We start from the raw sequence: 230,686 nt of genomic DNA on the forward strand, positions 1-230,686 counted from the left end.
ACAGCGTTTCCACTAGCACGGTTGCCACCACCAGAGCCACATCGCGCAACTCCTCGGGCATGCTGCTGCCCTTGGCCTCGCGAGCCAGAGCGGCGATGTTCGTACATGCGTCGTCCAAGGTGCGCCCCACCATCGCGGAGTTCACCAGGTCGCGCAGCCGCGGCAGATCGTCGTCGCTGATCGGCTGGCCTAGATCCACGTTGCGCTGGTCTACGCGGCCGGTGTCCGTAATCAGCACCAAGAGGATGCGGTGGCTGCCCAGCTTCACCAGCTCGCAGTGCTTCACCCGTCCGCGCCGCAGGTCCGGCATCTGCACGACCGCCACCTGCCGGGTGAGCTGTGATAGTAGCTGCACGCTTCGGCGCAGCACGTCTTCCAGGTCCACGCCGTTTTCCAAAAAGTCCAGGATCGCGCGCCGCTCGGGCGTGCTGAGCGGCTTGACCTCGTGGATGCCGTCGACGAAGCGGCGGTAGCCCTTCACCGTGGGGATGCGCCCGGAGGAGGCGTGCTGCTGTGTGATGTACCCCTCGGCCTCCAACACCGCCATGTCATTGCGGATCGTCGCCGAGGAAACACCTAGCTGGTGCCTATCTACCAGCATCTTCGAACCCACCGGTTCGTGCGAGGCGATGAAGTCGCTGACAATCGCCCGCAGCACCTGGTTCCTTCTCTTTTCCGTTCCGCTCGACAAATCCTTCACTCCTAGTGCGAGTTCGATTAGCCCTGACAGCCCCGGGGGCGCCAGCTCTTGTAGCCTCTTATAGTCCCAACGCCAACACGATGTCCGTGACGATCCCGTCGGCCAGGTAGCGCCCTTTGTCCGTTAATCTTAGGCGCTCGCCGCGTGCATCCAGCAGCCCCAGGCCCGTGTAGCGCTCGATCACTTGCGCCAGCTCGGTATTTTCCTTGCTTCCGGCGCTTCCGGCGCTTCCGGTGCTTCCCGCCAGCTCGGTCAGCTCCAGCCCTGCGGCCAGGCGCAGTCGCAGCATCACCTGCTCTGTGCGCAGGTCGTCGTTGCTGAGGCGCTCGGTCGTCACCACCGACCCTGGCAGGGGAAGGCCGTCTTTTCTTATGGACGCCCCCTCGCCTCCGCCCGCCAGCCCATCCCAATAGGTCGCCGGACGCTTCGCATTTACCAGCCTCACCAGACCAGACTCGCTGTGGCCTGCACCGCGCAGTCGCACGCATCCGTGGGCGCCAGGGCCTGCTCCCCACCACTGTCCGGAGCGCCAGTAGATCAGATTGTGCTGGCATTCCCCGCCGGGCTTGGCCCAGTTAGAGACCTCGTACCAGCTAAATCCGGCCTGGCGCAGGCGGGCATCGATGGCGTCATAACGATCCGCGAGGGTGTCCTCGTCCGGGGCAGGGAGCTCGCCACGCCGCACCTTGCGGGCCATGGCCGTGCCGTCCTCGACGATCAAAGAGTAGGCAGAAACGTGGTCTACATCAGCCTCCAGTACCGCGTCGAGGGTGCGCCGCAGATCGTCGTCAGTCTCGGTGGGGGTGCCATAAATGACGTCCAGGTTGATGTGCTCGAAGCCCGCCTGCTTGGCCTCGCGGGTAGCTTCGATGGGCCGGCCCGGGGTGTGCTGGCGCTCCAACACCTTCAGAACGTGCCCCACCGCGGACTGCATGCCCAGGGAGACGCGGTTAAAGCCGGCCTCGCGCAGGTGGGTAAAGAACTCCGGGCTGGTGGATTCCGGGTTCGCCTCGGTGGTGACTTCCGCGTCCGGAGCGATCCCCACCGTGCGGCGGGCGGCGTTCAGTGCGCGGGTCAGGCCTTCGTGCCCCAGCATGGAGGGCGTGCCGCCACCGAAGAAGACGGTCTGCACCTCGCCGGGGTAATCCCAGACCTCGGCGGCGACTTCCAGCTCGCGTTCCAAGGCATCCAGGTAGCCGGGGATGGTGTTGCCATCCGCCGTGCCGAGCTCCTGCGGGGTGTAGGTGTTGAAGTCGCAGTAACCGCAGCGGGTAGAGCAAAAGGGAACGTGAATATAAAGGCCGTGCATGTTCTGCGAGTCTACTTGGCTCCCCCACCGCCGTTGGCTACGGCCGTTAGACAGCGGTGCCGCGCTTACGGCGCTGCAAGCGACCGACGATCTCGTCCACCCGGGCGCGTTCCACGAGGAACTCCGGCGGTGCTTCTCCGCGCATCCCCGCGGCCAGCTCCGGCTGACGGGCGATAACCTCGGACCACTGCCCCACCAGTTCGATCGTGCGCTGTTCCGCCTTGACGTACACCTGCGGTAGCAGCACCGACTGGGATTCCAAGGCACACTGGGTCTGGTTGATCACCCAGTCCTCCACCTCGCGCAGGTTCGCGCGGATGTGCTCGGCCTGCTCGCGCAACCACATGCGCCACGAGGCGGTGGAGGCCATCGTCGCCGGGGCGTGGCCTGCGGAGGCCTCGGACAAGTCCTGCCCACGGGAGTGGCGCGCGTGGCTGGGGTCGGTGGTGGTGGACGAGGGGGCGCCTCCACGAGAACGACCAGCAGGCGCACCGGACTTTTTGTGCATGAAGCTCAAGGTGCGACCGGGGTGCGGGTATTCGCCGCCGCGAGAAACGGTGCCACCGAGAGCCCGCGGAGTGCGCGACGGGGTTACGCCCGACATGCTGCCCGCGCGGACACCAGAGACGAAAGCCTGACGCAGACCGTTGAGCTCGGATAGGCCGGGGCGCACCTCGGCGCGACCTTCTGCGATGATCTCCCCTAACTCAAGCAGGCAGTCTTCCACCAGATCGGCATCCCAGTCGGCGATGGCCTGGGAGACGTGATCGATGCAGTCGGCGATCTCGTCGCCGATGTCGTATATGTTCTGGGTGAGCTCGCGAACGCGCAGGGCAGCATCGTAGTGCACGCGTTCTCCTCTCCCCAGGCCCCGTCACAAGCCCATGTATCGGTTGATATCGGAGACAACTTTAAAACACGAACACCGGCCACACGCGGAGGCGTGGCCGGTGTCGTCGGGCGGATTTCTTAAGTTATTTTGAGTTGTAGATCCAGGCGATGTCGTCGGCGAAGTTCTTCGACACGACGAAGCGCTTCAGCTTCAGCGACGGGGTGACCTCGTCGTTCTCCTCGGTGAAGTCGCGGTGGACAATGCGGAACTTTTTGATGCCCTCGGCGTGGGAGACGGTGGCGTTGGCCTCGTTGATCGCATCCTGGATCTCGGAGCGCAGAACCGGGTTCTTCGCCAGCTCGCGGATGGAGACGTTCTCGGCGATGCCGTTGTTTTCCTTCCACTTCTTCACGGCCTCTTCATCCAGGGAGATCAGAGCGCCGACGAACTTCTGATCGTCGCCAACGACCATGGCCTGGGAGATCAGCGGGGCGGAACGCAGGATGTCCTCCATCGGGCCGGGCGAGACGTTCTTGCCGCCGGCAGTGACGATGATTTCCTTCTTGCGGCCGGTGATCTTCAGGTGGCCGGTGGGTAGCAGCTTGCCCAGGTCGCCGGTGCGATAGAAGCCGTCCTCGTTGAAGGCCTCGGCGGTGGCCTCTTCGTTCTCCCAGTAGCCGGCGAAAACCATGTCGCCCTTCAGCAGGATCTCGCCGTCGTCGTCAATCTTGACGGTGATACCGCCCAACGGGCGGCCGACGGTGCCGATGATGTTGTCCGGAGCGAAGTTGGTGCAGGCCGCAGCGGTGCACTCGGTCAGGCCGTAGCCCTCGTACAGCGTGACACCCACGCCGCGGAAGAAGTGCATGAGCTCCGGGTTCAGTGCGGAGCCACCGGAGATGGCGTAGTCCAGCTCTCCGCCCATGGCCTCGCGGACCTTGGAGTAGACCAGCTTGTCGCCGATTGCGCGGTTGATTTTCTGCTTCAGCGTCGGCCCCTCGTCGGTATCGAGCGCGTGGGAGTAGTCGACTGCGGCGCGCTCAGCGAAGGTGAAGATCTTGGCCTTAACGCCACCACCTTCAGTGGCCTTGGACTTCACACCCGCGTGCACCTTTTCGAAGATGCGGGGCACAGAGCAGATCAGGTTCGGCTTGGTGCGCTGGAACTCGGCAACGAGGGTGCTCATGTCGCTCCAGTGCGTCTGGGTTGCCCCACCGACGGTGGCAGCGTGTGCCATCGCGCGAGAGAACACGTGAGCCAGCGGCAGGAAGGTCAGCTTGCGGTAGCCGAACGCGGCGGCGCGGCCGACCGGGTGGGTCAGGATGGCGCGGGCCTCTGCCAGCCAGTTGTGGTGTGTCAGCTTGCAGCCCTTCGGGCGACCGGTGGTGCCGGAAGTGTAGACGATGGAGGCGACGTCGGAATCGCGGGTGTTAGCGATGCGCTCCTCCAGGACCTCCTGCTGGATGTCGGCTTCCTTGCCGTCGTTAACCAGGATGTCGATGGCGCCGCTGTTGATCTCCAGCACGCGGTTGAGGTGTGCGGACGTGTCGCCCTCCGGGCGGTCGCCTTCCTTGACGAAGCTGGACAGTCGGGTGGTGTGGCCGGACTTCTCGGCGATAGCGAGCTTCGCGCCCGAGTTGCCCACGATCCACTCGCACTGGGAGGTAGAAGAGGACGGGTAGATCGGCACGGTGATCGCACCGGCAGCCCAGATGCCGTAGTCCAGGACGGTCCATTCGTAGCGGGTGTCGGACATGATGACCACGCGGTCGCCCGGCTCGATACCGTTGGCAACCAGGCCCTTGCCTACCGCGTACACGTCCTCCAGGAATTCAGCGACGGTGACGTCCACCCAGTCAAAGTTCTTCGGGCGCTTGAACAGCACCCCATCCGGGGACGTGGCGGCAAGGTCGCGAACTGCCGAAAGGCAGGTCTCGTGCTCGTCGATCGTGTATAGGGCTTCAGAGGTGTACTCCGTCATGCTGCTCCCTTTGCTCATATCCTGACAGTTGCCTGAACTGGGTTTTTACGAAAGTAACGAGCGCATCTTCGGTCGGAGCGCCCGCGACCTCACCGTGATTAATACTTCTACAACCATATATGAGTGGTGTGAATCACGTCTAACGTTCGAGAAATTGCCTAATCACAAAACGTGAGCTCCCACCCCGTCCTTTCTGCGACTGCCCAAAAGAGTGGAAGAAGCGCCCTCCACCCTGCACAATGGCAGGTGTGACTAGCTCCGTGGAACCTGGGCGATCGAAAGCCTCCGATATCAACGCAATCCTCAACGAATTGGCCGCCGAGTGTGGTGTGGCCACCTGGTACACCGGCCAGGACGGCCAGCGCGTGGACGTCCAAAGCAGCACCGTCCTTTTCGCCCTCCGCGAGCTGGGGTTGGATCTGCCGGAAGACCCGTCCGCACTGACCGAGGAAGTCGTACGGGCGGCGACCGAGGATCTGCTGCGCGCCCGCTATAGCCGCATGCTCGCCCCCACTATCACCGCCATCGCCGACCGCCCGCGCACCTTGCATGTCCACTGCATCGACGGCGAATCTCTGCAGGTGCAGATCCACACTGAGGACGGCGAAACGTTTAACCTCGACCAGCTGAACGAGTGGGTAGACCCCATCACGGTTGGTGCAGAGCAGACCGCAACCACCTTCGGCACCGCCACCTTCCAGCTGCCCGCCCTGCCCGCGGGCTGGCACCGCATCGAGGCGACGGCCGATACCACCAAGGCAAGCTCCACCCTGCTGGTTTCCCCACAGTCCCTGCAGCTGCCGGAGGCTCCGCGCACCGGCGTGATGGCGCAGCTGTATTCGCTGCGCGACCGGGATGCCTGGGGTATCGGCGACTACGGCACCCTCGAGGCCTTGAGCGATTCCCTGCAGAAGCTAGGCGGGGCAGACTTCGTGCTGGTTAATCCGATGCACGCCGCCGAGGCCGCTCCCCCGGTGGAGGACTCCCCCTACCTGCCCACCACCCGTCGCTACACCAACCCCATTTACATCCGAGTAGAAAACACGCCCGAGTACGCGGCACACCCCGAGCTCCACGCGCAGATCGAGCAGCTCGCCGCGCCGCTGAAGAAGCGTAACTACACCGCGGATTTGTTGGAGCGGGACCCCGTGGTGGCGTCCAAAATGAAGGCCCTGCACCTGCTGTACACCGCAGGGATCGGCGACGAGCGCACCGCACAACTGCGCGCCTTCCAAGAGCGCGAAGGCGAGGGGCTGGCGGGGTTCGCGCAATGGTGCGAGCGCGCCGCCAATAACCCGGCTCTGACCAGCGACTTCTTCGCCTGGATGCAGATGCTGTGCCAAGAGCAGGAAATGCATGCGCAACAAACCCTGACCGAGCACATGAGCATCGGCCTAATGGCCGACCTGGCCGTGGGGGTGCACCCCGGCGGCGCGGACTCGCAGACGCTGGCCGATGTTTTGGCTCCCGGCGCTAGCGTTGGCGCCCCGCCAGACGGCTACAACCAGCAAGGTCAAGACTGGTCGCAGCCGCCGTGGCACCCCTGGAAGCTGGCGGAGGAAGGCTACCGCCCGTGGCGCGACATGCTGCGCACGATCCTGCGCACGGCCGGCGGTATCCGCATCGACCACGTGCTTGGATTGTTCCGCCTGTGGTGGATCCCGCGTATGGAATCGCCCACCCTGGGCACGTACGTCACCTACGACCACGAGGCGCTGGTCGGCGCTTTGGTGCTAGAGGCGCACCGCACCGGTGCTGTGGTCGTCGGTGAGGACCTGGGCACTTTCGAGCCGTGGGTTCAGGACTACTTGGCCAGCCGTGGCGTAATGGGCACCTCGATCGTGTGGTTTGAGGGCGACGCCAACGGGGCCAAGCCGCCGGAGGCCTACCGCCGCACCTGCCTGACGTCCGTGACAACTCACGACCTGCCGCCGACCGCTAGCTACCTGCGCGGTGGGCACATCGACCTGCGCGAAGAGCTGGGAGTGCTGACCCGCAGCTCGGACGACGAGTTCGCCGAGGATGCCGCCTGGCAGGTTGACGTACTGGGCACCATCGCCCGCCACGGCGCCTTCCACGGCATGGACTGCGAAAGCTACTTCTTGAACGATCTGCGCCAGGAGCTGGACGATCCGCGGCACGGACGGGAGCGCCGCCCGGATGTTTCGTACATCCTGCGCGCGATGCACCGCTACATTGCACAGACACCGTCGCTGCTGCGTTGCGCCGCCCTGGTGGATCTGGTTGGTGACCTGCGCGCGCAGAATCAGCCGGGCACCACGCAGGATCTGTACCCGAACTGGCGCGTGCCACTGTGTGATGGGCAGGGTAACCCGGTGCTCGTGGAGGATCTGGCGGACATGCCGCTAGCCCGCGAGGTGCTGGCCGCCACCCACGGCGAGGGCTAGCAGCGCGCTGAGCTAGAAAACGCTGGTGGCCAGCCAGGCCACCAATAGAAGAACTAGCAGCAGGGCCAGCGCCTGACGAACCTTGGAGTGGTGTTTCATTGGCTTTTAGCCCTCCTGCTTCTGGTCGTTTTGGCTCTGATCTTCCTGCGGATCACCTGGTTGGGTGCCCCGCGCGGCGCCGCTATCCTCTGGCCGCGAACTGCGGCTGGCCCACATTTCACGCAGCGATAACGCGCCGTGCACGCGCTCTTCCTCCGCGCTCGCGGGGAAAACCCGCAGCGCAATTATCTGCCATATTAAGGCCAGCACGATGCAAACCACGAATAGGGCGAGGAACACCAGCGGGGTTTGGATCCACACCGGCGTGTTAATCAGCCATTCCATCATTGGTTTGCTCTTTCTTTTTTAGGGACGCCTACCCCTGGCTCAACCCGCGGCGGTGAAGTAGCGGCTGCACGCTGCGCTGTCGGCCACGGAACATCCAAAATGCGTCTTCGAAGTCGATGCTAGCGCCGCGCGAGAGAATGATGCGGCGGAAACGCTCGCCCGCGAAGCGGACATCGTCGTCGTCGAGGTCGGCGGTGGCGTCATTAGACTCCGCACCGGACTCACCGGCCTGCCCAGACTCCCCCACCGCAGCGCCGGTATCGACAAAGGCCTGGAAACCGTCGGCGTCTAGCACCTCCGCCCACAGGTAGCTCCAGTAGTCGGCGGAGTAGCCACCGGCGAAGATGTGGTTAAAGTAGGCGGAGCGGTAGCGCGGGGCGAGGGCGCCGTTGACGTCTACCCCGGCGCGTTCCAGGGCCTCGGCCTCGAAGCGTTCGACCTGCTCGGCGGCGCTAGTACCGGCATCATCGGCGCCAGCGCCATCGGTGCCCGCGCCGTCGGTGGCGGCTACGGCGAGCTTGGCGGCCTCCGCTGCAGAGAGCTTGTGCCAGGCCAGATCCAGCCAGCAGGCGGCCAGGAACTCGGTGGTGGCCATGCCCTGGCCCCACTTGGCCTGGACGCGGATGGCCTCGATGAACTCGCCGCCGATAACCTCCCCGGTCTCTACGTGGCGGGCGTAGTTGCGCAGCACGGCGGGCTCCAGGGCCCAGTTTTCGTTGATCTGGCTGGGGAACTCTACAAAGTCGCGGGGCACGTTGGTGCCAGACAGCGTGGGGTAGCGCACGTCGGAAAGCAAGCCGTGCAGGGCGTGGCCGAACTCGTGGAAAACCGTCTGTACTTCGTCGAGGCTCAGCAGGGCCTGCTCGCCCTCGGCGGGCTCGGCGATGTTCATAACGTTGACCACCACGGGGGCCTGCCCCAGCAGGTTGGACTGCTCGACGAAAGAATTCATCCACGCGCCGCCGCGCTTGGTGGGGCGGGCATACATATCGGTGAGCAACAGGCCGATGCCAACAGGCGCCTCTGTGCCCTCTGTGCTCTCTGTGTCTTCTGTAACCTCCCACACCCGCACACCCGGCGCGTAACCGGCCAGGTCGGGGCGTTCGCGCACGTCGATGCCGTAGAGACGCTTGGCTGCGAAGAAGGCGCCGTCTACCAGCACCTGCTCCAGCGGGAAGTATTTCTTTAGTTCGGCCTCGTCCACGTCGAGTTCCTCGGCGCGCAGCTGGGCATCCCAGTAGGGCCAGTCGGCTCCAGTGAGGCCGGCTACGTTCGCCTCCGCTGCGCCTTGTTCTGCATCCTCTGCACTGCTGGTGACCATCTTGTCCAGAGCCCGCTTGTATTCCCCCTGTGCGTTCGCCACGGCGGCGGGCGTGACCTGATTTAACAGTTCCTCGACCGCGGCCAGGCTACCGGCGGTCTCGGCGGCGGCGACGAACTCTGCGTGGTTGGCAAAACCTAGCAGCTCAGCACGCTGGGCGCGCAGGTTCACGATCTGCAGCAAGGTGGCCTCATTGCTACCAGCCGCGCGGTTCAGCGATGCCTCGTGCACCTTCGCGCGTGCCGCCGGGTTATCCAGCGATTCCAGCACCGGCTGAATACTCGGCAGTCCCAGACGGATCAGCCAGCCATCCTCGCCACGCTCGGCGGCGGCTGCGGCGAAGTACTCCTTTTCCGCCGCACTGAGGCCCGCGACCTCGGCCTCGTCGGTAAGCAGCACGGCGGCACTTTCGGTAGCGGTCTGCAGCTGGGCGCCAAAGGCCGTGGTCAGCTCGGCCAGCTGCGCGTCGATGTCGCGCAGGCGGGTGCGTTGCGAGTCGTCGAGTTCCGCACCGCCGCGAACGAAACTCTTCTTCAGTTCGCGCAGCAGGGCCTCTTCCTCGCTGCCCTCCGGCTGCTCGGGCAGGGCGCAGATGCGCTCCCACAGCGCGCGGTTCAGCCAGATTTCGCTGAAGTGCCGCGCCAGCTCCGGGCTGATCGTTGCCTCTATCTCGCGCACCTGGTCAGTGGCGTTTGCGCCCGTATAATTGAATACGATAGCCAGCACGCGCTGCAGCATCCGCCCCGATTCTTCCCACGCCTCTGCGGTGTTTTCCCAGGTAGGAGCCTCGGGGTTGTTCGCAATTGCCGCGATCTGCGCGGCGTGATCCACCAGCGCGGTGCGGAAGGCGGGAACCAGGTCGGCTAGGTCGATGGCCGCGAAGTCTGGCAGTTCATAGGGCAGTTCGGAAGCATTCTGGAGGTAATCCATGATTCCCCACTCTATCCCCGCGGCCAAGGACCATGTTGATGTGGCCGTCGATCAGCGCACCATACGCGGCTACCGTCGGGGTTCCGTCTGGCGCTTCGAATCCATCCCCTACGCCGCGGGCGATCGCTTCGCGCCTCCAGCGCCTGCCCCTCCCCCACGCTTTTTCTTTGGCGATTCTTCCACCACCACCTATCGCCAGGCTCTGTCGGTCACCTGCCCGGCCGCTCCTCCGGAGGCCTGCCCGGCCAGTGCTTCGGAGGCCTGCCCGGCCGGCGCTTCCCGTTCCACAACCGCCACTGGCCCCCACACGGATACCCGCCCTGGGGCGCCCGTCATCGTGTTTATCCACGGCGGTCGCTACGAGGAAGGCTACGCAGACGACCTCTGGTACCACGGCACCCGCTTCGCCGAGGACGGCTGCGTGTTCGTCTCGCTGAACTACCGGTACCGCCTGGAGGGCTTCCTGCCGCTCGTCAACGAGTGGCGCCCCGCCGATCTGGATAGTTCTGTGGACCCGAACACAGAACCGGAGTACTTCCGAGGCGCCGAAGACATCGTCGCCGCCCTGCGCTGGGTGCACGACAATATCGCTGCCTTCGGTGGGGATCCCGAGCGAGTCACACTGATGGGCCAATCCGCCGGTGGTGCACTGGCGGCCTGGACGCTGTGCAACCCCCGCGCCGCAAACTTGGTGCACCGCGCCGTGATCCTCAGCCCCGGGTTCCCGCGCGAGGGCTGGCCGAATCGCGAGCATGTTGCACGCGCCCTCCTCGGCGGTCCGCTGACGACCGAGCACCTTTCCAGCCTGCAGCCGGAACAGCTGCTGCGCGCCTACCGCCGCTATGCCCGTATCTATGGCACGGACTGCGCGGTGGGTCCGTATCCTTTCCGGCCCCATCACATGCTCGACGTCCCGCTGCTGGTCGGCACGCTGCGCGAGGAGTTCGTTCCTATGCCCATCGCCCGCGCTATCGACAAGCGCCTGAAATCCAACAACCCGCTGGTCCGGCAAGCGGCCAAGCCACTGGCGCGGTACGCGGAGCGGGCGCTGCAGGCACGGGTGCGGTGGGCGTCGCCACATCCGGTGGGTATGGCCATCGGGGATTCGGCCATTAAACGCTGGGCCGTGGCGATCATGGAGGAAAAACGCGATACGAGCTGGGCCTACGAGTTTCACGGAAGCCAGTCCGCGTGGCACTGCGCGGATCTGCCTTTGGTTTTTGACGCCCTTACGGTCGCACCGCACGCAGTGCGGGATTTCTGCGGCGATTCCGCACCCGAACGCTTGCAGCCGTTGGCGACGGAGTTTCACGGGATAGTGGCGCGCTTCGCCCACGGCGAGAATCCGCAGTGGCCGCGCTATGGTTCGCGACGGTTGGTGCGCCGCTTCGATATGGATGCGGCGGCCCGCGGCGAAGTCACCAACGAGGTGGCAGAGGACGCTTACCAGCAGATTCGCAAAGACTATCCAGAGCTTTACCCAAGCAGGTAGACAGCTCGGTCTAGAGTGCTAGGGTGGGGAGCTATGAACGCTTGCGCCCAGAACAACAGCCCCCATAGCGCCGCCGGGAACGCGCCCGCCGACGTTACCTTCCACGACCTCGACACCCTCCGCGCCCGCGGGACGATGAAATGGACCGTCTACGACGAGGACGTGTTGCCACTGTGGGTCGCCGAAACCGACTTCGACACCTGCCCCGCCGTCAAACAGGCCATCCAGACGGGCGTGGATCGCGAGTACTTCGGTTACGAGCGCCGCAATGGTTCCGTACAAAAAGCGCTAGCGGGCTTCCTGGACCGCCGCTTCGGCTGGCAGATCGATCCGTCCTGGGTGCGGCTAGTGCCCGATGTGGTCAAGGGCGTGGCCGCGGCGATCGACGAGCTTACGCCGCAGGGCTCCGACGTGATCGTCCCCGTGCCGAGCTACCACCCGTTCTTCGACGTGCCGAGTGCGGTGAACCGCCCCAAGGTCGAGGTGGAGATGACCAAGGTTGAAAAGCAGGGAGCCGAGGAGTGGGCCTACGATTACGAGGCACTGGAACGGGCCTTTGCCAGCACCGAAAACCCCGCGGGTGTGGGGGCAATGATCGTGTGCAACCCATATAACCCGCTGGGGCGAGCGTGGCGCCCGGAGGAGCTGGCCACCTTGGTGGAGCTGGCCGATAAGTACAATGTGCGCCTGATCTCCGACGAGATCCACGCGCCAGTGGTCTACGCGCCGCACACGCATACCCCCCTGGCCACGCTCGGCGAAACCGCCGCGCGGGTGACGGTGACGGTGCTGGCAACCTCTAAGGGCTGGAATACCGCGGGCCTGCACTGCGCGCAGATGATTTTTACCAACCCGGACGACCGCGCGGCGATGGCGAAGGTCAGCCCGTTGCGCACCGGGTCTTCCTCCACCCTGGGGCAGCTCGCCGCCGAGGCCGCCTACACGAACGGCGAGGCCTGGCTGGACAACGAACTCGAGTACCTGCAGGGCAACCTGGATCTGCTCGAGCGCCGCCTGCCGGAGGTCCTGCCCGGCGCAAAGTTCATCCGCCCCGAGGCCAGCTTCCTGCTGTGGGTGGACCTCAGTGAGGTTCCGGGACTGGAAGAGAAGCCGGGCCAGAAGCTGCTGGAAGGAGCCCGCGTGGCCTTCAACGAGGGGATCATGTTCGGCTCCCAGGGCGCGGGACATGTGCGCATCAACTTCGGAACGTCCCGGGAGATCCTCAACGAGGCTCTGGGCCGCATCGCGGAATTCGCTAAGACGAACCTGAACAATTAACTTGGCAAGATGTGATTAACGCTTTCAGCCGCATCCTGCGCTCCACGAAGGAACTCTGGCCGTTCTACCTGGTGGTGATGATCACCAGTATCGTTACCGCCGGACTGGCTCTGGCTACGCCTTTCCTGGTGAAGCTGGCCACCGACACCATCGTGGAGACCATCGGGGGCGGTGGGGCTACCGACGCCGCGATTGAGAGCGCAACGAAGACCGTCATCTGGCTCGCCGTCGGCCTGTTGGCTGTGGAGCTAGCGAACACCATCATCCGCAACATCGGCGGGTGGTTCGGCGACGTGATGGCCATGCGGATGCGCCAGATCCTCTCTAACCGCTACTACGCCAAGCTGCTGGCACTGCCGCAGGGATACTACGACAAGCAGGTCACGGGCACGATCATTTCCCGGCTGGACCGCTCCATCCTGGGGCTAACGGACTTCATCAAGTCCTTCGCCAATAACTTCTTCTCCATGCTGATCACCGTGGTGATGATCCTGGTAATCACGGCGATCTACTACTGGCCGCTGGCGCTACTGCTGGCGATTATCTTCCCGATGTACCTGTACCTGACCATGCTGACCTCCAAGAAGTGGATGGTGTGGGAAAAGGAGAAGAACGAGCACATCGATGTAGCCCAGGGACGCTTCGCGGAGGTCATCGGCCAGGTGAAGGTAGTCAAGTCCTTCGTCTCCGAGCTGCGCGAGCTGCGGCTGTTCCAGAAGCACTTCGCGGACACGATTCAACTGACTCGCGAGCAGTCCCGCTGGTGGCACTTCATGGACGTGCTGCGCATGGGCGGAATGAACATAATCTTTTTCGCCATCTACCTGATGCTCTTCTGGCGCACACTGCACGGCGACTTCACGCTGGGCGACATGGTACTGCTGCTGCAATACGTGGTGATGGCTCGCCAGCCGGCCGGCATGATGAGCTGGATGGTGGATACCGCCCAGCGCGCCGCCGCAGGCTCCCGCGAATACTTCGAGACCATGGAGGAGCTGGAAGAGCCGTCTGCCACCACTCCCCTGCTAGAAGCTGCCCGCCCGGGCGGGCCGATGCTCGTTTCCCAGGCAGAGGTAGACCAGGCCGTGCGCCCACAGCTTTCCGCCCCGGAAACTGGGCCGGTCATCGACTTCAATAACGTCAGCTTCGAGTACCTCAAGGGCGAGCCCGTCATCCACCAGGTCAGCTTCCAGGCAGCCAAGGGAGACCAGGTGGCGCTGGTTGGCGAATCCGGGGGCGGCAAATCCACCCTGGTGAATCTGCTGCTAGGCCTGTACCGCCCCACCGAGGGACAACTGACAGTGTGCGGCAAGGACGTGGCGGACATGACGGCCGCGGAGCTGCGCAGCTCCGTGGGCGTGGTGTTCCAAGAGCCCGCCCTCTTCTCCGGCACGGTTCGCGAAAACATCGCCTATGCACAGCCCGACGCGACGGATGAGGAGATTGAGGCGGTGGCCAAGCGCGCCTTCGCACACGATTTCATCATGCACTTCAAGGACGGTTACAACACCCTCATCGGCGAACGCGGCCTGCGCCTGTCCGGCGGGCAGAAGCAGCGCATCGCTGTGGCCCGCGCCATGCTGAAAGACGCGCCAGTGTTGATCCTGGACGAAGCCACCTCCGCGCTGGACACGAAGGCCGAACGCGTGGTGCAGGCAGGTCTAAACGAACTGATGGTCGGCCGCACCACCATCGTCATCGCCCACCGCCTGTCCACCATCGCCGACGTGGACAAGATCGTCACCCTAGACAAGGGGCGTGTCTGCGAAGTTGGTTCCCCCGCCGAGCTGGCGACCAGCGGCGGCATCTACAACGAACTGCTGCAGCTGACCAGCTCTGCCTCCGCGGCAGACCGGGCGCGACTGAAGCGCTTCGGATTCGCCGACCTATCCGCCGAAGACGACGATGAGTTCCCCGCCGATAGCGGCGCAGATAGCGACTCCGCTGCCGATGCCAACGCGCGCGAGTAGCCTGGGGGAATGACTGAATTACCTCCTAACATCACCGAATTCACTACTTTCGACGGCACCCGTGTAAGCGTGGGCACCGAGGAAGCGAAAACCGCAGAGCAGCAGGTACGCGACAACGACAGCAACTATGTGTTCCACAGCTGGTCGGCACAGGAAAAGATCAACCCGCAGCCACTGAGCTACGCTGCAGGTCCGTGGATCTACGACTACCAGGGCAACGGCTACCTGGACCTGGGCAGCCAGCTGGTAAGCGCCAACCTCGGCCACGCGCACCCGAAGCTGGTGGAGGCAATTCAGCAGCAGGCCACCCGCATCACCAACCAGAACCCCGCGTTCTCCAACGACGTACGCAGCGAGCTGGCCAAGGAGATCGTAGAGCAGGCGCAGGGCGAGTTCTCCCACGTGTTCTTCACCAACGGTGGCGCAGACGCCATCGAGCACGCCATTCGCATGGCTCGCCTGACCACCGGTAAGTCCAAGATACTGACCGCGTACCGCAGCTACCACGGCGCCACCGGCTCCGCGATCATGGCCACAGGCGAGGCCCGCCGCCACGGCAATCCCACCACCGATGGCGACGTGAAGCACTTCTGGGGCCCGTTCTTGTACCGCAGCCCTTTCTACTCCACCACGCAGGAAGAAGAGTGCGCTCGCGCTCTGCAGTCGTTGGAGGAGACCCTGGTTTACGAGGACAACGTGGCTGCCGTGTTGATCGAGTCCGTTGTGGGCTCCAGCGGCATCATTGTTCCACCGGAGGGCTTCCTGCAGGGAGTACGCGAGATCTGTGACCGCCATGGCGCGCTATACATCGCTGACGAGGTGATGGTCGGCTTCGGCCGCACAGGCAAGATGTTCGCCTACGAGCACGGTGGCGCGGATCTGCAGCCGGACCTGGTTACCTTCGCCAAGGGCGTGAACTCCGGCATGGCCCCGCTGGGTGGCGTGATGATGAACGAGGCCGTGTACCAGCGCTTCGCAGACAAGCCCTACCCAGGCGGCCTGACCTACTCTGGCCACCCACTTGCCGTTGCTCCGGGTCTGGCGGCGCAGAAGGTGTACCGCGAGGAGAAGATCTTCGATCAGGTTGCTGAATTGGGTGAACGCGTGATCGCCCCGGCTATGGAGAAGATTGCAAAGGACCACCCAAGCGTGGGTAACGTCCGCGGCAAGGGCTTCTTCTGGGCTATCGAGTTCGTGAGCGATCAGGATGCCAAGACCCCAATGGGCGGCGAGGCCATGGGCGCATTCGGTGCGGAGCTGAAGAAGGCTGGCATTTGGCCGATGGTGTCTGGCCACCGCCTACACTTCGCGCCCCCGCTGATTACCACCGAGGAGCAGCTGAACTGGGCGCTGGAGATCGTCGACCGCGCTGCGTCGGTGGTAGACCAGGCTCTTTAAAGCTGGTGGCTCACAGGAGGCCTGTGTTTCGGTTAGCCCGCTAGCTCCCGCCTCCTTAGTCCCCTAGCCTCCTAGCCCCCTACCCCAGGGTGGCTGTGAGCCCCCTCACACAGCAAAAGTCCCGGCTGATCAATTCAGCCGGGACTTTAACTTTTTAAGTTTTACTTCTGAGCGTCGCCCAGAACCTTGTTTACAGCGTCGGAAGCCTTGTCCTTCAGCTCGTTGGCCTTCTCCTTGATGTCGGACTTGGTCTGGTCCGCACGACCCTCGTTGGCCAGATCGTTGTTGTCGGTAGCCTCGCCAGCGGCCTCCTTGGCCTTGCCTGCGGCGCCCTCTGCCTTGTTCTTCAGATCGTCGATAGACATATGGTGACCTTTCCTTTCGTTGGGATCCGTCCGTTAAGCCGGACTGTGGTTATAAAGCCCGAAAATTACTTAACGAACGTGATGGGATTAATTGTACTCGTAAAACCCCTTGCCGGACTTGCGGCCGGTGTGGCCTGCGGTAACCATGCGGCGCAGCAGCGGCGGGCAGGCATAGCTCGGGTCGCCGAACTCCTTGTACATGACGTCCGCGATGAAGGCGCAGGTATCCAGGCCAACCATATCGGCCAGGGTCAGCGGGCCCATCGGGTGGTTGGCGCCCAGCTTCATGCCGGTATCGATGTCCTCCGGGGTTGCCACGCCGTTTTCCACCATGCGCACTGCAGAAAGCATGTACGGCACCAGCAGGAAGTTCACGATAAAGCCGGAGCGATCCTTCGCGCGGATGGCCTGCTTGCCCAGCTTCTCTGTGGCATAGGTCTGGGCAACCTCAACGATGTCCTCGTCGGTGGTCAGCGCCGGGATAACCTCAACCAGCGGCAGAACCGGAACGGGGTTGAAGAAGTGCAGGCCCAGCACGCGACCCGGATTCTTGGTGGCGCTGGCGATGGTCTGGATCGGCAGGGAGGACGTGTTGGAGCATAGCGGCGCCTTCTTGTCCTCGACGATCTCGTCCAGCTTGGCGAAGACATCCTTCTTGATGTCCTCGTTTTCGATGATGGCCTCCATAACCATCTCGCGATCCGCGAAGTCTTCCAGGTTGGTGGTGAAGGTCAGGCGGCCGAGCGCTGCGTCGCGATCCTCCTCGGACAGCTTGCCGCGGCTCACTGCCTTCTCCAGGGACTTCTCGATGCGCGCCTTACCCGCATCGGCGAACTCCTGCTTTGCTTCCCACACCAGCACGTCGCTGCCGGCCTTGGCAGCAACCTCCGCGATGCCGGATCCCATCAGACCCGCACCGATTACACCTACACGCTGAACCATGGTCACTCCTTTTTATGGGTTAGTTCGTACCGGATCCAGCCTACCGATGTTGCCGGTGCGAATGTGGCTTATTCCTTATCGACGCCCTTATCCTCAGCGGGATCTTTGTCCTCAGACGGGTCTTCTGTAATCAACTCGCCTTCTTGGTCATACATCGGGCGGGCGGGGGAACTTTCTGCCTCATTGTCCACGTCGCCGACGACACCCAGGTCGCCTTCGATTCGAACGTTACCAGGGATGATGAGGTTTCCTTCCGCGTCGTATTCGAAGCGAGCGTGCTCGTTACCTTCGTTGTCGTAGCCCGGAGCAGGGCGGGATTCGTGCTCGGCCAGCTTCTCTGCAGAGTCGGTCTTGCCCCACTGGCGGCTCGGCGGCTCTGGGCGGGCCGCCGAGTCGTCATTCATGCCCTTGACAAGCGAGTACATCATCACGAAGTTGAAGAGCACGAACGGGAAACCGATGATAATCACGGTTTGCTGCAGTGCGTCGATACCGGAGTCGGGGGCCATAATCAGGATCGCGCCGGCGACCGCGCCGATCATGACACACCACAGTAGGCGGTAGATCAGCGGAGTCTTGCCCTCTTCACCGGCGGCGAACATGTCGTTAATCAACGCCGCAGAGTCGATGGAGGTGACGAAGAAGATGGTGATGACGAACAGCGCCAAGATGCTGATGGCCATGGTCCACGGGAAGTGCTCCAGGAAGGCGAACAGCGCCGTGGCAGGGTCGCCCTGCTCCACGATCGGCTCGGTCAGTACCCCCGGCTCTTTCTTCTCGATATCCAGGCCGGCGTAGCCGAAGACGGCGAACCAGACGATGGTGAAGGCCGTCGGCAGCAGGAGCACGCCACCGATGAACTCACGCACGGTACGGCCACGGGAAATGCGGGCGACGAACATGCCGACGAACGGGGACCAACAGATCGTCCACGCCCAGTAGAATACCGTCCACTTGCCTTGCCAGCCGGGGTTTACCTGCTGGGAGTCGGACCAGAACATGATCTTCGGCAGGTATTCCGCATAGAGGCTGGTCGCATCCATCGTGCCGCGCAGCAACAGCAACGTCGGGCCGGTCAGCAGGACGAAAACCATCAGGCCGGTGGCTGCCAGGATGTTGATGTTGGACAGCCACTTAATGCCCTTCGACAGGCCAGTGGATACCGAGATCGACGAAGCCGCAACGATGACGACCAGAATGATGATCTGCACCCACGCAACATTCTGTGCGCCGAAGACCTTGGCCAAGCCAGAGTTGATCTGCAGCGTACCGAGGCCGACCGACACCGCGATGCCGAAAACGGTGCCGATGATAGACAGGGCGTCAATAAGCTTTCCGGGCCACGAGTAAATACGGGCGCCGAGGATGGGCGCAAAGATACTGGATACGCGTGGCGGCAGGTGGCGCTTGTAGATGAAGTAGCCCAGAGCCAGGCCGGGCAGTGCGAAGATAACCCACATGTGAAGGCCGAAGTGGTACAGGGTGAAGCCCATGGCCTCGCCGATAGCCTCAGTGCTCATCGGTTCTGCATCCTGCATCGGCACGTTAACCACGTGGTTCATAGGCTCGGCCACACCGTAGAACATCAACACAGATCCCAAGCCACCGGCGAAAAGCATCGCGAACCAAGACAAGGTCCTAAAAGCCGGCTCCTCGCCCTCCACGCCCAGGCGCATACGGCCGAAGCGAGAGACGAACAAAACCATGAGGAACAGGAACGCCAGCGAGATGCTGCCGATGTAAAGCCAGTTGAAGTTCTCCAGTAGCCAGTTGGCACCGTGCTTCAGGGTGTCTGCGGCCTTGTCCTTGAAGATGATCGAGTAGCCAACGAAGGCCACGATGAAGCCAAAGGCGACCCAGAAGATAATCGGATCAACCTTGACCTTTTCAGAGTTCGCTTCGCTAGTACCGGAGCTATCGGCCGTACTGACGGCCGTAGCGGTAGACTTTTCGCCTTCCATGGCGGGATCACACCCCATTTTCTTACTCGTACTCGTGTAGCTCTTGCAATACCCTATCCCCTCGCCCAGATATCCACCGCGACAACGTGCCGATATCCACACAACAACACCCCGGATAGGCCTTTGAACAGGGCATTTGGCGTATACGGGAAAAGCCTAATTAACGCGTAGCGACCTTGCAGACCGTACACAGGTTTTTTCCAGGAAGCCCCTTTAGATTAGTCCTCAGTGGTCGACAGAAAGGATCCACATACGAACGGTCATTCTCCTCTTGAAACGTCAGCAAGAAACCCCCAGGTCTTAAGTCCACCTGGGGGTTTCTTGTGTCTGCGTTTCTTGTGTCTGAGTTAGGGGGGCACCCGGTGAAGGATGCCAGATTCTGGCCTAGCGGTAGCTGGGCACGCCAGAGGGCTCCATGGGGCCCTCGCTCAGGCTGCTCATCAGCTCCTCCAAGTCGTTCAGACTGTCGTCGAGACTGTCTTCGAGGTCGGACAGATCGGTGCCGAACGGCGAGCTGTAATCAGTTGGTAATGGTAGGTCGTTAGAGGTAGAGCTCGGAGTAGAGGATGGCGACTCGTCCTCGCCGTTATCCTGCGACTCTTCCTCCTGCCCTGTCGTATCCGTGGTCTCGGACTCCGAGGAGCTGGGCTTATCGTCCCCCTCGTCATCACCAGATACTGCGTTGTAGATCAGCACGCCACCGACCACCAGGGCAATGAGCAGCAGCAAACCGACGACGATCTTCGCCACGCCGCCGTTGCCGCCCTGCCCTTGTGAGCCACTGGGGCCACCCTGGCCGAACGGCTGGCCGGCCTGTCCCGGCTGGCCGAACGGCTGGCCGTAAGCTTGACCGGCCTGCCCCGGCTGGCCGTAACCGGACTGACCGTATCCTTGCTGCGCAAAGCCCTGCTGCCCGTATCCCGGCTGGCCGTAACCTGGCTGGCCTGCACCCGGCTGCCCGTTGGCACCAAAGGGGCTCCCCTGAGGAGCACCTTGGGGCCCGCCCTGCATGCCATACCCCTGCGCGTAGCCCTGATCTTGGTTGCCCTGCTGGCCATAGGGCGATCCGTACGGACTGCCGTTCTGGCCGCCTACGGCGTTGCCAGCACCGGAGGAACCAAAGACCTGGGTGCTCTGCTCGTCCTGACGACGGTACTGCGGCGGCTCGGGGTTTTTCCCCTCCCCCTGTGCAGCATCATTTTCGGCGCTCGGGGCGGAAAAACGAGACGCGTTGGCCTGACCCATGTATTCGGTCGGGTCGTTGGCATCTTTCCCATCCGCGCCAGTGCCAGCGTTGCCGTAAGGATTGTTATCCTGAGGTGCCATTATTCAAAAACTTTCCGTGAAAAGTAACCGAGGGGTTGAACTTGAGTTGATCTAGAGCTGGTCTCGGGGGTGTCTAGGGGGCTGAACTGTCAATGATCTGCCAGCGCTGATCTGGAAGCGCTGTACGCAACCCTAGACTTCGAAACTTCACATTAGCGCAGGTAGCGCGCCGCTGCACGGGTATCTGCGTTCTGCACAGCGCGGCCGCCCCAGGAGAAGGACGCCACGGTGTAGCCGTTTCCGAAGGAGGCCGAGGCCCGTGTCTGCGGACCATAATCGGACCAACCCCACTTCGTGCCGTTGACACCCGGCAGGTGCACCGTGCCCCAGTTCTGGCGGGTGCCGTCAGCCGCAACGGCGCCGGCAGTGCGCATCCAGTGAAACACCAGGGAACGCGGGTACCGGATGCGCAGCTTGTGGAGGAACTGCGCGGTATCCGTCGCAGAGGTGTACGAGTTACCCCAGTGCGCAGCCGCGCGAGTGTTACGCAGACCGTAATCTCGAGCGATGGTGCTGATCGCACGCGGGTACTTGCGGTAGATCTTGGAGGCCGCACCGTCATCGGAGAAGCGGATCATGCGCTCGGCCAGGTAGCGGTCGGAGTTACTCTGGTCGCCGTAGCGCAGCACATAGTGGGCCATGTACAGCTTCACGATGGACAGGCCGGGGCGGGCCTGGTCAGCGTTCGGAGTCTTCGCAATACCGTTGTTGGTCACCACGGCCAAAGAAGTGCGGGCAGGCACGTTGTGGATCGTGCGTACCTGGTAACCACCACGGTGCGGAGCCGGACGGTGCGGAGCCGGGCGGTGCGGGGCGGAAGAACCCGGAATCTGGTTAGCGGACATGCCCAACTTGTTCAGCGCATCCTCCACGGCCTGCGGAACCGGCGGCAGCTGCGGCGGTGGGGGCAATTGAACCTGCGGCAGGGGCGGCAATTGGGAACCTGCGGGCGGGCCAGCCGGAGCTGCCGTCGCCGGGGCTGCGATGCCTGCCATCCCCACGGTGGCCGTCAGTGCTGCGGTCGCTGCCCCCTTGGCCAGAGAAATGCGAGAATCCTTAGCCGCATGCCGCGGCCGGTAGGTGTACTGGGAAAAGTCGAACGTCATAACCTCAGGTCCCGTTTATTGATGTTGTCGTGTGCTGACGAGTGGGCGTCATCTAGAAAAAGACCTAGACGATAAATACACAGCATCAATATACATAAGCATGAGGTCATGCACGCGCAAAAGGAACCTACGCGTCGCGGTACAGCAGCTCCATCACGTCCTCGTAGGGCGCCGGGCGCAGATTCCAGGCCTCCACGCCAACATCGACCTGTCCGGGACCGGTGACGGGGACGGCGGAGTGCAGGTGGCCGTGGATCACGTAAGGTACGTCGAGCCGCAAAGTGTCGTAGCGGGACTCCATGCCCTCGTGATCCTGGCCGGGACGTGGAAAGTGGCACAACCAGGCAACCTCGCTGGCGGCCTTCTTCGCCAAATCCTCGTTATCAGCCACCCCGTCGCCGTCCGGATCCCACGGGACGATGCATTGGTAAGGCTGCACGGAATCGAAAACCTCCAGGAACCTGCGCTGGCGCTGCGCGCTGTTGGCGTGCAGCGGGTGACAGGTGTCGTGATTACCGGAAATGAGGTGGACGGCGACGTCTAGACCGTTGAAGGTCTCGGCCAAAAGATCCAGCGCGCGTTCTTCCTGCGGACCCCAGCCGGAGGAAATATCGCCGAGAACCCACAAGGTGTCGCCGGGGTTCAGAGCGTCCGTGAGGTTGTTGAGGATGGTGGCATCATGCCGGTCAACGTCGTTTTCCCCACTCCCATAACCACGCAGCTCGGCGACAAAAGGGTGGCCGAGGTGCAGATCGCTGGTAAACCACGTGCGGGATTGGTTCATGGTCACTCCTTTATAGTCGCGGGGTCGGCGGGGCTAGCGCATCCGCATAGCGTGTCCAGACCCACTCTAGCCTGACCAGGCACCCCCTTTCACTGCGTCCACTACCTGCGAATTTCATACTTTGAGACATCTATCTCATATAATGGTCACATGACGACCGAAAAGAAGAAGCACGACGCGCCCCACGAGGGAGCAGAAAACAGCGGCGCCTCAGCCACCGGCTCCGCCGAGACCAACGCCTCCGAGGAACGTTCCGCAACCATTGCCGTGTGGGCCTTTCCCGCGTTTATCCTGATCGGCGCAGGCCTGGCACTGGCCAGCCCGGGCACCTTCACTCCCCTGGCAGCACACATCTCCACGATGATCGCCATCATCATGCTGTGCATGGGTCTGACCCTGACGTTGCCGGACTTCGCGCTGGTCATCAAGCGCCCCATGCCGATCGTCATCGGCGTGATTGCCCAGTTCGTCATCATGCCGCTGGGTGCTGTGGCCGTAGCCAAGCTGCTGGGTCTGAACCCAATGCTCGCGATTGGCCTGCTGATGCTGGGGTCCGTACCCGGCGGCACCACCTCCAACGTGGTCTCCTATTTGGCTAAGGGCGACGTGGCACTGTCTGTAACCATGACCTCCGTCTCCACGATCCTCTCACCGATCGTCACCCCGGTTATTATGCTGCTGCTGGCGGGCGAGGAAACCCCGGTGGACGGCACGTCTATGGCGTGGAGTCTGGTTCAGACCGTGCTGCTGCCCGTCATCGGCGGCCTGGTCATCCGGGTGATTTTCGACCGCATCGTCACGTTCCTGCTGCCGGTCCTGCCGTGGCTGTCCATCATCGCCATCGGTGGTGTGGTCTTTCCCGCCGTGGCTAAGTCTTCAGAGACCCTGATGAACGTCGGCGTAACTGTCCTGGTCGCCGTTATTATCCACAACACCATCGGCTACCTCCTGGGCTACTTCGCCGCCCGCGCTACCGGCGAATCCCCGGCTGTGTGCCGCACCACCGCCATCGAGGTTGCCACGCAATCCGCTGGCCTGGCCTCGGGCATGTCTGGCAAGTACTGGGCCCCGGAGGCCGCCATCCCCGGTGCGGTCGCAGCAGTGTGGCACAACATCTCCGGCGCTCTGTTCGCCTTCCTCATGCGCCGCTTCGCCAAGAGCTAAGCCCCTCACTCTCTTCTGAGCCCCTACCATGGGGCTCATGCGTATTTTCGGCTTCGATTCCTTTGGCGGCCCCGAGGTCACCCGTTTCCTCGATGTCGCCGACTACACCTGGCAGCCCGGCAGCGTGCTGATCCGCCCCACCGCGATCAGCCTCAATCCCGGCGATATTAAGGTGCGCAACGGCCAGCGCCAGAGTTCCTTCCCGGTCTCTTTCCCTATGGCGATGGGTCGCGAGGCCGCCGGGATCGTCGTCGAAGCCGATCCCTCTACCGGTTTTTCGCCAGGTGATCGCGTCTTTGGCTCGGCTTTCTCCGGCACCGGTGCTGCGAGTGATTCTTTTGTGCTTTTGGACGCCGCCTCGACCGCAGCTATCCCCAGCGGTGTAGAGGCCACGGATGCGGCCTGCCTCCCCGCGGCTGCCGGGACCGCCTACGACGCTTTGGCAGAACTGCACGACCTGGAAACCTGGCCGGATGAGGGCGCCCGTCTGCTGGTGATCGGCGCGGGCGGCGGCGTAGGCACGCATGCCCTGCAACTGGCGCGGCGTTTCGACATTGAGGTCATCGGCATCGCCAGCGCGCGTAAAAAGATGCTGGTCGAGCGCCTGGGGGCGCGCTTTATGGATACCGCGGAGCTGGGCAAGACCGGTTCGCACGTCACCGTCCCACCGGTAGACGGCATCCTGGATCTGGTCGGCGGCGAGGTTCTGGAAGGGCTGGCACATCTTGCACCGGAGGGTGCGATACGCAGCGCCGCAGACAAGCAGCTTGCTGCCCGCCTGGGTGGAAGCGGCATCACTCGGATCCGTACCGAGGAACGCTTCGCGGAACTCGCCCGCTTGGTCGCGGAGGGCGCGATGCGCCCGGTGATCGGCAGGGAGCTGCCCTTCAGCGCCGCCGCCGAGGGCTACGAGGAAGTCGAGTCGGGCCACGCGCTGGGAAAGGTCGTTCTGACTGTGAACGACTAGCGGAGGCAGTAGGCTTCTTCATTAATGCGAAACTTCCCATTAGCTAAGGATGTTTTTAATGAAGCGCTCGTCTGCCCTAGCCCTGCTCACCGTCGCCGCGATGGGGTTAAGCGCCTGCGGATCTGAAGATTCCAACGATTCCGATGCCGCCGACAGCTCCGCTAACGCGTCAGCTCAGCAGGAATCCACCAACCAGGCGACCAACAGAAAGGAGGATACCGAAAAGACCACTAAGCCCTCCAAGAAAAACGGCCCCAACCCCACCCCACCGGCTTCAAACCACGGTTCCGGTCACAACTCTGCCGCAGAAAGCAACAATCGCGCAGCTGAGCCGACGCGAGGCAAACGCAAACGTTCCTCTTCCAACGGGGGATCTGCTTACCCACGAAATGACTGCGGGGTCACCGCGAATGGCGCTGAGATCAGCGTTCCGCTGCGTACGTCATGCGAGTTCGCCGATGTGATTTATGCAGCGGCATTGAAGCCCACCTACGTCTATAGATCTAGCGACCCTAACGTTACGGCTATACCCCGTGCGAGTATCACGGTCACTGCCCCCGATTCCGGTGATACTCATGCGATGGACTGCTACGTGGGCTCGGACGGCAGCACTCTATCGTGTCAGGTAGGCAAATCGAACGATTACGACTTTGGGGCAGGCTTCACTCTGAAGCAAAAGAAGTGGTCCGACTACCTCACAATCGCCACTCCCCAGTAGGACTCCCCCTCGCGCCCTGCGCGGATAAGGCGAACGCTAGGCAGGGGTCAACGTGCCGGCGGTGGCGATAACCGCAAACTCCGCGATCCAGATCCACAGCCAGGGGCGCTTCGGCAGCAGAGGCAGCTCGTCAGCCATAGACGGTCGCGCGAAGATAGACTTCGTTGCCGGGTCGAAGGATTCCCATACGTCCCGGTAGTCGGATTCCGTGGCCGCCCACTGCCGAACCGCCTTGGTATCGCGGTTGTTCGCATACATCCAAAACAGCGCCGGACCGGCAAAGATGAGGAAGTACAGCACGGCAAGCAGAACTTTTAGTCCCCCACTTGCTTCTTCCATGGAGCCGAGAAAAATCCCGAAGAGCATCATCACACCCAGGATCAACGCCAGCCACGCCGCGATTTTCTTTGCAGCGTTCGGACGATACTTAGCCAATCGAATGCGACGGGTTTCCATATCTTGCTCGTCGGATGAACGCGCAAGGTAGCCATCGGTCGGATTCTCGTCCGGCATCCAACCAACAAGATAATCCGTTTCGCCCGGGCGCTGCGGTTCCTTGTAACTCATGGATCTCAGTGTAGGCACGGCACGGGACAACCCACAGCTCATCGTTCGATTTCGGGGACTACACTGTGAATGTCCCCAAGGGACTGCCTCTTTGATTGTCCCTTGAATGCCCTATTTCGCCGACGTATACGAGGAAAACCAAAGACACAGTGAGCCAAGCCAGCCCATACAAGCAGCCCTCCTCGCCATCACCGCTATCCCCAAAGCCCCCGCGTAACCCCGCGGAATTCCCCATCCCCCAGCGCCCGAGTGCGTGGGAACTGTTCACTACCTTCAACTCGAAGGCGTCGGGTTGGGCTGGTGGACTGCGCGCGGCACTGTCACTGCTGATTCCCGGCACTATCGCCTGGTCACTAGGCCACACCGATGCGATGTTGCTAGTCGCCGGTGGCGCGTTCACCGTCATTTACGGCGGTAACCTGCCGTACCGCATACGCCTGAAGGTGATGGCATTCTCCGCCGTCTTGCTGGCCGCCTGCCCCACCATCGCCGCGTGGCTGGGCAAGATGATGTGGGAGCACCTGGATTCCGGTGGCTCGCACTGGTGGCTGATGATCGCGGGCCTGTACTGTACCTTCCTTTCGGGCGTGTTCACCTACACTCAGAACGCACTGCGCTTGCCACCACCGGGCGGATTCTTCATTGTCATGGTCTCCGGCGGCGCAACGATGATTGCCCGCAGCGACCTAAACCCCCTGGCCATTGGCGGCTGGAGTTTGTTTGGTGCGTTCGTCGCCGTGATCGTGGGCATGTTCCCTGCCCTATTCAATCCTCACGGCCCAGAGCAGCAGGCCATCCGTACGCTCAACAGCGCGGTGGCGGATTTCGACCAAGACCCGACCCCTGGCAACTACTACCTCGCCCGAACCTCCCTTTCCGAGGCCTGGTCGGCGCTGATGGGCGCGGGCATTGTCTCCGCGGGCAAGGTGATCCGGGAATCGCAGCGCGACCTGGTGGTGCAGGTACAGCAAGCCCGCCAACAGTTGATGGCCATCAGTGCCCGCACAGGCTACGTGGATACGGACGAAGACTTCTCCGATACCAACGGCATGGTCGACCCCACCCGCATTGCCATCCCACACCACCAGCCATCTGTGAAATACCGCTTCGGCCGTTCGCTCAACATCCACAGCCATGCGGAGCTCAGCATGGAAAAGGTGGTGCTGGCCAGCCTGACCTCCTGCGCCCTCACCATCTGGCTGGGGCTAGACCGCCCTGACTGGGGTGTGATTACCGCTCTGCTGATCCTGCAGTGGGGCCCGGAGAAAGTCCCCGGCACCATCCGCGGCCTCCACCGACTCCTAGGATCCGTGCTGGGCATTGGCCTGTTCGCCATCGCCCATGCTTTCCAGATCAGCGGCCTCCCCCTGCTGTTCTTGCTGGCCGTCTGCCAATTCGCCGCTGAGTTCTTCATCGCCAAGAACTACGCGTTCACCGTCATCTTCACCACCCCCATGGCGCTGATGATGGGCAACTCCCTGGAGCGCCCGCTCGGCGACGTCGTCGTCGATCGCCTGGCCGAGGTGTGCGTTGCGGTTATCTGCTCGTTTATCTTCCTGTGGCTCTGGCGCACTACGTCGGACGCCCACTATCACCGCCGCCTCGTAGGCCACTGCGAAGCGGCCATGGGTGCCCTGCTGGGCGCTGTGCTGATCACCCCGCCAAATCGCGCGCTCTACGCACGCCGTGATCTGCAGTTCGAGCTGCTCAGCGAACGCAAGCACATGATGAAGATGATTAACAACAACTCCACCTATGCGCGGCAATTATGGGCTAAGCACAACCAGCTACAGCTCACCGGATACACCCTGCTGGATTATTGCAATGCGCATGAGGACGAAGATCTCTCCCTCAACGAGCTGAACCGCCTGGCCGCGGCGGTACGGCAGCTGGACTGAGCCTAGTCGGTGTCAATAAACCTAATCGGCGTCGGTAGACAGAGCAGCGACGAAGGCCTCCTGCGGCACAGAGACCGAACCGATGGCCTTCATGCGCTTCTTGCCTTCCTTCTGCTTTTCCAGCAGCTTGCGCTTACGCGAGACGTCGCCGCCGTAGCACTTGGACAGAACGTCCTTGCGCAGAGCGCGGATATTCTCGCGGGCGATAATCTTGGAACCGATGGCGGCCTGCACCGGCACCTCGAACTGCTGGCGCGGGATCAGCTCCTTCAGCTTCACCGTCATCTTGTTGCCGTACCAGTGCGCGTTGTCGCGGTGCACGATGGCGCTGAACGCATCCACGGGATCGCCCTGCAGCAGGATGTCCACCTTCACCAGGTCGGCCAGTTGCTCGCCGGCCTCCTCGTAGTTCAACGACGCATAGCCCTTGGTGCGGGACTTCAGCTGGTCGAAGAAATCAAAGATGATCTCACCCAGAGGCATGGTGTAGCGCAGCTCCACGCGGTCCTCGGACAGATAGTCCATGCCGCCCATTTGGCCGCGCTTCGACTGGCACAGTTCCATCGTGGAGCCCAGGAATTCCGAGGGTACGATCACGGTCATCTTCACGATCGGCTCGTAGACCTCGCGCATCTTGCCACCCGGCCAGTCCGAGGGGTTGCGGACGTGCACCTCGGTGCCATCCTCCTTGACCACGCGGTAGACCACGGACGGCGCGGTGGAGATCAGATCCAGGCCAAACTCACGCTCCAGGCGCGTGCGGGTGATTTCCATGTGTAGCAGGCCCAGGAAGCCACAGCGGAAGCCAAAGCCCAGAGCCACGGAGGTCTCGGGTTCGAAGGTCAGGGAGGCATCGTTAAGCTGCAGCTTCTCAATGGCCTCGCGCAGGTCCGGGTACTGGTCGGCGCTGATCGGAAACAGGCCGGAGTACACCATCGGGGTCGGCTCCTGGTAGCCCTTCAGCGGCACCTCGGCACCGTTGGTCGCCCAGGTAATCGTGTCACCGACCTTAGATTGGCGGACATCCTTTACACCGGTGATGATGTAACCGACCTCACCCACGCCCAGGCCCTTGGTCTTCGTCGGCTCCGGGGAGACCACGCCGATCTCTAGCGTCTCGTGGGTCGCGCCGGTGCTCATCATCTGGATCTTCTGGCGGGATTCCAGCTTGCCGTCCATCATGCGCACGTAGGTCACCACGCCGCGGTAGATGTCGTAGACACTGTCGAAGATCATCGCGCGGGCAGGCGCATCTGCATCGCCAACGGGCGCTGGCACCAGCTCGCAGACCCTGTCCAGCAGCTCGGGCACGCCCTCACCAGTTTTTCCGGATACCCTAAGCACGTCCTCCGGCTCACAGCCGATGATGTGGGCGAGCTCCAGGGAATACTTCTCCGGATCCGCCGCGGGCAGGTCAATCTTATTCAGCACCGGGATGATTTCCAGGTCGTTTTCCATCGCCAAGTAAAGGTTCGCCAGCGTCTGCGCCTCAATCCCCTGCGCCGCGTCGACCAGCAGAATGCAGCCCTCACACGCCTCGAGGGCGCGGGAGACCTCGTAGGTGAAGTCCACGTGGCCGGGCGTGTCGATCAGGTGCATCACCAGCTCTTCGCCCGCGTGCGCGCCGGTCTTCGGCACCCAGGGCAGGCGCACGTTCTGTGCCTTAATGGTGATGCCACGTTCGCGCTCGATGTCCATGTTGTCGAGGTACTGGTCGCGCATATCGCGATCCTCAACCACGCCCGACATCTGCAGAATGCGGTCCGCCAAGGTGGACTTGCCGTGGTCAATGTGGGCAATGATGCAGAAGTTACGAATCCTCTCCGGGTTCGTAAACGTCTCTGTGGCGTAATTCTTCTGCTTGGCTGCCATGTGCCCTCCTCTTTCGCTTACGCGTAACCCTACTATGTATCGGCCCGTAAGTAGCAGACGGGGTTTAGCTGCGAACTTTATTCCTGTGCGCACGCCGGTCAGGTAATCTGTCACTTATGGCTGGTTCCGAAGAAAGTGGTGTGGGAGCTACACCCCCACGCGGGAAATCCCGCAATCCCCTTGGGGGCATTAGGAGGTTCTTCCAGCATTTTTACACGCGCCATTTCACGCGCAAGCAGGCGCTGAAACACGGCATCGCGGATCTCAACGCACACCTCGGGATGGGCGCAGAATACGCGGGCTTGGCGGATACTCGGGACGAAACAATCAAGACCCCCAGCCGGGACCTCGCCCGGCCGGTGACGTACATCCCCGACATGGATGGCCAGGCCGATGCGGGTGAGGTGGTGTGGGCCAACATCCGCCCAAAGAAGGGTGTGATTCCCGAGCGTCGCGCTGTGCTGGTGGTGGGCCGAAATCACCACCGACTGCTCACCCTGCTGATTTCCTCACGCGAGGAGTACGCGGATCAGATCAACTGGATCCCCGTCGGGACGGGCCCGTGGAGCTCCGGGGCCGACCGCGATAGCTGGGTTCGCATGGATAAGGTGCTGGAGGTTCCGGAATCCCACATCCAGCGGCGCGGTATTCCACTGCCCGCCCGCCGCTTCGACCGGGTGGCCAACGTACTGCGCCAGGAATATGGCTGGGGATAGCTTTTTGTCTTTTCGCCGCACCTACTGCTAACATTTTTCGAGTTCACAGTGCCGCGTGCAAGCCATCGCTGCTGCAATCGCGCGCTGCAGGCCACGCCGCATCCCGCAGGACCTTGGGCGGGGTGTTAGAGACCGCGAGGCCGCGGTGGGAGTCCGCTCCCCCTGGACACGCAATTTTTCCGAAGACTTTTTGAAAGAAGAGGCACGCCACCATGGCAAACATCAAGCAGCAGAAGAAGCGCGTTCTCACCAACGAGATCGCTCGCCAGCGCAACCAAGCCATCCGTTCCCGCCTGCGCACCGAGACCCGTAAGTTCAACGAGGCCGTTGAGGCTGGCGACAAGGCAGCCGCAGAAGCTCAGCTGCGCGTAGCTTCCCGCTTCTACGACAAGGCCGTCACCAAGGGCACCATCCACCGCAACAACGCGGCTAACAAGAAGTCCGGCATGGCCGCTCGCTTCAACAAGATGGCCTAAGGGATCTTCCAACCGGCACTTGCCTAAAGCACAGCCCGCACCTTTATAAAGGGGTTGAGATGTTGCGTCACAAAGCGGCAACAGCAACAACCTCCCCGGGTGCGGGTTTTCGCTATGCCCTAAGCTAGAGGGCTAGATACGACGAGCTAAAACCCAGGCTGTGTAGTTGCAAGCTATTGGCTGGTGGCTGCACTTTTTACCGCGAAGGAGTTCGACAAAGGGATGAAGGATCGTTTCCGCTCAGCCCTGCTCGGCACCGCATTGGGCGATGCGTGGGGCTACCCATACCAGACCCCACCACAGCCGGAGCGCACCCCGCTGCCCGAATCGCTGGTGATCAGCGACGATACGCAAATGACGTTGGCGCTTTGCGCCGCAATGTCGGACATCGACGATGGCGACCTCGACCGCGAAGAAGGCATGCAGGCCATCGGCGAGCACTTCCTCAAATACCACTCCGACCCGGATTACGACCGCTCCCCCGGCGCCTCCACAACGGAATCGCTGGAACGGCTGAGCCAGCTCGGCACGGAGCACTGGGATGACGTAGCAACACACTCCGGTGGCTCCGGCGCCGTCATGCGCGTGGCCGCCAGTGCGCTGCTGGCTCCCTCCGACCAGGGCGTGGGATGGTCCGTGTTACAGGGCATCCTGACTCACGACTCGGGCGTGGCCCGCGCCGCCTGCGCCATGCTGGCCTGCATGATGGCCGCCAGGAAGGGCGCCAATTTGCTGAACGTTGCCGAGGGCCTGGCTGGCGACGAAAACTTCGATAACGACAGTCTGCTGACTAATCAGGAAAAGTCCGACATCCTCCAGGATCTAGACACGGCACTGATTACCGACCTGACCGGCCCCGACGTACCACTGAGCGAGCTGATCTCCCGCGTAAACGCAGTACACGAGCACCTGAACCCGTTCCTGCAGCAGGGCGACTTCGAAGAGCTGTACCGCAACAGCCGCAAGTTTGTACAGATTCTGGGGCGCGGCTGGGATGCCGGTTCGTGCACCGCCTCTGCCCTCTTGCTGGCGCAGCTGTACCTGGACAACCAGGATCAGTACGCCCCGCACGACTTCCTGCACGTTGCTGTGAACTGGCCGGGCAACCGCAACACGCGGGCATCGCTGACCGGCGCCCTGATCGGCTCCCACCTGAAAGGTGGTGTGGACGATTGGGAGGAAACCCGTGAGTATCACTTCGAATCCCGCTACGACGACGCGGTGCACTGCGGTGTGTGGAAGGGCTTTAACGCTCGCTAGCGCCTGGTGGCTGAACTAGCAACCTGCGCGATCTTGCGCACCGCATCCTCCACCGCGAATTCGGGGTCGGCGCTGTGTCCTTTCACGCCCGCGTCCAGTGCCGCGGTGATCTGCACCGCCTGCGCGATCATGGGGGTGGTCCAGCGTCGCGCGGTGCGGACCGTCTTCTCTAACTTCCAGGGCGCCATGCCCAGTTTCGCCGCGTCGCGCCGGGGGTTGATGTTGCCTGCCCCCGCTACCTTCGCAATATCGGCTATCCCGGAGCTCACAGCGCTGGCCAACAGCACCGGAGCCACGCCCAGCTGCAACGCCCGGCGCGCCAGCGCCACGGCGGCGCGGACGTTACCGGCAATGGCGTAGTCGGCCACCTCGAAGCCGCTGACCTCCGCCTTTCCTTGGTAGTAGCGCTTCACGGCGGCGGCATCCACCTGCCCGTCGGTATCGGCAATCAGTTGGCTAATGGCGCTGGCCAGTTGCCGCAGATCGCTGCCCACTACGTCCAGCAGCAATTCGCATACCTCTCGAGTCACGCGCGCGCCCTGGCTGCGGAACTCCTGGTCGATAAAGGCCAACTGTTCGCGCCCTTTCAGTGCTCCGGCTTGGAGCACTGCCGCGCCGAGCTTCGGCCAGCTATCCACGAGCTTTTTGTTGCGACCTTTGCCACTGTGCACGATGATCAGCACCACGCCATCGGCTGGATCCTTAATGGCCTGCTCCAGCAGCCCCACGATCTCTTTGCCCGTGTCTTCCACGCCGGTGACGACCACAATGCGGTCCTCTGCGAACAAGCTGGGGCTTAGTAGTTCGGCTAGCTCTGGCGCGCTGAGTTCCGAGGCTCTGCGCATTTCTACCGGTAGGTTTGGGTCTCCGCTGGCAGCCCGCGCCTGATCGACAATGCCCTGCCTGCGCCGTTCGGCCAGGAACTCGTCGCCGCCGACGATCAGGTTGATGGGTGCGGGGTGCTCGGGGCGGTTCATGGGTTCGATCTTGCCAGATCTGCGCGTGTGACTTCTAACGGATCTCTACCTTGTCTTTGCACGGGTAGTACACGGGCACGCCGTTGGGCATAAAGCTGGGCCTGTCGTGCGGCTTTCCACACTCCGTTACGATGAGCGCCACGTGCTCTGCCCCACCGGCTGCCGCCACGGCTGCCTCGACCTCGGGCTGCCGACGCAGTGCTTGCTCGTCGTCCCGCACGCGAATGACGACCTTGCCGTTGAGGTCGACCGGCCCGGTTTTTGGCGCTACGGGTGTGTCTGGTTTTTCTAGTTTTAGCACGCCTCCTCGTCCCCACAGCCCCACCATCAGCACTCCGCATAGCAGCGTTGCCCAGCACCACCGGAGCTGGCGCCAGTAGCGGGCATAACGCACACTGAGTAACAACACCGCCAGCACGGCGGTGGCGATGCCCGCCCACAGCCATCCGCCTGGGGTGACAAGCATCGGAGCGCCGGAACCCGTGCGTGCCACCCACAGCACCCACGCCGCACACGGCACTGCTGGGGTCACGATGATCGTAGCCAGCGGCACGGTTACTGGCGGGAAGAGCGCGGCCAGCAGGGCGGCCATCAGTCCCAGCACCGTAATCACGGGCACCACCAGCGTGACCGCAAGGTTACAGAGAATCGCGACCAAAGAGACCTTGCCCGTCATGTGGACGATGATCGGGATCGTCACCAGGTCTGCTGCAACCGCTACCAGCACTAGACGCACCAGCATCGCCTGCAGCTGAGTGGGGCGCTCGCCCCTGGACAGCCACGGAATCAGCGGCAGTCGCACCAGCACGGCCTTCGACCACCACGGCAACACCACCACGATGCCCGCCGTCGCAGCCACGGAGAGCACAAAGGCATAGCTCACGGCCATCCCCGGCGAAAGGACCATCAAAGCAATGGTGGCGGCGCTCAGGGAGGCGACCACATCAGTCCAACGAGCCGATGCCACCGCTACCAACCCCACACCTCCCATGATTGCTGCCCGCAACACGCTGGGCTCCGGGCCCACCAACAGTACAAAGGCCGCCAGAGCCCCAGCAGCCACCACCAGTCGGGTGTAGCGCCCCGCTCGGCAGGCAGTGGCCAACACGAGCACGGCACCAGTGACCACCGCGACGTTGGAGCCAGAGACCGCGCTGAGGTGGCTTAAACCGGTGACGGTGAACTGCTGGCGCAGGGCGGAATCCTGCATGCTGACATCCCCCATCACCATGCCAGGCAGGATCTTTCCGGTTTCCCACGGAAGATCCGCGCACAGCGTGTGGAAGCCTCCGCGCAGCCAGGCAGTCACCCGCCATACCCCCTCCGGCTCGGTGAGGTTCTCTGGCGCGCGGGTGGCAGACAACGTGACTGGAACCAAGTCTGCACCGTGGCTCGGGCGCGCGGTGGCGGCCACGTCAAAGCTCATCCCTGGCTGTAGGGCCGTAAAGTCCCCCGCTGCGGCGCTACCTGCGTTACTAGGAGCGCCGTTGCCAGCAGCGGTATCGACTCCTGCGAGGTCGGGGCGCAGGAAGAGTGGCACCTCCCCCAGCCCGTCGACGTCCACGGGAACCAGCACCGTTCCCTCCGCTACCTGTCTGGGCAGGCCGGCCACCGTCACCCGTTCCCGCACACTGCCTGTTGGGGTGGAGAGGTCTCGCAGCAGCGGTTGGGCGTCTATTAGAAGGATCCGCAACCATGTACCCAGCCCCACCGCGCTAGCGACGGCCCCGACGGTAGCGGCGCTGCGCGCGAAAAGTCGGCGCCAGGCAGCGACGTACCCCTGGCGGAGCTGCCGCCACCGCACGGCGCTGATGAACGTAGCGAGGGCGCCGAAGACGAGAGGCCAACAGCTGCGGGTCAGGATAATCGCTGCGGCCATGAGCCAGCAGCCGAGGGCGACGGGGACGAGGCGTAGGTCGATGCCACGGGCTTGGGTGACGGCCTCCGGAGAGTACGGCTCCGGAATGCGGGACTCGGTGCTGCGGGGACCGGTGCTGTGGGCTTCGATGGTGTGCCACTGAGCTCTCAGTGCGGCGCTAAACGGTAACGGCATCGCGCATCGCCTCGAACTTTGCCGGGCCGATGCCGCGGACCTCCATGAGCTGCTCCACGCTAGTGAAAGGCCCGTTGGAATCGCGCCAAGCGATGATGGCCTCGGCGGTCGCGGGGCCGATGCCGCTAATGGTTTCCAGCTGGGTGGCATCTGCAGTGTTGAGGTTCACCTTGCCCTCTGCACTGCCCGTGCTGTCGGTACCGCCGGTGTTACCGGCGGCACCTGGGCTACCAGTGCCCTTCGACGCTGCGCCGCCCGGCGCGGCGGGCTCCCCTCCTGCGTAGACCACGCGCGAACCACGGTCGTCCACCACAATTTGCATGCCGTCGCTGACGGGCTCGGCCAGGTTGATACCCAGCACGACCGCCTTGGGCAAACCACCACCGGCGGCTTCAATGGCTTCGCCCACGCGGGTACTCGACTGCACCCTCAACAACCCTGGACGGTGCACCATCCCCTGCACGCTCACCACAACCTCCTGGTTCTCCGTCGACTGATCGGGCTGGTTTCCGTCGGAGGAGGTGGCCTGGCCTGTGCCATTCGTGCCGTTCGGCGCGGCAGTCCCATTCGCAGCACCCGTGGCCACCAACATATCGGCTCCAGTAGCCCCGGCCCCGTCATCCGGGGCCTGCCGCTGGCAGGCGAACAACGCCACACTGATGAGCACCGCCACCCCCACCGCGACGATCAACGCCCTGGAGGCCGTGCCGCTTATGACCGTGTGGGTATCCAGATCAACATTGGCCAACTCATGTTCCGGCATGGGCTGAGCTAGAGCCTCGGCGCGGGCGCGGACTTTATTAACGGAGCTCTGCCGCATTCGTCCTGTAGACATACGCCGATAAAACCATGTGGGATGAACGGTTCGGCTCGTGGTGCGGGTACTGACGTGGCAAAAGCCCAGGAGGCTGTGGAAAACTCCACGCCTGTGGATAAACCGCCACCCGCCGCGCGAAGGTACCGGCGCTAGATGTCTTACTGCTCAGTAGCCTCGCCGTCGGCGGCGTGTCCGCGCGCCCGCATGGTCGCGGCCACGCCCAGTGCCCCCTGGCCCACGTGCAGTTCCAGAGCCTTCGGCAGTGGCACGATACTGACTTCCACCTGCGGCAGTGACTGCCAGGTCTCCACCCGCACCTGCCTGCGCAGACCGTGCGGACGCGGCTCCGGTGGCTCAGCCGGGGCCTCCAGCTGGTTCAGCTCCTCCACCATCGCCCCGAGCCGCACGGAAAGATCCACCGCCTGGTCTTCCGCATCGCTGTGGTGCACAGCGATCTGCACGTCGCGGGGGTTGCCCTTACCTGCCACAGCCTCGTCGATCACCAGGCGACGCACCAGCTTCACCACCCGATCCATCGCCTTCGCCTGCGTGCGAGTCTTGGCGGCCAACGTCAGCCGCCCCTCCGCCAGCTGCAGAATCGGCTTGATCGCCAACGTGGACGTCAACAGCGCTTGGCCCACCGATAGCCGCCCGCCTTTGCGCAGTGCATCCAGCTGGTGCACATACAGCCACAGCGAGGAGTTCTTTAACGACTCCTCGGCAACTGCCACCACCTTATCCAGGTCCGCACCCCCGCGGGCAGCCTCGGCGGCACTCAGCGCAGCAAAGCCCAGTACCATGCCGATGTTCTTCGTATCCAGCACCTTCACCTGACCGTCGAACACTCCCGCCGCCACACACGCATTGGCATACGTGGCAGAAAGCTGCTTAGACAGATGCAGCGCCACCACGCCCGCGTCCCCGCCACGCTCCATCAAGCGGGCGTAGCTCGCGGTTAGTTCCAGGGTGCTGAGGCTCGAGGTGGTCCGTTCCGCCGCCTCGCCCTCCACGTGCAGGTCCAACACCGTGATGCCCGCCTTCGTGGCGAGCTCCACTGGCAGGCAGCAGGAAGAATCGGTGACGATCTGGACGGCCACTACCTACCTGCCTTCGCTGGAGTTGTGCGGGATGGAACTAGTGGCGTCGTGACCAAAAGAACTAGGGGCAGCACCCGGAAGGGCGCCCTCATCAGGGCTCGCATCGGTGGCCACGCCCAAGTTCCACCCCTCTAAATGCCACTGCGGCAGCTGCCACCAGTCGGTGCGACTAGAAGGCACCAGCGGTACCGTGGTTCCGTCGATGGCCACCGGGGTAGTGCCCGTCGCCTCACCCGTAAAGCGGGGGCGGGCCAACAGCTGCGACCAGCAGGCATTACCCAGGCCGGTGAACACTGGATAGTAGCGCACCGGCAGGTCCAGCAGGCGAGCGGTAAGCGCACCGATCGTGCCGCCGTGGGCGACGATCATCACATCGCCGTCGTCAAAAGTATTCGTCGCCATGATCTCCTCGATCACGGCATTGGCGCGCTCGGCTACCTGCAGTCGCGTCTCGCCCTCCGGCGGTGCCCACTGCGGATCGTGGCGCCAATATGCACGCTGGCCTGGGAAGTCCCGATCTACCTCTTCGCGGGAGGCACCCTGCCACTGCCCCAGGTCGGTCTCCCGCAGGCGTTTATCCGTCGTGACCTCGCAGCCAAAGGGCTCGGCTAAGATCAGCGCCGTATCGTAGGCGCGCCTAAGATCGCTGGAGATCACCCGCGAAATGCGCTTATCCCCCAGCATCTGCGCGGTGACTTTCGCCTGTTGCACGCCTACCGGGGATAAGTCAGTATCCAGCTGCCCCTGCATGCGCCCAGCGGCGTTGTACTCCGTCTGCCCGTGACGGACCAAATAGACCCTGCGCTCGCCCATGGTGAAGTCTTAGCGCTTACAGCTCGTCTGCGTCCGGGGCAGGCCCGGCCAGCGGCAGGTCATCGATACTGGTGGCTTCCAGAACGTCCACGTCCGTGTCGGCATCCCAGTTGCTACCACGGTCCAGCTGTTCCACGCCCTCGACCTCGATCTGCGGGGCATCGCGCCACAGGCGATCCAGGGCGTAGAACTCGCGCTCCTCCTTGCGCTGGACGTGCACGACAACACTGCCGTAGTCCAGCAGCACCCAGTGCCCCTCGCCACGGCCTTCACGGCGGGTCGGCTTCGGGCCGTCTTGGCCCACCTCGTATTCCACCTCGTCAACGATGGAGTTCACCATGCGCTCGTTATCGCCGCTGACGATAACGAACACGTCAGTGATGGCCAGGCGGTCCGAGACGTCGAGAACCAGGATGTCCTCCCCCAGCTTCTCAGCCGCTGCACGCGCCGCCACACCGGCGAGCGCGATAGATTCTGCGGTGGCAGTCAAAAAATTTCAGCCCTTCATTATTGGTTAAAAACACATCCAGTTTAGCAACCCGGCAGCTATTCGCTGGAAACGTACATGCCGTGCTTGGCGATGTACTGCACCACACCATCGGGCACCAAATACCACACGGGCCGGCCGCTGGTCGCCCGCTCGCGCACGTCGGTGGAACTGATAGCCATGGCGGGGATCTCCACCAAAGACAGTCGTCCGGCGGAGACCTCCTTCGACAGCGGGTGATCGCTATCCCCGTCCCCCATCGGCAGAGAGTAGCCCGGGCGGGTCACGCCTACGAAGTGCGCCAAGTCAAAGATCTTTTCCCAGTCCCGCCACGTCACGATCTTTTGCAGCGCGTCGGCACCGGTAATGAAGAACAGCTCGGCCTCGGGGTACTGCGCTCGGATGTCTGCCAGCGTGTCCACGGTGTAGGTATCCCCGCCGCGGTCAATATCCACCCGGGAGACAAGGAAGCGGGGGTTAGAGGCCGTGGCGACGACCGTCATCAGGTACCGGTCTTCCGCCGCGGAAACCTTCTTGTGCTTCTTCTGCCACGGCTGCCCGGTCGGCACGTAGATCACTACGTCCAGGTCGAACAGATCCGCCACCTCGCTGCCCGCCACCAGGTGCCCATTGTGGATGGGGTCGAACGTGCCGCCCATGATGCCGACCCTGGTGGGCTGTGTGGTGGTTTTCTGCACGGTTGTTTTTCTACCTTCTCTTTTTCCGGCCGTACCCTCCATTCTTCCCCAGGGGCTTTAAGTTTCCCGCCGGAAGATTCTAGGCTGGAGTGTACGGGCGTACGATCGCCCAAAATTATAGGCCAAACTGCGGGGAGTGTCCGAGCTAGCGATGAGTACCAACCCTTGGGTTCCGAACCAGCACGGCGCGTGGGCGATGCTCATCCTGCCCATCGCCACGGGCCTGATCACCGCCGCCGTCATCGCGCCGTCCTATGGCAACCCGGTGCAGTGGCTGGCACTAACTTTCATGCCACTGGCGTGGATCTTCGGATACTTCACATTCTTCGCCTTCGGCTTATGGTTTAAGACTCGCGCCCCGTCCCGCCGTCGCGCGTACCTTTGGCCCCTGGTGACGTACGGGGCGTTAACGGCCGTTTTCACCGTGATTGTGCTGTCGCTGCAGCCGCGTTTGCTGTGGTGGTGCGTGCCGTTTATTCCGCTGATTGCAGTGGCTCTGTTAGAGGTGTTCAGGCGGCGCCCCCGCAGCTTGATGTCCGGAATCTCCACCACGATCGCCAGCGCCTTGATGTACATCGTCGCCGTGTCTGCCAGCGGCTATTCCATCTTGCCGTGGTTTTTTAGCGAGGCTCCGGTGGCCATCTGGGTAACCACCCTAACCATCGGCCTGTACTTCACCGGCACGATTTTCTACGTTAAGACCATCATCCGCGAGCGGGATAACGCCCCCTTTGAGCGGGTCTCCCTGAGCTACCACCGCATCGCCTTGCTGATCACGCTCATCACTTCTGCTGTGGCGGCGATCGACGGTGGATACACCGCCAGCGGTCCGCTGATGATCCTCGTGATGGGTGCCGCCGCTCTACGCGCCAGAATGGTTCCACCGATCGCCAAGGCAAACCCGCGCGAATGGACGCCGAAGAAGGTCGGCATGTGGGAGATGCCGCTGTGTCTGATCTTGGCCCTCGGCGCGAGCCTGACGCTCGTGGTGTAGCTGTTCTTTCTATATGACGCCCACTTCTCAACCGGAAAAGTGGGCACCAGCGCCACGCTTAGGGGCGAACCTGACCTTCGCCGTTGATGACCCACTTGGTGCTAGTTAGCTCCGGCAGACCCATCGGGCCGCGGGCGTGCAGCTTCTGCGTGGAGATGCCGATCTCCGCGCCGAAGCCGAACATCTCCCCGTCCGTCCAGGCAGTAGAGGTGTTGATGGAAACCGCCGCTGCGTCGACATACTTCTCGAAGTAGCTGGTCGTCTTGTAGTCGCGGGCAGCGATGCCCTCAGTGTGGCTGGTGCCGTAACGGTTGATGTGAGCTACGGCTTTCTCCACACCGTCGACGATGGCGACGGCGATGTCGAAGCTCAGGTATTCGTCGGTCCAGTCGGATTCCTCAGCCTGGACACAATCGTTGATCAGTGGATCCAGCTGCTTCTTCTCACCGTGCAGGGTCACACCGGCCTTCTGCAGCTCCTCCAAAACGTAGATCTTGTCCGGGTCCGGCAGGGAGGAATCCAGCAGCAGCACCTCGGTGGCGTTGCAGACGGAGCAGCGGCGGGTCTTGCCGTTGATGACCAGCTTCGTGGCTTCCTCGATATCCGCAGAGGAGTCGATGTAGAAGTGGCAGTTGCCCGTACCGGTCTCGATGGTGGGCACGGTTGCCCCCAGCACCACGGCGTTGATTAGCCCAGCGCCGCCGCGTGGGATGACCAGATCTACCAGTCCGCGGGCGGTAATCAGGTCCTGCACCGAGTCGTGGGTGTCGCAGGGCAGCAGCTGTACCAATTCGCGTGGCAGGTCGTGGGCCTCGGCAACATTCTGCAGGATCTGCACCAACTTCTCGTTGGTGTGGCGGGCGGACTTGGAGCCGCGCAGCAGGGGCACGTTGCCGGACTTGATGGCCAGGCCGAAAGCATCAACGGTGACGTTGGGGCGAGCCTCGTAGACCATACCCATTACGCCTAGGGGCACGCGCACCTGCTTCATACGTAGGCCGTTGGGGCGGGTGTGGCCGCGGACGATCTCGCCAACGGGATCGGAAAGGCCGATAACCTGGCGCAGACCGCCGGCAATACCGGCGATACGCTCGGTATCCAGCGCCAGACGGTCCAGCAGGGAGTCGGCGAAGCCGCGCTCCTTGCCCGCCGCAATGTCCTTCTCGTTGGCGGCGATGATGTCCGCCGCGTTCGCCTCCAGCGCATCTGCGGCGGCTGCCAGCAGATTGTTCTTCTGCTGGGTGTTCAGCAGCAGCTGGGAGCTGACCTCCTTGGCCTTCTTAGCCTTAGCCAGAACATCGTCGCGTTCTGCCTGACGTTCCGGGGAAAGTTTGTTCTCTGTAGCGTCGTTGGAGTTCGTCATACCACCCCATGCTAGCGAACTAGCCCTTGAGCTGCGCTCGGTTGTAGGAATCCAGAACACAGCATTGGCTCTTTGAGAAGGTAGTATGACCTAATATTCGCTTCTTCGAAGTCAAGGCGAACTCTCATGTATCGCTCAATCCCCAATTCTCACAGTAAGGAATCCAATTGAGTTCTCTAGCAACAGGTGGTAGCTACCTTTTGGCCGCCGTCCTCGCCGGTGACGCGTTGATTTCCATCAAGCCGCCTAAGTTCATACGCCGTTGTCTTGAGGGGGTTAAGTTTCCCGAAGATTGGTGGTGGACGCTGATCGCGATCAAGTCTCTCGCAGCCACAGGACTGGTTTACGGTACGGCTACTGGCAACGCTTCAGTCACGACAACCGTCTCAGTAGGTGTACTGGGCTATTTCCTTTCAGCGATCACTGCTCACATTAAGGCGAACTTCCTCGGATCCGAATTCTGGATTAACTGCCTGGGAATGACGGCTCTTAGCGCAGCCGTTCTCTCCCTCAATGCGTCATCCATGTAGGGATCCTTAAAGGGACCCTGTCACATAACAAAACCTCCGCAAAATTAACGCAGCTTGAGCCCTACGGGAGCCCCGGGGCTCACTCCCCTATTAGCCCCTAAGCTGCGCCCGGTTGGCGTAATGGGACATGTAATCAGCGTGCACCACCGGCCTGCGGGCAAACTCCGGCAGGTCGGAGGTCGACTGGCCGATCAGGTCGTGCAGCATGGCGGAGTCGTAAGCAACCTCGCCACGGCCGACGATCTTGCCATCCGGATCCACCAGGTCCACCACGTCGCGCTGCGAGAAGTCCCCCTCCACCTTGGTAATACCCACGGAGAGTAGCGACTTGTGCCGCTCCGTCACCGCCCGCACCGCACCGGCATCCAGGTGCAACTTGCCGTAAGAATCGGCAGCGTAGAGCACCCAGAACTTCCATGCACTCAAGCGATCCTGGTCCGGCCAGAAGCAGGTTCCTACCTCCGCGGTATCCAGAGCCGCGCCGATGTTCTCCGTAGAAGTCAGCAGCACCGGCACGCCCGCGCGGGAAGCCAGGCGAGCTGCCGATACCTTTGCCGCCATGCCGCCGGTGCCTAGGCGCCCGCCGTCGCCGGCGGCCACGCCCTTTAGATCCTTAGAAGTCTTCACCTCTGCGATGAACTGTGCGCCCGGCTCGGCCGGGTTGCGGTCGTACAGGCCGTCCACGTCGGAGAGCAGCACACAAGCGTCCGCGAAGGCCAGGTGGCTCACTAGCGCAGCCAGTCGGTCGTTGTCGCCGAAGCGCATCTCAGAAGTAGCGACCGTGTCGTTCTCGTTGACGATTGGCACGGCCTTCAGCTGGCGCAAGCGGTCGATGGTGCGCTGGGCATTGCGTGCGCGGTCGCGCTCTGCGGCGTCGGAAGCAGTAAGAAGAACCTGGCCGATAGTACGGCCGTAACGGGCGAAGCTGCGCGCCCATTCCTGGGCCAGCAGCACCTGGCCCACAGACGCGGCAGCCTGCTTGGTGGCCAAGTCAGTGGGGCGCTGCGCGAGCTCCAGCGGCCCCATTCCGCAGGCCACAGCACCGGAGGACACAACGATCACGTCGGTATCGCGCGCCATGCGTGCCTCCAGCGCGTCGGCGATCATATCGATCTGGTTCGGATCCACGCGACCGTCATCATCGGTCAGGGAGGACGAGCCGATCTTCACCACCAGTCGGCGGGCGTGGGCAATGTCGCCACGGACGTCGGAATCGTGCCCCATTGCGGGATCGTCTTCGTTCGCTTCCGGTTCGGGAAACTCAATGGAGGTCGCGGGAACCACTGGCCCGGGCTCGTGCACCGGCCTTTGCCCATAGGTAGGCACGGGGATTGCTAATTCGGGAGTCATCTCCCCCGGCCCTGCGTAGCTAAACGCGGACTGGGCTGAACTGAACTCTTTTTCGCCTGCAAAGTCGGAATCGGAGGATGACATAGCCTCTAGTATGCCAGCCCGGCCCGGCTCCTTGGGTGGTTTGGTGCGAGGAGGCTGCGGCTACCCCTGCCAGCGTTCGCGCTCGGCAACTTCCCCATCGCCGTAGTCGTTCTCGTCGATCAGGCCACGACGAGCCTGGGATGCACGCTTGCGCTCCTCCGGGGTAGCGCGAGTGTTCTGCTCCAGACGAGCATCGGTGCCGCGCCCGCTGCGCATCACATCCACACCGGCGGCGGTCTGCGGATCCCACTCGAAGGTGATCTCTCCGATGGTCACCTCGCTTCCCGCATCGGCGCCGGCCTTGTAGAGCTCCTCCTCTACGCCAGCCTTGGCCAGGCGGTCGGCCAGGTAGCCCACGGCCTCGTCGTTTTCGAAGTCGGTCTGGCGGATCCAACGCTCAATCTTTTCGCCACGGACGATGAAGGCATCCACGCCGGACGGATCGACCTCCACCTCGAAGTCGGCAAAGCGGCCGCCGGAGCGCTTGCGCAGCCCCTTCGGGGTGATGACCTGCGCGGGCTTTTCCTCAACCGGGTGAGCCTTGCGGTGGGTCTTCACAATGTCCATCAGCGCGTACTTCAGCTCGTCGAGCCCCTTGTGCGCAATGGTAGAGATGCGGAAGATGGGCCAGCCGAACTCCTTGAGTTCCTCCTCCTGCAGATCAGCCATGTCGGAGGCGTCCGGTACGTCCATCTTGTTCAGGATGATCACACGTGGGCGTTCCCGTAGGTCGCCCAGCCCGGAGTCGCTCGCCAGTTCCTGCTGATAGTTCGCCAGCTCCTTTTCCAGGGCCTTGATATCCGCGACGGGATCGCGGTCTGCTTCCAGCGAGGCAGCGTCCACAACATGGGCAAGGACGGCCGTACGCTCGATGTGGCGCAGGAAGTCCAGCCCCAAACCCTTGCCTTCGCTGGCTCCCGGGATCAGACCCGGCACGTCGGCAATGGTGAAGACCTCGTGGCCAACATTCACCACACCCAGGTTCGGCACCAGGGTCGTAAACGGATAGTCCGCGATCTTCGGCTTCGCGGCCGAGAGTACCGAGATCAGCGAGCTTTTGCCTGCCGACGGGAAGCCGACCAGTCCGACGTCGGCCATAGATTTAAGTTCGAGGGTGATGTCTTTCGCCTCGCCAGGTTCACCCAGTAGCGCGAAGCCCGGGGCCTTCCTGCTTTTGGACGCCAGCGCTGCGTTTCCCAGCCCGCCATGTCCACCCGCGGCGACGATCATCCGAGTACCCTTACCTGTCAGGTCGGCAACCGCTTCACCCTTGGAGTTAAGAACGACGGTGCCCTCCGGCACCTGGAGCACCAGGTCTTCGCCGCGCGCGCCGTGTCGGTGATCGCCGGCGCCATTATTACCGCGCTGAGCCTTGATGTGGGGGTGGAAGTGGAAATCCAGCAGGGTGTGTACCTGTGGAGATACCTCCAGGATGATGTCTCCACCGTGGCCGCCGTTGCCACCGTCGGGGCCGCCCAGGGGCACGAACTTTTCACGGTGGACGGAAGCGCAGCCGTGACCGCCGTCACCGGCCTGCAAGTGCAGAACTACGCGATCAACGAATTGTGGCATGGCTTTCCTTTCGCCCCAACTAATTCCCAACTAAATCTTCGAGTCCCGAGTCTATCGAGTATTGGTGCAGCGTCCTAAAGCTCGGGCTCTATAGAAGCGCTCCGCGACTTCCCCAGGGCGAAGGTGGACCCCACATCCACCCCACCCTTTGATCTTGGCCTCAGATGCACTATAGTTAGGCTACCCTTTCCATACGTAAGGATAGGCTAACTTGATCAGCAGAGTTAGCCTCGGATTGATTCTCCCCTCATTTTAAGGAGTGACTATGCGTTTTTCTCCGCTACGCAAAGCCTGCGTGGCCGTAGTCGCGGCAACCACTGCCCTAGGTCTCGCAGCCTGCGGCGCATCTGGCACCGGCAACGGCAACTCCGGCGACTCTAATAACGCGGACGGCTCCGGCGCGGTCACCGTCACCGACGTGACCGGCCGCCAGGTTAGCTTCGACTCTCAGCCCGACAGGGTTCTGCTCGCAGAGGGCCGCGGATTGTTTGCCACCTCGCTGCTCAACAAGGAAAACCCCACGGAAAACGTCGTAGCCATCGGCTCCGACCTGCACAAGGCCGCCCCCTCCTATGAGGAGAAACTTGCTGCGACACATAAAGAATTAAAGGATCTACCGACGGTGGGCAATATCGCACAGGGCGACGTGAGCGTAGAAAGTCTGCTATCCCACAAACCAGATGTCACCGTGCTCACCCTGGATTACAAGAAAGCTGCCGAAGAATCCGGCCTACTGACAAAAATGGACCAGGCTGGTCTGAAGTATGTGTTCACCGACTTCCGCCAAAAGCCACTGGAGAACACCACGAAGACTATGGATCTCTACGGTCAGCTCTTTGGCAAGGAAGACAAGGCCAAGGAGTTCAACGACTTCTACAGCGCCAAGGTCAAGGACATCACTGACCGCGCCAGCGCCGCGAAGAACAAGCCAAAGACACTGGTGTGGCAGGCGGCAGGAATGAAGGATTGCTGCGCCACAGTGAAGGAATCCAACCTCGGCGACCTCGTGAACGCCGCCGGTGGCGAAAACCTAGGCGATAGTCTACTGGAGTCCGAATCTGGTGACCTGACCGCAGAAAAGGTTATTTCTGAACAGCCTGAGCAGATCATCGCCACCGGTGGCGCCTGGGCTAAGGACCCGGAGAAGCCGGAGGTCCTCCCCCACGTGGAGCTCGGCTACAAAGCTAAGCCCAACGTCTCCGAGAAGACGCTCCAAGGTCTTCTGGCCACTCCGGGCTTCACAGCTCTAAAGGCTCCTAAGGAAGGCAAGCTACACGGGGTCTATCACCAGTTCTACGATTCCCCGCTGAACGTGTTCGCTCTCGAGCAATTCGCCAAGTGGCTCCAGCCGGAGACCTTCAAGGATCTCGATCCACAGCGCGACTTCGCTGACTTCCACAAGGAGTGGCTCCCATTTGAATATTCCGGAACGTTCTTCACGTCAATTAAGAACTAACACAATCCATTAAGTAAATCGACACAGAAGTAATTCGATGTCTCACCTTGTTACCTCAGAAGAAAAATCGGCAGCGCAAGCCACCCAAGCCACCGAATCGTCAAACGTAACCCCGGTTGCAAGCGCCAACGACGATGCGGAATCCGGCGCTGCCCCCGCAGCCAGCGAGGTTATCCAGCACTATCGTCGTCAGTCCCGGCGTAAGATTCTAGCGATCGTCGCATTGACGATCGCAGCGCTCGTGGCTTTTGCCATCGCCACCATTGTTGGTCCAATCGACCTCAGCCTCTCCGAGCTGTGGAATGGGCTTTTCAATCCCGATGGCGTAGACGAAACCACCCGCACAGTGCTGTGGAACCTACGACTGCCAGCTGCCGTTATGGCAGTGCTCATCGGAGCTTCGCTGTCGCTTTCTGGGGCTCATATGCAGACCATTCTCGATAATCCCCTTGCCGAGCCGTTCACCCTGGGAATTTCCGCCGCGGCGGCATTTGGTGGTGCAGCATCGATCGTTCTGGGCTGGACCGTACTGGCAAACCCGCAATTCAACCTCGCCGCCGTGGCGTGGGTAACTTCGCTGATCGCGGTCTTCGTCGTAGCTGGCGCCGCCGTCTGGCGCGGAGCCAGCGCCGAATCGATGATCCTCTTAGGCATTGCCCTTGTTTTCCTATTCCAGGCACTGCTCTCCTTAATGCAGTACCGCGCGACCACTGAGGCTTTGCAGCAGATCGTTTTTTGGACAATGGGCTCTTTGCAGCGCGCTACTTGGACCTCTAACGCGATCATCCTGGGATCCCTGGCAATTGCAATCCCGTTCACAATCTTCAACTCGTGGAAGCTCACCGCATTGCGGTTGGGCGACGACCGAGCGGCTGCACTGGGAATTAACGTCCAGCGCCTGCGCGTCTCCACCCTGGTCGTGTCTTCACTGTTGGCAGCCAGCGCTGTGGCTTTTGCTGGCGTGATCGGCTTCATCGGCCTGGTTGGCCCACACGTAGCACGCATGCTTGTAGGCGAAGATCAGCGTTACTTCGCTCCTGCCTCCATGGCCGCCGGTGCTCTACTGCTGGCGGCCGCCCACGCAGTCTCCATTACGATCGTTCCGGGTGTTGCCGTACCGATCGGAATCATCACGTCCCTGGTTGGCGTGCCCTTCTTCCTCGTGCTGATCTTTGCTCGCCGACGCACTCTCTGGGGGTCTTAATTCATGCTCACTCTCGACGACATTCATGTCCGTTATGGCAAACGCCCTGTACTGAAGGGAGTATCGGCTTCCGGCTTCGAGCCGGGAACGATTACGGGCCTCTTGGGGCCTAACGCCGCGGGCAAGTCCACCCTGGTGAAAACGATCGCAGGGATACAGAAGGCGTCACAAGGCACCTGCAGCATCACCGTCGACGGCGAAGAACTCACCGGCGGCGCGCGGCGCGAGGCGATCGGCTATGTGCCGCAGGACTTGCTGTCCAGCACTACCCTGACGGCTTTCGAGTCGATCCTCGTGGCCACTCGCCGTTCGTCGCGCGCGTTTGCACACAGCGCCGGTGGAAGAGGCTCCGCCGCTAGTGCCCAGGAACTCGCAGCCTCAGTGATGGAGCGCATCGGCATTACACACCTGGCATCGCGCCATGTTCATGAACTCTCTGGTGGTCAACGGCAGCTGGTTGCCGTCGGACAGATGCTGGTGCGCGAGCCAGAGGTGCTTCTTCTTGACGAGCCAACGTCCGCGTTGGACCTGCGGCACCAGGTGGAGCTGTTGAAGCTCATCCGCCGTGAAGTAAGCCGGAATGATTCGGTGGCTCTGATTGCGATTCACGACCTCAACCTCGCTGCACGCTACTGTGATCGTCTGATCGTGCTCCACCAGGGGCGCCTCATGGCGCAGGGACGGCCGTCCGAGGTGCTTACCCCAGGTTTGCTAGAGGAAGTCTACGGACTGCGGGCGAAGGTGCTGGATGATGACAGCACGCCCGTCATTTGCCCCGTCGAAGAGTAATACCCCGCTGCCCTAACACCTCCCCATACCCAACCCCCAAAAGCCCCGGTTTACCGGGGCATTTTCATTACACTATTCATTCCCCAACGGCCTGATTACGGATGCAAAAAGTCCAGTGCACGCATCGAGTGCGTCCACTGGACTCTTAAACGTTGGTGAGGGCGATTCCCTTCGGCTTTAGGCCTCGACTGCCTCGTCCTCGACGATGTTCACCACGCGGCGGCGACGCTTGGTAGCGAACTGCACGGCGCCGGCCTTCAGGGCGAACAGAGTGTCATCGCCACCACGGCCGACGTTCTCACCCGGGTGGAAAGAGGTACCACGCTGGCGAATCAGGATCTCGCCGGCCTTGACCTGCTGGCCGCCGAAGCGCTTTACACCGAGACGCTTGGACTCGGAATCACGGCCGTTGTTGGAGCTAGATGCACCCTTCTTGTGTGCCATTAGTCTCTCCCTCCTTAAGGAAGAAAATCGAAGTGTCTCGGTAGTTTACTTGATACCGGTGACCTTCAGAACCGTGAGGGTCTGACGGTGGCCGTAACGGCGCTTGTAACCGGTCTTGTTGCGGTAGTGCATGCCGCGGATCTTCGGTCCACGAACGTGCTCCACGATTTCAGCGTTGACGTTGACAGATGCCAGCTTGTCACCGGTGGTGACGTTTGCGCCATCGACGACGAGAACCGGGGTGAGAGCCACGGACGAACCCGGCTCACCCTCGATCTTCTCGACCTTGACGAGGTCACCTTCGGCAACCTTGTACTGCTTTCCGCCGGTCTTGACGATCGCGTACATGTAGGGCTACCCCTTTAATTTCTCAAATCGGCTCAGGCAGCCCCCTGCGGGAAGGAAGCATCCTGACTGTTACTTTTGCTTAGCTGCGTCCGTCCCCCCGAAGCTCGGGGCACTTCTGTGCTTACTTCGCGAACGCACCCTGCAGGAAGCAAGTGCACCCGCGCAGTCCCCGGCGACGCGCGCGTTAAAGCTGGTCACCGGCGGAACGAACAGCGACTGGTTAAGACTACCCGGTCAGGGGGCTGAAAACCAAATCCCTTTGCTTTCGCTCGGCACTAGTTCTGCTTGCGCACTACTCGCCGGCGACGGCCACGCGACCGGGTGGTCTTTGCGGGGCTCCCAGCGGCGCGTTCGGGGGCACTGTCGGGGTTTACCTTATTGCTTTCTTTATTGACGTTGCTTTCTTTATTGACGCCATAGTCCTCCGGCCGCGGGGCAACGTCAGACTTGGAGTTACCGCGTGTGCGCCGCTTCCGGCGGGGAGACTCGTCAAACTCGCGCTTGGCTTCTTCGTAACTGGAAGCAGAGGCGGCGGAAGAGCGGGCTCCCCGGCCGGACGAAGCGCGGGAGGCACGATCGGTGCGCGCACTCGAGCGTGCCGAGCGCACAACACGGCGACGACGGCGCGGCGTGGCCGCATTCTGGGCAGCCGATGGCTCCTCCGGGTCTGCCTCGGCGGAACGCCGACGAGCAGTGGCGACGATGCTGTCAATGCTGTCGGCACTGTCAGCGCTCTGCCCGTTATTGGCGCGGTGGTCACCGTGGTCACCGTGAGCACCGCGAGAGTTTCCAGGCCTAGCGCGTCGCCGGTTGCCACGCTGCCCCGCCTGCTCGGGTTCCTGCTGCTGATCCTGCTCAGCACTGCGCTCAGCGGCCTGGCTGGCGTGCGGGTTACCGCGTCGAACTACGCGGCGGCGCACCCGGCGGCGGGTGCCCTGCGTGGCATCATCGCGCTGGTTGCCGCGCTGCTCGTCGCTCTTCTGGCTCTGCTGATCCTGCTGGCCTTGCTGATCCTGCTGGCCTTGCTGATCCTGCTGACCCTGCTGGTTCTGCAAGTGTTGCTGCGCATCATCCTGCCGGTCGCGCTGCTTTCGCTTGGACTGCTTCGGCTGGTCCTGCTTTTTGGACCTGTTTCGGTTGTCTTGCCCCTTGTCCTGATTCTTGTCCTGGTTCTGGGCTTGGTTCTGGGCTTGGTTCTTGGCTTGCTGGCGTTCCTTGCGGTTGCCATGATCGCGGCGCGGTTCAGGATCCTTTTGCTCCACTGGATCCGGGTGCATGATGAACCCGCGACCCTCGCAGGCCTCACACGGGGTAGAGAAGGTCTCTAGCAACCCGGTACCCAGGCGCTTGCGAGTCAGCTGCACCAGGCCCAGCGAAGTCACTTCGCCCAGCTTGTGGCGCGTACGGTCGCGCCCCAAGAACTCGGATAGACGGCGCAGCACCAGGTCCTGGTTCTGCTGCAGAAGCATGTCGATGAAGTCCACCACGATCATGCCGCCGATGTCGCGCAGGCGCAGCTGGCGGACGATCTCTTCGGCCGCCTCCAAGTTGTTCTCGGTCACAGTTGCCTCGAGGTTGCCGCCGGATCCCACGAAGGAGCCGGTGTTCACGTCGATGACCGTCATGGCCTCGGTGTGATCGATGATCAGGTAACCACCCGACGGCAGCCACACCTTGCGAGCCATTGCCTTTTCCAGCTGCTGGTCCAGGTCCAATGGAGCAAATGCATCCTGGCCGTCGTGCTGCCCGCGGTTCCACTTGCGTACGCGGTCCATCAGTTCCGGGGACGTCCGGCCCAGGTAGTCACGCACTGCCTTCCAGGAATTGTCGCCGTCGATAATCAGTTCGGAGAAATCGGCGTTGAATACGTCGCGAACAACCTGAATCAGCATGTTCGGCTCTTCGTAGAGCGTAACCGGCTTGGAGCCCTTGGAATTTCGCTCCTTCTTCTCCAGCTTCCGGATGTCCTGCCAGCGCTTTTCCAGGCGCTGAACATCCTCGGTGATCTGCTCTTCCGTAGCGTTCTCGGCCGCGGTGCGGATGATCGCGCCACCATCGCCAGTGATGACCTCACCCAGGATGTCCTTCAGGCGCTTGCGTTCGCCCGCGGGCAGCTTCCGGGAGATTCCGGCGGTCGTACCCGCCGGGAAGAACACCAGGTAGCGGCCTGCGAAGCTAATCCGGTTGGTCAATCGCGCACCCTTGTGGCCGATCGGGTCCTTCAACACCTGCACTAGGATCTGATCGCCGGGGCGCAGCGCCTGGTCGATCTTGCGGTTCTTGGAGTGCAGGTGTGGCGAGTGCCAATCCATCTCGCCCGCGTACAGCACAGCGTTTCGGCCAGTGCCGATATCCACGAAGGCAGCTTCCATACTGCCCAGCACGTTCTGCACGCGACCGAGGTACACGTTGCCAATCAGCGACTGATGCGTGGCGTCTGCCACAAAGTGCTCGACCAGTTGACCGTCTTCAACCACTCCGACCTGCGTCATCATGCCCTTGTGGTCGGTGCGCTGAGAGTCGCGGACGATCATGGTGCGTTCGACAGACTCGCGGCGGGCGAGGAACTCGGCGCGAGTGATGGCCTTATAGCTTTTATCGCGATTCTTCGCCCGCCAGCGACGCTGCGATTCGAGGCGCGTCGAGCCCTTCATCTTCACCGGCTCGTCCACCATGTCGTCCGTGGAGCGTTCAGCGGGGTGCAGGTCCTCTAGCGCGGTCGCCTTCTGGTGTGCCTGCTGGTTGTTTTTCTCTGGGGCCTTTACTGGGTTCTTCTCTGGGCTCTTTTCTAGAGCGCTTTCGTCCTTATCGTGTGACGCCCGCTCTTCCGCCCGGCGCGCACTTCCCACGCGGCGCACAACTCGGCGAACTCGGCGGCGACGAACCGGCTTCTGCTCGGAGCTTTCCGGCTGCGCCTGTTCCTCCGGAGCCTTCTCTTCCCGTGACATGTCGGCTGGTGCTTCCGCCCGTTGCGCCTGCTCGACCGCTTTCGTATTTTCCTTATCAGAAGCCTCGTCCGCAGGTTGCTCCGCTGCCTTCTTGGCAGTCTTTTTCTTCGTGGTTTTCCTGGCTGCTTTCTTGCCAGTTTTCTCGGCGGTCTCCTCTTCTTGCTTCTCTTCTTGCTTCTTCTCTTGCTTCTTCGCAGGCTTCTTGGCCGCCTTTTTCGCCGACTTCTTAGCCGCCTTCTTCGGTTCCTCAGCTGCAACATCCTCTGCTGTAGGCTCTGCAGGAGCCTCTACCTCCGCGGCCTGCTCGTTTGCCTGAGCGGGCTTGGCGGCGGAACCAAGGGCGTCTAGTACAGAAAAGACCTGCGCCCGAGTCAGCGACGAGGCCGTCTTCTTCCCCTCAATACCGTGGTCTGCCAGTATGCCCAGGAAGTCCGTCGCACGGATCCCCAACTGCTTGGCAACGGTGTGGACACGAACCTTCTCCCCCACACTCTCTCGATCAATTTTCTCAGCTTGAGCTGCAATTTCCGGGCTAATGGTCGCCACGAAATCTCCTTTTAAAGTCTTCAAAGTTTGCCTGATCGCTAGTGCCGCATCATCGTTGTGAGCATCCGATCTGTACCCCATTGTCTCATATCCACCCGACAGTGCAGCGAACGCTCGGAAACCGCCTGTTACGCTAATCGCTATGCCAACCCCCACGCAGCCTTCTAAAGCTTTCGACCATAAGGTTTTAACGGACGTAGCCAACGGCATGAGGCCGAACAAGGGCGCGCAATTCGCCTTGGCTTCCGTGTTCGCGCTGGTGATGTTTATCCTCTGTTCACCGGTTGCCGGCCCGCTTCCCGCACTCGGGATACTTGCCGCCACCATTCTGGCTTGCGTTGTGTGGTGGCGCTACTTGCGGCGGGGCGGCGTGCGCGGGAACGACTACTCCCCCATGAAGACCGATGTAGAGGCCGCGCGCACCCCCTTCAGCTGGAAAGAGGAAGGCCGCCTCGTATTGTTGCTCGGTTTGGTTTTCGGCCTGTCCCAGATCGCGGCGATGTATAGCGGCCAAGGCCGCTGGATCTACGCAGGTATTGCCGCGCTTGTAACCATTGGTGTTGCCTATTGGGTTATTTCTTTTGACGCCTGGCGCCCCGCCCGCTACACCATCCCCGAAAAGCTGAGGCAAGACATAAGGATCGAAAAACCCGTGGCGTGGTTGCAGGCGTTTCTCTACTGCCGCCGCTGCGTGCCGGGCGGGCTGCAGATACTCAGTGACAGGCTGCAGGAGGAACTGGCGCACTACGGCTGGACTGCCAAGGACGCGGACGAGGCGCTGAACAAACTGGTCAAGCAGGGCAACGCAGCGAAGATTCGCGAGCTGCGCTCCGCCGGCGACGCGATCAATTGGGTAACGCTGACAGAAGAAGGCTCTCAAGACTTCCAGCAGCGATACGGCGGGTAAATCGGCAGCTAACTCCAAGCCCTCTAAACATGCAAAGACCGCGGACGCTCTGCGCCCGCGGTGAACTTTTCCAGCTATTTACAGGTTCGGGAACCAGATGCCGATCTCACGCTCAGCGGACTCCGGGGAGTCAGAGCCGTGGACGACATTCTCGCCAACGGTCAGGGCGAAGTCACCGCGGATGGTGCCCGGGGTGGCCTTCTCTACCGGGTGGGTGCCGCCAGCCAGCTGACGCCACGCGGCGATAGCGGACTCGCCCTCGACAATGCCGGCAACCAGCGGAGCGGAGGTGATGAAGTCCACCAGCTCGCCGAAGAAAGGCTTGTCGGAGTGCTCAGCGTAGTGCTTCTCCGCCGTCTCGCGGTCAGCGGTGCGCAGGTCCAGCTCCACGAGCTTCAGACCCTTCTTTTCGATGCGAGAGATAATTTCGCCCACGTGGCCGTTCTTAACACCGTCGGGCTTGATCAGAATCAGAGTGCGTTCAGTCATGCCAGTGATTCTACACGTGGCGTCGCGGCGCTACAGCGCCGCAACGCCCCGGCGCTACACGCGACTGCGGACCTGATCCATCAACGCGTATGCGCGATCACCCGGGCAGGCCGTTGCGGTGGAGACATCGCCCCAGTCGCGGTGGCCAGTAATCGTGCGGCGCGTCAAGTTCAGGCGGGCCGCGTTGTTGACGTAGCGCACGCTGCCGCGGGGATCCAGCCCCAGACCGTGGCACAGGTGGCGCAGAACACGCACGAGGGAGTTGATGGCGGCGGGGGTTGGCGCCTGCTGCATGAAGTTGCCCAGCAGACACACACCGATGTTGCCGTCGTTCGCGTTGTACACGTGACCTGCAGTGACAGACATTGGCGTACCACCCAGGCTGCCGGACTGGAAGACCGCCTGGCCGTCCGTGCCGGTGGTGCGCCCCTGGAACACGGTGCCGTCAGGGGCGATCAGCAGGTGGTAGCCGATGTCGCCCCAGCCGCGGCCGCCGTTCGCCCGGGAGGCGTGGAAGGCGTAGATGCTGCGGACGTTCGCGGCGTAGTCGCCGTTGGCAGGAGTGGCCATCGCCGTGTGGTGCACAGTGATGAGCTGTGCGCGGGTGAAGCGGGGAGTCCACCCCATGAGCGACTCGTTCGCGCCCCACTCGCGGCGGGAAACCACTCGCAGGCCGTTGATCACGTTCGCGCCACCGATACCAGCGCCGCCACCTGGAGTCGGAGCACCCGGGTTGGCCAGGCCACTGGACTGCAGGATCCCGGCGATGGTGCCCGCCAGCGCAAGTGAACCAACCACGGCCGCAGCTCCGGTTTCCAGACTGCTTTGCAGCTCAGCCGGGTTTGAGGGCAAGTCCATCGGTGCAGCATAGGGCGCAATGCCCGCTCCGAAGATCTGCTCTTCCTGCCCCTTCGGAGCCTCCACAATATGGAGGAACAGGCGCGTCGCCGAGTCGTTAACCTCGCCGGGCAGCCACACGGCAGTGGCACCCTCGGGCAGCTCTACGGGCTCGGACTTCAGCGCGGAATCGTCGCCCTCACGGTCGTGCGCCTCTGGGTGGACCACTCGGTCTTCGGTGTGGCCAGCTGCAGACTCGAAGCGCAAGGTCGCCTGCGCACCCTCACCTGCCGCGGGCGCAAAGGTGATCGTGAGGTACCCGGTGCCTCCGGGTAGCTCGCCCTTTTGGTTGACGCCGATTCCCGTTCCGGTGAAGCCCTCTTGCTCGGCAGGGGTCGGTGCGCCGGCAGCTCCGGCGGGATCTTCACCAGGGAGTGCGTCGTCAGCGGAGGAGAAGACCCCCATATTGTTGCGGTTGGCAAAGAGGAGGGAACCTCCAACGGCGGCCCCCAGGGCGGTGGAAGAACGGAAGAATGCACGGCGCGTTAACGTCATGCACCGGATAGTAAACCACATTCGGGGGTAGCGGGAGACTTACCCCCACTTAAGGGTATTCCCAGTTGAATGTTACTGGTGTTAAAGGCGGTGCAAATGTGGCGTCATGAAGACTAGTCAGCGGGGGTAGCCGGGCGACGCACGTTCCCTTCTTCATCGAGGTGCTGCGAAGGCAACAGACCACGCTGCATACGGCGCACCAGGTTCGAGCGCAAGTGATAGATGTACCACCAACACAGCGCGAAGATCACGCCCATGGCCCCCATCGCCGGGTGGACGATGAAGCCTGCGACAGCCAGCACCTGCAAGGCAATGTTCAGCCAGTCGGCCCACTTCAAACTCTGCAGGAATGCCGCGACAATCATGGCTCCGCCCAGGCCAATGACGTAGGCCATGTTGAAGGTCGTGGCGGATGCACCGGCATCCACACGGGTAATGACTGTGAGCACCAGCAGGATCACGATGGCTTCCATGATGTGCGTTCCGGCCATCACTCCACGCAGGCCCTTCAGCGGATCGTTCGCCGGGGCCTGCCCCGGGCCCAGTGGGCCGTATTCGGCCTGCTCACGCCCCTCGCCAGCCTGACTGCGGGTGTGCGGGTTCTGTGCCACGATTATGCAGCTCCTTGTTAGATCTTCCGGTTAGAAATGTTTTCGGCGCAGGCGTAAGCGCCAGCGTTGGCCTCTATGACGGTTCCTTACCGAACAACGTGCGGGCTTCGCCGGCCGTCACGACCGAACCGGTAATTAGCACGCCCGCGCCGGACAGCACACCGTCCTCGTCATCTTCTGCCAACTGGGTGGCGATCTCCACGGCACCGGGCAGGTTAGTAGCCACGTGCACGCGCTCCTCGCCGAATGCATCTCGGGCGTACTCGGCCAGCACGTCCACGGGCAGAGCACGCGGAGAGTTCACCTCCGTCACCACGACTTCGTCCATCACCGGCTCCAGGGCGGCCAGGATTCCGCGGGCATCCTTGTCCCCCAGTACGCCGACCACGCCGACCAACCTGCGGAACTCGAAGTCGCGGTCGATGGCCGCAGCCAGGGCTTTCGCACCGTGGGGATTATGCGAGGCATCAATAAACACGCTCGGGGTAGAGCGCACACGTTCCAGGCGACCGGGCGAGGCGACAGTGGCGAAACCCTCCCGCACTGTGTCCACATCCAGCTGGCGCTCTGCCCCGGCGCCGAAGAACGCCTCCACCGCGGCCAGTGCGACGGCGGCGTTGCGCGCCTGGTGCTCGCCGGATAGCGGCAGGAAGATGTCCTCGTATTCCCCGGACAACCCGCGGATAGTCACGGTCTGCCCGCCGACGGCAATCTGGCTGGAGACCACACCGAACTCGCTCCCCGCGCGGGCGACGGCAGAATCTTTCGACACGGCTTCTTCCAGCACCACACGCATCGCCGCGGGATCCTGCTCGGCAACGATAGTCACGTTATCGGGTGGGGTCAGCAGGTCGTCGGCATCCCAGCGGGCCTTGATGATGCCCGCCTTTTCGCCTGCGATTTCCTCCAGTGTGTCGCCCAGATAGTCCGTATGGTCCAATCCAATCGGCGTGATTACGGCTACGTCGGAGTTCACCACGTTCGTCGCATCCCAGCGACCGCCCATGCCCGTCTCCACCACGGCAACGTCCACCGGCGCATCGGCAAAGGCCGCATAGGCCATGGCCACCAGCACCTCGAACTTGCTCATCTGCGGCCCACCCTCGGCCTCGCTCTTCGCATCCACCATCTCCACCATTGGCTGGATGTCGCGCCAGGTGTCCACGTAATCGCGCGGATGTAGCGGCTGTCCGTCGATGGCAATGCGTTCGGTAACGATCTGCAGGTGCGGGCTGGTTGTCCGCCCGGTACGGCGGTGGAACGCGCGCATCAGCGCCTCGATCATCCGCACTACGGAGGTCTTGCCGTTGGTGCCCGCTACGTGGATCACCGGGAACGCTCGTTCTGGGTGGCCGAGCAGATCCATCAGCATCTCCACGCGCTCCAGCGTCGGGTCGATCTTGGTCTCCGGCCACCTCTGGTTCAGCTCCGCATCGACCTCAGCCAACGCGGTCAGGTCGTCGGGCGTGATGGGTCTTTTCTGTGGCGACGCCACCTCGGCCTCATCCGCCCCCACACCGTCGATAGGCAGGGCTAGACCTGCATCGTCGAGTGTGACCTCTCCCGGGTAGTCATCCCCGAGCTTGCCCTCGGTGATCTCGTCGTCGGTCATGCCTGCGGCAGGCCTTCCAGTCGGGTGGTGATGCGATCGAATTCTTCCTGCGCCACGCGCTGGCGCTCGCGGATGCCTTCGACAACCTTCTCCGGCGCCTTGGCCAGGAAGTTTTCATTGCCCAGCTTCTTCGCTGCGTTATCCAGTTCCTTCTGCGCGGCCGCGAGGTCCTTTTCCAGGCGCTTGCGCTCCGCGGCCACGTCGACAGTGCCGGAGGTATCCAGTTGCACGGCGATGGTGGCCTGGGACAGCCGCACCTCAATAGAGGCCGTCTCGGCGAAACCATCTTCCGGGGTCTCCAGACGCACCAGGGAGCGCACGGCACCCTCGAAGTTGGCCAGGTCAGCGGCGGCGAAGTCCAGAGCCGCAGGCACCTTCTGCGAGGGCTTCACCCCCTGGTCGCTACGGAAGCGGCGCAGCTCGGTAACCAGCTTGTCCACGTCCGCCATGCGGCGCACAGCGTCGGCGTCCGTTTCCGCCCCACCGTTGGTCAGATCGGCGGTCGGCCAGTCGGCAGTGACCAGGGATTCGGAGTAGCCCTCTTCCCCATCGGTCAGCGCCTTCCACAGCGTTTCGGTCACAAAAGGCATGGCGGGGTGCAGTAGGCGCAGCACCGCATCCAGCACGCGGCCCAGCACGATCTGGGTGCTAATGCCTCGCTGTACCTGCTCTTCGGTGGCAGCTTCCCAATCGCGTGGGATCTGCACCTTCGCGATCTCCAGGTACCAGTCGCAGAACTCACCCCAGGCGAAGCGGTACAGGTTTTCGTTGGCCAGAGAGAACTCGTAGCGGTTCAGTGCGTCGTCCACCAGCTGACGGACTTCCTCCAGGCGGTCCAGGATCCAGCGGTCTGCGTCCGTCAGCGTCTCGCGGGCAGGCAGCTCGCCGACGTGCGCACCGTTCATGAGTGCGAACTTGGTGGCGTTGTACAGCTTGGTGGCGAAGTTACGGGAGGACTGCGCAGCATCCTCACCCACCGGCAGGTCGGAGCCCGGGTTTGCGCCGCGGGCCAGGGTGAAGCGCAGCGCGTCTGCGCCGTAGTCGCGCACCCAGTCCATCGGGTCGATACCATTGCCCAGGGATTTAGACATCTTGCGGCCGTGCTCATCGCGCACCAGACCGTGCAGGAAGATGTCCTCGAACGGGATCTGCGGGCGCCCGTCCTTTCCCTCTCCGAGCACATCGTTGGTGTGCTTGGAAGCGAAGGTAGCGAACATCATCATGCGGGCGACCCAGAAGAACAGAATGTCGTAGCCGGTCACCAAAACGCTGGTGGGATAGAACTTCTCCAACTCCGGGGTGCTATCCGGCCAGCCCATCGTAGAAAACGGCCACAGGGCGGAGCTGAACCAGGTGTCCAGCACGTCCTCGTCCTGGCGCCAGCCCTCGCCCGTCGGGGCCTCATCATCCGGGCCACAGCACACGATCTCGCCGTTCGGGCCGTACCAGATCGGAATGCGGTGGCCCCACCACAGCTGGCGGGAGATGCACCAGTCGTGCATGTCGTCCACCCAGTCGAACCAGCGCGGCTCCTGGGAAGCCGGGTGAATCACCGAGTCTCCGGAACGGATCGCCTCGCCGGACATCTTCGCCAGCTCTTCCACCTTGACGAACCACTGCTCGGATAGTCGTGGCTCCACGGCTTCCTTGGAGCGCTCGGAGTGGCCCACGCTGTGCACATAGGGGAACTTGCGGGCCACGATGCGGCCCTGTTCCTCCAGCGCTAGGCGAATCTTCTCGCGCGCCTCGTAGCGCTCCATGCCGTCGAACTCGGTGCCAGTATCCGCGATGTGACCGGTCTCGTCCATGATCACCGGCATCGGCAGATCGTGGCGCTGCCCCATCGCAAAGTCATTCGGGTCGTGCGCCGGGGTGATCTTTACTGCACCGGTGCCGAACTCCGGATCCACGTAGTCGTCGGCCACAACGACCATCTGACGATCCGACAGGAACGGGTGCGGCAACGTCTTGCCCACCAGATCCGCATAGCGCTCATCCTCTGGATGCACGGCCACTGCCACATCACCCAGCATCGTCTCCACTCGCGTGGTCGCCACAATCACGTGTGGCTCGGAATCGTCCAGCGAGCCGTAGCGGATGCTCACCAGCTCGCCCTCGTCATCGGAGTACACCACCTCGATATCAGAGATTGCAGTCTGCAGTACCGGAGACCAGTTCACCATGCGATTCGCCCGGTAGATCAATCCGGCGTCAAAAAGCTCCTTGAACATGGTCTGCACGGCGCGGGACAGGCCATCATCGAGCGTGAATCGCTCGCGGGACCAATCCACCGAGTCGCCGATAGCACGCATCTGGCGCTGGATCACGCCACCGTACTGTTCCTTCCACTCCCAGACCTTGTCGATGAAGGCCTCGCGGCCGTAGTCGAAGCGATCCTTGCCCTCAGTTTCCTTCAGGCTGGCTTCAACCTTCGTCTGCGTGGCGATACCTGCGTGGTCGGAACCAGGCAGCCACAGCACTTCAAAGCCCTGCATACGCTTGCGGCGAGCCATCGCATCCATCAGCGTATGGTCCAGCGCGTGGCCCATGTGCAACTGGCCGGTCACGTTCGGCGGCGGCAACACGATGCTGAAGGGCGGCTTGTCGCTGGACGGATCAGCCTTGAAGTAGCCGGAATCGACCCACCCCTGGTAGAGGTTTTCCTCTACTGCGGCGGGATCCCATGCCGCGGGGAGCTGTGCCGAGCGGTCGGCACCAATCTGGTTAGAGCCATTTGCCTTAGAACTGGAGTCACTCACGCTTGCCCAGTCTAGTAGACGCCCCGGACAGGGCGTACAACCCCGGCCTACAACAGGCCAGCAGCCTCGACGGCAGCCTTTTCTTCCTGCAGCTCCTTGACGTTCGCGTCGATGCGCTCCTGCTGTGCCGGGCTGATTTCCAGACCCTGTACGATCTCCCACTCACCATTAACGGAGCGGCAAGGGAAGGAGAACACCAGGCCCTCTGGAATACCGTAGGAGCCGTCGGACGGCAGAGCGACGGAAACCCAGTCGCCCTCGGCGGTGCCATTGACCCAGTCACGCATGTGGTCCAGCGCACCATTGGCTGCAGAGGCCGCGGAGGAGCGCCCGCGCACCTCGATGATCTCCGCGCCGCGCTTGGCTACGCGCGGAATGAACTCCTCATTCACCCAGGCTTCGTCCAACTTATCCGCGACCTTCTCACCGTTCAGGGTCAGCTCAGCCACGTCCGGGAACTGGGAGGCGGAGTGGTTGCCCCACACGGTCATGTTCTTCAGGTCGCGCACGGCCACGCCCAGCTTCTCTGCCACTTGCGCCAGACCACGGTTGTGATCCAGGCGGGTCAAGGCAGTAACGCGGCGCGGATCCAGCCCCTCTGCATGCGCAGCCACGATGGCGGCGTTGGTGTTAGCCGGGTTGCCCACCACAATCACGCGCACATCGTCGGCGGCGTGCTCCGCGATGGCCTTGCCCTGTGGGCCGAAGATCTTGCCGTTGGCGGCCAGCAGGTCAGCGCGCTCCTCGCCCTTTTGGCGCGGCTTAGCGCCCACCAGAAAGGCCGCGTTGGTGCCCTCGAAGCCCTCGTTGATGTCGGTGGTGATGGTGACCTCGCCCAACAACGGGTAGGCGCAGTCGGCCAGCTCCAGAGCCACGCCACGGGCAGCCTGCACGCCTTGCTCGGTTTCCAGCAGGCGCAGATTGACCACGCGGTCGCCGAACACCTCGCCCTTGGCAATGCGAAACAGCAGGGAGTAGCCAATCTGGCCGCCCGCACCCGTAACGGTGACGGTAACGGCATTCTGGTTGTTGGTGGTCACGCGGGGCTCCTTAAAACAGATAAACAGAGTATGTGCGAAAGATTTCTTAGATCCTCTCCCCACTGTAATAACCCGCCCGACAGCCTGCATGGCTCGCACTTCCGCGCTCCCCGCCACCCCCGCACGTGGCAGCGATAACTGCACATCGCTGCAGGCGAAGCTGCTCCATAGATAAACTGAATTGGTGCAGAACAAGCCCCACCTTCCCGCTTCAGCGGCCTGGTACAGCCTCAGCGAACAGCAGTACATCCAGGCGATGAATACCGCCGTGACCATTGCCACGCGAGTCGGGGCTGCCTATACACCCGAACACTTAGCCGCAATCGCCCAGGCCGCGCGTCTGCCCCACGACTGCCTGCTGCTGGATTCCCCACAGCGACTCTTCGAAGAAGCGCTGCGCTACGCACACTCCTCCATCTGGCCGGTGCCGGTGCATGGCTACGACAACCCAGAGCTCGACTGCTCTCCAGTGCGCGACATGCGCCGCCTCGTCGCAGCCACTTTTACCCGCTTTGCAACCCACCCGGATGCCGTGCGCCTCATCGTGGCGGAAAACATTTTGGGCGATCCGGAGCTTGTGCACCGCGTGGGAGTGCTGGAGGATTCGCCGGTCGTGTTGCACTTGGATCGTGTACTCATGCGCGGCCATGACATCGGGGCGTTCCGCAGTGGCGTGTCCGCCGAGGATACGTACGCGCTGATTACCTCGCTGTGTTCTTTCGCCGTCACCCAGGGTGCTACGTTCCACGCCCTGTACGGCATGGATTCCGCCGACCCCTACAACGAAGCCGGCTTGCGCGATCTAACCTGCGATGCAGTCATTGCTTTCCTCACCACCACGATGCCGACCAAGCAGGGTGCTTCATACACGCATGCTTCGCACTCTTCGGTGATTGGTTCCTCAGTCGCCGCGTCGCTCTACAGCGATTCGCATATCGAAGAGGGTGGGGACGAAGGCACCCCCTCGGCCTCATCGGACCTCTACCACGACTAGGCGCTCTTCTTATCCCGCTTGGCTACCTCTTCGTGAGTCAGCCGGGTAGGTTCCGCCTCACCGCGCGCACATGCGCCGGTGATGATGACCTCGCCGGTTTCCTCATCTTCCGGGATGGCGAACATGGTCGGCAGGAGCAGGGTCTCCATGATGGAACGCAAGCCACGGGCACCCGTCTCGCGCGCCAGAGCCTTCTGGGCGATCTCTTGCAGTGCCTCATCCTCGAAAGTCAGGCGCACGCCGTCCATCTCAAACAGACGCTGGTACTGGCGCACCAAAGAGTTCTTCGGCTCGGTCAGCACGCGCACGAGGGCTTCCTCGTCCAGGTGCCCGACGTGGGTCAGCACGGGCAAGCGGCCGATCAGCTCTGGGATAAGGCCGAACTTCACCAAGTCCTCTGGCTCCACGAACTGGAACGGGTTCGGATCTTCCTCGGACTTCGCGCTGATCTCCGCACCGAAGCCCAGCCCCTTCTTGCCGCGGCGCTCGGAGATGACCTTTTCCAGCCCAGAGAACGCACCGGCCACGATGAACAGCACGTTCTTCGTGTCGAACTGGATGAACTCCTGGTTCGGGTGCTTGCGGCCACCCTGCGGCGGCACAGCAGCGACGGTGCCTTCCAGGATCTTCAGCAGAGCCTGCTGCACGCCTTCACCGGAAACGTCGCGGGTGATAGACGGGTTCTCGGATTTGCGGGAGATCTTGTCTACCTCGTCCACGTAGATAATGCCGCGCTGCGCCTTGGCCACATCGAAGTCGGCTGCCTGCAAGAGCTTCAGCAGAATGTTTTCTACGTCCTCACCGACATAGCCGGCTTCGGTCAAACTGGTGGCGTCCGCAATAGCAAAAGGCACATCGAGCATGCGGGCGAGGGACTGGGCCAGATACGTCTTACCCGAACCCGTCGGGCCGAGCATAAGAATGTTGGATTTCGCCAGCTCTACTTCGTCGTCCGAGCGACGAGCCGCGGCGTTCGATTCCTCAACCTGGATGCGCTTGTAGTGGTTGTATACCGCAACAGCCAAGGTGCGCTTAGCCTCGTCCTGGCCGATCACGTAGTTATCCAGGAACTCCGCGATGGCAGCGGGTTTCGGCAGCTTCGCCGACCCCTCGGCGGGATCGACGGCCAGCAGTTCCTCTTCGATGATCTCGTTACAAAGCTCGATGCATTCGTCGCAAATGTAAACACCAGGGCCGGCAATCAGCTTGCGGACCTGCTTCTGGCTCTTTCCACAGAAGGAGCACTTCAGGAGCTCTGCGCTTTCAGGCATGCGGGAAATCAGGCTTTCTTGGGTCGGGTAACTTGCGGGACAGCTAGATTAGCACCCTCATAGGCCTACGATTCTACCGCGCCACGCCGAATTCCCCGCGAAACATCACGCCCCGCGAGTCCCCTACCGCTGCCCCACTACCGCTGCCCCAACTTCGGTGGCATCTCCACGAACTCGGCGGCCGGAGCCGGTGCAGACTGACGTGTACCGCGGGTGGGTTCGACGGGCAAACCGTGCAGCGTAACCGCATCGATCTGCTGGCGGTAGCGCGGCGGGTGGGTAGATCTATCTTCCCGCGCCCAGGCAATCATTTGGTGCCCCAGCACATCGCGTGCCCGCGGGTTGAACTTGTCCTGCCACCAGAACTCGAAGATCGCGGAATCGCGAGTCAAGTGCACAATGCCGTAGCCGTGATCGGCCCACTCCATGAACTGTGCGGACGGGTTCAGGTTCAGCAAAGCCTGTTCCGCAGCGCGGGTCGCTGTAATGACTGTTGCCGACCCGACCGGTAGAGCCCCCGCAATAGCGTCGTCTGCCCCACCACGCCCCATAGAGCTGGGCGCAAACTCCACACCGGCGGAGTACTTGCGGGCGTTTTTCCGCGCACTGTTGCCGGTGGCCGTGCGCACCGCGCCCGCATTGCGGTTACCTTGCTGGGCGCCGGAACGACGGTTGTTACCTGCGGGGCCAGGATAGTACGGGTTAAACGGCGTGGAGGCAGAAAGAATGTCTGAGCCGAGGTTGCCGTGGGCATCGCCGGAGACCATCACGGAGTTCGGGACGTCGAGGCGTAGCAGTTCAACAATCGCCTTCTTTTCCTCCGGGTACTTAGACCACCGACTCAGCCCGAACTTCGCCTTGGTGGCCCCCGTGGATCCCTCCACGATGTCGGGCGTATCCATCGGAGAGAACCACGCCTGGTTGGCAATAACCTTCCACAGCACCCCGCGGTCTTCCGCATCCCGCAGGGATTCCGATAGCCAGTCGAACTGGGTCTTACCCAATAGCGTTGGCGCACCGGGCTTGATGTGATCTAGGTGGGTGTTGTCCAGTTCCCGCTCGTACCGCGGCAGCCCCAGCTGCGCGTCGATTGCAGAGATCGATAGCAGGTCTCCGTAGTCCAAGTTGCGGTAGCACAGTGTAACGTCTTCGGGCACCGGGTAGCTGCCGTCGTCTACCAGCAGAAATTCCCCGCTACCGTCGGCCTTCACTGGACGGGAAGGGGTCCATTCCCAGAATGCCCGGCAAGTGTCTTCGAGCGTGATCGTCTCTTCGATAGGGATTTCGGGGACCTCGAGCTCGTTGCCATAGTTCGGATCCACGTCGTGGTTGTCCCACACGATCATCCAGGGATGCTGCTGGTGCGCGGCGACGAACTGTGGATCCGAACGGTAAAGCGCGTAGCGGCGCCTTACCTCATCGAGGTTCTTCCAATCGCGGTTGTCGGGGTGAGTGAGGTGGCTGAGCGGCGCACGGGAGCGCACGGCCTCATTGCCGTCGATGAAGTCGTACAAATAGTCGCCGAGATGCACCACCAGGTCCACGTCGTTCCGGTCCGCCAGCAGCTGCAGTCCCGTCCAGTGGGAGGACCAGTAACTGGTGCAGCTCATCACGGCTAGGCGAGCTTCGGCAGAGCCGGGCTTGGTCGCGGTGCGGGTACGCCCGACGATGGAGTTCTTACCATCGTGGCTGAACTGGTAGTAGTAGGTCGTTTCTGCGTCGAGCCCGGTGACGTCAACCTTGATGGTCCAGTCGTGCTCTGCGATTGCCTTTTGGGTTCCAGACGCCACCACGTCCGTCAGATCCGGGTTCCGCGCAACAGTCCAGGCGACCTCTGGCTCAGCGCCTTCCGGATTTGCACCCGGTGCGCCGTTCGGGTCGCGCTCGTCGATAGTGATGCGGGTCCAGATGATCACACGGTCCTGCAGTGGGTCTCCGGAGGAGACACCGTGAATGAACGGCCAGGGTGTGCAGCCTGGGTAGTCGTCAACCGGTACGGTTCCGTCGGTGACCACCTGCTCTGGCAACGGGGTAGCTCCGAGGTATTGATCTTTTCCCTGTAGGGAGCCGGTGTAACCCAGCGGCCCCAGAGAACCTGTGGCGGATCCCACTTGCGCCTGGGCTGCAGCACGGGAACTAGCCTTAAGCCCCGCGGCGCCGGCAGCGGTGCCGAGAAGACCCCCGAGAACTGTGCGACGGTTGAATTTTTTCTGTCTATCCACACAGAAAAAGCTAGAACGGAAGGCTTAATACAGAGTTAACCCACGTGTATGGATTCAGAACTATTACTTCGGAATCCGCACGTGGGGTGGGGCGCAGAGCGACTATAGCGCTACTTCTGAGCCGACAGCTTGCGGTAGTCGAAGACCTGGTCGACGATGCCGTACGCCTTGGCCTCCTCGGCCGTCAGGATCTTGTCGCGGTCGGTATCGATGCGCACCTGCTCAGCGGTCTTTCCCGTGTGGCGAGCCAGCGTCTCTTCCATCAGCTTGCGCATACGCTCGATCTCCTTGGCCTGGATCTCCAGGTCGGAAACCTGCCCCTGCACTCCGCCGGTGGCGGGCTGGTGGATCAGCACGCGAGCGTTCGGCAGCGCAGCACGCTTACCCGGCGTACCCGCAGCCAGCAGCACGGCGGCTGCGCTAGCGGCCTGGCCCAAGCAGACAGTCTGCACGTCCGGGCGAACGTACTGCATCGTGTCGTAAATGGCCATCAGACTGGTGAAGGAACCGCCGGGAGAGTTGATGTACATCGTGATGTCTCGGTCCGGATCCAGACCCTCCAGCACCAGCAGCTGCGCCATGATGTCGTTGGCGGAAGCATCGTCCACCTGGGTACCCAGGAAGATGATGCGCTCCTCGAACAGCTTGTTGTAGGGGTTGGATTCCTTCGCGCCGTAGCTGGAGTGCTCCACGAACGACGGCAGGATGTACCGCATTTCTGGCATCTGCATCTCTGACATGTCTTAGCTCTCCTTTGCAGAGGTGATGACGTGGTCGACGAAGCCGTACTCCTTGGCCTGCTCGGCCGTGAACCAACGGTCGCGGTCGGAATCCTTGGTGATCTGCTCAACCGTCTGGCCGGTGAACTCCGCGATCAGCTCCGCCATCTCGCGCTTGGTGTATGCGAACTGCTCCGCCTGGATGGCGATGTCTGCAGCGGTACCGCCAACGCCTGCGGAAGGCTGGTGCATCATGATGCGGGCGTGCGGCAAAGCGTAGCGCTTGCCCTTGGTGCCTGCGGACAGCAGGAACTGACCCATAGACGCCGCCAGGCCCATCCCGTAGGTGGCGATGTCGCACGGTGCATACTTCATCGTGTCGTAAATCGCCATGCCCGCGGTGACGGAGCCACCGGGAGAGTTGATGTACAGGCTGATGTCGCGCGTCGGATCCTCTGCGGACAGCAGCAGGATCTGGGCGCACAGCTCGTTGGCGATCTCGTCATCCACCTGGCTTCCCAGGAAGATGATTCGCTCGCGCAGCAGGCGCTCGTAGACTGAGTCTCTAGGGTTAGGGGTTTCCGAACTCAACTTCGCTCCTTGCCAAAAGTATTACGAAAGTTCATTTTTGTATGCGCCCCAGCCTAGTCACACCCACGGATAAAACGTGTGTCCTGGTGGGGTTGTTCGCTGTCAGCGCACGGCACTCCAGCGGGATACAGCGGGGCATAAAAGAAAACCGCCAGAACCTCGCGAGGAGATCCCGGCGGTGAAGGAAAACTATTAGTCTTCCTTCTTCTCCGCTGCCTTCTTGGTGGTCTTCTTGGCAGTGGACTTCTTAGCGGTCGACTTGGTGGCCTTCTTCGCGGTGGACTTCTTAGCCGTCGACTTGGTGGCCTTCTTCGTGGTGGACTTCTTAGCCGTCGACTTCTTGGCGGTGGACTTCTTGGCGGTGGACTTGGTGGTCTTCTTGGCCGGAGCCTTCTCAGCCGTGGACTTGGCGGACTTCTTAGCCGTGGACTTGGCGGACTTCTTAGCCGGAGCCTTCTTCGGTTCCTCCGCCTTGTCCGCTTCGTTGCCGTCAGCGTCGATGTCGCCGAAGTACTCCTTCGGATCCACGTCCGCACCGTCGGTGTCCTTCACGGTGGTCTTGGCGATGTTCAGTGCCAGAGCCTTGCCACGGCGAACGTCAGCGAACAGGCTGCCCAGCTGGCCGGCCTGCTGCAGCTGCATGATGAACTGGTTCGGATCCATGCCGTACTGGTTGGCAGTGAAGGCGATGTGGTCCATCAGCTCTTCCTGGGAAACCTCCGGCTGCTCCTCGTCCGCAACAGCGTCTAGGAACAACTGGGTACGCACGGAATCCTCAGCGGAGCTGCGTGCATCCTCTTCGAACTTCTCGCGGGACATGTCCTGGGCAGCCAGCATGGATTCGAAGACCTTCTCGTCGCCACCGAACTGCTGGATGATCTGCTGGATCTGAGCGTTGACCTGCTCCTTAACAACACCCTCGGGCAGCTCGAACTCGGTCTTCTCCAGCGCAGCGGCCAGAACCTTGTCGCGGATCTCGCCGGCCTGGGTGTTCTTCAGCTGCTGCTCGACCTGGCCCTTCAGGGACTCCTTCAGCTCGTCCAGGGTGTCGAACTCGCTGGCCAGCTGCGCGAAGTCGTCGTCCAGCTCCGGCAGCTCACGCTCCTTAACGGATCCGACCTTGACGGTGACCTCAGCCTCTTCATCAGCATGCTCACCGGCAACCAGCTTGGAGGTGAAGGTGGACTCCTCGCCCTCCTTCATGCCGATCAGAGCGTCATCCAGACCCTCGATCAGAGAGTCGTTACCAACCTCGTGGGACAGCCCCTCGGTGGTGGCCTCGTCGACAGTCTCGCCGTCGATGGTGGCGGACAGGTCGATGGAAACGAAGTCGCCCTTTTCCACTGCACGATCGGCCGGCTTCAGGGTGCCGAAACGAGCCTGCAGGTTCTTCAGCTCCTCGTCGATGGCCTCGTCATCGGCCTTCAGCGGCGCAACCTCGACGGAGATGTCGGAGAAGTCCGGCACCTCGATCTCCGGACGGACGTCTACCTCTGCGGTGAAGGTGACGTGCTTGCCGTCCTCCAGCTCCGCGATCTCGATCTCCGGCTGGCCGAGGGCCTTCACGTCATTTTCTTCAACAGCCTGGCTGTAGCGAGACGGCAGCATCTCGTTGATGACCTGATCCAGAACAACGCCACGGCCCAGGCGAGCCTCCAGAATCTTCGCCGGAACTTTACCCTTGCGGAAGCCAGGCATGTTTACCTGCTGCGCGAGGGTTGCGTAGGCCTTATCGAACTCTGGCTTAAGCTCCTCGAATGGAACCTCAATCGTGAGCTTGGTGCGGGTGGTGCTCAGCTTTTCTACAGAGCTCTTCACGAATGCACACTCCTGTGTATTGATAGCTTCTTTGGCACCGCGGTCGTCGTTCGTCTCGCAGCGCTTATACGGTCGGTGCTCAATTTTATAGAACCATCGCCGACCGCCTCACGCGGGGGTCGGGTTTTCATCTTCCCTAACGCCACGCCACACTCGCCGCCCCACACTGCGAACCCCCATGTCACCTATTTAAAGCGACGCACCACAGGGGGCGCCACTAAAAACAGTGAACATAAAAATGTCGGGATAACAGGATTTGAACCTGCGACCCCTCGCTCCCAAAGCGAGTGCGCTACCAAACTGCGCCATATCCCGATTCTTGCACGCCACTCTAGCGACGTTGCGCCCGTTACTTTACTGGCTGCCGACGGAGAAATACAAAACGGCAGCTCCCCCATGCCGCGACCCGATCGCGCCTAAGGGGGAACTGCCTTAAGAAGTGGAGGGAATGACGGGAATCGAACCCGCGTCTTCAGCTTGGAAGGCTGAGGTATTAGCCACTATACGACATTCCCACTGGAAGCTTGCTTCCGTTACGTTGTGCGATGTTACACCATGCACCCCACCATCTAACAAAGTGACCCAGAAAACAGCTATCGACCTGCATGGTTGCGGGGGTATGCAGGTGTAGCAACATAGCGTTTCCTATTGAGAGTGTTAAATGCGCACGGTAAATTCATATTTTATGGAACCAATCATCGTCGACAAAAAAACCGGAACGGAACTCTGGACTGCATCGCAGTGCGCAGAGTTTTCCGGCACTGCTCGCGGCACCTTCACTAGCTACGCAGGCCGCGGCCGCGCACCTCAACCAGTGGCGAAATACCACGGCTTGACCTTGTGGGACTCCAACGTTGTCAAGGAGTGGCAGCAAAAACGCGATGGCACCTGGAACGCATCCGGTACCACCGCGGAAAAGTAGTTTTAGTTCTGCAGCAAGATAGCTAATTAGTTCTCCGGCAGCGCAGGGGCTTCGCCCGTGCGCTCGTACTCAGCCAGAATGTCAATGCGGCGCTGGTGGCGCTCTGCCTCGGACCACGGCTGGGAAACGAAAGCATCCACAATCGCCAACGCCTCCTCCTCGGAGTGCATACGACCGCCCAGTCCGATCAGCTGGGCGTTGTTGTGTTCGCGAGCCAGCTTCGCGGTCTCCACGGACCACGCCAGCGCACAACGTGCACCCGGAACCTTGTTAGCGGCAATCTGCTCGCCATTGCCGGAACCGCCGAGTACGATGCCCAGCGAGCCCTCGTCCTCCACCACGGACTTGGCCGCTGCAATGCAGAAAGCCGGGTAGTCGTCGTTGGCGTCGTAAGTGTGGGCACCGCAGTCCACAACCTCGAAGTCCTTGGAGTTCAAGTGATCCTTAATCACGTTCTTCATTTCAAAACCGGCATGATCTGCACCTAGGTAAATACGCATGGTGCCAGTCTAGCCGGTCTACCCCGGTCGCCCCCCCAGCCCCACGCGGGGCTGTGCCGTGCCACTACTCCGCTACGGGCGCTTCGGTGCGAGAACGCTTCAGCTCGAAGAAGTGCGGGTTCGCTGCCAGAGTCACGGAAGCGTCAAACAGTTTGCCGGCCTCCTCTCCGCGCGGGATACGGGTGATGACCGGACCGAAGAAAGCCACGTCGCCCAACTGCACCACCGGGGTGCCAACTTCGTCGCCCACCAGCTCAATCGCCTTGTCCTGAGACTCGCGCAGCTGTGCCTCGAAAGAACCTTCCTCGTCCGCGCCCAGGTGGCCGTACTTCGCCAGGTCGGCGGGCAGCTCCGCCTTTTCCAAAGCCTCGGCGATCAGTTCGTCATAGCCGTGCGGGTCGTTTACATCCGCGCGCTCCTCGTTGTGGATTTTGGTGCCCATCGCGGTGTACCAGGCGGAGAGGTTCTCCGGGTGCTTCTGCCAGATTGCGGTGGCCACGCGCGCCGGTGCCCACGCGGCATCCATTTTCTCGCGGTAGGCGGGGTCCAGATCGCGCCCCTCGTTCAGCACAGCAAGGCTCATCGGCTGGAACTTCACCTCCACGTCGCGAACCTCTTGCACCTCCATCAGCCAGCGGCTGGTTACCCAGGCGAAGGGGCAGATAGCGTCGAAGAACATGGTTACGGTCTGGGTCTGATTATTGCTTTGGGTATCAGTCATGTCCCCCACTCTAACCATCTAGTGCCATCACTCGTTTAACCATCTAGGGCCATCACGCGCCGGGAGGTGTCTGGGCGACCTACTAGGGTGGTCTGCATGACTTCCATCAACCTAACCCGTACCGAGGCTGAGCACCGCGCCAGCCTCATCAGCGATGTCCACTACACCATCCAGTTGGACCTTTCTGGCGGCGAGCAGCCCGAGAACAAGCACTTTCGCTCGCTGACCCGCATCACGTTTACCTCCGGCGCCGGGTCTACCTTCCTGGACCTGCGCGCAGACTCGCTGTTGCGGGTGGAGCTCGATGGCGCAGAGCTCGGGGACTTTACTTATGACGCCACTACGGGCATTCCGCTGAACGACCTGCCTAGTGGCCAGCACGAGGTGCTGGTGGAGGCGGAGATTCCGTATTCCACCACTGGCCAGGGCCTGCACCGCTTCTTCGACCCCAGCGATGACCAGGCCTACATGTACACCCAGTTCGAAACAGCCGATGCCAAGCGGGTCTTCGCCTGCTTCGATCAGCCGGACATTAAGGCGACCTATGACGTAGAACTGACCACGCCCGCCGAGTGGACTGTGGTGACGAACAATGAGGTTGCGGTGGCGGAAGCTGAGGGCGTCGATAAGAATAAGCACAGCGCCACCGTCGATTACCTGTTGTCTACCTACCTCATTGCGTTTTGCGTAGGCCCGTGGCACGTGGTGCGCGACGAGTGGCGCGGCACGATCACCGAGCACCCGGAGACGGCGGCGGCGAAGGATAAGAACCTGCAGACCAGTGGGGAGTTGCGCGTGCCGCTGGCGCTGTACTGCCGGAAGTCGCTGGCGGAATACCTGGATGCCGACGAGCTGTTTGAGGTGACCAAGCAGGGCTTCGACTACTACGCGGATAAGTTCGGCATCGGCTACCCGTTCTACAAGTACGACCAGATCTTCTGCCCGGAGTACAACATGGGTGCCATGGAGAACGCGGGGGCGGTGACGATCCGCGACGAGTACATCTTCCGCTCCGCAGCCAGCCACTACCAGTTCGAGCGCCGTGCGGATACGATCCTGCACGAGCTGGCGCACATGTGGTTTGGCGATCTGGTGACGATGAAGTGGTGGGACGACCTGTGGCTCAACGAGTCCTTCGCCACCTGGTCCGCAGCCATGAGCCAGGCGGGGACAACGAAGTACGACACGGCGTGGGTGACGTTCAACAGCAAGGAAAAGGCGTGGGCGTATGCGCAGGATCAGCTCTCCTCCACCCACCCAGTGTTCTCCGATGCGGGCGATATCGAAACCGTGGAGGCCAACTTCGACGGCATTACCTACGCCAAGGGCGCAAGTGTGTTGAAGCAGCTGGCGGCCTACGTGGGGCTAGAGGAATTCTTCGCGGGCATCCGCGCGCACTTTGCCGCTCACGCCTGGGGTAATGCGACGTTCGCGGACCTGCTGGGGGCGCTGGAGAAAGCCTCCGGCCGCGACCTGTCGGACTGGTCGAATCAGTGGCTGCGCACGACGGGCATCAATACGCTCACTCCAGTTTTCGAGGTGGTTGACGGCGCTTACACCTCATTTGCCGTGGAACAATCCGGCGCACAGCCCGGCGCGGGTGAGACTCGCACTCACCGCATTGCCGTGGGCGTGTACAGCTTTGACGGCGGGGACGGTAAGGCCGGCGCACTGCAGCGCACCCAGCGCGTGGAGCTAGATATCTCCGGTGAGCGCACCGAGGTGCCGGAGCTGGTAGGCCTGCCCGCTGGCGATCTGGTGCTGGTCAACGACGATGATCTGGCCTACGGAAACATGGCGTTGGACGAGGGCTCCCTGGCAACCGCGATCGGCGGCGGTGATAGTGACGGTGATGGAGCCAGCAAGCCGAACATCGTGCGCATTACAGACCCAATGGCGCGTGCCCTGGTGTGGTCCGCGGCGTGGCAGATGACGCGCAATGCGCAGATGCGGGCACGCGACTTCATCGGGCTGGTTGCCGGTGGCGCTGCTGAGGAAACCGAGCTGGCCGTGCTGGAGCAGATTCTGGCTCAGGCCCGCACGGCAGCTGCAAACTACGCCGACCCGGATTGGGCGGACGAGGGCTGGGCGCAGCTGCGCGGAGCCTTCCTGGCGGCAGCGCGCAAGACCGCAGGCCCGGCACAACTGGCGTTTGTCCGCGCGTTCGTGGCCTGCGTGCACTCCGCAGAATCGGCGGAGGTGCTGCGCGCTCTGCTGGATGGCGAGGGCGAGTCGAGTGCGTCCGGAGCAGCCCGCACGGCAAGTGCATCTGCCGCGCCAATCCCGGGCCTGGACGTGGATCAGGACCTGCGGTGGGCGATCATCATTGCGCTGACCGCCGCGGCGCGCGCCACCGGTGAGACCGCCGAGCAGGTGGAGGCACGCATCGCCGCCGAGGAAGCCCAAGACAAGTCCTCCAGTGGCGCGGCGCTGGCGCTGCAAGCACGCTCCTCCGTACCGGACGAGCAGACCAAACAGCAGGTCTGGCGTGCTCTGACCGTGGAGGCTCCACAGCAGAGCAACCTGAGCCTGCGCCACCGCAACGCCGGCCTGGTGCACGTCGGCCACGCAGACCTGTTGCAGCAGTTCAGCGACGACTACGCCACCCACGCCGTGGAGTGGTGGAAGTCCCTAAATTCCGAGATGGCGCTGCGCACCCTGGAGGGCATCTACCCCACCTGGGATCACAGCGAATCCACGGATGCCGCCATTGCCGAACTCGTGCAGGCCGAGGGCACCCCGAGTGGTCTCCGCCGCGTGCTTTCCGAGGGACGCGACCGGGTGGCCCGCGCCAAGGCCGCCCGCACCTTCGACGCAGCTGGAAAATAACCGCCGGGGCTGTGCCCCGGTACACGGGCGTGGCTGCGCCCAACCTGCCCCGCCCACTATCTCAGAACAGATAAGGTTGAGGCATGACTTCTAGCTTCTACGACACTGTCGGCGAGGAGACGTTCCGCGCCATCGTGCACGAGTTCTATCGCCAGGTTCACACCGACGATATCCTCGCGCCGATGTACCCTGAACACGACTTCGAGGGCGCTGAAGATCGGCTGCGCTGGTTCCTGGTGCAGTACTGGGGCGGCCCCGCGGAGTTCAATGCCCGCCGCGGGCACCCACGCTTGCGAATGCGCCACGCTCCGTATCGCATCGACACGGCCGCCCGCGACCGCTGGCTGGAGCTCATGGGCAACGCCTTGGCCACCATCGACCGCGAACAACTGCCAGATGAGCACCGGGCGGCAATGTGGGATCACATGAAAAGAGTCGCGCACATGCTGGTGAATACCCCTGACGAAATCTAAGGATGCTAGCCGAGCTTTCCGCCGAAACATTTTCGATCCTCGCGGTGGGGTCCTTCGTTGCAGGGACGATCGATGCCATCGTCGGCGGAGGCGGACTGATCCTCATTCCCCTGATTCTGATCGTCGCACCAGCGACACCCGAAGCCGTAGCAATGGCAACGAACAAACTTGCGGCCGTTTTCGGAACTTCATCTGCCGCCGCCCGCATGCTGCGGGCATCCGATATTCGCCAGAAAATCGACCGCAAACTGGTGGCGTTTGGGGTACCGCTCGCTTTCGCCTGTGCGGCGTCGGGTGCGCTCTTGGTATCGATGCTGAGCTCCGAGGCTCTAAGGCCTCTGGTGATCTTCCTTCTGCTGGCAGTCGGAACCTATGTTGCCTTCAACCCCGGCTTCGGTAAACCTCAACATGCATCGGCACAGAACCGCCACCGCTGGCTCGTCGGACTCTTCGCAGTCGGAATTATCGCCACCTACGACGGTTTCTTCGGACCGGGCACAGGCACGTTCCTGATCATCGCGTTCACGGCACTTCTCAGCAAGTCCTTCGTGGAGTCTGCCGTCCTAGCAAAGATCATCAACATCGCCACCAACTTGGGCGCCCTTACCGTATTCGCCATCGGCGGCCACGTGATCTGGCTCTTCGGCCTAGCCTTGGCGGCCTTTAACGTAGCCGGAGCACAAGTCGGAGCACGTCTTGTGCTATCCAAGGGAACGGGCTTCGTCCGCATTGCGCTGCTAGTTATCGTCGTAGTTATGAGCGTCAAATTGGGCTACGACATTTACACCGGCGCTTAATCCACTCGCAGCGCGCACACGCAGAGGCTCCCCAAACCTCTAGCGTGGCCCGGGCACCCGAGCCAGCCCACCGGGTCGTGGCGCAAATACGCTTCCCACCAGTGCGTCAATGCGGATCCAACTCCCACTGGCGCTCACGCGCACATAGTCGTAATCCCGCAGCTTCTCCCCCGGCTCTGGAACCAACCGCAGGCCACCAAGTGCCGCGATGGTTCGCCCCTCCAGGGCAACGGAGGCGGTGGCGTCATTGCCCTCCGCACTGCCATCGGCGCCGTCCGTGCGCTGTACCGTCAACACCTGCTGTTCCAGCAGGCTACGTGCGATCCCCATCGGCCCGGAGTTCGCCTCGTTCTCCGTGGCCATGTCCGCGTGCAGGCGGCGCACCACGTCGCCCGGCACAGTGTCTATTAGCTCGAACCCCTGCTGCGGTGGCAGTGAGCCGACCCACATCAGATCCATGTCTGCGCCGAGGTCGAGGGCCTGCTGGCCAGGTTCGAATGCAACGATCGCACCCAGTGCGTCGCTGGCGTATGCCACCGTACCAGCGCTGGCAGCCCCGCCAGTGCTACCCGCGCCGCCTACTTGCCCGGGTATGCGCACGGAAGCTACGCAGCCTAGTGGCGTCGATATAAAAAGATCCGTCGACCGCTCCCCCACAGGATTCAAGCGCACCAGCGCACCCGGATCCATCACCAGCGCGCGCTTCATCACCGCCCCCGCACGCCGCATGGCGCTCACCGCTGCGGTAGCGGATCGCGAATCAACTGTTCCCTGTAGATCTATTGTGACGCCCATAGTTCCCCCACCTTAGCCCTCCCCAAGACTGATGTTCGAGCGGGCTGGGCGCGTGCGGGTCAGCGAGTCAGCACCGGGCTGAATGCGCGCGAGTTTTCCGGTACGGACTAGAAGCGCGCGGCGGTGGTGGCGCGGTCGGTGACCACCTCGTGGTCCTTCGGGATGAGGAATTGGTTGATGTTGCTGATGTCCTGATCGCTCCACTCGCGGGACTTGCCCGTCATCACGTCGATGCCCACCATGACGGCATCGATGGTGCAGGTCACCCGTCCGACAGAATCCTGCACCACCTGGCGCATCGTGCAGGACTTGCGCCCCACACCAATGAAGTAAGAAGCCACGGCCACTTCCGACTCCCCTGGGGACAAAGGGTGCGGGTAGTCGATCGTGGTGTGGCGCGCGAACATTGGAGGAACCGCGATGTCCATTTCCATCAGCACGTCTTTGAGGAAGACCATCCGCGCATCCTGGCCAAATTCCAGGTACTTCGCGTTGTTGACGTGTTGGTACTGGTCGAAGTCAGACCACCGGAGCTCGCGGTGGCAGGTGTGCCAGCGAGTTCCGGTGGGTTCGTGCTCGATGAAGGGCATTGCGTTGTAAACCTCGCTTAAAACCTCACGTATAACTTTTGTTTCGTGAACCAATACTGCCACACCCTTCACACGGGTTCACGCAGTTACACGGTTTTAAACGAGAAACTTTAAACGAGAAACGCGGCGCAGGCCTATTGGTTAGCCTGCGCCGCCGAGCTGCTTTAGCGTGCTGTCCGACTAGCGGGTCAGCTTACGGTGCGTCACGCGGTGCGGACGTGCAGCCTCCGGGCCGAGGCGATCGACCTTGTTCTTCTCGTAGTCCTCGAAGTTGCCCTCGAACCAGTACCACTGGCCTTCAGCAACATTGCCCTCCCAAGCCAGGATGTGGGTGCAGGTGCGGTCCAGGAACCAGCGGTCGTGCGAAATGACCACCGCGCAACCCGGGAACTGCTGCAGAGCATTCTCCAGGGAAGACAGGGTTTCCACGTCCAGGTCGTTAGTAGGCTCATCCAGCAGGATCAGGTTGCCGCCCTGCTTCAGCGTCAGGGCCAGGTTCAGGCGGTTACGCTCACCGCCGGAAAGTACCTTGGAAGGCTTCTGCTGGTCCGGACCCTTGAAGCCGAACGCGGACAGGTACGCGCGGGAAGGCATTTCGTTCTGGCCGACGTGGATGTAATCCAGACCGTCGGAAACAACCTCCCAAACGGTCTCCTCCGGGTCGATGTTCTCGCGGTTCTGATCCACGTAGCTCAGCTGCACGGTGGAGCCGACCTTGACCTCGCCGGAGTCCGGCTGCTCCAGGCCGACGATCGTCTTGAACAGGGTGGTCTTACCCACACCGTTCGGACCAATAACACCCACGATGCCGTTGCGCGGCAGAGTGAACGACAGGTCCTTAATCAAGGTGCGGCCGTCGAATCCCTTGTTCAGGTTCGTGACCTCGACAACCTGGTTACCCAGGCGCGGCGGGGTTGGAATCTGAATCTCCTCGAAGTCCAACTTCTTGTACTGCTCGGCCTCCGCAGCCATCTCCTCGTAGCGCTGCAGGCGAGCCTTGTTCTTCGCCTGACGAGCCTTAGCACCCGAGCGCACCCACTGCAGCTCTTCCTTCAGGCGCTTCTGCAACTTCGCATCCTTCTTACCTGCAACCTCCAGGCGCTTGGCCTTGGTCTCCAGGTAGGTGGAGTAGTTGCCCTCGTAGGGGTACAGCTTGCCGCGGTCGACCTCACAGATCCAGCCAGCAACGTGGTCCAGGAAGTAGCGGTCGTGGGTCACGGCCAGGACGGCACCCTTGTAGTCCTTCAGGTGCTGCTCCAGCCACAGCACGGACTCGGCATCCAGGTGGTTAGTGGGCTCGTCCAGCAGTAGCAGGTCCGGCTCGGACAGCAGCAGCTTGGCCAGAGCCACGCGGCGGCGCTCACCACCGGAGAGGTTGGTCACGGGAGCGTCCGCCGGTGGGCAGCGCAGTGCGTCCATAGCCTGCTCGATCTTGGAATCCAGCTCCCAGGCATCCGCCGCATCGATCTGCTCCTGCAGATTCGTCATCTCTTCCATCAACTCGTCGGTGTAGTTGGTGGCCATTTCTTCGGCGATTTCTTCGTAACGCTGGCGGATCTGGAAGATCTCGCCCATGCCCTCTTCGACGTTCTGGCGAACGGTCTTTTCCTCGTTCAGAGGCGGCTCCTGCAGCAGGATGCCAACGGTCGCGCCGGGATCCAGGAATGCCTCGCCGTTGGAGGGCTGATCGATGCCCGCCATGATCTTCAGGATGGAAGACTTACCTGCACCATTTGGCCCCACCACGCCGATCTTGGCGCCGGGGTAAAACGCCATCGTGACGTTATCCAGAATGACTTTGTCGCCGTGCGCCTTGCGCACGTTCTTCATGGTGTAAATGAACTCGCCCACGGTAAACTCTTTTGACCTTTCGTGGTTAGTGTCCCAATGTATTCGCCCACCCAGTGTACGTGGTGCCGCCGTACAGAGGCCGACCTGGGCTACTCCCCCGAGCAGCCCAGGTCAGCTACACCAATTACCACCTAGCACGAAGGTTCCGCTTCTCCTTCCTGACCCTCCGCGGATACTCCCACGAGCTCCCGCGCGTCCCCGGGGGTCTGCGCGTTCTTCAGGTTCTGCACCGCCGCCATTTCCGCCTCGCTCTGAGCGAGGCTGCGCTGTACATCCTGCGCTACGTTCTGCGCTGTGTTCTGCGCCGTGTCCTGCGCTACGTTCTGCTCCACAGCCTTGCGCACGTTTACCGACACGTTTCTAGCCCCCAGGTCCGGCCCCACATGCGTTGCACGCACGCGCAGTACGCTGCGGGTCACGGGCTTTCCGTCTTCCCCGTTGACTTCCCAAGTGCTCTGCACAATGCGTCCGACGACAATCACGGACATGCCCTTGCACACCGTCGCGTTCACGTTGTCCCCTAGCGTGCCCCAGCACTGCACTTCCATGTAGCACGGGTCGCCGTCTTGCCATTGCCCGTCCGCGCCCTGATAGCGGTGGTTCATCGCCACGCGGAACGTGGTCAATGTCGGACCACCGCTCATCCCCTTGATCCGAATCTGTGGGTGATCGACCGCGTTCCCCACCAGATATGCCTGCGCCAGATTGTTGCTCATCCGACTTGTCCCCTTCCTAGTTGTCGCACCGAAGCGTGTTCCCCGGCGCGTGGCTTTATTGTTAGCGCGTTTCGGGGTTCTTCTTTTTCTTTGTGACGCCACCCTGTGGAAAACTCATTCCACCAAACGCGCTTTTCCACAGGCTGCAAGGAAGGGGGTTGACAGCCCGCGGCTGAGCATGCATTAGTCCGACTGGCTGCGGTCTTGCTCGCGGTGTGTCGAATGTTGCGCCCCGTGTTGGCTTTCATGCTGCGCCCCGTGTTGGCTCTTGTGCTGGCTTTTATGCTGCGCCTTGTACTTGGCAGAGTGCAGGGTGCTCTGAACGTCCTGGTCGTGGTAATCATCGCCGTAGTATGCACGGTTGCCGGTATCGATGTGGCCCGTGGACAGGCCTGCCAGCATCGCGTTGTAGGCCTCCAGCTCTTCATCCCCAGTGCGCTCTTCCTTGCGGTCAAAACGCTTCGCCTCGCGACGATCGGAGCGTAGCCATTGGAAGCCGTGGGCGACGGAAACAATCAGCAACGGGATTTCTCCCAGCCCCCACGTGATGCCACCACCGAGGAATTGTTGCTCGTCCAGATCCACCGGGAACGGGAAGTCCAACTGACTGTAAAAGTCCGCGTTCAGGGGTTCAGAGATCTGCATCATCGCGATGCCGAACCAGGCGTGGAAGGTAACCATTGCGAACAGCGTCAGCATCTTGATAAACGGCGAGAGGTTCCGCGGCGCGGCATCCACGCCGATGATCACCCAATAGAAGATGTACCCAGAGATGATGAAATGCAGCATCATAAACAGGTGGCCGGCGTGCTCACCCGCAATGGCGTCAAAAAGCGGCGACAGATAGAGGTAATAGAAACCGACAACGAACTGTGTACCAGCGACGATAGGGTTGGTCAGGAACCGCGAGACGGGGTTGTTGATAAAGACGACCAACCACTCGCGCGGGCCAGCCACGCCGTTGCGGCCGGCGGCGGGCAGAGCGCGCAGCAGCAGGGTCATGGGGCCACCGAGCACCCAGAACACGGGCACGGCCATAGAAAGGATCACGTGCTGCAGCATGTGCGGGCCAAACATTGCCATGGAGTACATGCCCAGACCGGAGCTGGTGGCGAACAGGAGGGTGATGTTGCCGACGGACCACCAGATGAGGCGCTGGATGGGCCATTCGATACCACGCTTTTTGATACTCAGCCAGGCCCACATGTAACCAGCCTGGAGGATGATTGCACCCACGCCGAATACAAGGTCCAGGCGGAACATGGTGAAGTAGCGCGCGATACTCGGCGGCTCGGTGAGGGTGTAGCCCAGCAGTACGTCCTGCTGGGTGAGGTCAATGACCTGCTCGATGGGTGGCGGGATGCGGCCAAGAGAGACGGCAATGCCGATGGTGGCGGCCATGATGAAAATTTCCAGCGCGGCGAAGCGGATGAACGGCTTGCGCTGGGCGTTGGTGGTCTTGCCGCTTTCGCCCTCGCCGTCGCGCAGTTTCGGGATGATGCGGGAGCGCTGCTCCCAACCGAACCAGGCCAGGAGCAACGTCATGACCATTTTTGCGACGATGACCAGGCCGTACTGGGTGGTGAAGAGCTCGTCCAGGTGGACGCGCAGCAGTGCGTTGATAAACCCGGAGATCGCAACGGCAATGATGCAGAACAGCGCCAAGGTGCTGTAGCGCTGGACGATGAGAGCGAGGTGCGGGCCGCGGCGCTTCGCGTGTGCCAACAGGGCCAGCAGGCCACCCACCCACAGCGAGACGCAGATGATGTGCCAGAGCAGCGAGTTCACGCCGTAGTCGTGGTTACCGCCCGCCGCGGAGTGCCCCTCCAGGGCCAGCGGAACCAGCGAAAGGACCGACAGTGCCAGAAAGATCGGTTGCCAGATCCACTTGCGCGTGAGCAGCGACAGCCCACCGGCCGCGCCAGCGAAGATGGCAACCCAGAGCCAAGCCTTCGACGCCGACACCTGATCCAGCGCAATCCCCCAGTACTCGGGCTTAAGAACTTCTGTGAGGGGGCTGCCGGAGATGTCCGACATGTACATGGGAATCAGCAGGATCGACAGGAGTGCGAAGCCGATCATTCCCCAGGTGCCCGTGCGGGCGGCGCGGAAGCCGTCGAGCGTGAGGTAGCCCTGCTTATCCGGGGGCGTGCCGAAGGCGGCCATAAGGAACCCGCCGAGGCCTAGGCAGCCGATGAAAATCGCCGCGCCGCGGACGAAGGGCAGACCGACGGTGGTCAGCGGGCCGGGGTCCGGAATGCCCAGCAGGGCGAGCGATTCGCCGAGGAAGGAGTAGCCGATGACCGCGCCGAAACACCCGGCGACGAGAGCGCCGATGAGGTACACGAGGCCGGGGTTGCCCAGCTTCGCGGGCTGGGCCGGGGTTTGCGCTTCTTGCTTAGCTTCCTGATCTGCCTGGGAGGACATGTTTCGAACCTTACCCTCCGGTCCGGACAGGGTGAACTTCCCGGTTTTGTGATGTTGATTGCGTCACAGTGATGGCGCACTACCCCGGCGCCTACTTGCGCGGCGGCGCCACGCTGCCCCGGCGCCTACCCTCGCGACTGCGCCTCACTTACCGGATGATTGCCCCGCAATTTCTGCGCGCATGCGCGTGCATTATCATCTACTCGTATGCCTCCGTAGCTCAGTGGATTAGAGCAGTGGGTTTCTACCCCATGTGTCGCGGGTTCGAGTCCTGCCGGGGGCGCCATTGTCCCGACTTCGGACAACTGTTCGTTGGGGGGGTACCCCAGCAGACCATCATGCGCACTTCTAAAGTTAGTGAGCATTGACACTCAGATTGGTTTGAAGTACGGTTCCGCCTTATGAAGATCCGTTCCTAATTCGACGCTCACTTAATCATCGTTGACTCGAAGGCGGAACTTGGCATGCATGTTTCTTTTTCCCATCTCTCTTTTACCTGGCCAGACGGCACTCCTTGTTTTTCAGATTTAAGCGCCACATTCAGCGCGCCTTTCACCGGCCTTGTCGGTGCTAATGGCTCAGGAAAATCGACTCTCGCTAAGGTGTTGGCCGGCATCTATCAACCCACTTCTGGCACCGTGACGGCCCCTAAGATCGGCTACCTAGACCAAGATCTGGGGCTTAAAGTGACCGACACCATCGCAGACGTATTCAAGGCCCGCGAGATTTTAGATGCCCTAGCGGAGATCGAAGCGGGCAACTACTCCGAGGAACTCGCGACCATCGTTGCTGACAACTGGGATCTCAAGGAGAGGATCCAGGCCGCTCTTAGCGCGTCGGAACTGAACTTTTCCCTTTCTCGCAGCGTCGGCAGCTTGTCGGGAGGAGAGGCCGTCGCTGTAGCGCTGACGGCGCTGTTTTTCTCCCAACCAGAGATGATCATTCTTGATGAACCCACGAACAATCTCGACGCCGCTGCCAAGGAGCGCCTACTGCATATGATTGACGCTTCCCCGGCGCCCATGGTGGTCATCTCGCATGATCGGGAGCTGCTCAACCACGCTGACGAGATAGCTGAGCTCTATCGCGGATCATTACGAATGTTTAGCGGGAACTTTGAGCACTACCGTCAAACCATCAACCACGAACAGGAAACCGTGCGGGCCGAAGTCAGTGAGGCCAAAGCCTCCTATCACAAGGAAGTTCGCCAACGTGCCGAGATGCAGACACGGCTTGCCCGTAACGCCCGCCGAGGTAAAGAGTTCGCTACCTCCAAACGCAAGCCTGGAATGGCCATGGGAAATGATAAGAACCGATCCCAGGTCTCGTCAGCCAAGCGTGCCCGTGATGCCGCAGCCTCGGTGTCACAAGCTCGGGAAGGTTATGACTTAGCACAACTTAGGTTGCGGGAGGACACTCACGTTCACATCGAGCTTCCCGATACCAGCCTTCCCAATGCCACACGGGTTCTGAGCAGCGAGCTGTTGACAATCGTCGGCCCCGAACGCGTCCGACTCGCCGGTGCCAATGGGGCGGGAAAAACTACGTTTCTCAATCGGATTGCCAGCGGCGACGTCGACTATGCGCTTCCCCGCGGCTATTTACGTCAACGCATCACATTGCCAGCGGACAAGAGTGTGTGGGAGCTGGTCGCGGAAAGCAATCCGCAGGCTGACCCGCAGTTTATCCGCGACAATCTAGCACAACTGTTGTTCCAGAATGACAGTGTCCACGCGCCAGTGGAGCAGCTTTCCGGAGGCGAGCGGTTCCGTGCCGAGTGCGCACGCGTGCTGCTTGCTTCTCCCGCACCGCAGTTCCTGCTACTAGACGAGCCGACTAACAACTTGGATATCCCCACCGTGGACTGGCTTGTCGACGTCCTCTCCGCTTACCGCGGAGCGTTACTCGTCGTCAGCCACGATGAACACTTCTGTTCGCGCCTTTCGCTGGATCGCACCATCGAGCTTTAAACGCACTTTGCAATGGGCCAGTCGGCACACGAAAGCGGGCGCATAATCGACACCTCAAATGTGCTCAGGCAGCGCTGTCATAAGTCGCGGCATCGTTGCCACTTCAGTCGCGACATCATGGACAAACTGGCGTCTCGGTTTTTCTTTTCCGGAGCGCCGGTTTCGTTTCTTAGCTTGGGTGTCTGACGGATTTCGTCAGGCACCTTCTTCTGTAAACAGCCCCTTCTTGCCAAGCTCTGCGATCGTGCCGTCTTCGTTGAAGCTCAACTCCACCACGAAGTAGCGTCCCTCGCTGTCCGCAATCTTCCACGCGCGTTGCTTTTTCTCCGGCTCGATTTCCTCGACTGTCCAGTCCTCGCGCTGATAAGCAATCCCTTCGATGCTCCACACCGGGTCGTCGCATTCCAACAATATGGCGTCGAACTTGACGAACATCACCGACAGATCCGTCTCCTCCATAGGTGGGTTGAACGAATCCATCAAGTAAATCCGTATCTCGGATTCGTCTTCGTTCGGAATGCTTGCGTAACAAGCATGCGAACCAAAGATTTCGAACGCGCTATCCCCTACATCCTCCGAAACGGCTGCCGCTGCAATTGACTGCGCATACAGCTCGTCGCCTTCTTCGCCTTCCTCATCTTCCGTGTCTTCCCCGCTACCCGATTCAGCTTCATCGCCGTCCCACTCGGGAACCTTGTAAGGCACCACTGGGGTCGTAAACCCTGACAGGTCTTGTTCCTCACCCCACTCGCGCATCACCTCCGCAGCAAGGCGCCGACCAAGTTCTGCAGCTCCGGAAACAGCCGCTTCATCCGCCCATTCCCACTTAAGGGTCGCAGACTCCACGTCAACGGTCGCAACGAGTTCCACTCGAACATTGGCGAGCTTAACCCGCCCCTGAAACTGGTAGTACTGCTCGCCTTGAATTTCGCCTACAGCAATCCCCCAGTCATCGCCAACGCGGTCTTCGATCTGTTCCATGATGTGCTCACAGCGCGCATGGGCATACAACGCAGCGTGTTGTCCAACTCTGCGAATATCGGGGATCATGTATTAAGGCTAACCGAGGCCCGCTTTCCCCGCGGAACACATTTTCCAAACGCTTCAACCGACCACGCAAAACTAAGCACGGAAGTGAACCAAGTGAATTCTGCCAGTATGCGTTACCGGGAACTTACCGCCCCACAAGCCCGCGACGCCTTTGTCGCGGCCCTCGCTTTTCTTTCTGTCTGTGGACTCTTAATTGCCCAGGTGTTTGGACTCTCCGAATCATCTGCCAGCGACAAGACCACATGTATTGTCATGGCCTTCACGCTTCCGATCACTTTCGGTGCCCCGATGTGGCTTTTGCTTCGATATTTTCGAAAGCACAACATCGAATCGGGCTTTCTTCCGCTATCAAACAAGGCTGGACATCTTTTTTGGCAAATTCCGCTCGTTTCCATCGGCGCCGCTACAGCCGCAATTTGCTCTAACAACCTGCTGGACAGCATTTTCAGTGAACAATGCCCCGCCGCCGAAGAGTCCAGCTCCATTTCGGTGCACCTTTCGGTAATCTTCGCGTTCATCGCGTATCTCTTAGTCGGCCCGTTTCTCGAAGAGCTCGTCTTTCGTCGCATTCTGATGGGCTATTTTGACACGATCATGCCCGTCGCCTTGAGTATCGGCCTGAGTTCACTGCTGTTCGGGCTCGTGCACATTAGCCCGCCCATCATCATCTACGCCACCTTGTTGGGTCTAGGCTCCGCGCTCTTCACCCGCTGGCAAGGAACCCTCTGGGGCGGGCTTTTCCTCAATTTGTTCAGCAACGCTCTCATCACACCAATTGTCCTCATAATGGTGTTCGCCTAATTCTTCCTGGCTCTCCATTCACCCCCACTTCTCCGCGCTTTAGCGTGCCCCGCCCCCTGTCCGGGCCGCCCGCTATGGTTGTAGCCATGACTGCGAATAGCCGCTTTAACCCTATTGACTCCCTCCGTTCCCTCCCCCTGGGCAAGTCCCAGAAGTCCGAGGAACTGGACCTCCCCGCTCCCACCCCGGGCTCCTACGCCGTCATCACCGGCGCTTCCTCCGGAATCGGCAAGGCCATCGCAGAGGAGCTCGCCCGGCGCGGCTACGACCTCCTCCTGGTCGCCCGCACTGTAGCGCCTATGCAAGAAATCGCGGACGCATTCCCAGATCGCGACGTGCAGATCCGTTCCGTCGACCTGGCGGATGCGCCCGCCCGCGCAGAACTGCTGGAAGAGCTGCGCACCACCCCGGTCAGCATCATCATCAACTCCGCGGGCATCGCCACCTTCGGTCAGTTCAAGGACCTCGACTGGAACTACGAGCGCCTGCAGTTCGAGCTCAACGCCACCGCGCTCTACGAACTCACCCAGGCCGTACTACCCGGCATGCTGGAGCGTGGCGAGGGCGGCATCGTCAACGTCGGCTCCGCCGCCGGCAACATGGCCATCCCCGGAAACGCCACCTATGTGGGTACCAAGGCGATGGTCAACACCTTCACCGAGTCGCTGCACTACGAGCTCAAAGACCACGGCATCAAGTGCACCCTCTTAGCACCCGGCCCTGTGCGCGAGGCACGCAAGGAAGATGAACAGCTCACGGAGGTTGACGATGCCGTCCCGGATTTCCTCTGGACCACCTACGAGGACTGTGCCCTGGACACCCTGGCCGCACTCGCCAAGAACAAACTGCGCGTAGTGCCCGGCCCGCTATCCAAGGCTATGAACTTCGTCTCCACCTACCTGCCGCGGAAGATAACCGCGCCCATCGTGGGCAAGTTCTACGCCCAAATGGCGAATGAAAGCGACTGATTCCGAGGGGGCGTCACCAAAAAAGACATAGAATTATCAACAACAGAAAGGATCATCCGTGAACAGTACTCCGAATCAAGTTGCCAAGAACGATCGCCTCGTATGGGTCGACTGCGAAATGACGGGGCTAGACCCGGATCAGCACGTCCTCGTCGAAATCGCGGTGATTGTGTCGGACGCGGAGCTCAACCCGCTGGATGACGGCCTGGATCTAGTCATTCACGCGACCGAGCGCGACCTGGAGCGTATGGATGCCGTGGTGACGAAAATGCACGGCGAATCCGGGCTAACGGAGCAGATCCGCGCCTCCGACATCACGCTGGAAGAGGCCGAGGAGCAGGTCCTGGAGTACGTGAAGAAGCACGTGCCGACCGCAGGCGTGGCGCCGCTGGCGGGCAACACCATCAGCGCGGACCGCAAGTTCATCGCGCGCTACATGCCGCACCTGGACCAGTACCTGCACTACCGGATGATCGACGTCTCCAGCCTGAAGGAGCTCGCCCGCCGCTGGTACCCGCATGTGTACAACGGGCAGCCCGCGAAGGGTATGGCGCACCGGGCGCTGGCGGACATCAAGGAATCCATCCGCGAGCTGGATTACTACCGCCGTGCGATGCTCGTGGAGGCCGACCCATCCACCGCGGACGTAACCGCGGCAGCGAAGGCAGCCACGGAGCGCTTCCCGATCTAGCGCTGAACCTAGCACCACCCGCCGCCCACCTAGCCCCGTTTTACCCCTCGCGAACTGGCCTTTTGGTTAAGGCGCGGGGTGTCGGCTAACATGAAATCCGCTGTTTTCAACAGCTATGGTGACTGTAGTTCAGCTGGTAGAGCACTAGGTTGTGATCCTAGGTGTCGCGGGTTCGAGTCCCGTCAGTCACCCCAAAATTTTCCAAAGGTCTTGTGATGCTAATGAGTAACACCGATCTTGAAGCAGCGTTTCGAGATGTCTTCCGTGGACATCCGGCGGGGGTAACGCTAATCACCGCAACCGTCGACGGCGAGCCCGTCGGCCTGACCGCGTCATCCGTCGCGTCGCTATCGCTCGACCCGCTCTCGATTAGTTTCTCGCTGATGAAGCGCACGGGCTCGGCAGGAAAGTTGTTGCGGTCGAGCAGCATGTTGGTGCACTTTCTTAACGACGCCCAGTCCCCCATCGCACACTCCTTCGCCACCTCGGGCGCAGACCGCTTCGCGGATTCTCAAGGGTGGGTTACTGCGGAGACCGGCGAGCCGCTACTGCCGAACTCCCGGGCGGTAATCCGCGCGCGCATTTCCGATACGGCGCAGGCCGGAGAGTCCACGTTGGTGGCGGCGGAAGTGCTTGATGTGTCGAAGTTCTCTGACGATTCGGCGCTGCTTTTCCTGGGGCACAAGTTCTACAGCATCGCGGGCTTGCGCCCTTTCTAGGCCCGGCGCGCATTTCTGCTGTGTCTAGGCCCGGCGCGCACTTCCTTTGCGTCCAGGCCCGGCGCGCACTTCCTTTGCGTCCAGGCCCGGCGCGCACTTCCTTTGCGTCTAGGCCCGGCGCGCATTTCCTTTGTGTCCAGGCCCGGCGCGCATTTCCTCTATGCGGTGCACCCCGGGGTCTTCGACGTCCTCTGCTCGTTACGCGCGGCGGGTGGCCTCGTAGCCTGCTTCGTCGACTGCGTCGATAACTTGCTGGTCGCTGAGCTCCCCGGCCGCGTCGTCGTGCTCGAACGTCAGCAGGCCTTTTTCTGCACTGACCTCGATGTTCGTAACCCCGGGGAGGTTCGCAACCTCCTCCTTCACGGCATTTTCGCAGTGTCCGCAGCTCATTCCCGTGACGTTGTAGGTGTATGTGCTCATGATGGCAGTCTCTCTTTCCTTTGTTTTTCGTTCTCGTCGCGCTCGCACCGCGCGACGCTTTTCAAGTTAGCGTTTGCACCGCGCTAGCTCTAGCTCTCGCGCGGGTCTCACGTCGCGTTCGCTTTAGCGCTCGCACCGCGAACGTGCAGCGCTCCTTAGTTTTCAGCGCTTTACGACTGGATTTAATTCCATTTAACGCCATTGCGGCTCTCCGCGCGATGCACAACTCCGCAGCGCTCCTCTTCGCAGCGTCTCTCTGCACGGTGCACAACGCCACAGCGCACATATTCCACGATCCGCGCGGCCTTCCGCCGCCCCCTCCTAAAAGGCAAATGTCCAAAATCTACGAGTTATTGCCAAAACCAGAAAATCATGCAATTTTCCTACCTCTCTGACCTGCGCAAATAGAATAGTTATATTTTAAGACGTGGAATTTTGGACATTCCCCCACCACGGCCCTCTCTACCCATCCACCACGGCTCCACCCCGCCAATCGCCCACACCACCCTCACCACACCCCGTCGACCACCAAACACACGCCAATCACCACCCCGCCAGCCTCTCGAGCCCGTGGACTAGCATTAATCACCATGGCCCGCCTGCCCAAGCCCCATCTTCGCGCAAACCCCACCGCACACCCCAGCGCCAGCCTCCACCACGACCCCGCCGCGCTGTACACGCAGGCATCCACCTCCGCGGCCGCTAGCATCATCCGCCACTACTCCACCAGTTTCTACTTAGCCAGCGAGCTCCTCGCCCCCACGGTGAAGCTGCACATTCGCAATATCTACGCCCTTGCCCGCATCGCGGACGAAATCGTCGATGGCACGGCTGAGCTGTTGGGGCGAACGGCCTGTGGCGTCCACCAGTCCCTCGACGACTACGAACGCACCACCCTCACGGCGCTATCCACCGGCTTCAGCACCGACCCGATCGCGCACGCGTTCGCCCTCACCGCGCGCTGGGCGGGGTTCGAACGTTCCTGGACGGTGGACTTCTTCGCGTCCATGCGTTCGGACGCCCCCAGTTCCAACCCCTTGCCCCTCCCCGCATACGTGCACGGTTCCGCGGGCGTGATCGGGTGGATGTGCAACGCGGTGTTCGCTACGCATGCCGAGCAGGCCGGGCGCCCGCTTTCCGCCGAACAGCGCTCTCGCACGGACAAGGGCGCCTACGCGCTGGGCAGTGCCTTCCAGAAGGTGAATTTTCTGCGAGACTACCAGGAGGATACCGTCGGCCTGCAGCGCCGCTACCTGCCGACACTCACGGAAAAGTCGAAGGCGGAGATGGTCGCAGAGATCCGCGAAGAACTTTCCCGGGCACGCTCCACCATGGCATTACTGCCGTTGTCCGCCCGCGTGGGAGTGCTCGGCGCGCACGACCTTTTCGCCGCGCTCAACGAGCGACTCGCGCGCACCCCCGTCGAGCAACTAAAAACGGCCCGCGTGCATGTGCCGCGAGCCGAAAAGGCGAAAATCATCGCGCGCGCCGTCCCCCGCGCCGCCCGCCTGCACTAGCTATGGCACCTTAGGTTCCCGCGCCGGCTGCGCTAACGCTAGCCTGCGCTAGCCGAAGCTAGCTATCCCTCCGTGTTGCCAGCCTTCCAGGTCTTCCACGGGATGTTCCAGTCGCCCAGGCCGTCGGAACCGTTCAGAGTCTCACCCTGTGTGTTCTTCACCTCGACGATGTCACCGCGCTTCATGTTGTTAAACACCCAGGCTGCGTTCTCGACAGTCACATTGATGCAACCGTGCGAAGTGTTGGTGTTGCCCTGTGCATACACGCTCCACGGCGCAGCGTGGATGTAAATGCCGGAGTAGCTCATCTGCGTCGCGTACTGCACGTCCGTCACGTAAGAACCCGCGCCGGTCAGGCCGAACGTCGAGGAGTCCATCGTCAGCGTCTCGAACTGGTCGCCGATGATGTACGTGCCATTCGGCGTGGGGTACTGGTAGTCCTGCCCCAGGGAGACTGGCATGGTCTGCTGAGTCTTGCCGTTCTTCTTGATGGTCATCATCTTGGTTTTGTCGTCCACGATGGCACGCACGTCGTCTCCGATGGTGAACTTCGCGGTCCGGTCTTCGCCACCGTATACACCCTCGCCGAGCTTGGTGCCGTACAGGTCAGCCTTCACCTTCACTTTGGTGCCGGGCTTCCAGTACTCCGCAGGGCGCCAGCGCACGTCCTGGGCCGTGATCCAGTAGAAAGCCCCCTCCACCTTCGGCGTGGTCTCCACGGTAATTGCGTCTTCGACGGCCTTGCGGTCTTCCACGGGGGCGTCGAAATGCAGGGCGATCGTTTGGCCAATTCCCACGGTCGAGCCGTCAAGCGGAGACAGGGCGCCGTTGAGCGTCATACCCGGGGCGATCGTGGTGAAGGTCTGCTCGAGCTTCTTGCCCCCAGACTTTGCCGTGAGCGTGTAGGTGCGCGCATAGCCCAGTTTGGTGGGGACGGTCCACTCGGTCTTGTCCTCGTTGAACTTGCCTTGGACCTCTTCTCCCGCGTCGTTGGTCAGCGAGACCTTCTCGATCTTCTTGTTGCTCTTCACCTGCACATGCTCGGTGACGTCAACCTCGGTGCCGCCGTCCTTCACATTGGAAGTGAGCTTGCTCTCTTCCTTCTTCTCTTCTGCGCCCTTGTCGTCGCTGGAAGAGGCATTCGAGCTGATTTCTGGATCGTTGTTGTCGCGGTCGATCGTGCACGATGCGGTGAATGCAAGTAGGGCGATGCTTAGGGACGCCGCAGTGATCCGTGAAAAGGTTTGACCAAAAACCTTGGTGTTGCGCAAGACTAACTCCAAGAGGAAAAGAGTGTGTAAAAAGTGACTGTCCTAAACCATATCGCTTGGCTGCAAAGGAGCGTTAGTCATTGAGCCGAGATCTGCACGTTCGTAGCGCAAACGTTATAAATGAAGGCAACGTCACCAGTGAACTTCGCAGTAGCTCGTTGCCGCCCCATGGAATGACATGCAGAACTGTCGTTGAGAACACAACCATGCACGTATCCATTTACCCACTCCGACCAGGCGATTTGTGTTGTGAGGCTACCGAGGTATAAAGTTTTCCACGTTGCCGAGGCGCACAGCGCTTCGAATAACGCGGGCTATTAGCTCAATTGGCAGAGCAGCTGACTCTTAATCAGCGGGTTCGGGGTTCGAGTCCCTGATAGCCCACACTCTCACCCCCATCGGGATCCGTCCCGGTGGGGGTTTTCCTGTTTCCAGCCACTCGATAGGCACACCCGTGGGTAAAAGGACAAAAGGGGATGCGGACGGAATCTTGGAGGATTCCATCATGAACCGCTCATACACCAAGGAGCAGCGACGCAGAGCTCTGCAGGTTTACAAGCGCACTCAATCGGTGACCAAGACCGTCCGTGAACTTGGTTATCCAGGGCGATGGACGCTGTACAAATGGTTGCGTGAACCCGCCAAACCTGGTCGACCCCGCAAACAGTCAAAAACATTGACCCGCTACCCGTTTGAGGTCAAGCTTCGTGCTGTTGAGCTCTTCAACGCTGGTTGGAGGCCAGCTGACATCGCTGTGGAATGCGAGCTGCGCTCAAAGATGAGTGTCTATTCTTGGGCACAACGCCACCGTGAAGAGGGAAAATGGGGTTTGATGTCGAAAAGAGAACGCAAAGAGCACACTCGCATGCCCACCCGAGCAGCATTCGAGAAATCATTAGCCGATGATCCTGCAGAACTGAAAAAGCAAATGGCTCAACTGCTCGTTGACAAGGCTGTTTTGGAAAAGGAGCTGGAACTTGTAAAAAAAGACGTCAGCGTCATCCCGGGTCAGCTCAGCAATAAGCACAAGGCTGAAGTGGTTGACGCGTTACGCGGCGAGTTTCCGTTATCTATGCTGCTTGCTGCTATTGATCTTGCGGTATCAAGCTTCTACTACCAACTCCAACAGCGATTTGCTCCGGATAAGCACGCGCATATCCGCGAATTGCTTCATGAGATTAGTTCTGAGTCGAATAACACCTACGGCTATCGCCGACTTTGGTGGGAACTGCGCCATCGCGGGATCGTTATCAGTGAGAAGGTCGTCCGCCGTCTCATGCACGAAGAGGGAATTCGTCCCTGGTTCCCGAAACGAAAGTGGCGTTACTCCAGCTATCAAGGGGAAATTTCTCCCGCACCACCTAACCTGGTGAACCGCAATTTTCATGCTGAGCATCCAAATCGGTTGTGGCTGACTGACATCAGTGTTTTCGCTACTAACCAAGGTCGCGTGTACCTGTCTGCCATCATCGACTGTTTTGACGGGAAGGTCGTGGCAGCAAAAACAAGTGTTCATCCCACCATGGAGTTAGCAGAAGAAACTTTGTGCGCAGCAATCGCAACCGAAAAGCCGGCAATGGATGGCTCCTTGGTGATTCACTCAGACCGCGGAGCACACTATCGAGGCAGCAGCTGGCGAAGTATGACCGAGAAGTTCGGAATACTTCGCTCGATGTCGAAGAAAGGTTGTAGCCCCGACAATGCAGCATGCGAGGGGTTCTTCGGCCGAATGAAAAACGAAATGTACTACGGCAGAACCTGGCAGAACCCCCAAGAGCTCAAAGAAGCAATCGCGACATACATTGAGTTCTACAACGATTACCGAATCAAGATCAGCCTCGATGGTTTGAGCATTGCCGAATACCGAAAAGTCAATGTAGCGTGAGATTGAAACTGTCCAAAAAAACGTCCGCATCCCCTTTTGTCCATTAACCCACACCCGTAGCCAGCGACCATGCAGCAAGCGTAGGTCGACGCGGGATTGAAGCACGGGATTGAAGCACGGGATTGAAGCGCCCGTTTCAGCATTCACAATCGCCCGTCGAGAGATGCCGGTTTACTTAGCAAGCAGGAATGCCGACCTGACTATGTAGAACGACCTGTGGCGTAAAACGTCACGTCTCCTCCTCAGCCCCGCCCGCACAGTGGACACTTGCACTCCTCTGCCGGCTCGGAGAATCGCAAAAAGGGCTAAATGTCCAAAATCTACGAGTCTTTGGTTTTTCGACGAATTGACAGTTTCATCAAAAGCTCCTGACCAGCACAAATGCTTTAGCTATAAAAGTAGAGTAGAAAATTTTGGACATCCCCCAGCCAACGCCAACGGAATAACCTGGTGGGTTGATGCGGTGGAGCTTGGGCGGTTGCCCCCGGCCAACGCCAGCGGAATAACCGCCCCACCACGGCGGTTATCGTGTGTAAAGGATCCCAAAACCGTAAGCAGGCCCACACCAAGGAGGCATCCAAACCACTATGACGGACACGACGGCCCACGACGGCTCCCCCGCTCACGAAAATCTGGCAACCACGGATTACTCCCCAGCCCCCGGGCACCCTCAAACCACCGGAGGCTCCCTTGCCCCACTGAGCCTGCTGGACTTCGCCACCGTCTACAAGGGCGAGCGCCCCGCCGACGCATTCAACCGCTCCGTCCAGTGGGCCCAGCAGGCCGAGAAGCTCGGTTTCAAGCGCATCTGGTACTCAGAGCACCACAACATGAAGTCCATCGCCAGCTCTTCCCCCGCCGTCCTCATTGCGCACATCGCGGCTAAAACTTCCACGATTAACTTGGGCGCCGGTGGCGTCATGCTCCCGAACCACGCCCCGCTGGTTATCGCCGAGCAGTTCGGCACCCTCGCGGAGCTGCACCCCGGCCGCATCGACCTTGGCCTCGGCCGCGCACCCGGCACCGACCAGATGACCTTGCGCGCCCTGCGCCGCGAGCCGTCCGCCGCGGAAACCTTCCCGCAGGATGTTGCCGAGCTTTACGGCTACCTCAACGGCCCGTCCAAGATCCCCGGTGTGGAGGCCGTACCGGGCATGGGCACCAAGGTGCCTCTGTACATCCTGGGCTCCTCTCTGTTCGGCGCACAGCTGGCCGCACACCTGGGCCTGCCTTACAGCTTCGCCAGCCACTTCGCGCCCGCTGCCCTCACGCAGGCGGTGCAGGTTTACCGGGACAACTACCGACCCTCGGAACGCCACCCAGAGCCCTACGTCATCGCTGCCGTGAACGTCACCGCCGCTGATTCCCAAGAAGAGGCTGATGAGCAGTGGCGCCAAGTCTGCCGCAACCGCGTGCGCGTTATGGCGGGCCGTGGCCGCAGCCTTACGGAGGAGGAGCTGGACATGCTTATCGATTCCCCCGCCGGCCAGCAGATCCTGGATATGTTGCGCTACTCCGCCGTCGGCACGCGCGACGTCGTCCGCCGTTACCTCGAGGAGTTCCGCACTCACGCCCAAGCCGACGAGCTCATGGTCTCGCTGCAGTCGCCGTCGACTGCGGAATCGCTGCGGTCGATGGAGATTCTTGCGGACGCCGCCTCACTCTCCCCCGCCCAGCGCTAACCACTAGGCCATCAGGCTCGCTCCCCTAGCGCTCCCGGTGTGCGCGGGCCACAGCGCCAGCTCCCCCTAACACAGCCCGCTAGCGCTGCGTTTCGCGCGGCTCCGGCCGCCCGTCGGCCGCGTCCGCGCCGAACACCCACCGGATGATCTGCGGCGCGTAAGCGCCCACCACCAGCATGGCGATCATGCGCATCACTTGAATGACCGTGACGATCGGCTGGCTGCCAGCGTCGTGCGCAAATGCGAGAACTGCGTAGATGCCGCCCGGCACAGTGGCCAGGTAGGCGTCCAGAACCTTAAAGTCCCACAGGCCAGCGATGGCGAAGGCCGTGCCGATAGAGCTGGCGATCATCAGGGCGATCACCCCCAGGATCACGGGCAGCGCCTTCACGAACTGCCGTAGCGCGCCCTTGGTCAGAGTGCCGCCGGCCTGCACGCCGACCAGTGCGTAAGCCAGTTTCTCTAGCAGCCCGTTCGGCGCAATGAACTCGTGCGGCACGCCGAACACCATCACGCCGATCATGGCGAATGCGATACTCAGCAGCAGGTACGGCGAGCTGATACTGAACCACCGCGCCGTCAGCCGTGTAAACGCCCACACGGCCAGCCCCACGACCACCGCGCCTACCACGCCCTGCCAGTTCGTCTGTAGGCCGTCGAGGAGGCTTTCTTTTCCTGTTGACGCCCCCTCGGCCGCATCCGCCTCGTCTCCCCCGACTTGGGCAAGAAGCGTGACTAGCCCAGGCAGGGTCAAGACGATAATGGATACGCGGAGGTATTGGGTCAGGGTGACAAAGCGCGTGTCCGCATTCAGCTCGCGGGAGAGCATCACCATTGCGCTGGCGCCGCCTGCGAGCGTGGCCAGGACGGAGGTGGCCGGGCCGACCCGGTGAATGCGCACCAACAGCCAGGAGGCCAACAGGCACACCGCCAGCGTAACCACCAACGACATGGCGGTGGGTCCGGCATAGGAGGCGATGGTGCCGACGTTGATGGTCGTCAGAGGCGAGGAACACAAAAGGGCGATGATCACCTGGGAGGGGATCATCGCCTTTTTGGGCGGGCTGACCTGACGGTCGCTGAAGATGGCGTAAAGGCCAAATACGATCAGGAAAGAAAAAATCCAGGCGGCAGGTACACCCGCCGCTTCGCAGGCGAAACCTGCGGCGATCGACAGGACGGTCAACAAAGCCAGCGTGGCCAGTTTCGCGGCGCTGGGCAGCGTGACCCCCCGCGACTTGCTTTGGCGCACGGTGGCGCCAGACAGCGATTCTGAGTCAGGCAACAGTGCCCGCTTAGCGGGTAGCTGCCAGCAGGCGCTGGATTTCCTTGATCTGCTTCTTTTCCTTGCGCTTGGAACCGACAGCCAGGGCGGTCAGCAGTACAACACCGGCGACAACGCCACCGATGACCATCTGCACCTTCGGCTCCTTGAGGGTGTTCACGGCCTGGCCGCGAGCGTCGTCTGCCAGGTTCTTCGGATCCGCACGGACGGACAGCTCCTCCAACGTACGTCCCAGCTGGCTGCGGGTGCGTTCAATATCGCGCTGGATGGCATCGATGCTACGGGCCACGGAAGTTTCTCCCTTATTCGAACGGTTACGTGCTACCTGAACATTGTAAATGATCCTGCCCGCTGGCGCTTTCGCTAGGGTCAGTTGATACGCACACACTAGCCCGCCAGTGCGTTCGCTAGGGTGGGGTGCATGACTGAGAACAGCAATTCCACCGCAAACCAGCCCATCCGCCTGCAGGTCGGCGACAAGGCTCCGGAGTTTTCTCTGCCCAGCGATTCCGGCAAGAACGTCAGCTTGGCCGACTACGCAGGCCGCAAGGTCATCGTGTACTTCTACCCCAAGGCCGATACGCCCGGCTGCACCACCGAGGCCTGTGATTTCCGCGATTCCCTCACCGAGCTCAACGGCCAGGGCGTAGACGTGGTCGGCATTTCTCCCGACAAGGTAGAAGCCCTGGAAAAGTTCCGCGATAAGTACGAGCTGACGTTCCCCCTTCTTTCGGACGCCGACAAGTCCGTCATGGAAAGCTATGGAGCATTTGGAGAGAAGAAGAACTACGGGAAGGTTGTTCAGGGAGTGATCCGCTCCACGTTCGTCATCGACGAGGAAGGCAAGATCGCCGTGGCGAAGTACAACGTGAAGGCCACCGGCCACGTCGCGCGCATCGCCAAGGAGCTCTAGCGCCCGTGCCTGCGCATACATGCGCTGCGCAGCACACAGCCCCGCAACACAGGCGGTGCTGTAAGAGTTTGTGCGCCTGGGGAGACTTGAACTCCCACGTCATAAGACACTGGAACCTAAATCCAGCGCGTCTGCCAATTCCGCCACAGGCGCAAAAAGAACGCGGATTACCGCGCTTCCCCCTTCATGCTATCAAGCGAACCAGCGCGAAAAGAAATTAGGTGGAACAGGCCTGGCGGGTAGAATATTGCACTGTGAACGAACACTCCGAGGTTGACGGCAAAACTCCCGCCCACCCGTTTCCGCTGCGCGTTCGCATAGTCCAGATCATCTTCCTGGTGTTAGCGGTGATCGCCACCCTCCTGCTGGCGTGGTGGCAGTGGGATCGCTGGCAGTCCAACGGCGGTAGCTTCCAGAACCTGGGCTACGCCATCCAGTGGCCGATCTTTGGCATCTTTTTCGTCGTGGCGTACCGCAAGTACATCCAGTACGAAAAGGAACGCCTACTCGGAGACGAAGCCCCAGCAGCCCCTACCCTGCCGACCGATGAAATCACCGAGGTTCCGGAAGACTTCCTGCAGGCTGGCGAGGCCGAAGAGCAGGCTGAAGAGACTGAGGATATTTGGGTAGATGATAGGCGCGAGCGGGCGCGAATGAGGGCGTCTAGAAATAAAGAGCGCGAGAACAACGACGAGAAAGGCTACTAAACAATGACCAACGAGCAGCCCACAATCCACCCGGAACGGCGGGCGCGCGTGCAGTCGTCGCTGAGGTTTTATTCCGTGGCGGCAGTGGTGACCGGTATCTGGCTGCTGATTCTGGTGGCCGAGATGATCCTAAAGTTCTTGGTGCTGGGCGCCGACAATACTCCGGAGTGGTTCAGCTACATCGGCCCAGCGCACGGCTTGGTGTTCATGGTCTACGTGATTAGTTGCCTGGATCTGGGTACGAAGGCGCGCTGGGAGCCGGCGAAGTGGGTCACCACAATGCTGGCGGGTGTGGTGCCTTTCTTAAGCTTCGTCGTGGAGAAGAAGCGCCGCGACGAGGTGAAGGCCGCGTTCCAGCTGGACTAGCGGCTACTCGACCAGGGAGGTCTCCACGGCGACCGCGTCGATTTCCTCGTCGGTGGGCACGGGGGCGCCCATGGCGTGCGGTTCGGCCTCTGGTTTTTCCCATTCGGACTGCAGGCAGGCCAGAATCGCCACGGCCGCCGCACGGGTGGATACCTGCAGAGTGGAGATGTCCGGCAGGAAGCCCGGGTTATGGTTGGTGGGGATGTCGATATCCAACCTCCCGGCGGCCTCGGCGCGTTGCCACTGGCGGCGCGGGGTAATGCCGATGGTCCAGAGCATGTAGGGGCAGCCGAAGGACTTCGGGATCACAGAGAAGTCCTCGGAGGCAGTCCAGGGTTCCATCTCTAGGGAATCCTCGCCGAAGGAGTTGTCGAAGTGGGGGCGGACTACGTCGTAGACTTCCGGGGCGTTGTCGGTGGCACCCAGCAGGCCCACGAACTTGAAGTCCGGCTCGCGGTCCGCACCGGCGGCCATGGCCTCGGCACGCACCACACGCTTAATAGAATCCACGCACTTCTGGCGCAGTTCCTCATCGTAGAAACGGCAGGATAGAGAGATCTTCGCAGAGTCGGGGATCACGTTATTCGCCTTTCCTGCCTCCACGGAGGCGACGGTAATCACGGCGAACTTGTTTGGCGGAACCTCGCGGGAAACGATCGTCTGCAGCTTCATCACCGTAGAGGCCGCCAGCACCACTGGGTCCACGGAGCGGTGCGGCATAGAGGCGTGTGCGCCACGGCCATAGAGGGTGATCTCGATGGTGGTGGAGGAAGTCATCACCGGCCCCGGGGCGGTGTACACCTGGCCTGCCGGCCCGGCGACGATGTGCTGAGCCAGGCAGACGTCGGGCCGTGGAATGATGCGCCCCAGGCCGTCGGAGACCATCTTGTGCGCACCGATTGACGCCTCTTCCGCCGGCTGGAATAGTGCCACCACCGTGCCGGACCAGCGGGCACGCTCTTCGTCGAGGATGCGCATGGCTCCCAGCAGGCTGGTGGTGTGCTGGTCGTGGCCACAGGCGTGCATGGTCGCCACGCGCTCGCCGGACGCGTTGAGCTGTGAGTACGTGGAAGCGTAGTCCACGCCGGTTTTCTCCGCGACGGGCAGGCCATCGAAGTCAGCGCGCATCAGCACTGTCGGCCCGTCGCCGTTTTCCAGCACGGCGGTGATGCCGTAGCCGCCAATGTCCGTGGTGATCTTCCAGTTCGGGTAGTTCTCTAGCTCCTTGGCAATAGTTTGTGCGGTAACTTCCTCCGCGCCGGACAACTCGGGGTGCTGGTGAAAGAATTTGTACACGTCCTCCATCCAGCTAAGGTCGGCCTGCGATCCGGCCACGATGCCGCTGGGGCTGGTGGGGCTATAGGTGGCCTGGTCGCTGTTTGTGCCGGGGGCGGTCACGCGAGGAGTCCTTTCTTTGGTTGTTGCGGTCTCTTGAACCTTGTGGAGCTTGTACCTTGCCCCATCATACGTGGGTCGCACACGCCTGGCGCCTAGCCCTGCGGCGCGCTGGGTGCCTAACTCTGTGGCGTGCAGGGCACCAGCCTTGGCGCTTTAATCCGCCAGCTGCGCCAGAATCTCCACCAACTGCCGCAGGGCCTTGCCGCGGTGGGAGACGGCATCCTTTTGCTCCGCCGTCAGCTCGCCCGCGGACTTACCGGCCAGTTGTTCTTCCTGGCCTTCCGGCAGCTCGTCGGGGGCAAACAGCGGGTCATAGCCGAAGCCGCCCTCGCCCTGCTCGGCGCGCAGCACCCGGCCGTACCAACGCCCTTCCACGGCGTACTCGGTCTCCATGCCACGCTCGGCCGCCACTTGAGCGGGCAGCTGCAGCACGCAGGCGGATACGAAATGCGCCCCGCGCCGCTCGTCCGGCACGTCCCCCATCTGCGCCAGCAGCAGGTCGTTGTTGGCCTTGTCGTCGCCGTGGCCGCCGGACCACCGGGCGCTCAGCACGCCCGGCATACCGTTCAGTGCATCGACGGCAAGCCCGGAATCATCGGCGATCGTCGGCAGGCCGGTGTGGCGCACGCCATCGTTGGTCTTGATCCGCGCATTATCCACGAACGTCGCGCCGGTTTCCGGGGTTTCCGGGTATTCCGGCACGTCCCCCAGTCCAACGAGTTCGATGCCGGTCACGTTCGCCGCTTCCAGCATGCGGTTCAGCTCCGCCAGTTTCTTCTTATTCCTTGAGGCCACCAGTACCCGCACGGTGCCACTCTCCTTCTCGGCTCGCGTTTGTTTCTTGCGCTTGTTTTGCCACGGTCGCTTCTGCTACGTCCGCTGTCGGGCTCTAGAGTTCCTGCGCCAGCGCCGTCCGCTGCGCCTCGATCAGTTCACGCAGGCCGCCCTCGGCCAGGTCCAGCAGGGTGTTTAGCTCCTCGCGAGTAAACTCCGCGTTCTCGCCGGTGCCCTGGATTTCCACGAAGCGCCCCTCGGCCGTCATGGCCACGTTCATGTCCACGTCCGCCCGCGAGTCTTCCTCGTACGGCAGATCGAGGCACGGCACCCCGTCGATGATGCCCACGGATACTGCGGCGACGGGTGCGCGTAGCGGTTGCCCTGGTACGACGCCCCTAGCTTGCAGCACGGCCAACGCGTCAGCCAGAGCCACGTAGGCGCCGGTGATGGCTGCGGTACGGGTGCCGCCGTCGGCCTGCAGAACGTCGCAGTCGATGTTGACGGTGTTCTCCCCCAGTTCCTTCAGGTCCACGGCAGCGCGCAGCGCGCGGCCAACGAGGCGAGAGATTTCCTGGGTACGTCCCTTAACCTTGCCCTTCATGGATTCGCGCGGCATGCGCTCGTGGGTGGAGGCCGGCAGCATGGCGTACTCGGCGGTCAGCCAGCCCTCGCCGGAATCCTTCTTGAAGCGTGGCACGCCTTCCTGCACGCTGGCGGTACACATGACGCGGGTATTGCCGAATTCCACCAGCACGCTGCCTGCGGGGTTGCTGGTGAATCCGCGAGTGATACGCACCGGACGCATCTCGTTGGTGGCGCGGCCGTCAGCGCGGGTGAAGTTACTGCTTGCATCGGTGTTGTTTTCTACGTTGGTTTCCGTCATGGAGCTCAAGTTTACTAGCCGTCCCGGACGGGCTACCCGCCGACGGTTATACCCCGCTTTGCTGGCGCTCTGGTGCCTAGCTGACAGTTATGCGCATGCCTGGGCGAGCGACCAGGATCTCGCCGTCGTAGTGGCGGGCCGCGCCACGTACGGCTGCGTCTGCGTCTCCCCACGGCGGGATGTGGGTGAGCACCAGTTTGCCCGCACCAGCGGTCTGGGCGGCACGGCCTGCGTCTTCGCCGGAGATATGCATGCCGGTGGGCTGCCCTTCGGAGTTTTCTCCCCAGGTGGCTTCGCACAGAAATACATCCGCTCCCGCTGCGATGTGGGCCAGGTTGTCGGTCCAGGCAGTGTCCCCCGAGTACACCAGGGAGTTACCTGCGTTGTCCTCCACGCGCAGTAGGTAGGCCTCTGTGGGGTGTACGGCGGTGGCGGCGTACAAAGTGAAGGGGCCGATGGGGTGGGCTGGGTACGTGGTGGCGTCAAAAAGCCCCTCGCCAACCTGATAGGTGGCGATGTCGAAGGTATCGGTGAAGTCGTCCGGGCGCTCGGGTGCGTCGGCACCGGCGGCGGAGAGGTGGCGGTGGGCGATGGTGGGGCCGAATAGCTGGTGGCGGTGTGGGGCGGGCGCGGTGGGGTGGAATCGGCGCCAGACCAGCAACGAGGGGAAGTCCAGGCAGTGGTCGGCGTGCATGTGGCTGAAGGCGACGTGGCAAGCGGAGGGGTCGATGTCTTCGATGCGTTGCATGGCGCTGAGTACGCCGGGTCCGCAGTCGAGGAGGAGGTGGTCGGTGGTGGCCGTGGTTGTGTCGCGGACGATGTATCCCGATGCTGCGCTATCGGGTCCTTCGACGCTTCCGGAGCATCCCAGCACTACCAGTTCCATAGGTTGTCATTCTGCCACGAAGCGGTGGCAAATGTGTGAAAGGGCGACCACCGTTGTGTTGGTGGTCGCCCTTTCTTTCGCGGGACTTGCCAGGTTGGCTGTTCCGCTAGGCGCTAGCGCTGAACGCTAGTGGCGGTTAGGCCTCGCCTTCTTCGCGGCGGTGACGCAGCAGCGGGATGGCGCCGAGAATCAGTGCCAGGCCGACTGCGAACACGCCGATCACGTTCGCGCCGGTGGATGCGAGGGTGCTCATCTGCGGGCGGTTGGCCTGCTTCTGAGCCTCGATCTGGCCGCGATCCATGGAGCTGGTGCCGGCGTTTCCGTTGTCGCTGGACTTGCCGGAACCAGCCTTGTCCGTAGTCACGGTGGTCTTGCCGTCCTTGGACTTCGGCGTGCTGGTGCCCGGCTTGTTCGGCTGCTCCGGCTTGTTCGGCTTCTGCTCGCCCGGGGTGTTGCCCAGGACGCCCGGAGTGCGATCACCCGAGGTAGAGCCGCTCGGGGCACCACCGTTGGAACCGTGGCTACCGACCAGGCCGCCGAGGCCCAAGGAGCCTACGATGCCCGGCAGGTACGGCCAGAACTTATCCGAACCGGACGGACTGTTCGGATCCGTCGGCTCGTCCGGCTTATCCGTCGGCTCGTCCGGCTTGTCCGTCGGCTCGTCCGGCTTGTCCGTCGGCTTGTCAGTCGGATCCGTCGGCTCGGTCGGCTTGTCAGTCGGATCCGTCGGCTCGGTCGGCTTGTCAGTCGGATCCGTCGGCTCGGTCGGCTTGTCCGTCGGGTCAGTCGGCTCGGTCGGCTTGTCAGTCGGATCCGTCGGGTTCGTCGGGTCCGTCGGGTCCGTCGGCTCGGTCGGCTTGTCAGTCGGATCCGTCGGCTCATTCGGCTTGTCAGTCGGATCCGTCGGGTTCGTCGGGTCCGTCGGCTCATCAGGCTCAACCGGCTCGCAACCGCAGTTATCGCTGGTTACACCAATGACGGTCTTGACGTTGAAGGTCTTGCCGTCCTCGGTGGTCACCGTCACCGGAATCTCCTGGATGGTACCGCTCGGGGTGCCAGCCGGCGGGGTTACCGTCAGCTCACCGGTGGCCTCATCAATAGTCACAGTCCAGCCCGCCGGAACTTCACCCAACTCGTAGGTGTTGCCATCGGTGTGGCCATAGTTGATCTCGACGGTCTGGGTATCGCCCGCCTCAATAACCGCTGGGTTGTACGTCGGAGCCGTGATGACCTCCGGATCGGCCGGCTCGCTCGGATCAACCGGCTGGTCGTCCTTGACAATGAAGACTGCGTTTGCGGTGTACGGCTTGCCGTCCTTCGGCGTTACGGTCACAGGAATCTCTGCGTAGTCGCCGGACTTAGCGTCGGCAGGCGGCGTGGCAGTTACCGTGCCATTCTCGTCCACGGTGGCAGTCCAGCCAGCCGGGAGTTCGCCGATCTTGTAGGTGTTGCCCTCGGAGCCGTCCTTGATGTTCTGGGAAGCAGGCTCGCCCGGCTTGGTTAGCTCTACGCCATAGAAGCCGCGGTCGATTTCGACTGGAACTTCTTGAGTCTCGGTGACGGTCTCGGTTACAACCTTGCTACCAATACGCAGCTTACGCGGCGTCGGCTCCTTGGTGACGTTCTCAGTCGTCTCCGGGTCGCCTACGGCTACACCATCCTTCAGCTTCCAAACCTTGGTTACTTCCTTCTCACCGAAGGAACCTGCCTGGTCTTCAATGACCTTGCCGGCCTCGAGGTTCGGATCGGACTCGATGATGGTCTCGAACGGCAGCTGCTCAGTGTGCTTATCGGTCAGCTCGGTCTGGGACGGCGCAGTGCCGACCTCGATGATCTGCTTCGTCGGCTCGCTGATGGTCTCGGTCGAGTCGTCCGTGGTGATCTCACCATTGTCGGAAGTCACCGTGACGGTGTGCTTGACCTCGCCCGGCTTGCCCTCCTGGACAACCTTGGTCTCGCCAGCCTTGAGCTCAGGGTTCTCTCGAACCTCAACCTCGAACGGGGTGCTTTCGGTCCACTCCACGGTCTTAGAGGTGGTGTCACCCTTGGTGCCGACCTTGATGATCTTCTTGACCGGCTCTTCGACGCGTTCCGTCGTGGTCTCCGTTCCCGTGACCTTCGAGTTCTCGATGGTCTGGGTGGTGGTGACCTTATCCTTGCCAGGCTTGCCCTCCTGGACAGTCTTCTGGGTGCCAGCAGGCAGGGAATCATCGAACTGAATCTCAGTCTCGAACGGAACTGCAACCTCAGACTCGGTCACATTCTCACCAGTGGTCTTGGTTCCCACGCGGATGACCGCGTTGGTCGGCTCCTTGGTGCGCTCGGTGGTCACGGTCGGCTCACCAGAAGGCTTGCCGTCGACAATCTTCTGAGTGGAGGTAACAACCTCGGTACCCAGCTCGCCCTGCTTATCGACGACCTGCTCGCCCGCCTTCAACGAATCATCGAAGACGATCTCGGTCTCAAACGGCACCGGCTTCTCAGTCTTGGTGACCACAGAGGTGTCCTCAGCGGCAGGACCGTATTCGATGATCTCGTTGACGGGATCCTTAGTCTGCTTCTCCTCCGGAGTCACCGAAGCCTGGTCGCCCTTCGCGGTGAAGTCAGCGGTGTAGGTCTTCTCGCCCGGAACACCCTTCTGAACGACCTTGATCTCACCCGGCTTCAACTCCGGGTTCGGGCGGGTCTCAACGTCGAACGGAACCTGAGCAGTCCAGGTGACCTTCTCGGACGTCTCTGACGGCTTGGTGCCGACGGTGATGACCTCGTCGACCGGTTGCTTGGTGATCTCCTCAGTGATCTGCGGATCGCCCGGCTTGGAGTTAACAATGTCGCGCTTGATCGTCACCGTCTTCTCACCCGGAACACCCGGCGTGGTCACCTTCGACTTGCCAGCAGGCATGTTCGGGTCGTACTTAACAACGACCTTGTACGGAGCCTCGGCCTTGTAAGTCTCCGTGTTCTCACCGGTGGTCTTGGTACCAACGCGGATGATCTGCTTGACCGGCTCCTTGGTGCGCTCAGTGGTCACGGTCGGCGCGCCGGAAGGCTTGCCGTCGACAATCTTCTGAGTCGAAGTGACAACCTCGGTACCAGTCTCACCCTGCTGATCAACCTTCTGCTCACCCTCCTTGAGGGTGTTGTCGAAGACGACCTCAGTCTCGAACGGAACCGGCTTCTCAGTCTTGGTCACCAACTCGCTTGGAGCAACGCCAGGGCCATACTCGACGATCCGCTTGACAGGCTCCTTGGTGGTCTCTTCCTCAGCGACCTGTGCCTCGGTGCCCGTGGCGGTGAACTTGGCGGTGTAGGTCTTCTCGCCGTTCTCACCTTCCTGAACAACCCGGGTTTCACCAGGCTTCAGGTCCGGGTTCTCGCGAACTTCGGTCGGGTACGGGATCGGAACCGTCCAGGTCACGTCCTTAGCTGCCTCAGCCGGCTTCGTGCCGATGACGACGACCTCATTAACTGGCGCCTTGGTCTGTTTCCAAGTGCCATCCTCGTTCATCTTCTCCGAGCCCAGCTCACCCTTGGTTTCAACCTTGTACTCGCCGGCAGGGATGGTGTCATCGTACTTGTACTCGACCTTGAACGGCACCTCGCGCGTCGGGACGTCGACAACGTTCACTACCGCCTTGGCGGTGTCCGTGGAACCGTCCTCGTAGGTGACGGTGACAGGAATTTCAACCTGGGAGCCCGGTTCCGCGTCCGCTGGTGCGGTTGCGGTGATCTGGCCATTGTCGTCGATGGTCGCGTTCCAGCCATCGGGAATGGTGCCCAACTTGTAGGGGTTTTCCTTCGCGACATTGATGTTGTCTGGCTTTTCGAGAGTCACCGGCAACTTCGCGGTTCCACCCGGGTAAACCGTTTCCTCAGGATAGGTCGGATCGGCTTCCCAATTGTTGGCCAGATTCACCACGGTGGTGACAGGCACCAGCGGGGTGGAGCCGTCCGGGGTCGTCACAGTGACGTTGATGGTTTTCTTGTCACCCGGCTTGGAGTCTGCTGGCGGGGTGGAAGAAACAACACCCGTGTCCGGGTCGATCGTGTACTTCCAGCCGTCAACTTCCTGCTCAGTGATCGGTGCGCCGTTCTCATCGTTGCCGAAGGAGAACTTCGAACCCTTAGGGGCATCCTGTACCTGGTGGTTCACAGCCCGGTTCGGGCCAGTCGACTCCACGGAGTAGGTAGGGGCTTGATCGCTCTTGAGTACGACGACAGTGCCCTTCACCTGCTGCGGCTTGTCAACGTTGTCGTAGTACGCGAGGACTGGGACGTCCAGGATGTAGCCCTCGGGCGCGGTCCGCGGAATTGTCGTGGTGATTTCACCAGTGTTCTCGTCAATCTTGACGGTCCACGTGCCGCTGTCATCCGTGACGGTCATCTCGGTCGAGCCGTCCTTGAAGGTGTAGCGCTTCGGTGCCTCGTCGGTCGTATTGCCGCTCAGGCCGCGCTCCGGAATCTCAGGCTTGAGGGAGACCTTGGCGGTCGGCTTATTGGTGACCGTGCCGTAGTCAGGGAGCTTAATATCGACGGTCGCCTGGAACTGGGTCTCGATCTCGTCCGTGGTCTGATCCGGGTAGGTCGCCTTCACCTTCGGGGTGATGATGGTGCCCGGTGCAACGGTGTCGTCCGCCTTCGCTGTGACCTTGCCGGTCTCATCGACGGTGACGGTCCAGCCTTCAGGCACCGTGGACGGATCGATCTCAAACTTAGCCGGGTGGACTGGCGAGTAGTCCTTCATGATGGATTTGGTGCCCACCTGGGCGGTGAGGTCGTCACCGATTTTGCCCTTGGTTAGACCCGGGCGCACCAGGTCGGTCACTTGGGTATTGTTCGGGTCAATGACAACCAGCAGCGGAATAATATCCTGGGAGCCGTTCGTATACGTCACGACGACGCGCGGCTGCGCGAAAGTACCCGGGGCGGGGTTCGGCGGGGCAGTGACCGTGACCTCGTGAGTGTTCGGGTCCAAGGTGGCCTTCCACCCGGTGTAGACGTAGCGAGTATCCAGCTTGACCTCGGCTTCAACGCCGCCCTCATCGCGGGACTTCATCAGATCTGCAATCTTGTCACCAGTCTGCTGGAAAGTCACCGTCTGCGGTCCCGTTGCAAGGGGACCATTTTCGCTATCAACACCCGAAATTATGGCCTGCTGCGCAGGGTTGTACACCGGATCATGGAACTGCGTATCGTCCAAGCTCCATTGGTAGTTGCTGATGACGTTCGGCTTATTGTAGCGCGGAAGGCCATTCGATTCCTCGTAAACGGAACCGAAACTTTCGCTTGGGATAGCATTCTGTAACTGCTCTACCGTGCGCGGTTGAGCGAATACAGTAAAGCGGGCGCCCTGCTGCGCCGCTAGTTTCGTTCCCTTGTACTTCGGCACGGTGTAGAAAATGTCACCATTATCATCCACTCGAAGGCTGGCTTCGCCACCGGATGCTCCAGTGTTACTGGTGCCGAGGAATTTGCCCTGGGCGTCATAAGCCTCAGCTACCATGCGCGGCATCGAGTTGGCATCGGCGTTAATGTGACCAACCTTTATCTCTTCGCCGGGGCGGATAACGAGCTTTTCCTTCGGAACCCAATCCACAGTAATTGCTGAACAATTATCGTTCTCACTCGGCCAGGGGTTGACGGATGCCGTTACGTACGGACTGGCGAAAATCTGGGTAGCCTGGTCCGTGTTGTCCTGGGGATAAGAGTCCCTCCAGCCGTAGGACACTCCCTTGGCCGCCGCTGCTGCCACGTCTTCTGCCTTGAGATCGGGCGCGATAAGGGCGGTCAGCGGACTTCGGCCCGACTTGGAAATTGACATCACCGAATTTGTCGAATCAGTGACGTTCTCCCCCGCTGCCTTTTCTCCTGGAGCCAGCGCGTCGACATCGTGCACAGTAAGCGGCGCCCTATTGTTTGACCCTTGCACCAAGAAATCCCTGATCGTGCGCTGTTGGGACCCGTCCATTTTGACGTTTACGCCGAATTCTCGCTTGTCAGGGGATCTCTTACCCGGTTCAGAAATAGTGAAACTAAAGCCGCCCTTGCTTCCCTGCTGTCCAGTCCAGGAAACGGTACAGCTGCCGGCGCCAATATCCGAGTCCAGCTGCTGAGACGGTTCCATGGCCGCCGTGCCATCAGCGCCACGAATTCCGCCAGCGTAGGGAACGTCTTCAGCCATCAGCTCCGGCTGGATCGCACTGTTGCTCGCGCGCATGTCCCCCGGCATGATCGCGAAGCCTCCCAACGCCAAAGCGATGACGGATACCGCTGCACCGCTCTTGACGGACTGCTTTTTCAACCCGGACTTATGTTTCGAAGAAAACATACCTATTCCTTACTTACCTCAGGACTAGACGAAAGGAACCTAGCGAATCTTAACATTTACTCAGCTATCGTTCCATTAGAGCGTGGGCTCAATGAAAATACACTTCACCCGCAAAAACGCTCACACGCCTCTGACTTTACCCCTCCCCAACTTTCAGTCAACAGCACATCTATGAAAAGTGAACCAAAACACAGATCCCACTCTAAGTGCTCTAAGCTGCCAAAACACCCACCAGCACTCTAGCTAACGCACCATCTCTGGAATCTGCGATACCGAAGTGATAGCCGGGCCCAGGAACCGCCCCGCTAACTTCGCGAACCTCTGCGGATCCCCCGTCGATTCAAAGGAAAGTTCAACCTTCCTTTCAGGATCCTCGTCCGCCAGCAGATTCCGCTCCGCCAGTGCCCTATACACCGTCTTAGCGGTCTCTTCAGCACTGTTAATCAACGTCACTTCATCCCCCATCACCAACTGCACCACCCCCGTCAGCAGCGGATAGTGCGTGCATCCCAGCACCAACGTATCCACTTCCTTGGCCTTCAGTGGCGCCAGGTAGTCTTCCGCCAACCCCATCAGTTGCCGCCCACTCGTTATGCCACGCTCCACAAAGGGCACGAACTGCGGGCAGGCCTGTGCGTACGCCTCCACCCCCGGGATCGCCATGAAAAGATCCTGGTAGGACATACTGTTCACCGTCGCCTGCGTACCAATCACGCCGATCTTACCGTTGCGGGTCGCCGCCGCCGCGCGCCGCACGGCAGGCAGAATCACCTCAATCACCGGCACGGAATACCTCTCTCGTGCATCGCGGATAAACGCCGACGATGCCGAATTGCACGCCACCACAATCATCTTGCAGCCACGCTCCGCCAGGGTATCGGCTATCCCGATGGAAAGTTCACGCACCCGCGCCAGTGGCTTATCCCCGTACGGCGAGTTCGCCGTATCGCCGATGTACACCAGATTCTCATGTGGCAACTGATCCACGATTGCCCGCGCCACCGTCAGCCCGCCCACGCCGGAATCGAAAACCCCAATCGGCGCGTTATTCGCCTGCCCTAGCGGCACTTCCCGCTCCGACTGCCTCTTCACATCAGTCACGTTCCTCACCCTTCACCACATCGCGCCAGCTGTGCACCCCGAAGGCCGTCTCCGCCGCCAGCACAGCGTGCACAATCGCCCTTTCCACCACGTTCGCCACCGTCGCTGAGAGCACACTCATCCCCACGTCGTCCACTCCTGCGCCGGTTGTGTGCTCCCCTGTCGCCAAGGCAAACAGCGTGTCGCCATCCATGGGCATGTGCGCCGGACGGATCGCCCGCGCGATGCCGTCGTGCCCCGCCAGCGCTAGCCGCTTCGCCTGCGCCTTCGTCAGCGGCGCATCGGTCGCCACCACACCAATCGTCGTATTGAGCTTCGGCGCCAGCATATCTGCCGTTATCTTCGTGCCAAGCAGGTTATTGCTCTTTAATCTTTTGACGCCCTCAGCCCCCACCGGCTCACCATCCACCAGGCCATCGACGAACCCGTACCGGGCGAACTCCCCATCCAGTTCCGCGGCGCCGCCCCACGGCAGGCCGGTTGCGGGGTCGAAGATAGCTCCCTGCGGGTTCACCACAACCCCCGCGGCCACGATCGTGCCCGCCAGCACCGCGCCCTCAGGCAACACTGCGCTGGCCTGCCCGAAGCCTCCCTTCAACGCTCCCGCGGAGGCACCCAGCCCCGCACCAACGTTGCCGTTTTGTGCACTCTGTGCGTACTGTGCGTACTTTGCATCCTGTGCGTCCTGCATTTCCTGCACTGTCTGTCTAGCCCTGCGCCGCGCTTCGCCTCCAGCCACCGCATCGTCCAGCGCCGCCGCCGTCGCCATCGCCCCAGTGGCCGCATTTGGCCGAGAATCCCAGCGCCCCAACAGCAGATCAAAAATCACAGCCCCCGGCACAATTGGCACCAACTTATCCGGGTGTTCAGCCCCCAACACGGGAAAGCCGATCCCCCTACTCTCCAGCTCGGCCATTGCCCCCGTGAGGGCGTCCAGACCAAAGGCAGAACCACCGCACAAACCTATAGCGTGCACGGCCTGCACTGTGTTGTGCGGCGCCAGAAGATCCGTCTCGCGCGTGCCCGGGCCACCGCCTCGCACATCCACGCTGGCAGTGGCGGATTTCGGGGCGACAATCATGGTCACACCCGAATCGCCCGCACCGTCCTCGCACACCGCATGCCCCACCCCAATGCCCGTCACGTCGGCCAAAGAATTTGTCGGGCCGGGGCGACAGCCGAACAACTCTACGCTCATTGCTCGCCCATCATGGCCGTCAGCAGGCTGTCCTGGTGGTAGCCCAGCCAATCCAAATAGTTCTGCGCAGCCATCGCCTGGTCAGAGGCCCCTTCTACATCCAAATCCTTCTTAAACTCATCGAACTGCGCCGAGTGATAGATGCGGATGTCGTTAATCGCGCTCAGCCATGGGTGCACCTCGTCCTGTGTCAGCGAGACATTCACCGAACCGTTGGGCCCCAGGTAATCCACCACAAAGCGCAGGTTCATGAGTTTCGTCTTGATGATGTCCGTCTCGTTCAGCTGCCGGGTCAGGGCCGCATCGCCATCAACTTCTTCGTCGCCCTCGCGGAAGAAACTCGGCAGCAGCCGTGCCAGCCCCGGATCCTTCGGCGCATCGGCATGCCCGCTGGCCATGCCCGTCATCTCCGCCAGCTCGTCCTTCGGCGCCGTCCGCGCGCGCTCCATCAGTTTGTCGGAAACCGCCACCGCCGAATCACCCAACATCTCGCGCTCCAGCGGCTCCAGCTGCGTATTAAAGCGTGTGCCGCGCAGCAGGCTGTTCTTTTTCGTCCACGGCTGCATGTTCGTTCCTTCTTTCTCTTATAGACGCCTACCCGTCCGCCCGCTGCATCGTCGCCCATAGCCCGGCGGTCTGCAGCTTCTTCACATCCCCTTCAACTTTGTCGCGCTCCCCAGAGCTCACCACGGCTTTCCCCTCGGTGTGCACCTGCATCATCAACTCCGTGGCACGCTTGCGCGAATAGCCCAGGACGGTCTGGAAGACGTAGGTGACATAACTCATCAGGTTCACCGGATCGTCCCAACAAATGCACATCCACGGCAGGTTGGGCTCCGTCAGTGTTTCGGGCAGTTTGTCCGCCACGGGGGTGGCGGCGGGAGCGGCTGGGGAAGTCATGGTCTCCAGAGTACCCACATTGGCCGTCTTCGCTGTCGGGTGCACCGCGAAGCGTGCACTAGCATGGAACGGGTGAACGAAAACAACACTCCTGCTAACTCCTCAACCCACCGCACCCGGTCGTCCGCGCTACTGACGGATAAGTACGAGCTCACCATGCTCGAAGCCGCCATTCTGGACGGCACCGTAAACCGCGAATGCACCTTCGAGGTATTCACCCGACGTCTACCCAACGAGCGTCGCTACGGCGTGATCGCCGGCACCGCCCGCGTACTGCGCGCTGTCCACGACTTCGTATTTACCGACCAGCAGCTAGATCAGATCGACTTCCTGCGCGACGAAACGCTGGAGTACCTGCGCAACTTCCGTTTCTCCGGGCAGATCGACGGTTACCGCGAGGGCGAACTGTACTTCCCACACTCCCCCGTGCTGACGGTCCGCGGCACCTTCGGTGAATGCGTGATTCTGGAGACGGTGATCCTCTCCGTCCTGAACATGGACTCGGCCGTAGCCAGCGCCGCCGCCCGCATGGTCACCGCCGCGGGGGATCGTCCAATCATCGACATGGGTGCCCGCCGCACCCACGAATACGCCGCTGTCACAGCCGCCCGCGCCGCCTACCTTGCCGGGTTCGTCGCCACTTCCAACATGGAAGCCGCGCAGCGCTATGGCATCCCAGCTTCCGGCACCGCAGCACACGCCTGGACCCTCCTGCACACCCGCCCTGACGGCACACCCGACGAGCTGGCCGCATTCAAAGCACAGGTCGCCGCCCTCGGCACCGGTACCACTCTGCTGGTGGATACCTACGACATCACCCAGGGCGTAGAGAACGCAGTGGCGGCCGCCGGCACCGAACTGGGCGCCGTGCGCATCGACTCCGGCGACCTGGGCGTGCTGACCCGCCGCGTGCGCCGCCAGCTGGATTCACTGGGCGCACAGAACACCAAGATCGTGGTCTCTTCCGACATGGACGAGTTCTCCATCGCCGCCCTGCGCAGCGAACCGGTGGATTCCTTCGGCGTGGGTACCTCTGTGGTCACGGGCTCCGGGGCGCCGACCGCCGGGCTGGTCTACAAGCTCGTGGAGGTCGATGGAGTGCCCGTCGCCAAGCGTTCCCGCGGCAAGGCCAGCCTGGGCGGGGCGAAGGACGCTGCTCGGTTTAGCCGCCCCTCCGGAACCGCCGTAGAGGAAGTCACCTACCCCATGGGCACCGATATCCCCCAGGCAGAGGGTCTAAACGTCACTAAGCTAACCATCCCCATGGTTCGCGACGGCGAGCTCGTCGACGGCCTGCCCACCCTGGAAGAGTCCCGTGAACACTGCGCAAAGCAACTTGTCTCCCTGCCATGGGAAGGCCTGGCACTCACCCGCGACGAACCCGCCCTGCAAGTCCGCAACATCGTCCGCAACACCACGGCTTAGCCCCGCCTGCACATGAGTTCCAACGTCCTCGACCTCCTCAGCCTCGCCGTCACCGACCTTGGCGGCGCCCCACGCCCCGGCCAGCAGAAAATGGCGAAGGCCGTGGCCGAAGCTATAGATAAGGAACACCACCTGGCCGTGCAGGCCGGCACCGGTACGGGTAAGTCCCTGGCCTACCTAATCCCCAGCATCACAGCGGCCATGGATTCCGACTACCCCGTCGTGGTCTCCACCGCCACGATCGCTCTGCAGCGCCAGCTGGTGGAGCGCGACCTGCCCCGCCTGGCCAAAGCCCTCGAACCAGAGCTACCCCGCCCCCTCGAGTTCGCCATCCAGAAGGGCCGCGGCAACTACGTATGCCTGAATAAGGTGAACAATGCACAGACCGACAGCGGTGTAGACGAGGCCGAGGAGACCCTGCTAGACCCCGCCCAGCTCTCCGCCACTGGGGCCCAAGTCGCCCGACTGCACGAATGGGCAGGTGAGACCGAGGATGGCGACCGCGATAACCTCCCCCAGGGGGTCAGCGATCGTGCGTGGCGCCAGGTTAGCGTGTCCTCCCGCGAGTGCCTCGGTGCTACCCGCTGCCCGTTCGGCGAGCAGTGCTTTGCCGAACGCGCCCGCGCCCGTGCCGCAGACGCCGACGTTGTCGTCACCAACCACGCCCTGCTTGCCATCGATGCTCTTGTGGACGCCCCAGTTCTGCCGGAGCACGACACAGTGATCGTGGACGAGGCCCACGAATTGGAAGACCGCATTACCTCCGTCGCCACAGCGGAGCTCTCCCCCACCGCCATCGCCGTGCTGGCCAAGCGCGCTGCGAAGCTGAGCGTCTCCGGTGCCGATGCCGCAGGGGATGCCCTGGCCGAAGCAGGTGACAGGTGGACGGAGGCGCTGAAGGCGGAGACGGCGGCGTCCAAAAGCAACGACCGTTTCGGCACCGGCATCGAGGGACGCTGGACCGGTGTACCGGAGAACCTACAAGTGCCGCTCGCAGCCCTGCGAGATGCGGCATGGAAAACGAACCGACAGGTCAGCGGCATCCCCGCATCCGAGTTCGCGAATGATTCGCAAAAAGCCGCCGAACGGTTGGCGGTGATCGTGGCCACTGAGGAGCTCAACGATACGTGCGTGCGCATCCTCAATGCCTCGCGCGTGGGTGAAGGCAACAGCGCGGATGCCGAGGATCTGCTCGGCGAGGACGTCGTCTGGTACACCGCAGACTCCGGTCCGCGCGCACCGAAGCACGTGGTGCGCGTGGCGCCCTTGAGTGTGGCCGACCTGCTGCGCCAGCGCCTCTTCGGCCGCAACACGGTCATCCTGACCTCGGCGACCCTGGCGCTGGGTGGCAAGTTCACCGCCATGCTCAGCCGCTGGGGGCTGCCGAAGAACACCGCCACGCTGGATGCGGGCACCCCCTTCGATGCTCGTACCCACGGCATTCTCTACGTGGCTCGGCACTTGCCCCCTCCCGGGCGCGACGGCGCCAGCGATGCCTCCGTGGACGAAGCTGCCCGGCTGATCAACGCGGCCGGCGGACGCACCCTAGGGTTGTTTAGTTCCCGGCGCGCGGCCGAGGATATGGCCGAGAAGCTGCGCACCGTGGTGCCCTACGACATTCTGTTGCAGGGCGAAGATTCCATGTCCACGCTGGTGGAAAAATTCCGCAAGAACCAGTCCGCCTGCCTCTTCGGCACGCTCGGGCTGTGGCAGGGCGTGGACGTTCCCGGCAAGTCGCTATCGCTGGTAATCATCGACCGCATCCCTTTTCCCCGGCCCGACGATCCACTTCAGCAGGCACGGCAGGAGGCCGCCGACCAGCGTGGTGGCAGCGGATTCATGGAGGTCGCAGCAAACCACGCGGCTCTCCTGATGGCGCAAGGTGCGGGACGGCTGCTGCGTTCCGTGGACGACCGGGGCGTGGTGGCGGTGCTGGATCAGCGGCTGGCCACGAAGCGCTACGGCAGCTACATCCGCCGTTCTATGCCGGACTTCTGGTACACGGAAAAAGGCGACACAGTGCGGGGTGCACTGCGTCGCCTAGTTGTCGCCTAGTTTCCGAGTCGGCGCTACGTTGCGGGGTAGCTGCCTAACCCTGGCGGGGGGCTAGCCCCGGCTGGCCGAAGCTAGCGGGTTAGTTCCTAGACCAGGTCGGTACCGTCGTTGCCAGCTGCAGCGTCGTCTGCGCCGCCCAGCAGCTCGTCGAAGGTCGGGGCAACGTCCTCGGTGTAGGTGTCCTCTCCGGACTCGTATACGCCGTCGTTGTCGTAGTCGTAGACCTTGGAGTCGCCGATTCCGTCAAAGTCGGTATCCAGCAGGGCCTCGTCGGTGTAGCCGTCAGCGTCGGTATCCCTGTGGGCCTCGTCCACCTGACCGTCGTTGTTGGTGTCCACGTAGACGGTGTCGGCCTGGTTGTCGCCGGTGGTGTCTACCTCGAGGGCGTCGATCTGACCGTCGCTGTTGGTGTCGTAAGCCACGCCGTCTGCCATGCCGTCGCCGTCCAGGTCTACGTACTCGCCGCCGTTCGGGGCCGCAGCGCCTTCTGCGCCGGTAGCCTGCAGGTTGTCGTCAGCACCTGCACGAACGTCTTCCTTCGGTGCGTCTTCCTTCGGTGCGTCTTCCTTAGGCGCATCCTCCTTCGGAGCCTCGTTCTGCGGAGCTGCGTTCTGCGGAGCTGCGTTCTGCGGAGCTGCGTTCTGCGGAGCCGCGCCCTGCGGTGCCTCACCAGCCTGAGATTCCCGAATGCCCTGGCCCAGGTCCTGCTGTGCAGCCGACGGCGGAACCTCGCCGACCGTACCGTCCACAACACCGTTGCCGTCGTGGTCGAACTCGGAGTAGTCGCCGATGCCATCACCGTCAGTGTCGTAGCTAACGCTGTCTGCCTTGCCGTCACCGTCGAAGTCGTAAGCGGTCACGTCGTAGGTGCCGTCACCGTCGGAGTCGAACTTCATGTTGTCGGTCACACCGTCGCCGTCGTAGTCGGTGGCCTTGGTGTCCAGCTTGCCGTCGTTGTTGGTGTCTGCCTCAACGTGGTCGATCGTGCCGTCCCGGTCGCTGTCCTCGTAGACCGTATCGACGATGCCGTCCTGGTCGTAGTCCATCTCCGCGCGGTCGGTCACCTTGTCGCCGTCCTTGTCGTAGACCGTGCCGTCCGGGCGACCGTCACCGTTGATGTCCACCTGGAAGGTGTCTTCCTTGCCGTCACCGTTGCTGTCCTGCGCACCGACGATGTTGCCCTGCACCATGTTGCCGTCTGCGTCCAGTACCTCCCAGCGGCCCAGAGAGTGATCCGGGGCGCCAGCGTTGTCGTTGGTGGTCATGCCGTTGTTGTTGCCGTTGTTGTTCAGGTTCTCGTTGGACATTGTGTGCTCCCTTTCAGTGTTCTTCCTAGTATCTTTCAGGCTCTTCCTCGCTGCCTGTCAGTTATTGAATGGACCTCCCCCATCATATGTTCCTTGGGGGTATTTTTTCTGGACGCCCCCTCGCCCCAAAACCCATAAAATCCCTAGTAAATTGATGTTTCCCCCTTTAGAACCCCCTAGGGGCCATCGGGGGTGAAGGCAAATGTGGCACTGCCCCTCCATCCCCGGAAAATCTATTCTATCGGCATACTGGAATGGCATTCGTGCACGACAGCGCACTACATAGGAAGGCGATTTTTACTGTGAGCTCCACCCCAAACGCCGCAGGCCGATCCCCTCAGGCCAGCGTCGAACGCGGGGCCACCATCGCCAGGAAGTACAAGATGCACGACGCAGCGAACCGCGTGCAGAACCTGGTGAACGCAAAGTACCGCACCTCGTCGGTGGTAATCATCGGAGAGGTCAAGCGTGGCAAGTCCTCCCTCGTTAACGCTCTAGTCGGCAGGCGTGACCTACTACCGGTGGACGTCATCACCGCCACCAGCGCCCCCATCCGCATCCACACAGAACCCGACCAAGGCTCGGATCAACCCGTGCTGGCACGCCTCGTGCGTGGCACGGAACACGACCCGATCGAACCGGAAGACCTAAAGAACTGGGTCACCCAGGAAGCCGTGGATGCCATCAACCGCGCGCCGAAGGATAGTAAGGAAGTAGCCTCGCTGCCCAGCGCCGCGGAGCTGCTAGTCCCCTACGACGGCCTGGGTAAAGTGACGATTATCGATACCCCCGGCGTGGGCGGACTGGACGAGCACGCAGTGTCTGCCTCCCTGGCGGAAGCCCGAAACGCCGGCGTGCTGCTGATGGTCTGCGATGCCTCCACCCCAATCACCGCCCCGGAGATGGACATTCTGCGTCGCGCGCGCGAACAGGTCGGAAGCGTGATCGTGGCCGTCACTAAGACGGATAAGAACGTACGCCGCTGGCGCTCCATTGTGGCCGACGATCAACGCCTCATCGCGGAACACTTGGGGCTGGACATCCCGGTCATTGGAGTGTCCTCGTTGCGGGCGCTGGATGCGGCCGAGACGGCGTCCCCAGAAAAAAGGGCGAAGATCGAGCAACGGTGTGGCATCGCCGAGCTGCGGCAACAGATCATCGACCACGTCAACTCGCCGGGCAACCTCGGCACGGTGACGGCGCTCGAGATCACCAAGTCGACCTTGCAGACGATCACCACCGACATCCAGCGCGACATCAAGCTCTACGACAAGACCAGCGATGCCGTCGGCGAGCTTGAGGCGGAAAAGCGCAAGCTGGAAGCCTTCCGCGATTCCACCAGTGAGTGGGAGCAGCTGTTTATGCGCGACATCCAGCTGAGCCGAAACAAGGTCTCTGCAGCAATGGACGAGGCACTAACGGATGTGAAGACGCGCTGGACTAACCGCGTTAACGGCGAGGGCATGCGCGTGCTGCGCAGCAAACCGCAAGTTTTCACCAGCCAGATCGAGATCGAACTGCGTCAGATCATGGAACGCATGGTGATGGCGATGGTCAGCGAAGTGACGGCCCGCGCCGCCCAGCTGTTCCAGGGCCGACAGGACATGGTGGACCAGGTGCAGCAGCAGATCTTCGCCGCCATGGCGCCGCCGAAGACACTTGCCCACGAAGTAGAGAAGAAGACCACCGGGCTAGTGGATCCGTCGATGCTGACGATGGGCATCGTGGGCGCAGGTGCGCTGACGGTGGTGATTCCCTTCGCCCCCGTGGCCGCGGCCGCCTGGATCGGCGTGAACATGGGCTACCGGGCGATGCGCAACGGCAAGCAACACCTGCTGATATGGCTGCGGGAAACGATCGCAACCACCCGCACCTCTATCAACCGCATGATCGACATTGCCATTACGACCGGTAGGACAGAGATCCTGCTGCGCCACCGCTCCGCCATTAGGCAAGAACAGCGCAACCTCCAGGCCAAGATCGAATCCGCCCAGAAAATCGCGCGCGAATCCGAGGCCCAGCGCAAGCAGACCATCACCCGGTTGAAGAAGAACCTGGACATTGTGAACCAGACTATCGACGAGCTAGACGGGCACCTGGCCGCGCTCAAACGCACCCGGCGCGGGGCTGCGAGCATCCAGGAACACGCGAAGGCCGGACTGTAAAGGTGGGAATGCAAATGAACCAGGTAAACCAGATCCAGTCGGCCTCAGCACATCTGAGCCAGCGCGTATCCGACCTCACGCTGCTACTAACCCAGGCAGTGGACGCACTGGCCAGTGGTTCCCCGGATCTCGCCGCCCGTGCCGAGCAATTGCGCCTGATGGTCACCCGCCCGCCGCGTGTGGCCATTGTGGGGCGCTTGAAGTCCGGAAAGTCCACGCTTGTCAACGCCCTGACGGAGAACCTTATCGCCGCAACCGGTGCCCTCGAGTGCACCATGGCGGTCAGCATGTACCACAACGGTGCGCCCGCCCGCGCAGAGATCCACACCTCCGAGGGACAGGTCATCCGCGTGCCGCTAAACAACGGGCCGCTCAACAACCTGACCGTGCCGCTGAACCAGGTGGACTTCGTGGACCAGTTCCTGCCCAACCGGCGCTTGGAAGAACTCACGCTGATCGACACGCCCGGTACCGCCACCCTGACGGTGGAAAACGAGGAACGCACCCGCCGTGTGCTCGTCGACGGCCAAAGCGATACCCGCCGCGCCAGCGGTTGGGCGGATTGCCTCGTCTTTCTGTCCGACTCCGCCCCGCGTGAGGACGAAAAGCAGTTCCTCTCCCAGTTGGGAATGACACCCCTCAATACAGTCGGCATCCTTTCCCGCGCAGACTCTTTCGGCTCCGGTGCCTTCGGCCCCATCGATCCGCTGCAACACGCCCGCCAACACGCCGACAGCATACAAAAGCGTCTGATGAGCACTGTGCAGCGGACCATTCCCCTCTCGGGCCTGATGGCCGAGTCCGCGCTGACGGGAAAGGTCACCGGCGAGGTAGCCCGCCACCTCAGCGCCCTGGCACAGTTGGATCGTGAGGATCTGCTGGATTTCCTAGAGGCAGAGGATCCGGCAGAGGTCCTTCCGAACTTCACCGTTTCTACCCGCGACCACCTGCTAGATGTCATGGGGGAATACGGCGTGTACGCCGGGCGCAGTATCGCCGCCGAGGGCGGGGCACCAGCGCTGATGAACTGGATGGTAGAGACCTCCGGCGTGTCGGAACTAGTGCACCTATTGACTGGCGACATTACCTACTTCGCGGTACTGCAGCGCGCCGCCCGCATGCTGGACGTGCTGGACGACATGGCCTCTAACCACCCAGACATGCAGCACGTGCGGTGGGTGCAGTCCGTCACTTTGGCGCAGCCGGGCATGCACTTTGTGATGCTGTACCGCAGCTATCGCAACACATACGCCGCCACCCCGGATTCGCGCTTGCTGCCGTTGCTACGTTCCGCAGTGACCGCCGGGCATCCCGCCGAAACCGTGAATCTGCCTCGCGATACCCCGGTTGAGCATGTTCGCCAAGCGTTGGAGGAAAAGATTGCTGACATGCAACAGATGTCTATGTCTCCCCTGTCTGCCGCGGAAGATGAAGCGCGCGAGCGACTGTTGGGCTCCTTCCAATCCGCTTTGCAAGCTACGCACTAAAGCCCAACCGGGGCGTTAAAGTGTATGCTACTTATGCCCTAAACACATATGTCTTCTCAGGAGCTGTACTTTCAATGAATAACGCATGGCATCTGGCTGTCGACTTCGGTACCTCGAATACGGCTGCTGCTCACCAGAGCCCCATGGGGCGGGAGATCTCCGCCCTTGCGTTGACGCACCGCTCCAACATCATGCCGTCCGCGGTCTTCCTAGATGCACCGCACGGCACGCACGCTGCGAACGACGAGGATCCCACGCTGCTTAACGGCGATTCCGCCCTGGCGCGCGGCCGCCGCGACCCCTCCCGTCTGCTGCTGAGCCCCAAACGCTACATCGACCATGACGAAGTACAGCTGGCCGGCCGCAGCCTGCCGCTAACGAAGGTTGTGGGTTCCGTGCTGGCTACCGTTTTGCGTTCCGGCAAGGCACAGCATGCGAACCAGGATCCGGAGACCGTCACTCTAACCCACCCCGAGGCCTGGTCGGCACACTCCGTGGAACAGCTGAAGCGCAGCGCCATCGCTGCCGGCGTGCAGGAGCAGAAAATACGTGTTCTTTCCGAGCCACGTGCAGCCGCCATCCACTACGCCTCCCAGCAGTCCGTGCAGGCAGGCTCTCACGTGGCAGTGTTCGACTTCGGTGGTGGCACCCTGGACATCGCCGTACTGCGCGCAAAGCAGGACGGCAACTTCGAGGTAGTGGCTGCCAAGGGCGATAACAGCCTGGGCGGACGCACCATCGATAACCTCCTGTACCGGTGGGTTCTGGATCAGCTGGAGCACGACGATCCCGATCTGGCGGACTACGTACGCTCCGCCCCCATCACCACGGTGCACGCGCTGGAATCAAGCATCCGGGAGGCCAAGGAGATCCTGTCGGATACGTCCTCGGCAACAATCAGTGTGTCCACTCCCCATGGGGAGACGGACCTGTTGATCACTCGTGACGAGTTCAACAACGTCATCGAGCAGTCCATCATGCGCGGAGTTGAGCTGACGCGGGCGGCGCTGACACAGGCTGGCGTCGATTCCACGAACACCCCGATCTACATGACCGGCGGATCGTCCCGCATCCCGTTCGTGCAGGACCGTCTGGGCGAGATCGGCACGGTGATGACACTCGACGATCCGAAGACCGTGGTGAGCCGTGGCGCGCTAGCCGCAACGCTGCGCGGATTTACCGGCGACGCACCGATTCAGGGATCACGCGGTCAGGGTGCAGCGCGGCAGAACGTGCCAGGCCCAAGGACCACAGGGCAGCCCCCTCGCCCGAATGGCATCGCAGCAGGCGCTGGCGCAGCGGGCGCAGCAGGCGCTGGCGCAGCGGGCGCAGCAGGCGCCGTAGGCTACGGCACTGGCGCCGCTTCCGCAGCAAGCCGCCCTAGCCCTTCCACACAGTCTTTCAACAACCAGCCGCAGACCTCCGCCTTCGTACCCAGCTCGGGGAACGCGTACGGCGCAAGCAGTTTTTCCGGCGCTAGCGCATCCAGCTCCGCAAAGCCGAAGAAGTCCAATACGCCGGTGATTGTCACGGCAGCTCTGGCCGTGCTTGCAGTCGTCGTGGCCATCGGATTCGTTGTGTCCAATACCGGTGGCGACAACGGCGGTAACGGTGGCGACGACGGTGGCAACCCGCCGTTCACCGAGGCCAACCCCTATACTCCGTCGACGACTCCGTACGAGACGGAGAAGTACAAGACCGTGGGCGCCCTGATCCCAGAGATCAAAGACTACGCACCATCGGGCTTTTACAACCGCCTGACCAGTTGCAACACCAAACCCGACAGTCCAGCTTTCGCGAGTGCAGCTTACTCTGATGTAAACGTCAACATGTACTCCTGCTTGCCCGACTACAATTCCCTCGGGGATCACAACGACGACTTTGTCTACAGCAATTTCCGATATGTGGCTTCTGGTGACGATGCACAAAAGGTCTACGATCACGGCAAGAATTCCGGCAGGAAGATAGAGACTCTCCAGGAAGCCGGAAACGGTTGGCCGGAGATTACCTATCACCCTGGCGAAGATTTCGATCGCGCTGGTACAACGGTGTGGTACCCCGATCACAAGCTCATCGTGTTGTCGTCCAACAACCAGGAAGAAACAAAGGAAGACGCAATCGAGATGCTGAAGTTCTACGGCCTCATGCCGCAGAACTAGCCCCCAGCGAGGCCCCGCGCGTCACACGCTAAGAGACCCCACGCACCGAGCGCCTGCTCGATGCCGTGGGGTCTTGTTGTTTATGCGCTAGTGACGCCGGCCTCCATCAGCGCCGCCTTCAGCTTCGCCCGCGCGCGATTAATGCGGGACTTCACCGTTTGAATAGGAATCCCCTGGTGGGCGGCAATGTCTTGGTAACTCATGCCCGTGTACTCGCGGAGGACAATGACTTCGCGGAAGTCATCCGGCAACTGTGCCAGAGCCTGTCGCACGACCATTGCGGAGGTCACCTGCGAACCAACCTCCGGGGTCTGTGCGACCTCATCCGCGCCTGCATCTTCCTCCGGGACGTCCCGGCGGGAGCGAACAATCTGCAGCGCAGCGTTGGAAGCAATGCGGTACGCCCAGGTAGAGAAGCGGGCGCGCCCATCAAACTTCTCAATATTCTTCCACGCAGAGGTCAGTGCGTTCTGCAGTGCATCCTCCGCGTCGGCACGGTTGCCGGTAATGGACAGACACACAGAGAACATCCGCCCCCAAGCCTGGCGAGCTAGACGCGCGAAAGCCTGCTGGTCGCCCTTGTGGGCTTTGGCCAGCAGGTCGCGTTCCTCTTCGCGGGTGAGTTCTTGACGGGTGGTGTTAGATCCGTTAAACATTTCCGACGTCCCCCCCTACATTCCGCCGAGGTCGGTCAGATCGTCGCCGAAGTCTTCGCCTCCGAAGTCACCATCACCGAACTCGCCGTCACCGAGGCCTTCGTCGCCGAAGTCTTCATTGCCGTAACCTTCGTTGCCGTAGTCTTCTCGACTGTAAGCAGAGGCCGGTTCGGAATTATCGATGGTATCCACGGGGTCAGTGAAAGGGTCATCGTGCGCCTCGCCTTCCAGGTCCTCGCCCGACGCATCACTGGGGTGGTCCTCCACCGAGGTGGCGTCGCCCTCCAAAGAAGTAGAGTCATCCATGTCCGCAAGGTCAACCTCGTGGGAAGCCTCATCGGCCGGAGACTCTTCCGGGAAGGAATCCAGGCTCGGGATCAAATCGCCCACGGGCATCTCGGTGTTCGGGTCGACAGCAACGTCGAACATTGCGTGGAACATATCATCGAGCTCCTGCTCCGATAGGCCAGGCTCCGAACCAACCTGTGCGTCGTTGCCGAATAGCTCCTCCAGAGGAGGCAAAACCGGTGTGTCTGCCTCAGTACCAGCGGATGGGCCAACCATGTGTCCTCCGTTTTCGATCGAATCGCTCATCGTTCACCTCCTTTCCACCTGCATCCGCTTAACAATCAAACCGCGCTGAAACATGCCAGCCGCTAGGCCAACAGCCGATAAAGGCAATCAAAATCTGCTTCAGGACGGTCGTGTAATGCGCGCGAAGGGTAGAAAGTTCCCGCGAGCTGTAAAAAGAATTACCTTAAAAGATTATCCCCCATCTGGCATACAATTCAATAGTAAAACCAATATGACAATCCTACTAGTTGGAGCCCCACCTTTGCGCTAACAGTACGTTAGTGAGTCAAAACTTACAAAGTGATGTCGGTTACACCGCGCGGCGACTAGAGTGGATACGGATAATAACCGCGAACGGATAGGAGCCCGACGCAATGCCCATCAAGAGCGACCGCCCAGACATCGAACTCAGCCCGCTGGGGCTGTACGATTACATCTTCAGCAGCCTCACCGCCGAGGATGAAGATCGCGTCGCCGTCATCGACATCGCGGACGGCTCCGAGACCACCTTCGCGCAACTGCAGAACTACATCGAGTCCACTGCCGGCTGGCTGGCCAGCAAGGGCATCGAAAAGGGCGACGTAGTAGCGCTGCACCTGCCGAACTCCCTGAACTTTATCGTCGCCGCGTACGGCCTGTGGCGTATCGGAGCGGTGCCCTCGCCGCTGTCGCTACTGTCTACCCCGGAAACTGTGACGGCGCAGGTTAAGGACTCTGGCGCGAAGATGCTGCTTACTGTTGCCGCGCTTGGCGACGCCTCTTCTCAGGGCGCCAAAGATGCCGGCATCGCAGAGGAAAACATCATCCACCTGGATACCTCCAGGGGTATGCAGCAGATCATGGCAGAGCGCCGCACAGCTGGTGAGGTGGAGATCAACCCGGACGAGGATCTGGCGGTGCTCCCCTACTCCTCCGGCACCACTGGCCTACCGAAGGGCGTGCGCCTGCTGCACCGTCAGCTGGTGGCCAACGTGCAACAGGGCCAGGACATCGAGCTGCTCCGCCGGGACGATACGGTGTACGCCGTGCTGCCGTTCTTCCACATCTACGGCTTGACCGCACTGGTGAACCTGGCACTGGCACAACGCTGCACCCTGGTGGTGGCACCGCGCTTCGAGCTGCAGAGTTTCCTGGAGCACCACGAGAAATTCCAGGTGAACTTCACGCTGATCGCCCCACCGATCGCCGTACAGCTGGCAAAGCACCCGATGGTGGACAACTACGACCTATCGCGCATGCGCGCGGTGTTTAGCGGCGCAGCCACTCTCGACGAGGACCTGGCCGTGGCACTGGAGGAACGCCTGGGAATTCATGTGCAGCAGGGCTACGGCCTGACCGAGACTTCACCGCTGGTGCACGCCAACGTGTCCAAGGACATCAACCGCGGCTCGATCGGCAAGCCGTGCGCGAATACCGAAAGCAAGCTGGTTAATCCGGAGACACTGGAGGAAATCCCGCTGCCTAGCGAGGGAGTATCCGAGGTCGGCGAATTGTGGATTCGCGGTCCGCAGATCATGGACGGGTACCTAAACAAGCCGGAGCAGACCGCTGAAACTTTGCCCGGCGATGGCTGGCTGCGCACCGGAGACCTGGCCAACTCGGACCCCGAGGGCAACATCCACATCGTGGACCGCCTGAAGGAGCTGATCAAGTACAAGGGCTACCAGGTTCCGCCCGCAGAGCTGGAGGCCGTGCTGTTGAGCCACCCGGAGATCGCAGACGCCGCCGTAATCGGCGTACACCGCGCCTCGGATGGCGAAGAACTGCCGAAGGCTTTCGTGGTGGCTCAGCGCGGTTCTGACCTCAACGAGCAGGAGGTCATGGACTTCGTTGCCGAGCGTGTAGCGCCGTACAAGAAGATCCGCATTGTGGAGTTCGTGCAGGGCATCCCGAAGTCCGCGACGGGTAAGATCCTGCGCCGCGAGCTGCGGGAGCGCGAGGGCTAGCTAGTCCTCGACGATCGGGACGCGGCGGTAGGTACCGTCGCGCAGGTCAGCGTCCTCAATCTCGTGACGAGAAATGCCCAGAATGAATAGGACCTGATCCAGGAACGGGTAGTTCACGGAGGCATCGGCTACCTCCTTCAGGGCAGGCTTCGCATTGAAGGCAATACCCAGCCCGGCGGTAGAAAGCATGTCGATGTCGTTCGCGCCATCGCCGACCGCCACGGTCTGGTTCAGCTTGATGCCATTAGACCAGGCGAATTCCTTGAGGCTTTCGGCCTTGGCTTGGCGGTCGATAACCGGGCCGATCACGCGGCCGGTCAGCTTACCGTCGACGATTTCCAGAGTATTCGCACGAGCGAAGTCGAGATCCAGGTCACGGGCCAGCGGCTCGATGACCTGGATGAAACCGCCGGAGACCACGCCAGCCTTGTATCCCAGGCGCTTTAGGGTGCGGATGGTGGTGCGGGCGCCAGGGGTCAGCTGAATGTCGTGGGCAACCTTCTCCACCACGGCGGCATCCAGGCCGGCAAGAGCCTTCACGCGCTCGTGGAGGGACTCGGCGAAATCCAACTCGCCGCGCATGGCTCGCTCGGTGACGGCGGCCACCTCTTCCTCACGTCCAGCGTAGGCAGCCAGCATTTCGATAACTTCGTGCTGGATAAGGGTGGAATCCACGTCGAAGCAGATCAGACGCTTCGCGCGACGGGCCAGACCTGCACGCTCGATGGCGATATCCACACCAACCTCAGTGGTCAGCGTTGCCAGAGCCTTACGAAGCGGCACGCCCCCGCCGGGTGCCGGGTTAGCAACAGTCAGACTGAGCTCCAGGCCGGTGACTGGGTAGTCCGCAATGCCGGTGATTGTGTCGATGTTCGCGCCGTAGTCCGCCAAAGTCTGCCCGATACGGGAAATGTGAGTTGCCGTCAGCGGTCGCCCCAGCACCACCATGACGTGCGTGGAGTGTGGACGGGTGCTGGACAGGTTATCGTCGGCTTCCACGCTAACGCGCATGCCATAAGAAGCAAGGGTTTCTTCCAGCCCCTCGCCGAGTGGTTCCAGGTCTTCTTGTCCAACACCCACTAGAGCAGCCAGCGACAGCCTCCCTCGGAAGACCGACTGCTCAATGTCGAGGAGCTGCACCCCGTAAGAGGACAGTACGCGGAAGAAAGCAGCGGAGACACCCGGACGGTCGGGGCCGGTGACCGTAATCACGCTGGGGGAAAGGCCGTCCTGCAGCGTGTCTTCGAGGGCGATCTCGAAGTGTGGATCATATGAACTGTTGGTGTTGTTAGAGGTAGTCACGGCCTTTATTGTCCCACTTCCTTGCCGGAATTGATAACCGGAACGAAGGTTCGACCTCTCCCCTCTCCGCACGCGCCGCGCCGTACCCCCGCACCGTTTCGCCGTACCTCCGTACCAGCTTCGCCACGCTTTCGTATCAGCCGCGCCGTACCCCCGCCCCGCCACGCACCTCCTGCAGTGGCCAGTAACGGGATGTGTGGACGTAAAAAAATCCACACCCCGCGTAGTTAGGGTGTGGACTGAAGTTGTGGCCTGGCCAGCCACCGGGAACCGAGCGCCCGCGCTAGGCGGGTGCGCGGGTGAGGTGGCGCCCGCTAATAAGTGCGCTTAGAAGTGGCGACCGACGTGAGCCTCGTCGCGCATGCGCTTGACCATGTGCGGGTGGTGCAGCTCGAACGCCGGGCGCTCGGAGCGGATGCGAGGCATGGAGGTGAAGTTGTGGCGCGGCGGCGGGCAAGAGGTTGCCCACTCCAGGGAGTTGCCGTAGCCCCACGGATCGTCGACGGTGACGACCTCGCCGTAGCGGTAGCTCTTGAAAACGTTCCACAGGAACGGGATCATCGAGATCGCCAGGATGCAGGCACCGACGGTGGAGATCTGGTTGTAGATCGTAAAGCCGTCGGTCGGCAGGTAGTCAGCGTAACGACGTGGCATGCCCATGTTGCCGACCCAGTGCTGGATCAGGAACGTGGTGTGGAAGCCGATGGTGACCAGCCAGAAGTGGATCTTGCCCAGCTTCTCGTCCAGCATACGGCCGGTCATCTTCGGGAACCAGAAGTACACACCTGCGAAGGATGCGTAGGTCACGGTACCGAACAGCGTGTAGTGGAAGTGAGCAACCACGAAGTAGGAATCCGAGACGTGGAAGTCCAGCGCCGGGGATGCCAGCATGACACCGGTCAGACCACCGAAGAGGAAGGTGGCGTAGAAGCCGATGGCGAAGGTCATCGGAGTCTCGAAGGTCAAACGGCCCTTCCACATCGTGCCCAGCCAGTTGAAGAACTTCATACCGGTCGGCACAGCAATCAGGAACGTCATGAAGGAGAAGAACGGCAGCAGCACGGCACCGGTCACGAACATGTGGTGCGCCCACACAGCCATGGACAGTGCGGCGATCGACAGGGTTGCGAAGACCAGGCCGACGTAGCCGAACATCGGCTTGCGAGAGAATACCGGGAAGACCTCAGACACGATGCCGAAGAACGGCAGCGCCAGGACGTAAACCTCGGGGTGTCCGAAGAACCAGAACAGGTGCTGCCACAGGATGGCACCGCCGTTACCAGCGTCGTAGATGTGGCCACCCAGCTTGCGGTCATAGAACACGCCCAGAGCGGCAGCAGTCAGCAGCGGGAAGATCAGCAGAACCAGCAGAGAGGTAACGAAGACGTTCCAGGTGAAGATCGGCATGCGGAACATGGTCATACCCGGTGCGCGCAGGCACAGAATGGTCGTGATCATGTTCACGGCGGAGGCGATGGTACCGATACCACCCACGCCGACACCCAAGATCCACAGCTCAGAGCCCACACCCGGAGAGTGCGTAGCGTCTGCCAGCGGCATGTACATCGTCCAACCGAAGTCCGCGGCGCCGCCCGGGGTTAGGAAGCCGAGCAGCATAACGACACCACCGGCGGTGGTCATCCAGAAGCCAAAGGCGTTCAGGCGGGGGAAGGCCACGTCAGGCGCGCCGATCTGCAGCGGCATGATGTAGTTCGCGAAACCGAACACCATCGGGGAGCCGTACAGCAGCAGCATGATCGTGCCGTGCATCGTGAACAGCTGGTTAAACTGCTCGTTGGACAGGAATTGCTGACCCGGCTCGAAGAGCTCAATACGGATCAACAGGGCCATCAAGCCACCAATCATGAAGAAGGTGAAGGACATGATTAGGTACATGATGCCCAGGAGCTTGTGGTCGGTCGTGGTCAGCATCTTCCATGCGAGGTTGCCACGTGGCACCTCACCGAAAGGCGCAGGCCGAGCCGGGGAAACCTCATGGCTTTCCCTTGGCGCTACTGCGGTCATATTCTTCCTCCTGACTACGCGTGACCTGCCTTTATTCACCTGCAAGCTCTAGCTAACTCACAGGATCCTTCAGGCAAGCCACCCAAAAGAATGTTTCGTCTGCACCGTTCCCGCGTGGTCGATTTCGTCAATAACCGACCAGAACGGACACAGAATGTTTACATAGTATCCCGTTACTGCGATTTTCAATAGCCCGGGACGAGGCCAAAGCAGCAGAACCCACGTTTTCGGGGGTGCTGCCTCGCTGTTGAGAAGTCGCTGTTTAGAAGTCCCAATCGTCGTCGACCGTATTCTCGGCCTTACCTATTACATAAGAGGAACCAGAACCGGAGAAGAAGTCGTGGTTCTCGTCGCCACCCGGGTTCAGAGCCGAGAGGATCGCCGGAGACACACGAGTCTCGTCCGCCGGGAACAGCCCTTCGTAGCCCAGGTTGTTCAGCGCCTTGTTTGCGTTGTAGCGCAAGAAGCGCTTGACGTCCTCTGTCCAGCCGAGATCGTCATAAAGATCCTCGGTGTACTGTGCCTCGTTGTCGTACAACTCCAGCAGTAGGTCGAAGGTGTGCTCCTTCAACTCCTCCTGGCGCTCCGGGGTCTCCTTCTCCAGTGCGCGCTGGTACTTGTAGCCAATGTAGTAACCGTGCACAGACTCATCGCGGATGATCAGGCGGATAATGTCTGCGGTGTTGGTCAGCTTCGCATGCGAGGACCAGTACATCGGCAGGTAGAAACCGGAGTAGAAGAGGAAGCTCTCCAGCAGCACAGAGGCAATCTTCTTCTTCATCGGATCGTCGCCCTCATAGAAGTCGAGAATGATCTTTGCCTTGTTTTGCAGCTTCTCATTCTCTTCGGACCAACGGAAGGCGTCGTTAATCTCAGGCGTAGAGGCCAGCGTCATAAAGATAGAGGAGTAAGACTTCGCGTGAACGCTCTCCATAAAGGAAATATTCGTAAAGACGGCTTCCTCGTGTGGAGTGGCAGCATCCTCGATCAGCTTTACTGCACCAACTGTGCCCTGAATCGTATCCAGCATGGTCAGGCCGGTGAACACACGCATGGTGGCCTGCTTCTCCATGTCATTTAGTGTGGACCAGCTGGGGACGTCGTTGGACAGTGGCACCTTTTCGGGCAGCCAGAAGTTGGCAGTGAGGCGATCCCACACCTCCAGGTCCTTGTCATCTGGGATGCTATTCCAGTTGATGGCGGATACCGGATCGCCGTCGACGCGGTGTACGGGAGTGTGGGGTGCGTGCGCACTCATCGCTTACGTGTCTCCTTCTCACAGAACGTGCTGATTTTCTTGCTGTCCCTCAGCTTGTGCACTTCGCCCCATCGTACCCCGTTTCCGCGACGCGCCTACCCCTCGGCCACCACCCCCATTTTGGGGGGTCTTTCTTAATGACGCCCTCAGCGCGCGCTGGAGCCGATTTCAGCCCAGAGCTGGGGGCGTCACTACCTAAAGAGCACGTCAGGATTGGTTTACAGGGCAACCTAAGTAAAGACAGCCTCACCGACTATACAATAGGCTCTGACCTGCATTGATAATATAAGGGTAGCCTGCGTTTGCTAGCCGATTGGATAAACCCTGAGTACGGTGAGCTGCATGGAAATCAACGAGAAGTTTCAGAAGCAATTGAACGAACAGGTCACCGCCGAGCACCAGGCTGCGCTGGTTTACACCCAGCTGGCTTATGAGCTGGACCGCCTCTCCTTCGACGGCATGAGCAGCTGGATGCAGGCACAGGCCGATGAGGAGCGCGAGCACGCTCAGAAGTTCGCACAGCACCTGCTGGACCGCGACGCGCGCGTGGACATCGAGACTGTTGAGATGCCTTCCCTGAAGATCTCCACCCCGCTGGATGCCTTCGAGGCTTCCCTCGAGCACGAGCGTAAGGTCTCCGCACTGATCCGCGATCTGGTGAAGACCGCCGACGAGGTTGGCGACATTGACTCCCGCAACCTGCTGAACTTCTTCCTGGAGGAGCAGATCGAGGAGGAAGCTACAGTAAGCAACATCATCGACCGCATCAAGCTGGTGGGCAACGATGGTTCCGGCCTGCTGCGCATCGACGCAGAGCTGGGCAACCGCTAGCAACCATTAACAAGGCCACTCAACGGCCAATAACAAAAGCCGACTGGGATTCCTCCCAGTCGGCTTTTTCATGCTCGGTGGAGGCCGCCCTCCACCTAGAGCAGGCCGCTCCCCTCCCCACTTAGAGCATGCAGCTCACGCAGCCCTCAACCTCGGTGCCGGTCAAGGCCGTCTGGCGGAGGCGGATGTAGTAGATCGTCTTGATCCCCTTGCGCCACGCATAGATCTGCGCACGGTTGATGTCGCGCGTGGTGGCGGTGTCCTTGAAGAACAGGGTCAGCGATAGGCCCTGATCCACGTACTTCGTCGCGACTGCGTAAGTGTCGATGATCTTTTCGTAGCCGATCTCGTACGCGTCCTCGTAGTACTCCAGGTTGTCGTTCGTCATGTACGGAGCCGGGTAGTACACACGACCGATCTTGCCCTCCTTACGAATTTCGATCTTGGAGGCGATCGGGTGAATCGAGGATGTGGAGTTGTTGATGTAGGAGATGGAACCCGTCGGCGGAATAGCCTGCAGGTTGCGGTTGTATAGACCGTGAGCCTGCACATCGTCCTTCAGCTGTTGCCAGTCCTGCGCGGTTGGCACCTGGATGCTGGAGTTGCCGATGATTTGGCGGATACGCTCCGTCTTCGGTGCAAACTCCGCCGGATCGTAGCGGTCGAAGAACTCGCCGCTGGCATAATCGGAGTTTTCGAAGTTGTGGAACTTCTCGCCACGCTCCTGGGCGATCTTGTTGGATGCCTTCAGAGCTTCGTACATCACTGCTGCGAAGTATGCATTGGTGAAGTCCAGAGCTTCTTCTGAACCGTAGTGGATGTGCTCGCGCCCCAGGAAGCCATGCAGGTTCATCTGTCCCAGGCCAATGGCGTGGGAGTTGTCGTTACCCTGGCGAACCGAAGGAACCGAGTCGATGGAGGTTTGATCTGCCACTGCGGTCAGGCCGCGAATCGCGGTCTCGATGGTCTTAGAGAAGTCCGCAGAGTCCATGGCCTTCGCGATGTTCATGGAGCCCAGGTTGCAGGAGATGTCATCGCCGATGGTCTTGTACGTCAGATCAGCGTTGAACTCCGATGGGGTCGAAACCTGCAGAATTTCGGAGCACAGGTTGGAGTGCGTGATACGACCTTCGATCGGGTTGGCCTTGTTCACCGTGTCCTCAAACATGATGTACGGGTAGCCCGACTCGAACTGGATCTCCGCCAGCGTTTGGAAGAACGCGCGCGCATTGATCTTGGACTTACGGATGCGCGGATCCTCCACCATCTCCTCGTAGTGCTCGGTGATGGAGACATCGGCAAATGGCTTGCCGTAGACGCGTTCAACGTCGTACGGGCTGAACAGATACATGTCGTCATTGCGCTTGGCCAGCTCAAAGGTGATATCCGGGATGACCACTCCCAGAGAGAGCGTCTTAATACGGATCTTTTCATCCGCATTCTCGCGCTTGGTGTCCAGGAAGCGCAAGATATCTGGGTGGTGTGCGTGGAGATATACCGCGCCGGCACCCTGACGGGCACCCAGCTGGTTGGCGTAGCTAAAGGCATCTTCCAGCAGCTTCATCACGGGGATCACACCGGAGGATTGGTTCTCGATGTGCTTAATCGGCGCACCGGCCTCGCGCACATTCGACAGCAACAGTGCTACGCCACCGCCGCGCTTGGATAGTTGCAGCGCGGAGTTAATGGATCGGCCAATCGACTCCATGTTGTCCTCAATGCGCAGGAGGAAGCAGGACACCGGCTCTCCGCGCTGCTTCTTGCCAATGTTGAGGAAGGTGGGCGTTGCAGGCTGGAAGCGTCCGTCCATGATCTCGTCGACGAGGTTCGACGCCAACTCGGTATCCCCTGCTGCTAGCCCCAATGCGACCATGCATACGCGGTCTTCGAAACGTTCCAAGTAGCGGCGTCCGTCGAAGGTCTTCAGCGTATAGGAGGTGTAGTACTTGTACGCGCCCAGGAAGGACTGGAAGCGGAATTTCTTGGCATAAGCCTGCTTAAACAGGGACTTTACGAAACTGAACTCGTACTGATTCAACACCGCAGGATCGTAGTACTCGTTGTCCACGAGGTACTTGATCTTCTCTTCCAAGTCGTGGAAGTACACAGTGTTCTGATTCACGTGCTGCAGGAAGTACTGGTTAGCAGCCTCACGATCCTTGTCGAACTGGATCTCTCCCGCGTCGTTGTACAGGTTCAACATTGCGTTCAGAGCGTGATAATCCAGCTGCTCCCGCTGGTCAACGGGCTCCTGGACGGTCTTTCCAATCTCGGTGCCAGTCATGTGTTTTGTGTTCTCCTCAAAAACTCGCGCTAAGAAAGTCTATTCGCGCCTATGTATTCGTTTCGATTCTAATCAGTGCCCCGGACATGCGCGGGGCGGATGCGGAGCTCTTACTCCGCTGGCTTTTCAACCCGCTGTGTCAGCTTGCTAACTCCCAGCGTCCTTCGTTTCGCAAAGAAGTCTCGAACTCCGCCAAGCCTGCACGCACCCTTTGGACGTCCTCCTCGGTTCCCATCAGTTCAAAGCGATATAGATAGGGAACTTGGCACTTGGCGGAGATCACCTCCCCGGCCTTTCCGAAGTCAGCTCCGAAGTTGATGTTGCCGGAGGCGATCACGCCGCGCAGCCACTTACGGTTTTGCTCCACATTGAGGAACTTGATCACCTGTTTCGGCACTGGGCGCGAAAACTCTCCTGTCATCCCTGCTCCCCCGCCATACGTTGGCACTATCAGGACATGTGGTTGGTCGACCAGCAGGGGGGCGTCGCTACGCTTAAGCGGAATGCGACTAGAAGGTAGACCGAGCTTCCGCACAAAGCGGTGAGTGTTCTCTGTCGTGGAGGAAAAATACGTGATCAGCATTGAGCCTCATCCTAAACAGCAATGCACATAGTCAGTGGTGCGCTAAAAAGAGCCTCCACCGGAGATGGTGAAGGCAATTGGCGCGCAGATTAGGCAGCCTCTGCGGTCAGGGTGCGAATGCGATCGGGGCGGAAGCCGGACCAGTGATCTTCGCCAGCAACAACCACAGGTGCCTGCAGGTGGCCCAGCGCCATGACGTAGTCGCGAGCTTCATCGTCGAGGCTGATGTCCACGAGTTCGTAATCAAGACCGGCCTTGTCGAGAGCCTTCTTGGTGGCGTTGCACTGAACACATGCGGGCTTGGTGTAGACGGTGATCATGGTGGCTGTCATTCTCCTGAATACTTCAAAAATACTTCGGATTGTTCGGCCCGGCGACAATGATTTCTATGGGCGCTATCGGTGTAGGTTTTCGTCAGTGTACGTCTGGCGGGGCTTATGTACCGCGCCCCTCGTTGACTTGCTTAAGACTACACATCACAAGCGTGTAAGACAACCGCAAAAACACAACATTTTGGGTCGCAATTAATCACTGAACACTACATCTAGTAGTTACAAGTTGAGTATTCGCAGGTGGTAGATTTTCCCACCACTACATCTAGCCACATGAAAAACATGCATGTAATTTCAAAGCAAGGATTACGCCAAACAGAGAAGCCATCTGTGAGCTGGCAAAAGCCCCTCAAGCCATGTCTTTGCCGCCCCCAAGCAATAAAAATCCCCCGCCTCACGCAACAGTGCGCGAGCACTGAAACGAAAAGACGGGGGAAGGTGGAACCCTCTGGCTTTAGCCCTGGCGAGCCTTGAAGCGAGGTTCCTTCTTGTTGATCACGTAGACCTTACCGCGGCGACGAACGACCTGAGCGCCCGGCTTGTTCTTCAGCGACCGAAGGGACTTGCGGACCTTCATCGGGCGCTCCTTTCCTCATCGACTTTCTTTACATCGCCAGGCAACGCAGGCTAAAAACCCGCTTATGCCGCCCGGCACAAACACAAACGATGAGTCTACCCACCGACTCACTCAAAACCAAATAGGTGCATAAGCTGACGGACGGTCTAGCATCGGAAGGCATGAGCCCTTCACCTGAAAAGTCCACCGGCATCCCCAGCCCCTCCCACACCGCGAATGCGCGCCCTCTGCACGCGCGCATTATCGAAGAACTGGGGGTTCGCTCCACTATCGACCCGGCCGCTGAAGTGGAACGTCGTGTGCAGTTCATCGCCAACTATCTGCAGGCCACACGCACCCGAACCCTAGTGCTGGGCATCTCCGGCGGCCAGGACTCCACGCTCGCAGGCAAGCTATGCCAGTTAGCATGTGATCGCCTCAATGAACAGGCCGCCAAGGACCAAGCTGCCGATCAGCCATACCGTTTCTGCGCCGTGCGCCTGCCCTATGGAGTCCAGGCAGACGAGGACGACGCACAGATTGCGCTGGAGTTTATCGCACCGAGTATGGGCGTCACCGTCAACATTAAGGGTGCCACTGACGAAGCAGCGCGAGCAACGAGCGAGGCCCTCGGCATTTCGCACGTCAGCGACTTCAACAAGGGCAATATTAAGGCGCGCGAGCGCATGATCGCACAATATGCGCTCGCCGGCGAACTCGGCGGATTGGTTGTAGGCACAGATCATGCAGCAGAGGCAATCACGGGGTTCTACACCAAACACGGCGACGGTGCGGCAGACCTCATGCCACTGGCGGGACTCACGAAGCGACAGGGCGCAGCCCTACTGCAGCACCTCGGCGCCCCCGATAGCACCTGGCAGAAAGTCCCCACCGCCGACCTGGAAGAAGATCGTCCTGCCCTGCCCGACGAAGAGGCGCTAGGTGTGACGTACACGCAGCTTGACGATTACTTGGAAAGCACCAATGGTGCCGCAGACCTAGATCCGCAGGTCGCTAAGCACATCGAAGGCCTGTGGTTCCGGTCGCGTCACAAGCGGCATCTGCCGGTTGTTCCTCACGACAACTGGTGGCAGGCAGACTAGTTAGAACACGAACTGATCCAGAATCAGTGCGGTGAAGGCTAGGAACCAAGCCACAATTACCAGCAGTGGCATTCCCAGTGCGGAGTGAGGAACGCCCTCCCCCGCTTCACGACGCTGTTCGCGCAGGATGTGCACCAAGGTCATCACAAACATCGGCAGCGTCGCGGCCCACACCGCCATGCAATAAGGGCAAAGCGCGCCGATGGAGTAGATCGCAGCATAGGCCAGCCAGTGCACAAACACCACGCCCAGCGCCAACCCCGCCAGCGTGCAGTACCACATCCAGCGCGGGAGCTTCGCGCCGACGATGAGCATCACGGCCAAGGTCATCATCACCGGAAAACCAATCAGACCGATAAAGGGGTTGGCGAACCCGAACGCAGATGCCTGATCCGAGGCCATCACGTCCGTACACGAGATCACCTCGTTGAAGGTGCAGGCTGGCTTGAAGTCGGGGTTCAGCGCCATCTGCAGCTTGTCGTGCATGATCAAGGCGGAGAAGATCAGCCCGATCGTGGATAGCACCAGGAAGGTAATACCGAAGCGCTTCGTCGCTCCTAGACCGTTCATGAGTTTTCTCTCTGATTGTTTGTGACGCCCACACCTGTCTCGAACCGCATCGTTGCTATGAAGCGGTAGTTGAGACAGCCACAGCGGAGCCCTTTCACCTCGGTAAACTCCCTGAGCTGGGCGATTTCCATTGAGAACAGATTAGCACGCTGTGCGCTACGGGTTAAGTAAAGAAAAGTGTGTCCGCATGCCACCATAACCCCAGACCACACACCACAAATCACCAAAGAATAGCTCCCCGAAAGCTATTACCCACACCATCCCGCACCTCCGGCCACATTTGTGCTAACCGCACACCGGTTGGATTAAAGGATGACCACCAACCGCCCCAGCTGCCCACTATGCGGCAACAACACAAAGAAAAACGGCACCACCAGCAAATCAACCACCCGTTGGCGCTGTGAAGTGTCCCGGGTTTTGTTCCTAGGCTTGTGCCTTGATTTCCATTATTTCTCGACTGGGGTGGTGTTCCCAAAATTCGGTTTCGACTTCAGCCGGCGTGCGGTAGCCCAGGCTCTGGTGGAGCCTTGACTCGTTCCACCAATTCACCCACTCGAACGTCGCGATTTCCACGTCGACGACATCGGCCCACGTTCGCCTATGAATCAGCTCATTCTTGTAGGAGCCGTTGACTTTCTCAGCCAAAGCATTGTCATAGGAGTCGCCCACCGTCCCAGTGGACGCTGCAATACCGTGCTCAGCCAAGCGCTCATTGTAGACGATGCTCACATATTGTGAGCCGTGGTCTGAATGGTGAATCAAGCCCGTTGTTTCCTTAGCGCACACGATTGCCTGGTTCAACGCCTGCAGCGGCAAGGCTGCGGTGCGCATCGAATCGGACAGCGCCCATCCGACGATCCTCCGGGAGAATACATCGGTCACGAACGCGGTGTACACAAAGCCTTTTCGGGTGCGCACGTAGGTAATGTCCGCCACCCACAGCCGATTAGGGCCAGGGGCCTTAAACTCACGTTTTACCAAGTCAGGGCGATGATCCGGACCCTTGGGTTTGCGCGTTGTGATTGGTGCCCCACCTTTGCCCTTGCCGGACAGTCCAGCACTGCGCATCAGCCGGGCTGTTTGCTCGCGTCCAATGTCAATGCCCTGGCGGCGCAGCACGCACCACATTTTGCGAATCCCGTAGACACCGTAGTTTTGTTTATGAACTTCGGTAATGCGCTCTACTAGAGCAGCGTCGCGAAAAGCGCGGGAGCTTAAGCCCCGGGCCTTGGATTGGCGGTATCCACGCGAGCTAAGAAAACCGCCTTCGCGATGCGTGTTTAACGTCTGGCAGATGAACTCGACTGAGAAACGATTCCGATGCTCATCGATGAATCGGATCATTTCCGACGTTTTGGGTCGAGTTCGGATGCGAAAAAAGCTGAGGCGGCTTTCAACAACTCATTGGTGTCCCGCAGCTCTTGATTCTCTCGACGCAACCGTGCGTTTTCTGCAGCAAGGTCCTCGGGCATTGATTCCACAACACGTCCTTCGCGACGAGCGGCCTGCGTCCATTGCCTCGCCGTGTGCCACGAGACGCCCAGCTTTGGGGCTACTGCCTGGCACGCGGCTTGCATCGACATATTTTCCGCCAAGATGCGGTCTTCCACGAGACGGACCACACGATCCTTGGCATCCTGGTCAAATTTTCTTGGCATGTTCCAGATTTTCCCATCTACTCAAACGGAACAAAACCTGGGACACTTCACTGCACCCACTGCGGACACTCCTTTACCCGCAACACCCAAACCCACAACAAAAATACCGCCACCATGGCTTTGTTCATCCAATGGGCCACCGGCACCCAATCTCTAACCACCTTCGCCGCACACCATGGCGTAACCAGGCAAACCATGCACCACCGATTCCGATGGTGCTGGTGGATCATCCCCACACCCACCATCGACTCATTCCGCATCCATGACCAAATCTTCCTCGACGCGACCTATCTAAAGTCCGGATGCCTCCTGATCGCAGCCAGTAAAACCCACGTCATCAACTGGACCTGGGCCAGACACGAAACCACCGCCGCCTACACCGAACTCCTACGCCCCATTGCCGCACCACTAATCGCAGTCACAGACGGCGGACAAGGTGCCCAATCAGCCATCCACCACTGCTGGCCAACAACACGCATCCAACGCTGCCTCGTCCACACCCAACGAACAGTCCGCCGCCACACCACCAGCAACCCCCGCACCGATGCCGGCAAAACCCTCTACCGCCTAGCCCTGAAACTCACTCGCATCACCGACCTTGACCAAGCATCCACATGGGTCGCCCACCTGCACGAATTCGACCACACCTACCGGGAATGGATGAACGAGAAAACCACCATCAAAGACCCTGCTACCGGCGCCTACACCAAGGTCTACACCCACCAACGCGTCCGAGCGGCCTATCAATCATTGCTATCTCTGCACCGCAGAGACCTGCTGTTTACCTACCTGCAACCCCCACCAACAACCATCGACCCCGACAACCTTGCAGCAACAACAAACAGCCTCGAAGGTGGCATCAACGCCCCCATAAAAGAACTAGCCCGCAGACACCGCGGACTATCACTACCGCATCAACGCACAGTGATGGATTGGTGGCTGTATCTACATACAGAAGTCCCTGACGATCCGGTCAAGATCGCCAGGGACCAACGATGGGGTCAAGACGCACTTTCCACAGCAACAGACCTGATCACCCACAACACCACAGCCACTACCAATGACATCGGTGCACCAGCAGAATACGACACCGCCATCGACACCAGCTACCAACACAACCTCGGCATCCAAAAAGGCTGGATCAAATAACCGCAACACGCCCGGAAAAGACACACTTTTCTTTACTTAACCCATCAACGCCCCCATAAAAGAACTAGCCCGCAGACACCGCGGACTATCACTACCGCATCAACGCACAGTGATGGATTGGTGGCTGTATCTACATACAGAAGTCCCTGACGATCCGGTCAAGATCGCCAGGGACCAACGATGGGGTCAAGACGCACTTTCCACAGCAACAGACCTGATCACCCACAACACCACAGCCACTACCAATGACATCGGTGCACCAGCAGAATACGACACCGCCATCGACACCAGCTACCAACACAACCTCGGCATCCAAAAAGGCTGGATCAAATAACCGCAACACGCCCGGAAAAGACACACTTTTCTTTACTTAACCCGCCAGGGTGCCCTTAGGACCCTTGACTTCAACGTTCTGGCCGTTGATGGTGACGGTGACGCCAGAGGGGACGGTCACCGGTGCCTTGCCAATACGAGACATGGTTAAACCTCCTCTTACCAGACGTAGGCGAGGACTTCTCCGCCCACGCCCTTGTTGTTGGCCTCACGGTCAGTCAGCAGACCCTGGGACGTGGAGATAATAGCCACGCCCAGGCCACCGAGAACCTTTGGCAGATTAGTGGACTTTGCGTAAACGCGCAGACCCGGCTTGGAAACACGACGCACGCCAGCGATGGAACGCTCGCGAGATGGGCCGTACTTCAGGTTAAGCTCCAGGGTCTTGCCGACGGTCTCGTCGTTAACGGAGTAGTCGGCGATGTAGCCTTCCTGCTTCAAGATTTCGGCGATGTTGGCCTTGATCTTGGAGGATGGCATAGACACGGTGTCGTGGAACGCATTGTTTGCGTTGCGCACTCGTGACAACATGTCCGCAATCGGATCAGTCATGGTCATGTGAAGTGACCTGTTGCCTTTTTCGTTACGGTTCCCGTGCTCACCCTTGATGAATCGCGTGTACCGCACGATCGCTGGCTACTCACGCTCCGCCTAACTCAGTAGTTAGGGGTGCTCGCTGCCTTTATCCGTGCGGCCGCTTCGGGCGAGGGGCCTGTAACAAAGTGGATGTACAGTTTTTCTCCCTTGTAGCGGGAGACTCTTTCCGCAGGTCATGTGGCATTCCCGGGATTTTGACGCGTTAGCGTCGAAAAAAAGAACATGGGGGTACCTACCTACGGCAAGACCTGACTAGCCTAGCAACCAGCTAAAACATGTCCAAATCCCTGCTCAGAAGCATAGAGCTGAGGTGTAGGGTCGGCGCCATTCAGGGCCGACCGACCTCACTAGCCGCACCTGCTGGCTCACACACTCACCTGCACAGCTCCACAATCCCTCCTTGTAGTACTTGATTAGGCTTACCTTGTTCACATAAGCTTGCTCCCGTTAAGATCATGGACTTTCACGCGTCAAGGAGGGATGCATGGCTATCTCTACCCCGCATGCGCAATCCCCTTCTCAATCACACCTGGGGTCTCGCGCGGACGCTACTGCGGACGCTTCTGCCAGCGCTCCATCAGGTAAAATCCCGCGTCGCCTCGTCGGCCTCGGCGTCCTTTTCCTCCTATTGCTCGCCAGCATCGTTGCCAGCATCGTGTTTGGATCACGGCAGATCCCTTTTGGAGAAGTGTCCGCCGTGTTCCGCGATCTCGGCACGGCGTTCGGCCACGCGGAGGGGCTGAATGTGGATCAGCGCGTGATCGTCGAGCTCCGCATTCCCCGCACCCTGTTGGGCCTAGTCGCCGGTGCTGCCCTTGGCGCCTCCGGTGCATTGATCCAAGGGCACACGCGCAACCCTCTCGCGGACACGGGCATTCTCGGCATCAACTACGGTGCGTCCCTGGCCGTGGTTGCCAGCTTCTCCTTGCTGGGTGTGACGTCCGTGTGGGCTACCAGCATGTGGGCGTTCGGTGGGGCCATCGCTGCTACTGCGTTGGTGTTTAGTTTGGCGTCCATAGGAGGAGGACAGGCCAATCCAATGACGCTGGTCCTCGGCGGCGCGGCTTTGTCCGCGGTCCTCAGCGCCATCATCAGCGGTTTTATCCTCACTGACGATGCCAATCTGGATCGCATGCGCTTCTGGACCGTCGGCTCCATCGCGGGCCGGGATCTCACCGTGTTCTACGGCGTGCTGCCGTTTATCCTGGTGGGCCTCCTGCTGGCGTTCATCACGGCACCGCAGCTAAACCTCCTGAATCTGGGCGATGACATCGCCTCCGGACTGGGCATCAACACCCAGCGCGCCCGCCTGATTGGCATGGCTCTGATCGCACTGCTGGCCGGTGCCGCGACAGCTGCCGCCGGCCCCATCACCTTCATCGGCCTGGTGGTCCCGCACCTCGTGCGCGCCATCACGGGCCCTGATTACCGCTGGATCCTCCCTTACTCTGCCCTGACGGGTGCGGTGATGATGCTGTTCGCAGACGTGGTGGGCCGTCTGATCGCTCGTCCGGGCGAGTTGCAAGTAGGCATCATCCTCGCGTTCGTGGGCGCGCCGTTCTTCATCGCCCTTATTTATCGACGCCGGGTGGTGGCCATTTAATGAGTTCCCTCCTTGCCCGCCCTACCTCTTCCACTATCCCTGGGCGCCCGCCATTCCGCGTGGGCTCATTTTCTGTGGTCTGGCGCCCTCGCGCGTTGACGGTGTCTCTATTGCTGCTCGTGGCGATCGTCTTGCTAGCGGCGGTCTCCATCGGCCTGGGTGACTATCCTGTGTCCCCGGCTCGTGTGCTGGAGGTGCTGTTCACCGGCCAGGGCACCCGCATTGAGCGTCTGGTGGTTTTGGATTGGCGCATGCCTCGTGCGCTGACGGCCATTCTGGTGGGCTGTGCGCTGGGATTATCCGGAGCCCTCACTCAGTCCGTGACTCGCAATGCGCTGGCCAGCCCGGATATCTTGGGCTTCACTACGGGCGCGTCCGCGGCCGCGGTCACCGTCATCACTCTGGGTGGTGGCGCTGGTGGTTTCCTCGGCTGGCTCAGCAGCATCGGCATTCCCTTGGCCGCGGTGCTTGGTGCGGCTGTCACCGCAACGGTGATGTGGGCTCTGGCGTGGAGGAGATCGACTGATTCCTTCCGGCTAGTGCTGTTCGGCATCATCATCTCTGCTCTGTTGACCTCGTATATCAACTTCCTGATGATCCGCACGGAGTTGCGCGATGCCGCGGCCGCGCAGTTCTGGCTTACTGGCTCCCTGAGCACTGCGGACTGGTCCAAGATGTGGCCCATCGCCATTGTTGTGTTGGTGTTTACACCGCTGCTGGCCTGGATTGGTCACCAACTTTTAGCCACCTTGCTGGGCTCGGATACTGCACGGGCTTTGGGACAAAACGTCCAGGGTGTGCAGGTGCTTCTGCTCGCCGCTGCCGTGGCTTTGGCAGCAGTGGCGGTCTCGGCCGCTGGCCCCATCGGGTTCGTCGCCTTCGTGGCCCCACAGGTGGCGCTGCGCTTGTGCAACTGCTCTGCACCACCGCTTCTGGCCTCTGCGCTGACCGGCGCTGCGCTACTCCTGCTGGCAGATATCAGCACCCAAACTCTTCTGCCCGTAGAGCTGCCGGTGGGCATTCTCACCTCGGCAATCGGCGGTGCGTTCCTTATTTATTTGCTGGTCCAACGGAATAGGTCAACCACGGCATGAGAAAAGATCCCACCCTGGAAGTTAGCAGTGCCGCGAACAAAGAAGGACACATGACTCAGAAGCACAGCATGAGCGCACGCGGCCTCGCCGTGGGCTACGGCGACCGGACGGTCATCGAAGGCTTGGACGTGGACTTTCCTCGCGGGCAGATCACCACAATCATCGGCCCCAATGGCTGCGGCAAATCCACGTTGTTGCGAGCCATGTCTCGTCTCCTTCCGGCGAATGAGGGCGAAGTGCTGTTAGACGGCGCCGATATCTCATCCATCAGGCGCAAGGACCTCGCACGGACCATCAGCGTGCTGCCACAAACCCCTACCGCCCCGGAGGGACTCAACGTGGCTGATCTCGTCTCGCGCGGTCGGCACCCACACCAATCGTGGATCCGTCAGTGGTCGTCCACGGACGAAGCCGAGGTGCACAAGGCGCTGGAAATGACTGGCTCGATGGGGCTGGCGGAGCGCACCCTGGATTCTCTGTCCGGAGGGCAGCGGCAGCGTGTGTGGATCTCCATGGTTCTTGCGCAGAACACGGACATCCTGTTCCTGGACGAGCCCACCACCTACCTGGATCTGGCCACGTCGGTAGAGATTTTGGAGCTGGTGCAGCGTCTACGCCGAGAGCTGGATCGGACTGTGGTGATGGTGCTGCACGATCTCAACTTGGCTGTACGCTACAGCGATAATCTCGTGGTGATGAAGGATGGACAGGTCCTCGCCACCGGGCGTCCCAGCGAGGTCATTACCCCAGAGCTACTGCTCGAGGCGTTTGCCCTCAACGCGCTAGTCATCGAGGATCCTGTCACCGGCGGTCCGCTGATCGTCCCCAAGTGACGATCAGGGCTTAGTCCTCCATCAGCTCCTGGGCGGGAGTCTTCTTGGACTTCCGCCAGTTGATCATCGCGGAAATCACCACCGGAGTCACAGACACCAGCACGATGACGATGGCGATCATGTCGATGCGATCCGCAATGCCCGGGATATCCCCCAGCAGCACGCCAATGCCGACCATGCTGACAATCCACAGCACTGCACCCGTGACGTTCCATCCCACGAACTTCTTGTACGGCATCTCCGCGGTACCAGCGGCCACGGGAATGTAGGTACGCACGATCGGGATGAAGCGCCCCAGTACCAGAGCCAACGGCCCGTACTTCAGGAAGAAAGCCTCGGCTTGTTCGAGGTGCTCGGTTATGAGGATCTTGGCGTCGGGCTTAAACAACTTGCGGCCAAAGCGGTGGCCGAGCCAGAAACCTACCTGGTCGCCCAAGAACGCCGCGACGATGGCCACGCCCACCAGAATCGGAACGTTCAAGCCCAGCTGATCGCGCAAGATTGCCGCGGTGACCAGCATGGAATCGCCGGGGAGGAACGGGAAGAGCACGCCGGATTCAATAAAGATAATCAGCGCAATGCCGCCGAGCGCCCAGCCGCCAAAGTTCTGGAGCAGGGTGGTGGCGTCCATGAGGTCGCTTAAGTGCACAGGGAATCCCTTCTAGAAAACAACTGGTCTATTCTTACCCCGGTTTCTGACCGGAATACAGGCAGCTCGCCCCTAGCGTGCATCCGTTATCCCCATGAGTGCCCGTCCCCTAGCCAGCAACAGCAAAACCGCCCCAGCACGTTCATGCGGGGCGGTTCGGCAGTTGATTCAGACTACTTCGTGGCGTCTGCCAACGGCTGCTCGATCTTGTCCAGCAGGTAGTTCAGGCTCAGCACGGTCTGCCATCCGAAGGCCTTTTCCAGGTCGCCTTCCAGGTAGACACTGTGTCCGTCCTTCACGGCGGGCAGCTTGCCCACGATCGGATCCTCGGTCACAGAAGCCTTGCTCTGCTTCGGAGAGTAAGACAGTTGATCCCACACCAGCACGTCAGAGTTGATCTGGTCTGCGTTTTCCTTGGAGACCTCACCGTAGAACTTGTCCTTGGTGATGCCCGCGTAGGCCGGGTTGATCTTGAATCCCAGCTCGGTGAAGAAGCGGCTACGCGGATCGCCCTCGGCAAAGACAGCCAGGCTCTCGTCGGAGACAGTGGCCACGCCGAGTTCCTTTTCGGCCCATTCTGGGTGGCGGCCCTTGAGCTCTGCGAACTTCTCCTTGACCTGCTCCACCTGGCGCTTTGCCTCTTCAGGCTTGCCCACGGCCTGCCCGATCTCTTCCGTGGTCACGTCCCATGGTTGCTGTAGTTCTTCGTATTCGCCCTTTTGTACGACGACAGGGGCGATCTCAGACAGCTTCTTGTACGTGTCTTCATCGATGTCCGAGTACACGGCCACGATGAGGTCTGGATTGTCCTTGGCGATGGCTTCCGCGTTGACTTCTGTGTCCTTGTCGATCCGAGGAGTGTCGCCCTCGATCTTGTCATTGGACCAGTTGCCCGCAGCCTGACCATCCGGGGTCATTCCGTCCCAGTACTTCACGGAGACAGGAGTAACTCCCAGCGCCAGCAGTGCGTCCTGATCCGTGTAGCCCAAGGAGACCACGCGCTGCGGGGCTTCCTTGATTTCGGTGGAGCCGTAGCGGTGCTCGATGGTGGTGGGGAATGCGCCCTGCTCGGCGTTGACTGCCTGGGAGTCCCCGGAATTTCCGGACTGGTCATCAGTCGAGCAAGCGGTCAGTGCCGCGCCCAAGGTCAGCACAGCAGCGGTGCTAACGAGAATCTTCTTGAGTGTCATTTTTCTCCGTTGTTACTGGTGACGGATTTCCGCGCGAGGCGTGGCCCGTACACAAAAGGGAAAGGTCAAACCTTTGGTTGGATATATCCAGCCCTATGTCCAAAGAATTCGGTGGCGGTCAGTTCCGAGTTGTCGTCGAGACGAACACGATCCAGAACAATCGCCGGCGCCGGCACGTTGGCACGGGGCGATCCACAGACCACCGCGATTCCTCCCTCGTGAGGGATGGTGACTCGGCCGGGGGTTCCGCCGAAGCGGCCCTGCGAGACGTGCGCGGAAAGCACGCGGACGCGCTGGCCTCGGAATTCAAAGTAAGCATTGGGGTACGGGTCGGACTGCGCCCTGACCAGCAAGGCGATATCTTCCGCAGGTTGGGTGAAATCTATGCGAGATTCCTGCTCGCCGCGCTTGTGGAAGTACGTAGCGCGGGTGGGATCTTGAGGTTGCGCAGTGGCGGTGCCTTGGGCGACGTCACTCAATGCGCGTTCCACGAGGGGCTCGATGAGGTCGATGGTCTTGGCCACGAGATCCGTGGTGGTGTCCTGCGGACCCACGGGGATCGCGCGCTGGGCAACGATGGGTCCGCCGTCCAGCACTTCATCCATCTCGTGCACAGTGACGCCCACGTGAGTTTCCCGGTTCAACAGCGCCCACAGGATGGGCGAAAATCCGGCGTACTCGGGCAGGAGACCATCGTGGACATTCAATGCGCCGTGCTTGGCCAGGCTGAAAACCTCGGGAGGAAGCCAGGTTCGCCAATTGTTGGCCACGATGATGTCTGGTGCAGCATCGCGCAACGCCTCAATGACGTCTTGACCCACGCGCTCAGTGACACACACCTGGAGCTCATGTTCGCTGGCGAGCTCCTCAACGGAGTCTGCCCACATTTGCTCATAAGGGTGATCGCTGGCAGGGTGCGTAACTACCAAAACTACTTCATGACCAGCATTGATGACCGCAGACAACGTCCGGTGTCCCCACGACTGATAGCCGAAAATAGCAACTCGCATGCAGGGGATGTTAGCTTAGGTTTACCTATGTAGTCAATGATGAAAGTGGCGCAATTTTCATGCCAGACTCCCCGGACGTGACCACCCTTCACCGAATCTCGGTGCCCGCGGATGCGGAAGCCCTCGTTTTCCCGGACCCCTACCGCTCGAACGTCGAGCTCACCGAATCGATGTCCACCGTCGATGTGCGCATCCCGGCGCACTCAGCAGTGACCTATAGCTTTCAATCCGGCGAGCTGAAATATCCCGATCCACATAACGCACACGGCGCAGGCCCACAGGCGAGCCTATTGAGCGGCGATTCTGTGGACCAGACACTCTGGCCGCCTCGCTCCCCAGAAGTCATCGCGGACTTGCCCGGCGCACGCCTGTCCATCGACCGGAAGGTATTCGGCAGGCGCTGCACCGCGCGCCTCGATGACCGCGGTGCGGATACCACCGTGGTGTTTTTGGATGGCGATGACTGGATCCATCTGCATGACCTCACGGGCGCACTGGACCGGGCAGTCACGGCAGGGCTTATCCCCCAGATCAACCGCGTCTTCCTGCCGGCAGCCAAAGACCGCAGCGAGGAGTACACCTCCCAAACATTCGCCAGCGCACTGGCCACCGAGCTTCCGCCGATCATCAACAGCAGCCACATAGTCCTGGTGGGGCAAAGCTTCGGCGGTCTCTCCGCCCTGCGCGCAGCTCTTACGGCTTCCACCGAAACCACGCCTGCAATCAAAGGAGCCATCGCCCAGTCCCCTGCCGTCTGGTGGTCCGCTGACCGTTCTGCAGAGCTCGCGGACACGCTCTCGGACGGGCCCGCAGGAGGCGACATTGCCGCACAGCTCACTGGCCCCTCACTCGAAAATCCTGCGGCTCACAGTGGCTCCGGTCTGGCACGCATCGTACTGACGTGCGGTGCAGAAGAGCCGCCCATGCAACGACACGTGGATGCAGTGGCCGATACCCTGACACGCCGCGGCTTTCCCACCACCAATCACCGCACGCCCGGTGGCCACGACCCTGCGATGTGGCGCCACGGGATCATCCCGGCACTCGCCGAATTGCTGGGCTGAATCTACGAGCGCGCCTCCACAAACTCCGCCACGCGCTCGACTGTCCGCAGACCGTAGAATTCGCGCACGCCAACCTCCACTCCCAGCTCTCCACGCAGCAGTGCGCAGAGCTTGATGACCGCCATGGAGTGCCCACCCATGTCAAAGTAATCAGCATCCACCGGCACGTCCTCGGGCTCAATATCTAGCGATTCGGCAAACAGCTCCGCCGTGATCTCCTCGGTTTCGTTCGCCGGTTCGCGGCCCTTCTCCGTGATCCTTTCTCCCTCACCCAGTGCAGCAAGGTCGGTCTTTCCATTCGACGTCACCGGCAACTCATCCACGATCGACCATCGATCCGGGATCATGTAGCTGGGCAGTTCCTCGCGCAATGCATTACGCACGCCAGTCAGGAAACTCTGCCGCTCCCCCTGGTCCGCATCGCGCAGTTGTGGGGCCACGAGGTGACAGGCCAGGAGTGTGGCGTCGGATATACGAACAGGAACGGTCACGCAGTGGAGGATGCGGGGATCAACGCCGCGGGACACGGCGGCCGAGACGTCGCCGGGATCCACGCGGTGACCACGAATTTTCACCTGATCGTCGCTGCGTCCGAGGTACTCGAACATGCCATCCGCACGCACGCGGACGATGTCTCCCGTGCGATACATCCGCTCACCCGGGGCGCCCCACGGGCAGGCGACCATGGAGCTGGCGGTGCGCGCCGCGAGCCCATGATACTCCTGCGCTAAGCCGCTGCCCGCGAGGTAGAGCTCACCCGGCGCTCCTGTAGGAACGGGGCGCAACCACGGGTCCAAAACGAACGCCGCCGTGCGATCCACCGGCATTCCGATCACGGGCGTGGCGCTCTCATCCGTGCCAGCACCCAGGGCGTTGATGGTGTACTCGGTGGGTCCATAGAGGTTGTATCCGCGCACGTCATCGGCCTTTCGCAAGGTCTCCCACACGCCGTGCGAGACAGCCTCGCCGCCCAAGAGCACCAGCCGCGGGCGATGCGCGCCGGATTCCAGCATCCCCTCCGCGAGCAGCTGCTCGGCAACGGTCGGGGTGACGTTGATGACATCCACCTGATGCGCGCGAATGGCCTCAACCATGGCCGCAGCATCGCGTCGCAAATCCTCGGAGAAGATCCGCACCTCGTGGCCTTCCACCAGCCAAAACAGCTCTTCCCACGACATATCGAAGGCGAAGCTGATGGCATGCGCGATCCGCAACGTCCGCCCATCGGCAGCAGCTGGGGCGAAGATCTTGCGCCGGTGATTGTCCAGCATGTTGTGCAGCCCGCGATGCTTGATCACCACGCCCTTGGGCTTGCCGGTCGATCCGGAGGTGTACATCAGGTAGGCATCGTCCCCGGGCACCGCCGCAGGCGTGTGGGTGGTGGCGTGGGAATCGGCAGTGGTGACGTCGACGCAAGGAAGCGCACCGATCCGCTCCATGCGCTCCCGAGAACTCGAGTCCACCAGCGCGGCTGCGGGCTGGCTGTCCTCCACGAGGACCCGGAGCCGCCCATCGGGGTGCGTCAGATCAAGCGGCGCGTAGCGCACCCCTGCCCACAGGGCTCCCAGCAGAGCCACCACCGAATGCGCGGAGCGCTCCACCGCAATGGCGACAGTATCGCCGCTGGTCACGCCGCAATTCTTGATCTTTTCCGCAATGTCGGAACAGCGAGCAATCAGCTCACCGAACGTCCACTGCTGTGCGTCATCCGCTAGCGCGATGCGATCTGGGAAGCGCTGGGCGGTGTCCTTGAGCTCATCCGCAATGGTGCGGTCAATGCCTTCGGCCTTCTGCCAGGAAGCCATCTGCTCCGTCGTGCTTTGCGGGGAAGAATCCTCCGCTCGGGCTGGCGCCAACTGGGCCAGCTGAGCGAGCGGGACCTCTGGTGTGTCCACAAACGCGGTCAGGACTTCGGTCGCGGCCTTGAGCACGGAATGTGCGAGGGACTCGTCCACCACGTCGTGGCGGAATTCCAGCTTGATGCCCAGCTTCGGCCCCGGAGTGAATACCCAGGTCAGAGGGAAGTGCGTGGAATCTTCCGCGCGCTCCTCCACAACCCCGTGGCGTTCCCGAAGTTCCGCTGCTGCCTGCGGATCGAGGAAGTTCTGCACCACCACCATGGAATCGAACAGCGTGCCTACCCCCAGCTGCCGCTGGATGGCGCCGAGGTCCGCGGAATCGTGGTCCATATCCTCGATGCGCTGGCGATAAACATCCTGGACCAGTTCTTCTATGCTCTGGCCGGGCCGAGCTGTCACTCGCACTGGCACTGTGTTGAGCAGCACTCCCACCACATCAGACATGGCGGGGTCGCTCAAGGCATCGCGGCCACTGACAGACTGACCAAACACCACATCCGAATCCCCTGTGACAGCACCCAAGGCCACGGCCACGGCTGCGTTGACCACGGAGGTCAACGTCACGGCCTGCGCCCGGATCTTTTCCTGCAGTGCGCCGGTCAGCTGCTCGCTGACCTCGGCAAACACCTGGCGAGGCAACTCGCTACCAGCGTGCTCTGAAGAGATATCCGCGGCCTGCGGGGCAACGAGCGTGGGCTGAGACAACGTCTCTAGGCGATGTACCCAATAGTCGCTATCTGCCTGCTCTTTGCGAGTGTCAACGGACTCGAGCAGGGCGTCAGCAATAGAACAACCGCGAGGAACCAACTCTCCCGCACCCTGCGTGCGGGCCTGGCCGGACCTCAACGTCAGCCTCTCGAGGAAGGTTTGCAGCATCACTGCACGCGACCAACCATCGACCAGAACCAGGTGGTAGGTAAGAAGCAGCGTGTCGCCAGGCTGTCCGTCACTTCGGCCGGTGACGATGGTTGCCTTCGCCAGCGGCACGGATGCGAGATCGATGCCCGCGCTGCGATCAGCGTGCATGATCGCCTCGAGATCCCCTTCGGTGGTCTCGACGGGGAGGTCAATGCCCTGTCCACTCCACGGCAAGTTCTGCACGGGTTGGCCGGAAGCATCGGTGTGGAACTCCGCGCCCATGGCTGGATGCACGGTCACTGTGTCCCGGAAGGCTTCCACCACGGCCTCGGCATCCAGTCTCCGGTCAAACGTCAACGCAGTCTGTGCAACGTAGGCACCCGGTGCTGCCACCTGTGACTGGAACCAGATTCCGCGCTGCAGCACGCTCAGCGGAGCGCGGCGTCCTGAGGATTGCTCGCGGCTGACGTGCTCCTGCAACTCGCGAGCAACCTCGCCGATGGCGCTGCGCAAACGCTCGGCGGAAATCACCGCATTCACCACGGACAGCTCCATGCTTACGGCCCGCTCGCTAGACCACACATCGGCCTCCACCAGGTAATCCGTCCACTGGCAGGCGGCATCGCCCGGCGCGTGGAGGACAGCGCCAGTCTCTCCCCGTCCGAGGTAGTTGACCAGGATCTGTGCCCCATGGGCCAGGGTTCGCTGCCCTTGCGGGTGTGTGTATCGCAGTGCCTGATAAGTGCGGCGGTCCGGGGCTGTGCCGTCCTCGTGGAGCGCGCGCATTTCCGCTGCGGCACGTGCTGCATCCGCTGGATCAGCCAACGGGATTTCCACCGGCGCGATGGTGGTAAACCATCCGAGGGTTCGACCATAGGAATGATCAGCCGGACGTCCGTGGCCTTCTACGTCCACGGCCCAGCTCCGCGCGTCCGTGCCCATTGTTCGAGCCACCGCGACGGTCACCAGTCCTGCCACGAGGTCCTGAACGTCCACACCCATCACGTCGGGTGCAACGCTCTGCAGGACCTGCGCGGTCTGTCCGTCAATGTTCACTTCGAGCGTGCTCACATGATCCGTACTCCACTGGTTCGAGTCCTCGACGGGCCGTGGCAGCGTAGCCAGTTCACTCCAGTGCAGGGCATCCTGAGCTGCTGCGGTGTGAGCATCGTGCAGTTCTTGCAGGCAAAGATCCTTGTAGCTCGCCTGCCCGGAGAGAATCCTGCGCCCTGCGAGCGCATCGCGCAGATCGTCTTCCAGAATCATCCAACTGGCGCTATCGATCACCGCGTGATGAGCAACGGCCTTGACGTACCCATCCACACACCCGAGCACCACGCTACGACCAGCAGCAATATCGATGTGATCGATCAATGCATCCACGTCCAAAGCCCGCACAACCATAGGGCCGTCTCCCTCGGCACCAACAAAGTGCGCGAACGCAGAACTGGTGTCCACGCGCGTACGAAGCATCGGATGTGCCTGCGCTACCTGCTGCAGGGCCTGTTCCAAGTCCTCCACAGCGACTGGCCCCAGATCCAAGCGGCGCGCCTGCACAAAGCGGTCGCTCATGCCTCTTTCCATCTGCCTGCGCAGCATCGCCGGGATGGGGAAAGCCCCCGAGATCTCCTGGTGCCCGTCCTTGGGCAGGGCTTCTTCCTGGCTCTGCCTTGTTTCCTGGATTCTCTGCTGGGTGGCCTGCGGCGTGACCCGCTCGGCAATCTTGCGTGGCGTGCGGCCCAAGAAGAAGTCCCGCGGAGTCACGTTGAGATCAGCGCGCGCCAGCGCGTGAGTAACGCGGATGGCAAGAATACTGTCTCCACCTAAGCGGAAGAAGTCCGAGTCCGGCTCCACCTCGGCGCGGTCCAAGCGAAGTGCATCAGCAATTGCCTGCGAGATCGCCTCCACCAGATCCGAGGTGCCCGAAGCCTGCTGAGCAGCAGGAATCTCACCCAGAAGGTCCAGGATCGCGCGCTCATCCCGCTTGCCATTGATGGTCTGCGGCACCTGCGTACTCACCGCGAATAGCTGCGGAACCATGTAGGCAGGGAGCGCGTCTCGGGCCGCTGCGGCAGCTCGGGAGGTGATCGCCTTTGCGTCGGCACGAGAATCCGTAATCAACAACGCACCCGGCACCTGGCCTTCGGGCAGATCGACGACCACCACGGTGGCCTCCCGCACACCGCTGACCTTCTCCAGCGCGCTCTCGATCTCCCCCAGCTCCACGCGATAACCGCGCAGCTGCACCTGCCTATCGGCGCGGCCCACGTAATCCAGATGACCGTTGTTCAGCACCTTTGCCATGTCATTGCTGCAGTACATCCGCGCGCCGCCGCCAACGAAAGGATCGGCCACGAAGCGGGAGGCCGTGGTAGAAGCAAGCCCCCAATAACCCGCGGTGACCTGCGGCCCGGCAACGTACATCATGCCGGTCTCTCCAGGCTGCACCGGCTGTAATTGCGCGTCCAGAACATAGGTACGCAACCCGTCCATCGGGCGGCCGATCGGGCTGCGGGCCTCCCCTGCATTCTCGGAGCATTCGTGTGCTGTGACGTGCACTGTCGTCTCCGTGATGCCATACATGTTGATAAACCGAACATTCGGATGAGCACTGCAGTAGGCAGCCTCCGCGCGGGCCTCCAAGGCCTCGCCGCCGAAGATCACCGTGCGCACCGCAGAGTCCTGCCCGAGGTGCGGCTCCAACGCGGCAAAGGCGGTTGGGGTCTGGCTCAGCACCGTGATGGCTTCGGCACGCAACACCTCTGCGGCATCCTCGGGCGAGCGCATCAGCGCATACGGCATCACCACGGCACGCCCGCCGGAGCTCAGCGCTGCCCACATCTCCCACACCGAAAAGTCAAAGGCGAAGCTGTGGCTGATCGACCACACGTCCTCCTGCGAAAACTCCACGTGGCTGCGAGCATTGCCCAGCATCGCGGTCACGTTGGCGTGTGTGACGGCCACGCCCTTCGGCCGCCCTGTGGAGCCGGAGGTGTAGATCACGTAGGCGATGTCATTGGCACGGGCCACGCTTGCCGACCGGCCCGCAGGCGGCTTCGCTTCCCCGCTCATCGTCTGTTCACTGACCACGAAAACGGGACAATCTACCAGCTCAGAGACCATTTTTTCCGCGCTGGGAGACACCAGCACGGCATCGGGCTGGCAATCCTCCAGGATCAATTCCACCCGCGCTTGCGGGGACAACGGATCCACGGGAACGTAGGTGCCGGCGGACATCGTGGTCGCCAGAATGGCCGCAACCTGCCACGCATCGCGCTCCATGAGCAGGGCTACTCTCGGGGTGTGGATGGCAACCTTCCGGTCCAGCACAGCGCGTATACGCTGAGCGGCGTCGTCTAGTTCTTCGTAGGTCCAATGCTCCGCAGCACCGTCTTCTCCGATGCTGGTCAGGGCGGGCCGGTCGCGGGAGTGCTCGAAGCTGCGTCGCCACAAAGAAGGAAGCGTGTCCACACCAGATACCGCACCCAACGCCTCTGCAACCTCACCCACGGTCGCCACCGCACCGGATTCAGACAGCAAAGAATCCACACTCACCGCGAGCATCTGCGCGATCCTTTCGGCACGTACCTCGGTGATTCGCTGCGGATCGTAGATCAGGCGCAGTGGGTGCTCAGCGGAAGGGTTGACCACGACGGACAGGGGAAAGTGCGGCGCGCCATTGTTGCGCACGTCAGCAACCTGTAGTGGCGAGCCGGGGCAGCCCACGTCCTGTGGAGATAGCGGCACCTCCACCACCATCAACGTATCCAGCAGTTCGCTGGCGTTGGTTCCCAGGTCGCGGGCAATATCAGCCAGGCTGACGTGCTGCACATCGCGGACCTGATTGTTGTGATGGACCATGGCGTGCAGCATGCTGGTCACCGGCAGGGTGGGATCAGATTGCCCCGGCGCGACCACCGGGATGGTGTTGAGCTGCATGCCCACGGCATCGGCCACGCCAAGAACGGGAATGTCACGGCCGGAAACGGAAGTGGCAAACACCACGTCAGCCCCAGGTTCGCAGCCCACCAAGGTGCGAAGGACCAGCCCCCACGCCGCGTGCACCACATCCGGCAGGCCCACACCCGCTGCCCGAGCACGCTCAGACAAGCCAACAGTCCGCGGATCGTCTACCAGCAACTCCCGGCGCTCGAGCGAACTCGAAGGATTAGGGCACAGCACCGTGGGGCGTACCTCGCGCATTTCCTCGCGCCAGACGGACATATCGGCTTCCGCGTCTCTGCGCGCCACCCATCGCACGCTGCCGGCCATTCCGGCGTCCGGGTCGTAGCGCGGGATTCGGGCATCGTCATCCCGGTAGATCTCCAGGAGATCCCGCAGCATGATGGGCACGGACCATCCGTCGGCGATCAGGTGATGCACCGTCTGGATCACGGCGATGTCCTGGCCACACACCGCACCATCGACACTGGTCGGGAGCACAACGGTCCATCGCATGAGCGGCTCGGGCGCGGCATCACCGGGCGGCTGCAAGGAGATTCCCCGCGAGAGGTCATCAGCGGCAATCTCTTCCGTACGCTGCACGAGCCACCCGTCTAATCCAGGCCCAGCCAACTCGGCAGGCACCGTCACGTCCCGAAAGTCCACCCGCAAATGCTCGGCAATCCCCGGATCAATCACGGCAACCACATCGCCACCGTCAGTTTCCCAAGGGCGGGTGCTCAGTGCGGGGTGGCGTCGGATCAAATTACGCGCAGCGCGGGCGAATCGCTCCCGGTCAAACGGTTCGCTGCATTCCACCCGCAAGACCTGTTGCTCCACATACGAGCTGGCCGATTCCTCGAATAGCGAGTGGAAGTACATGCCGTGCTGCAGCGGGGTCAGCGGCAGCACGTCCTGCAGCTCCGCGGAGCTCTGCGCAGTGATTCGTGCCAGGTCCGCAGAGTTCACGGGTGCGGGGGCAACGTCGCCCACGGACAACACGCCGTGATCGGCAAGCGCTGCCACCTCGCGCAATGCCACATCCCAGTGCGCGACCAATTCGTCGATCCGTTCGGGGGAGATCCTGCCGCGCGCCCAGGAGATCGTGGTGCGCAGGACGTATCCCTCGCCGGTGTCTTCGGCGATCGCGTTGAACTCCAGCTCGCGGACCAACGGCTGGTCCGGGTCGCGTTGCTCGCCGAGTTGGCCGGTGGAACCCGCGGGAGCGAAATCTTGTGCTCCTGCGGATACGCGCCCCAAGTAGTTGAACAGCACCTGTGCCTGCGGAGGGGTCTTCGCGGACTGATGCAACCAGGTGTGGGCCTGGTAAGGAACGCCGTTGCCGGGGATGGCCGCGAGCTGGTCTTTCACTGCGTTGAGTGCCAGCGCTAGCGGGGCGATGCTGCCCTCGACCTCTGTGGAGGCCTCCTGCACTGCCGCCCGGGTGGGGTCGATCAGCATGGGATATAGGCAGGTGAACCAGCCCACCGTGCGTGAAAGGTCTGCTTCCCTGCCCTGTGGCCCGGGTACGAATCGGGTTTCGCGGCCGTGCCCCTCCATCTCCACCAGGGTCCATGTTTGTTTGTTTCGACGCCAACGCGCCAACGCCACGCTCAATGCCGTAAGCAATACGGAATTCGCCCCCGTGCGGAAAGCGTGGGGCACCGCACCCAGTAATTCGTCCGTGATCTGCACTGATGCCTCATGTACCACGCTGCGCTCCTCACGGACTGTGGGCGCTTTCTCGGGACTATCAGCAAGCGCTGGCACCTGCGGGTCCCGCAGAGGTTCATCTGCACTCGGCAATGGGGGCAGGGAACTATTGGCATCCTCCGCGAATTCGCCAGTATCAACGGCCTGTTGCAGCAGCTGCGTCCATCGGCGCAGGGACGTCCGCTCCGGCGCGAGCTGTTCCCCGCGATACGCCGCGGCGAGGTCCTCGCCGATAATGTTCCATGACACGCCATCGACCACCAGGTGATGCACCACAAGGCGCAATCTTCCGGGCACCAGCCCAGCCGCTACCACCACTCCGACTGCCGGATCCAGCAGTTCAGAAAGCGCAGCGATGTCCGTGGTGGGGTGGATCGCCACCGCTTCTTCGGCAGATTCCTCCGGGAGTTCCAGCCGCAAGGGATTCCGCTGCACACGGGCCCGCAGTGCAGGGTGCGCCTGCAGCACGTCAGCCACCATTCGCCCGGCCAGCTGCGCATCCACATCTTCTGGAACTGAAAACTCCACGGACTGAATGAAGCCGTCCACGTGATCAGTAATGGAATCGAACCAGCGCAGAATCGGCAGCGACTGCACCTCACCGGTTGGTTCATCGTCTGGATCCTGCACGAAGGTTCCGCGCTCTTCGGCGCACCGAGCCAGTTGCTGTGGAGTGCGCGCAGAGAAAATATCTCCCACACTCACCTCCACCCCGCGCCGTCCCAGAGCCGAGACCAGGGTGATGGCCCGCAGGCTATCGCCACCGATATCGAAGAAGTCCGTCTCCGCACCCACCGCGCTAACCCCCAATGCTTCAGCCATTGCCTCCGCGAGCAGAGCAACGGTTTCCCCGTCACGTTCAGCATCGGCCGGGGCATCAGTGAGCGAGCTCCAATCAGGTTCCGGCAGTGCCTTCCGATCCACTTTTCCGTTGGCCGTCCGCGGCAACTCATCCATGACGGTGATAATCGCGGGCACCATGTATTCGGGCAGTACCTCGGCACACCAACTACGGATCGCAGCACCCACGAGGCCCGCAGTCACCGTCACGTAGCCCAGCAGTCGCCCCTCCCGAGCAATCACGCTCGCCGCCTCCACATCTGGGTGTCCCACCAGCGCAGATTCCACGTCCTCCAACTCCAGACGCATGCCACGGATTTTCACCTGATTATCGGCCCGCCCCACGAATTCCAGCGAGCCGTCGTTGTGCCGGCGCACCAGGTCTCCCGTGCGGTACATCCGGGTTCCGTCCGACGCAAACACATCCGCAACAAAGCGGCTGGCCGTGAGTCCTGGGGCATTGATATACCCCTTGGCCAGCAGGAATCCGGCCACATAGAGTTCACCAGTTTCTTGGTCTGGAACCACCCGCAGGTGCTCATCGAGCACATAGAGCCGACAGTTGGGATTGGCCACACCGATGCTCGTGTTGAGGCGATCCTCGTCGTCACGGTAGATGACGTGGGAGACACCGATGGTAGCTTCCGCTGGCCCGTACCCGTGGTACAGCGGGATGGCCAGCTGCTGGCGAAAGCGACGGAACAGCGCCTGGGTGAGCATCTCTCCGCCACACCAGACATGCCGCAAGCTGTCTAATAGATTCGTGCCTTCGGCCTGTTTGAGCATGACGTCGAGAACACTCGAAACCAGATACGCAAACGTCACGCCCTCGCGATGGATGAGGCGGGCCAAGCGTTGGGGGTCTTGCTCCACGCCCGGCGCGGCCACCACCACGCGGCCCCCGCAAACCAGCGGCAGGAAGATCTCATTGATGGAGATATCAAAGGCCAGCGGTGCCTTGAACAGGGAGGCATCATCGCGGCCGAAGAACAGGATCTGATCGCGCTGCCAGAGCAAGCGCTCCACGATCGCACCGTGGCGGATCATTGCGCCCTTTGGGCGGCCGGTGCTGCCAGAGGTAAAGATGACGTACGCAACGCTGTCCGTGGACGGCGGGGTGAACAGCTCGCGGGTGGCATCGAGGTCGAATAGCGCGTCTTCGGTGAGCGCGCAGTTGTCCGGCGTGAGTACGAAGCTCAGGCTGGCATCGTGGGTGACGGATTCCCGGCGCGCCTGCGGCCACGAGGGGTCTAGCGGGACAAAACTGCCACCGGCGAGCAACGTGGCGACGATACCCACCACCATCTCCGCGCTGCGCGGCAGGGAGATTCCCACACTCTGACCAGCGTCAATACCGTGTTCCCGCAAATTTCGCGCTACAGCAGTTGCATGGGCGACGAGCTGCGCATAGGTCAGTCTGTGCCGGTCATCCACCACTGCGAGCGCATCCGGGGTCTCCTGCGCATGCTGCAGGAGCAGGCTAATCAGGTCCGGGCGATCGCGATCCTGATCCGTGTCATTCCATATGCGCTGCTGGGCGATCCGATCCTGTTCACTGCGGCCATGACCGATGACGGCGCCGCCATCTCGAGAAGCAAGCGTATCGCCAGAGGAAAACGGAGTGTGAGCAGACGATCGGGTGGGCACAAAGAGCCTTTCGGTTGATGGGGAAACAGGGAATCAGACGCGGATGGCGGACGTCGGGCTAGGTGTCAGCCAACCTCAAGCGGAGCACGGCTCGGGAAAATCAGCCTGCGATCAGGTGCGAAGAATCCCGATGTTGCTCGGAGCGGAGATCTTGATCCGCCGGCGCACGATGCGTGCGTTGCTGACCCGTGATGGCCTCCACCAGTTCCCCGGAGCGGGTCGCGATGTTGGAGAGCAACGTGGAACCGAGTCCATGCGTGGCCTCAGTTGCTCCCTGCACGAAGAGTCCTGGCACGCGCTCGCCATTGAGCACGGCGCCGTAATCCCTAGTGACGGTGAATTCTTCACTGCCGTGACTATCAGCGTGAATCCCCGCAAGACCGCGAGATCGGAAGCCCGTGGCGCACACCACCACGTCAAAGTTTTCTGTCACCACGTCTCCGGTTACTCGGTGGCGAATGTCCACGTCGACGCTGCCGTCGGAACAATTACGCGCACCGAGCACCTCCGTGGTCCGGCGAATATCGAGCCGCTGACGCCCGGTGACGCTTTCCCGATACTGACGGTCGTGGAGCTCATCGAGGAGCTCAGATTCCACGCAGGCGTAATTGGTGTACCGGTGGCGGATCAACAGCTCGTTGCGGATCGCATCGGGCGCATGGAAGAAGTCATCAACGGCCTCCGGGTCGAACACCCGATTGGCGAAGGGGCTGTCATCGGCGGGGATGAAGCCGTAGCTGTTCAAGCTGCCCGTGACGGTATCGATATGCGGGCAATCGTGGAAGTACCGGATGGCCTCGGCTGCGGACTGGCCCGCGCCGATCACCAAAGCTCGGCGGATATCCCACCCACTGTTCAGCAGCTTCTTGGTGCGCGGGAGCAAATCGATGTTGTGGAAGATGCGCGAGGTGTCCAAGGAGCTGTCCTCTGCCCACGCAGGCATCTTGGCTTCCAGCCCGCGGGCAACCACCACGTTGCGGCAGCGAATGGACTCCGACTGCTGAGCTCGCTGCCCTTCGGACTCACCGCTTCCTAACTTCCTGCGGACGTGCACCACAAAACGAGCTCCGTCTGCGGCCAGTTCCGGAAGCGTCTCGATGGACGTCACGGTGGTGTTGTACTGCGTGTCCACGGTGATGTGATCCGCGATCCATCGGAGGTAATCGGCGAATTCCACGCGTTCCGGGGTGAAGGTTTGGCGGTTAATGAAATCAATCAAGCGGTCGCTGTGATGCAAGTAGTTGATGAAGCTGAAGCGGCTCTGCGGATTGCGCACCGTAACCAGGTCTTTAAGGAAGCTGATCTGCATGTTGGATCCTTCGAGGAGCATGCCTGGGTGCCAGTTGAATTCCGGGCGGGCTTCCACAAAGAGTGCATCGAGTTCTGGAGCTTGCTCTTCGATAGCTACCGCGAGCCCGAGGTTTCCGGGGCCGATGCCGATCCCGACGATGTCGCGGACGGAATTTTCGTGGGTACTGCGCTCTGCGGATGTCTGAGCTTGACGATCGATGATGGTCACTATGGCCTCTCTGTAGGATGCGCCAACCAACTTCTTAGGGTAGACAATGCAAAGGGTAGGCTAACCTATCTTCTATTGCTCAACAACCCCCTAGCGGGAATTGCTCACCCCGCGTCCGCAAACTCCCAGCTAGAGGCTTCACATCAACTACCTCCTCGGCTACCGACTGGAAGGCCCTCCCCACACACAGGACCACCGTGGTACGCCCGCGGCGAATATCTCTCACCGCACGCGCCACTTTCATGCCCGTCATTGAATCCACTGACGAGACCGGATCAACCATCACCAACATCTCCGGCTCAGCCAGTAGCGCTCGTGCCAATCCCAGCCGCTGCCGCTGACCACCGGAAAGATTGCGCGCACCTTCGGTCAGCTCGTGATCCAATACCCCGGCTGAATGAGCCGCCCCCGGCGCCAGTTCATCGAGCCCTAAGGCGTTAAGAATGTCTACTGCATCCTCCGCCCTGCCCTCTCCAGAGCTCCGCAGCACCGCCTGCCCCACTGTGTCCCCAAACAATGCCGGCTTCCGAGGCTCGGCAAGCACAGCGGAACGCACATCGTCTACCGAGATCTCGCAAATATCGCGCCCCCGGATCCACAGTTGTTGAGTTTGTGGCCTAGTCAGGGAGCCAAGCTCCATCGACTCCCCCGCGACCAACGCATCCACCAGAGCATCTGCCCATGCGGCTGAACAGTGCACCACCGTCAGTCGCCCCTCTGCGAACGCCACGGAAGCCTGCTCTGATCCCTCGACCTCGCCGTCTCCTTCGGCCTCACCGTCTCCACCGCGCATGGAAATGGCAGGCGTGCCAATCTGAGCAGATGGCACGCCCTGCCCCTCACGCAGCCGCTGAGCTTCCGCCACGCGCTGCAGCCTCCGAACGGAAGCCCTCGCCAATCCAATGAAGCGCGGCATTCTGCTGCACTGCCGCATCGGCTCCGCGATAAATTGTGACAGCGCCACCACGGTGACCAACTCCCCCAACGTCACATCGCCGGAAATGGTTCGATAGCCCGCGTACAGGCCCACCGCACTCAGCAACAGCACATTGCTGCCCATCGCCACGGCTTCATAACCTCCGCTGACCCACGCGAGCTTCCGAGCATCCGCACACGCCTCTTCAGATTTACGCGCATATCCACGGTAGGCCGGATGCGCGCCAGCCACTCCCGAGATCACCGGCAGCCCCTGCAGAATGTCGGTCATGCGCGCGGTCACTCGCGCGAGCAGAGTTTGTTGCCGCTCCGCGCGGCGTTCAATGATCTGAGACAGCCGGTGCAGGACTATCAACACCACCGCGCTGAGCACCAACACCACCACTCCCAGTGGCAGATCAATCAGCGCCAGAACAATCGTGCAGAAAATGGCTCCCACCAGCGCACTGATCCCCACCGGGACCACTTCGATGATGTCTACCGCCTGCACCACGTCTTCACCCACCACCGTGGGCAATTCCTGGCGAGGCAGACTGTCCGCATCGTCGGAATGCCCACCATGGCTCACCACCTGCGAGGTGATGCCTGCCCGCAATTCACATACGTTCCGAGCCGACGTAGCCTGCAGTATCCGGAACCCTGTCTGCCAGCTCACAGACACCGTCGCCAGCGTAGCGCCTAAGGCTGCGATTCCACCCACCAGGTGCCACACATTCTCGCTAGCGATAAGACTGTGCGCCAACCATCCCAGTAACACCGCAATCATGGCTTCTGCCACGTGGTAGATGCTCAGCAACAAGCCACTCAGAGCCATCGCGCGAGAATTTTTTCTGACCAGCCCGCGCAGCGTCACCACCTTGTTGTCAGACACGCGCCTGCCTCCCCTGCTCATTCCAGGCGGTCCACATATCGGCATATGTTCCGTTTCTTGCTGCCAGCTCCTCGTGCGTACCTGTTTCCACCACGCGCCCGCGCTCCATCACCACCACGCTATCGGCGGAGGTTGCTTGGCTGAGCCGGTGCGCAATCACCATCGCCGTCCGTCCGCGGATCGCCGCGCGGGCAGCGTCCTCCAAGGACATCGAAAAGGCCTCGTGTGATTGCTGTGTTTCCTCGAGGTCACCGTCATCTTCGGCCGTTGATTCGTCAAGAATGACGACGCCAGCCCGAGACAATGCCACCCTGGCCAGCGCCAGACGCTGTGCCGCCACCGCATCTACGTGCAGGCCCCCTTCGCCCAGCATTGTGTCTAAGCCCTGCTTGTCGCCATGGGACAAGGATGTGCACCAATCTTCCGCACCGGTTCGGCGCAGCGCATCCCATATTTCTGCGTCGCTGGCACCTTCGGCTGCCAGCAGGAGATTATCGCGCAAACTCATCGCGAAGACGTAGTTTTCCTGGGAGGCAACGCAAAAGATCGAGCTTCTTTCTTGCGCACTCATTCCCACCACGTCGCACCCCCCAACGGTGATCACACCCGGCTCTGCCATCTCGAGGGTTCCAGAGACAATTTCCGCAACCGTGGACTTGCCAGCTCCCGATCCGCCGACCACGCATACCGTGCACCCCGCAGGGATGTGGAACGCCAAGTCATGCAAGATCTCTGGGCCATCCTCGTACCGATAATTCAGGCCCTTGACCTCTACAGCTGGACTCTGCCGATGCGAGGAGTAGTCATCAATCGGCTGTGGCGTATCCGCACCCGCGGAGCGAATGAGTCCCACGATGCGCCCCAAGGCCGCCCCGCTGCGCTGCAGTTCATCAAAGGTGAACAGAATCGTGCCGATCGGCACGAACTGACGGTGGAACAGAATCAACGCTGCCGAGATCTCGCCCACCGTCACCGCATCTTCGCGGAAGAGCAACCAGCCTACGACAGACAGGGCTGACAACCCCATGAACTCCGCGAAGTTCTCCCGCGCCACCAGCCCGGAAAACACACGAAACGCAGCGATTGATTCGTCCCGCGAAGCCTGCGCGTAGCGCCTGGTGAGACCTTGGCGGCTATCCACCAGCCGATGCGAACGAACCGAACGAATGCCCTCCATAGAACCTTGCAAGGAACCGATGACACCGGCTTCTAATTCGCGTTGGCGTCGATACAAAGGGGCAGAACGAGGAAGATACCATCGCAACCCCAGCGCATAGAACGGAATCCCGCACAGCCCCGCCAACGCGAGGCGCCAATCCAACCCCGCTATTCCAGCGCTGGCCACCACGACCATCACCAGCGCGCTGAGGGTCGATGGAACCGACTTGCGGGCACTGCTCACCAGCGCGGCGACATCCGCACCAACTCGGCCCAGCACCTCTCCCCGGCCCAGGGACTCCACCGTGGTGGAAGGCAGATTCAGCACCGCGGCGACGGCGCGCTCACGCAACTTCGCAACTACCTGGGCAATCGTCACACCCGTCAGCGCCTCCGCAAGGCCAGCGACAACGGCAGTACCAACACACGCCACGGCAGCCCACACAATCACCTTCAGCACGCCAGACTTGCCGTCACCGGCGGCTACCGCATCGATGACGCTGGCCAGCAGATAAATGGGCACCAGAGAGAGCAAGGCACCGGCGAAAGTGAACAGCACCGCACTAATTGCTGGAGTTGCGGTGCGACGGAGCAGGCGGCCAATCTCCGCAGCGGACTCACCAGGCAAAGCAGTGGGAAGTACGGCACTCACTTAAGCGTGAGACTTTCCTGCCGGTTGCAAGGTGGTCCACTCGCGGTCGATGAACTCCATCGCCTCGTCCCGCGATACCCCGCCGTCTACGCCACGGGAAGGGTCTCCCAGAGCCACGGTCCATCCGTCTGGCACGGCGGCGAACGTAGGCCACAACGAGTACTGTCCCTCGTCGTTGATAAGGGCGAAGAAGCTGCCCTGTTCGTCATCAAACGGGTTGCTAGACAACACGCGCTCCTTGTCTCATGATGCGGAAATAACGGGTTTATGGGCTGCGTTGGCCAAAGTGGTGGCACAAGTGCAGCAAGCGTGAATTAACTTAGCATAACCTAATATGCAGCTTTTGAGGGTTAAGTAAAGAAAAGTGTGTCCGCATGCCACCATAACCCCAGACCACACACCACAAATCACCAAAGAATAGCTCCCCGAAAGCTATTACCCACACCATCCCGCACCTCCGGCCACATTTGTGCTAACCGCACACCGGTTGGATTAAAGGATGACCACCAACCGCCCCAGCTGCCCACTATGCGGCAACAACACAAAGAAAAACGGCACCACCAGCAAATCAACCACCCGTTGGCGCTGCACCCACTGCGGACACTCCTTTACCCGCAACACCCAAACCCACAACAAAAATACCGCCACCATGGCTTTGTTCATCCAATGGGCCACCGGCACCCAATCTCTAACCACCTTCGCCGCACACCATGGCGTAACCAGGCAAACCATGCACCACCGATTCCGATGGTGCTGGTGGATCATCCCCACACCCACCATCGACTCATTCCGCATCCATGACCAAATCTTCCTCGACGCGACCTATCTAAAGTCCGGATGCCTCCTGATCGCAGCCAGTAAAACCCACGTCATCAACTGGACCTGGGCCAGACACGAAACCACCGCCGCCTACACCGAACTCCTACGCCCCATTGCCGCACCACTAATCGCAGTCACAGACGGCGGACAAGGTGCCCAATCAGCCATCCACCACTGCTGGCCAACAACACGCATCCAACGCTGCCTCGTCCACACCCAACGAACAGTCCGCCGCCACACCACCAGCAACCCCCGCACCGATGCCGGCAAAACCCTCTACCGCCTAGCCCTGAAACTCACTCGCATCACCGACCTTGACCAAGCATCCACATGGGTCTGAAGTGCCCCGGGTTTTGTTCCTAGGCGTTTGCCTTGATTTCTATTATTGCTTGCGGCGGGTGCTGGTCCCAAAATTCGGTTTCCACTTCAGCTGGCGTGCGGTAGCCCAAGCTTTGGTGAAGCCTCGTCTCGTTCCACCATGACACCCACTCAAACGTCGCGATTTCCACCTCGACAACCTCATCCCACCTGCGAGTATGGATCAGCTCGTTTTTGTAGGAACCATTAACGTTTTCCGCCAGAGCATTGTCATAGGAGTCGCCAACAGTTCCGGTGGAAGCGGCAATCCCGTGCTGGGCAAGACGCTCGTTGTAGACAACGCTGACATACTGCGAGCCGTGATCCGAATGATGAATGAGACCTGTTGTTTCCTCAGCAGACGCGATCGCCTGGTTGAGAGCTTGCAGCGGCAACGCTTCGGTGCGCATGGAATCTGATAACGCCCACCCAACGATCCGTCGGGAGTAAACATCGGTGACAAACGCGGCATACACAAAGCCTTTCTTCGTGCGCACGTAGGTAATATCAGCCACCCACAGCTTGTTCGGGCCTTCGGCTTTGAATTCTCGCTCCACCAAGTCCGGGCGCAAATCCGGCCTTTGAGGTGTGCGAGTGGTCATAGGCGAGCGGCCTTTGCCTTTGCCTGATACACCGGCTAGACGCATCAGCCGCGCGGTTTGTTCACGACCGATATCGATTCCGTCACGATGAAGAGCATGCCACATTTTCCGCACACCGTAGATGCCGTAATTATCCCGATGGATAGCACTAATGCGTTCAACCAGCACAGCATCACGAAGGCCGCGAGCACTTACCCCACGGGCCTTGGACTGACGATACCCACGCGAGGTGATGAACCCACCAGCGCGGTTTTTCTTCAACGTCTTACAGATGAACTCGACAGAGAAACGATTCCGGTATTCATCGATGAACCGGATCATTTCCGACGTTTTGGGTCGAGTTCCGACGCGAAAAAAGCTGAGGCAGCCTTTAAAAGTTCATTGGTGTCGCGTAGCTCTTGATTTTCACGGCGAAGCCTCGCGTTTTCGGCGGCCAGATCTTCAGGCACGGGTTCTGGGATGTTTCCCGCACGGCGGGCCTGTTGGGTCCATTGACGGGCTGTGTGCCATGACACCCCCAGCTTTGGGGCTACTGCCTGGCACGCGGCTTGCATCGACATATTTTCCGCCAAGATGCGGTCCTCTACAAGACGGACCACACGATCCTTCGCATCCTGGTCAAATTTTCTTGGCATATTCCAGATTTTCCCATCTACTCAAACGGAACAAAACCTGGGACACTTCAGTCGCCCACCTGCACGAATTCGACCACACCTACCGGGAATGGATGAACGAGAAAACCACCATCAAAGACCCTGCTACCGGCGCCTACACCAAGGTCTACACCCACCAACGCGTCCGAGCGGCCTATCAATCATTGCTATCTCTGCACCGCAGAGACCTGCTGTTTACCTACCTGCAACCCCCACCAACAACCATCGACCCCGACAACCTTGCAGCAACAACAAACAGCCTCGAAGGTGGCATCAACGCCCCCATAAAAGAACTAGCCCGCAGACACCGCGGACTATCACTACCGCATCAACGCACAGTGATGGATTGGTGGCTGTATCTACATACAGAAGTCCCTGACGATCCGGTCAAGATCGCCAGGGACCAACGATGGGGTCAAGACGCACTTTCCACAGCAACAGACCTGATCACCCACAACACCACAGCCACTACCAATGACATCGGTGCACCAGCAGAATACGACACCGCCATCGACACCAGCTACCAACACAACCTCGGCATCCAAAAAGGCTGGATCAAATAACCGCAACACGCCCGGAAAAGACACACTTTTCTTTACTTAACCCGCAACACGCCCGGAAAAGACACACTTTTCTTTACTTAACCCCCTTTTCCAGCGGTGACAGATACAACAAAACCCCCGGTCGGTGAAGACCGGGGGTTGGAATCCAGTGGAGCTAACGGGATTCGAACCCGTGACCCCCACACTGCCAGTGTGGTGCGCTACCAGCTGCGCCATAGCCCCGCTGCCTACCAGGCGATTTACTTCTAAATCCCTGTGAAGCGAACGGTGTTAAAGCTACAACACTGGAATTAACTTCTCCAAATCGCCTGGTTGCGCTGGGGTAGCAATCGCTTGAGCGCTATTTGTCTTCCAGCACAGTCGGAACCCAGGAGCCCAGAGTCTCATCCGGATTCATCGGCGGATCGAAGCGCTTGCCATTCTTGTACAGCAGTGGCGAGGAGACGTCACCTTCTCGCTTTTCGACTTCCTTGTCATTCTCGCGGGAGATCTTCGCGCCTTCGTCCTTAACGGACTTGTCACGAATCTTCTCAACCACGCCGCCGTCGACGCCCATCTTGTCTGCAGCGTTAGCCAGTTCGTCCCACTCCCACTGACGGGTAACGGTGGACTGCTCTTCCATCATCAGGCGGTGGAGGTTCCAAAACGCATCCACGTCACCAGTCTTTGCCACTGCCCAGGCGACAGCCGCACCACGGGTGGAAGGACCGGACTCGTCGCCACGATCCAGGAAGTTCAGGAAGCGGAACTTCACCTTCACCTTGCCGTCTTCCAGTGCCTTCTTCACATCGTCGCTAGAGGCGGTCTCCAGCTGCGCGCAGTAGTGGCAGCTGAAATCCTCGAAGACCTCGACGGTCGGCACGTTGTCGCCTGCATTCTCTGCTTCCAGGGTGACGATGCTGTCCTTGGCCGTCATCTTCACCTTTACCTCATCGTTCGGCAGGCTGATGTTATCGACCTTGTGCTTCTGGTTGTTGTACACAATGAAACCAATGGCTACAGCTGCAATGACGAGAATTGCAATGATTCCCCACAGGAAGCCGTTGCCCCCTTTAGATGCATTAGGGGCCTTAATCTTTTGGCTCACCGAGTGTTCCTTTCCGAAATGGTGACGTGTCTACTGCGCATGAGGGTATCGCAAGAGTCTGGCAAAACACTGAATCGACCCCGTGATTTTACGCAAACCTGCAGCGATTGCCCCAGAGAAGAGGCCGCCCCAATGTTGTGGGTCTAGCCCAGCACGCCATCCACGACAACCTGCGCCTCCTCCAGCACCTTCTCCAGGTGGTCGGCACCGTTAAAGGACTCAGCATAAATCTTGTACTTGTCCTCCGTACCGCTTGGGCGGGCGGCAAACCAAGCGTTTTCGGTGGTCACCTTCACTCCCCCAATAGCCGCGCCGTTGCCTGGAGCCTCCGTCAAGATCGACTCGATCTTCTCCCCCGCCAATTCGGTTGCTTCTACGTCGTTGGCGCTGAGCTTCTTCAGACGCTCCTTCTGCTCGCGGTTGGCCGGGGCATCGATGCGCTTGTACTGCGGCGCGCCTAGTTCCTCGGCCAGCTCCCGATAACGCTCTGAAGGGCTCTTGCCGGTCGTTGCCTTAATTTCGGACGCCAACAGGTCAGCGATGATGCCGTCCTTATCAGTGGACCAGACCTGCCCGTTGCGACGTAGAAAGGAAGCACCGGCGGATTCTTCTCCGCCAAAGCCCACGGATCCATTGACCAGCCCCGGCACGAACCACTTGAACCCGACCGGAACCTCCATCAGGTTGCGTCCCATACGAGCCACAACGCGGTCAATCATCGAGGAGCTCACCAGGGTCTTGCCCACGGCGGCCTCTTGCGGCCAGTTCTCACGGTGACTAAAGAGGTATTCGATGGCCACGGCAAGGTAGTGATTTGGGTTCATCAGGCCTGCGTCTGGGGTGACGATTCCGTGGCGGTCGGAGTCGGCGTCATTACCAGTAGCGATGTCATAGGAAGCCCCGCCGGCGCCTGCGACAGAATCGACCAGCGAGGCCATCGCGGACGGCGAAGAGCAATCCATGCGGATCTTGCCGTCAGAGTCCAAGGTCATGAAACCGAAGGCGGGATCGATGGTGGGGTTGACGACCGTGAGATCGAGGCCGTGCACATCAGCGATACGCTCCCAATACGCCACGGAGGCACCACCCATGGGATCGGCGCCGATGCGCACGCCTGCGTTGCGGATAGCCTCGATGTCGATAACCTCCGGCAGAGCGGCAACATAGTTGCCCAGGTAGTTGTGGCTCTCCACTAGTTCGGTGGAAGTGGAACGCAGTACGCCAGCGAGGTTTGCGTCCAGGTATTCGTTGGCACGGCGGGCAATCCAGCTGGTGGCGTCGGTATCCGCAGGCCCACCGGTCGGCGGGTTGTACTTGAAGCCGCCGTCACGTGGCGGGTTGTGAGAGGGAGTCACGACAATACCGTCGGCGCGGCCAGCGTCGTTGCCTTCCGGCCCACCGGGCAGCTGCTTGTTGTACTCCAGGATCGCGAAGCTGACAGACGGGGTGGGCACAAAGCCGCGTTCCTGATCCACCTTGACCGTCACGCGGTTACCAGCCAGGACCTCCAGCGCGGTAGCCTCGGCCGGTTCAGAAAGAGCGTGCGGGTCACGGCCAATAAAAATTGGACCGTTGATTCCCTGCTCGCGGCGGTAATCGACGATGGCCTGGGTGGTTGCCAGGATGTGTGCCTCGTTAAAGGCTCCATCGAAGGCGCTACCGCGATGACCGGACGTGCCGAAGCTGACGCGCTGGCCCGGATCGGCCAAGTTTGGAACCGTAGCGGAGTAGGCCTCGAGCAGGGCCGGGATATCGGTGAGGTCTTCGGGAGTGGCGGGCTGGCCAGCGCGTGGGTGCATTTTTAATCCTTCGGTCGGTGCCTGAAGCAGTGGTGCCTTAAAGCAAATTTTTGTGCTCAATATTTATGGTGCCCGATTCTGCACCGTTTTTCAGCGCTCTTGCACCCGAAAGACGCCCCCTTAATAACTCTTTAACAACGGGTAACCGCAAAGCGGAACCTATCGAGGAATTTTTGGAAACCGTTTCATCTCTCCCCGCTACCGGCGTACTGTCTGTAGTTCATGCAAGACGTTTCATTCGCGGAGAACCTCCAGAACGTTCTGGATTCGATCGACAAGTTTGTGTGGAGCCAGTGGCTGCTCATCCCACTGCTGCTTCTCACCGGACTTTGGCTCACGTTCCGCCTGCGTGGTGTGCAATTCCGCAAACTGTGGGTAGCGCTGCGGCACGGCCTGATCGACCGCGATGACGAGGGCGGCGAGGGCGACATCACCCAGTACCAGGCGCTCACCACTGCCCTGGCTGCGACCGTGGGAGTGGGCAACATTGTGGGTGTGGCCACTGCAATTTCTGTCGGTGGTCCCGGCGCACTGTTCTGGATGTGGGTTACTGGCCTGGTGGGCATGGCTTCGAAGTATTCGGAGGCATTCCTGGGTGTGCGTTTCCGCGTTGCCGATTCAAAGGGCAACGTATCCGGCGGCCCGCAGCGCTACCTGTCGCTAGGTATTCCCGGCGGACTCGGAAAATTCCTCGCGTGGTTCTTCACCATCGCGGCAATCATCGCCTCCTTTGGCATCGGCAACCTAACACAGGGCAATGCAGTTGCCGCTGGTTTGGAAGATACCTTTAATGTCAGCCCCACGGTCACCGGCGCGGTGATGTTCGTGCTCGTGGGTGCGGTGCTGTTGGGCGGCATTGGCTCGATCGGTAAGGTCACCTCGGCGTTCGTGCCACTCATGATCCTTATTTATATCGGCGGTGGACTTGTGGTGCTGACGCTGCACGCCAATGACATCCCGGCGTCTTTCGGACTTATTTTTAGTGACGCCTTTACGGGAACCTCTGCAACCGGTGGATTCCTAGGCTCGGGGATCATGCTGGCTATGCAAATGGGTGTGGCTCGTGGCATTTTCTCCAATGAGTCGGGCATGGGGTCGGCTGCAATTGCCGCTGCAGCGGCAAAGACCACCCACCCCGTGCGTCAAGGCCTGGTGTCTATGACTCAGACCTTTATCGACACGATCATTGTGGTGACGATGACCGGCCTGGTGATCATCACCACCGGTGTGTGGGATACCGGTGAGGACAATGCGGCCAACATGACAGCTCAGGCGTTCAGCAAGGGCATCGGCTCGGAGTGGGGCGGCACTATCGTCTCCCTCTCCATCGTCTTCTTCGCTTTCTCCACCATCCTGGGGTGGTCCTACTATGGCGAGCGCAACGCAGAGCGGGCCTTTGGCCCCTGGGCTTCCCTGCCCTATCGCATGCTGTTTACCTGTGTGGTCTTTGTTGGCGCGACCACAGAGATCGGATTGGCATGGACTTTCGCAGATATTGCCAATGGCCTGATGGCACTACCGAACCTGGTGGGTCTGCTGATCCTCTCCGGCCTTATCGCCCGAGAAACCAAGGCGTACTTGGCCTTCGACCCCACCCTGCGGGCACGCCCGGCAGATGTCGAGAAGTTCCTCATCGATACCAAGAACCCCTGGCGCAGCGCGCTTTAATGAGGGCACCTGCAGGCAGTTCTAAGTCCCTCTGTTTTTATGATTTCGCCTCGCACGGGAGTGATCTAAATTACAGTCTCGGGCATGACTTTCGCATCGCAACACGGCCTTAACGCACCACTTACTCCCCTGCGCTTCTTGCAGCGTTCCGCCCAGGTTCACCCGGACAAGGTAGCCGCGATCGACGGGCCACGCCGAATCACCTTTGCGGAGTTCAACCAAGATACGCAAGCCTTTGCTCACGCACTGATCGCCGACCACGTGGCCGAAGGCGATCGTGTAGGCATTCTCGCCGCCAATAGCTACGAGGCTCTGCTGGCACAGTTCGCCGTGCCGCTGGCCTGTGCAGTGACCGTACCGATCAATACCCGTCTGGCTCCGGCGGAAGTCAACTACATTCTCGATCACGCCTCCATCGACGTACTCATTGGAGAAAAGGATTTTATCGACCCCATCCTCGCTTCCGGAGAAAGGAAACTCCGCCGCGCGGTGTACATCGCCAATAAGGAAGGCGTGGAGCCCCAGGTTGATAGCCCAGCTACTGACCCCGAAGGGGCGTCACTAGTAACGACCTTTAGTGAGTACCTGGCCGAGCATCGCGATGAAGAGCCTCTGCCCTACCGCGTGCGTGACGAGAACGAAACCATCGCAATCAACTACACCTCCGGCACAACCGGCAAGCCGAAGGGCGTGATCTACACCCACCGCGGCGCATACCTGAACGCGCTAGGGCAGGCTCATACCCAGCATTTCAGCCACGACACGGTGTATCTGTGGACCCTGCCGATGTTCCACTGCTCCGGCTGGTGCACGGGTTGGGCAGCTATGGCCGTCAGTGCAACCCAAGTGGCGCTGCGCGCGGTTCGTGGCCCTGAGATGTGGGAACTCATCCGCACCGAGGGCGTGACCGCTATGTGTGGCGCGCCGGCTGTACTAAACACCCTGGTAGACGACGAAAACAAGCGCCGGGTAACAAACCTGCGCGTGACCACAGCAGGCGCACCTCCGAGCCCGACGACCATCACCCGCTGCGAGAACATCGGCGTGGAAGTCACGCACGTCTACGGTCTGACCGAAAGTTACGGCCCGTTTACCGTCTGCGAGGCACAACCCGAGTGGGAGGACATGACGGTTCGCCGTCGCGCGGTGCTGAAGGCGCGCCAGGGTGTGGCGTCCATTACCAACGAGGATGTGCGCGTGATCGAGCCGACGGAAGGCCAGGACGAGGCACTTATCGACGTACCCGCCGACGGTGCGACGTTGGGTGAGATTGTGCTGACCGGTAACGGCATCATGGCCGGGTACTTCAACGACGAAGAGGCCACTGCACATGCCTTCCGTGGCGGTTGGTTCCACACCGGCGACCTGGGCGTGATGCACCCCAATGGCTATATCCAGCTGATGGACCGCGCGAAGGACGTGGTGGTTTCCGGCGGCGAGAACATCTCCACCATCGAGGTTGAGCAGGCCGTTATTAGCTATCCGGATGTCTCCGACTGTGCTGTGATCGGCGTGCCGGATGAAAAGTGGGGCGAGCGCCCACGCGCGTATGTGGTGCTGCGCCCGGAGGCTCATGGTGCGGATCAGTCCGCGGTGGAAGAGGCCGTGATCGCCCACTGCCGTGCCCACATCGCGGGCTATAAGGTGCCACGTGACGTACGGATTCTGGACGAGCTTCCCCGCACCTCCACTGGCAAGGTGCGCAAGAATGAGCTGCGTGAGGAGGCCTGGGCGGGCCACGAGCAAAAAATCAACTAGCTACTTTCGGTCCCTCGCAGTTAACCCAGTATTCGCTAGGCCTTTCCCTTCCCGCTGCCTAAAAGCCGGTTGTTTGTCACGCACGACTTTTACCCTGTGCGCTTATGGGCAATAAAGGTTCTTTTTCTCGACGCCGATTCTTCAAAGCGCTTGGCTTCAGCGCCGGTTCCGCAGCTTTCGTGGTGGGGCCGCTTGCAAAGGCGGGCGCACAACCGGCTACGGGGGCAGGCGGTTCCACCCTGGCAGGTAGCGGGCTCACTGGTAGCTCTGCGCTGGGCTCCGCGAGCACCCCGGGGCTGGCGGGCTCGGCCAGCTATACCCCGAGCAATATCGGTAGCTCTGAGACCGGTTGGGTGATGGGGCGCAGGGGAAGCAGTCCGAACGGGACGTTCCTGGCCGGCGATCTGCAGGTGGTAACTGTTACGGAGGATTCCGTCACTATTAGCTGGCTGACGTGGGATGCGAAGGTCAGCATCGCCGAGCGTCCAGTGGGCATGCCCACTGAGGGCACACTGCGCGTATGGCCGGAGGATAATCCGCAAGATACGAAGATCGTCCGCTCCGAAAAGAATGCCTTCTTCCACATCCTGACGGTCGAGGGGTTGCAGCCGGAGACTACCTACCGTTTCAGTGCTTCCTCCCACGGTGTCGAGGCAAATGCCACCCACAATTACTTCCAGGAGCACAAACGGGAGTTCACTACCCTGCCGCGCCTCTCCGGTGAGCTTTTGCAGACTGTAGTGGTGGCCAACGATGTGCATATGGGCGAAGCTCAGGACGGCCTGTGGTTCGATGGTTTCCCTCCACCGGCCGTGCCAAACCCACAGTCGGCTCCCTACCCAGAGGTATGCCTGGATGCGGTTATCGATACCGCAGAGAGTTGTGGCGCCACCCACCTTTTCGTCAATGGTGACGTGACCAGTGAGGCTCGCCCAGCAGAGGTTCGCCGTGCTAAGGAGATGTTGGATAGGTTCTCCGGAACGTGGCGCGTGACCCGTGGCAACCATGACCGCCCACACAAGGCCGACGGTTCCTCTGGTTACGAAACCGCTAGTCCCTACGGCAAGGAGCACTTCGACCCCTTTGGTGATGTCTTCGAGCCCCGCCAGCAGGCCTGGATGATGGATCTAGAGCCCGCGGGAGTGCGCGTGATCGGCATCGATTCCACAGAGCTGGATAAATCCGGCGGCCGGATCGAGCCCCAGCAGTTCCGCCAGATCGAGGGGTTCCTGCGCCGCGACCCCAACAAGCCAACCGTGCTGATGCTGCACCACCCCATGACGCGCGAGGCTGGCTGGTCGAATGCGGCCGGACCTGCGTTCATCCTCCGCGACCCGGATCTTATGCGCCTGCAAAAGATGATTAAGGCTGCCCCGGGCGTAAAACTCGTGCTGTCCGGACACACCCACCGCGCCCACCGCGACAAGCCGGACGTGGATACCCAGGCAGTGTTCCTAGAGACCCCAGCGGCGAAGAACTGGCCCACCGGCGCCACCCAGCTGCGGTTCTTCTCCGACGGCATCGCCGTGAACTTCCGCCACAACATGGGCGAGGAAGCGTTGGACTGGGCCAGCCGCACCCGCTGGACGAACTTCGGCCTGGCCCCGGAAATTCTGCTGGGGCCGACGGACGCGCGCAACCTGGTGATCCGCTACTAGCGCTACCGCCCCCTCCCCTGCGCGGCACCAAGGGCGCTGCTGGCTAGAGGATCATGGCCGCAGTCCAACCGGCGATCAGCAGCGGAATATTAAAGTGCAGGAATGTCGGAATTACGGAATCCCGGATGTGGTCGTGCTGCCCATCCGCGTTCAGTCCCGACGTGGGGCCTAGGGTCGAGTCGGAGGCTGGGGAGCCGGCGTCGCCAAGCGCACCCGCAGTACCCACAATCGCAACGGTCGCGACGGGCGAGAAGCCCATCGACGCGCACAGGGGAACGTAGATCGTGGCGACGATCGGCAGGGTGGAAAAACTAGAGCCGATACCCATGGTGACGACCAGGCCGACCAGCAGCATCACCAACGCGGCAGCGGCCTTGTTGCCTGCGAACAAGTCGGCGGAGGTGTTAACCAGGCTTTCGACCTCGCCGGTGGCCTGCATTACTGCGGCGAAGCCTTGAGCGGTGATCATGATGAAGCCGATCAGTGCCATCATGCGCATACCGGCCGTGAAAACGTCATCGGCTTTTTTCCAATCGACAGCACCCGTGCCCATGAAAATCGTCAGGCCAACAAGGGCACCGATCAGCAGCGAGTCGGCCTCCATGTCCATCGTCTGCATCACAACCTGTACGGCGAAGGTAGCGATGATTGCAACGATGGAGACAATGATTTTGTAGCGGGAGACCCCCTCCCCCGGCTCGGCCTCGGCATCCGCAATCGGGAGTTCCGCGTACTGGCGTGGCTTGCGGTAGGAGATGAAGATGGCTACCAGCAGACCGCAGAACATGCCGAGTGCGGGAATGCCCATCGCCTGCATAACGTTGATGCCCTCGGTATCCATGCCAGCGTTGGCGATGTTGCCCATCAGGATGTCGTTCAAAAAGATCGAGCCGAAGCCCAGCGGGATCCACATATAGGTGGTGATCAGACCGAACGTAAGAATGCAGGTGACCATGCGGCGGTCCAGCTGCAGCTTGTTAAAGACGCTTAGCAGTGGCGGGATAATCAACGGAATAAACGCAATGTGCACCGGGATGAGGTTCTGACTCATCACCGCCATCGCAAGGATGCCGGCCAGCATGAGCCATTTCGTTACGGCGACGGCGCGGCTCTTTGTTTCTTCGTTAGTGACGCCCAGTTTCTCCAGCAGGGAGTCCGCCAGAAGCTTGGGCAATCCTGCGCTGGCAACGGCCATTGCAAATGCACCGAGGAGGGCATAGCTAAGCGCAATTTTCGCGCCCCCGGAAAGGCCGTCTTGGAAGGCCACCATTGTGGCATCGAGGCCCATGCCGCTCAGCAGGCCACCGATGATGGCACCGATGAATAGCGCCAGAACCACATGCACCCTAAGCAAGGCGAGGATCAGCATGACTACGACGGCGACAAGGACTGCGTTCATGCATCAAAGAATAATATGCACATTCAGATGATTAGTAATCCCTACGTTAGTGCGGGTGCCCTGGTCAGTTTTGCATCAGTGCGGTTGCCGGAAGCTGCCGGTCGTAGCGCCGTGTTTGATTCGTCAGACGAGACGCAATATTTGCACCACTGAGCTTGCGCGCTCGCAAAAGGAACGCCCGCCCTTCTGAGTTGCGGGTATACACCGCACGCATCGGCAAGTTCACGTGGTCTAGCTGTGCGATGAATTCATCAACGTTCTCCCGGCGCGTGCCAATCACATCCGGTACCGACTGGGCGCAGAAAATGCCACGAATACGCACCTGGTGTGCGGGTGCAATCAGATAGCGCGCGTTGCGGATCTCCCCAGACAGCTGAGACATGGCGTCTGCAAAAAGCTTCCTTTCGGCGAATGTTCCACCGGACAGGCGCACATTCGCCCCGATGGCACCTTCGTCGACAATGGCCATAAGATTGCGGGTTTCGATCATCCCAAGGGCGCTCAGCGTGCGCACCAGCGCCGTGGCCTCGGCTTTCAGGCGCTTGACTGTATCAGTCAGTTGTTGAACCTTCCGGGTGCGCATCAGTGCCGCCGCACCGCCGAGCAGCGCGAGCACCCCGAAAGCCAGCCACTGGCCCCCGACCGGGAGGTGCGGCAGAACGCGCCCCACCGCCAGCCCGAACATGACCGCGAGGAAGAAGATGTAGCCCAAGATAACGTCCAGGTAAGGCACCACCCCGGCCGAGGCAGGCTTTTCGACATCGATGCGGAACTGCATCTCGTAGGGCTGGCCATCCGGCACATTCCCCATGTCTAGGGCTTCTAGCCACTGGGTGCGCATTAGGTCCCGCCGGAAGGCCCGGGCCAGCATCTGTTCGTTGGCGGCATCGGTGCTGCGATAGGCGCGCAGGGGTGGCTCGGCGAAGCAGCGATCGAACCCGTTCTCGATCACCGGCGCATCGGCGCGCGGCGCGACGAAAGCCTCGAAGCGCTTCTGCAGCGAACGCACGTCGTGCGAGCCCAGTACTTCGAGCGACTCCCCCGCCCCGATGTTTAGCGCCTGCGCCCCGCTCTGTATCGCCTGGTCGAGCCATGCCCCGCGCCCGGTACCTTGGCCCGGTTCACACGTTGCGATGTGCCAGATATTCGCGGTCTTATCCGGGACGGCGGGATCCACCCGGATCACCCGGCCGCGCATCTGGTTGGTCAGCATAAACGCCCGCACGGAGCTGGCAATGATGAGCGCGTTGGCGCACGGTGAATCCCACCCCTCCCCCAACAAGGCGGCGGTGCCCACCAGGATCGTGAACAGTCCCTCCTGGAAGGCGCGGGTAATGGCGGGTACGGATACCCGCGTGCCGCCGGAAAAGCGCACTTCCACATACTCGTCATTGAGGTCCTTGACGGTGGTGACTTCCCCGTCGAGGTCCGCCGCGAAGCGCTTCACCTGATCCAGCGCCGAGCGCGGGATGACGATCACCGAGCCACTGATGGCGGCGATTTTTGCGGTGCCGCCTACCCGCCGTCGCAGTGCTTCGAAGATGGGGATGACGCCCACGTGAACCAGGGCGTCGTCACTGCCCACGCTGGACAGGTAATCCCGCTGGACGTAATCCGCGAGGATCACCAGGCGCAGATTTTCGGACATCGCGGAGACTTCTTCTTCGGCAATGTCACTGACGGCGCGGACCTTACCCGCGGAGTGGGTGAGGATCCGATTGACCTTCTTCTCCCCCGTGACGGAAATCTTCCCCTTGTTCAGCAGGTTATTCGCCCGCAGAGCGGAGGCCACCGTCGGGCTAGCGCGGAAGAAGTCGGGGTGATCGATGACGAACTGCAGTCCCAGCTCGCCGGAGAGTTCCGGGCGCTTTTCGCTGAGTATCGCCTGGATATGCGGTGCTATCGGGTGCCCAGCAACAGCAAGAAGGATTTTGAGGGCGTAGAAATTCTCTTCGTCGTCGAAGGCCACCTGCAGCTGTTCATCCTTGAGTTGGCCGAGGTCCTCTGCCAGTTGCGCCAAGATACCCTGCCGTTGCAGGTCCACTAGCACTTCGTTGCCACGCCGACGCAGCTCGGCGATTTCCTGCTCTTCTTCCTGGCTGGGTTTCGTAACGTAGACGTAGTCCTGATGCGGGCATAGGTTTCCGGCGGCCACGAGCTCGGGGGCGAAGATTTCCTCGTCGATAGGGCCGCATAGCTGTTCGTAGCGTTGCCATTCGCTGGGGGTGGAATCATACGGCGGAGTGGCCGTGAGCGCGATGGTGTTGAGCACTGCTTTTCGGCGGCCCAGCTGATCCATGAAGGCTGTCAGGGCGCGGTGCCACTGGGAGCGCAGATGGTGCGCTTCGTCGAGGCACACCGTTCCGATGTCGCGGACTGCATCCAGGATGTTAAGATCCGCGAAGTCCTCCCCTGTTTCCTCGTCAAGCGCCTGGGTGTATGCGGAGTACAGCGCCTGGTAGGTAATGACCGTGAGGAAGGCTGGGTTGTGTAGCGAGGTGGAACACCACTCCCGCGGGTTCGATGTACCGTTGTGTTGAAAGTGCGCCGCGAAACGGTCGATCCACTGGTCGCGGATGGTGATGGTGGGAGCCAGGATCAGGGCTGGTTGGCCAAGGCGGCAGATAATTTCCAGACCGAGAATCGTTTTGCCGGACCCGGGAGCGGCCACAATGTGGATGCGGTGATCCTGTTTCAGATCGTCGAAGCGTTCGAGGATGCGCTGTTGATACGGCCGGAAGGTCCCGGCAAAGCGCCAGCTGGGTTGCGGTTGTGTCTCGGGCGCTGCCATGCGGGCAAGTCTAACCGATCAGGCACACATGCCCTCCTTGTAGTCAGCGAAAACCTCCGCCCAAAATGTGTTCCTACCCCTCCTCTTCCAGACACTGCCCACTAAGACCTTCAAGCTCTAGGATAATATGCCACACTTTCACCCATTCTTATCCATCGTGAGCGTCATATCGATAGCAATGGGCAGCGGTCCGATACCCAGCCCACCGACTCCAATAACAAAGGACCAACAACGGGGATGCTCGAGTAATTGGATTTAAACCAGTTACCATCTGCAACCAAAAGGTTCAATCCATTCGGCACGAAAGTAGACTAAAGTATAAATATTATTTGTGGTGGAAAGACGCTAGTCTTAAGCACGGAGTCCCCACCCGTTCGACAAACAGAGGCGCAGCGCGACTAGAACAAAAAATATTGAATTCCAATGTAAAGGTCTAGTCAACACTTCTTTCATCGGCAATACGGTAGGCACAGTAGTCGCCAACGGGGTAACCTATCATGCCGTCATTAATACTGATACATTTCGCACCTCCTGTAGAGCCTGAGGAGGCCCCATGTTTAAAGCTGCACACCCGAGCGTGCTCGCACTCTTCTCTCACCAAAAAGAAACTCTTCAAGAAGACTTCGTCGGTGTTGCACGTAATCGAAAACAAGCAGACGCAATGGCCGAATATGTAGAATCAAAAATGTACAGCTGCTGGATTGAAGAAGTAACCATTAAAGACTGGTATAGGACCCTACTCAGAAAACTTCCTTCCGATGTAATCTTTCTGGTTTTCCGATCTGGACCTGCCCAGGAGGAAGAAAGAAGAGCAGACGATTTTGACCCAGAACTAGTGGGGGCGTTCACTTCTAAGCTAGCCGCTGAACGATGCGCGGTTGCCTTAGATCGGAGGGTCGCAACTGGTAACCCCCTGCACACTAAACTAAACCAGCACCATGTTTGGGAAGCACATTATGGCTTTCTCCCTAAATATCTGAAAGCGGATGGCATTCCAATTCCAGCTTGTTAATTGAGCACAACAAAACCCCAGCTCATTTCTGAACTAGGGTAATGCGTTCTGTGGAGCCGCCGGGAATTGAACCCGGGTCCTTTGCGACCTCGCCAGGGCTTCTCCGTGCGCAGTTCGCACATGACCTCTGCTCGACCCTCCAGCGCTCACGAACCAGCCTGGATGATGGGCCCAGTTACTCGAAAGGTGTCCCGCACGGCCCAAGCAACAAAGCCGCGCAGCAAGTCCCTTTAGTCGATGCCAGCTACCGGGTCAGGGACATCCCCGGGCTGACAGACACGCGGTCGCTGTAATTAGGCAGCGAGGGCGTAGTCGCGCTGAGTGTTCTCGGCGCTTATAAATTCGCAGCGACGCTTAAAATCGGTGGTCGTCTGCCTTCACCGGCACGCTTCCCCTGGCTCAATGCACAAAGTCGAAACCAAGTCGACCCCATGATTCCTGCTGCGGAAACGCTTGTACAACAGGAAATCTAACCTTACACCCCTGCACCGCGGCAGTTCAAGAACCCTACTTTTCAGCCTCGTTTTCCGCATCAGCGTCCTGTGCGGAGTCGAGCTCAGTCTCGTCCCACTTCGCCTTGCGCTCCTTGGACTTCTTGTTGTTCTTCACTGCCATCAGCCCGACCGCGATGCCTATCACCACAGGCACCCATACCTTGCTGTAGTCCGCCATGAATTCCACCACGCGCAGAATCGGCTCCATCCATTCGGGCATGTGCCAGTCCGGCCAGGGAATCGAGGGAAGGTTGATCTCCGGCCACGGAATGGAAGGCAAGTTGATATCCGGCCACGGAATCGACGGCAGATTAATGTCCGGCCAAGGAATAGTGATGTCCCAGTCCGGTAGGAAACTCAACAGCCACGAAATCAGTTTGGAAACCAACGGCCCCAGCACGATCACTGCCAGCGCCCAGCCGCCCTTCCCTAGGCCAGTAATCAGCGGATAGAACCAGCGTTTGAACGGTGATTCCTCCATCGCTGCCCAACGCTGCGCTGCCCGCGACCCCTCTGGCGGATCGAGGTGCACTACCCCTTCCTCGTCCTTGACCTTTACCTCGAGCATCCAAATATCTAGAAAATTCGAAGTCCACCCCAGGTACGGCGCCGCAAGCGTCACCTCCCCTCCGTATTCCCCGGGTTTTAAGGTCGAGTTGGTCTTTCCCAGGTCAAGTCTCTGGTTCGCCAGGTTCTTAAAACGTCCGATCGTCACCCCATCACGGCGCACCAGCAGTTCTAGATCCTTATCTAGGTCTTCTTCCAACTTGCTGAATTTCTGCACCAGTTTATTGCTGCTCTGGTCGCTGTCTTTGCTTGTGGACGCCGCCTCGTCCACCTCCACGACTTCATCATCCGTCGCCTTTTCCGCCGATTCTTCCGCAGATTTTTCTTTCTTGCTTTTAGGGAAGTCAGGATCGATGCGACGCAAGGCCGGTGGTTCCCCAACAATTACTTCGAGCAGCCCGAACTCCGGGTGTTGAAGAGACCAGCGTTCTACGTCGTCATTTTTCACAGCGCTGAAACTAACAAACGCTCAACACCGATTCAAGAAGAACGGTTAGAGCTCCCTTTACTTCCCCACGCCCACGTGGACTGCCTAACCCTTAATCCCCTTGATTCGCCGGCCCAGATCGCGCGTAATTTCTCGCTCTTCCGTACGGCGCTTGATGTCCTGGCGCTTGTCGTATTCCTGCTTACCGCGTGCCAGCGCCAACTCAACCTTCAACTTGCCGGCAACGAAGTACAGCTGCAACGGCACCAAAGTGTTGTTTCCGTCGCGAACCTTGCCCATAAGCGAATCAATTTCCCGGCGGTGCAGCAGCAGCTTGCGGGTACGGCGGGGACTGTGATTCGTCCAGTGCCCCATGGAGTACTCCGGGATGTGAAGTCCGCGCAGCCAGACTTCACCTTCATCAATGGTGGCGTAGGCGTCCACAAGAGAAGCCTTGCCCTCCCGCAAAGACTTAACTTCCGTGCCCACCAGCACCACACCGCACTCGTAGGTATCGATGATGTGGTAATCGTGGCGCGCCTTGCGGTTGGTGGCAACGACAAACTGGCCCTTCTGGGGCTTACCCTTTTTCCCCTTCGATTTCCCCGAATCGGTGGGAGTGCTCTTTTTTGCTGCCATGACAGCCACACACTACCACCGGGCGCTCCTTCGAGCGAAAATGCTTAAGATCGCTAGTGCAGCGCTAATACAGTGCTAGTACAACGCTAGTTCTTCACATACCAGCGCAAGGTGACCTGCGCGGTGATCGCCGCGACAACCACGCCGACCAAAATCACGAACGGCGCAGCCAACCACAAGTCGCTGTTGGTCACACGTGCCACCAGCTGTTGGTCGTACACGGCCTTCAAGGCTCGGTCGACCACCAGAATCTTGGCGGCAAACATGCCACCGACGGCCAGTACCGCACCGATCAGCGCGGCCATCATGGCCTCCAGCACGAACGGCGCCTGGGTGTACCAGCGCGAGGCACCAACCATGCGCATAATGCTGATCTCGCTGCGGCGCGAGTACGCGGTGATCTGCACCATGTTCATAATCAAGAAGATCGCGGCGATGGCCTGGACTGCGGCGACGATGAACGAGGCGTTGCGAATGGAATCAAGGTTTCGCATCGCGGCCTCCAGATTGTCCCCCTGGTCCACGATATTCGTCACCGCCGGGTTGTCGCGCAGCGCGTCGATGGGCGCGGAGTTCTCCGGATCGGCCAGGCGCACGTGAAAGGCAGCCGGCAACGCATCCTTTTCCGTCTGCTCCACCAACTGCGGGTCGGACTCGCCAAACAGCTCCACGAAACGCTCGTAGGACTGCTCCTTGTTACGGAAGGTCACGGACTTCACCGCCTCGTCCCCCTCCAGCTGCTGCTTAATGTCGGAGCATTCCGGGGAGGTACACGTTGGGTCGGAGCTCGAAATCTCATCGTCGAGCTGCACCATCACCTCGATGCGGTCGAAGTAGATGTCTTTCGTCCGCTCCGTCATCGCACTCAGCAGAAAGCCGGTGGCCAGCAGCGCCAGCGCGATGGAGGTGGTGATGATCATCGCGATCGTCATCGTCATGTTGCGGCGCAGGCCCGAAAACGCCTCGCGGAACACAAAGTTGGTCTTCATTAATGTTTCCCTACTGTTCCCTACTGATCCGTACTGTTGCCTTGCAGTTCCGCCCTAGCGGCCCACGCCGTACATTCCGAGTTCGTCATCGCGCACAAGCTTGCCCTTCGACAGCTCGATCACGCGCTTGCGCATGGAGTCCACTGCCACGTCGTCGTGGGTGGACATCACCACGGTCGTACCGTTCTGGTTGATGCGGTTGAGCAACATCATGATCTCCGACGAGGTATCGGGGTCCAGGTTGCCTGTCGGCTCGTCGGCCAGCAAAACCAAAGGTTTATTTACGGACGCCCGCGCGATAGCCACGCGCTGCTGTTCACCACCCGACAGTTCGTGCGGGAAGCGGTTTTCCTTTCCATCGAGGCCGACGGTTTTTAGCGCGACGGGCACCAAGTGCTGGATCTCCGAACGTTTTTTGCCGATAACCTCGAGTGCGAAGGCAACATTGTCGAAGACTGTCTTCTTCGGCAACAGTCGGAAGTCCTGGAAGACGTAACCAATACGCTGGCGAAGCTTCGGCACATCGCGCCCCTTGATCTTATTCACGTGGTAGCCAGCGACGTGCAGGTCGCCGGAATCCAGTTTCTCCTCGCGCAGGATCAATTGCAGAAACGTGGACTTACCGGAACCGGATGGGCCGATGAGGAACACGAACTCGCCCTTTTCAATGTCCAGGGTGACGTTATCCAGGGCGGGGCGCCCGGACGACATATAGCTCTTGGTTACGTTTTCGAAGGTGATCACGAGCACACAGTGTAGCGAAACAAATGAGGTAAAGATAGTCCAGAGTGGCTAGTGTTGCTTTTGTGACGTGACGCCGACCACGTTAATCGGGACTTTTTTCTGTCAGAGCACGCCCCGGGATGTAAAGTCGCAACCCAACCCGGTTGAAAAGTGGGCGTCCATAAATAAAAAGGGCGCTTACCCCCTACCCTCCTCAACGATTCGCCCCACAGATTCCAGAGGATAGAAAGAGCCCATGAGCGATACCAACACCGCAAAGAAGGCCAACGAGCCTGACCAGGCCGCACAGGACAACAAAGCCAACCAGCCCGGAGGCTTCCTCGGGTTTATCGAGAAGGTCGGCAACAAACTCCCCGACCCATTCTGGCTATTCGTCATCCTCGGCGTGCTGGTACTCATCTCCAGCTTCATCTTCAACAAGTTGGGGCTTAGCGCCACGAACCCGGAAAACGGCGAGCCGGTGGAAATCGTCAACCTGCTGAGCTCCGAGGGGCTCAAGGAGATCCTTTCCGGCGTGGTGGACAACTACGTCACCTTCCCACCGCTGGGCCTAATTATTACGGTCATGCTGGGCGTGGCCGTGGCCGAGCATTCTGGCCTCATCAGCGCGGTGGTGCGCGCAACCGTCTCTAGGGTCGGGCCGAAACTTCTGACCTTTGTAGTGGCCCTGGCGGGTGTGACGGGCTCCGTAGCCTCGGACGCGGTGTACGTGATCCTCATTCCGCTCGGCGCAGTGTCCTTCCGCGCAGTGGGGCGCTCCCCGATCGTTGGCGCGATGGTCGCCTTTGCCGCATCCTCGGCCGGGTTTAACTCCTCGCTGATCCTGAACATCACCGACGTGCTGTTGGGTGGCATCTCTACCTCGGCGGCCCACATTGTCGACGGTGAATACTTCGTCTCACCGCTAGCCAACTACTTCTTCGTCGCAGTGAGCGCGATTGTGCTGGCGCTGATTATCACGGCCCTGACGGAGCTGTACATGAACAAGCGTACCCAGGAGCTGGTGGACCACGACGAGATCAACTACTCGGAGGTCACCTTCAATACTGGCCGCGACGGCGACGACGCGCTCGCTGGAGACGTACCGCAGGAGAAGATCACGGCCGCATTGAAGCTCGAGCACGACGAAGCACGCGCACTGGGGACTACCGCTATCGTCGCCGTAGTCATGACGGCCATCTACTTTGCACTGCTGTTCGTTCCGGGATCGCCGCTTCAAGGCGAAAACGGCGAAGTGATGTCCAGCCCTCTGATCACCGCAGTAGCCGTACCCATCGGCGCTGCCTTCCTGATCCTCGGCCTGGTTTACGGCCTGGGCATTAAGTCCATCACGAAGGCCAGCGATGTACCGGACTTCATGGCACGCGGCATGAAGACCCTCCTGCCGATGATGGTGCTGTTCTTCGCCGTCTCCCAGTTCCTGGCTTGGTTCAAGGCATCCAACCTGGGTGCATGGACCGCCATTAAGGGCGCGGAACTGCTGCAGAAGGCAGACCTACCGCCGCTGGTGCTCTTTGCTGCGTTCGTGGTGCTGGTGGCCCTGGTGAACCTCTTTATCACGTCCGGTTCCGCCCAGTGGGCGCTGATGGCCCCGATCGTGGTGCCGATGTTTATGTACGTCGGGTTCTCCCCCGAGGTCACCCAGATGCTGTTCCGTATCGGCGACTCTCCCTCGAACATCATCACCCCGATGAGCCCGTACTTCGCCCTGGCCCTGACCTTCCTGCAGCGTTACTACAAGAAGGCGGGCATCGGCACGCTGATGTCGCTGGCGCTACCGTACTCCATCGCCATGATCGTCGGCTGGTTCCTGTTCTTCGCACTCTGGTGGATGATCGGCCTGCCACTGGGCCCTGGCACCCCAATGGACTACCCGGCGCCGTAGCGCCCTAGCCCCAGCGTTGGTTCAGTGCAGCGTTGGTTCAGTGCAGCGTTGGTTCAGTGCAGCGCTGCGGCCAACCCCGTGGTAGCCCAGCCAGGCCCCAATCGTTAGGGTGGAAAACGTACCCTGCACACCGCTTGGCCGGGCTCCACATTGTGCCCTGGCCAACGATCTAAGAATTGAGGTCGGCGTTGAACAGCCAGGCTAATACTCCTTTACCCAATAGCTCCGATGTCGAAGCGGTGGTCACCAAGGCCATTCACCGTGCCGAACAGTGGCTCGAGGTCGAAGAGACCTCCGCCTCCACGAAGCAGCTGGCGGACATGGTGCACGATCCCGACGGCGTGGAGTTCACCTTCGCCTTTGTGGACCGCGTCGCTCGCCCCGAGGACAACCAGGTCTCGGCCAAGGAGTTCGCCAAGATCGCCAACCCCTTCAAGCGCACCGCGCCAGTGCCGGGCTTCATGAGCCTGGTCGATTCCATCCTGGTTACCGCCGGCTCCATCGCCGCCCCGCTGCTGCCGAACATCGTTATGCCCATCGCGCGCTCCTACCTGCGGGCTACCGTCGGCCACCTAGTGCTGGATGCAGAATCCAAGGCGCTGGATCAGATGCTAGACGACTACCGCGAGAAGGGCTTTCAGCTGAACCTGAATCTGCTGGGCGAGGCCGTGCTGGGGGAAGCAGAAGCACAGCGCCGTTTGGATAACACCATCGATCTGCTGAAGAACCCCCGGGTGGATTACGTCTCCGTCAAGGCATCCTCCGTAGTCAGCCAGCTCAACCACTGGGACTTGGAAGGCTCAGCCGAGCGCCTGAAGGATCGCCTGCGCCCGCTGTACCGCCAGGCTATGAAGCGCGACCCGCACCCCTTCATCAACCTGGACATGGAGGAATATAAGGACCTCCACCTCACCCTCAAGCTGTTCACTGAACTGCTAGACGAAGAGGAGTTTCGCAACCTCGAGGCCGGCATCGTACTGCAGGCCTACCTGCCCGATACCTTCGAGGCATTGCAGCAGCTGGCGGAGTTCGCCGCGCAGCGTCGCGCGAAAGGCGGGGCAAAAATCAAGGTGCGCCTAGTGAAGGGCGCGAACCTTTCCATGGAGCGCGTGGATTCCGAGATCCACGACTGGCCGCAGGCCCCCTACCTGACCAAGGCAGAGGTGGATGCCAACTACATCCGCCTGCTGGACTGGGTACTGCAACCCGAGCACGCGGATAACCTGCGCATCGGCGTGGCCTCGCACAACCTGTACCACCTGGCACTGGCCCACGAGCTGTCCGTTGCCCGCAACGTCGAGCACCAGCTGGATGTGGAGATGCTGCAGGGCATGTCCCCTGCCCAGTCCGAGGCCGTGCGTGACGTCACCGGCAACATGATTCTGTACACCCCGGTGGTGAAGAAGGAAGACTTCGACGTAGCCATCAGCTACCTGGTGCGCCGGCTGGAGGAAAACGGTGCGAAACAGAACTTCCTCTACGCGCTGTTTACCCCGGAGGACGACGAAACCGACGTCACCGGCATGACTCCGATGCAGGGCCAGGAGCTGCGCTTCCGCAACTCTGTGCGCGACCGCTGGGAGACCTTCGCCGGGGCGCGTCGCACCCAAAACCGCCTAGAGGAAGAAGCTCAGCAGCAGGGCTGCCAGTCCGAGGGGCTGCCCGGCAACTTCGTCAACGAGCCCGATACCGACCCGACGCTGGCCGCCAACCGCGAGTGGGCGCTGCAGATCGTCGATCCTGCGAACGATCCTGGCCCTGCCCGCACCGCGCAGGTTACTGATCCTGCGGTTATCGACGCCGCCGTGGCCCGCTGCCGCGAGGCCTCCCAAACCTGGTCGCAGAAGACCGGTGCGGAGCGTGCGGAGCTGCTGGACCGCGCGGCAGACGCGCTGGCTAACAACCGCTCGAAGCTGATCTCGGCGGCAGTGTTCGAGGCTGGCAAGACCGTCGCGGAGACCGACCCTGAGGTCTCTGAGGCTATCGACTTCGCCCGCTACTACGCGGAGAGCGCCCGCCAGTTGGACCATGTGCGTGGCTCCGTGTTTGCCCCGTACAAGTCCGTGGTGATCACCCCGCCGTGGAACTTCCCGATCGCCATCCCGCTGGGCGGCATTTTCGCCGCGCTGGCTGCCGGTTCCTGCGCGATCATCAAGCCGGCCCCGCAGGTGCTGCGCATCGCCGAGGTATTCATGGACGTCTTGCGCGAGGCCGGCATTGGCGAGGATCTGGCGCAGCTGATCAACGCCGACGAGGCAGAGGCGGGCAAGCGTCTTGTCAGCCATCCGGATGTGGAGTCTGTGATCCTCACCGGCGCTTCCGAGACCGCGAAGCTATTCCGTGGGTGGAAGCCGCGCATGGTCATCAACGCGGAGACCTCCGGTAAGAACGCGATCATCGTCACCCCGGCGGCCGACCCGGACCTGGCAGTGGCGGACATCTTCAAGTCTGCCTACGGCCACGCGGGGCAGAAGTGCTCCGCCGCGTCGCTGATCATCACCGTCGGCTCGATTGGCAAATCCAAGCGCTTCATCAACCAGCTGGTCGATGCCGTTCGCTCCATCAAGGTCGGTCCAGGCTCGGACATCTCCACCTTCATGAACGGCGTGATCGAGGCACCGGGCGACAAGCTTCTGCGGGGTCTGACCGAACTGGAAAAGGGAGAAAAGTGGCTGGTCAAGCCCCAGAAGCTAAACGACGAGGGCACACTGTGGTCCCCGGGGCTGCGCGATAACGTGAAGCCGGGTAGCTGGTTCCACACCCACGAGTGCTTCGGCCCGGTGGCGGGCATCATGCACGCCGAGACCTTGGACGAGGCCATCGAGTGGCAGAACTCCACCGGCTTTGGCCTGACCGGCGGCATCCACACCATCGACGTGGAAGAAACCGCCTACTGGCGGGAGCGCGTGGAGGTCGGTAATGCTTACGTAGAACGCGGCATCACCGGCGCAATCGTGCAGCGCCAGTCCTTCGGCGGCTGGAAGAACTCTTCCCTGGGCAGCGGTGCGAAGGCCGGTGGCCCGAACTACGTCGCCCAGCAGGGCGTGTGGACCGAGGGCGACCTCAGCGAACTGGCCGCCGGCACCTTGCCGACCCACATCACGCAACTGCTGCGCGAAATCCGTGGCCTGGGCTCCCCCGCCCTGACTAAGGACGATCACGTGTGGCTGCGTCGCGCCGCAGAGTCGGACGCCTACGCTATGTCTACCGAGTTCGGCGTGGAGCACGATAAGACGGCTCTGGTGGTGGAATCCAATGTGTTCCGATACAAGCCGCTGCTCGAGCCGCTGCGCGTGCGCGTGTCCGAAGGGGCTAACCCGCGCGACCTACTGCGCCTGAAGCTAGCCTCCGCCGCCACGGGCACGGAGCTGGATATCTCTGCCAACCCGGAGGTCGCCCGCGAGTGGGGCGAGTTGGGCGAGCAGATGCGTACCTCCTCCGACCGCGATTTCGCCGAGGAAGTAGAGATCGCTCAGTCTGTGCGCGTCCGCGCTCTGGGCAACAGCCCGGAGGAGTTCTACGAGGCCGCCGCACGGTCCGGTTCTGTGATTCTGGACCAGGACGTGCTGCCGGATGGCCGCCGAGAGCTGCTGCCGCTGCTGCTAGAGCAGGCAATCTCCACCACGGAGCACCGCTTCGGCTATATCCACGGGCTCACCCCGTAAGAGTTCCGTAGGGGGTCGGTGGCGGCCAAAGCCGCTACGGCCGACCCTCACCCCGTAAGGCGCAGCGCTAGGCCTGAGCCTCCTGTTGCTGCGCCATGCGCCAGCGGATGCCGGCCTCCAGGAATCCGTCGAGGTCTCCATCCAGCACCTTGCTGGGGTCGTTGACCTCGACGTTCGTACGCAGGTCCTTCACCATCTGGTACGGATGCAGCACGTAGTTGCGCATCTGGTTACCCCAGGAGTTCGAGCCGTCGCCCTTCAGCGCGTCCATTTCGGCCTGTTCTTCTTGACGCTTACGCTCCAGCAGCTTCGCCTGCAGCACCCGCATGGCGGAAGCCTTGTTCTGAATCTGCGACTTCTCATTTTGGCAGGTCACTACGATGCCAGTGGGTTCGTGGGTCAGGCGTACCGCCGAATCGGTGGTATTCACCGACTGCCCGCCAGGCCCGGAGGATCGGTAGACGTCCACGCGCACGTCGTTTTCGTCAATATCGATGTGGTCGGTTTGCTCCACCACGGGCAGAACCTCAACCTCTGCGAAGGAGGTCTGGCGGCGGCCCTGGTTGTCGAAGGGGGAAATACGCACCAGGCGGTGGGTGCCCTGCTCCACGGACAGGGTGCCGTACATGTACTCGCCGTGAATCACGATTGTTGCAGATTTAATACCCGCTTCTTCGGCGTAGGAGATGTCGTAGACCTCCACCTTGTGCCCGGCCTTCTCGGCCCAGCGGGTGTACATTCGCAGCAGCATCTCCGCCCAGTCAGCAGCATCCACGCCACCGGCGGCGCTGCGGATGTTCACCACGGCCTCGCGCTCGTCGTACTCCCCCGACAGCATGGTTGTAACCTCGAGCGATTCGATCTCCTGGCGCAGCTCTTCGCGTTCCGCATCAGCCAACTGCACGGCTTCCTTCGCCGCGTCCGGGTCGTCACCCGCTTCCTCGTCTGCCATATCGTAGAGCACCGGCAGGTCGTCGAGGCGCTGGCGCAGGCCGGTGACCTTCTTCAGCTTCGCCTGCACACGCGACAGTTCAGAGGTCACTTGCTGGGCATGGTCCGGATCGTCCCACAGCGATGGGTCGGCAGACTGATCCTCCAGCTCGCGGGCGCGGTCGCCCAGCTCGTTGAGGTCCAGCACCTTCTCGATGGTGGTCAGGGTGCCGTCCAGGTCGCTTAGGTCTGCAGAAACTTCCGGTTGCATAATGCGCAAGTCTACCCCGCGCCATGCACAATGGAATGCATGGCTACTAACGGTACTGATACTCCCAACGCTTCCGGCGCCGCCGATGCGTCCGGCTCCCCGATTCCGGAAGAGATGCTGAACGCGATCATCAAGACGTTTATTGTGGCGCATGTCGATGATTCCGACCACCACCTGGCCCAGGCGCTGGTGTACAACGCCGGTCGCCTGGCGTGGCGCATGCGCCAGACAGGCGTGCAAACAGAGCAGAAAACGTCCGTTAGCGACGTGGTTACCGCCGCCGATCGCGCGGCCGAGAAGTTCGTCGCCGATGCCCTGCGCGCCATTCGCCCTGAGGACGGTCTGCTCGGCGAGGAAGGCACGCGCGTAGAGTCGAAGTCCGGTCGCACGTGGGTGATTGACCCGGTCGATGGCACCTACAACTTCACTACCGGTTCGGATTACTGGTGCTCCGCTCTGGCTCTGGTCGAGGGCTCCCCCGACGACCCGAATGCCCTGCTCTTCGGCGCCGTTCACCGTCCAGCTATGGGTTACACGTGGTTTGGTGGCCCGGATATTCCTACTACTCGTGACGCCACCCGTATCGACCTCCCCAACACAGCTGCGGAACAGACCTGCCTGGGTGGCTACCTGCACCCCACGGATATTGCAGACACCACCCGGCTAAACAGCTGGTCTGCCGTGGCCACGCAGTTCGCCACGGTGCGCATGTTGGGGTCTGCGTCCATCGACCTGGCCTGCGTGGCCGGCGGCGAGCTCGGCTGTTGGATGCAGCACAGCGTGGCCAGCTGGGATTGGCTGCCTGGGCGCGCTTTGGTGGAGGGCGCTGGGGGCGTCACTAAGAAGGAAGAAAAAGACGGCACCACCTGGTTCATTGCAGGTGCGCCAGATGCGGTGGAGCAGGCTGCGGTGGCGTTACGCGAGGCGTAACCTTTCATCCCCCCTCCCCCACTAGCCACACTAGTCACATATTCCCCATAGCTTTACCCGCGCCACCGGGTTATCATGTGTGCCATGACGGACTCGGTTTCCACCTATGCAGATGACCTGAACCTGGCGCTGTCGCTGGCCGACGCGGCCGATGCGATCACCATGGCACGCTTCGAGTCGAACGACTTGCGTGTTGAGTCGAAGCCGGACCTCACACCGGTGAGCGACGCGGACACCGCCGTAGAGAAGGAACTGCGAGAAATCATCGCCGCGCACCACCCGGAGGATGCCCTGCTGGGCGAGGAATTCGGCGGCGACGTGAGCTTCGCTGGTCGCCAGTGGGTTATCGACCCCATCGACGGCACCAAGAACTTCGTGCGTGGCGTGCCGGTATGGGCTACTCTGATCAGCCTGCTAGTGGACGGTAAACCGGTGGTGGGGGTTGTTTCCGCACCCGCGCTGGGCCGCCGCTGGTGGGCTGCCGAGGGAGCCGGAGCATGGCGACTGTTTAACACCCCAGCGGGCACCGCGACGGCGGGCGATCTGGACGGCGGAGTACCGTCGGCGGGTGCGCGACGCCTGGGAGTGTCGAAGGTCGGGAAGGTAGCGGACTCCTCGATCGCGATCTCCTCGCTATCCGGCTGGGCCGACTGCGGCAAGCGCGAGCAGCTGATTAGCCTGACGGATTCCGCATGGCGCCTGCGTGGATACGGTGATTTCTGGTCCTACATGCTGGTCGCCGAGGGAGCGGTGGACATTGCCGCAGAGCCAGAGGTGAGCCCGTGGGACCTGGCCGCACTGGTGCCGATCATCACGGAAGCCGGCGGGCGCTTCACCTCCCTGGACGGCGAGGACGGCCCGCACGGCGGCTCCGCTGTCGCCACCAACGGCCTGCTGCACGAGGCCACCCTCCGCGCACTGGCCTAGCGCTGGCTTGGCGCTGACCTAGTAACCGGCCTGGCGCCCGCCTGGCGCTGGCCTAATAACCGGCCTGGCGCTGGCCTAGCACTCGCCTAGTACCGGCCGGGCGCTGGCCTCCCGGCTCGACGCAGAGCTACACGTCGAGCGCCAAGTAGACAGTGTCGAGGTACTCCTCGATACCCTCGAAGCCACCCTCGCGCCCCAGGCCAGACTGCTTCACGCCACCGAATGGTGCTGCGGCATCAGAAAGCGCACCACGGTTCACGCCAATCATGCCGGCCTCCATGCGCTCGGCAAAGCGCAGGGTCTTCTTCATATCCTCACCCATCACATAACCAGCCAGGCCGAAGACAGTATCGTTAGCGATCTTCAGCGCTTCCTCATCGCTAGATACCCGTTGCACGGCCGCGACGGGGCCGAAGATCTCCTGGTTAGCGATCTCAAACTGGTGCGTCACACCCGTCAACACCGTGGCGGGATACCAAAAACCATTCGGATCCAGGTCAGGGTGAGTCTCCCCCAGCTTCTCTAGTGCCGCGTTGCCGCCGAGAGCCACATGCGCGCCCTCCTCCACGGCCTTGGCCACCATGTCGCGCACTCCGTCGCGCTGCTCCTGGCTAACCATCGGCCCCATCGTCGTCGCCGACTCGGTACCCGGCCCCATGATGAACTCCCCCATCTTCTTCACCAGCCCGGCCTCGAACTTTTCAGCCAAGGATTCGTGGACGATGAAGCGGTTAGCTGCCACGCACACCTGGCCAGCGCCACGCATCTTCGCGGCTATGGCCTGCTCCACCGCCTTATCTACATTCGCGTGCTCCAACACCACGAAAGGCGCATTGCCGCCCAGCTCCAGGGAGGTGCGGATCGTTTTCTCCGCCGCAGTGGCCGCCAGGGCCTGCCCCACCTCCGTGGAACCCGTGAACGTCAGCTTACGCAGGCGGTCATCGTCCAGCAGCGCGGATACGCGGCGAGCCGAGGATGTCGGCAGCACCTGGAACACCCCGTCGGGGATGCCCGCGATGCGCCCCAGTTCCGCGAAGTAGAGCATCGTCAGCGGAGTCAGCTGCGCCGGCTTAGCAATCACGGTGCAGCCCGCTGCTAGCGCCGGAGCCAACTTGCGGGTAACCATCGCCAGCGGGAAGTTCCACGGCGTGATCGCTAACACCGGCCCCACCGGACGATGCGTGGTTACGATGCGGCCATTGCCGGCCGGAGCGACCCGGTATTCGCCAGTGATCGCCGCCGCCCGCTCGCTAAACCACCGCAGGTACTCGGCCGCATAGGTCACCTCACCAGCGGAATCCGGTAGTGCACGCCCTAGCTCCAGCGACTGCAAAGCCGCCAGCTGGTCAGCATGCTCGTGCACCAGATCAAACAGGCGACGGAGAATCTCGGAACGCTCCCGCGGAGTAGATTCGCCCCAGTCCGCCTGCACTTCCACGGCCCTATCCATGGCCTCCCGCGCATCATCCTCTGTCGCCGCAGCGACATCTACGAACGGTTTCCCCGTGGCGGCGTCTATAACAGAAACAGTTTCACCGGCAGACCCAGCGCGCCAGGTACCACCCAAGAACAACCCAGTGGGCACCTCGAAAGAAAGACCCGCGGCCTGAAGAGTAGTGCTGAATTCAGAAGGAATGTCAAGTGAAGTCATACACCCACATATACGCGCCTTTCACCGACAATCCCACGGACAACAACGCGCCTGATCCTTTTCCACTACCTTGGAAAGTGAGATTTGCAGCGACGAAAGGAGCCCGGCTGTGCCTATGCCACAACAACGCGAAACCGCACATCAGACGCGGGAATGGAAGAAGCTCACCGAATACGCCGACGCGACGCGCGGTACCCAACTGCGGAAGCTTTTTAGCGAACAGCCGGGGCGCTCTAGCGACATGACCTACAACGTAGGCCCACTACACGTAGACCTGTCGAAGAACCTCATCGATGAGCGCGGCCTGCGCCTGCTGCTGGACCTGGCTCGCGCACGCGGCCTAGAGGACTACCGCGCCGCGATGTTTGACGGCGAGCGCATCAACACCACCGAAGATCGCGCGGTGCTGCACACCGCGTTGCGCATTCCGGTGGAGCGGGAATTTAGCATCCCGAACGGTTCTGGCTCAGACGAGACGCAGGACGTGGCCGCCGACGTGCACGCCGTGCTGGGGCGCATGCGCGACTTCGCCAAGGCACTGCGTTCCGGATCCTGGCAGGGTGTGACCGGGCACACCATCAAGCACGTAGTGAACATCGGCATCGGCGGCTCCGACCTGGGCCCCGCCATGGCCGCGCAGGCGCTGCGCCCGTACATGACTGCCGGCATTACCCCGCACTTCATCTCCAACATCGACCCGGCGGACGTTGCAGGCACGTTGGATGGGCTGGATGCTGAATCCACGCTGTTCGTCATCGCCTCCAAGACCTTCACCACCTCGGAGACCCTGGCCAACGCCCACGCTGCGCGCCGCTGGCTGCTGCGCAACCTCGCCGATGAGGGCGTGGACGTCGAGGGGGATGATGCCATCCGCGACATCACCGCCAAGCACTTCGTGGCCGTTTCCACCGCCGCAGAGAAGGTACAGGAATTCGGCATCGACACGAAGAACATGTTCGAGTTCTGGGACTGGGTGGGCGGCCGCTACTCCGTGGATTCCGCCATCGGCTTGTCGCTGATGGCAGCCATTGGCCCGCAGGACTTCATGCGCTTCCTGGAGGGCTTCCACGAGGTAGACGACCACTTCCGCACCGAGCCGCTGGAAATGAACATTCCGGTACTGATGGGCATGCTGGGCGTGTGGTACACCGACTTCCTGGGTGCACAGTCGCACGCGGTGCTGCCGTACTCCGAAGACATGGCTCGCTTCCCTGCCTACCTGCAGCAACTGACGATGGAATCCAACGGCAAGTCCGTGCAACTGGACGGCACTCCGGTGGAAATCCCGTCCGGCGAGATCTACTGGGGCGAGCCGGGCACCAACGGCCAGCACGCCTTCTTCCAGCTGCTGCACCAGGGCACGCACCTGGTGCCGGCGGACTTCATCGGCTTTGTAAACCCGCACGACGATGCGGTTGCGGCGGATGGTTCCACCAGCATGCACGACATGCTGATGTCCAACTTCTTCGCCCAGACCCGCGTGCTGGCCTTCGGCAAGAACGCCGAGGAGCTGCAAGAGGAGGGCGTGGCGCCGGAGCTGATCCCGCACAAGGTGATGCCAGGCAACCGACCGACCACCACCATTCTGGCTAACAAGCTGACCCCGAAGGCGCTGGGTGCGCTGATTGCACTGTACGAGCACATTGTTTTCGTTCAGGGCGTAATTTGGGGCATCAATAGCTTTGACCAGTGGGGCGTGGAGCTTGGCAAGAAGCAGGCAAACGCACTGCTTCCTGCGGTTACTGGCGCCGAGCGTAGCGACGCCGGCGATTCCTCCACCGACGACCTCATCGCTTACTACCGCCAGCACCGGGGTTAGCGCTTGCCGGTGCGGCTCGGCCTCTGGCCTGCCCCTGCACCCCGGCCTGCCCGGCTCCAAGATGTCGGAAAACTTGCACTGCCGTAGGGCAAATGTCGGAAAACTTGCGCTGCCGAAGGGCAAATGTCGGAAAACTTGCAAAACGTTCTTGCAAACTATTTCCAACTAAACATAAGAGCAGGTCAGAGAGCTGCCGGGGTGGAGCAGTCGGCGTCGACAAAAAAGAAATGCAACATTTCCGACATTTGGCCCTCAAACAAGCATCCAAAATTGCCCTACGGGGTGGCTCCATCCCACAGAATGACTCGGCGGAATACCTAGAAGGGTAACGCTGGGGCTTTGGTGATAGATCTCACTTACGAAACCTGCTTCCCCATGGGTTGGGTTTTGACTTGTATTCGCTTTGCCTTACCTGCACGAATCCTCCAGAAAGGAATACGCCCCATGAAGATTCGCAAGACTTTGACCGTAGGTATCGCGGCTGCCTCAATTACCGCTGGCGTTGCAGCACCAGCCCAGGCACAGGCACCAGCTCCGCAATCCTCGCTTTCCCAACCAGGCAGTACACCGAAATCTGCTAACCCCATCGCGGGATCCCTTAATGGAGTGCCGATGCTCCTGGCTTTCCCCATTATGATTCCGGGGTTGGCGCTCTATGCAATTTGGGTTGCCCTACACCCTGGCCAAGGATAAGGACTGTCCTTTCGCCAAGCAGGGCGAGAAGGTCGCTCCCAAAAGTTTGAGCGCAAGAAGATTTAGGCGCAAGAAAGGCTCCCCGCCGAAGCGGGGAGCCTTAGTGCCTTTAGACGGAGTTAGCCGTTCAGATCAGAGATCCGTTCAGAGATCAGACTAGAACAGGCCCTTGGTCGGCTTGTGCATCACGTCGGTGGTGGTGACTTCGCGGGAGTCAACGTTCTGGTCATTAGCGGTGGACTTGTCCTCTTCCAGACGACCGGTCTGGGTGACGGTGATGTAGTTCACCAGGCGGCCCAGCTTGGTCTTCCCGTCGCCGAAGTTCAGGTTCGCCAGCAGCTGAGAGTCGCCCGGGTTTACTGGGTTGGACAGGGTGACCTCGAAGCTGCGGACGGAGTTGGCCTTGTCGAAGCCCAGGTCGCGAGTGTAAGCACCATTGAACCAGCCCGGGGTGATCAGGCGGTCAACACCCTTCGGACCCTTCTCGGTGTGGACGTCGATGCGGAAGGTAGTGGCCGGGAAGTCCTGGTAGTAGATCTCGGAACCAACGTTCTTCGCGGAGATGGAAACCAGGCCAGCGAAGCCGGCAGCCTTGCCAGCTGCAACGTGGATCTCCGGCTCCAGGTCGTACTTCTCGGCCGGGGTCTCAGCCTCAGGCTTCTCGGCCGGGGTCTCCTCAGCCGGGGTCTCAGCCTCAGGCTTCTCGGCCGGGGTCTCCTCGGCCGGGTTCTCCTCGGAGGCCTCAGCCTCGTCGGTAGCGGCCGCGTCGGCAGCGGCCGCGTCGGCAGCAACAACGTCGTGGTTGAAGCCGGCGTCTACAACATCGTCAGCAAAAGCGTTGCCAGCGCCTGCGAAGGCGGTGGTCACACCAATAGCGGCAGCGAGGGTCAGGGAAGCTGCATTCTTCTTCATGTGAGGGGGTTCCTAACTTTGTATAGGTGTGGGTCGAAGCGTTGCGAGAGTTGATGCGAGATGAGGGTATTCAAGCGCTCCGACGCCACGGGAGTTTTAACGAAGGGGGGATTTAGGCCTCTGCGGCTGCGTCGTCAGCAGGCTTGTCAGCGGCCTCGGAGTCGGCTGGCTTGTTAGCGGCAGCGTCGTCGGCTGGCTTGTTAGCGGCTGCGTCGTCAGCTGGCTTGTTGGCGTCGTCAGCTGGCTTCTCGGAGGGCTTCTCTGCGTCCTCCGGCTTTGCCGGAACAGCAGAGTCGGCCGGGTTGCCGTACAGCTTCATGTTGACCTGGTTCTTTACCGGGGTCAGTGCGGACCAGAAGGTCGGGGTGGACCAGGTGCCGTTAGCCTTGCAGAACTGCTGGGTGCCGGTCATGTTGATGGTACGGAAGCCGTAGGTAGCCTCGCCGGTCTGGCCAGCCGGGACATCGTACGGGCCGATGGTCTGGCCGACGTTCCAGCTCAGGGAGTACGAAGCCTCAGCGCCCATGGACTTTGCCAGCTCGTAGGCGATGCCCACGCTGCCCTTGGCTCCCTTACCGGAGACGTCGCCGCCCAGGTTCACGCTGGTGGTCTCGGTGCGGTCGCCCTTGATGCTGATGGAGATGGTCTGAGTCTTAGACAGCTCCTGGGTCAGCGGGATGGTGTTCTTGGACTGGTTGGTGGCAGAGATGGTGCCCGCCGGGGTGAACTTGTCGTCTACCTTGTAGACAACGGTGCGGTAGTCCTCACCGGAGTTGCACACCGGGTGCGGGTTCAGGATGTTTGCCTTGATGTGATCGCTACCGTGGGTGGTGTTGACGATCGGCAGGGTCGGGTTGAGCTTCGGGGTCTCCGGGTAGTGCTCTTCCTTGGTGATAGCCGATGCGGGGGATGCGACGGCTGCTGCAACGATGACGGCGGCAGCGGCTGCGCTTGCGCCGTTCTTCCACAGGTTCTTCATGTTTTGTGCTCCTCTTGCACGCCACTGGTCGAAGGGGCGCGGGTTGGATGTTCCCAGTCCGCGCTGGCGGGTGCGTTGGTGATGCTGCGATGCTGCACGCCGCCGGTCAAAGGGTCTTGCGAGATTTTCGGCCAGGTGACTTTGGTTTTGAATCCGGTCTTAGGGGTGCCCTCGCCCAGGGGATAAGCAGCGATTGTGAGGATCGCGCCACACCCAGGCTCTGAGTGACGAGACCCAACTTTAAACCGTTCAAGCCGCTAATTGTTCGACAATTCTGCACGGCAATGCATCGCATTCAATCCTCAGTTCACACCGAATTAACCTAAAGTTCACGAAAAGACGCTTAGTTAAGCCTTAAAGCACGTCTCAGGCTCCACCAAAACGGCATTCATTGTCAACACGGCGCGGCTGAACATAATTTTATCTAACACCCCCTCGACCACCGAAAACCCCGAAGCACCGTCATAATCCCCGTGCCACAAACTCGTTTTCCTTAAAAAATAAGAATCGATAAATCTTTTGCGTGCAAAATATCTACAGCATGAAGCCACGCTTTACCCTGTAACACTCACCTTGGTGAACATTAGGTAAACTCATCTGACCTGCACTTTCCTTCCTGAATATGAACTTAATCCACCCTAATTTGGGGGTGCCTTGAGCTTATCTATTACCCCCTTACAGCGTTAAATGGCCACTCCTTCGCCTCACTAGCGACCTTTTACATCGCCTGACAGTTTCTAACGGTGAGGGTTCTGACAGTGAGGGCACCACCAGATAATCCGCTCCAACTCCGCTGCGTCCAGGTTCGGGTCGCCACCCGCCCAACGCCCACCCAGCGTCGACTGCTCGATTGCCGCCCCACACCGCCGACACGCCTTACCTGCACGCCCGAACACCCACGTACCCTGCCCGGGCCGCCGATCCCCCGTGAATACGCGATGCGGCTCTAGGCGATTGTCCCACATCACGCGTCGTGCCAAGTCGATTGTTTTCTCCACGCCGCCTTTTCCCACCTGTTCCACCGTCACCTCCGGGTGCATTCCAACCAGGAACATCACCTCGGCGCGGTACTCGTTACCAATCCCCGCCACGTTCTTTTGATCCAAGAGTGCAGCCCCTAGCGCCCTCTCCGGCCGCTGCATGATCCGCGCGATGGCCTCTTCCCTACCACCGTCTGCCCAGTTCTCTGCCAGAATGTCCGGCCCCAAGTGTGCCACGACCTGCGGATACTCCGTAACGGGGAACACTCGCACAAAGCCCAGGTCGTGCCCCACAATCTCAATTTGCTCCCCACCTGCGTACTGCGGACTAAACCGCAGCACGATGCGAGCGGTGTAAGCGGGTCTGCGCCAGCGCTGCCCCGCGCGGTGAATCGCCCACACTCCCTCCATTTTCAGATGTGTGTGGATCACCCGCTCCCCGATGTGCATAAAAAGGTGCTTTCCATAGGGCCACACCCGGTGGATCTGTTCGCCGTCGAAAGTCTCGGTGGCGAAACGCGGTACGCGGATGTCGGTGTGCCTTACCGTCCGCCCGGCCATCCACTGCAGGCGGTTGGAAAGCTGCAGTACAGAATCACCCTCAGGCACGAATGCTCAATCCCTTCGGGGTCAGCCGCGCTCCTGCGGCCACCCAATCTGTCGTGGCGATATCCATCACCGAAGAACCATTGATTTTCTCCACGGTCACTGGACTCAATCGCCCAGCACGGATAGCTTCCTTGATCGCCCCCACCACCAGATTTATCTGCGCAGCTGGGGCGGTTGGCTGCTGAGGTGTAGCGTCCCCAAAATCGGGCCGAGCAAAAAGCACCACGTTCTTGCCACCGCGAGAGACATAAGCTTCGGCACGCCCCGCCACGACCACGATCATCGCCCCCGCAGCCCGCGTGGGAGCCATGGCCTCGGACTGCGAATGTGCCACCGCGGGCCACGGCAGCGTAGAGCCGAAGGGATTCGCCGGGTCTAGGACGGAGAGTATCTGCGCCGTGGTGGGCGCACCCGATGTGGCTTCAGCGCCATGCCCACTTTCCCCGCGCCCGTCCTGCGCACGCCGTAGCTGGGAAATCACGTCGCGCGGGGCGAACTGCGCCCCGCCCAGCCCCTCCACGATGTATCCTCGCAGCACCTCTCCGGAGTCCTCCCAGGCACTTAAGCTGCGATAGGCCTCCGCGAACCCTCCGGCGGATTTCTCGGCCACAACGGCGCCACGGGTAACCACGGCGTAGCGGTCGATCCACGCCTCGGAGCGAAGCAGCGCCTGCTCGGCTGGATCGAGGTGGTTCTTCGGTTCCTGGCCGGCACCACCCCCCTGCACAGCGGACCAGCGCCCGGGAACGGACAAGTGCGCATTCACCGCCCGCCGCGTCGCCCGCGCAAAGCCGCTACGCCCCATCCGTACCCGGCGCGCAGACCCACGCCCTTGGTTCCGCCGGGGAGCCCGGTGAGCCTGCTTTCCCGTAGACCCGGCCTCCACCAGCCGCGCGCGCAGTGCCGCAAAACTATCGGGCGCCACCAGCCCCGCATCGAAGAGTTCCCACAGCGCAGCATCGACCTCCGCGTGATCCGCCCCCGTCGCCGTCTGCAGCTCGGCCGCCAGGAATGCACCGCCGCGCTGCAGGTGCTGGAGGATTTGTGTGGCCACCATGCCGAGGGTGGTCGCTGTTTCGTCCTTCTGGACGCCCCGTTCCAGCCCCTCCCCACCATCCAACAGGTACTCGGCCATATCCGCGGGTACAAAGCTCACCCAGGCATCTTTGGCCCCGGCCTGCCCAGAGCCGACGGCCAGGATCTCACCGGTACTCAGCAGTTCGTCGAGGTCCCCCGGTTGGTAGTCCGGGATGCGCGCGGGCAGCACCAGGGTTTCCCACGCGCTAGCGGGAATGGGCACTCCGGCGAGTTGTTCCAGCACGCTGGCCAGTTCTTCGCGCTGCATCTGGCCCAGGCCGTGCCAGTTGCCCAAGAACTGCGCGTAGGTCTGCTGGGTTACCGGTTCCAGCGAACCTCGCGCGGCTGCCAACGTTGCCGAGCGCAGGCGGCGCAGCATTCCCGTGTCCACATACTGCGTCTCATCCTGCGGACCGGGCTGCGTCTCGCCCTGCGAGCCGGGCTGCAGCTCACCCTGCGGGTCGGGCTGCGTCTCACCCTGCGGGCCGGGCTGTGGCCTACCTTGCACGTCAGCCCGCGGATCAGTGCCGGTGGCGGTTGTCGTAGCGGTGATCGAGGAGGCAGGAGAGGCGCCATCCGAAAAGTCCCCCAGGAACACGAAATACCCTGCGGCCAAACGGCGCTGCCGACCTTGCGCATCGCCCTTTGCACGTGTTCCCTCTGCCCACCGGGCCAGCAGCGCATCTGCAGTGGCGCGACCCAGCCCGAACTCGGCGGCGGCCTCCCCGGCTGTAGTAGGCCCACGGTTCTTCATCCAACGCAGCAATAGTTGATCGATGGCATTATCCACCTGGTCCACTTGTTCGGCGGCGATGGCCACGCCAGGCGGCACGGGCACGCCTAGGCCATCGCGCAGTAGGGGCATGTCCTCCACCGCACCAAGCTTCAGCTGGCCACCGAAGTGCACCTCCACCAGTCGCGTAGGCACCAGCTCCCGCAACTGCGTCAGGCTATCCTCCACGGTTCCGGCCCAAGGTTCGATGCGTTCCCGCACCCCATCCAGGCTCAACGGCCCGAGGGCGCGCAGCATATCCACGGCCTGCTCCACACTCGTAGCCTGTCGCCCCTCTGCCAGCCACTGCGCGGCCTCCACCACCCGACGCACCGCGGCCGGATCCAGCGCCATGCCCTCCTCGCGGGTGCCCAGCACCTTCGCCAGCAGCGCGGGATCCACGGCCAGGGCGGCGGACCTCTCGGCGGAATCGCCCTCGTACATAAAGGCGCTCGTATAGGTGAACAGCAGGGATTCTGCAAAAGCGCTCGGCCCTTCCGTCGTCACCTCCGCCAATCGCACCCCGCGCTGGCCCAGGTCCGCCACCAGGGCTTTCAAAGAGTCCAGGTTGTACACGTCGTGCACGCACTCGCGCATGGTCTCCACCATCACGGGGAACTCCGGGTGGTCCCGGGCCACATCCAACAGCTGGGCGGCACGCTGTCGCTGCTGCCACAGCGGCTGGCGCTTTCCGGGGTTCCTCCGCGGCAGCAGTAGCGCCCGGGCCGCGCACTCGCGGAAGCGGGCGGCGAACAACGCTGAGGATCCGACTTCCTCCATCACGTCCGCCAGCGTGGCTTCCGCCCGCTCGGAACCGCTATAGCCATGCTCACCGAGCAGCAGCTCCATGCCCGGTGGATCATCCGAATACGGCAGGCGCAGCACCATTCCATCGTCGCCCGCCACGGCCATGGCATCTATGCCCGTCCGGCGGTTCAGCTCCGCGCCCAGCGCCAGTGCCCACGGGGCATTCACCCCGCGGCCGAACGGGGTGTGCACCACCACCCGCCAGTCGCCGATGTCGTCGCGGAAGCGCTCGATTAGCACAGTCCGTTCGTCCGGGATGATCCCTGCGGATTCCTTCTGCTCCTTGTAATAGGCATCCAGGTTGGCGCGGGTGTGGGCGTCCAAAAAATCTGCCGAGCGAATGTCCGCCAACGTGCCAGAGCCCCAAGTACGGCGATGCTCGCCGATGGCCTGGCCCAGTTCCACCGGGCGCCCCGCGGCATCGCCCACCCAGAACGGCAGGCGGCCCGTGTGCCCCGCAGCCGGGGCAACAATTACCTGGTCGCGGTTGATCTCCAGGATTCGCCAACTGCTGGCTCCCAGGGTGAACACGTCGCCAACGCGGGACTCGTAGACCATCTCCTCGTCCAGCTCGCCCACTCGGCGGGCACCATCGTTCTCCCCGGCGGCTAGGAACACCCCGAACATGCCCCGATCCGGGATGGTACCGCCGCTGGTCACGGCCAGGCGCTGTGCACCCGGGCGAGCCTCCAGGGTGCCGGCGACGGGATCGTAGATCGCGCGGGCTTTAAGGTCCGCAAAGTCGGTAGAGGGATAGCGGCCGCTAATCATCTCCACCACCCCATCAAAGGCCTCGCGCGGCAACGTGGCATAAGGGTGTGCACGGCGAACTACGCGCCACCACTCCTCGACGTCTAGCGCGCCTGGGTTGTCTGAGCCGCCCGTGCCGCTCGTGCCGGCCTGCACGCTCGCCGCTACCGTCTGCTGGGCCAGCACATCCAGCGCGTTGTGCACGACGTGCAGCGGCTCCAGTTCCCCCTTCAGCAGCCGATCCACCACAACCACCGCAGCCTCGGCGTCTTGCTTATGCAGCGGGTAGATCGTCGCATGGCTGGTTGCGCCCACTGTGTGCCCGGCGCGGCCACACCGCTGCACCGCCGAAGCCACCGAGGGCGGCGCGCCGACCTGCACCACGTGATCCACCAGGCCCATGTCGATGCCCAACTCCAGCGAACTCGTGGCCACCACGCACCGCAACTCGCCAGACTTCAGAGCTGCCTCTATATCCGCGCGCTCGTCCTTGGAGACCGACCCGTGGTGAGCCCGTGCCACGCCCACACCATCTATTCCCCGCACCGCGCCGGACTGCGCCATCATCTGAGCTGGATCGCGCCTGGTCGCAGAGGCCAGCGCGTCGGGGTCGTGTTCCTTGGCCCACTCCTCGTTCAGCGCGCCAGTCAGCCGCTCCGCCGCACGCCGGGAGTTCACGAACACCAGCGTGGAGCGGTTATCCATCACCTGCCGATAAATCGCACGCTGCACGTGCGGCCACACGCTCTTCTGCTGTGGCAGCGCGGATTCTTTATCCACCCCGCTAGCCACGCGCGCCCCCGACCCGTTATGGGTGTTGCCACCCAGCCCCTCGCCGATGAGGCTGGGGCCAAGCAGTGCCTCATCTACTGGTGCCCCGTCTACTAGTGCTTCCTCTGTCTCTCTTGCGGACGCCCCTTCCTCCGCCACCTCATACTCCGCCAACGCGACGTCTTCTACCGCGGGAGGATCCTGGAAATCCTCCACCACGCTGGTCACCTGCACATCCCACGATTTCGGCTGTTCCGGGTTCACCACCGTCACCGGCCGATCGCCCCCCAGGAAGCTGGCGACCTTGTCCACGGGATTCACCGTGGCCGACAAGCCAATGCGCTGCACCGACTGGCCCGTCAGCATCTCCAGCCGCTCCAACGACAGCGCCAGGTGCGTGCCGCGCTTCGTGCCCGCCACCGCGTGCACCTCGTCCACAATGACGGTATCCACGTTTGCCAGCGTGGCTGCGGCCTTTCCCGTCAGCATCAAGTACAGCGACTCGGGCGTGGTCACCAGAATCTCCGGCGGGTTGCGGAGCAGCTTGGAACGTTCCGACTGCGGGGTGTCTCCACTGCGCACCCCGACCCGCACCGGGGCGCTTGGTTCCCCCATCGCGTCTGCCACGCGCGCAATGCCGGCCAGCGGGGCAGCCAGGTTTCGGCTGACGTCTACGCCCAGGGCTTTGAGGGGGGAAATGTACAAAACCTTGGTGGGACTGGACCTTTCGGGCGTGGGGGCGTCATTAAAAAAAGATCCCCCAGAAAGTCGCGACAACGACCACAAAAAAGCCGCCAGAGTTTTTCCCGACCCCGTCGGCGCCACAACCAAAGCGTTCTGACCTGCAGAGATGGCCCGCCATGCCTGCGTTTGCACGACCGTCGGCTCCGCGAAAACATCCCGGAACCACGCTGCAACGGGGGCATAAAAAGAATCCAGCGGGTCAACAGCCATGTGACCATTTAAACAGACCGCTAAAGTAAGAACTATGACGGCTGAACTCAATGATGCGACGCTGGCCCAGAGACTCGCGCAGGGCACCGGGGAGATCCTCAAAGGCGTAAGAAACGTAGGTCTGCTCCGCGGCACCGAACTGGGCAAAGCGGGCGACGCGCTGGCACAGGACTGGATCGCCCGATCCCTGATCCAGCACCGTCCGAATGATGCGATGTTGTCGGAAGAGGCCGAAGATGACCTCGCGCGCCTGGACAACTCCCGCGTGTGGATTATCGATCCGCTTGATGGCACCCGCGAGTATGCAGGAGGCCGCCAGGACTGGGCCGTGCACATCGCCTTGGCGGAAAACGGCGAGATCGTCGAGTCCGCCGTAGGTATGCCGGATCTGGGGCGTGTGTTCAGCAGCGCCGAGGTTCGGGCCGTTCGGGGGCAGCGCACTAACCGTCTAGTCATCAGCCAAAACACCACTCCCGCCATTGCAGAGTTCATCGCCGAAGACTTGGGCATGGAGCTGGTCACCATGGGTTCCTGCGGTGCCAAGGCCGTCTCCGTGATCCTGGGAGATAACGACGCTTATGTGCACGCCGGCGGCCAATACGAGTGGGATAACGCCGCTCCTGTGGGCATTGCACAGGCCGCTGGTCTGCACACCTCCCGCTTGGATGGCACCCCGCTGCGTTATAACTGCGAGTCTCCATACCTGCCGGATCTGGTCATCTCCCGCCCCGACCGAGCCGACGAAATTCTGGCCTCCGCCGCGAAGTTCCACGAGAAGCACGGAGCTTATTCTCTCTAGATGTTTATCCCCCTTAGCCCTTAAGCTACGGCGGTATGCTTCCTTTTTCCTTCTTGACGCCCCGCCCGGCCTCCCGCAAAAAACTTCAGCTGGATGCCGATGTGCCAGCCACCTTGCAGGGGCGCTTCGTCCTGGGCGCTCCGGCTAATAACCCGCAGAAGGAGCTTTCGGAAAAGCACCCCTATCCCCTGGTTTTCATCCACGGCACGACGGATAATTCCTTCCGGTGGCAGAAGGCCACGACGTACTTTGCAGCCCGTGACTACTCTGTGTGGGCCTTTAACTACGGCAAGCCGGAAGTCGGCCGTCCCGCTATACCTGGGGTGTTTGCTGTGAACGATATCGACGAATCCGCCGTAGAGATCGCGGAAACAATCGATTACATCCTGGACGTGACAGGCGCCAGCAAAGTGAATCTAGTGGGACATTCCCAGGGCGGGCTGCACATTAAGAAGTACATTGCGGAACATGGCGGACACGAGAAGGTGCATCGTGCGGTGGGCATTGCCGCGACCTATCACGGCACCACGATGACGGGTATGTCCTCGATCCTGCAGAATCTGGTGGATCGCAACCCGGAGTTTGCGGATCTGGTGGCGGGTAAGGCTGCGGTGCAGCAACTGAACCATTCAGAGTTGATCCGCAAGCTCAACGAGCTGCCAGATACCCACCCAAACGTTACTTATACGAACATCTACACCTCGAAAGATCTTACGGCCACGCCGAATTCGACGTCCCAGCTGGAGTCGATCGACGGAGCCGATGTTGCCGAGGCGGAGGTCGGCGAGGTCTGCGGGTTGTTGCTACCCCCGGGGCATGCGTCGCTACCTGAAAACGATCACGTAATTGGCCTGGTGGAGTGGGGATTGACTCGCGACCAGGGTGATTGCACGCCTGTGCACGTGGGTTGTAACGGTGGCCAGCGGTGGAAGTTGGGCTATCGTTTCTTCTATGACAACTAAGTATCTCGCAGTTGGGCGTATTCGCAGTGCCGCCCGTGCCAGTGTCGCCGCACTGGCTCTCACCCTGACTTCCTCTCTTTTCTCTGCCGCGCTCGCTCCTGCCGCTTTGGCCTCCCCTAGTGATGACGCCGCCGTGCCAGATGGGCTCGTAGGTAAGCATGTGGCAACTACCCCTGTGAACAATGCCCTGTGCGTGCCTTCGCCGGAACATCCGAATCCTGTCGTTTTCATCCACGGCACGTCGGATAACTCTACGCGCTGGCAGAAGGCCGCCAATGCTCTTACGGAGCAGGGCTTTTGCACCTGGGCTTTCAACTATGGAAAGCGTCAGGATGGCAAGCCGAATCTGCTTGGTCTTTATGCCACGGAGGATATCGACGATTCCGCCAAGGAGATCGCATCAACCATCGACTACATCTTGTCTGTCACGGGTGCAGAGAAGGTCGATTTGGTTGGGCACTCTCAGGGCGGACTTCACCTGAAGAAGTACATCGCGGAAAACGGCGGCGGAGAGAAGGTCGACCGTGTGGTTGGCGTAGCTCCGACGTACCACGGCACCACGTTAAATGGCATGGATAAGACGCTGCGCCCGATCATCGAGCGCAACCCAGAACTCGCGGAATCCGTGGCGGGCAAGGCAGGCGTGCAGCAGCTGATCGGCTCGGAGGTAATCAACCGGCTGAACGAGAAGCCGGATACTGACAAGCGCGTGCAGTACACCAACCTGTATTCCTCGGCTGATACCACCGCCACCCCGAACAGCACCTCCCAGCTGAAGTCTGTCGACGGCGCTGACGTGGCCAACGTGGAGATCGGAAAGGCCTGTAACCTTCTGATTCCGCCGGGGCACGCCGCCCTGCCACAGAACAACCAGACCATCGGTCTGATTCTGTGGGGTTTAACACGCAAGGCGGGCGACCATAATCCCACTACCAGCGACTGCGCCAACCCGACCAGCAAGTCGATACTCAAATCCTGACAGGCTCCGCGCCCCGTGCGTGCCACCTCTGACTGTCCGACGTAGACTATGTGGGACTTTGATTTAGAGCAGGAAAGGCAGGCGGAGCGTCAGTGGATACCCAGCAACAGCCAGGCTCCATCCCCACCCCGTATGAAGATCTGCTCCGGCAGATTTTGGAGACCGGTACTCCCAAGGGAGACCGAACGGGCACCGGCACCACCAGCCTGTTTGGTCGTCAGCTACGCTACGACCTCTCTGCGGGTTTCCCCCTGATCACCACCAAATCGGTGCACATTAAGTCCGTGGTTGGCGAGCTGCTGTGGTTCCTCCGGGGTGATTCCAATGTGCGCTGGCTGCAGGAAAACGGCATCCGCATTTGGAATGAATGGGCGGACGAAAACGGTGACTTAGGGCCGGTTTATGGCGTGCAGTGGCGCAGCTGGCCCACCCCGAACGGCCAGCACATCGATCAGATCTCGGGGGCTTTGAACATGCTTCAGACCAACCCCGACTCCCGCCGCAATATCGTCAGCGCATGGAATGTTTCCGAGCTGGACAACATGGCTCTGCCGCCATGCCACCTGTTGTTCCAGCTGTATGTGGCAGACGGCAAGTTGAGCTGCCAGCTGTATCAGCGCAGCGCGGACATGTTCCTGGGCGTACCTTTCAACATCGCGAGCTACTCGCTGTTAACTCACATGTTTGCCCAGCAGGCGGGTCTGGAGGTTGGCGAGTTCATCTGGACCGGCGGCGATTGCCACATCTACGACAACCACGTGGAACAGGTAAAGCTGCAGCTTTCGCGCGATCCTCGCCCGTATCCGCAGCTACAGCTAAACAAGGCAGCGGATATGTTCTCCTACGACTTCTCCGATATCAAGTTCACCGGCTACGACCCGCACCCGGTGATCAAGGCAAAGGTGGCCGTATAAATGACTACTAACGAAAAGCCCCACCGTCCGACTGGCTATGAGCCCGGAGATTACCCGGATCTCACCGCCGCAGCGGTGAGTTACGCGCTGGAGGCTAAGGGGATTTCCCGCGACCAGGTTGAGATTGGCATGATCTGGGCACAAACCACCGATGGCGTCATTGGTGATGGCGCAGACATGCCGTGGTATCTGCCAGAGGACTTGAAGCACTTCAAGAACGCTACAAGCGGCTATCCCGTCGTCATGGGGCGCACCTCCTGGGAAGCACTAGACGATGGCTTCCGTCCACTGCCGGATCGCACAAATTATGTGATCACCCGGCAGGATAACTATGACGCCCCCGGTGGCATTGTCGAACCGTCGATCCCCAGCGCACTGGCCAACGCCGCCGAGCAGATCCTGAACGAGCTGACGGACAGCGCCGACAAAGGCGAGGGCGCTGACGACCGCACCCCTACAGTGTGGGTGCTGGGTGGCGGTCAGGTGTACGCCCAGTGCATGCCCGTGGCTGACCGCATCGTCATCACGGAGATTGATATGGAGGCACCCGAACGATTCCAGGTGTATGCACCACTGGTTCCGGAAGAGGAATTTGAAGAGTCGGCGCAGGACTGGCAGGAATCGGAAAAGGGCCACCCGGTCGACCAAGAAGTCGATACCGAGCAGCCCTTGCGCTACCGCTTCTGCACCTGGACGCGACGCTAGTCCAGGGCATCAGTTCATTCTGCGCCTACTTCGCGCGGCTTCTGCTCTTGGGTTTTGCCGCGCTTTCGCGGATGCTCTTGACGATCGCCTCTGAATCAAGGGTGCCATCCGCTTTGAAGAATCCCACAGATTTTGCCACCCCCGACGTCGCGGCACGGTACGGGGCGCCTGGCACCGTGCTCATTGGGATCGGCTTGGAAGCCGTCGGCGTCCTTATCCTCGTCCTGCTTATGGTCATCGCCGCGCCGCTGAACCTGTACGGCTTGGGCCTGGGGTTCGCCTCCGCGCAGCTGACCGGCACGATGCTGCGGGATATTCCCGTCTATGACTCCAGGCAAGCCTCCGCAACGCAAACGACCGTGTGCCTGGGGCAGTGGTGTAGGCCTTAAGCGTAGGCATAGCCAACGCCGCGCAGTGGTCACTCGTAGCCGCTACCGTATTCTTCGCTCTGAGCTTTGTCGGTGCACTTAGGGTGCTCCGTGCTGCGGGGGGGGAGAAGGGTGCCCCCGCAAACAACGCCAATCTCGGTGCCCGCGTTAATCGCGTCCCGAATTGATTTTCCACCCGCGTGCTGCTTTGCGTTGCTGCCAGAAGTGACGGTAGATACCGGGGACATCGGAAAGCTCAGAGTGCGTGCCCAGCTGGCTGACTTGCCCGTGTTCATCCAAGACTACGATTTGATCAGCAGATTTGATTGTATCCAGCTTATGGGCGATGACAATGAAAGTAGATTGCTCCCGTAGCTCGTCCATCGCAGCAAGAATGTTTGCCTCATTTTCTGCATCGAGCGCGGAGGTAGCCTCATCAAAGAGTACAATCGGCGCTTGTTTGAGAAGCGCGCGAGCTACAGATACGCGCTGGCGTTCACCACCGGATAGAAGCCGCCCGCCTTCACCAACTGGAGTATGCCACCCTAGGCGGTTGGCAATAGAAGTCACGCCTGAAAGATCAGCTGCGCGGAAGACTTCCTCATCGGAGGCGTCGGGACGACCAACGCGGATATTAGCGATTAACGAGTCGTCGAAGAGGTAAACGTCCTGAAAGACCATGGACAGTCTGGACATTAACTGTTCGGTTCCAAGCTCGCGGATATCTACGCCGTCAACCATCACCGCCCCGGAATCTACATCCCAGAATCGCGAAATAAGGCGCGCAATTGTGGTCTTTCCGGAGCCAGAAGGACCGACAATGGCGGTAACGGTGCCTGGTCGAGCATGGAAAGTGACATCTACCAATACTGGTTTATCGCCGTATCCAAACGTGACATTAAGCAGCTCTACATTTCCCGAACCATCGCCTAGGCGCGGAGTAGTGGGTTCTGGCAGGGAAGGGGCATCGGTGATGAGCTCAGTTTCTGTAAGCGCGATACGGCCGGCATCTAAACCGACGAAAGAAGAACCCAGCTGTTCAAGCGTGCGGGTAAACCTCAAGCTGATTCCGATGATCGCAATTGTTTCTAGTGGCGATAGGGCGCCTTCAACGGCAAGATCCGCGGAGACCATAATGAGAGCCACAATGAAGATCTGCACTACTATGCCGTTGAGTAGCAAAGCTAATGTGGATACCCATAGCTCGCGTATTCGTGCTTTATGGTCGATTTCTAGCGCTTGCTCTAGTGGCGCAAAAACTTGTGATTGTCCTGCCGCGCGCAGGGCTGGTTGACAGTTAGCAAATTCTACGATGCGCTGGGAGAGCTCTTTACTCGGCCCCAGTGCGCGGTTCGATGCTTTCTCACGAATCCATGCAGCCAACTGCATCACCACGAGCGCCAATGGTGCGATGATAAGAAGGACCAAGCCCAGCTTCGGGTTCCAGAAACACGCTCCTACTAACAAGGTGACAAGTGCCGCGCTATCGCGGTATATCGTTCCTTGAATACGCGCAATGGTCTCGGTCGCCACCATAAAGCGATCTGAAACGAGGCGAGATAGGCCGCCGGTATTAGCCGGTACGAACCAGCCGAGCGGTAGCGTTGCTAATTTATCGCCCACAGTCGTGTGCGCGGTTCGGATGAAATCCAAGGCCGTGTGGTAAGAGGCCATGGTTGCGAAAAATCGTAGCGCAAAAGCTACGAGCGCAATTGCCAAAAGCGTCCACATCCATGGTGCGATCGTCGTATCCCCATCGAGTGCCTTTGTAAGTGGCACGAGCGTGAGAACGGCGAGGCCGTCAAGCACGCCCACGATAAGAGATAGACAAGCATACCTTTTATTGAGCTTATGGCCTACAGGACTTTGCAGCTTTTTGACACTGCGAGTGAGTAGCGGATCACGAAGACGCGAACTAGCAGGCGTAGTGGCATTAGACATGAGAATTATCCTTCATAGGCTTGAGGCAGATTATTTGGTCTGCGCCTTGGATGGACTCCGGCTTGTGGGCGATGACTAAGACGGTCTTGCCTCTGACGAGTGTGGCTAGAGCTGCTTGAATTTCTGCTTCGCAGTCAGGATCAGTTGCCGCAGTAGCTTCATCCAGGATCAAGATTGGGGCATTGGTAATGATTGCCCGGGCAATAGAAATGCGTTGCTGTTGTCCACCGGATAAAGAGGTGTCCTCACCAACAACGGTGTCGAGCCCAGCCGGTAAAGCGCGAATATCAGCAGCTATGTGCGCAGCCTCTGCGGCTTGCCAGATCTCTTCATCGCGGGCTTCTGGGCGTGCAAGGCGAATGTTTTCCCGAATACTCATACGCAGTAAGTGAGGATCTTGTAAGACGAAAGCCACAGTGCGGTACAAACTGTCGAAAGTGAGATCACGGATATCCACGTTGTTGATAGTGATTGTGCCCGAATCTGGATCCTGGAAACGCGCCAGCATCGTTGCTGCTGTGGATTTGCCAGACCCGGAGGGGCCAATCAATGCCGTGACAGTGCCTGCATTTAGTTGCGCAGAAAAGTCTTGGAGGACTGGTGTGTCTGGGGCGTAGCTAAAGCTGACCTTATGGAACTCCACCTCCATGTCTTGACTACTGGCATCGAGTCTCTTTTGGCCTTCTTTCACATGGGAAATTGTCATGACTTCATCAAGGCGCAACGCCGCATTGCCAGCGAGCTGGTAAGACCACATCATTTGGCCGACGGTTTGAATCGTGCCCGGGAGCACCAGCGCAATTAACGTTGTTGCGATGACTTCAGCGACCGTTACATAGTCACCAGCTATCAGCAGGGAACCGACTCCTACATTGATAAGGATGAGGACAGGAACCGCCACCACAGACTCTGAGATTGCGGAAACACGCAGAAGCGGACGTACCCACTCGTAATAGAATTCCGCGAATTTTTGGGCAGCTTCGCGATATCGAGCGTGGGCTTTGCCAACGGTGCCGAAAGCCTTGACGACGGAAATACCTTCGGAGAACTCCACCGCAGTCGCAGAGACCTCACCCAGATAATTATCCATTTCCGCAGTTTTTGTGCCCATATCTTTCATTGAATACGCTTGGATTGCTAGGAAAATGGGCACAGTGGCAATAGAAAGAAGACCAAGGCGCCAATCCAAGATAAAGGCATAAACCAGAAGCGCGAGGGGCGTAAAGATCGCGGCGACCTTCTCTACAGGAGCGTGGGCTGTCAGGGTGTGCAGAGTTAACGTATCGTCCTCGACGGCTTTGCGAACTTTGCCGGAATTAGTCTGGCTAAACCACGAGAGTGGTGCTTTCGCAATAGCGGTAATAATTCGGCGCCGGTTAATCCCCACCAGCTTTGCATCAGCGAAGTGGGTGATCGCAAGGGCAAGGAAATAGAAGAATAGCTGGCCCAAAAATGCAGCAAGTAGCCATTTCACAATGGACGCGACGTCATCAGTTTTGCCGTCGATTAGAGCATTTCCCAGTGCCACCAACGCGACGTAGGGTGCTACGGCGAGTACCGAGGATATAAGCGCGAGAAACTGTGCGAAGTAGATGGTTGTTTGCACTGGGGCCAGTAGCTTTTTTAGAGCGACCTGGCCGGCTTTTAGTTTTGCGCGAGCCTCTTCTTCCGGTGACGCACCGTGTGATTCTGGTGCGTGGGTTCCGCTTGATTCTGTGGAACTCTGTCTTATTTCAGACATTTCTTTCTCAATTCTTGTTGATGTCAGTAATATCGATGATTCTGGTGACTGATTCTTGGATGAATTCGTGGTCATGGGTGATGACGATGACCACTGCTCCGCTTGCTGCAAGAGATCGAAGTAGCGCAGAGATGGATTGCAGTTGGCGCCAGCCCACGCCAGAGGTAGGTTCATCGAAGATGTAGACCTCTGCTTGCTCGGCTTGGGCTGAAGCTATGGCTAAGCGTTGCCGTTGCCCACCGGACAGAGACTGCGGATGCCGTTGGGCCATTCCTGCCAGATCGAGGCGATGGAGAATCTCATTGACATCGATGTGGTCCCGCTTCTTCTTTGCCAGTCCGAGCGTGACTTCTTCTTCGGTGGTGGCTGCGAATAATTGGCGGCCAACATCTTGCATCACCATGTACGCGGCACGTCTGCGGGCAGCCGCTCCTACTCGTTTGCTGTTCAAACGGAGATTACCGCCGCGTTTGGGAGAAGCAAGACCACAAATGATCCTGGCGAGGGTGGTTTTTCCAGCGCCGTTGGGCCCGATTAAGGCAGTGACTTCGCCGCTGGGGAAAAATGCGTGGTCAATGTTTAGCACCTCATGCGTGCCATAAGAAAAACAGATGTTGCTTAACTCGAGTCCGCTCCGCTGGGGATCGGCGTTTTCGAGCGTGGGTGGTACCGGCACGCTCGCGGGCAGGGGAACGTGGTGTAAGCTGCGTAGCCCCAATTGTTTGCGTTCGGGTTCGTCTAAGCCATAAAACTCCTGAGCGTGGAAACTCCGCGTTATTTTTCCCTGAGTCAAGTAAATGACTTGGTCAGCGATATCTTTTAAGAAAAAGAGGCGGTGATCAGCGATAATGATCGTTGTGCCTAATTCCTTCAAGCGGTGTAGCACGCGTGCAAGAATATCGATGCTTTCCATGGAGAGATTGGACGTGGGTTCATCGAGAAGCACGAGACTGCCCGGGGACACAAGCGCGCATGCGCATGCCACGGTTTGTAACTGTCCACCGGATAATTCTTTGAATCGCCGGCCCCGAAGATCGTCAATGCCTAGTAGCTCGACCGCTGATTGAATCCTCGACTCAATTTCTGTGGGATCCACACCAAGGTTTTCTAGCCCGAAGGCCAATTCTGCATTGACGCTTTCAGTGAAAAATTGTGTCCTTGGATTCTGGAATACTGAAGCGCTGAACTCGATGGCTCGGGACAGCGGTTCTTCCGCAGGGTTAAAAGCCTGGTCCTCCTTTATAATAGTGATGGTTCCTAGCAGCTCTCCTGGATTGAAATGGGGGATGAGCCCGTTGATCAACTTGAGTACCGTGGACTTTCCCGATCCGGAATCACCGGTAATCAGTAGGCACTGTCCTGGCGAGACAGAAAAGGACACATCAGATACACCTTGAATGCCTGGCCGAGCGCCCAATGGATATGTAAAAGAAACGTTGTGGGCGTTTACACTGGTTGCGATACTGCGTTCGTTCATAAGTGGACCTCCGTGGGAAGCCAGACAGAGGCAACAACGAGGCCCAACCCAGCTAGTGCAGTTGCATCGACAAGCTTGAAGGAAAGATCGGCGGTGGTGGTTGGGCGTGTGGGTCCTCCCAATCCCCGGACAAGAGCAGAGGCAGCGAGCTCATCACCAGCGCGGACGACGGCGCCTAATAAGGGGATGATCAGCATCGCGGACGATTGTGTGGGCTGTGTGATCCAGCTTTTTACTCCAGGCTGGAGACCTCGAAGGACCATGGCATCGCGGATGGCTTTGGCTTCTGCCACGATGATCGGCAAAACGCGCAGGAATACCGCCGGTGGAATGGTGGCCCAGCCTGGTAAACGCAGGTCCCGCAGTGCTGAGGTCAACGTGGATGGTGTGAGAGTGAGCAAGCCGAATGCGCCGATGGACATGCTGATGACAAAACGGCTTAGCCACGAAAAAATTGCCGCCGAAAAAGCGAAAAATGTGGAGCCAGGAAGCTGTAATAGGCCCCAATACCCAAGATAGGATAATGCAAAAGCGCACAGGCAAATAAGACCATAGTGTGGCTTTACTGTGGCTAGTGCGATGGAGCTGAAAGCGATAGAAATCAGCAGTGTCGGTAGGTGGCCGTGGCTGAGAGCTACTGCATTGATTACTAGAACAGAAAGCAGCACGGTCCGTGGATCGATCGAAGATCGACGAAGCACGCCCTGTTTTTGCAGGCTCACAGGAGACCAGCGCTTTCAAAGTGTTTGCGGCTGACGCGAACTCCGACCTTTCCTCCGATAAAGCCGACGATGAGCGCACAAATGGCCAGTACTCCAATGGTCCATGGCTGGAAGATATCCGACATGGCATCGGCATATTCTTGACCCATTTGGTCTGCGATATCGACGTAGTAGGAGTCCGTATCCAGAATTAGCGGGATAAAAGGCAAAGAAATCCAGACACAGAAGACGCCGTAGGCAATAGGGAAGGATTTGGCAATACTGAGGTGGCTTTTTGTAATAACCAAATCCGCGATAAACCCTAGAATTATGCTTCCCAGCAGGGTCCAGAAGTAGTGTCCGGTGAGCATGAATGCTAGTCCGTTAATACCACCGACGAGGGTGAAAGCACCCATTTTGGGCGTGCGGGCGGCATAAAGCGCTAGCACGATTCCGTTTGCGATTGCCGCGATAAACCATCCAATAAACATGAATTGTGGTCCTGCGAATCCAATCATTCCGCTTACAAAGGTGATTACAAAGTAAAGTGCAGCAAAGATGCCAGCGTTGATGAGATCTCTGGTGTTTAAACGTGCCGTCGACCCACTGGATGAGCTTGCACTCCATGCGGGCGTAGAGGACTGTTGGGCCATAGTAAACCTCGGTTCATGAACAGCAGGAAAGGTAAGGCTCTCCTAACAAAGATAACACTCTTTATAAACTACTTCTAGTTTTGATCTGAAGATTCACCCTTAATGGGGGTGAATGCAGATAAGCGGACATCAAACCAGAGCACGACTACCGACTACGCACCGACAAAGTAGGCACCAACGGCAAGACAACCCTGCGATGGGGCAGTAAACTACGCCGCCTCTACATCGGCCGCCGATGGGGCGGGGGAACCAATCACCATGGTGTCTGCATCGACAACCACGTCGACATCAAAATAACCGCCACCGGGGCACAAATCGCTGCCTACACACTTACCGAAGAAAAGATCTACTACAACAAGAAAGACATCGAACTCAACCCCAGTCGGGGCAACCAAAAACAAAAATCTCGAGACACCGACCGGAACGATGTCTCGAGACTTCCAGCGTGCCCCAGAGAGGAATCGAACCTCCGACACCGGCTTTAGGAGAGCCGTGCTCTATCCACTGAGCTACTAGGGCAATCGCATGACAAACGGCAACCAGCGCTCATCCGCCACCTGCCGACCATGCGAACTACATAATACAAGCCAGGCTTTGTTCCCTGTTAACCAGACCTTCAGCTCATTGACACTAGAGGCGTCAGCACCAAAATCGCCGGCGCTGCACCCGCAGCAAAGCTACGATCGATAAGTATGGGCGACGCAGTATCTAAAGATACCTATACACCGAAACAACGCACCCGCTTCCGCGAGCGGCTCAACGCCGAGCTGGAGGTCTTCGATAAGCACCTTCAAGACTCTGAGTTCATCAACCAGGGCACCATCGGCCTGGAACTAGAGATGAACCTCGTGGACACAAACATGCAACCCAACCGCTGCAATGAAGAAGTGCTGGCGAAGCTGGAAGAAGCCTATCCGGGCGAATACCAGTCTGAAATCGGCTCCTACAACGTGGAGATGAACCATCCACCACTATCCATCACCGGTCGCGGGTTGGAGCAACTCCAAGAAGGCCTCGACGAACGCCTGTACGCCGTGCAAAAGGCTGCTGAGCAGCTGGATTCCCGCGCAGTGATGATCGGCACCCTGCCAACGCTGACCACTGACTTCCTCAGCGATCCCGCCTGGATGACGGACGAAAACCGCTACAAGGCACTCAACAATGCAGTCCTGGAATCCCGCGGCGAACTCGTGCGCATCCAGCTCGAAGGTGCACTGCCTGGCCGTGTACTCGGCACCGTGGATACCTACCGCCATGACTTCGAGGACATCGCCCCGGAATCCGCCTGCACCTCCATGCAGCTGCACCTACAGGTCGCGCCGAACCTCTTCGCCAACGCCTGGAACGCTTCCCAAGCCATCGCGGGTGTGCAGGCAGCGCTCAGCGCGAACTCCCCGCTGTTCGTCGGCCACAAACTGTGGCACGAATCGCGCATTCCCGTCTTCCAGCAAGCCATCGACACGCGCACCGCGGAGCTCGTCAACCAGGGCGTGCGTCCGCGCGTGTGGTTCGGCGAGCGGTGGATCACCAGCGTATTCGACCTCTTCGAGGAGAACGGCCGCTACTTCTCCCCTCTCCTGCCCGAGGATCGCATGGAGGCAGGCACACCCATCATGTCCGGCGACAGCCCGGGCCTGCACTACATGAACCTGCACAACGGCACGATCTGGCGCTGGAACCGCCCAATCTACGATCCGAAACTGGAGCGCTCCCACATCCGCGTGGAGAACCGTCTGCTACCCGCCGGCCCCACCACCGCCGACATCGTCGCAGACGCCGCCTTCTACTACGGACTCGTCAAGTTCTTGGGTACGCAGAATCGCCCCGTGTGGTCGCGCCTTTCTTTTGAGGACGCCCACAGCAACTTCCTCGCCGGCGCCCGCGAAGGACTGCGCGCCAACATGCGCTGGCCGCGTGTGGGGACCGTTCCCGTCCGGGAGTTGATTACCGATCACCTGCTGGACCACGCCCGGGAGGGCCTGGAGCTGCTGGAGGTGGATTCCGAACTGATCGAAACCTACCTGGGCATCATCGAGGGCCGTGCCCGCAAGGGTCAAAACGGTGCGACATGGCAGTTGGACACTATCAACCGACTGGCCCCGAACAGCCAGCCAGAATCCGCCGAACGCGCCGAAGCGCTGGCCACCATGATGCGGCGCTACCTGGCCCACCAGGTCAACGGACAGCCCGTGCACACTTGGCCGGTAAAGGGGCGCGACTAGCGCCCCCTGCTGTGCCCATTGTTTCAGGGCGCGACTAGCGCCCCCTACTGTGCCCATTATTTCAGGGCGCTAGCGCCCCCTGCTGTGCCCGTTGTTTCAGGGCGCGACTAGCGCCCCCTGAAATGCGGAGCGCGTTTCTCTGCGCGCGCCCGGCGCGCCTCCTGCACATCATCGCTGGCCCAGACGTCCAGCATCATCTGCTGCAACTCCGGGTCTGCATGCATGTCGGGGCTGTTGAACACGCGCTTCGAATGCTCCATAGACAACGGAGCCTGCCTCGCCACCCGATGTGCGAGGGCGGTGGCGTTCGGGGTGGCGTCACTAATATCAACAGAAAAACCCGTCGCCCGCGCTTGTTCGGCGCCTACCCGGGCGCCTGCCAAGAACACGTTCCGGGCCAGCGCGCCGCCCATCAGCTCGCGGGCACGGGCGTGGGTCCACAGATCCAACGCGAACCCATGCGTGGCAACGGGCACCCAGCAGCTGCCTTCATCGGCGAAAAAGCGCAGATCACAGGCCAAAGCAATTTGGCAGCCTGCGCCGACCGCCGGACCGTGAATGTCAGCGATGACCGGCACCGGGGTTGTCTGGATGGCGGAGAGCATGTCCTCCATGGCGGACCAAAAATCATCGGCATACACGCCACCCGAGAGATCCGCTCCGGCGCAGAAAACGGGCCCCTCGCCACGGATCAGGATGGCGCGCACCCCGGCGGAGGTGTAGGCGCGGACGGCCTCGGCGACCGCGGTGGCGATGGCTGCGTTGAGGGCGTTGCGCTTCTCCGGTCGGTTAAGGGTGATCACGCCGACCTGCGGGGTAGCGTCCTCGAGCGCGGGAGAACCCGGGGTTGCGGAACCGTCGGCTTTGCTCGCTTTGCCTGCCCCGACGGTCTCTAGATGAGTGATGACGTGCCCTGCGCTCATGGCTAGCAATGTACCGCAGGGGCGGTGCCATACGCGGGCGTTTCGCGGGAATCCGCGCGGAGCTTCCCTAGCCCTCCAGGCCAGCGTGGAAGGCCAGCGGGTCGCCGCCGATGCGGCCATCCTCCACGTCCAGAGCCTCGATGGCGGAAACCTCGTCAGCGGAAAGCTCAAAGCCGAAGACGTCGAAGTTCTGGCGCACGCGCTCCACCTTGGAGGAACGCGGGATAACCACGTCGCCACGCTGGATGTGCCAGCGGATGATGGCCTGCGCCACGCTCACGCCGTGCTCGGCGGCGATCTTCGCGATGGTCGGGTCGGTCAGGTTCTGCCCCTGCCCCAACGGCGACCATGCCTCGGTGACGATCCCGCGGTCGCAGTTGTCCGCGCGCTGCTCGGCCTGGCTAAAGCCCGGGTGGATCTCGATCTGGTTCACGGCCGGGGTGTGGCCCGCCTGCTTCAAAGCGTCCAGCGCCTCGGGGTAGAAGTTGCACACGCCGATGCTGGTCGCGCCGCCGGACTGCTGGATCTCCGCCATAGAGTCGTAGGCCTGCACGAACTTGTCGGCCTGCGGGCACGGCCAGTGCAGCAGGTACAGATCCACGTAGTCCATCGCCAGCTTCTTCTGGGATTCCGCGAATGCATCCTTGCCCCGGGCTTGGTCAGCGTTCCACAGCTTGGTGGTGATGAACAGCTCCTCGCGCTGCACATCTCCGGCCTTCACCGCGTCGGCCACGGCGCGCCCCACGGCCTCCTCGTTGCCGTAGATCGCGGCGGTATCAATGTGGCGGTAGCCGGTCTCGATCGCGGCGCGCACCGAGGTGTACGTGTCCTCGTCACTCAACTGCCATACGCCCAGCCCCAGCTGCGGAATGGTCGTGCCGTCGTTCATGTCGATGGTCGGTACTGCATTGTTCTCTTCGCTCATGGCCTCCTTTGTACGCCACCGACTTCATTCTCGCGACGGCGCTGGTAGCGATATCGCAGCTCGCCCCTACTGTGAAGCTCTCCCCAGAAACCAAGGCCCCAGAAACCACTGCCTGCTCGAAGTTTTGGCGTATGACACAATAAACAAGATCCTTCTTTTCGTTATAAAACTCCAAGGAATGTATGGACGCTCTCTATATCAACAACCTCAATAAGAGTTACGGGGACCACCAAGTCCTCCACGACATGACGCTCCAGGTACAGCCTGGTGAGATGTACGGTTTCGTCGGCTCCAACGGTGCCGGCAAGTCCACCACCATGCGCATAGCGCTGGGGGTACTCGCGGCCGACAGCGGCGAGGTACGCCTGGGCGATAAGCCGATCGACGATGACCTGCGCCGCCGCATCGGCTACATGCCGGAAGAGCGCGGCCTGTATGCGAAGGAAAAGATCGGTGACCAGCTGCGCTTCTTCGCCCGCCTCCACGGCCTGAGCGACGAAGCGGCACGGAAAAACGCGGAAAGCCTATTGGAACAGCTCGGCCTAGCCGAGCGCTCGGACGACAAGCTGGAGGAGCTGTCACTGGGTAACCAGCAGCGCGTCCAGCTGGCGGCCTCGCTGATCCACGATCCGGAGTTGCTAATCCTGGACGAGCCTTTCTCCGGCCTGGATCCCGTGGCCGTGAACGTGATGAGCGACCTGCTTGTCGAGCGCTGCAACGCCGGCGTGCCGGTGCTGTTCAGCTCCCACCAGCTGGATCTAGTGCAGCGACTGTGCGACCGCGTGGGCATCATCGCCAAGGGACGTATGAAAGCCGAGGGCACCGTCGACGAGCTGCGTACCCGCGGCCCCCTCGTGTACGAAGTGCACACCTCGGCGCGCGACTGGTACCCGCAGGGCACCCGCCTGGTCGAGGACTTCGGTGAGGGCGTGCTGCTCGAGGCCGAATCCACGGATCTGGACCAGCAGATTCTGCAGTCCGCACTGGCTGTCGGCCCGGTCCACTCGTTCTCCCGCCGCATTCCGCACCTTGCAGAGCTCTTCCAGGAGGTCGTCGAATCATGAGTTATTCTTCCCCCAACACCATCGCCACCGTCGCCAAGCGCGAAATTCAGGTGGCCTCCCGCAGCAAGGCCATCATGCTCTCTTTGGGTATTGTCGCGGTTGTCATGCTCGTCGGTATCTTCGTCACCGCTTGGCTGACCGGCAAGGACGACGACAACGGCAAGGCTCAGCTCGGCCTTGTGGGCATTGAGAAGGAATTTATTGACGCCCCCTCGGCCTCCACCGCCAAGGATTCCGACGGTGCGGATGGCTCCAGCGGCGTGGAACCTCAGGTGCTGGACTCCCGCGACGACGCTTCCGCGGCGGTCAAGGACGAAGCCCTCGACGCGGCACTGGTGAAGACGGACTCTGGCTACGAGCTGCTCAGCAACGGCGACCCCGACCCTGCCATCCTCAACACCGCCACCGCGGCCATCAATGCCAATGCGCAGGCCGAGGCCCTGGATAAGGTCGGAGTGTCTCCCGAGGAATTCGCCAAGGCTACTCCCTCTGTGCAACTGGATACGGTGAATGTGAAGCAAGACGATGCGATGGAGGCCAACGGTCCGCAGATCGTCACCACCATGGTGGGCGTGATGCTGATGGCCTACTTCATCATCCTGTTTGCTGCGAACGTCGGTGGGCGCATCACGGAGGAAAAGTCCTCGCGTGTGGTGGAGATCATCTTGGCATCCGCCCGCCCGATGGACTTCCTCGCGGGCAAGATCATCGGTAGCACCATTTTCGGCCTTATCGGCACCGCAGTACTGCTGGGCATTGGTACCGTCGGCCTGATGGTCTCCGGACTGTTGGGAGACGCCGAATTCGACTACTCGGTCGTCGCCCTAATGCTGGTGGCCTTCTTCATCGGCATGTTGTTCTTCGGTAGTTTGTACGCCGGCGCGGGCTCGCTGGTTTCCCGTACCGAGGACCTGCAGTCCACCCAGGGGCCGATCCTGCTGTTCATTATGGGTATGACCTACGCCCCGCTCTTCGGCATTAGCAACATGGAATCCACCCTCATGCAGGTGCTGGGTTGGGTGCCGCCGTTTAGCCTGACGGTTGCCCCGATGAACCTAGCGGCGGGCACGATGAGCCTGCCGCAGGTGCTGCTGAGCTTCCTGATCGCCACCGTTGTCACGGTGCTAGTGATTGCGTTGGTGGCTCGCGTATACCGCAACTCGATCCTGCACAACGGCAAGAAGATGACTTGGCTCAAGGCCTTGAAGGGCGCCTAGTGCGCAGCCTTCCACAGCTCTAAATGCGCAAAGCACAAGGCGCCTGCCAAAAGCAGGCGCCTTTTCTTGTACTCTCGTCTTCTACTGCACTGCTAGTTCACTACTGCTAGTTCACGGCGATCAGGTCGATAATAAAGACCAGCGTGCGACCAGACAGGGGGTGGCCCATGCCGGCCGGGCCATAAGCCTTCTCCGGGGGAATGGTCAGCTTGCGGCGACCGCCGGCGCGCATGCCCGGGATACCCTCCTGCCAGCCCTCGATCAGGCCGGACAGGGGGAATTCGATGGACTCGCCGCGATCCCAGGAAGAGTCGAACTCCTCGCCGGTCGCGAAGTCTACGCCCACGTAGTGCACCTCAACCATGCCGCCCGGCACGGCCTCTGCACCCTCGCCGACCACCAAATCCTCAATCACCAGGTCCTGCGGTGCGGGGCCATCCGAGAGGTCGATCTGCGGTTTACTCATGGGGGAAGTCTCCTTTGAAAACTGATAGCTTCTCGAAGCTCCACCCTAGCAAAACGCGACACACCCCCTCGGGGGATACGCTTCGCGTAACTAGCCCGAGGGGGTGGCGTCGCTAAGAAAAGAACAGAAGTTCTTAGAGCTTGCGCTCGCCCTCGCCGGTGTAGATCTGGCGCGGACGGTTGATCTTCGCGGTCGGATCGTTGACCTGCTCCAGGTAGTGAGCGATCCAGCCCGGCAGGCGACCCATGGCGAACAGGACGGTGAAGAAGTCCGTCGGGAAGCCCATGGCGCGGTAGATCAGGCCAGTGTAGAAGTCCACGTTCGGGTAGAGCTTGCGGTCGATGAAGTAATCGTCGGCCAGTGCGATCTCTTCCAGCTTCATAGCCAGATCCAGCAGGTGGTCGCCACCCAGGTGCTCCAGGATCTCGTGTGCGGACTCCTTGACGATGGCCGCACGCGGGTCGTAGTTCTTGTACACGCGGTGGCCGAAGCCCATCAGCTTTACGCCCGGCTCCTTGTTCTTCACGCGGTTCATGAAGTCGGTAGCGTCGCCACCGTTAGCGTGGATCTCCTCCAGCATCTCCAGAACGGCCTGGTTAGCGCCACCGTGTAGCGGACCGGACAGGGCGTTGATGCCTGCTGCGATAGAGACGAACATATTGGCCTGGGAGGAACCGACCATGCGGACGGTGGAGGTGGAGCAATTCTGCTCGTGGTCAGCGTGCAGGATCAGCAGCTTGTCCAGAGCCTTGGTGACCACCGGGTCGTCCTCGAACGGCTCGGTCGGGTAACCGAACATCTGGCGCAGGAAGTTCTGGCGCGCGTTCATGGAGTTATCCGGGTACATGTACGGCTTACCCTTGGACGCGCGGTAAGCGTAAGCAGCCAGCATCGGCACCTTCGCCATCAGGCGGTAGGTGTTCAGCTTCTGGTGATCCGGATCCAGCGGGTTCAGGGTGTCCTGGTAGTAGGTGGACAGGATGTTCAGGGAGGAAGCCAGAACGCTCATCGGGTGAGCATCGCGCGGGAACACACGGAACTGAGCCTTGAAGTCCTCATCCAGCAGGGTGTGCTTGCGGATGTTGCTGTTGAACTCCTCCGCCTGCTCCTTGTTCGGCAGCTCGCCGTTGATCAGCAGATAGGAAACCTCGTTGAAGGTTGCGTTGTTGGCCAAGTCGGCAATGTCGTAACCGCGGTAGCGCAGGATGCCATTCGCACCGTCGATGTAGGTGATGGCGGACTTGGTGGAACCGGTGTTCACGTAGCCGGGATCCAGGGTGGTCAAGCCGGTCTCTGCCAGCATCTTGCCCAGCGCTACACCGTCGTTACCTTCGGTGGCGCGGACAATGTCCATTTCGTACTCTCCACCTGGGTAGTGGAGAACGGCCTTGTCCTGATTATCGGTAGCCATTGACATCCCTTTCTGAAATGTTCACGTGCCTGCCCGCAGCGAATGTTGAAGCAATTACTTTTGGTAGAAGCTTGCGCCGGCACCGTTGGAGCGGAACACAGATTCACGGTTTCACTTGTAAATTGTAGCCGCTTTAGGGCTTCCCCGTATGGCGTTACTCGCATAGCAAAGCATGCGGGGGGATACGGCACACTGTAGTACCTGTGTGACGCGCATGACAGACCACCTGGCGTAAGCGGGGGTAAATACCGGCGCCGCAACTGACGATTCTTATATTTTTGGCACCTTTTGGCCCTAGCGCAGGCTCAACGGTCTACCCTATTAAGTCAAGCACCGTTTGAGGCGCACTGAGCGGCAGCTACTCGAACAAAACCACAAACAGCTAAAGCAAAGTACTGAGGGAAAGATGAACGCACCTGCCAACGACCAGAACACTCTGCCCACCATTCCTGCGGAGTTCATCCCCGCCGATGGCCGTTTCGGCTGTGGCCCATCCAAGGTTCGCCCCGCGCAGCTGCAGGCGATCCAGGACAACGCCGCAATCCTGGGCACCTCTCACCGCCAAGCTGGCGTGAAGGATGTCGTCGGCTCCGTGCGCGAAGGCCTGTCCCAGTTGTTCAACCTTCCGGAGGGCTACGAAATCGTCCTATCTCTGGGTGGCGCCACCGCCTTCTGGGATGCTGCTTCCTTCGGCCTGATCCGCAACAAGTCCGCGCACCTGACTTACGGTGAGTTTTCCTCGAAGTTCGCCAGCGTCTCCAAGAAGGCTCCGTGGCTGGACGAGCCGCAGATCGTCGCTGGCGACCCGGGCACCGCTCCGGCTCCGAGCCAGCTGGATGGCACCGATGCCGACCTAATCGGCTGGGCGCACAACGAGACTTCCACAGGTGCAATGGTCCCGGTAACCCGCCCGCAGGCAGCTTCCGACGACACCCTGGTGGCCATCGACGCGACCTCCGGCGCCGGCGGCCTGCCCGTCGACATGAATGAGGCCGATGTCTACTACTTCAGCCCGCAGAAGTGCTTCGCCTCCGACGGCGGCCTGTGGCTGGCAGCCTTCTCTCCCGCCGCCTTGGAGCGCGTGGAGGAGATCGCCGCTTCCGACCGCTACATCCCGGCTTTCCTGGATCTGAAGACCGCTGTGGATAACTCCCGCAAGAACCAGACCTACAACACCCCGGCCGTGGCTACCCTGCTGATGCTGGACGACCAGGTGAAGTGGATGAACGCCAACGGTGGCCTGGACGGTATGGTTGCCCGCACCACCGAGTCTTCCCAGACTCTGTACAACTGGGCCGAGTCCCGTGCGGAGGCCACCCCGTTCGTCCAGGATGCGGACTCCCGCTCCCTGGTAGTTGGCACGATCGACTTCGACGAGAACATCGATGCCGCCAAGATCGCCAAGATCCTGCGCTCCAACGGCATTTTGGATACCGAGCCCTACCGCAAGCTGGGCCGTAACCAGCTGCGTATCGGCATGTTCCCGGCGATCGACCCGGAGGACATCAAGAAGCTGACCGGCGCCATCGACTTCATCCTCGACGGCGGCCACGCCGCCAAGTAATTCGCTATCCGGCTACTGTTTCGCCATCATCTAGCGACTGAATCCGCTCACCCTCCAACCGTGCTTTTAGCTAAGGTTGGAGGGTGATGCTAATAACACCGCCGTCATTTGCCGCACCATCCGTCAGGAGGCCACGTTGCAAGAGCTGAAATTTGTCGTCGCCGATAGCGATGCCTCGTCGCTCGTGCTACGCGCCGTAGACCCCGCCGTCGGCGGCCCGATCGCAGAGTACTTTCTGCCCGTCACCGACGAGTTGCGGTCTTTTCTTCAGGACGTCCCCCCGGCCAGCTCCGATAACCTCGCAACGGCCAGCGCGTCTACCCCGGCTGGCACGGACAGCGCGACGGTAGGCACCGAGGAAACAACAGACGCAGCGCACACTGCAAACACTGCGAACACTGTAAATACGGCAAACCCTGCAAACGCAGAGCCCTCGGCGGCCGACCACGCGGAGGCCGGCACCGGCACCGCCCCAAACGCTGCGGATGATAAAGACGAGGATAAGGAAAAGGCGGCGGAGCCAGAGGTAGCGCCACTCTTCCAGAACCAGCAGGGGCAGCCGCAGGAGCGCGCATACGACCGCCCCAACGCGCGTCCACACCGCACGAAGATTTCCATGTCTCCGCGTGTGATTCAGGACCGCATCCGCCACGGCGCAACCGTCGCCGAGCTGGCGGACGAGGCCGATACGGACGAATCTCGCATCGAGCCCTACGCCTGGCCGATTCTGCAGGAACGCTCGCGCATCGCCGAGCTAGCGCACGCGGCACACCCGGTCAACGCAGACGGTGTGTCGAACCAGCCCCTGTGGGAGGTTCTGGCCACCGCTTTGGCGGCGCGCGGAGAGACTCTTTCAGACGCTGAATGGGATGCCTACCAAAACGCTACTAAACAGTGGATCGTTACCGTGACCTGGGAAAAGGACTCGGCAGGCCGCACTGCCACGCACACGGCAGAGTTCATCGTGGAACTGCGTGGCTCGGATAAGGCGCTGGCGCACCCGCACAACAGCATCGCGGGCGACCTGGTGAACCCACGCTACGGGCAGCCGGTGCGCAGCGTTTCCCCGGTGACTCCCCTGCTGCACCCGACCCAGGGACCGGACGCACCGGACTGGCAGGACGAGGATGCGGAACTGGAGGGTGCAGACAACCATGTCGGCGAGAACGCGGCTCCCTCACCGCAGGACACTCCCCCCGCTGCGAACGATTCCGCTGCGACGCGCGGCGAACGCGGCGATAATGAATTCCTAATGCACCCCGACGCAAAGCCTGCGAAGCCGAAGCGCAAGCGCAAGGCCGTCACTCCGCACTGGGAGGACGTCCTGCTCGGTGTGCGTACCAACCCCAAGAAGAAGAACTAGGCGATAGAAGGAGCCACTGCTGTGACCCTGGTGACCCTCTGGTTTGTGAATGCGGCCAACCCCAGCACCGTGGTGCACCAGGAGCATAAGGTAGACCGAGGTTTTGCCCGCAAGTACCTGGCTCAGCTCAACCCCGCCTGGCCACTGACGCACATCGGCGATTTCGACATGACTCGCAGTGCCACGCCCGGCACCGACGAGTTCTATATCGGCGGCTACCCCGGCCTCTCTGTGGTGCAGACGGTGATTCCCGGTCTGCGGAAGCTATCGGAACTGCCGGAACGCTACCGCACACTGGTCAGCGCGGCCGACGTGTACGCTTCCTGCGTGGTGGCGGATCCGGAGACCGCAGCCTCGACTAAGCCGGGTGATGGCGGAGACCCCGCATCCAAGGAAGTAGACGAGACCTTCGGCGGTTTCGCGCACTGGGCGGGCGGCAAGCTCAAGCGCTCCTTCAGCGCGACCCGCGAGACGGTGTTCGAGGACGTGGGCCTGCCCGGCGAGTTCGAGGCCGAGTTCTGGGCCGGCACCACCGAGGCGCACGGCATCCAGCTACCCTTCATCCCCGCCGAGCTGGCCACTGCGGCCATCGAAGCCTGGTTGGGCTTTTCCGTCTCTGGATCCGGCCCCGCGCTCCCCATCGCTGCTTTTGCCGTCGATGGCCGCCCGGAGGCGAAGTCCTCTGAGTACGACGGGCTCACGCACGGGCGCCCTCAGCCGGAGGATAAGGTTTCCGTCTACGCCGACGAGCAGGGCTACGACGATTACGCTGCCCCCTCGGGCGACAGCGAACCCAGTGGCGCTGAGGTGGCCAAGAATGTGCTGAACTCCCTGGGGCATGGGGCACGCAAGGGTTTCTCCGCTGGCCTGAAGGGGCTGCGCGGGGCTTCGAAGAAGATCGGTGAGGAAGTGCGCCGGCGCAGCCGCGGCGAGTAACTCCCCTGAACCTAGCGCACGGCTTCGTAGAAGGCGATGGCGGCCGCGGTCGCCACGTTCAGCGAGTCCGTCCCCCGGGCCATCGGAATCGTGGCACGCACGTCTGCCGCGCGCATAGCGTGCTCAGTCAGCCCAGGACCTTCCGCACCGACCATTACCGCCACTTTCTGGCCCCGAATGCGGGCGGCCTCCGTGGCCTCGCGCAGAGTCGTGTTCCCTGTCGGCGTGAGCGCCACCACCGCATAGCCACGGCGGCGTAGCATCTCCAAGCCTCGCTGCCACGTGGTTGTCGTGCCGGGGAACTTCGCCCACGGCAGGCGCAGCACGTGGCCCATGGAAACACGCACACTGCGGCGGTACAGGGGGTCGGCGGTCGCCGCACCGAACAGCACGGCATCCACACCCAGGCCAGCGGCGTTGCGGAAGATCGAGCCGATATTCTCGTGATCCCCCACCCCCTCCAAGACTGCGACCACGCCACTGGTATCCGGAGCCGCCTCCAGCTCGTCCAGCAATGCCTCAACTGAACTTAGCGCGGTCTCTGGTAGGCGATCCGCCGAGGCGACCAGGCCCCGATGCATATCAAAACCGGCAACTTCCTTTAGCACGTCGCGGGAGACTTCGAACACGGAAAATGGGGCGTCCACACCCGAAAAAGAACGAGCCAAGCGCTCCTCGATCGCCCGCAGCTTACCCGGGAACCCCACGACCGCGCGGGTTGGGTAAGGGCTGGCCAGCAGACGCGGGACAACCAAGGTGCCCTCGGCGATGATGAGCTGCTCACCGGATTTCTTGTCGGACGCGTTGAGGTTCCGAAAGTCGTCGAGGCGGGGGTCGCGCGGGTCATCAATCCGGATGGGCGAGAAGCCAGGCATGCAACTAGCCTCGCAGCAGATCCATCACGGGATCGGCGGCGAAGTACACCACGAACATCAGCGCCACCAGGTACAGCAGCGGGTGAACCTTCTTTGCGCGACCGCCGACCACAGCCATGGCGACGTAGGTGATGAAGCCCACGCCGATGCCGTTGGCGATGGAGTAGGTAAACGGCATAACCACGATGGTCAGGAAAGCCGGCAGAGCGATGTCGAAGCGGGCGAAGTCGATGTCCTTGATCTGCGCCATCATCATCGCGCCCACGATCACCAGAACCGGGGCGGCGGCCTCGATCGGCACGACTTCGTACAGTGGGGTGAAGAACATCGCCAGGATAAACAGCAGACCCGTAACCACGTTGGCCAGACCGGTGCGGGCGCCATCGCCGATACCAGCGGCAGAATCGACGAACACGGTGTTAGAGGAGCCAGAGACGGCGCCACCGACGACCGCTCCGCCGCCCTCAACGATCAGGGCGGTGCGCAGGTTCGGCAGGCGATCTTCCTCGTCGACCAGCTTGGCCTGCTTACCCAGGGCGGTCATGGTGCCCATTGCGTCGAAGAAATTAGCCAGCACCAGGGTGAAGATCAGCATGCAGGCGGCCAGCACGCCCACGCGGGTAAACGCACCGAACAGATCCACGGCGCCGACCAGGGACAGATCCGGCATGCCGCCGAGCGAATCCGGCCCCTGCGGCACCGCCAGGTTCCAGCCTGTCGGATTCGGCTCGCCATCTACGAAGGACGGGCCGCTGTGGGTGATGGCCTCCACAATCATGGCGATGATGGTGTTGGCGACAATGCCGATGAACAGGCCACCACGAACCTTGCGGACCACCAGCGTGCCGCAGATCAGCAAGCCCAGGATGAACACGAACGTGGGCCAGGAGGCGATGGAGCCGTTGATGCCCAAGCCGACCGGGACGGTGGTTCCTGCGGCATCCGGCACGCGGCGGACAAAACCGGAATCCACCAGGCCAATCATCGCGATGAATAGGCCAATGCCCACACCGATCGAGGCCTTTAGGGAAGCAGGGATGGAGTTAAACACAGCCTCCCGGAAGCCGCTAATGGCTAGCACGACGATGACAATACCGTCAATGACCACCAGACCCATGGCCTCCGGCCAGGTCAGCCCCTCCGTGCCTACAAAGGTGACCGCCACCAGGGTGTTAATGCCCAGTCCGGCAGCGATGCCGAAAGGATAGCGGGCGATCAAGCCAAAGGCGATGGTCATAACACCCGCTGCCAGAGCGGTGACGGCAGCGACGCGGGCGGTACCCAGCTCGTCGCCATTAATGTCTGCGCTAGTGCCCAGGATCAGTGGGTTCAGGATGATGATGTAAGCCATCGCAAAGAACGTGACCACACCACCGCGGATCTCGGTGCCCACGGTCGAGTGCCGCTCCGAGATGTGGAAGTAGCGGTCTAGAAAGCCGCGATCTTGTGTTGTTGAATCGTGTGCCTTGTCGGCCCTGCCGGCCTTGTTGGCCTTTGCGGCCCGTGCATCTGCCATACGGGATTCTCCCCTACTTGTTCGGACTATTCGCGGGCACTACCCCTTAAGCAGAACCGTAGGCAGTCACCACAATATGAAACGACAAGTAATAAGTAACCACTCCGTAGGGCGTTTATGCAACTCTTAGGCGGTTTCGCCGCCGCAGGGCCGCAGGGCCGCACACGTTACTCGAAGCGCGAGAACCCTTCGTCGACGTACACGCCGTAGTTATTGGTGCCTTCGCCCAGCTCCTCACCGATGGATTCCTCCACCGTGGCAGAGTGCGCCCCACAGCCGTAGTCGCGCTGCACCACGCGCCCAT

General features: G+C 61.1%; 175 protein-coding genes, 8 tRNA genes, 1 other RNA gene and 5 pseudogenes (2 of these 189 running past the window's edge). 75 read left to right on the forward strand and 114 right to left on the reverse strand.

Annotated elements, in window-relative coordinates; genetic code table 11:
• From hrcA to ACKFRT_RS05525, 4 genes are all read right to left on the reverse strand, one after another.
• On the reverse strand, positions 1-691 hold the 5' portion of the coding sequence (gene hrcA, locus ACKFRT_RS05510; RefSeq protein WP_296215504.1) for a heat-inducible transcriptional repressor HrcA. It extends 335 nt beyond the left edge of the window; 691 of the gene's 1,026 nt are visible here — the first part of the coding sequence; its start codon is at positions 689-691; its stop codon lies beyond the left edge, outside the window.
• Positions 692-758: 67 nt separating this feature from the next.
• Positions 759-2,009, reverse strand: a complete 1,251-nt coding sequence (hemW, locus tag ACKFRT_RS05515; protein WP_408926050.1) for a radical SAM family heme chaperone HemW — start codon at positions 2,007-2,009, stop codon at positions 759-761.
• 46 nt (positions 2,010-2,055) lie between these two features.
• Entirely contained in the window at positions 2,056-2,859 is an 804-nt protein-coding gene (locus ACKFRT_RS05520; RefSeq protein ID WP_408926051.1) for a hypothetical protein, read from the reverse strand.
• A gap of 124 nt (positions 2,860-2,983) precedes the next feature.
• Positions 2,984-4,822, reverse strand: coding sequence for an AMP-dependent synthetase/ligase (locus tag ACKFRT_RS05525; RefSeq protein WP_408926052.1), 1,839 nt, complete (start codon positions 4,820-4,822; stop codon positions 2,984-2,986).
• A gap of 239 nt (positions 4,823-5,061) precedes the next feature.
• Between ACKFRT_RS05525 and ACKFRT_RS05530 the strand changes: the two genes are divergently transcribed.
• Positions 5,062-7,230, forward strand: coding sequence for a 4-alpha-glucanotransferase (locus ACKFRT_RS05530; protein ID WP_296215512.1), 2,169 nt, complete (start codon positions 5,062-5,064; stop codon positions 7,228-7,230).
• A gap of 105 nt (positions 7,231-7,335) precedes the next feature.
• On the opposite strand, the gene ACKFRT_RS05535 is transcribed toward ACKFRT_RS05530, so the two are convergent.
• Both ACKFRT_RS05535 and ACKFRT_RS05540 read right to left on the reverse strand, forming a co-directional pair.
• Complete coding sequence (locus ACKFRT_RS05535; protein ID WP_296215514.1) at positions 7,336-7,617, reverse strand: hypothetical protein; 282 nt, start codon at positions 7,615-7,617, stop codon at positions 7,336-7,338.
• Positions 7,618-7,645: 28 nt separating this feature from the next.
• Entirely contained in the window at positions 7,646-9,868 is a 2,223-nt protein-coding gene (locus ACKFRT_RS05540) for a M3 family metallopeptidase (protein ID WP_408926053.1), read from the reverse strand.
• Here ACKFRT_RS05540 and ACKFRT_RS05545 point away from each other — a divergent pair.
• From ACKFRT_RS05545 to ACKFRT_RS05560, 4 genes are read left to right on the forward strand one after another with little or no spacing between them, the layout of a single operon-like run.
• A complete protein-coding gene (locus ACKFRT_RS05545; protein ID WP_408926054.1) occupies positions 9,867-11,360 on the forward strand; it encodes a carboxylesterase family protein in 1,494 nt (497 codons plus the stop codon). The two genes, ACKFRT_RS05540 and ACKFRT_RS05545, sit on opposite strands and share 2 nt — an antisense overlap.
• A gap of 33 nt (positions 11,361-11,393) precedes the next feature.
• A complete protein-coding gene (locus ACKFRT_RS05550) occupies positions 11,394-12,638 on the forward strand; it encodes a MalY/PatB family protein (protein ID WP_408926055.1) in 1,245 nt (414 codons plus the stop codon).
• An 11-nt stretch (positions 12,639-12,649) separates the two neighbouring features.
• Positions 12,650-14,608, forward strand: coding sequence for an ABC transporter ATP-binding protein (locus ACKFRT_RS05555; protein ID WP_408926056.1), 1,959 nt, complete (start codon positions 12,650-12,652; stop codon positions 14,606-14,608).
• Between the two features lie 9 nt (positions 14,609-14,617).
• Positions 14,618-16,006: an aspartate aminotransferase family protein gene (locus tag ACKFRT_RS05560; RefSeq protein WP_296215524.1), complete on the forward strand. Its 1,389-nt coding sequence runs from the start codon at positions 14,618-14,620 to the stop codon at positions 16,004-16,006.
• A 161-nt stretch (positions 16,007-16,167) separates the two neighbouring features.
• On the opposite strand, the gene ACKFRT_RS05565 is transcribed toward ACKFRT_RS05560, so the two are convergent.
• The 6 genes from ACKFRT_RS05565 to ACKFRT_RS05590 all read right to left on the reverse strand — a co-directional run bounded on the left by ACKFRT_RS05565 (position 16,168) and on the right by ACKFRT_RS05590 (position 22,490).
• A complete protein-coding gene (locus ACKFRT_RS05565) occupies positions 16,168-16,365 on the reverse strand; it encodes a CsbD family protein (protein ID WP_296215575.1) in 198 nt (65 codons plus the stop codon).
• A 93-nt stretch (positions 16,366-16,458) separates the two neighbouring features.
• Entirely contained in the window at positions 16,459-17,313 is an 855-nt protein-coding gene (locus ACKFRT_RS05570) for a 3-hydroxybutyryl-CoA dehydrogenase (RefSeq protein WP_408924633.1), read from the reverse strand.
• A gap of 68 nt (positions 17,314-17,381) precedes the next feature.
• Positions 17,382-19,274: a BCCT family transporter gene (locus ACKFRT_RS05575; RefSeq protein ID WP_408924634.1), complete on the reverse strand. Its 1,893-nt coding sequence runs from the start codon at positions 19,272-19,274 to the stop codon at positions 17,382-17,384.
• Positions 19,275-19,658: 384 nt separating this feature from the next.
• Entirely contained in the window at positions 19,659-20,600 is a 942-nt protein-coding gene (locus ACKFRT_RS05580; RefSeq protein WP_408924635.1) for a hypothetical protein, read from the reverse strand.
• A 152-nt stretch (positions 20,601-20,752) separates the two neighbouring features.
• Positions 20,753-21,706: a hypothetical protein gene (locus ACKFRT_RS05585; RefSeq protein ID WP_408924636.1), complete on the reverse strand. Its 954-nt coding sequence runs from the start codon at positions 21,704-21,706 to the stop codon at positions 20,753-20,755.
• 127 nt (positions 21,707-21,833) lie between these two features.
• Positions 21,834-22,490, reverse strand: coding sequence for a metallophosphoesterase (locus tag ACKFRT_RS05590; protein WP_408924637.1), 657 nt, complete (start codon positions 22,488-22,490; stop codon positions 21,834-21,836).
• A 150-nt stretch (positions 22,491-22,640) separates the two neighbouring features.
• On the opposite strand from ACKFRT_RS05590, the gene ACKFRT_RS05595 reads away from it, so the two are divergent.
• The 3 genes from ACKFRT_RS05595 to ACKFRT_RS05605 are packed head-to-tail and all read left to right on the forward strand — an operon-like array spanning position 22,641 to position 25,339.
• On the forward strand, positions 22,641-23,654 hold the full coding sequence (locus tag ACKFRT_RS05595; RefSeq protein ID WP_408924638.1) for a bile acid:sodium symporter family protein: 1,014 nt from the start codon (positions 22,641-22,643) through the stop codon (positions 23,652-23,654).
• Positions 23,655-23,691: 37 nt separating this feature from the next.
• Complete coding sequence (locus ACKFRT_RS05600) at positions 23,692-24,621, forward strand: NADP-dependent oxidoreductase (RefSeq protein WP_408924639.1); 930 nt, start codon at positions 23,692-23,694, stop codon at positions 24,619-24,621.
• Between the two features lie 58 nt (positions 24,622-24,679).
• On the forward strand, positions 24,680-25,339 hold the full coding sequence (locus ACKFRT_RS05605) for a hypothetical protein (protein ID WP_408924640.1): 660 nt from the start codon (positions 24,680-24,682) through the stop codon (positions 25,337-25,339).
• A gap of 36 nt (positions 25,340-25,375) precedes the next feature.
• Here the strand turns inward: ACKFRT_RS05605 and ACKFRT_RS05610 are convergent, their stop codons facing one another.
• Entirely contained in the window at positions 25,376-25,906 is a 531-nt protein-coding gene (locus ACKFRT_RS05610) for a hypothetical protein (protein WP_408924641.1), read from the reverse strand.
• Between the two features lie 149 nt (positions 25,907-26,055).
• Here ACKFRT_RS05610 and ACKFRT_RS05615 point away from each other — a divergent pair, with 149 nt between their 5' ends.
• Entirely contained in the window at positions 26,056-27,804 is a 1,749-nt protein-coding gene (locus ACKFRT_RS05615) for an FUSC family protein (RefSeq protein ID WP_408924642.1), read from the forward strand.
• A gap of 21 nt (positions 27,805-27,825) precedes the next feature.
• On the opposite strand, the gene lepA is transcribed toward ACKFRT_RS05615, so the two are convergent.
• Positions 27,826-29,676: a translation elongation factor 4 gene (lepA, locus tag ACKFRT_RS05620; protein ID WP_296215545.1), complete on the reverse strand. Its 1,851-nt coding sequence runs from the start codon at positions 29,674-29,676 to the stop codon at positions 27,826-27,828.
• Positions 29,677-29,792: 116 nt separating this feature from the next.
• On the opposite strand from lepA, the gene ACKFRT_RS05625 reads away from it, so the two are divergent.
• The 3 genes from ACKFRT_RS05625 (at position 29,793) to ACKFRT_RS05635 (ending at position 32,128) form a co-directional block, all read left to right on the forward strand.
• Entirely contained in the window at positions 29,793-30,392 is a 600-nt protein-coding gene (locus ACKFRT_RS05625; RefSeq protein WP_408924643.1) for a type II toxin-antitoxin system PemK/MazF family toxin, read from the forward strand.
• A 212-nt stretch (positions 30,393-30,604) separates the two neighbouring features.
• Entirely contained in the window at positions 30,605-30,868 is a 264-nt protein-coding gene (gene rpsT, locus ACKFRT_RS05630) for a 30S ribosomal protein S20 (protein WP_296215547.1), read from the forward strand.
• Between the two features lie 183 nt (positions 30,869-31,051).
• Positions 31,052-32,128, forward strand: a complete 1,077-nt coding sequence (locus ACKFRT_RS05635; protein WP_296215548.1) for an ADP-ribosylglycohydrolase family protein — start codon at positions 31,052-31,054, stop codon at positions 32,126-32,128.
• Here ACKFRT_RS05635 and holA read toward each other — a convergent pair.
• The 7 genes from holA to nadD form a co-directional block, all read right to left on the reverse strand.
• A complete protein-coding gene (gene holA / locus ACKFRT_RS05640) occupies positions 32,125-33,105 on the reverse strand; it encodes a DNA polymerase III subunit delta (protein ID WP_408924644.1) in 981 nt (326 codons plus the stop codon). The two genes, ACKFRT_RS05635 and holA, sit on opposite strands and share 4 nt — an antisense overlap.
• Before the next feature lie 34 nt (positions 33,106-33,139).
• Positions 33,140-35,158: a ComEC/Rec2 family competence protein gene (locus ACKFRT_RS05645; RefSeq protein ID WP_296215550.1), complete on the reverse strand. Its 2,019-nt coding sequence runs from the start codon at positions 35,156-35,158 to the stop codon at positions 33,140-33,142.
• A complete protein-coding gene (locus ACKFRT_RS05650) occupies positions 35,142-35,993 on the reverse strand; it encodes a helix-hairpin-helix domain-containing protein (RefSeq protein WP_408924645.1) in 852 nt (283 codons plus the stop codon). Before ACKFRT_RS05650 ends, ACKFRT_RS05645 begins: the two co-directional genes overlap by 17 nt.
• Before the next feature lie 140 nt (positions 35,994-36,133).
• On the reverse strand, positions 36,134-37,072 hold the full coding sequence (locus ACKFRT_RS05655; RefSeq protein ID WP_408924646.1) for a DegV family protein: 939 nt from the start codon (positions 37,070-37,072) through the stop codon (positions 36,134-36,136).
• 3 nt (positions 37,073-37,075) lie between these two features.
• Positions 37,076-37,885 carry a histidine phosphatase family protein gene (locus tag ACKFRT_RS05660; RefSeq protein ID WP_408924647.1) on the reverse strand — a complete coding sequence of 270 codons (810 nt, stop codon included), beginning with the start codon at positions 37,883-37,885 and terminating at the stop codon, positions 37,076-37,078.
• A 16-nt stretch (positions 37,886-37,901) separates the two neighbouring features.
• Complete coding sequence (rsfS, locus tag ACKFRT_RS05665; protein ID WP_296215554.1) at positions 37,902-38,375, reverse strand: ribosome silencing factor; 474 nt, start codon at positions 38,373-38,375, stop codon at positions 37,902-37,904.
• A 56-nt stretch (positions 38,376-38,431) separates the two neighbouring features.
• Entirely contained in the window at positions 38,432-39,112 is a 681-nt protein-coding gene (nadD, locus tag ACKFRT_RS05670) for a nicotinate-nucleotide adenylyltransferase (RefSeq protein WP_408924648.1), read from the reverse strand.
• A gap of 109 nt (positions 39,113-39,221) precedes the next feature.
• On the opposite strand from nadD, the gene ACKFRT_RS05675 reads away from it, so the two are divergent.
• Positions 39,222-40,064 (forward strand): YwiC-like family protein, encoded by an 843-nt coding sequence (locus ACKFRT_RS05675; protein WP_408924649.1) that lies wholly within the window; start codon positions 39,222-39,224, stop codon positions 40,062-40,064.
• 58 nt (positions 40,065-40,122) lie between these two features.
• On the opposite strand, the gene ACKFRT_RS05680 is transcribed toward ACKFRT_RS05675, so the two are convergent.
• Positions 40,123-41,427 carry a glutamate-5-semialdehyde dehydrogenase gene (locus ACKFRT_RS05680; protein ID WP_408924650.1) on the reverse strand — a complete coding sequence of 435 codons (1,305 nt, stop codon included), beginning with the start codon at positions 41,425-41,427 and terminating at the stop codon, positions 40,123-40,125.
• 167 nt (positions 41,428-41,594) lie between these two features.
• On the opposite strand from ACKFRT_RS05680, the gene ACKFRT_RS05685 reads away from it, so the two are divergent.
• Positions 41,595-41,957 (forward strand): DoxX family protein, encoded by a 363-nt coding sequence (locus tag ACKFRT_RS05685; RefSeq protein WP_408924651.1) that lies wholly within the window; start codon positions 41,595-41,597, stop codon positions 41,955-41,957.
• A gap of 90 nt (positions 41,958-42,047) precedes the next feature.
• Here ACKFRT_RS05685 and proB read toward each other — a convergent pair whose 3' ends face one another.
• Complete coding sequence (proB, locus tag ACKFRT_RS05690; protein WP_408926068.1) at positions 42,048-43,307, reverse strand: glutamate 5-kinase; 1,260 nt, start codon at positions 43,305-43,307, stop codon at positions 42,048-42,050.
• Positions 43,308-43,451: 144 nt separating this feature from the next.
• Positions 43,452-44,963 carry a GTPase ObgE gene (gene obgE, locus ACKFRT_RS05695; RefSeq protein WP_408924652.1) on the reverse strand — a complete coding sequence of 504 codons (1,512 nt, stop codon included), beginning with the start codon at positions 44,961-44,963 and terminating at the stop codon, positions 43,452-43,454.
• 265 nt (positions 44,964-45,228) lie between these two features.
• Here obgE and ACKFRT_RS05700 point away from each other — a divergent pair, with 265 nt between their 5' ends.
• From ACKFRT_RS05700 to ACKFRT_RS05710, 3 genes are read left to right on the forward strand one after another with little or no spacing between them, the layout of a single operon-like run.
• Positions 45,229-46,419, forward strand: a complete 1,191-nt coding sequence (locus ACKFRT_RS05700) for an ABC transporter substrate-binding protein (protein ID WP_408924653.1) — start codon at positions 45,229-45,231, stop codon at positions 46,417-46,419.
• A gap of 37 nt (positions 46,420-46,456) precedes the next feature.
• Positions 46,457-47,623 carry an iron ABC transporter permease gene (locus ACKFRT_RS05705; RefSeq protein ID WP_296215561.1) on the forward strand — a complete coding sequence of 389 codons (1,167 nt, stop codon included), beginning with the start codon at positions 46,457-46,459 and terminating at the stop codon, positions 47,621-47,623.
• Positions 47,624-47,626: 3 nt separating this feature from the next.
• Positions 47,627-48,412 carry an ABC transporter ATP-binding protein gene (locus tag ACKFRT_RS05710; protein ID WP_296215562.1) on the forward strand — a complete coding sequence of 262 codons (786 nt, stop codon included), beginning with the start codon at positions 47,627-47,629 and terminating at the stop codon, positions 48,410-48,412.
• Positions 48,413-48,589: 177 nt separating this feature from the next.
• Here ACKFRT_RS05710 and rpmA read toward each other — a convergent pair whose 3' ends face one another.
• The 3 genes from rpmA to ACKFRT_RS05725 form a co-directional block, all read right to left on the reverse strand.
• Positions 48,590-48,856, reverse strand: coding sequence for a 50S ribosomal protein L27 (gene rpmA / locus ACKFRT_RS05715; protein ID WP_296215563.1), 267 nt, complete (start codon positions 48,854-48,856; stop codon positions 48,590-48,592).
• Positions 48,857-48,901: 45 nt separating this feature from the next.
• Positions 48,902-49,204: a 50S ribosomal protein L21 gene (rplU, locus tag ACKFRT_RS05720; RefSeq protein ID WP_034985382.1), complete on the reverse strand. Its 303-nt coding sequence runs from the start codon at positions 49,202-49,204 to the stop codon at positions 48,902-48,904.
• Positions 49,205-49,479: 275 nt separating this feature from the next.
• Entirely contained in the window at positions 49,480-52,698 is a 3,219-nt protein-coding gene (locus tag ACKFRT_RS05725; protein ID WP_408924654.1) for an Rne/Rng family ribonuclease, read from the reverse strand.
• Between the two features lie 142 nt (positions 52,699-52,840).
• On the opposite strand from ACKFRT_RS05725, the gene ACKFRT_RS05730 reads away from it, so the two are divergent.
• A complete protein-coding gene (locus ACKFRT_RS05730) occupies positions 52,841-53,605 on the forward strand; it encodes a hypothetical protein (RefSeq protein WP_408924655.1) in 765 nt (254 codons plus the stop codon).
• A 78-nt stretch (positions 53,606-53,683) separates the two neighbouring features.
• Here the strand turns inward: ACKFRT_RS05730 and ndk are convergent, their stop codons facing one another.
• The 6 genes from ndk to ACKFRT_RS05760 form a co-directional block, all read right to left on the reverse strand.
• Positions 53,684-54,094, reverse strand: a complete 411-nt coding sequence (ndk, locus tag ACKFRT_RS05735; protein ID WP_005296491.1) for a nucleoside-diphosphate kinase — start codon at positions 54,092-54,094, stop codon at positions 53,684-53,686.
• A gap of 54 nt (positions 54,095-54,148) precedes the next feature.
• Positions 54,149-55,486, reverse strand: a complete 1,338-nt coding sequence (locus ACKFRT_RS05740) for a peptidoglycan recognition family protein (RefSeq protein WP_408924656.1) — start codon at positions 55,484-55,486, stop codon at positions 54,149-54,151.
• A gap of 113 nt (positions 55,487-55,599) precedes the next feature.
• Complete coding sequence (locus tag ACKFRT_RS05745) at positions 55,600-56,097, reverse strand: DUF4233 domain-containing protein (protein ID WP_296216162.1); 498 nt, start codon at positions 56,095-56,097, stop codon at positions 55,600-55,602.
• Between the two features lie 73 nt (positions 56,098-56,170).
• On the reverse strand, positions 56,171-57,709 hold the full coding sequence (folC, locus tag ACKFRT_RS05750; RefSeq protein WP_408924657.1) for a bifunctional tetrahydrofolate synthase/dihydrofolate synthase: 1,539 nt from the start codon (positions 57,707-57,709) through the stop codon (positions 56,171-56,173).
• The gene (locus tag ACKFRT_RS05755; RefSeq protein WP_408924658.1) at positions 57,706-60,468 is read right to left on the reverse strand and encodes a valine--tRNA ligase; all 2,763 of its coding nucleotides are present in this window, start codon (positions 60,466-60,468) and stop codon (positions 57,706-57,708) included. Before ACKFRT_RS05755 ends, folC begins: the two co-directional genes overlap by 4 nt.
• Positions 60,469-60,515: 47 nt before the next feature.
• On the reverse strand, positions 60,516-61,508 hold the full coding sequence (locus tag ACKFRT_RS05760; protein WP_408924659.1) for a malate dehydrogenase: 993 nt from the start codon (positions 61,506-61,508) through the stop codon (positions 60,516-60,518).
• Between the two features lie 184 nt (positions 61,509-61,692).
• Here ACKFRT_RS05760 and ACKFRT_RS05765 point away from each other — a divergent pair, with 184 nt between their 5' ends.
• Positions 61,693-62,502 carry a hypothetical protein gene (locus ACKFRT_RS05765; RefSeq protein WP_296216170.1) on the forward strand — a complete coding sequence of 270 codons (810 nt, stop codon included), beginning with the start codon at positions 61,693-61,695 and terminating at the stop codon, positions 62,500-62,502.
• Here the strand turns inward: ACKFRT_RS05765 and clpX are convergent.
• From clpX to ACKFRT_RS05800, 7 genes are all read right to left on the reverse strand, one after another.
• A complete protein-coding gene (clpX, locus tag ACKFRT_RS05770; protein ID WP_296216171.1) occupies positions 62,499-63,773 on the reverse strand; it encodes an ATP-dependent Clp protease ATP-binding subunit ClpX in 1,275 nt (424 codons plus the stop codon). The two genes, ACKFRT_RS05765 and clpX, sit on opposite strands and share 4 nt — an antisense overlap.
• 137 nt (positions 63,774-63,910) lie before the next feature.
• Positions 63,911-65,995, reverse strand: a complete 2,085-nt coding sequence (locus ACKFRT_RS05775; protein ID WP_408924660.1) for an alkaline phosphatase D family protein — start codon at positions 65,993-65,995, stop codon at positions 63,911-63,913.
• Positions 65,996-66,105: 110 nt separating this feature from the next.
• Complete coding sequence (locus tag ACKFRT_RS05780) at positions 66,106-66,735, reverse strand: ATP-dependent Clp protease proteolytic subunit (RefSeq protein WP_408924661.1); 630 nt, start codon at positions 66,733-66,735, stop codon at positions 66,106-66,108.
• A gap of 3 nt (positions 66,736-66,738) precedes the next feature.
• The gene (locus ACKFRT_RS05785) at positions 66,739-67,305 is read right to left on the reverse strand and encodes an ATP-dependent Clp protease proteolytic subunit (RefSeq protein WP_296216175.1); all 567 of its coding nucleotides are present in this window, start codon (positions 67,303-67,305) and stop codon (positions 66,739-66,741) included.
• Between the two features lie 192 nt (positions 67,306-67,497).
• Positions 67,498-69,123 (reverse strand): trigger factor, encoded by a 1,626-nt coding sequence (gene tig / locus ACKFRT_RS05790; RefSeq protein WP_408924662.1) that lies wholly within the window; start codon positions 69,121-69,123, stop codon positions 67,498-67,500.
• 241 nt (positions 69,124-69,364) lie between these two features.
• Positions 69,365-69,438: transfer RNA gene (locus tag ACKFRT_RS05795), tRNA-Pro, on the reverse strand.
• A 125-nt stretch (positions 69,439-69,563) separates the two neighbouring features.
• Positions 69,564-69,638, reverse strand: a tRNA-Gly gene (locus ACKFRT_RS05800).
• 170 nt (positions 69,639-69,808) lie between these two features.
• Here ACKFRT_RS05800 and ACKFRT_RS05805 point away from each other — a divergent pair.
• Positions 69,809-70,045, forward strand: coding sequence for a hypothetical protein (locus ACKFRT_RS05805; protein WP_408924663.1), 237 nt, complete (start codon positions 69,809-69,811; stop codon positions 70,043-70,045).
• Positions 70,046-70,071: 26 nt separating this feature from the next.
• Here the strand turns inward: ACKFRT_RS05805 and ACKFRT_RS05810 are convergent, their stop codons facing one another.
• Both ACKFRT_RS05810 and ACKFRT_RS05815 read right to left on the reverse strand, forming a co-directional pair.
• A complete protein-coding gene (locus tag ACKFRT_RS05810) occupies positions 70,072-70,545 on the reverse strand; it encodes a ribose-5-phosphate isomerase (protein WP_408924664.1) in 474 nt (157 codons plus the stop codon).
• A 64-nt stretch (positions 70,546-70,609) separates the two neighbouring features.
• Positions 70,610-71,284 (reverse strand): disulfide bond formation protein DsbA, encoded by a 675-nt coding sequence (locus ACKFRT_RS05815; RefSeq protein WP_408924665.1) that lies wholly within the window; start codon positions 71,282-71,284, stop codon positions 70,610-70,612.
• Between the two features lie 78 nt (positions 71,285-71,362).
• Between ACKFRT_RS05815 and pepN the strand changes: the two genes are divergently transcribed.
• From pepN to ACKFRT_RS05830, 3 genes are all read left to right on the forward strand, one after another.
• Positions 71,363-74,095 (forward strand): aminopeptidase N, encoded by a 2,733-nt coding sequence (gene pepN / locus ACKFRT_RS05820; RefSeq protein WP_408924666.1) that lies wholly within the window; start codon positions 71,363-71,365, stop codon positions 74,093-74,095.
• Between the two features lie 83 nt (positions 74,096-74,178).
• Positions 74,179-74,568 carry a globin gene (locus ACKFRT_RS05825; protein ID WP_408924667.1) on the forward strand — a complete coding sequence of 130 codons (390 nt, stop codon included), beginning with the start codon at positions 74,179-74,181 and terminating at the stop codon, positions 74,566-74,568.
• A 2-nt stretch (positions 74,569-74,570) separates the two neighbouring features.
• Complete coding sequence (locus ACKFRT_RS05830) at positions 74,571-75,365, forward strand: TSUP family transporter (protein ID WP_408924668.1); 795 nt, start codon at positions 74,571-74,573, stop codon at positions 75,363-75,365.
• A 39-nt stretch (positions 75,366-75,404) separates the two neighbouring features.
• Here ACKFRT_RS05830 and ACKFRT_RS05835 read toward each other — a convergent pair whose 3' ends face one another.
• From ACKFRT_RS05835 to ACKFRT_RS05855, 5 genes are all read right to left on the reverse strand, one after another.
• A complete protein-coding gene (locus ACKFRT_RS05835; protein ID WP_296216188.1) occupies positions 75,405-76,160 on the reverse strand; it encodes a hypothetical protein in 756 nt (251 codons plus the stop codon).
• Positions 76,161-76,267: 107 nt separating this feature from the next.
• Positions 76,268-76,750 carry an acyl-CoA thioesterase gene (locus ACKFRT_RS05840; protein WP_408924669.1) on the reverse strand — a complete coding sequence of 161 codons (483 nt, stop codon included), beginning with the start codon at positions 76,748-76,750 and terminating at the stop codon, positions 76,268-76,270.
• A 180-nt stretch (positions 76,751-76,930) separates the two neighbouring features.
• Complete coding sequence (gene ettA, locus ACKFRT_RS05845; protein WP_408924670.1) at positions 76,931-78,601, reverse strand: energy-dependent translational throttle protein EttA; 1,671 nt, start codon at positions 78,599-78,601, stop codon at positions 76,931-76,933.
• 131 nt (positions 78,602-78,732) lie between these two features.
• Positions 78,733-79,317, reverse strand: coding sequence for a single-stranded DNA-binding protein (locus ACKFRT_RS05850; protein ID WP_408924671.1), 585 nt, complete (start codon positions 79,315-79,317; stop codon positions 78,733-78,735).
• 183 nt (positions 79,318-79,500) lie between these two features.
• Positions 79,501-81,744: a cytochrome c oxidase assembly protein gene (locus ACKFRT_RS05855; RefSeq protein WP_408924672.1), complete on the reverse strand. Its 2,244-nt coding sequence runs from the start codon at positions 81,742-81,744 to the stop codon at positions 79,501-79,503.
• 209 nt (positions 81,745-81,953) lie between these two features.
• Between ACKFRT_RS05855 and ACKFRT_RS05860 the strand changes: the two genes are divergently transcribed.
• Positions 81,954-82,030 (forward strand) — tRNA-Arg (locus ACKFRT_RS05860).
• A 178-nt stretch (positions 82,031-82,208) separates the two neighbouring features.
• Complete coding sequence (locus ACKFRT_RS05865; protein ID WP_408924673.1) at positions 82,209-83,714, forward strand: ABC-F family ATP-binding cassette domain-containing protein; 1,506 nt, start codon at positions 82,209-82,211, stop codon at positions 83,712-83,714.
• 195 nt (positions 83,715-83,909) lie between these two features.
• Here ACKFRT_RS05865 and ACKFRT_RS05870 read toward each other — a convergent pair whose 3' ends face one another.
• Positions 83,910-84,764, reverse strand: coding sequence for a DUF6882 domain-containing protein (locus tag ACKFRT_RS05870; RefSeq protein WP_408924674.1), 855 nt, complete (start codon positions 84,762-84,764; stop codon positions 83,910-83,912).
• An 84-nt stretch (positions 84,765-84,848) separates the two neighbouring features.
• Here ACKFRT_RS05870 and ACKFRT_RS05875 point away from each other — a divergent pair, with 84 nt between their 5' ends.
• The 5 genes from ACKFRT_RS05875 (at position 84,849) to ACKFRT_RS05895 (ending at position 87,943) form a co-directional block, all read left to right on the forward strand.
• Positions 84,849-85,565 (forward strand): lysostaphin resistance A-like protein, encoded by a 717-nt coding sequence (locus ACKFRT_RS05875; RefSeq protein WP_408924675.1) that lies wholly within the window; start codon positions 84,849-84,851, stop codon positions 85,563-85,565.
• A gap of 164 nt (positions 85,566-85,729) precedes the next feature.
• Positions 85,730-86,533, forward strand: a complete 804-nt coding sequence (gene cmrA / locus ACKFRT_RS05880) for a mycolate reductase (protein WP_408926069.1) — start codon at positions 85,730-85,732, stop codon at positions 86,531-86,533.
• A gap of 58 nt (positions 86,534-86,591) precedes the next feature.
• Positions 86,592-87,224: an oligoribonuclease gene (gene orn / locus ACKFRT_RS05885; protein WP_408924676.1), complete on the forward strand. Its 633-nt coding sequence runs from the start codon at positions 86,592-86,594 to the stop codon at positions 87,222-87,224.
• A gap of 118 nt (positions 87,225-87,342) precedes the next feature.
• Positions 87,343-87,418, forward strand: a tRNA-His gene (locus ACKFRT_RS05890).
• Positions 87,419-87,445: 27 nt separating this feature from the next.
• Positions 87,446-87,943, forward strand: a complete 498-nt coding sequence (locus ACKFRT_RS05895) for a flavin reductase family protein (protein ID WP_408924677.1) — start codon at positions 87,446-87,448, stop codon at positions 87,941-87,943.
• Between the two features lie 198 nt (positions 87,944-88,141).
• Here ACKFRT_RS05895 and ACKFRT_RS05900 read toward each other — a convergent pair whose 3' ends face one another.
• On the reverse strand, positions 88,142-88,363 hold the full coding sequence (locus ACKFRT_RS05900) for a heavy-metal-associated domain-containing protein (protein WP_408924678.1): 222 nt from the start codon (positions 88,361-88,363) through the stop codon (positions 88,142-88,144).
• A gap of 590 nt (positions 88,364-88,953) precedes the next feature.
• Between ACKFRT_RS05900 and ACKFRT_RS05905 the strand changes: the two genes are divergently transcribed.
• Entirely contained in the window at positions 88,954-89,880 is a 927-nt protein-coding gene (locus ACKFRT_RS05905; RefSeq protein WP_408924679.1) for a squalene/phytoene synthase family protein, read from the forward strand.
• Positions 89,881-89,942: 62 nt separating this feature from the next.
• Here the strand turns inward: ACKFRT_RS05905 and ACKFRT_RS05910 are convergent, their stop codons facing one another.
• Entirely contained in the window at positions 89,943-91,163 is a 1,221-nt protein-coding gene (locus ACKFRT_RS05910; RefSeq protein ID WP_408924680.1) for an Ig-like domain-containing protein, read from the reverse strand.
• Positions 91,164-91,462: 299 nt separating this feature from the next.
• On the opposite strand from ACKFRT_RS05910, the gene ACKFRT_RS05915 reads away from it, so the two are divergent.
• The 3 genes from ACKFRT_RS05915 (at position 91,463) to ACKFRT_RS05925 (ending at position 94,718) form a co-directional block, all read left to right on the forward strand.
• Positions 91,463-91,535: transfer RNA gene (locus ACKFRT_RS05915), tRNA-Lys, on the forward strand.
• Positions 91,536-91,656: 121 nt separating this feature from the next.
• Positions 91,657-93,036: an IS3 family transposase gene (locus ACKFRT_RS05920; RefSeq protein WP_408924681.1), complete on the forward strand. Its 1,380-nt coding sequence runs from the start codon at positions 91,657-91,659 to the stop codon at positions 93,034-93,036.
• 587 nt (positions 93,037-93,623) lie between these two features.
• The gene (locus ACKFRT_RS05925; RefSeq protein WP_408924682.1) at positions 93,624-94,718 is read left to right on the forward strand and encodes an LLM class flavin-dependent oxidoreductase; all 1,095 of its coding nucleotides are present in this window, start codon (positions 93,624-93,626) and stop codon (positions 94,716-94,718) included.
• Positions 94,719-94,797: 79 nt separating this feature from the next.
• On the opposite strand, the gene ACKFRT_RS05930 is transcribed toward ACKFRT_RS05925, so the two are convergent.
• Both ACKFRT_RS05930 and ACKFRT_RS05935 read right to left on the reverse strand, forming a co-directional pair.
• Positions 94,798-96,003 carry an AbrB family transcriptional regulator gene (locus tag ACKFRT_RS05930; protein ID WP_408924683.1) on the reverse strand — a complete coding sequence of 402 codons (1,206 nt, stop codon included), beginning with the start codon at positions 96,001-96,003 and terminating at the stop codon, positions 94,798-94,800.
• A 10-nt stretch (positions 96,004-96,013) separates the two neighbouring features.
• Positions 96,014-96,292: a DUF3618 domain-containing protein gene (locus ACKFRT_RS05935; RefSeq protein ID WP_296216286.1), complete on the reverse strand. Its 279-nt coding sequence runs from the start codon at positions 96,290-96,292 to the stop codon at positions 96,014-96,016.
• A 132-nt stretch (positions 96,293-96,424) separates the two neighbouring features.
• Between ACKFRT_RS05935 and bcp the strand changes: the two genes are divergently transcribed.
• Entirely contained in the window at positions 96,425-96,916 is a 492-nt protein-coding gene (gene bcp, locus ACKFRT_RS05940) for a thioredoxin-dependent thiol peroxidase (RefSeq protein WP_408924684.1), read from the forward strand.
• 71 nt (positions 96,917-96,987) lie between these two features.
• On the opposite strand, the gene ACKFRT_RS05945 is transcribed toward bcp, so the two are convergent.
• Positions 96,988-97,069: transfer RNA gene (locus ACKFRT_RS05945), tRNA-Leu, on the reverse strand.
• A gap of 101 nt (positions 97,070-97,170) precedes the next feature.
• Between ACKFRT_RS05945 and ACKFRT_RS05950 the strand changes: the two genes are divergently transcribed.
• Both ACKFRT_RS05950 and ACKFRT_RS05955 read left to right on the forward strand, forming a co-directional pair.
• Positions 97,171-97,623 (forward strand): hypothetical protein, encoded by a 453-nt coding sequence (locus ACKFRT_RS05950; protein WP_408924685.1) that lies wholly within the window; start codon positions 97,171-97,173, stop codon positions 97,621-97,623.
• Positions 97,624-97,626: 3 nt separating this feature from the next.
• Positions 97,627-97,989, forward strand: coding sequence for a DUF3817 domain-containing protein (locus tag ACKFRT_RS05955; protein ID WP_408924686.1), 363 nt, complete (start codon positions 97,627-97,629; stop codon positions 97,987-97,989).
• Positions 97,990-97,992: 3 nt separating this feature from the next.
• Here ACKFRT_RS05955 and ACKFRT_RS05960 read toward each other — a convergent pair whose 3' ends face one another.
• The 9 genes from ACKFRT_RS05960 to clpS all read right to left on the reverse strand — a co-directional run bounded on the left by ACKFRT_RS05960 (position 97,993) and on the right by clpS (position 111,460).
• A complete protein-coding gene (locus tag ACKFRT_RS05960; RefSeq protein WP_408924687.1) occupies positions 97,993-99,387 on the reverse strand; it encodes an amidohydrolase in 1,395 nt (464 codons plus the stop codon).
• A gap of 153 nt (positions 99,388-99,540) precedes the next feature.
• Positions 99,541-100,194, reverse strand: a complete 654-nt coding sequence (locus ACKFRT_RS05965; protein WP_296216386.1) for a non-canonical purine NTP pyrophosphatase — start codon at positions 100,192-100,194, stop codon at positions 99,541-99,543.
• Between the two features lie 82 nt (positions 100,195-100,276).
• On the reverse strand, positions 100,277-101,047 hold the full coding sequence (gene rph, locus ACKFRT_RS05970; RefSeq protein ID WP_408924688.1) for a ribonuclease PH: 771 nt from the start codon (positions 101,045-101,047) through the stop codon (positions 100,277-100,279).
• 76 nt (positions 101,048-101,123) lie between these two features.
• On the reverse strand, positions 101,124-101,933 hold the full coding sequence (locus ACKFRT_RS05975; RefSeq protein ID WP_408924689.1) for an MBL fold metallo-hydrolase: 810 nt from the start codon (positions 101,931-101,933) through the stop codon (positions 101,124-101,126).
• A gap of 136 nt (positions 101,934-102,069) precedes the next feature.
• Positions 102,070-108,261, reverse strand: a complete 6,192-nt coding sequence (locus tag ACKFRT_RS05980) for a G5 domain-containing protein (RefSeq protein WP_408924690.1) — start codon at positions 108,259-108,261, stop codon at positions 102,070-102,072.
• A 243-nt stretch (positions 108,262-108,504) separates the two neighbouring features.
• Positions 108,505-109,362 (reverse strand): glutamate racemase, encoded by an 858-nt coding sequence (gene murI, locus ACKFRT_RS05985; protein ID WP_408924691.1) that lies wholly within the window; start codon positions 109,360-109,362, stop codon positions 108,505-108,507.
• Positions 109,355-110,560, reverse strand: coding sequence for a P1 family peptidase (locus ACKFRT_RS05990; protein WP_408924692.1), 1,206 nt, complete (start codon positions 110,558-110,560; stop codon positions 109,355-109,357). The genes murI and ACKFRT_RS05990 overlap by 8 nt, the downstream gene beginning before the upstream one ends.
• Complete coding sequence (locus ACKFRT_RS05995; RefSeq protein WP_296214785.1) at positions 110,557-111,126, reverse strand: DUF2017 domain-containing protein; 570 nt, start codon at positions 111,124-111,126, stop codon at positions 110,557-110,559. Before ACKFRT_RS05995 ends, ACKFRT_RS05990 begins: the two co-directional genes overlap by 4 nt.
• A gap of 28 nt (positions 111,127-111,154) precedes the next feature.
• Positions 111,155-111,460 (reverse strand): ATP-dependent Clp protease adapter ClpS, encoded by a 306-nt coding sequence (gene clpS / locus ACKFRT_RS06000; RefSeq protein WP_011273166.1) that lies wholly within the window; start codon positions 111,458-111,460, stop codon positions 111,155-111,157.
• A 63-nt stretch (positions 111,461-111,523) separates the two neighbouring features.
• Here clpS and ACKFRT_RS06005 point away from each other — a divergent pair, with 63 nt between their 5' ends.
• Both ACKFRT_RS06005 and ACKFRT_RS06010 read left to right on the forward strand, forming a co-directional pair.
• Positions 111,524-112,885 (forward strand): nicotinate phosphoribosyltransferase, encoded by a 1,362-nt coding sequence (locus ACKFRT_RS06005; RefSeq protein ID WP_408924693.1) that lies wholly within the window; start codon positions 111,524-111,526, stop codon positions 112,883-112,885.
• Between the two features lie 12 nt (positions 112,886-112,897).
• Entirely contained in the window at positions 112,898-114,940 is a 2,043-nt protein-coding gene (locus ACKFRT_RS06010) for an ATP-dependent DNA helicase (protein WP_408924694.1), read from the forward strand.
• An 86-nt stretch (positions 114,941-115,026) separates the two neighbouring features.
• On the opposite strand, the gene ACKFRT_RS06015 is transcribed toward ACKFRT_RS06010, so the two are convergent.
• On the reverse strand, positions 115,027-116,247 hold the full coding sequence (locus tag ACKFRT_RS06015; protein ID WP_408924695.1) for a hypothetical protein: 1,221 nt from the start codon (positions 116,245-116,247) through the stop codon (positions 115,027-115,029).
• A gap of 302 nt (positions 116,248-116,549) precedes the next feature.
• Between ACKFRT_RS06015 and ACKFRT_RS06020 the strand changes: the two genes are divergently transcribed.
• The 3 genes from ACKFRT_RS06020 (at position 116,550) to ACKFRT_RS06030 (ending at position 122,058) form a co-directional block, all read left to right on the forward strand.
• Complete coding sequence (locus tag ACKFRT_RS06020; RefSeq protein WP_296214776.1) at positions 116,550-118,412, forward strand: dynamin family protein; 1,863 nt, start codon at positions 116,550-116,552, stop codon at positions 118,410-118,412.
• A 14-nt stretch (positions 118,413-118,426) separates the two neighbouring features.
• Positions 118,427-119,899: a GTPase gene (locus ACKFRT_RS06025; protein WP_296214774.1), complete on the forward strand. Its 1,473-nt coding sequence runs from the start codon at positions 118,427-118,429 to the stop codon at positions 119,897-119,899.
• A 74-nt stretch (positions 119,900-119,973) separates the two neighbouring features.
• Positions 119,974-122,058: an Hsp70 family protein gene (locus ACKFRT_RS06030; protein WP_408924696.1), complete on the forward strand. Its 2,085-nt coding sequence runs from the start codon at positions 119,974-119,976 to the stop codon at positions 122,056-122,058.
• A gap of 80 nt (positions 122,059-122,138) precedes the next feature.
• Here ACKFRT_RS06030 and ACKFRT_RS06035 read toward each other — a convergent pair whose 3' ends face one another.
• Together ACKFRT_RS06035 and ACKFRT_RS06040 are read right to left on the reverse strand one after the other, a co-directional pair.
• The gene (locus ACKFRT_RS06035) at positions 122,139-122,714 is read right to left on the reverse strand and encodes an RNA polymerase sigma factor (protein WP_296214770.1); all 576 of its coding nucleotides are present in this window, start codon (positions 122,712-122,714) and stop codon (positions 122,139-122,141) included.
• A 15-nt stretch (positions 122,715-122,729) separates the two neighbouring features.
• Complete coding sequence (locus ACKFRT_RS06040) at positions 122,730-123,308, reverse strand: hypothetical protein (RefSeq protein WP_408924697.1); 579 nt, start codon at positions 123,306-123,308, stop codon at positions 122,730-122,732.
• Positions 123,309-123,661: 353 nt separating this feature from the next.
• On the opposite strand from ACKFRT_RS06040, the gene ACKFRT_RS06045 reads away from it, so the two are divergent.
• Positions 123,662-125,233, forward strand: a complete 1,572-nt coding sequence (locus ACKFRT_RS06045) for an AMP-binding protein (protein WP_408924698.1) — start codon at positions 123,662-123,664, stop codon at positions 125,231-125,233.
• Here the strand turns inward: ACKFRT_RS06045 and serB are convergent, their stop codons facing one another.
• The 3 genes from serB to nrdF all read right to left on the reverse strand — a co-directional run bounded on the left by serB (position 125,234) and on the right by nrdF (position 129,818).
• The gene (gene serB, locus ACKFRT_RS06050) at positions 125,234-126,535 is read right to left on the reverse strand and encodes a phosphoserine phosphatase SerB (RefSeq protein ID WP_408924699.1); all 1,302 of its coding nucleotides are present in this window, start codon (positions 126,533-126,535) and stop codon (positions 125,234-125,236) included.
• A gap of 327 nt (positions 126,536-126,862) precedes the next feature.
• Positions 126,863-128,560, reverse strand: a complete 1,698-nt coding sequence (gene ctaD, locus ACKFRT_RS06055) for a cytochrome c oxidase subunit I (RefSeq protein ID WP_296214764.1) — start codon at positions 128,558-128,560, stop codon at positions 126,863-126,865.
• 262 nt (positions 128,561-128,822) lie between these two features.
• The gene (nrdF, locus tag ACKFRT_RS06060; protein WP_034975901.1) at positions 128,823-129,818 is read right to left on the reverse strand and encodes a class 1b ribonucleoside-diphosphate reductase subunit beta; all 996 of its coding nucleotides are present in this window, start codon (positions 129,816-129,818) and stop codon (positions 128,823-128,825) included.
• 342 nt (positions 129,819-130,160) lie between these two features.
• On the opposite strand from nrdF, the gene ACKFRT_RS06065 reads away from it, so the two are divergent.
• Positions 130,161-130,649, forward strand: a complete 489-nt coding sequence (locus ACKFRT_RS06065) for a ferritin (protein WP_011273156.1) — start codon at positions 130,161-130,163, stop codon at positions 130,647-130,649.
• A gap of 121 nt (positions 130,650-130,770) precedes the next feature.
• On the opposite strand, the gene nrdE is transcribed toward ACKFRT_RS06065, so the two are convergent.
• The 4 genes from nrdE to ykgO form a co-directional block, all read right to left on the reverse strand.
• Positions 130,771-132,933 (reverse strand): class 1b ribonucleoside-diphosphate reductase subunit alpha, encoded by a 2,163-nt coding sequence (gene nrdE / locus ACKFRT_RS06070; protein ID WP_080719465.1) that lies wholly within the window; start codon positions 132,931-132,933, stop codon positions 130,771-130,773.
• 139 nt (positions 132,934-133,072) lie between these two features.
• On the reverse strand, positions 133,073-133,516 hold the full coding sequence (nrdI, locus tag ACKFRT_RS06075) for a class Ib ribonucleoside-diphosphate reductase assembly flavoprotein NrdI (RefSeq protein WP_034984600.1): 444 nt from the start codon (positions 133,514-133,516) through the stop codon (positions 133,073-133,075).
• Between the two features lie 89 nt (positions 133,517-133,605).
• Positions 133,606-133,836 (reverse strand): glutaredoxin-like protein NrdH, encoded by a 231-nt coding sequence (gene nrdH / locus ACKFRT_RS06080; RefSeq protein ID WP_034984644.1) that lies wholly within the window; start codon positions 133,834-133,836, stop codon positions 133,606-133,608.
• 466 nt (positions 133,837-134,302) lie between these two features.
• Positions 134,303-134,425 carry a type B 50S ribosomal protein L36 gene (gene ykgO, locus ACKFRT_RS06085; RefSeq protein ID WP_005511141.1) on the reverse strand — a complete coding sequence of 41 codons (123 nt, stop codon included), beginning with the start codon at positions 134,423-134,425 and terminating at the stop codon, positions 134,303-134,305.
• Between the two features lie 161 nt (positions 134,426-134,586).
• Between ykgO and nadE the strand changes: the two genes are divergently transcribed.
• Positions 134,587-135,507 carry an ammonia-dependent NAD(+) synthetase gene (gene nadE, locus ACKFRT_RS06090; RefSeq protein WP_408924700.1) on the forward strand — a complete coding sequence of 307 codons (921 nt, stop codon included), beginning with the start codon at positions 134,587-134,589 and terminating at the stop codon, positions 135,505-135,507.
• Here the strand turns inward: nadE and ACKFRT_RS06095 are convergent, their stop codons facing one another.
• Together ACKFRT_RS06095 and ACKFRT_RS06100 are read right to left on the reverse strand one after the other, a co-directional pair.
• The gene (locus ACKFRT_RS06095; protein WP_293791907.1) at positions 135,508-136,077 is read right to left on the reverse strand and encodes a vitamin K epoxide reductase family protein; all 570 of its coding nucleotides are present in this window, start codon (positions 136,075-136,077) and stop codon (positions 135,508-135,510) included. It lies immediately after the preceding gene.
• A gap of 423 nt (positions 136,078-136,500) precedes the next feature.
• Positions 136,501-137,735, reverse strand: a protein-coding gene (locus tag ACKFRT_RS06100; protein WP_408924701.1) for an IS3 family transposase whose coding sequence is annotated in 2 segments (ribosomal slippage) — positions 136,501-137,444 and positions 137,444-137,735 — 1,236 coding nt in all. Because the reading frame shifts where the segments join, the coding sequence is not laid out codon by codon here.
• 15 nt (positions 137,736-137,750) lie between these two features.
• Here ACKFRT_RS06100 and ACKFRT_RS06105 point away from each other — a divergent pair.
• Complete coding sequence (locus ACKFRT_RS06105) at positions 137,751-138,884, forward strand: IS1249 family transposase (protein ID WP_408926070.1); 1,134 nt, start codon at positions 137,751-137,753, stop codon at positions 138,882-138,884.
• Between the two features lie 43 nt (positions 138,885-138,927).
• Positions 138,928-139,218: pseudogene (locus tag ACKFRT_RS06110) on the forward strand (IS256 family transposase); the annotation flags it as partial.
• Positions 139,219-139,263: 45 nt separating this feature from the next.
• Here ACKFRT_RS06110 and rplF read toward each other — a convergent pair.
• Positions 139,264-139,362: pseudogene (gene rplF, locus ACKFRT_RS06115) on the reverse strand (50S ribosomal protein L6); the annotation flags it as partial.
• A 14-nt stretch (positions 139,363-139,376) separates the two neighbouring features.
• Positions 139,377-139,775, reverse strand: coding sequence for a 30S ribosomal protein S8 (gene rpsH / locus ACKFRT_RS06120; RefSeq protein ID WP_034986964.1), 399 nt, complete (start codon positions 139,773-139,775; stop codon positions 139,377-139,379).
• Between the two features lie 523 nt (positions 139,776-140,298).
• On the opposite strand from rpsH, the gene ACKFRT_RS06125 reads away from it, so the two are divergent.
• From ACKFRT_RS06125 to ACKFRT_RS06135, 3 genes are read left to right on the forward strand one after another with little or no spacing between them, the layout of a single operon-like run.
• Entirely contained in the window at positions 140,299-141,417 is a 1,119-nt protein-coding gene (locus tag ACKFRT_RS06125; RefSeq protein WP_005325331.1) for an iron ABC transporter permease, read from the forward strand.
• Positions 141,417-142,511: an iron chelate uptake ABC transporter family permease subunit gene (locus ACKFRT_RS06130; protein ID WP_005325330.1), complete on the forward strand. Its 1,095-nt coding sequence runs from the start codon at positions 141,417-141,419 to the stop codon at positions 142,509-142,511. Before ACKFRT_RS06125 ends, ACKFRT_RS06130 begins: the two co-directional genes overlap by 1 nt.
• Positions 142,512-142,561: 50 nt before the next feature.
• Complete coding sequence (locus ACKFRT_RS06135; RefSeq protein WP_019176090.1) at positions 142,562-143,344, forward strand: ABC transporter ATP-binding protein; 783 nt, start codon at positions 142,562-142,564, stop codon at positions 143,342-143,344.
• A gap of 10 nt (positions 143,345-143,354) precedes the next feature.
• Here the strand turns inward: ACKFRT_RS06135 and ACKFRT_RS06140 are convergent, their stop codons facing one another.
• From ACKFRT_RS06140 to ACKFRT_RS06150, 3 genes are all read right to left on the reverse strand, one after another.
• The gene (locus tag ACKFRT_RS06140; RefSeq protein ID WP_005325329.1) at positions 143,355-143,993 is read right to left on the reverse strand and encodes a DedA family protein; all 639 of its coding nucleotides are present in this window, start codon (positions 143,991-143,993) and stop codon (positions 143,355-143,357) included.
• Between the two features lie 173 nt (positions 143,994-144,166).
• Positions 144,167-145,183, reverse strand: coding sequence for an iron-siderophore ABC transporter substrate-binding protein (locus ACKFRT_RS06145; RefSeq protein WP_005291893.1), 1,017 nt, complete (start codon positions 145,181-145,183; stop codon positions 144,167-144,169).
• Between the two features lie 65 nt (positions 145,184-145,248).
• Positions 145,249-146,193, reverse strand: a complete 945-nt coding sequence (locus tag ACKFRT_RS06150; RefSeq protein ID WP_144794265.1) for a methionyl-tRNA formyltransferase — start codon at positions 146,191-146,193, stop codon at positions 145,249-145,251.
• 59 nt (positions 146,194-146,252) lie between these two features.
• On the opposite strand from ACKFRT_RS06150, the gene ACKFRT_RS06155 reads away from it, so the two are divergent.
• On the forward strand, positions 146,253-147,257 hold the full coding sequence (locus tag ACKFRT_RS06155) for an alpha/beta hydrolase (protein ID WP_408924702.1): 1,005 nt from the start codon (positions 146,253-146,255) through the stop codon (positions 147,255-147,257).
• 2 nt (positions 147,258-147,259) lie between these two features.
• Here ACKFRT_RS06155 and ACKFRT_RS06160 read toward each other — a convergent pair whose 3' ends face one another.
• The 5 genes from ACKFRT_RS06160 to ACKFRT_RS06180 all read right to left on the reverse strand — a co-directional run bounded on the left by ACKFRT_RS06160 (position 147,260) and on the right by ACKFRT_RS06180 (position 163,480).
• Positions 147,260-158,116, reverse strand: a complete 10,857-nt coding sequence (locus ACKFRT_RS06160; RefSeq protein WP_408924703.1) for an amino acid adenylation domain-containing protein — start codon at positions 158,114-158,116, stop codon at positions 147,260-147,262.
• A 100-nt stretch (positions 158,117-158,216) separates the two neighbouring features.
• Positions 158,217-159,635, reverse strand: a complete 1,419-nt coding sequence (locus ACKFRT_RS06165; protein ID WP_408924704.1) for a lysine N(6)-hydroxylase/L-ornithine N(5)-oxygenase family protein — start codon at positions 159,633-159,635, stop codon at positions 158,217-158,219.
• A gap of 79 nt (positions 159,636-159,714) precedes the next feature.
• Entirely contained in the window at positions 159,715-161,442 is a 1,728-nt protein-coding gene (locus ACKFRT_RS06170; protein ID WP_408924705.1) for an ABC transporter transmembrane domain-containing protein, read from the reverse strand.
• Positions 161,435-163,252, reverse strand: coding sequence for an ABC transporter ATP-binding protein (locus tag ACKFRT_RS06175; RefSeq protein WP_011274126.1), 1,818 nt, complete (start codon positions 163,250-163,252; stop codon positions 161,435-161,437). Before ACKFRT_RS06175 ends, ACKFRT_RS06170 begins: the two co-directional genes overlap by 8 nt.
• Complete coding sequence (locus ACKFRT_RS06180) at positions 163,253-163,480, reverse strand: MbtH family protein (RefSeq protein ID WP_011274127.1); 228 nt, start codon at positions 163,478-163,480, stop codon at positions 163,253-163,255.
• 271 nt (positions 163,481-163,751) lie between these two features.
• On the opposite strand from ACKFRT_RS06180, the pseudogene ACKFRT_RS06185 reads away from it, so the two are divergent.
• A pseudogene (locus ACKFRT_RS06185) lies at positions 163,752-164,408 on the forward strand (IS256-like element IS3503 family transposase); the annotation flags it as partial.
• Positions 164,409-164,430: 22 nt separating this feature from the next.
• Here the strand turns inward: ACKFRT_RS06185 and ACKFRT_RS06190 are convergent.
• Positions 164,431-165,665, reverse strand: a protein-coding gene (locus ACKFRT_RS06190) for an IS3 family transposase (protein ID WP_176453645.1) whose coding sequence is annotated in 2 segments (ribosomal slippage) — positions 164,431-165,377 and positions 165,377-165,665 — 1,236 coding nt in all. Because the reading frame shifts where the segments join, the coding sequence is not laid out codon by codon here.
• Between the two features lie 53 nt (positions 165,666-165,718).
• Here ACKFRT_RS06190 and ACKFRT_RS06195 point away from each other — a divergent pair.
• A pseudogene (locus tag ACKFRT_RS06195) lies at positions 165,719-166,246 on the forward strand (IS256-like element IS3503 family transposase); the annotation flags it as partial.
• A 149-nt stretch (positions 166,247-166,395) separates the two neighbouring features.
• On the opposite strand, the gene ACKFRT_RS06200 reads toward ACKFRT_RS06195, so the two are convergent.
• The 3 genes from ACKFRT_RS06200 to pgm form a co-directional block, all read right to left on the reverse strand.
• Positions 166,396-166,468 (reverse strand) — tRNA-Ala (locus tag ACKFRT_RS06200).
• Between the two features lie 118 nt (positions 166,469-166,586).
• On the reverse strand, positions 166,587-167,333 hold the full coding sequence (locus tag ACKFRT_RS06205) for a DsbA family protein (protein ID WP_408924706.1): 747 nt from the start codon (positions 167,331-167,333) through the stop codon (positions 166,587-166,589).
• Between the two features lie 143 nt (positions 167,334-167,476).
• The gene (pgm, locus tag ACKFRT_RS06210) at positions 167,477-169,132 is read right to left on the reverse strand and encodes a phosphoglucomutase (alpha-D-glucose-1,6-bisphosphate-dependent) (RefSeq protein ID WP_408924707.1); all 1,656 of its coding nucleotides are present in this window, start codon (positions 169,130-169,132) and stop codon (positions 167,477-167,479) included.
• Positions 169,133-169,354: 222 nt separating this feature from the next.
• Between pgm and ACKFRT_RS06215 the strand changes: the two genes are divergently transcribed.
• From ACKFRT_RS06215 to ACKFRT_RS06225, 3 genes are all read left to right on the forward strand, one after another.
• Entirely contained in the window at positions 169,355-170,800 is a 1,446-nt protein-coding gene (locus ACKFRT_RS06215) for an alanine/glycine:cation symporter family protein (protein ID WP_408924708.1), read from the forward strand.
• An 84-nt stretch (positions 170,801-170,884) separates the two neighbouring features.
• Positions 170,885-172,558, forward strand: a complete 1,674-nt coding sequence (locus ACKFRT_RS06220; RefSeq protein ID WP_408924709.1) for an AMP-binding protein — start codon at positions 170,885-170,887, stop codon at positions 172,556-172,558.
• A gap of 104 nt (positions 172,559-172,662) precedes the next feature.
• Complete coding sequence (locus ACKFRT_RS06225; RefSeq protein WP_408924710.1) at positions 172,663-174,216, forward strand: metallophosphoesterase; 1,554 nt, start codon at positions 172,663-172,665, stop codon at positions 174,214-174,216.
• A 43-nt stretch (positions 174,217-174,259) separates the two neighbouring features.
• On the opposite strand, the gene ACKFRT_RS06230 is transcribed toward ACKFRT_RS06225, so the two are convergent.
• Complete coding sequence (locus ACKFRT_RS06230) at positions 174,260-175,615, reverse strand: Na+/H+ antiporter family protein (RefSeq protein WP_408924711.1); 1,356 nt, start codon at positions 175,613-175,615, stop codon at positions 174,260-174,262.
• Between the two features lie 64 nt (positions 175,616-175,679).
• Positions 175,680-178,406 carry a DEAD/DEAH box helicase family protein gene (locus ACKFRT_RS06235; protein WP_408924712.1) on the reverse strand — a complete coding sequence of 909 codons (2,727 nt, stop codon included), beginning with the start codon at positions 178,404-178,406 and terminating at the stop codon, positions 175,680-175,682.
• Positions 178,407-178,959: 553 nt separating this feature from the next.
• Between ACKFRT_RS06235 and ACKFRT_RS06240 the strand changes: the two genes are divergently transcribed.
• Complete coding sequence (locus tag ACKFRT_RS06240; protein WP_408924713.1) at positions 178,960-179,418, forward strand: hypothetical protein; 459 nt, start codon at positions 178,960-178,962, stop codon at positions 179,416-179,418.
• Positions 179,419-179,466: 48 nt separating this feature from the next.
• Here ACKFRT_RS06240 and ssrA read toward each other — a convergent pair.
• From ssrA to ftsE, 5 genes are all read right to left on the reverse strand, one after another.
• Positions 179,467-179,849: a transfer-messenger RNA gene (gene ssrA / locus ACKFRT_RS06245) on the reverse strand.
• Positions 179,850-179,925: 76 nt separating this feature from the next.
• Positions 179,926-180,927 carry a hypothetical protein gene (locus ACKFRT_RS06250; protein ID WP_408924714.1) on the reverse strand — a complete coding sequence of 334 codons (1,002 nt, stop codon included), beginning with the start codon at positions 180,925-180,927 and terminating at the stop codon, positions 179,926-179,928.
• Between the two features lie 84 nt (positions 180,928-181,011).
• Positions 181,012-181,545 (reverse strand): SsrA-binding protein SmpB, encoded by a 534-nt coding sequence (gene smpB / locus ACKFRT_RS06255; protein WP_408924715.1) that lies wholly within the window; start codon positions 181,543-181,545, stop codon positions 181,012-181,014.
• An 86-nt stretch (positions 181,546-181,631) separates the two neighbouring features.
• The gene (ftsX, locus tag ACKFRT_RS06260) at positions 181,632-182,534 is read right to left on the reverse strand and encodes a permease-like cell division protein FtsX (protein ID WP_408924716.1); all 903 of its coding nucleotides are present in this window, start codon (positions 182,532-182,534) and stop codon (positions 181,632-181,634) included.
• A gap of 54 nt (positions 182,535-182,588) precedes the next feature.
• Complete coding sequence (gene ftsE, locus ACKFRT_RS06265) at positions 182,589-183,278, reverse strand: cell division ATP-binding protein FtsE (RefSeq protein ID WP_408924717.1); 690 nt, start codon at positions 183,276-183,278, stop codon at positions 182,589-182,591.
• A gap of 235 nt (positions 183,279-183,513) precedes the next feature.
• Between ftsE and ACKFRT_RS06270 the strand changes: the two genes are divergently transcribed.
• A complete protein-coding gene (locus ACKFRT_RS06270; protein WP_408924718.1) occupies positions 183,514-185,163 on the forward strand; it encodes an AbgT family transporter in 1,650 nt (549 codons plus the stop codon).
• A 188-nt stretch (positions 185,164-185,351) separates the two neighbouring features.
• Entirely contained in the window at positions 185,352-188,828 is a 3,477-nt protein-coding gene (locus tag ACKFRT_RS06275; RefSeq protein WP_408924719.1) for a bifunctional proline dehydrogenase/L-glutamate gamma-semialdehyde dehydrogenase, read from the forward strand.
• 67 nt (positions 188,829-188,895) lie between these two features.
• Here the strand turns inward: ACKFRT_RS06275 and prfB are convergent, their stop codons facing one another.
• Positions 188,896-190,029 carry a peptide chain release factor 2 gene (prfB, locus tag ACKFRT_RS06280; protein ID WP_408924720.1) on the reverse strand — a complete coding sequence of 378 codons (1,134 nt, stop codon included), beginning with the start codon at positions 190,027-190,029 and terminating at the stop codon, positions 188,896-188,898.
• Positions 190,030-190,059: 30 nt separating this feature from the next.
• Between prfB and ACKFRT_RS06285 the strand changes: the two genes are divergently transcribed.
• Together ACKFRT_RS06285 and hisN are read left to right on the forward strand one after the other, a co-directional pair.
• Entirely contained in the window at positions 190,060-190,959 is a 900-nt protein-coding gene (locus ACKFRT_RS06285) for an inositol monophosphatase family protein (protein WP_408926071.1), read from the forward strand.
• A gap of 84 nt (positions 190,960-191,043) precedes the next feature.
• Positions 191,044-191,886 (forward strand): histidinol-phosphatase, encoded by an 843-nt coding sequence (gene hisN, locus ACKFRT_RS06290; RefSeq protein ID WP_408924721.1) that lies wholly within the window; start codon positions 191,044-191,046, stop codon positions 191,884-191,886.
• A 127-nt stretch (positions 191,887-192,013) separates the two neighbouring features.
• Here hisN and ACKFRT_RS06295 read toward each other — a convergent pair whose 3' ends face one another.
• On the reverse strand, positions 192,014-193,537 hold the full coding sequence (locus ACKFRT_RS06295; RefSeq protein WP_408924722.1) for an NAD-dependent succinate-semialdehyde dehydrogenase: 1,524 nt from the start codon (positions 193,535-193,537) through the stop codon (positions 192,014-192,016).
• Between the two features lie 115 nt (positions 193,538-193,652).
• On the opposite strand from ACKFRT_RS06295, the gene pgi reads away from it, so the two are divergent.
• Positions 193,653-195,356: a glucose-6-phosphate isomerase gene (gene pgi / locus ACKFRT_RS06300; protein ID WP_408924723.1), complete on the forward strand. Its 1,704-nt coding sequence runs from the start codon at positions 193,653-193,655 to the stop codon at positions 195,354-195,356.
• Between the two features lie 849 nt (positions 195,357-196,205).
• Here pgi and ACKFRT_RS06305 read toward each other — a convergent pair.
• From ACKFRT_RS06305 to ACKFRT_RS06320, 4 genes are all read right to left on the reverse strand, one after another.
• The gene (locus tag ACKFRT_RS06305; protein ID WP_408924724.1) at positions 196,206-196,961 is read right to left on the reverse strand and encodes a neuraminidase; all 756 of its coding nucleotides are present in this window, start codon (positions 196,959-196,961) and stop codon (positions 196,206-196,208) included.
• 112 nt (positions 196,962-197,073) lie between these two features.
• Complete coding sequence (locus tag ACKFRT_RS06310) at positions 197,074-197,940, reverse strand: hypothetical protein (protein WP_408924725.1); 867 nt, start codon at positions 197,938-197,940, stop codon at positions 197,074-197,076.
• Between the two features lie 737 nt (positions 197,941-198,677).
• Positions 198,678-199,529 carry a DNA-formamidopyrimidine glycosylase family protein gene (locus ACKFRT_RS06315; protein ID WP_408924726.1) on the reverse strand — a complete coding sequence of 284 codons (852 nt, stop codon included), beginning with the start codon at positions 199,527-199,529 and terminating at the stop codon, positions 198,678-198,680.
• Entirely contained in the window at positions 199,522-204,660 is a 5,139-nt protein-coding gene (locus tag ACKFRT_RS06320) for a DEAD/DEAH box helicase (RefSeq protein ID WP_408924727.1), read from the reverse strand. The genes ACKFRT_RS06315 and ACKFRT_RS06320 overlap by 8 nt, the downstream gene beginning before the upstream one ends.
• A gap of 34 nt (positions 204,661-204,694) precedes the next feature.
• On the opposite strand from ACKFRT_RS06320, the gene ACKFRT_RS06325 reads away from it, so the two are divergent.
• From ACKFRT_RS06325 to ACKFRT_RS06350, 6 genes are all read left to right on the forward strand, one after another.
• On the forward strand, positions 204,695-205,459 hold the full coding sequence (locus ACKFRT_RS06325; RefSeq protein ID WP_034981149.1) for a 3'(2'),5'-bisphosphate nucleotidase CysQ: 765 nt from the start codon (positions 204,695-204,697) through the stop codon (positions 205,457-205,459).
• Between the two features lie 35 nt (positions 205,460-205,494).
• On the forward strand, positions 205,495-206,421 hold the full coding sequence (locus ACKFRT_RS06330) for a lipase family alpha/beta hydrolase (protein ID WP_408924728.1): 927 nt from the start codon (positions 205,495-205,497) through the stop codon (positions 206,419-206,421).
• Positions 206,411-207,400, forward strand: a complete 990-nt coding sequence (locus tag ACKFRT_RS06335) for a lipase family alpha/beta hydrolase (protein ID WP_408924729.1) — start codon at positions 206,411-206,413, stop codon at positions 207,398-207,400. Before ACKFRT_RS06330 ends, ACKFRT_RS06335 begins: the two co-directional genes overlap by 11 nt.
• A gap of 92 nt (positions 207,401-207,492) precedes the next feature.
• Positions 207,493-208,314 (forward strand): thymidylate synthase, encoded by an 822-nt coding sequence (locus ACKFRT_RS06340; RefSeq protein ID WP_034981155.1) that lies wholly within the window; start codon positions 207,493-207,495, stop codon positions 208,312-208,314.
• Positions 208,315-209,019 (forward strand): dihydrofolate reductase, encoded by a 705-nt coding sequence (locus tag ACKFRT_RS06345; protein ID WP_034981157.1) that lies wholly within the window; start codon positions 208,315-208,317, stop codon positions 209,017-209,019.
• Positions 209,020-209,132: 113 nt separating this feature from the next.
• The gene (locus tag ACKFRT_RS06350) at positions 209,133-209,408 is read left to right on the forward strand and encodes a hypothetical protein (RefSeq protein ID WP_408924730.1); all 276 of its coding nucleotides are present in this window, start codon (positions 209,133-209,135) and stop codon (positions 209,406-209,408) included.
• A gap of 147 nt (positions 209,409-209,555) precedes the next feature.
• On the opposite strand, the gene ACKFRT_RS06355 is transcribed toward ACKFRT_RS06350, so the two are convergent.
• From ACKFRT_RS06355 to ACKFRT_RS06375, 5 genes are read right to left on the reverse strand one after another with little or no spacing between them, the layout of a single operon-like run.
• Complete coding sequence (locus tag ACKFRT_RS06355) at positions 209,556-211,328, reverse strand: ABC transporter ATP-binding protein (protein ID WP_408924731.1); 1,773 nt, start codon at positions 211,326-211,328, stop codon at positions 209,556-209,558.
• Positions 211,321-213,069, reverse strand: a complete 1,749-nt coding sequence (locus ACKFRT_RS06360; protein WP_034981163.1) for an ABC transporter ATP-binding protein — start codon at positions 213,067-213,069, stop codon at positions 211,321-211,323. The genes ACKFRT_RS06355 and ACKFRT_RS06360 overlap by 8 nt, the downstream gene beginning before the upstream one ends.
• Positions 213,070-213,076: 7 nt before the next feature.
• A complete protein-coding gene (locus ACKFRT_RS06365) occupies positions 213,077-214,546 on the reverse strand; it encodes an ABC transporter ATP-binding protein (protein WP_034981165.1) in 1,470 nt (489 codons plus the stop codon).
• Positions 214,543-215,268 (reverse strand): energy-coupling factor transporter transmembrane protein EcfT, encoded by a 726-nt coding sequence (locus ACKFRT_RS06370; protein WP_034981167.1) that lies wholly within the window; start codon positions 215,266-215,268, stop codon positions 214,543-214,545. Before ACKFRT_RS06370 ends, ACKFRT_RS06365 begins: the two co-directional genes overlap by 4 nt.
• Positions 215,265-215,900 (reverse strand): MptD family putative ECF transporter S component, encoded by a 636-nt coding sequence (locus tag ACKFRT_RS06375; RefSeq protein WP_034981170.1) that lies wholly within the window; start codon positions 215,898-215,900, stop codon positions 215,265-215,267. Before ACKFRT_RS06375 ends, ACKFRT_RS06370 begins: the two co-directional genes overlap by 4 nt.
• 140 nt (positions 215,901-216,040) lie before the next feature.
• Between ACKFRT_RS06375 and ACKFRT_RS06380 the strand changes: the two are divergent.
• Positions 216,041-216,316, forward strand: a pseudogene (locus ACKFRT_RS06380) (IS481 family transposase); the annotation flags it as partial.
• Between the two features lie 30 nt (positions 216,317-216,346).
• Here ACKFRT_RS06380 and ACKFRT_RS06385 read toward each other — a convergent pair.
• Positions 216,347-216,419 (reverse strand) — tRNA-Arg (locus ACKFRT_RS06385).
• Between the two features lie 173 nt (positions 216,420-216,592).
• On the opposite strand from ACKFRT_RS06385, the gene ACKFRT_RS06390 reads away from it, so the two are divergent.
• Complete coding sequence (locus ACKFRT_RS06390) at positions 216,593-218,122, forward strand: glutamate--cysteine ligase (RefSeq protein WP_408924732.1); 1,530 nt, start codon at positions 216,593-216,595, stop codon at positions 218,120-218,122.
• 107 nt (positions 218,123-218,229) lie between these two features.
• Here ACKFRT_RS06390 and ACKFRT_RS06395 read toward each other — a convergent pair whose 3' ends face one another.
• Together ACKFRT_RS06395 and ACKFRT_RS06400 are read right to left on the reverse strand one after the other, a co-directional pair.
• On the reverse strand, positions 218,230-219,045 hold the full coding sequence (locus ACKFRT_RS06395) for an enoyl-CoA hydratase (protein ID WP_408924733.1): 816 nt from the start codon (positions 219,043-219,045) through the stop codon (positions 218,230-218,232).
• A gap of 67 nt (positions 219,046-219,112) precedes the next feature.
• Entirely contained in the window at positions 219,113-219,970 is an 858-nt protein-coding gene (locus tag ACKFRT_RS06400; protein ID WP_408924734.1) for an aldo/keto reductase, read from the reverse strand.
• Positions 219,971-220,152: 182 nt separating this feature from the next.
• Between ACKFRT_RS06400 and ACKFRT_RS06405 the strand changes: the two genes are divergently transcribed.
• Together ACKFRT_RS06405 and ACKFRT_RS06410 are read left to right on the forward strand one after the other, a co-directional pair.
• A complete protein-coding gene (locus tag ACKFRT_RS06405; protein WP_408924735.1) occupies positions 220,153-221,034 on the forward strand; it encodes an ABC transporter ATP-binding protein in 882 nt (293 codons plus the stop codon).
• Entirely contained in the window at positions 221,031-222,251 is a 1,221-nt protein-coding gene (locus ACKFRT_RS06410) for an ABC transporter permease (protein WP_296214695.1), read from the forward strand. The genes ACKFRT_RS06405 and ACKFRT_RS06410 overlap by 4 nt, the downstream gene beginning before the upstream one ends.
• A gap of 106 nt (positions 222,252-222,357) precedes the next feature.
• Here the strand turns inward: ACKFRT_RS06410 and ACKFRT_RS06415 are convergent, their stop codons facing one another.
• Both ACKFRT_RS06415 and ACKFRT_RS06420 read right to left on the reverse strand, forming a co-directional pair.
• Positions 222,358-222,717, reverse strand: a complete 360-nt coding sequence (locus tag ACKFRT_RS06415) for an FKBP-type peptidyl-prolyl cis-trans isomerase (RefSeq protein ID WP_296214693.1) — start codon at positions 222,715-222,717, stop codon at positions 222,358-222,360.
• A 133-nt stretch (positions 222,718-222,850) separates the two neighbouring features.
• The gene (locus ACKFRT_RS06420; RefSeq protein WP_296214691.1) at positions 222,851-224,128 is read right to left on the reverse strand and encodes a citrate synthase; all 1,278 of its coding nucleotides are present in this window, start codon (positions 224,126-224,128) and stop codon (positions 222,851-222,853) included.
• 406 nt (positions 224,129-224,534) lie between these two features.
• Here ACKFRT_RS06420 and serC point away from each other — a divergent pair, with 406 nt between their 5' ends.
• From serC to ACKFRT_RS06435, 3 genes are all read left to right on the forward strand, one after another.
• Positions 224,535-225,692: a phosphoserine transaminase gene (gene serC, locus ACKFRT_RS06425; RefSeq protein ID WP_296214690.1), complete on the forward strand. Its 1,158-nt coding sequence runs from the start codon at positions 224,535-224,537 to the stop codon at positions 225,690-225,692.
• A 136-nt stretch (positions 225,693-225,828) separates the two neighbouring features.
• Complete coding sequence (gene sepH / locus ACKFRT_RS06430) at positions 225,829-227,055, forward strand: septation protein SepH (protein WP_408924736.1); 1,227 nt, start codon at positions 225,829-225,831, stop codon at positions 227,053-227,055.
• A gap of 21 nt (positions 227,056-227,076) precedes the next feature.
• The gene (locus tag ACKFRT_RS06435) at positions 227,077-227,991 is read left to right on the forward strand and encodes a DUF6928 family protein (RefSeq protein WP_296214686.1); all 915 of its coding nucleotides are present in this window, start codon (positions 227,077-227,079) and stop codon (positions 227,989-227,991) included.
• An 11-nt stretch (positions 227,992-228,002) separates the two neighbouring features.
• Here the strand turns inward: ACKFRT_RS06435 and ACKFRT_RS06440 are convergent, their stop codons facing one another.
• From ACKFRT_RS06440 to ACKFRT_RS06450, 3 genes are all read right to left on the reverse strand, one after another.
• Positions 228,003-228,866 (reverse strand): TrmH family RNA methyltransferase, encoded by an 864-nt coding sequence (locus tag ACKFRT_RS06440; protein WP_408924737.1) that lies wholly within the window; start codon positions 228,864-228,866, stop codon positions 228,003-228,005.
• A 4-nt stretch (positions 228,867-228,870) separates the two neighbouring features.
• On the reverse strand, positions 228,871-230,382 hold the full coding sequence (locus ACKFRT_RS06445; RefSeq protein WP_408924738.1) for an NCS2 family permease: 1,512 nt from the start codon (positions 230,380-230,382) through the stop codon (positions 228,871-228,873).
• 167 nt (positions 230,383-230,549) lie between these two features.
• Positions 230,550-230,686: the final stretch of a DUF3027 domain-containing protein gene (locus ACKFRT_RS06450; RefSeq protein ID WP_408924739.1), read on the reverse strand. 607 nt of this gene lie beyond the right edge of the window; 137 of the gene's 744 nt are visible here — the last part of the coding sequence; the start codon falls outside the window, past its right edge; it ends in the stop codon at positions 230,550-230,552.

The sequence above is a fragment of the Corynebacterium jamesii genome (assembly GCF_046097395.1).
In the GTDB taxonomy this organism is placed as follows: domain Bacteria; phylum Actinomycetota; class Actinomycetes; order Mycobacteriales; family Mycobacteriaceae; genus Corynebacterium.

What these genes read in the sequence shown, in the direction of transcription:
- ACKFRT_RS05925 (WP_408924682.1), top strand. Translation starts at nt 93,624, where the DNA reads ATGACGGACACGACGGCCCACGACGGCTCCCCCGCTCACGAAAATCTG.
- ACKFRT_RS06005 (WP_408924693.1), top strand. Translation starts at nt 111,524, where the DNA reads ATGGAACGGGTGAACGAAAACAACACTCCTGCTAACTCCTCAACCCAC.
- ACKFRT_RS06345 (WP_034981157.1), top strand. Translation starts at nt 208,315, where the DNA reads ATGACTACTAACGAAAAGCCCCACCGTCCGACTGGCTATGAGCCCGGA.
- ACKFRT_RS05530 (WP_296215512.1), top strand. Translation starts at nt 5,062, where the DNA reads ATGGCAGGTGTGACTAGCTCCGTGGAACCTGGGCGATCGAAAGCCTCC.
- ACKFRT_RS06135 (WP_019176090.1), top strand. Translation starts at nt 142,562, where the DNA reads ATGACTCAGAAGCACAGCATGAGCGCACGCGGCCTCGCCGTGGGCTAC.
- ACKFRT_RS06215 (WP_408924708.1), top strand. Translation starts at nt 169,355, where the DNA reads ATGCAAGACGTTTCATTCGCGGAGAACCTCCAGAACGTTCTGGATTCG.
- serC (WP_296214690.1), top strand. Translation starts at nt 224,535, where the DNA reads ATGAACGCACCTGCCAACGACCAGAACACTCTGCCCACCATTCCTGCG.
- ACKFRT_RS05740 (WP_408924656.1), bottom strand. Translation starts at nt 55,486, where the DNA reads ATGACGTTAACGCGCCGTGCATTCTTCCGTTCTTCCACCGCCCTGGGG.
- ACKFRT_RS06010 (WP_408924694.1), top strand. Translation starts at nt 112,898, where the DNA reads ATGAGTTCCAACGTCCTCGACCTCCTCAGCCTCGCCGTCACCGACCTT.
- pepN (WP_408924666.1), top strand. Translation starts at nt 71,363, where the DNA reads ATGACTTCCATCAACCTAACCCGTACCGAGGCTGAGCACCGCGCCAGC.
- folC (WP_408924657.1), bottom strand. Translation starts at nt 57,709, where the DNA reads ATGACCGACGACGAGATCACCGAGGGCAAGCTCGGGGATGACTACCCG.
- ACKFRT_RS06150 (WP_144794265.1), bottom strand. Translation starts at nt 146,193, where the DNA reads ATGCGAGTTGCTATTTTCGGCTATCAGTCGTGGGGACACCGGACGTTG.
- ACKFRT_RS06145 (WP_005291893.1), bottom strand. Translation starts at nt 145,183, where the DNA reads ATGACACTCAAGAAGATTCTCGTTAGCACCGCTGCTGTGCTGACCTTG.
- smpB (WP_408924715.1), bottom strand. Translation starts at nt 181,545, where the DNA reads ATGGCAGCAAAAAAGAGCACTCCCACCGATTCGGGGAAATCGAAGGGG.
- ACKFRT_RS06310 (WP_408924725.1), bottom strand. Translation starts at nt 197,940, where the DNA reads ATGAAGAACCTGTGGAAGAACGGCGCAAGCGCAGCCGCTGCCGCCGTC.
- ACKFRT_RS05585 (WP_408924636.1), bottom strand. Translation starts at nt 21,706, where the DNA reads ATGACGTTCGACTTTTCCCAGTACACCTACCGGCCGCGGCATGCGGCT.
- ACKFRT_RS06155 (WP_408924702.1), top strand. Translation starts at nt 146,253, where the DNA reads ATGCCAGACTCCCCGGACGTGACCACCCTTCACCGAATCTCGGTGCCC.
- clpX (WP_296216171.1), bottom strand. Translation starts at nt 63,773, where the DNA reads ATGCCTGAAAGCGCAGAGCTCCTGAAGTGCTCCTTCTGTGGAAAGAGC.
- ACKFRT_RS05570 (WP_408924633.1), bottom strand. Translation starts at nt 17,313, where the DNA reads ATGGTTCAGCGTGTAGGTGTAATCGGTGCGGGTCTGATGGGATCCGGC.
- ACKFRT_RS06030 (WP_408924696.1), top strand. Translation starts at nt 119,974, where the DNA reads ATGAATAACGCATGGCATCTGGCTGTCGACTTCGGTACCTCGAATACG.
- ACKFRT_RS05805 (WP_408924663.1), top strand. Translation starts at nt 69,809, where the DNA reads ATGGAACCAATCATCGTCGACAAAAAAACCGGAACGGAACTCTGGACT.
- lepA (WP_296215545.1), bottom strand. Translation starts at nt 29,676, where the DNA reads ATGGCAGCCAAGCAGAAGAATTACGCCACAGAGACGTTTACGAACCCG.
- hisN (WP_408924721.1), top strand. Translation starts at nt 191,044, where the DNA reads ATGACGGACTCGGTTTCCACCTATGCAGATGACCTGAACCTGGCGCTG.
- ACKFRT_RS06375 (WP_034981170.1), bottom strand. Translation starts at nt 215,900, where the DNA reads ATGGCCCAACAGTCCTCTACGCCCGCATGGAGTGCAAGCTCATCCAGT.
- ACKFRT_RS06405 (WP_408924735.1), top strand. Translation starts at nt 220,153, where the DNA reads ATGGACGCTCTCTATATCAACAACCTCAATAAGAGTTACGGGGACCAC.
- ACKFRT_RS05575 (WP_408924634.1), bottom strand. Translation starts at nt 19,274, where the DNA reads ATGGAAGGCGAAAAGTCTACCGCTACGGCCGTCAGTACGGCCGATAGC.
- nadE (WP_408924700.1), top strand. Translation starts at nt 134,587, where the DNA reads ATGAGCCCTTCACCTGAAAAGTCCACCGGCATCCCCAGCCCCTCCCAC.
- ACKFRT_RS05730 (WP_408924655.1), top strand. Translation starts at nt 52,841, where the DNA reads ATGCCAACCCCCACGCAGCCTTCTAAAGCTTTCGACCATAAGGTTTTA.
- ACKFRT_RS06390 (WP_408924732.1), top strand. Translation starts at nt 216,593, where the DNA reads ATGGGCGACGCAGTATCTAAAGATACCTATACACCGAAACAACGCACC.
- ACKFRT_RS05590 (WP_408924637.1), bottom strand. Translation starts at nt 22,490, where the DNA reads ATGAACCAATCCCGCACGTGGTTTACCAGCGATCTGCACCTCGGCCAC.
- nrdI (WP_034984600.1), bottom strand. Translation starts at nt 133,516, where the DNA reads ATGCTGATCACGTATTTTTCCTCCACGACAGAGAACACTCACCGCTTT.
- ACKFRT_RS06365 (WP_034981165.1), bottom strand. Translation starts at nt 214,546, where the DNA reads ATGAACGAACGCAGTATCGCAACCAGTGTAAACGCCCACAACGTTTCT.
- ACKFRT_RS05990 (WP_408924692.1), bottom strand. Translation starts at nt 110,560, where the DNA reads ATGAGCGTAGAGTTGTTCGGCTGTCGCCCCGGCCCGACAAATTCTTTG.
- clpS (WP_011273166.1), bottom strand. Translation starts at nt 111,460, where the DNA reads ATGACTTCCCCAGCCGCTCCCGCCGCCACCCCCGTGGCGGACAAACTG.
- ykgO (WP_005511141.1), bottom strand. Translation starts at nt 134,425, where the DNA reads ATGAAGGTCCGCAAGTCCCTTCGGTCGCTGAAGAACAAGCCGGGCGCT.
- ACKFRT_RS05680 (WP_408924650.1), bottom strand. Translation starts at nt 41,427, where the DNA reads ATGACGAACTCCAACGACGCTACAGAGAACAAACTTTCCCCGGAACGT.
- ACKFRT_RS06445 (WP_408924738.1), bottom strand. Translation starts at nt 230,382, where the DNA reads ATGGCAGATGCACGGGCCGCAAAGGCCAACAAGGCCGGCAGGGCCGAC.
- ACKFRT_RS05835 (WP_296216188.1), bottom strand. Translation starts at nt 76,160, where the DNA reads ATGGGCGTCACAATAGATCTACAGGGAACAGTTGATTCGCGATCCGCT.
- ACKFRT_RS05855 (WP_408924672.1), bottom strand. Translation starts at nt 81,744, where the DNA reads ATGTCCTCCCAGGCAGATCAGGAAGCTAAGCAAGAAGCGCAAACCCCG.
- nrdE (WP_080719465.1), bottom strand. Translation starts at nt 132,933, where the DNA reads ATGACTGGCACCGAGATTGGAAAGACCGTCCAGGAGCCCGTTGACCAG.
- ACKFRT_RS06400 (WP_408924734.1), bottom strand. Translation starts at nt 219,970, where the DNA reads ATGAGCGAAGAGAACAATGCAGTACCGACCATCGACATGAACGACGGC.
- ACKFRT_RS05815 (WP_408924665.1), bottom strand. Translation starts at nt 71,284, where the DNA reads ATGGTTAGAGTGGGGGACATGACTGATACCCAAAGCAATAATCAGACC.
- ACKFRT_RS06325 (WP_034981149.1), top strand. Translation starts at nt 204,695, where the DNA reads ATGACGGCTGAACTCAATGATGCGACGCTGGCCCAGAGACTCGCGCAG.
- proB (WP_408926068.1), bottom strand. Translation starts at nt 43,307, where the DNA reads ATGACTCCCGAATTAGCAATCCCCGTGCCTACCTATGGGCAAAGGCCG.
- ACKFRT_RS05865 (WP_408924673.1), top strand. Translation starts at nt 82,209, where the DNA reads ATGCATGTTTCTTTTTCCCATCTCTCTTTTACCTGGCCAGACGGCACT.
- ACKFRT_RS05650 (WP_408924645.1), bottom strand. Translation starts at nt 35,993, where the DNA reads ATGTCTACAGGACGAATGCGGCAGAGCTCCGTTAATAAAGTCCGCGCC.
- ACKFRT_RS06270 (WP_408924718.1), top strand. Translation starts at nt 183,514, where the DNA reads ATGAGCGATACCAACACCGCAAAGAAGGCCAACGAGCCTGACCAGGCC.
- ACKFRT_RS06225 (WP_408924710.1), top strand. Translation starts at nt 172,663, where the DNA reads ATGGGCAATAAAGGTTCTTTTTCTCGACGCCGATTCTTCAAAGCGCTT.
- rpmA (WP_296215563.1), bottom strand. Translation starts at nt 48,856, where the DNA reads ATGGCACACAAGAAGGGTGCATCTAGCTCCAACAACGGCCGTGATTCC.
- rpsH (WP_034986964.1), bottom strand. Translation starts at nt 139,775, where the DNA reads ATGACCATGACTGATCCGATTGCGGACATGTTGTCACGAGTGCGCAAC.
- ACKFRT_RS05605 (WP_408924640.1), top strand. Translation starts at nt 24,680, where the DNA reads ATGAAGCGCTCGTCTGCCCTAGCCCTGCTCACCGTCGCCGCGATGGGG.
- ACKFRT_RS06320 (WP_408924727.1), bottom strand. Translation starts at nt 204,660, where the DNA reads ATGGCTGTTGACCCGCTGGATTCTTTTTATGCCCCCGTTGCAGCGTGG.
- ACKFRT_RS05660 (WP_408924647.1), bottom strand. Translation starts at nt 37,885, where the DNA reads ATGGGCGAGCGCAGGGTCTATTTGGTCCGTCACGGGCAGACGGAGTAC.
- ACKFRT_RS06220 (WP_408924709.1), top strand. Translation starts at nt 170,885, where the DNA reads ATGACTTTCGCATCGCAACACGGCCTTAACGCACCACTTACTCCCCTG.
- ftsX (WP_408924716.1), bottom strand. Translation starts at nt 182,534, where the DNA reads ATGAAGACCAACTTTGTGTTCCGCGAGGCGTTTTCGGGCCTGCGCCGC.
- rplU (WP_034985382.1), bottom strand. Translation starts at nt 49,204, where the DNA reads ATGTACGCGATCGTCAAGACCGGCGGAAAGCAGTACAAGGTTGCCGAA.
- nadD (WP_408924648.1), bottom strand. Translation starts at nt 39,112, where the DNA reads ATGGAGGGTACGGCCGGAAAAAGAGAAGGTAGAAAAACAACCGTGCAG.
- ACKFRT_RS06395 (WP_408924733.1), bottom strand. Translation starts at nt 219,045, where the DNA reads ATGAGCGCAGGGCACGTCATCACTCATCTAGAGACCGTCGGGGCAGGC.
- nrdF (WP_034975901.1), bottom strand. Translation starts at nt 129,818, where the DNA reads ATGAGTGCGCACGCACCCCACACTCCCGTACACCGCGTCGACGGCGAT.
- ACKFRT_RS06130 (WP_005325330.1), top strand. Translation starts at nt 141,417, where the DNA reads ATGAGTTCCCTCCTTGCCCGCCCTACCTCTTCCACTATCCCTGGGCGC.
- obgE (WP_408924652.1), bottom strand. Translation starts at nt 44,963, where the DNA reads ATGCCACAATTCGTTGATCGCGTAGTTCTGCACTTGCAGGCCGGTGAC.
- ACKFRT_RS05705 (WP_296215561.1), top strand. Translation starts at nt 46,457, where the DNA reads ATGTCTCACCTTGTTACCTCAGAAGAAAAATCGGCAGCGCAAGCCACC.
- ACKFRT_RS05840 (WP_408924669.1), bottom strand. Translation starts at nt 76,750, where the DNA reads ATGCCCTTCATCGAGCACGAACCCACCGGAACTCGCTGGCACACCTGC.
- ACKFRT_RS05600 (WP_408924639.1), top strand. Translation starts at nt 23,692, where the DNA reads ATGCGTATTTTCGGCTTCGATTCCTTTGGCGGCCCCGAGGTCACCCGT.
- ACKFRT_RS05645 (WP_296215550.1), bottom strand. Translation starts at nt 35,158, where the DNA reads ATGCCGTTACCGTTTAGCGCCGCACTGAGAGCTCAGTGGCACACCATC.
- ACKFRT_RS05870 (WP_408924674.1), bottom strand. Translation starts at nt 84,764, where the DNA reads ATGATCCCCGATATTCGCAGAGTTGGACAACACGCTGCGTTGTATGCC.
- ACKFRT_RS05920 (WP_408924681.1), top strand. Translation starts at nt 91,657, where the DNA reads ATGAACCGCTCATACACCAAGGAGCAGCGACGCAGAGCTCTGCAGGTT.
- ACKFRT_RS05540 (WP_408926053.1), bottom strand. Translation starts at nt 9,868, where the DNA reads ATGGATTACCTCCAGAATGCTTCCGAACTGCCCTATGAACTGCCAGAC.
- ACKFRT_RS06355 (WP_408924731.1), bottom strand. Translation starts at nt 211,328, where the DNA reads ATGTCTAATGCCACTACGCCTGCTAGTTCGCGTCTTCGTGATCCGCTA.
- ACKFRT_RS06040 (WP_408924697.1), bottom strand. Translation starts at nt 123,308, where the DNA reads ATGAGCGATTCGATCGAAAACGGAGGACACATGGTTGGCCCATCCGCT.
- ACKFRT_RS05980 (WP_408924690.1), bottom strand. Translation starts at nt 108,261, where the DNA reads ATGTTTTCTTCGAAACATAAGTCCGGGTTGAAAAAGCAGTCCGTCAAG.
- ACKFRT_RS05625 (WP_408924643.1), top strand. Translation starts at nt 29,793, where the DNA reads ATGGCTGGTTCCGAAGAAAGTGGTGTGGGAGCTACACCCCCACGCGGG.
- ACKFRT_RS05545 (WP_408926054.1), top strand. Translation starts at nt 9,867, where the DNA reads ATGATTCCCCACTCTATCCCCGCGGCCAAGGACCATGTTGATGTGGCC.
- ACKFRT_RS05535 (WP_296215514.1), bottom strand. Translation starts at nt 7,617, where the DNA reads ATGATGGAATGGCTGATTAACACGCCGGTGTGGATCCAAACCCCGCTG.
- bcp (WP_408924684.1), top strand. Translation starts at nt 96,425, where the DNA reads ATGACTGAGAACAGCAATTCCACCGCAAACCAGCCCATCCGCCTGCAG.
- ACKFRT_RS06045 (WP_408924698.1), top strand. Translation starts at nt 123,662, where the DNA reads ATGCCCATCAAGAGCGACCGCCCAGACATCGAACTCAGCCCGCTGGGG.
- ACKFRT_RS05825 (WP_408924667.1), top strand. Translation starts at nt 74,179, where the DNA reads ATGACTTCTAGCTTCTACGACACTGTCGGCGAGGAGACGTTCCGCGCC.
- pgm (WP_408924707.1), bottom strand. Translation starts at nt 169,132, where the DNA reads ATGCACCCACGCGCTGGCCAGCCCGCCACTCCCGAAGACCTCACCGAT.
- ACKFRT_RS05830 (WP_408924668.1), top strand. Translation starts at nt 74,571, where the DNA reads ATGCTAGCCGAGCTTTCCGCCGAAACATTTTCGATCCTCGCGGTGGGG.
- ACKFRT_RS06035 (WP_296214770.1), bottom strand. Translation starts at nt 122,714, where the DNA reads ATGTTTAACGGATCTAACACCACCCGTCAAGAACTCACCCGCGAAGAG.
- ACKFRT_RS06335 (WP_408924729.1), top strand. Translation starts at nt 206,411, where the DNA reads ATGACAACTAAGTATCTCGCAGTTGGGCGTATTCGCAGTGCCGCCCGT.
- ACKFRT_RS06015 (WP_408924695.1), bottom strand. Translation starts at nt 116,247, where the DNA reads ATGTCCAACGAGAACCTGAACAACAACGGCAACAACAACGGCATGACC.
- pgi (WP_408924723.1), top strand. Translation starts at nt 193,653, where the DNA reads ATGCCACAACAACGCGAAACCGCACATCAGACGCGGGAATGGAAGAAG.
- rpsT (WP_296215547.1), top strand. Translation starts at nt 30,605, where the DNA reads ATGGCAAACATCAAGCAGCAGAAGAAGCGCGTTCTCACCAACGAGATC.
- ACKFRT_RS05810 (WP_408924664.1), bottom strand. Translation starts at nt 70,545, where the DNA reads ATGCGTATTTACCTAGGTGCAGATCATGCCGGTTTTGAAATGAAGAAC.
- ACKFRT_RS06410 (WP_296214695.1), top strand. Translation starts at nt 221,031, where the DNA reads ATGAGTTATTCTTCCCCCAACACCATCGCCACCGTCGCCAAGCGCGAA.
- nrdH (WP_034984644.1), bottom strand. Translation starts at nt 133,836, where the DNA reads ATGATCACCGTCTACACCAAGCCCGCATGTGTTCAGTGCAACGCCACC.
- ACKFRT_RS05995 (WP_296214785.1), bottom strand. Translation starts at nt 111,126, where the DNA reads ATGCAGCCGTGGACGAAAAAGAACAGCCTGCTGCGCGGCACACGCTTT.
- ACKFRT_RS06125 (WP_005325331.1), top strand. Translation starts at nt 140,299, where the DNA reads ATGGCTATCTCTACCCCGCATGCGCAATCCCCTTCTCAATCACACCTG.
- ACKFRT_RS06305 (WP_408924724.1), bottom strand. Translation starts at nt 196,961, where the DNA reads ATGAAGAAGAATGCAGCTTCCCTGACCCTCGCTGCCGCTATTGGTGTG.
- ACKFRT_RS05595 (WP_408924638.1), top strand. Translation starts at nt 22,641, where the DNA reads ATGACGACCGAAAAGAAGAAGCACGACGCGCCCCACGAGGGAGCAGAA.
- ACKFRT_RS05560 (WP_296215524.1), top strand. Translation starts at nt 14,618, where the DNA reads ATGACTGAATTACCTCCTAACATCACCGAATTCACTACTTTCGACGGC.
- ACKFRT_RS06095 (WP_293791907.1), bottom strand. Translation starts at nt 136,077, where the DNA reads ATGAACGGTCTAGGAGCGACGAAGCGCTTCGGTATTACCTTCCTGGTG.
- ACKFRT_RS06360 (WP_034981163.1), bottom strand. Translation starts at nt 213,069, where the DNA reads ATGTCTGAAATAAGACAGAGTTCCACAGAATCAAGCGGAACCCACGCA.
- ACKFRT_RS06295 (WP_408924722.1), bottom strand. Translation starts at nt 193,537, where the DNA reads ATGACTTCACTTGACATTCCTTCTGAATTCAGCACTACTCTTCAGGCC.
- ACKFRT_RS05850 (WP_408924671.1), bottom strand. Translation starts at nt 79,317, where the DNA reads ATGAGCAACAATCTGGCGCAGGCATATCTGGTGGGGAACGCGGTCGAT.
- ACKFRT_RS06230 (WP_408924711.1), bottom strand. Translation starts at nt 175,615, where the DNA reads ATGAACGCAGTCCTTGTCGCCGTCGTAGTCATGCTGATCCTCGCCTTG.
- ACKFRT_RS05780 (WP_408924661.1), bottom strand. Translation starts at nt 66,735, where the DNA reads ATGTCAGAGATGCAGATGCCAGAAATGCGGTACATCCTGCCGTCGTTC.
- ndk (WP_005296491.1), bottom strand. Translation starts at nt 54,094, where the DNA reads ATGACTGAACGCACTCTGATTCTGATCAAGCCCGACGGTGTTAAGAAC.
- holA (WP_408924644.1), bottom strand. Translation starts at nt 33,105, where the DNA reads ATGAACCGCCCCGAGCACCCCGCACCCATCAACCTGATCGTCGGCGGC.
- ACKFRT_RS05710 (WP_296215562.1), top strand. Translation starts at nt 47,627, where the DNA reads ATGCTCACTCTCGACGACATTCATGTCCGTTATGGCAAACGCCCTGTA.
- ACKFRT_RS05895 (WP_408924677.1), top strand. Translation starts at nt 87,446, where the DNA reads ATGAGTAACACCGATCTTGAAGCAGCGTTTCGAGATGTCTTCCGTGGA.
- ACKFRT_RS05550 (WP_408926055.1), top strand. Translation starts at nt 11,394, where the DNA reads ATGAACGCTTGCGCCCAGAACAACAGCCCCCATAGCGCCGCCGGGAAC.
- ACKFRT_RS06285 (WP_408926071.1), top strand. Translation starts at nt 190,060, where the DNA reads ATGGAATGCATGGCTACTAACGGTACTGATACTCCCAACGCTTCCGGC.
- ctaD (WP_296214764.1), bottom strand. Translation starts at nt 128,560, where the DNA reads ATGACCGCAGTAGCGCCAAGGGAAAGCCATGAGGTTTCCCCGGCTCGG.
- ACKFRT_RS05580 (WP_408924635.1), bottom strand. Translation starts at nt 20,600, where the DNA reads ATGGCACCTCAGGATAACAATCCTTACGGCAACGCTGGCACTGGCGCG.
- prfB (WP_408924720.1), bottom strand. Translation starts at nt 190,029, where the DNA reads ATGCAACCGGAAGTTTCTGCAGACCTAAGCGACCTGGACGGCACCCTG.
- ACKFRT_RS05955 (WP_408924686.1), top strand. Translation starts at nt 97,627, where the DNA reads ATGACCAACGAGCAGCCCACAATCCACCCGGAACGGCGGGCGCGCGTG.
- ACKFRT_RS05975 (WP_408924689.1), bottom strand. Translation starts at nt 101,933, where the DNA reads ATGGAACTGGTAGTGCTGGGATGCTCCGGAAGCGTCGAAGGACCCGAT.
- ACKFRT_RS06025 (WP_296214774.1), top strand. Translation starts at nt 118,427, where the DNA reads ATGAACCAGGTAAACCAGATCCAGTCGGCCTCAGCACATCTGAGCCAG.
- ACKFRT_RS06330 (WP_408924728.1), top strand. Translation starts at nt 205,495, where the DNA reads ATGCTTCCTTTTTCCTTCTTGACGCCCCGCCCGGCCTCCCGCAAAAAA.
- hemW (WP_408926050.1), bottom strand. Translation starts at nt 2,009, where the DNA reads ATGCACGGCCTTTATATTCACGTTCCCTTTTGCTCTACCCGCTGCGGT.
- ACKFRT_RS05525 (WP_408926052.1), bottom strand. Translation starts at nt 4,822, where the DNA reads ATGACGGAGTACACCTCTGAAGCCCTATACACGATCGACGAGCACGAG.
- ACKFRT_RS05610 (WP_408924641.1), bottom strand. Translation starts at nt 25,906, where the DNA reads ATGAGTTACAAGGAACCGCAGCGCCCGGGCGAAACGGATTATCTTGTT.
- ACKFRT_RS05675 (WP_408924649.1), top strand. Translation starts at nt 39,222, where the DNA reads ATGAGTACCAACCCTTGGGTTCCGAACCAGCACGGCGCGTGGGCGATG.
- ACKFRT_RS06240 (WP_408924713.1), top strand. Translation starts at nt 178,960, where the DNA reads ATGTTTAAAGCTGCACACCCGAGCGTGCTCGCACTCTTCTCTCACCAA.
- ACKFRT_RS06440 (WP_408924737.1), bottom strand. Translation starts at nt 228,866, where the DNA reads ATGCCTGGCTTCTCGCCCATCCGGATTGATGACCCGCGCGACCCCCGC.
- rph (WP_408924688.1), bottom strand. Translation starts at nt 101,047, where the DNA reads ATGACGGAAACCAACGTAGAAAACAACACCGATGCAAGCAGTAACTTC.
- ACKFRT_RS06420 (WP_296214691.1), bottom strand. Translation starts at nt 224,128, where the DNA reads ATGGCTACCGATAATCAGGACAAGGCCGTTCTCCACTACCCAGGTGGA.
- ACKFRT_RS05905 (WP_408924679.1), top strand. Translation starts at nt 88,954, where the DNA reads ATGGCCCGCCTGCCCAAGCCCCATCTTCGCGCAAACCCCACCGCACAC.
- ACKFRT_RS06065 (WP_011273156.1), top strand. Translation starts at nt 130,161, where the DNA reads ATGGAAATCAACGAGAAGTTTCAGAAGCAATTGAACGAACAGGTCACC.
- ACKFRT_RS05900 (WP_408924678.1), bottom strand. Translation starts at nt 88,363, where the DNA reads ATGAGCACATACACCTACAACGTCACGGGAATGAGCTGCGGACACTGC.
- ACKFRT_RS06415 (WP_296214693.1), bottom strand. Translation starts at nt 222,717, where the DNA reads ATGAGTAAACCGCAGATCGACCTCTCGGATGGCCCCGCACCGCAGGAC.
- ACKFRT_RS06235 (WP_408924712.1), bottom strand. Translation starts at nt 178,406, where the DNA reads ATGGCAGCGCCCGAGACACAACCGCAACCCAGCTGGCGCTTTGCCGGG.
- ACKFRT_RS05700 (WP_408924653.1), top strand. Translation starts at nt 45,229, where the DNA reads ATGCGTTTTTCTCCGCTACGCAAAGCCTGCGTGGCCGTAGTCGCGGCA.